Here is a 230,686-nt window from a genome sequence, read left to right as displayed (position 1 = left end):
TTCGTTCGGCGGGGTCTTTCTCGGTGATCTTTGTTCCTGCTTGCCAGGCCGCACTTGGGGGTGCGTGGGCGCATCTTCTTGCTCGTGAGCGGGGCTCCTCTTGTTCGGGGGGTGGTCACTGAGAGTGGCTTTTCTTGACATGCGTGTTAAAACTTCAGGCAATGGAATGTAAGCGCTTCCAATGACGGGAGGCAGCTGGGATGTCGGGGCGGGGGCGGCGGCCGGTCACCATTTACGAGGTGGCCGCGCGGGCTGGGGTGTCCATTGCCACCGTGTCCAGGGCCTTGCGGGACTCCGAGTTGGTCGCGGCGCCCACTCGTCGTCGGGTGCGGAAGGTTGCCGAGGAGCTGCGTTTTCGGCCCAGTCGTGCCGGGCGGGCGCTTGCCGAGGGGACGCATGCCGCCAACGGGATCGTCTTTCCCGATCTTTCCGGGCCCTACTACGCCGAAGTGGTTCTCGGTTACGAAGAGGTTGTCGCCGAGTTGGGGCGCAGTGTCCTGATCCTCGCCACCAACGGCCGCGCCAACGCCGAGGAGGCCGTTCTCGAGTTGGCCGGTCGGGTCGACGGCATGGTGATCATGGGGCGGACCGTGCCCGACCGGGTCGTCGCGCGGATCGCCGACACCGGGTTGCCGCTCGTGCTCCTCGCCCGCACGCCTGTTGGGCTCGTCGACACCGTCACCGCCGACAACGAGCGCAGTGCCCGCGAACTCACCGCCCATCTGCTCGGGCACGGGCACCGGACGTTCGCGTTTCTCGGCGACCCGGGCGAGTCGCCGGATGTTGCCGGGCGTTATGCCGGCTTCCGGGCGGCCCTCGCCGACGGTGGCCTCGGGGTGCCTGAGCCGACGCCCTGCGTGTTCGACGTCGGGGCCGGTTATGTCGCGGCGCGCACGCTCCTGTCCGGGGACCGGCCTGACGCCCTGGTGTGCGCCAACGACGAGGTCGCGCTCGGGGCCCTGCGGGCTGCGGAGGATCTTGGGTTGTCGGTGCCCGGCGACCTGGCGCTCACCGGGTGGGACGACATCATGGCCGCCCACTACGCGCGGCTCACGACCGTCGACCAGTCCATGCGTGTGCTCGGCGCCACCGCCGCCCGCTGGCTGGACGAGCGGATCCAGGGGGCCCCTACGCAGGCACGCCGTTCGGTTCTGCCGACACGGCTGGTGGTGCGGACCAGTTGCGGGGTCCACGAATCGGGAGGTACGACATGACCAGGCGATTACTGGCCGCGCTCGCGGTGGTGGCACTCGCGCTGTCGGCGTGCGGGCGGGACTCGGAGGGCGCAGGCCCGGAGCAGGGCGACGCGGTCGCCTCCGGCAAGGCCTCCGGTGAGATCACGGTCTGGGCCATGGGCACCGAGGGCGAGAAGCTGTCGGTGCTCGCCGACGACTTCATGAAGGAGAACCCGGACGCGAAGGTGTCCGTCACGCCTGTGCCGTGGGACGGCGCGCACAACAAGCTGGCCGCGGCGATCGCCGGGCAGGCCACGCCGGACGTGTCGATGCTCGGGACGACCTGGGTCGGCGAGTTCGCGAAGACCGGTGCCCTCGATGTCACGCCGCCGGACTTCGTGCGCAAGGAGGACTTCTTCCCCGGCGCCTGGGAGACGGGGCTCGTGGACGGCACCTCCTACAGCGTGCCGTGGTACGTGGAGACCCGGCTGCTCTACGTGAACAAGGCCGTCGCGGAGAAGGCCGGGATCTCCTCTTCTCCCAGGACGTGGAACGAGCTTTTCCAGGCCGCGAAGGACATGCAGGCCAAGGGTGGCGCCAAGTGGGGCATCTACCTCCAGCCCGGCCAGACGGGCGCCTGGCAGACCGTGATGCCGCTCGTGTGGCAGAACGGCGGTGACATCCACGACGGCCAGAACTTCACCCTGGACAGTCCCGAGGCCGTGCAGGCCCTGGAGTACTACAAGTCCTTCTACGACAGCGGACTGTCCACTCGGGACCGGCTGCGCGAGGGCGAGACCGAGCCGAAGATCATCTCCGGTGAGATCGGGGCGTTCGTGTCCGGTCCGTGGCACATCGGGCTGCTGAACGAGCTCGGCGGCAAGGGCAAGTTCGACCTGTGGCCGATGCCCAGCGGCTCAGGTGACTTCACGTCGTTCATCGGCGGCAGCAACATGGCCGTGTTCAGGAACTCCAAGAACCGGGACGCCGCCTGGAAGTTCGTCTCGTACCTGATGCAGCCCGACGTGCAGGTGAAGTGGTACGGGACCGTCTCGGACCTGCCGTCGGTGCAGGCGGCGTGGGACGACGAGAGCCTCGCGGGCGACCCGCAGCTGAAGGTGTTCGGCGACCAGCTCGACAAGGCCAAGGCCCCGCCTGCCATCCCCACGTGGGAGCAGATCGCCGCGGCCGTCGACACGGAGCTGGAGAAGCTCGCGAAGGGCACCGAGACGGCCGACGCCGCCGCGAAGGCCATGCAGTCCCAGGCCACCTCGATCGGCACGGGTGGCTGAGGTGGTGCGCCGGCCCGTCGTGGTCGTCGACCGCGTCCCTGTTGCCGGGTCGGGTGGTAGGGCACCCGGCTCGGGGAGGCTGGCGCGGACCCTCACGGGGTGGGGGTTCGCGCTGCCCTTCGCCGTGCTGTTCCTGGCGTTCACGGCCGGACCGGTGGCCGTGTCGCTGTTCATGAGCGTCACCGACCTGCGTGGGACCGACCTCCTCGAGCCCTTCAACGTCAACATCATCGGGCTCGACAACTACCTGCGGCTGTTCGGCGACGACAAGTTCCTCACCGCCGCGGGCAACACCGCCGTGTTCGTCGTGGTCGGCGTGCCGCTCACCATGGTGCTCTCGCTCCTGGTCGCGCTCGGGCTCAACTCCGGGCTCGTGCGGTTCCAGACCTTCTTCCGGGTCGGCTACTACCTGCCCGTCGTCACGAGCATCGTCGCGATCTCCGTCGTGTGGCGGTTCCTGCTGCAACCGGAGACGGGACTCGCCAACGAGGTGCTCGGCCTCGTCGGGGTCGACGGGCCGAACTGGCTCAACAACCCGACTTTCGCGCTGCCGACGTTGATCGTCATGGGTGCGTGGCGCAACCTCGGCTTCGGCATGGTGATCTTCCTCGCCGGGCTGCAGGCCATCCCGAAGGACCTGTACGAGGCGGCCACCATCGACGGCGCGCGGCGGTTCGCGCAGTTCCGGCACCTGACCGTGCCGATGCTGCGGCCGACGATGCTGTTCGTCGCCGTGATCACCACGATCGGCTACGTCCAGTTCTTCGAGGAGCCGTTCGTCATGACGCAGGGCGGCCCGCTCGACTCCACGCTCTCGCTCGCCTACCACACCTACAACCAGTTCGGCTTCGGCAACTACGGCTACGCCTCCGCCATGGGCTACGTGCTGTTCGTGGTCGTCGTGCTGCTGTCCATCGCCTGGTTCCGGCTGCTGAGGAACAACGTTGACTGACCGCCTGCGTTCCCGTGACCGGGCCGCCAGGGCGGTCCTGTACCTCGTGCTGTGCGGTGGGCTCGTGGTCGTCGTCGGGCCGTTCGTGTGGATGCTGCTGTCCTCGTTCAAGCCGGAGGGCGAGATCCGCGCGGACCCGCCGACGTGGTGGCCGCACGACCCGTCCCTCGCCAACTACGGCAACCTGTTCGACCGCCTCGACTTCCCGACCTACTTCACGAACTCGGCGGTCGTCGCGGTGGTGACCACGGTCGGCAACCTGCTGTTCTGCTCGGCGGCCGGGTACGCGCTCGCGAAGCTGCCGTTCGCGGGCAGGCGCGTGCTGTTCGCCATCGTGCTCGGGACGCTGATGGTGCCGAGCGTGGTCACGATCGTGCCGCTGTTCGTGCTGGCGTCGAACCTGGGGCTGGTCAACACGGTGGCCGGGCTCATCCTGCCGTACCTGGCGCAGGCGTTCGGCGTCTTCCTGATGCGCCAGTTCATCCTGTCCATCCCCGACGACCTGCTGGAGGCCGCGCGCATCGACGCCGCGTCGGAGTGGCGGATCTTCTGGCGGATCGTGCTGCCACTGTGCCGGCCCGCGCTCGCGACGCTCGGCATCCTCACGTTCCTGGGTTCCTGGAACAACTTCCTGTGGCCGCTCGTCGCGGCCACCGAGGAGGAGACCTACACGCTGCCGGTCGCGCTCGCGCTGTACGCGATCGGGCAGAACCGCACCGAGTACGACATCCTGCTGGCGGGCTCCGTCGTGATCGTGCTGCCGGTGATCGTTGTTTTCGTCCTGCTACAACGTCATTTCGTCCGCGGTATCGCGACGACCGGACTGAAGTAGGTGCTATGTCCCGATTACGACTGGCCGGGGTCGCGGTGCTCGCGGCCGCCCTGCTCACCCCGACCACCCCGGCCGCCGCGGCGGTCCCGTCGCAGTCGCAGCTGGTCCGCGACACGTGGCGGTCGTTCACGGCGATGACCGTGGCGGCGACCGGGCTGCCCGCCGACAACATCGGCGGTGCGCTCGACCCGGCCACCCGCGCCCACTACACGTCGCCGACGAACATCGGCTCGTACCTGTGGTCGGCGGTCGTGGCCGAGAAGCTCGGCGTGATCCCGCGCCGGGAGCTGGTGACGCGCACCAGGACCACGCTGTCCTCCGTGGAGCGGCTTGCCCGGCACCCGGCGTCCGGCCAGTTCTACAACTGGTACGACCCGACGACGCTGGAGCTGCTGCACACGTGGCCCGAGGACGGGTCGGTCGTGTACCCGTTCGCGTCGAGCGTGGACAACGCGTGGCTGGCGGCCGCGCTGATGGTCGTGCGCAACGCGGTGCCCGAGGTGCGGTCGCTGGCGCAGAAGTTGCTGGCGCCCATGGACTTCTCGTTCTACTACGACGTGGCGGCACGCGGCCCGGACGTGCCTGCCGGGCTGATGCGCGGCGGTTTCTGGGACGTACGGCCGCCCGATCCCCAGTGCTCGCTGCCGGGCAACTACACCGGCGTCGGTCCCGAGGTGTACTACACGTGCCACAGCTACGGTTCGTTCGCCTCCGAGACGCGGATGATCACGTACGTGGCCATCTCGCTCGGCCAGGTGCCGCCCGCGCACTACTTCGCGCCGTGGCGGACGTTCCCGGACACGTGCGACTGGGGCTGGCAGGAGCAGAAGCCGTCAGGCCGGTTCGTGGACTACCTCGGCGTGCCGGTGTTCGAGGGCGCCTACACCTACCGTGGCCTGCGGTTCGTGCCGACCTGGGGCGGTGACATGTTCGAGGAGCTGATGCCGGACATGTTCGTCCCCGAGGTGTCGTGGGGCCGAAACTCGTGGGCACGGCAGCACTCCGTCTACGTGCGTGGCCAGATCGAGCACGGCCTGCACGACGCCGGCTACGGCTACTGGGGCTTCTCTCCGTCGTCCGACCCGGACGGCGGCTACCGCGAGTACGGCGTCGACATCATGGGGCTGGACACGCCCGGCTACACGAGTGACCAGGAGCGGACGTCGGTGGACGTCGGTTTCGAGGGCTGCCGCGACGCGGTGCCGCTGCCCACCTCGTACGGCGACGGCGTGGTGACCCCGCACGCGGTCGTGCTCGCCCTGCCGTACCAACCGAAGGCGGCCGCTGTCGAGCTGGCGAAGCTGCGCCGGGACTTCGACAGCTACGGCCCTGGCGGCTACTACGACGCGATCGCCGTACGGTCGGGCAAGGTGGCCAAGCGCTACCTGGCGCTGGACCAGGGGATGATCATGGGTGCGCTCGGCAACCTGCTCGGCCACGACGTGCTGCGTGACGCCTTCGTCAAGGGCGGCGCGACCAAGCACCTGCGGCCGGTCATGGCGATGGAGGAGTTCAACCTCCCCCGCCGCCAGTGACCTCCTGACGCCGGGGCGGGTGCGGGCACCCCCTCCCCATCCGCCCCGGCCCCTTTCCCTGTGGTTCAACGATGTCGCGGGATCCTGATCGGGGGTTCGATCAGGGCGGCCCGCAGTGGTTCGGCCGGGAGGAGCCACGGGTCGGCCGGGCCGCCGTTCGGGTTGGGGCGCCAGGCCCGGCACACGCGGTCGATCTTGACGGGGTAGACCGTCAACGTGCCGTCGCGGGCTATGCGCAGGCGCAGGAAACCCTTGTGGTCCTCGATGCTCTGACCGGCCATCACCTCGTTGACGTTGATGCCGAGGCCGCTCGCGACGAGCAGGTACAGCGCGACCAGCTCGGCGTCGAGGAAGCCGACCACCACGGGCGTGCCCACTGCGGCGACCAGGAACACGAGCCAGTCGTTCGCGGGGCCGTCCGGGAGGACGTCGTGGTAGAGCCAGCGGATCACCAGCGCCCAGCCGGTGCTCAACGCCAGGTGCGCCAACGCGTGCAGCACGCCGGCCACGACGTTCTTCCGGTCCCGCCTCGGTTGGTCGAGGCTCGCGAACGCGACGCCCGCCGCCAGCAGCACCACCGCGATCACCACTGCCGGGGCCCAGGCCGCCAGCAGACCGAACACGCTGTGCCGGGTTCCCGACTCGGTCAGTCCATACAGGACGGCCATCGTCGCGACGAGCTGTGCCACGCCGGTGAGCCCCCAGAAGCCCGGGTTGCGCCACGGCAGCGCGAAGATGCCCTTCGCCATCCGGTCGGTGTGGGCCGGGTAGCGGGTCCTGAGCCCGAAATGCTTCTGTTCGGCCGGTTCCCGCACCCGCGACTGCGGCGGCGGGAGCGTCAGCGCGGCCGGGAGGTTGTGCGTCGCGGCGAGGTACGCGCCGCCGAGGCCGGAGGTGATCAGCTGGCCGGTGCCGTCCTGCTCGGCGTAGCGCGAGTAGTGGTGCTTGTCGCCGGACAGCATGACGCGGACGTCCGCGCCCTTCGGGCGGATGATCTCGCGCTGGAAGAACTCGAACGTGTCGTAGCCCTTGGCCTCCGCGCCGGAGCCCGCCTCCACCCACGCGGGTGTCGACGTGCACAGGATGACCGCGTCGCCCTCCCGCAGCTCCTTCGAGGCGTCGCGGAAGTACTCGAGCTGTGGTGCGTCGACGTAGTCGTCGAACTGGGTGTCGATGGCGTAGAGCCACCAGCGGTGCGGCAGCTTCACGGCGAAGTAGCTGCGTGTCTGCTCGGTGCGCCAGCCGCCGAAGGGTCGCCGCTGGGCGAAGACGCGGAGGAAGGAGGTGAGTCCGTCGTACCAGTCGTGGTTGCCCGGTAACGCGAACAGGGTCGGCGCGTCCGGCGCGACGGTCGGCAGCGCCGCCCGGTAGACGCCCTTGGAGCGGTCCTCGTAGCCGGTGGTCGACGCGGCGGGGTAGACCTCGTCGCCGCCCATGACCAGGAGCCTGCCCCGTTGGGTGCGGCCGTCGAGATCGAGGGTCGGCGCGGCGAGCACGGACGCGACCGAGAAGGTGGCGTCGAACCCGTCGCCGAGGTCGGCCACGTAGTCGAGCCACAGCTCCTCGTGTTCGCTGTGGTCGTGCACCTCGGCGGGGAGGCCGGCCTGTAGTTCGCGTTTGTCCGCGTACGACCCGAAGATCTCCGCGATGAGCGACTGCACTCCCGTGGCGATCAGCACTTTGGGTGCCAGCCACCGGACCGCCTTCTGCGGTCGGAAGCCCAGCTCCGCCTCGGACATGTCCTTGGGTCGTGGTCGTGGCATCAGTACAGCGTGGTGCAAGATCGACGCCATGTCCACGGAGTGGGGGGCACTCGCCGGAAGTCGTCAGCGGTGACCGTACCCCTGGGGTGGGTGGCCGGGCGGCGGGTACGGCGGTTGTGGCGGGTAGCCGTGGGGCGGGTACTGGGGTGGGTTGGGTGGTCCGTAGGGGCCGGCGGCCGGGATGCCGGGTGGCGGGGTGCCCGGGCCGGGCATCATCGGGGTGCCGGGCGGGAAGGCGCCGGGGGCGGGCATTCCGGGCGCGGCGGGCATTCCGGGTGGCGGGGTTCCCATACCCGGCACGGGCATGCCTGGCTGCGGGGTGCCGTACATCGCCGGAGCGGGCATACCGGGCGCGTAACCGCCCGCGGGCGGCACGCCGCCGGGCGTTCCCGGCGCCTGCATCCCGACGGGCGGCATTCCCGGCGAGGGCATTCCCGTGGACGGCATCCCTGCCGGGGTCGTCCCAGCGGCCGGCATTCCCGGCGAGGGCATTCCTGGTGACATTCCCGGCATTCCCGGCGGCATGCCGCCGGTGGCGACCAGTTGTTTGGCCTGTGCGCCCGGAATGCGCTGTTCGTGCTCGCATGCCGTGCAGAACAGCGTGTGCTTCTTGTTGATCGGGAACAGCGGGATCCAGAACAACGTGAACTTGGTCGTCAGCTTGCGCAGCACCTGCTCCGACGTGTTGCCGCACCGGCCGCAGACCAGGTGCAGCACGGCCAGTACGTGGACGTACGTCTTCCAGCCATAAATGATCATCCGGGTTCGCCTTCGTCGTCGGGAGCCGGCGCGGTGAGGCTACGCGACTGATCCGCAGACCGTTTGCCCTATGCGGATTTCGCGTTCTTCAGGAACGGACTTTCTCCAGCAGGACCAGTGCGACGCCTGCCGAGTCGGTGCCGTCGCCGACGATCGCGAAACCGGCCCTTCGGTACAGGCGCTGACTGGCCTCACTGGACGCGCCGGTCACGAGCCAGAACGTGCGGACCTCCCGGGGCGCGGCGTCCTCCGCCGTGGCGAGCAGCGCCGTGCCGATGCCTTTCCCTTGCAGGTCAGGGGCGACGGCGAACCTGGCGACCTCCATGCGGTCGCCGTCGACCCGGCCTCTGACGCAACCGGCGAGCCGGGTTCCCAGCCAGGCACCGAAAGCGAGCACACCGTTCGTCAGCTCGGCGCGCAGCTCGGTCAGGGTCTCGGTGAGGGGCGGGAGGTTCGGGGCGTCGTAGAACTGCGCTTCGGTGACATAGGCGGCACGCTGGAGCGTGAGCGCCTCGCCCGCGTGCTCCGGCGTGAGTGGTCCGATGTGGACGGTCAAGGGCCGTCGACGCCCGGGGTCCAGCTCTCCGGGACGCCGCTCTCGGTCAGGATCGGCTGCCACAGGGCGAAACCGGGCGGGCCGTCGGCCTCCCACGGCCAGTAGTCCTGCGGAGTGGCGGTGATCAGCTGCACCGCCTCGAAGTCGCCCTCCGGGTGGACGAGGAACGCGCTGCCGAAGAACTCGAAGTAGTGGCCCTTGTTGACCCGCTCGACGGTGACGAGCACGCCTTCCAGCAGGTCGTCCCACACCTGGCCGGGGGAGAACTTCTCGCCCTGGCTCGCCCGCTCGACGTAGGTGTCGATCAGCTGGCTGCCGACGCCCTCCGGTAGGCCGATGGTGACCGCCTCCGGCACGCCGAGACGCTGCCACGCGCCGACGGAGAACGTGTACGGGGCGCCGTCCCGGTCGCCCGCGACCTCGACGATCGCCTTGCCGCGTGCGTCCGCCTGCGCGACGAGATGGTCACGCAGCCGTCGTTCCGCCGCGGTGAGCTCGTCGTCCTCGGTCACGGCCTGCGCCCCTGCTGTGGGTACGGGTACTGGAGTTGCCGCGGCTGCGCCCACTGGGCAGGCTGCCCGGGCCACTGCTGCGCGGGTTGCCACTGGGTCTGCGGGGACGCGGCGTGGGCGATGGCCGTCTTCAGCTTGAGGACGGCGTAGAGCACGTAGCCCGCCGCCACGACCGCGGCGAGGAACGCGGCGAGGAACGCGGCGACGACACCGACGAAGTCGGCGGCGTCCGGGTCGAGGAAGCTGCCGTACAGGCCGGGGTCGGCGGCGATGAAGTACACCAGGTACGCGGCCGGGAACACCACCCAGGTGAGCGGGTGCCACCAGCGGACGTTCGCCTGGCTGCGGCCGACGGCCACGAGGTCGACGAGCACGACCAGCGGCGTGACCAGGTGCTCGAACAGCGACCACGTGTCGTCGAGGCCGCCCTCGATGACCCCCAGGAACGTGACGCAGACCAGCAGCAACAGCACGCTCGTCGCACCGCGCAGCCACGGCGAACGCGGCTCGTGGGTCCTGCCGCCGGTGAACGCGCACGTCGCGACCGCCAACCGCCACAGCGTCACCCCGGCCAGCACACCGGCCGGGACCCGCTGTGGCGGTAAGGCGGAATTATGCATCGACCTCGGCCATCACGTCGTCTGAGATGTCGAAGTTGGCGTACACGTTCTGCACGTCGTCGCTGTCCTCGAGGGCGTCGATCAGGCGGAAGACCTTGCGTGCGCCGTCGGCGTCGAGGGGCACGCTGACCGACGGCAGGAAGCTCGCCTCGGCCGACTCGTAGTCGTAGCCCGCGCCCTGGAGCGCCTGGCGCACGCCGACCAGGTCGGTCGCCTCGGAGACCACCTCGAAGCTCTCGCCGAGGTCGTTGACCTCCTCGGCACCCGCATCGAGGACGGCCATGAGCACGTCGTCCTCGGAGAGGCCGTTCTTGGGCAGGATCACGACGCCCTTGCGGTTGAACAGGTAGGCGACCGAGCCCGGGTCGGCCATGTTGCCGCCGTTGCGGGTCATCGCGGTGCGGACCTCGGAGGCGGCGCGGTTGCGGTTGTCGGTGAGGCACTCGATCAGCACGGCGACGCCGTTGGGGCCGTAGCCCTCGTACATGATCGTCTGCCAGTCGGCGCCGCCGGCCTCCTCGCCGCCGCCGCGCTTGCGGGCGCGCTCGATGTTGTCCTGCGGGACCGAGTTCTTCTTGGCCTTCTGGATGGCGTCGAACAGGGTCGGGTTGCCGTCCGGATCACCGCCGCCGGTCCGCGCCGCGACCTCGATGTTCTTGATCAGCTTCGCGAAGAGCTTGCCCCGCTTGGCATCGAGTGCGGCCTTCTTGTGCTTCGTAGTAGCCCATTTTGAGTGGCCGCTCACGACTTACCCTCCACCATCTCTACGAACAGTCCGTGTACGCGCGTGTCCCCCGTCAGCTCGGGGTGGAACGCCGTGGCCAGTACCGGGCCCTGACGAACCGCGACGATCCTACCGGCGGCGGCCTCACCCCCGGGGACCTGCGGGTCATCGCCGACACGGGCGAGCACCTCGACCTCGGAAGAGGCGGACTCTACCCACGGCGCCCTGATGAAGACGGCGTGGACCCGGTCCGCTATCCCGACGAACTCGAGATCCTCCTCGAAGGAGTCGACCTGCCTGCCGAACGCGTTGCGGCGCACGATCATGTCGAGGCCGCCGAGCTGGTGCTGGTCCTCACGCCCGTCGAGCACCTTGCCGGCCAGGAGGATCATCCCGGCGCACGACCCATACACGGGCATGCCCGCCTCGATGCGCTCCCGCAGCGGGTCCAGCAGCTCGAAGATGTCGAGCAGCCGCGACATCGTGGTCGACTCGCCACCCGGCAGGACCAGACCGTCCACTTCGGACAGCTCGGCCGCGCGGCGGACAGTGGTCGCGCGGGCGCCACTCCGCTCGAGCGCGGCGAGGTGCTCGCGCACGTCCCCCTGGAGCGCGAGCACACCGACCAGTGGACCAGTGGACACCTGTTGACCTCCTGTGATTCACCCAAGCTTACTTACGGCACCCCGAGCGCCCGCAGCCCGGCCGCGACACCCGCCGCCACGACGACGACCACCACGAACGGCGCCTTTCGCCAGGCCAGCACGCCGCCGGTGAGGACTCCCGCGGGCAGGGCGACGCCTGCGAACGAGCCGCCGTCGGTCAGGGCCGCGGTCGCGATGAGGCCGACGAGCAGCACGGTGGCGGCGGTGGAGAGGACCTCGGCCAGGCGGGGCGGCAGTTCGGCGTCACCGCCGTGCGCCTTGGCCAGGCGGGTCCGGAGCAGCGGGCCTGCGAGGCGGAAGGCATACGTGCCGACGGCGAGGATCACGATGGCGGTGAGGTTCACGCCGGCACCTCCGTCTTCTTCGGGGTGGGGATCAGCACGGCCAGGCCGACCAGGGCCAGCAGGACGGGCACGCCCGCGGGCAGGAACGGGGTGGTCGCCAGGGCCACCACGGCACCGAGCAGCGCCGCGTTGCGGGTCCTCGGGACCTTCAGCGACGGCAGCACCAGTGCGAGCAGGGCCGCGGGGAAGGCCGCGTCCAGGCCGAACGCGTCCGTGTCGCCGATGAACTGGCCCGCGGCAGCACCCACGACCGTGCCGATGTTCCACACGGTGAACGCCAGCGTCCCCAGGAACCAGAACACCGCCCTGGCCCGCTTCGGGTCGTTCCTCTGGGACAGGGCGAAGGCGACCGACTCGTCGATGAGCAGGTGCGAGCCGACAGCACGGGCGAGCCGGCCGCGACCCATGATGTCGCCGAGCGCCATGCCGAACGGGAGGTGCCGGGCGTTGAGCAGCAGCGCGCCGGCCACCGCGGCGACGAGACCGCCGCCCGCGGCCACCACGCCGACCACCATGAACTGGGAGCCTCCCGCGAAGACCAGCACGGACAGTGCGCTGGGCATCCACCAGTCGAGCCCGCTGCCCACGGCGATGGCGCCGAACGACAGGCCGACCACCGCGATCGCGCCTGCCATGGCCAGCGCGTCGCGTCGCAGAGAAGGGGTGAGTGTTCGCCAGATCGAACGCATGACTTCTATAGTGAACAGTAGTCACACCGTTCGTCAAGGCGAACGATCGGTCTTACAGAGCGAACACGGGAGGACACATCATGACACAGGCGCCGCTCGACGCCATCGCTTTCGCGCTCCGCCGCGAGCGGGAGCGCGCCGGGCTGTCGCTGTCCGAGCTGGCCAAACGGGCGGGCCTCGCGAAGTCGACGCTGTCCCAGCTCGAGGCGGCCAGCGGCAACCCGAGCGTGGAGACCCTGTGGGCGCTGTCGGTCGCACTGGACGTGCCGTTCGCGAGCCTGGTCGAGCCCGTGCGGCCGAAGGTGCAGATCCTGCGCAAGGGCGAGGGACCCGCGGTGTTCTCCGAACGGGCCAACTACGTCGCGACGGTGCTGTCGGCGTGCCCGCCCAACGCCCGGCGCGACGTCTACCTGATCACCGCCGAGCCGGGGTCCATCCGTGAGTCCGAGCCGCACATGCCCGGCGTGGTCGAGCACGTGGTGCTGTGCGCCGGGCGGGCGCGGCTCGGTCTCACCGAGGATCCGGTGGAGTTGGGCCCGGGCGACTACATCGCCTACCCGGGCGACCTCCCCCACATCTTCGAGGCACTCGAGCCCGGCACCTTCACGGTGATGGTGTCCGAGCACGTGTGAGCGGGCCGCCGGTGTCTGGACTGAGCGAGCAGCGGAGGCGCCAGGAGCGAAGCGACTCGCGCTGAGCAGCGCAGGGAGGGAAGACACCGGGAACAGGCCCGCTCACCGCCGAGCGGAGCGAGGCAATCGAACGCAGCCCTACCAGCCGCGGTCGGCCAGGCGGTGCGGTTCGGGGACGTCCTCGACGTTGATGCCGACCATGGCCTCGCCGAGACCGCGGGACACCTTCGCGATGACGTCCGGGTCGTCGTGGAAGGCCGTGGCCTTCACGATCGCCTCGGCACGCCTGGCCGGGTCGCCGGACTTGAAGATGCCCGAGCCGACGAACACGCCCTCGGCGCCCAGCTGCATCATCATCGCCGCGTCCGCCGGGGTGGCGATGCCGCCCGCGGTGAACAGCACGACCGGCAGCTTGCCGAGCCGCGCGACCTCGCGCACCAGCTCGTAGGGCGCCTGGAGCTCCTTGGCCGCCACGAACAGCTCGTCCTCCGGTAGCGACGTCAGCCTCTTGATCTCGCCGCGGATCCTGCGCATGTGCGTGGTCGCGTTGGACACGTCACCGGTGCCTGCCTCGCCCTTGGAGCGGATCATCGCCGCACCCTCGGTGATCCGGCGCAGCGCCTCGCCGAGGTTCGTCGCCCCGCACACGAACGGCACGGTGAACGACCACTTGTCGATGTGGTTGGCGTAGTCCGCGGGCGTCAGCACCTCGGACTCGTCCACGTAGTCGACGCCGAGCGACTGCAGCACCCGCGCCTCGACGAAGTGCCCGATGCGGGCCTTGGCCATCACCGGGATCGAGACCGCGTTGATGATGCCGTCGACGAGGTCCGGGTCGCTCATCCGCGCGACGCCGCCCTGCGCGCGGATGTCCGCGGGAACCCGTTCCAGTGCCATGACCGCCACGGCACCGGCGTCCTCGGCGATCTTGGCCTGGTCGGCGGTGACCACGTCCATGATCACGCCACCCTTGAGCATCTCCGCCATACCCCGCTTGACCCGCGCGGTTCCGGTTACCGCCTCGGGAACGACAGGGGTCGAGTCGTCAGTCACGGACCGTCCCTCCTCTGTGGATTTCATCCCGAGTGTATTCCTCAGGTGGCTATCACCAGCGTGCCAATTCCGCGGTAATTCACCAGGCCACTTGTCTGCGCGGGCTTGTCTGACCTGGTAAACAGGTGTGAGATCGAGCACATACCTCAACACACCGAACCCTGCTGACAGTGCGGTCAAGCGGAAAGGGTGAGTGGCATGGCCAGCAAACACTCGGAAAACGGTGATGGCGGAGCCGCGGTCGCTGTGGACGACCCGGCCAAGGTGCGCAACATCGTTCTCGTCGGGCCGTCGGGTTCCGGGAAGACGACTCTGACAGAAGCCCTCCTCGCCGCCTCCGGCGTGATCTCGCGGGCGGGCACCGTCACCGACGGCACGACCGTGTGCGACCACGACCCCGCCGCGCAGCGCCAGCAGCGCTCGGTCGGACTGTCCGTCGCCCCGCTCGTGCACGGCGACGTCAAGATCAACCTGATCGATACCCCGGGGTACGCGGACTTCGTCGGCGAGGTCCGTGCCGGCCTGCGTGCCGCGGACGCCGCGCTCTTCGTGGTCTGCGCGGCGGAGGGCGTCGACCCGGCGACCATCGCGCTGTGGGCGGAGTGCGCCGCCGTCGGCATGCCCCGCGCCGTGGTGATCGCCAGGCTGGACCACCAGCGCGCGGACGCGATGGCCGAGATGCGTGCCTGCCAGGAGGCGTTCGGCGCCGGTGTGCTGCCCCTGTACCTGCCCGCCGCCACCGGGAAGATGGGGCTGCTGGGGCTCATCACGCGCCGGTTCTTCGACTACTCGGGCGGCTTCCCGCCCACCATCGGCGAGGCGGACGAGGCCGACCTCGCGCTCATCGACGAGGCACGCAACGAGCTCATCGAGGGGATCATCGCCGAGAGCGAGGACGAGACCCTCATGGAGCGCTACCTCGAGGGCGAGGAGATCGAGACCGAGACGCTGATCAAGGACCTCGAGACCGCCGTCGCACGCGGCACGTTCCACCCCGTCCTCCCCGTCTGCGCGACCAGCGGGGTCGGGCTCGCCGAGCTGCTCGAGGCGCTCACCGGCGCGTTCCCGTCGCCGCTCGAGCACGCGGTGCCGGACGTGACCGACGTGCACGGCGTCGGCGCGAACTCCCTGTGTGCCGACCCCGACGGCCCGCTGGTGGCCGAGGTCGTGCGTACCGCCATCGACTCCTACGTCGGCCGCGTGTCACTCGTCCGGGTGTTTTCCGGGACACTGCGCCCGGAGCGGCCGGTGCACATCTCGGGCCACGGCATGGCCGACCGCGGCCACGAGGACCACGACAACGACGAGCGCGTCGCGCACATCTACTCACCGCTGGGGTCGAACCTGCGCGAGGTCTCCTACTGCGTCGCCGGTGACATCTGCGCGCTGACCAAGCTCGGCACCGCGGAGACCGGCGACACCGTGTCCAGCCCGGAGAAGCCGCTGCTGATGCGGCCGTGGCGGATGCCGGAGCCGCTGCTGCCGGTCGCGGTCGTCGCGAAGACCCGCAGCGACGAGGACGCACTGTCCCGCAACCTGAACCGTCTGGTGGCCGGTGACCCGACGCTGCGGCTGGAGCGCAACGCGGAGACCCACCAGCTCGTGCTGTGGTGCATGGGCGAGGCACACGCGGACGTCGTGCTCGCGCGCCTGCGGGCAGGCGGCGCGGACGTGGACACCGAACCGGTGAAGGTCGCGCTGCGTGAGACGTTCGCGGCGCCGGCCCGTGGCAAGGGCAGACACGTCAAGCAGTCCGGCGGGCATGGGCAGTACGCCGTGTGCGACATCGACGTCGAGCCGCTGCCGGTCGGGTCGGGCCTCGAGTTCGTGGACAAGGTGGTCGGCGGTTCCGTGCCGTCGCAGTACATCTCGTCGGTGGAGAAGGGAGTGCGGGCTCAGATGGAGAAGGGCATCCAGGCCGGCTACCCCATGGTGGACATCCGGGTGACCCTGTTCGACGGCAAGGCACACAGCGTCGACTCCTCCGACGCCGCGTTCCAGACCGCGGGCTCGCTGGCGTTGAAGGACGCCGCGGCCAACGGGCGGGTGTCGCTGCTGGAACCGGTCGACCACGTGGCGGTCCGCCTGCCGGACGAGCACCTCGGCACCGTGCTGGGCGACCTGTCGTCCCGGCGGGGGCGGGTGCTCGGCACGGAGGCCGCCGACCAGCCCGGGTACAGCCTCGTCCGCGCCGAGGTCCCCGCGACGGCGTTGCTCCGCTACGCGATCGACCTGCGGGCCATGACGTCCGGCTCGGCGACGTTCTCCAGGATGTTCTCCCGCTACGACCCGCTGCCCGAGTCGATCGCGGCCCAGGTCACGTAGGACTGAGCACGACGACCAACCGGGTTCCGCCCGGTCGGTGCGCGGTGAGCGTGTACCGGCCGGGCGGCACCTCCAGCTCGACCGTGTTGTCCCAGAGCACCCCGCCGACCGCGTGTGGCCCGCTCATCCGCACCGCGCCGGTGGACACGAGCGGGTGTGGTCCGGAGATCGCCGCCGACGGCGCGCCGCCGCCGACCCGGACCTCGACCTCGCACGGCCCGTCACCCGCCTCGATCAACACGATGGCGCTCTCGGCCGGGTCGGCGAGCGCGGCCGCCCAGGACTCGTGGTCCTCGACGTGCGCGAAGGGCGCGGCGTCCCAGACCGCGACGATCCCGTCGTCCGGGAAGACGAGGTGGCTCACCGGACCGTCCGGACCGTGCCGTCCCACTTCTTGGTCATGACCTCGGGCAGCAGGTGCGACAGCTGGACCGGGTAGACCGTGTCCTCGGTGGCACGCAGCTCCTCGACCGACCACCAGCGGTGGCCGTCGACCGTGCGGGCCTCCAGCTCGGTGAAGCCGGACGTGTCCACGTGGACCGGGTCGGCGAGGTCGGCGACGAAGAACCACTCCTCGCCGTCGTAGGTGCGGCCGTCGAAGCTGAACGCGACGCGCCTGCGCCACACCGGGCCGACCAGGCCGTCGTCGCCCAGCTTCACACCCGTCTCCTCGGCCAGCTCACGCAGCGCGGCCGAGCGCAGGTCCTCCCCCGGCTCGACGCCGCCGCCGACGGTGAACCAGAACTTCGTCTCGGGGCGGACCGGGTCGTGGCCGTTGAACAGCAGCACCCGGCGCTCGGTGTCGAAGAGCAGCACCCGCGCGGACGGGCGGGGCAGCGGCGCGGAGGCAGAGTCGGACAGGGACGGCTCGACGATCTCGAAGTACTCGGGGCTCGGCGCGGTGCCCGCCAGCTTCAGCCACCGGACCAGTCTGCGGCGGCGCTGGGTGAGCGTGTCCCGCACGGCGTCGTTGTGCACGCGGCGAGCGATCACCACGCGGTGCTCGGCGTCGAGGAGTTCCGCGGTCAGCGCCAGGGGCAGCTTGGCCCGGTCGATCCCCGCGAGCTGCAGCGACAGCCGGTTCTCGGCACCCTCGCGCTCCTCGCGGAGCGCGCTCTCGGCGCGTTCGGCCTCGGCACGCAGACGGTCGGCACTCACGTCGTCGAGCCGGATCGCGGCGGCGACGGCGCGGGCCACCACCGCCCGTCTGGCCAGTGCGGCGTCCAGCGCCGCCCACGCCGCGTCGGTGCGCACGTGCAACCGGTCCAGACGGTTGGCGGTGGCAGCCAGCCACACCGAAAGCGCCGCCACGAGGACAACGACAAGCGCGACGAGCAACACCGTCATGACGACGCTGCCCCACTACCCTGAAAAGCTCCGCTGACGACGCAGCCTCGACATCGATGGTTCACTCCGCAAGCTCCGCTCACGACGCAGCCTCGCCGACTTCATGGCATCGGAACGCTCCGCAAGCTCCGCTACACCGACGCCCTCCGCAGGCTCGGCAACGTCCTGAACATCGATGGTTCACTCCGCAAGCTCCGCTCACGACGCAGCCTCACCCCACCTCACCAGACTCGACACCCGCGTCCGACTCGACGATGCGCCGCGGGTCGGCGGCGATCGCCTGCTCGTACACCCGCAGGACCTGACCGGACAGCACCGCCCAGTCGAACGCCGCCACGCGCTGGCCTGCGGCCGCCACGTACGAGGCACGTCGCTGCGGGGAGCCAAGCATGCCGCGCAGTGCCGCGGCGAGCGCACCCGGGTCGCCGACGGGGAACACCACGCCCGCGCGGCCGTCGTCGAGCACCCGTCGGAACGCGTCGAGGTCGCTGCCGACCACCGCGGCGCCCGCGGACATGGCCTCGGTGAGGATCATGCCGAAGCTCTCGCCGCCGGTGTTGGGTGCGCAGTACACGTCGACGCTGCGCAGCGCCCGCGCCTTGACCTCGTCGGAGGCCTGCCCGAGCAGGTCGAGCCTGTCCGCGAGCAGCGGGCCCGCCTGGCGGCGCAGCTCGTCCTGGTCGCCGCCGCCGACCACCAGGAGTCGCAGCCCGGGCAGCTCCGGGGCAAGGATGCGCAGTGCGTCCAGCAGGATCGGCATGCCCTTGCGCGGCTCGGTGAACCGGCCGACGAACCCGACCGTGCCGCCCTCGCGGGGGTAGCCGGGCAGCGGCTCGGCCCGCGCGAAGAAGTCGACGTCCACGCCGTTGGGGATCTCCACGGCGTCGCCGCCGAGGTGCTCGACCTGGACGCGCCGTGCGAGCGCGGAGACCGCGATGCGTGCGGTGATCTTCTCCAGGAACGGACGCAGCACCGGTTGGAACGCGGCCAGCGTGCGGGAGCGGTGTGTCGACGTGTGGAAGGTGGCTACGATCGGGCCGTCGGCGATCATCAGCGCCAGCAGCGACAGGCTCGGGGTCGCGGGCTCGTGCAGGTGCAGGACGTCGAAGTCGTGGTCGCGGATCCAGCGGCGCACCCGCCGGTAGGAGACGGGGCCGAAGGACAGGCGTGCGACGGAGCCGTTGTAGGGGATGCCGATCGAGCGGCCGGTGGGGCGGACGAAGTCGGGCAGCGGGGTGTCCTCGTCGGCGGGGGCCAGCACGTCGACCTCGTGGCCGCGCCGCCGCAGCGCCTTGGCGAGGTCGACCACGTGGGACTGCACTCCCCCGGGAACCTCGAAGGAGTACGGACACACGATCCCGATCTTCACCGCGACCCGGTATCGGATCGGCTCGGCCCCGTGGTCAACGCCTTCCGCCGCTCCTCGTCGAGGTCGGCGAGCCAGAGCTTCTGCATCATGTGCCAGTTGGCGGGGTCGTTCACGATGTCCGTGGCGAACGCGTCGGCCATCCGCTGCGTCGCCGTGGCGACGTCCTCGCGGCCGTGCACCTGGATCGGCGTGTGGATGCGCACGCCCCAGCCGTCGTCGGTGAACGTGTTGTCCACGACGAGCAGCTGGGCGCCGGTGGCCGCCGCGAGCCGGGCCGGGCCGGCGGGCATGCGGGTCTCCTCGCCGAAGAACGTGACCGGGATGCCCCGCTTCGACAGGTCCCTGTCGGCCACGAGGCACACGATCTTGTTGGCACGCAGGCGTTCCATCAGCAGCCGGTACGCGCCGCCCTCGCTGGGCAGGATCTCGAAACCGAGTGACTCACGGTAGTCGGCGAACCGCCGGTAGAGGGACTCGGGCTTCAGCCGTTCGTTGACGGTGGTGAACGGGCCCTGGTAGCCGACGAGCCAGATGCCGGAGACGTCGAAGTTGCCGGTGTGCGGCAGCGCGATGACCAGGCCCTTCCCGCGCTCCAGGGCCGCGTCGATCAGCGGAAGGCCGACGATCGTGTCCTGGACCTGCTGGTAGATCTTCCTGTGGTCCATGGAGGGCAGGCGGAAGGCCTCCTTCCAGAACCTCGCGTACGAGCGGACGCCCGCGCGCACGAGGTCGTCCAGCTCGGCCGGGCCCGCCTTGGGCACCACGCGCGCGTAGTTGCGGCGCATCTGCTGGATGCCGGGGCCGTCGCGCCGGGTGCCGAGGTCGGCCGCCGTGCGGAAGACGCCCTTCGCCACCGGCTCCGGCAGTCCGCGCACGATGCCCCAGCCCGTCGCGTAGGCGAGGTCGGATAACCGCTGGCTGAAAGTCATGCCGTCGCTCATGTGGCCTCCGCTGCCGCCGACTGACGCACCGCGACCAGCCGCTGTCCCACCGTGATGACCGAGCCGACGACGAGCAGCCACAGTGCCACGTCGACCGCGTGCGGCACGTCGAGCCCCTGCAGACCGGTCCCCACCAGGGCGATGATCAGCCGCTCGGCACGCTCGACGAGCCCGACGTTCGCCGAGAGGCCGGAGGCCTCGGCCCGTGCCTTGACGTAGGAGATGACCTGGCCGAGCACCAAGCAGATCAGCGCGGCAACGCCGAGGAGACGGCTGTCGGCGACCACGAGGGCGTACCAGGCGATGGCGGCCATGAGGGCACCGTCGGCGATCCGGTCACACGTCGAGTCGAGCACGGCGCCGAACTTGGTGCCGCCGCCCTTCGCGCGGGCCATCGCGCCGTCGAGCAGGTCGAGCATCACGAAGCCCCAGACGGCGAAGGTGCCTGCCAGGAGGTGGCCCGTGGGGAACAGCCAGAGCGCGAACCCGACCGCGCCGGCTGTGCCGAACAGCGTCATCGCGTTGGGTGTGAGCCCGACCCTGACCAGCGCGGCGCCCATCGGGTCCGTGACACGTGAGACAGATGCTCTGGCGAAGATGTTCAGCATGGGGCGGACAGGCCTCACGACGTGGGGCGGCAGGGTGGCTCACTGGAGCCTACTGTGTCTAATTGGCTCGCTCCGCTCGCGGGTGAGCGGGCCTTCACCCGGCGTCTTCCCTCCTGCGCGCGCAAGCCCCTGGGCTCGTACCTCGCACAGGAACTTCCGTGCTCGTCAGTCCAGACACCGGCGGCCCACTCACAGCGACATTGGCTCGCTCCGCTCGCGGGTGACCGGGCCTTCACCCGGCGTCTTCCCTCCTGCGCGCGCAAGCCCCTGGGCTCGTACCTCGCACAGGAACTTCCGTGCTCGTCAGTCCAGACACCGGCGGCCCACTCACAGCGACATTGGCTCGCTCCGCTCGCGGGTGAGCGGGCCTTCACCCGGCGTCTTCCCTCCTGCGCGCGCAAGCCCCTGGGCTCGTACCTCGCACAGGAACTTCCGTGCTCGTCAGTCCAGACACCGGCGGCCCACTCACGCCTTGCGTGGTTGCACCATCTCTTCGCTTTCGGAGCGGGGCTTTCTTGGGGTTCGCTCTTGGGGTTGCACCCGCGGCCCTCTTTGGCCCCGCCCTTGCGTTGCCATGTCCGGGGCGCGGCGACCCCACTAACGGTGCTGCCTGGGTCCCGCCATCCGCCTTCGTGCGAGGCATTCCAGGGTTCGCTCTTCCGGGCCGCTCTCGTGGCCTGCTCTCCCCCGGCCGTGCCTTGCCAGGCCGGCCCAGCTGCAACCCACTAATGATGTTGCTGGTGGGGCTTACCCGCTTTGGTGCGGGGCCTTCCCCAAGTCCCTCGTGCGACCCTTCGCCCTGCTCTCCCCGGCCCCTGCGTTGCCAGGCCCGTGGCGACCCACCAGCGGTGTTGCCTGGTCGCGGCGCCTGCCTGCCCCGGTGCGGGCCTCCCCAGGGTTCGGTTTTCCGGCCACTCTTCCGCTCTCCCGGCCCTGCGCTGCCGGGCCGCCGCGGCGACCCGGCTGTGGTGTTGCGTGGTCGCGGTGCCTGGTGCTGGCTGGCTGGACCTCTCGTGGTGGAGGTCTCGTGTGGGCGGGGTGGTGGAGTGGCTTGCTGCTGTTGCTCGGTCAGTCGCGGCCTTCTGCTGTCAGGCTGGGGCAGGTGATCGGGGGGAGGTTGCCCAGGCCGCGTTGGATGGCCGCGCTGATTTCGCCCAGTTGTTCCACCTGTTCGGGTGTCAGCTGGTCGAACAGCTTCTCGCGCACCTCTGTCACGTGGCCTGGGGCTGCTGCTTCCAGTGCCGCGTAGCCGGCATCGGTGAGGATTGCGTACGAGCCTCTCTTGTCAGTCGGGCAGCCTCTGCGGCGGACCCAGCCGGTCTCCTCCAGCCTCGCGATCGCGTGGGAGAGGCGGCTTCGGGACGAGTTGCGGATGCCTGCCAGCTCACTCATTCTCAGGGTGCGATCGGGGGCCTCCGACAGTGCGACCAGGATCTCGTAGTAGGCGTGCGGCATCGCGGCGTCCCGCTGCAACTGCCTGGCCAGTGCGTCGGACAGCCCAAGGGACGCCGACAGGAACGAACGCCAGACCTCTTGCTCGCGTTCGGTCAACCACCGGATGTCGGACATGGTCACCAGTGTACTTGTTGAACTCTCAAGTATGTAGGTGTAGGGTCGCCGTTGATCGCTCAACAACTGATCGTTCAATCATCTTGTTCGGAGGATTCTTCACATGAGCAGCACCGCCCTCGAGATCCCGGGTTACGTCGCCGGCACCTGGGACATCGACCCGGCGCACACCGAGGCAGGCTTCTCCGTCCGCCACCTGGTCGTCACGAAGGTTCGCGGGCGGTTCGCCGACGTCAAGGGCACCATCACCACGGCTGAGAACCCGCTCGAGTCGTCCGTCGACATCGAGATCGGGCTCGACTCGATCACGACCAACCAGGAGCAGCGCGACAACCACCTGCGCTCCGCCGACTTCTTCGAGGTCGAGACCTACCCGACCATGACCTACAAGGCATCCGGCGCCCGCCAGGACGGCGACAAGTACGTCCTCGACGGCGAGCTGACGCTCAAGGGTGTCACCAAGGTCGTCCCGCTGACCTTCGAGCTCAACGGTATCGGCGAGAACCCCCTCGCGGGCGGGACCGTGGCAGGCTTCTCCGCCACCGCGTCCATCAACCGCAAGGACTTCAACGTCAACTTCGGTGCCGTCCAGAACGGTGTCGCCATCGTGAGCGACAGGGTCGACATCCACCTCGAGGTCGAGGCCAACCTGCGCAAGCCGGAGGCCTGAGCCCGACTCCGGCATGCCCTGACAGCCCTCTTCCCCGCCCGGGAGAGGGCTGTCAGGGCATCTCGTCCCACGCGTCGGCCAGCAGCGCGCGGGTCTGGCCCAGCAGCTGCGGCAGCACCTTGGTGTGCCCGATCACCGGCATGAAGTTCGAGTCCCCACCCCATCGCGGGACCACGTGCTGGTGCAGGTGCGCCGCTATGCCCGCACCAGCGATCACGCCCTGGTTCATCCCCACGTTGAAACCGTGGGGCGACGACACCGACCGGGTGACGGTCATCGCCTTCTGGGTGAACTCCGCCAGCTCGACGGTCTCCTTCGCCGTCAGCTCCGTGTAGTCGGCCACGTGCCGGTACGGCACCACCATCAGGTGCCCGGGGTTGTACGGGTACAGGTTGAGCACCCCGTAGACGAGCACCCCGCGCGCGACGATCAGGGCGTCGGCGTTGTCCAGGCCGGGAAGCCGACAGAACGGGCACCCGTCGGACTCCTCGCCGACCGGCTTGTTCTCGCCCCGGATGTAGGCCATCCGATGCGGCGTCCACAGGCGCTGCAGCTCGTCGCGCACCCCGACGCCATCCTGCTCGACGAACTCCTCGACGAACTCCGCACCGGCCATGGACTGAATCCTAGTGTCCGGTCACCAACGCGCGGCGGGCCAGCGAGCGAGGATGGCTGGTGGGGCTACTGCCCGGCCTTCACCGACTCGGCCGAGGGCGAGGCGTTCTCACGCCGCTCGACCCACTCGACGACGGTGCGTACCGCCTCGTCGACCGGGACGCCGTTGATCTGGGTGCCGTCGCGGAAGCGGAACGAGACCGCGCCCGCCTCGACGTCCTTGGCGCCGGCCAGGAGCATGAACGGGATCTTCTGGGTGGTGTGGTTGCGGATCTTCTTCTGCATGCGGTCGTCGGAGGAGTCGACCTCCGCGCGGATGCCCCGTGCACGCAGCTCGCCGACCACGGACTCCAGGTGCGCGACGTGCTCGTCCGCGATCGGGATTCCCATCACCTGGACGGGTGACAGCCAGGCCGGGAACGCACCCGCGTAGTGCTCGGTCAGCACCCCGAAGAACCGCTCGATCGACCCGAACAGGGCACGGTGCAGCACCACCGGCATCTGACGGGAGCCGTCGGAGGCGGTGTAGGCCAGCTCGAACCGCTTCGGGTGGTTGAAGTCGACCTGGATGGTGGACATCTGCCACGAACGGCCGATCGCGTCCTTGGCCTGCACCGAGATCTTCGGGCCGTAGTAGGCCGCGCCGCCCGGGTCGGGCACCAGGTCGAGGCCGGAGTCGACGGCGGCCTGCCGCAGGGTCTCGGTGGCCTCCGCCCACTCCTCGTCCGAGCCGATGAACTTGCCGGTGTCGCCCTTGGTGGACAGTTCGAGGTAGAAGTCCGACAGGCCGTAGTCGGCGAGCAGGTTCAGCACGAACGCCAGCAGTGACCGCAGCTCGCCGGGCATCTGCTCCTTGGTGCAGTAGATGTGCGAGTCGTCCATGGTCAGGCCGCGGACGCGGGTGAGCCCGTGCACCACGCCGGACTTCTCGTACCGGTACACGGTGCCGAACTCGAACAGCCGCAGCGGCAGCTCACGGTAGGACCGCCCGCGCGACCTGAAGATCAGGTGGTGCATCGGGCAGTTCATCGCCTTGAGGTAGTACTCCTCGTCCTCCAGCTTGAGCGGGGGGAACATGGTGTCGGCGTAGTAGGGCAGGTGCCCCGAGGTGTAGAACAGCCCGGCCTTGCTGATGTGCGGGGTGTTCACGAACTCGTAGCCGGCCTCCTCGTGCCGCTTGCGCGAGTAGTTCTCCATCTCGCGGCGGACGATGCCGCCCTTGGGGTGGAACAGCGGCAGCCCGGAACCGATCTCCTCCGGGAAGGAGAACAGGTCCAGCTCGGTGCCCAGCCTGCGGTGGTCGCGCCGCTCGGCCTCGGCCAGGCGCTCCAGGTAGGCGTCCTGGGCCTCCTGCGACTCCCACGCGGTGCCGTAGATGCGCTGCAGCTGCGGGTTCCTCTCGCTGCCCCGCCAGTACGCGGCCGCGACGCGGGTCAGCTTGAACGCCGGGATGTGCTTGGTGGTCGGCACGTGCGGACCGCGGCACAGGTCGCCCCACACCTGCTCGCCGCTGCGCGGGTCGAGGTTGTCGTAGATGGTCAGCTCGCCGCCGCCGACCTCCATGACCTCGTCGGTGTCGACGTCGGACTTGATGTCCACCAGCTCGAGCTTGTACGGCTCGGCGGCCAGCTCCTGCCTGGCGGCGTCGACCGACTCGACCACGCGGCGGGAGAACCGCTGCGAAGCCTTGACGATCTGCTTCATCCGCTTCTCGAGGGCGGCGAGGTCCTCGGGGGTGAACGGCTTGTCCACGTCGAAGTCGTAGTAGAAGCCGTCGCGCACGGGCGGCCCGATGCCGAGCTTGGCGTCCGGAAACTGCTGCTGCACGGCCTGGGCCAGCACGTGCGCGGCCGAGTGCCGGATGACCGCGCGGCCGTCCTCGGTGTCGGCGGCGACGGCCTCGACCTCGGCGTCGGCCGACGGGGTCCAGGACAGGTCACGCAGGCGGCCCTCGGCGTCGCGGACCACGACGACGGCGTCGGGGCCCTTGCCCGGCAGACCCGCCTCGCGGACCGCCGCGCCCGCCGTGGTGCCTGCCGGCACCACCACGCGCGGGGTGGGTTCGGCGGCAGACGGACGCGACTCGGACACGGTTACTCCTCAGATTGGCTGGCATGCACGCCTCTTGATTGCATGCATGCCTGATGCTATCGAGCCGCCCCGACAGTTGGCCTGCGGGTTTCTCCTCAGCCGTTCAGCCACGCCCGCATGCGCTGGATCTCGTCGGTCTGCTCGACCACCACGTCGTCGGCGATCTCCTGGACCTTCACGTCCAGGCCCTTCTGGCGGACCTCCTCGGCCATGGTCAGCGCGCCCTGGTGGTGGGCGATCATCAGCTGCAGCCAGAGCGTGTCGAAGGCGGCGCCCCTGGCGTTCCGGAGCTGGTCGAGCTGCTCCTGGGTGGCCATGCCGGGCATCGCGCCGTGGTCGCCCGCGGTGTGGTGGTCGGGCGCGGTCGGGTTGACCGTCGGTACCGCGTGCAGGGACAGCCAGCGGTTCATGGCGCCGATCTCGAGCCCCTGGACGTCGGAGATGCGGCTTGCCAGCTCTTTTACGTCTCTTGACGAAGCCCGCTCCGGCGCGAGGTCCGACATCCAGATCGCCTGTTGGTGATGAACGATCATGTCCTGCATGAAGTGCTTGTCGGCGTCGTTGGGCTCCGGCACGTCGATCCCGGTGGCCTCGCCAGGCGCGATTGTGCTGGCCTCCTCACCAGGTCTGCCAGGAACGATCACCGGCCCGGGGTTGCTCGGCGGGGGCGGCGTGGTGCTGCAGGCGGCCAGGGGACCGAGCGCGAGGACAGCCCCGAGCACGACTACGGAGCGCCGGTATGTCCAGTATGTCTTGCTCACAGGAAAACGGTTTCCCATCTGCCGGCGGATCGCTGGATTAGATCTAGTTTATTCCTGACTTACCTGCTCATAATGTGTCATCCCAACGGCACGAGGAGGGGACACCTGTCGTGAGCTCGACCCTGCACGGCTGGCGACGAAGAGTGACGGTCGCCGCGATCGGCGCTGCCGCACTGGCGCTCGGCACGATCTCGGCCCCACTGGCCGCGGCCCAGGAGATCCCTGGCCCGGACGAGATCGTCACCAGCCCGAACATGAAGCACGAGCTGAACATCCCGCAAACCGCTCCGCTCGCCAACAGCACGTCCACCGGCACGGACCTCGCGTTCCAGGGCAGGTACGCGTTCCAGGGCAACTACGACGGCTTCACCATCTACGACATCAAGAACCCCAAGAAGACCAAGATCCTGACCCAGGTGCTCTGCCCGGGCTCCCAGAACGACGTCTCGGTCACGGGGAACCTGCTCTTCCTGTCGACTGACTCCAGGCGCAGCGACGACTCCTGCACGTCAGTGGCCCAGAACGACGGCTCGCTGCCGTACTGGGAGGGCATCAAGATCTTCGACATCTCCGACAAGCGGGCGCCGAGGTACATCAAGTCCGTGGAGACCGCGTGCGGCTCGCACACGCACACGCTGGTGCCGTCGAAGGACCGCAGGACGGCCTACCTGTACGTGCAGTCGTACGGTCCGTCGACCACGATCGCGAAGTGCCAGCCGCCGCACGACCTGATCTCCATCGTCGAGGTGCCGCTGCGCAACCCGACGGCGGCCAAGGTCGTGTCGACGCCGGTGCTGTTCCCGGACGGCGGCTACGACGGCCCCGACACCGGCAGCGGCACCTCCGGTGGCGTCGACACCTCGGGCTGCCACGACATGACCGTGTACCCGGAGAAGGACCTGGCCGCGGGCGCCTGCATGGGTGACGGTGTCCTGTTCGACATCTCCAACCGCACGGCACCCCGCGTGATCAACCGGGTCGAGGACACCGTGCACTTCGCGTTCTGGCACTCGGCGACATTCAACAACGCGGGCACCAAGGTCATCTTCACCGACGAGCTCGGCGGCGGCGGCCTCGCGACCTGCAACGCCGCGATCGGCCCCGACCGCGGCGCGGACGGCATCTACGACATCGTCGGTCGTGGTGACCAGCGCAAGCTGGTGTTCCGCAGCTACTTCAAGATCGACCGCTACCAGGACGACTCGGAGAACTGCGTCGCCCACAACGGCTCGCTCATCCCGGTGCCCGGCAAGGACATCATGGTCCAGTCCTGGTACATGGGCGGGGTCCAGGTGTGGGACTTCACCAACTCGGCGCACCCGAAGAAGATCGGCTTCTTCGAGCGCGGGCCAGCCGCGGACCCCAACACGGGCGGCGGCACCTGGTCGGCCTACTACTACAACGGGTACATCTTCTCGTCCGATCTCGGCAAGGGCTTCGACGTCCTGAGCATCAACGACCCGAGGACCAACCCGGCGAAGTTCGTCCACATGGACGAGCTGAACGTGCAGACCCAGGGCAACTACTACCGCTGGTAGTGGCTTGTCCCCCAGGTCAGGCCCCGCGGGCACACCAGCCCGCGGGGCCTGGCCCGTTCGGGGTGATGATCGTTTGGACCCCCTCCGCGCGGCCCCGGAACAGGCGTCGGGTAGGCTTTCGCACGTCGTTGAGGGCGATTAGCTCAGCGGGAGAGCGTTCCGCTCACACCGGAAAGGTCACTGGTTCGATCCCAGTATCGCCCACCGACATTCACGCAGGTCAGGCCTCGCTTCGGCGAGGCCTGACCTCGTTTGGTGCCATGGGCGTGCCAGACCGTCGGTGACCGCTGCCCTGGCGGCCGGTCTCGACGCCGGTCGCCACGCTCGACGGCAGGCTTCAGGCGGAGGCCGGCGGCACCTCGACGTGTCTGTAGCGCGAGGTCGTGGGGAGCCTCCTGGACACCACCAGTGCCGACCAGGTGCGAGCGACCGGGGCGGTTCTGGCGCGGCTGCAGGACGCGCCCGCGGTTTGTCCCGGCACCGAGTGGGTGGCAGGGCTGTCCGGTCCATCCGCGCCGCTGGCCGAGCGGATCGCCGGCCGGTGGCCAACCGAACTCACGAGCGCTCGACTACCAGACGCCGGACGACGTGGACTCGATGCCGCGGTGGTGGACGGTGCCCGCCGGCGGCGACCTGTTGACCTCATTTGACTAGTACGTTTTAGTAGCTGGCCGTTGACAGCATTCGCACAGACCGCCTACTTTCGTAGAGGTCTGGACCTATAGTGCCTCACAAGCTGGATCTCAAGCTCGCACGTTCGCGTCCGCGCCGGTAGTAAATCGCTCCAGTTCACTGGCCCCGCAGGCCAGGTGACGTCGGCGTGCGACGCTCACGCGAAAGGTCACGACCCATGTCCCTGCGCAGCAGAACACGATCCCTGGTGACCGTCGTGGCGACCGCGCTGGCCCTCGGCGCGACGGCCACGACCGGCGCCACCGCATCCGCGGTGCCCCCGGCGCCAACCGGAGTGACCAGGGCCGACGTCGTCAACTACTTCACGAGCATCACCGGGCGCAACTGGCTCTCCGGCCAGCAGGACGGTCCCAACAGCAACCCGTCGCAGTGGTACCGCAAGGTGCACGACATCACCGGCCTGTACCCGGGGGTGTGGGGTGGCGACTTCGGCTTCAGCCAGAGCGACATCGACAACAGACAGACCGTGATCAACCAGGCCAAGGCGGCGTGGGCCGCGGGCACGATCCCCGCGATGACCTGGCATGCCTGCGTCACGTTCGTCGCCACCTGTCAGTTCGAGGGTGGCAGCTGGCCGGTCAAGGGCAGTTGGCTGGACGACAGCCAGTGGAACGAGCTGGTCACCGACGGCACCGCGCTCAACAACGCGTGGAAGACCCGCCTCGCCCAGACCGTGCCGTACTTCCAGCAGCTCGAGGACGCCGGCATCCCGGTGCTGTTCCGCCCACAGCACGAGATGAACGAGGGCTGGGCGTGGTGGGGTGGTCGCCCCGGCGCGAACGGCAGCCGCAAGCTGTTCCAGATCACCCACGACTACCTGACCGGCAGAGGCCTGGACAACATCGTGTGGGTGTGGAACGTCAAGGACGTGGCGGGCGGGGCCTCCCGCGCCGCCGACTACTACCCCGGCGACCAGTACGTCGACCTGGTCACGCTGGACGCGTGGGTGCAGTACTTCCCGTCGACGGAGTGGTACAACGCGATCCAGGCCATCGCCCACGGCAAGCCGATCGCACTGGCCGAGGTCGGCCGGGCACCGACGCCCGCGAGCATGGCGGCCCAGCCGAAGTGGACGTACTTCAGCGTCTGGATCGACTGGCTCACCAAGCCGGAATACAACACCAACGACGGCGTCAAGGCCACCTACTACGACGGCCGCGTCCTCAACCAGGGTGAGATCTCGATCCCCACCGGGAACGGCACGCCGCCACGGACCGGGCGGATCACCGGCGTGGGCGGCAAGTGCGTCGACGTGGCGGGTTCGGCCACCGCCAACGGCACCGCCGTCCAGCTCTACGACTGCAACGGCACGGCCGCGCAGACGTGGACCGTGGGCACCGACGGAACCCTGCGCGCGCTGGGCAAGTGTCTCGACGTCACCGGGCAGGGCACCGCCAACGGCACCCTCGTCCAACTGTGGGACTGCAACGGTTCCGGCGCCCAGCAGTGGCAGTTCCAGAATGGACAGTTGCGCAACCCGCAGTCGGGCCGGTATCTCGACGCGCCCGGCGGCAACACGGCCAACGGCACCCGGCTCCAGATCTGGGACGCCAACACGAACGCCTGGCAGAAGTGGACCCTGCCCTAGCTCCCGTCCCACACGCAGACCGACTCAAGGAGGAGTCCAGATGCGCCTGTTCTCTCCCCGTGCCCGCGCGGGCCTCATGACCGTGCTCGTCACAGCGGGCCTCACCGCCGCGGTCGCACCGCGGGCCGACGCGTTCCCGCCGTCGACCAGACAGCAGGTGATCAACTACCTGAGCTCGATCACCGGCCGCAACATCGTTTCCGGCCAGCACAACAAGGAACCCGCGAGCCAGCCCGGCCAGTACACCCAGCAGGTCAAGGACGTCACCGGTCAGTACCCGGGCCTGTGGGGCGGGGACCTGATGTTCCGGCCGGAAGACGTCGCCAACCGGCAGCGCGTGATCGACCAGGCCAAGACCGAGTGGGCCAACGGCTCACTGGTCGCACTGACCTGGCACGTGTGCACCCCGACCGGCGGCAGCACCTGTCAGTTCGACGGCGGCGTCAAGACCTCGATCTCCAGCACCCAGTTCACGCAGATCGTCACGAACGGCACGGCTCTCAACACCGCGTGGAAGCGACGCCTCGACGAGGTCGTCCCCTACCTCCAGCAACTCAAGAGCGCGGGCGTGCCGGTGTTGTTCCGGCCGCTGCACGAGATGAACGAGTCGTGGAACTGGTGGGGCAACCGGCCCGGGTCCGGCGGCGGTGCCCTGCTCTACCGCATCACCCACGACTACCTCGTGGGCAAGGGCCTGGACAACCTGATCTGGGTGTGGAACGTGCAGGACAACCCGGCAGGCAACTGGGCCGCCTACTACCCCGGCGCGCAGTACGTGGACGTGGTGTCGCTCGACGCCTGGTACAAGGGCTATCCGAGCCAGGCCGACTACCAGCAGATCCAGAACATCGCGGCAGGCAAGCCGATCGCCATCGCCGAGCTGGGCAAGGTGCCCAACGCGTCCCTTCTGGACAGTCAGACCCGGTGGACCTACTTCATGGTGTGGTCCGAGCAGTTGCGGGAGAACAACACCAACGCCGAGATCCAGGCGGGCTACTTCCACCCCCGGGTCCTGAACCAGGGCGAGCTGACGATCTCCGGCGGTACCACCACGCCGCCGAGGACCGGCGCCATCACCGGCGTGGGCGGCAAGTGCGTCGACATCGCGGGGTCGAGCACCGCCAACGGCGCCGCGGTGCAGCTCTACGACTGCAACGGCTCGGCCGCGCAGACGTGGACGGCGGACTCCGCAGGCACTCTGCGGGCGCTGGGCAAGTGTCTCGACGTCACGGGGCAGGGCACCGCGAACGGGACGTCGATCCAGCTGTGGGACTGCAACGGTTCCGGCGCGCAGGGGTGGCAGGTCGACGGCGCGCACCTGCGCAACCCGCAGTCCGGGCGCTGTCTCGACGTGCCGAGCGGCAACAGCGCCAACGGCACCCGGCTCCAGATCTGGGACTGCAACACGAACGCCTGGCAGAACTGGGCTCTGAGCGCCTGACCCACCCCCGGTGGCCGGCCCGCCACGACGCGGGCCGGCCACCTTCGTCGACGGGACACCATCATGCGCAGACTCCTGCACACCACGCTTTCCGCTCTCCTGGCCGTGGCGGCCGCGACGGGGATCGCCGCGACGGCACGGGCGGCCGACGCGACGGGCCCGATCACCGGGCTGGCAGGCAAATGTGTCGACGTCGCCGCCTCGGCGACGGCTAACGGCACCCCGGTTCAGCTCTACACGTGCAACGGCACCGCAGCGCAGCAGTGGACGGTCGTCGCCGACCGGACCGTGCGTGCCTTCGGCAAGTGCCTCGACGTGCAGGGCGGCATCAACGCGGACGGCACGAAAGTCCAGCTGTGGGACTGCAACGGGAATCCCCAGCAGCAATGGACCTACGACCCGGCACGCCTCACGCTGGTCAACCCGGCCACCGGGCGCTGCCTCGACGCGAGGGGGCAGTCCGACGCCGACCGCACGCCGCTCCAGGTGTGGACCTGCAACGGGCAGACCAACCAGCGCTGGACCCTGCCCACCGGCCAGGGGTGCCAACGCGCCGTGCCCGTCGGTGAGCACGCCGTCCCCGTGGTCCTGGGTGGCACGCGCTACGACGTGACGGTCTACGTGCCCGCCAGTGCCCCCGCCACCGCGCCGCTTGTCCTCAACCTCCACGGCACGGGCAGCTGGGGCGCCAACCAGTTGTACTACAGCGACATGAAGGTCGCCGCCGATGCCAACGGCTTCCTCGTCGCCGCGCCGAGCGGCGCGATGCCGAACGGCGACGGGTACGCGTGGAACGTGCCCGGCGTCGGCTCCTACCCACCCGGTTCGCGTGATGACGTCGCCTTCCTCGACCAGGTCATCACGACGCTGACCGGTTCGCTGTGCGGTGACCCCAAGCGGGTCTACGCCACGGGGTACTCCGGCGGCGGGCGGATGACCTCCGCGTACGCCTGTGCCCGGCCCGACCGCGTCGCCGCCATCGCGCCCGTCGCCGGTCTGCGCGCGGGTCGGCCCGATCCCGCCGACGCCTCGCGGCCGGACACCGCGTCGTGCCGTCCCTCCGTGTCCGTGCCGGTCGTCGCCTTCCACGGCAGGCAGGACGCGACCAACCCGTACGACGGCGGCGGCAGCGACGTCTGGCGCTACTCCGTGCCTGCCGCGCAGCAGCGGTGGGCCGCCATCAACGGCTGCACCGGGAGCCCGACCTCCACGACGGTCAGCACCCACGTGACGTCCACCGCCTACCGGTGCGGAGCCGACGTGGTCCTCTACACCGTGTCGGACGGGGGCCACACGTGGCCGGGGACCCCGCGCCCCTCCCCCGGCAACGGCAGCACGACCCAGGAGATCAACGCGAACACCCTGATGTGGCAGTTCTTCACCCGCTACACCCGCTGAGGCCTGTCCAACGCCGACTGCGTGTCGTTCACGGTGAACAGAACGGCACGCAGGTCGGCGGCCGTGACCTCGGTGACGCCCCGCACGGTGACCACACAGGACTCGCCGGGCAGCAGGGTGATCAGGCCGCGGTCGGTCGTCGCCGCCGGAGCAAGGCGGTCGGCCTGGAGGAGAAGGTCACGGACGAACGTGCCCGCGGTGATGGTGACGGTGAGGCCGTCCGGCAGCCGTGCGGTGGTGACTTCGAGCTCCGCCGCAGGGTAGTCGAACTCGCTGTCCGGGCAGCCGAGTACGACATCCCGCAGCTCTCCCGTGTCGGCGACCAGCACCTCGATGCGGGGATCGGTGAACTCGCGGACCCCAGTCGGGACGGGCAGCACCTGAACGGCTCTCGGTGCCACCGCGAACGGCACCGCCGCCTCGGCCAGGGTGGTGCCCTCGACCAGCACCCGCCGCACGTGGACCGTGCCCTCCCACGGACGGTCGGACTGGTTGTCGACGGCCAGCACCCGTTTCCCGTCCCGCGTCTGGACGGTGAGGAGCCGGTCGGCGTAGAGGCGGCGGAGCTCGTGGTAGAGCGGCTTGGGTCTGCCCGCGCCGTCGATGGCCGCCCAGGACGTGACCGGCCAGCAGTCGTTGAGCTGCCACAGCACGGTCCCGGCGCACACCGGCCACTGGGAGCGCCAGTGGCCGACACCGGTGGCGATCGCGCGTGCCTGGTTGACCTGGGTGAGGTAGAGCCACTCGTCGAACGTGCGCGGGCTCGCGAAGTGGTGGGACAGGCCGCGATCGAGCTTCCCGTTGCCGTCCTCGGCCTTCTGGTGGTGCAGCACTCCGGCGGAGTCCGGTCGCAGCTCCTCGTTCGGGAGCGCGGCACGCAGAGTCGCGTACGCGGGTGGCGCCTGCCAGCCGAACTCGGCGACGAACCGGGGCACGTCGGCCAGGTAGTCGGTGTAGTCCCGGCGGTTCCACACCTCCCACGAGTGCGTCGGGCCGTGCGCCGGGTCGTTGGGGTGGCGGTCCCACGACCCCGACCACGGGCTGCCCGGGTAGTACGGCCTGGTCGGGTCCAGCTCCGCCACGACACGCGGCAGCAGGCCGAGGTAGTAGCCCTCACCCCAGCTGTCGCCCGCCAGCTCCGTCTCCCAGCCCCAGTCGCGGAATCCCCACAGGTTCTCGTTGTTCCCGTTCCACAGCACGAGGCTCGGGTGCGGCATCAGGCGGACGACGTTCTCCCGCGCCTCGGCCTCCACCTCACCGCGCAGCGGCTGCTCCTCCGGGTAGGCGGCACACGCGAACAGGAAGTCCTGCCAGACGAGCAGCCCCAGCTCGTCGCACGCGGAGTAGAAGGCGTGGTCCTCGTAGATCCCGCCGCCCCAGACACGGACCAGGTTCACCCCGGCGTCGGCGGCCTGGTCGAGGCGGTGCCGGTAGCGCTCGGGGGTGACCCTGGTGAGCAGGGCGTCGTCCGGGATCCAGTTGACGCCCCGCGCGAACACCGGGGTGTCGTTGACCTTCACCGTGAACGCGCTGCCGTGGTCGTCGCGTGCGGTGTCGAGTTCGACGGTGCGGAAACCGATCCGCCGCTCCCAGCGGTCGAGGACCTCGCCGGTCGCCGCGTCGGCGAGCGTGACAGTGCAGGTGTGCAGAGCTTGCTCGCCGTAGCCGCGCGGCCACCACAGGGCGGGGTCGGGGACGTCGAGGTGGACCACGGGTTTGTCGTCCAGTGCGGGGACCGTGACGGTCGCCGTGGTCGCGCCCACGGCGACGGTGACGGTGAGGGTGTGGTGCCGTCCGGAGTCCGTCCGTACCAGCTCCAGATGTGCCGCCACCTTCCCCGTTCCGTTGTGGACGGTGACGAGCGGGCGCACGACGGCCAGCCGCGCGGTGCTCCAGGTCTCGAGGCGCACCGGGCGCCAGATGCCTGCCGTCACCAGGGTCGGCCCCCAGTCCCACCCGAAGCCGCACGCCATCTTGCGGACGTAGTTGAACGGCTCCGGGTAGGCGTTCGGGCGCGATCCCAGCCGGTCACGCAAACCCTCCGCCTCGGTGTAGGCGGAGGTGAACAGCACCGACAGGACCGAACCCGCCGTGACCCGGCCGGTGACGTCGAACCGGTACGAGCGGTGCATGTTCCGGGTCGTACCGAGGAGGTCGCCGTCGAGTGACACGGCGGCGACCGTGTCCAGTCCGTCGAACACCAGTTCGGTGCGCTCGCCGGGCTCGGGGAGGTCGTCCAGGATCGTCCGGTACTCCCAGTCGGCTCGCCCGACCCACGTCAGCGCCAGTTCGTTGAGGTCCTGGTACGGATCGGGGATCAGCCCGGCCGCCATGAGGTCGGTGTGGCACGACCCGGGCACCTGCGCGGGCACCGCCACGTGACGCACGTCGGCGGGAGCCTCACCGCCCGCCAGCCGCAGGGTCCAGCCCGACGTGAGAGGTGTGCTTCTGGTCAAACCACGACTCCTGGTCAAGAGGGGTTACTTGGTCGCGCCTGCCGTGATGCCGCTGTAGATGAACCGCTGCAGTGCCAGGAAGACGATCAGGCTGGGGAGGATCACGAGCGCGGCGCCCGCGGAGATGACCTCCCACTGCGCACCGAACGGGCCCTTGAAGCGGAACAGCGAGGTCGAGATGGTGCCGAGGTCCTGCGCGGGCATGTACAGGAACGGGATGTAGAAGTCGTTGTAGATGGCCACGCCCTTGACGATGACGACCGTGGCGATCGCCGGACGCAGCAACGGAAGGACTATCCGCCAGTAGATGGTGAGCGGGCCGGCGCCGTCGATGCGCGCGGCCTCGTCGAGGGACAGGGGGATGGACCGGATGAACTGCAGGAAGATGTAGATCGAGACGATGTCGGTTCCGGTGTACAGCAGGATGGGTGCCCACCGCGTGTTCATCACGCCGATCGTGTTCACCACCTGGAACGTCGCCACCTGGGTGGTGACGCTCGGCACCAGCGCGGCGAGCAGGAACAGCGCCAGGACCACCCGCCTTCCCCGGAAGTGGTGGCGGTCGACCGCGTAGGCCGTCATCGATCCCACGAACACCGTGCCGAGCAACGAGAAGAACAGGATGAACGCGGTGTTCCACAGCGCCAGCGGCATCCGTCCCTGGGTGAACGCCACCGCGTAGTTGTGCAGGTTGAACCAGTTCCGGGGGATGGAGAGCGCGCTCGCGCCTGCCGCCATCTCGTCGCTCGTGCGCAGGGAGGTGAGGACGATGGCCAGCAGGGGCACGATCACGACCAGGCTGGCCACCACGAGCGACGCGTACTTGGCGAACGTGACCACGCCGCCCCGGGCGAACTCGGTCCGCGCCGTCATGACAGCTCCACCCGTTCGTCCGGGACGATGCGCCGCTGGAGCCAGGTGACCACCAGCACGATGCCCAGCAGGACGACGGTCGCCGCGCAGGCCAGCCCCACCTTGTTGAAGTTGAACGCGAGCTTGATCGTCTGGATGACGAAGGTCTCGCTGTTGTTCGACCCGCCGGTCATGATGAACGGGATCTCGAACACCGACAGCGCTCCGGAGACGGCCAGGATCGCGCTCAGGCTGATGACCGGCCTGATGCCCGGCGCGATGATGTGGCGGAACTGCTGCCACCGGGTCGCGCCGTCCAGCTCCGCCGCCTCGTACAGCTGCGGCGGGATCGACTGGATCGCCCCGATGAACAGCACCATGTTCAGCCCCGTGAACCGCCACACCGACACGCTCGCGAGCGAGGTGTTCACCAGGCCGGGGTCGCCGAGCCACAGCCGGGGGTCGACGTCGACCAGCCGCAGGACCGTGTCGAGCGTGCCGTCGGGTTGGAAGAAGTAGAGGAACACGAACCCGATCGCGACCCCGTTGATCAGGTAGGGGAAGAACAGGACCCCCTTGAAGACGTTGCGGAGTCGGAGCTTCGAGCTGAGCAGCGTCGCGAAGTACAGGGCCGCGACGATCTGGACGGCGGCGCCGACGAGGTAGAAGAGGCTGACGGCGAACACCTGGAACAGCTGCGGCCTGGTGAACAGGTCGACGTAGTTGTCCAGGCCGACGAAGGACGGCGACGGGCTGAGGCCGTCCCAGTCGGTGAGGCTGTAGAAGAACATGTCCGCGACGGGGACGAACGTGAACACCGCCAGGAACGCCAGCGGCACGAGCAGGAAGAGCCACGGTGTCCACCGGTTGCCGAGGCGGGCACCACGTTTCGGTGGCGGCGCCACCGGAAGTCCACGGTGGACACTCGGCACCCGGGTCGCGATGCCCACCCCTCGGTCAGCCACCGACCGCGTCCCTCGCGTCCGACCACCTCTGGTTGAGGTCGTCGAAGACGGACTCTAGGTCACCGTCGGCGGCTCCCCGTGCCACGTCGACGATGCGCTGCCGGTAGTCGGGTGCGTTCAGGCCGACCTCGGACGCCTTGTCGATGTCGAGGACGGCCTTGTTGTCGGCATAGCTGATGTTGACGAACGTCACCCCCGCGTCCTGGAACGGCTGGAGGCTCTCGGGCAGCGGCGCGCCCTTGACCGAGGAGATCGACAGCGAGTCCCGCGCGTCCCCCGAGGAGTTGATGAACCACTCCATCCAGGCCCTGGCCGCCGGCTTGTTCTCGCTGTGCACGTTGACCGCGTACTTGTAGTCGGGACGGACCGCGGTGCAGAACTTCCCGTCCACCTGGGACGGGAACGGCATGAACCCGATGTCGTCGGGGTTCGCACCCGCCTTCTCCGCGGCCTGGCGCAGCTGCGCGACCGCCCACGACCCGAGCCACATCGTCGCGATCTTCCCGGTCGCGATGAGGTTCTTCGAGTTCTCCCAGTTGGTGGTGTTGGGGTCGGCCTCGGAGAGTCCGTTGTGGACGATGTCGTACAGCAGGGTGTCGATGACGTTGAGGTCCTCACCCTTGTCCCACGGCCGGGCGGTGTCGACGAGCGCGTCGTTGGCGGCCGCGTCACAGCTCGGCGAGCCGAGGGCGTTGCCCCAGTTCGTCAACGGCCAGGCGTCCTTGTAGTTGGTGTAGTACGGCGTCGCACCGGTCTTCGACTTGATCGCCGCGAGCGCGGTGAGGAACTCGTCCGGGGTGGTCGGCCAGTCGGATACGCCCGCCTGCTCCCAGATGGCCTTGTTGTAGACGAAACCGTTGGCCACGCCGATGTTGGCGATGCCGTAGACCTGCCCGTCGACGGTGGCGCTGTCGGTGAACTCGTACTTCTCCGCCACGGTGTCCCGCGCGCCGAGGGGCGCGAAGAAGGTCGGGTACTGGCTCGTGGGCACCGAGTTCGGGATGGACAGCACGTCGCCGTAGTCGTCGCTGTTCAGCCGGATCTTGACGTCGCCCTCGTAGTCGGTGAGGCCCTGGAAGTCGACCTTCACCTTCGGGTAGACCTTGTTGAACTCCGCGACATACCGCCCGAAGGTCCCGTCCTGCACCTGGTCGGTGCGGTTGGTGAGAACCGTGATCGCCCCGGTGACCTGGCCGGGGTCGGCCGGCACCTCGACCACGTCCTGGTCACCGGGCCCTGTTCCGCCGCACCCGGTCAGGCCGACCGCGAGAGCCGCGCCCACCATTCCCCAGCGTGTTCTCCGCATAGCGCACTACTCCTCGTCCGCCTGTGCCACGTCGCACCCGACGCGGCCGGGTCGCCTTCACCCGGACCGCCGCGCGACTGATGGTTGTCGAACGTAGACGCCGCCCGCGCCCATGTCCATAGAACGTTTTAGTAGAGGTGTGGGCAGAGAGCTGGCTATACTCCGCTGTAACGGTCCACCACGTCGCCGGACCAGGAGCACGCGTAGGAAGGGGTTGACGTTGACCGACGCGAGCGTGGCCCGCAAGGCACGCAAAGCGACGATCAAGGACGTCGCGGCACTGGCCGGCGTGTCACCGTCGGCCGTCACCATCGCCCTGCACGACCGCCCCGGCGTGTCGAAGGCGACGCGCGAGAAGATCCTCGACGCGGTGCGGGAGCTGGGCTGGCGGCCGAACCTCGCCGCCGCGACCCTGTCCGGCCACGCGGTGCACACCGTCGGCCTGGTGATCGCCCGGCCCGCCCGCCTGCTCGGGCTCGAGCCGTTCTACATGGAGTTCATCTCCGGCCTCGAAAGCGTGCTCTCGAGCCGCAACTGCTCACTCCTGCTCCGCGTGACGGAGACGAGCGACGAGATCGACGTCCACCGGGAGTGGTGGCAGGGCGGCCGGATCAACGGCAGCATCCTGGTCGACCTGAAGATCGACGACCCCAGGATCGGGGCACTGACGGAGATCGGCCTACCGGCGGTCGTCGTGGGCCACCCGTCGCTGGCCGGACCGTTCACCTCGCTGTGGACCGACGACGCGGCGGCGATCGAGGAAGCCGTGCGCTACCTGGCGGCACTCGGACACCGGCACATCGGCAGGGTGACCGGCCCGCCGGACTTCGGCCACTCGGTCATCCGACAGCAGGCGTTCGAGACGATCGCGGCCGAACTGGACGTGGAGACCAGCACGGCGACCGCGGACTTCTCGGCCGACCAGGGCAGCCGCGCCTTCCGAAGCCTGCTGCTCCAGAAGAACCGCGCGACCGCGGTCATCTTCGACAACGACCTCATGGCCGTCGCCGCACTGGGCGTCGCCGACGAGTTCGGCCTGTCCGTGCCGAACGACCTCTCACTCCTGGCCTGGGACGACTCGCAGCTGTGCCAGCTGACCCGGCCCGCGCTGTCGGCCATGAGCCACGACATCCACGCGTTCGGCGTCGAGGTCGCCACCGCCCTGTTCGCCGTGGTGAACGGCGCGGAACAGACCTCACACGCGGTCGAGCCGCCCCGCCTGATCCCACGCGGGTCGACCGCTCCCCCGCGTCCCTGAGGCCGATCCGTCCCACGACGTCTCCACTAGTCTCCACCTGCCGGCGACGGACACGCCCGGCCTCCCGTTCTCGATACACTCCTGGTTCCGAAAGGTCCTTGGGGGGATCGTATGGAGATCCGAGTCCTCGGCTCGGTGGAGATCTGGTTCGACGCGGCGCCGGTACCGCTGGGTGGGGGCAAGCCGCGTGCTCTGCTGGCGGCCCTCGCGTTGGCTCCCGGGCGCGTGGTCTCGGTGTCCCGCCTCGTCGACGTCGTGTGGGGCGACGACTCGCCCGCGACGGCCACCGACCTCGTGCAGTCCTACGTCTCGTCACTGCGGCGGAGGCTGCCCCGCGGCAGTGAGCTGATCGAGACGCGGTCACCCGGCTACGTGTTGCGGGTCGAGCCGGACGACGTCGACCACGTGCGGTTCCAGCGGCTCGTCACCGAGGCCCGGGCAGCGGCGGCACGGGGTGACGCCGAACGTGCCGCGGAGCTGTTCGACGAGGCCCTGTCGTTGTGGCGTGGCCCGGCGTTCGGCGAGCTGGCCCAGTCGACGCTCGCCGCCGAGGCGGCCCGGCTCGAGGAGGCCAGGCTGTCGGTGCTGGAGGAACGGGCCGCGGCCGGTCTCACGCTGGGCACCTACGAGGCGCTGGTCGGCGAGCTCACCGCCGCGGTGCGGCAGCACCCGGCACGCGAGGCGTTGCGCCGCCACCTCATGGTCGCGCTGTACGCGCTCGACCGGCAGGCCGACGCACTCGCCGTGTACCGGGAGGGCAGGCAGTTCCTGATCGACGAGCACGGTGTCGAGCCGGGACCGGTGCTCAGGGCAGCCCACGACGCGATCCTGCGGTCCGACCCGGACGCCATCGGCGTCGCGACCCGGCCGGGGACCAGCCAGAAGGCCCAGGCCTCCCCCACCGGTACGCGTCCGGCGCAGCTCCCCGCGGTTCCGCCGGACTTCACCGGCCGCGGCCGCCAGCTCGCGGAGGTGACCACCGGGCTGTCGGGTGCGGCGTCGGCAGGCGCGGTGCCGGTCTGGGTCATGTCCGGACAGGGCGGGGTCGGCAAGTCGACGCTCGCGCTGCGTGCCGCGCACGAGCTGGTCGACGCCTTCCCCGACGGCCAGCTCTTCGCCCAGCTGCACGGCACGACCAGCACCCCGGCGTCGACCGAGGCGGTCCTCGCGCGGTTCCTCACGGCACTCGGCGACACGGCGATCGGCCTACCGTCCACAGTGGAGGAACAGGCCGAGCGGTACCGGTCGGTGCTCGCCGGCCGCCGGGTGCTGGTGGTCCTCGACGACGCCGCGGCCGAGACGCAGGTGCGCCCGCTCCTCCCCGGGACGCCGGGGTGCGCCGTGCTGGTCACCTCCCGCAACCGCCTGGCCGGGCTCGTCGGCGCCCGGCTCACCGAGCTCGACGTGCTGGAGGCCGCCGAGGCCCGCGAACTGCTGACCCGCATCGCGGGGGACGACCGGGCCGCCGCGGAACCGACCGCGCTGCGCCGCCTCGTGGACCAGTCCGCCCGGCTGCCGCTCGCGGTGCGGATCATCGGGGTCCGGCTGGCCACCCGGCGGCACTGGCGGCTCACGCAGCTGTCCGACCGGCTCGACGACGAGACCCGCAGACTCGACGAGCTGTCCGCGGGCGACCAGCAGGTGCGGGCCTCGTTCGGGATCAGCTACGACGCGCTCGGCGAGGACGCCAGGGCGACGGTGCGCCGCCTGGGTGCTCTCGGCCTGCCGACGTTCCCCGTGTGGGTGGTCGGCGCACTGCTGGACGCGACCGACGACGACGTCGACCGGGTGGTCGAGGAGCTGCTGGACGCACACCTGCTCACCTTCGCAGGTGCGGACGCGTGCGGGCAGGTCCGGTACGAGATGCACGACCTGCTGCGCATCTTCGGCACCGAGCGCGCCGCTGCCGAGGACCCACCGGACGTGGTGGCGGCCGCGGTGACGAGAGTGGTGGCGGGCTGGCTGCACCTGGTCGACGCGATCCTGGCCAGCAGACCGCCGGGTGGCCTGTCGCTGCGTGCCCAGCGGGCGACCGCCGTCGAACGGGAGCCGCTGCCAGGGCGGACACCCGCGGTCCAGGCGGCGCTGGCCGATCCGGGCACCTGGTTCGCCACCGAGCACCATTCCCTGGTGGCCGCCGTCGAACGGGCCGCCGCGCTGGATCTCGGCAGGCTCGCGGGTGACCTGGCCTCGGCGCTGTCGGCGTCGTTCGCGGTCAGCAACCTGTTCGACGCGTGGGCGCGGACGCACAACTCCGCGCTCGCGGCGGCACGCCGTACCGGCGACAGGCAGACGGAAGCCATGCTGCTCACCGAGTTCGGGCAGCTGCGCTACAAGCAGGACCGGCTCGCGGAGGCACGCACCTACCTCATGCAGGCGCTGCAGGTGTTCCGTGAGCTCAAGGACACCAGGGGCGAGGCCCTGACGCTCGCCGCACTCGCCACGACGAACCACGAACAGGGTTACCTGTCCGAGGCGCTGCACTTCTTCGAGCTGGCCGACGCCATGTTCGCCGAGCTCGGCGACGAGTCGTCGCTCGCCTACTCGAACCGGCTCGCCGGCCTGGTACACCTGGAGCTCGGCCACCTGGACGACGCGCACCGGCTGGTCTCCCAGGCGCTGGCGGCGTTCCGGCGGCTCGGCAGCCGCAGGGGCGAGGGGATGACGCTGCGCACGCTCAGCCTGGTGCACCGCGCACGCGCCGAGTACCAGCGGGCCTACGACCTCGGCGAGCAGGCACGCACGGTCTTCCAGGAGACCGGCGACGGTCTGCTCGAGGCCTACAGCGCCCGGTCGATGGCCAAGGCGCTCGTCCGGCTCGGCCGCGGCTCGGAGACGGACGCGTTGCTGGACAAGGCCCTGAGCACGTCACGGTCTCTCGGCGACCGCTGGGGTGAGGCGATGTCGTTGCGCACCATGGGCGAACGCGATCTCGCCCTGGGCAGGCTGGCGGACGCCGAGCGTCACCTGCGCGCCGCGATCCGGCTGTGGCGGGCGATCGACCTGCCGCTGCACCAGGCACGCACCGAACGGGACCTCGCCGACACCCTCGAGGCAGGCGGCGACGTGACGGCCGCGGCGAAGCTCCGCGCCGAGATGGTCGAGGTGTTCGGTCTCTACGGCGTCCGCGAGTTCACCGAGCACTGACGCCCGCACCACCTTTGCAGCGGATCGACAGCGTTCCTGCAGCGCGAGCGGGCAACGTGGCGGCGATGTCCCCGACCCAGCGTGACGAGCCGCTCCGCGATCTCGCGCGGGTCCACGCGCTGCGGACCGCGGACTGGCGCACCGACGGGGTCCGCCTCCGCTCGGGTGTGGTCGACCGGTTGACGGCCGCGCAGACCTTTCTCCCCAGGGCACTGCGGTTCCTGGTCGTGTCGGGGCACCACGGCCCGGCCGGGGCGGGACCGTGTCCGGACGCGGCCGACCACGCGACCGGCGGAGCCGTGGACCTCTCCCTCCACGTCTCCGGCTCACCGGAACCCGCACTGTGGTCCGCGGCGCCGCCCCCGGAGTGGCCCGTGTGCGCCGCCGCCCTGACGGCCGTCGGCATGGTCGGCGGCGACACCTGGTGGCACTGGTCGTTCGGCGACTCCCGCTGGTGCGCGAGCACGGGTGCGCAGGCGCCGGTGTACGACCCCATCCCCTGACAGCGCGCTACCCGCGGATTTGCAGGGAACCTGCAGCCGGTGCGCCGATGCTGGTCTCGTCGCCAACTTCGGCCCCACCCCACAGGAAGCGTGTATGACATGAGATCGAATACCCGGCCAAGAGCCGTGGCCGTCCTCCTTGGCGCCGTGCTGGCCCTGTTGGGTGCCGCGGTCGGACCGCTTCTCACCACTCCCACCGCCGCTTCGGCGTCCACTGTGGGCGGTACGATCGCCCGCTCGGAAATCATGGCCAGAGCACAGAACTGGGTCGACCGGCACCTCACCTACGACATGAACGGCTCGTGGGCGTCCGACCTCGAGGGCAGCCACACCTATCGCCGGGACTGCTCCGGGCTGGTGTCGATGGCCTGGCACCTGGGGGCCAGCCTGACCACCGACGTCTTCCTCTCCCGTGCCCGCAACGGGAACGGGATGGAGGTCATCCCGAAGGACGGGTTGAAGGCGGGCGACGCGATGGTCTACGACAACGACGGCGGCGGCACCGGCGGTCACATCGAGCTGTTCTCGCACTGGGTGAACTCGGCCAACCACAACGACGGCGCGTACGTCTACTCGTTCAACAGCGACGGCCAGACCGTGCAGAACCCCTACGCGAACAACAACGTCGGCAAGCTCGGCAGAAACAGCAACGACGAGATGAACCAGTTCACGTTCATCCGCTACAAGGCCGTCGACGGGGAGAGGGTCTCCGACTTCAGCGGTGACGGCTACTCCGACGTGCTCGGCGTGAACGCGGCCGGGGACCTCATGTACTACCCCAACAACGGCATCGCGATCGCCGACTCGACGGCACGCAGGCTGGCCACCGGCTGGGGGTCCTACTCCCACGTGATGGCGGCGGACTTCAGCGGTGACGGGGCCGCGGACATCCTCGGCGTGAACTCGGCGGGCAACCTCCTGTACTTCCCCAACAACGGGTTCAACATCTCCGGGAGCACTGTGCTCAAGACTGGCTTCGGCGCGTTCACCCACGTGACCGCAGGCGACTTCAGTGGCGATGGCTACGCCGACGTCCTCGGCGTCAACGCGGCCGGGGACCTCATGTACTACCCCAACAACGGCATCGCGATCGCCGACTCGACCGCGCGCCGCCTGGCCACCGGCTGGGGCACGATCAGGCACCTCATGGCCGCGGACTTCAGCGGTGACGGGGCCGCGGACATCCTCGCCGTCAACGCCGCGGGCAACCTCCTGTACTACCCGAACAACGGGTACAACATCTCCGGGTCCGCCCAGCTCAGGACCGGCTTCGGCACGTACCTCCACGTGTTCGCCTCCGACTTCAGCGGCGACGACCACGCCGACATCCTCGGCGTGAACGCGGCCGGTGACCTCATGTACTACCCGAACAACGGCCTGGCCATCGCCGACTCGACCGCGAGGCGACTGGACCAGGACTGGGGAACGTTCCGCCACGCGATGTGAATCCACTGAGTACAAGGAGGAATCATGAGGATCTCGACGGTACTACTGGCCCTCGCGGCCACCGCGATGACAGTCGTCGGCCTGGCCACACCGGCCACAGCCGCGCCACTGCCCCTACCAGGTCACTGCGCGGGCGCCACCGTCCGCAACGCGACCCAGACAGGCAGCACCCAGCGGACGACCAACGCCTGGGGCAACATCGCCCTGGACCTCAACTCGAACACCGGCGCGTCCGACTGCCCCGGTGTCTGGCCCGGCGGCCAGCTGTTCGTGGCGGCGGCGAAGTGCGACGGCGGGAGGTTCTCGTCGTGGCGCCAGTACAGCGGCCCCGGCCGCATGGACATAGCGACCGACGTCCTGCCCGGCACCTGCTTCCGGCTGACGTGGTACGGCACCGGCGGCAATGACGGGAACTACTTCCAGGGCAGGGTGATCTGGCCGCAGTAGCACTCCCACCGGGCGGCCCGGGCGACGCGGCACGTCGTCCGGGCCTGCCGGAACCACGGTTCAGGCGCCGAACCAGGCGGGGCACCAGGTCGTTCGCCCGGTCAGACACCGCCGGAACCGGTTACGGACCACCGGCACCCCAGAAACCTCCGAAAGTAGGGATTGGCCGCCGGAGAAGCGGGCACTCTCTGTCCAGTGCCGGTGACGCGGATGCAGGGCCGCCCCACCGCACTCGGCCCGTCGACACGCGCCCTCGCTGTCGGCGGGCCCTTTTTGTGCCGTCGCCCAAATACGGCTTGTTGAATGGGCGCCAACAGCCGTTCTCGCAAGCTCCCACGCCGACTCGCGTCATTCTGCGTCTGTCGGTGAAGGTGTGAGCACTGGCCGTAGGCCCCCTTGTCGGGCGCTACGTGTGCACCATGCAGGACGCAAATGGCTGCTCAGCGCACCCCTGTGTCTGACCAGTTACTCAGGCGAAGAGGGTATGTACTCGGCTGGTAGAGGCGCCTAGAGTGTCCGCGCGGGCGGGTGAAACTCGTGATTACCACGGTTGTCTTCGACCATTCAGCCGTTTGCCTGCGCGAAATGCAGCACGCGAAAAAGGGAGAGAGTTCGTGGTTAGAAGGAGAACCGGCGGAATGAATATCGAAACCGCACTCAAGGAGGCCATGGCCATCGACGGCGCCGTCGGCGTCGCACTGGTCGACTTCGAGAGCGGCATGTCGCTCGGCACGCTGGGTGGCGGCGACTGGCTCGACCTGGAGGTCGCAGCCGCCGGTAACACCGAGGTGGTGCGGTCCAAGATGCGGGTGATGGCCGCTCTGGCCCTGAACGACTCCATCGAGGACATCCTCATCACGCTCAACCGCCAGTACCACCTGATCCGGCTGATCGACGACGGCGGCGGCAGCGGCCCCTCACTGTTCCTCTACCTGGTGCTCGACCGCAGTCGTGCGAACCTGGCCCTGGCCCGTCACAACCTCCGGCGCATCGAGGGTGACCTGTCGGTATGAGCCAGCCGCAGGACTCCGAGTGGCCGTCACCGTTGCCACGGCGTGGCTCCGCGGAGGACGGGCGGTGGGGAGGACTCCCCACCGCCCGGCGGCGCCCCAGCACTCAGCAGATCGTGGAGGACGCGCTCCACAGCGTGAGCGGCCAGGAGGCCAACGTCTCCGGCATGCTGCTGGCGAGCACGGACGGGCTGGTCCTGGCCGCCGACACGGACGCGGTGCACCTCGACACGGTCGCGGCCATGGCGGCCGCCGCGGCCAGTATCGGCTCCCAGTTCACCGACCAGGCCAACGTCGGTGAGGCGTCGGCCTCGCTGTTCGAGGGTGACTCCGGCCACGTCGCCGTCTTCCCGGTGGCCCCGAGGGTGCTGCTGGTCGTGTTCGGCAGGAAGGACACGACCATGGGGCTGTTCAACATCGCGGCGCGCAACGCGTTGTTCCTCCTGCAGCAGACGATCAACGAGCAGTGGGCGCTCGACACCCGTCAGTGAGGGCTCAGCGCATCAGCCAGGCGCGGCAGGCGAGTTGCAGTGCGAGGCGTTGCTCCGGGTCGTTGAAGTCGACGTGGAGCAGCGTGGTGATCTTGCGCAGGCGGTAGGTGATCGTCTGCGGGTGGACGTTGAGGTCCTTGGCCGCCTTGGCCGGTGAGCTCTGGTGGTCGAGGTAGGACTGCAGGGTGCGGATGGCGTCCTCGGCGGCCTGGTGGCCCAGCTCGGCCAGCGGAGCCAACAGGTCGTCGACCGAGGCGCGGGTGGTGTCGGAGGCGTACCACTCGACCAGCATGGGGTTCAGGCCGAGAGCGTCGATCGCGACGATCTCCCTCGGGGGCATGGACTGGCGCGTCGCGGCGAGTGCGGCCCTGGCGTCCGTCGCCGACGTGCGCAGACCGGCTGCCCTGCGGTGCGCGCCGCCGATCCCGCAGCGGACCACCAGGCCGGGAAACCGTTCCCGCGCGGCGTCGAGTGCGGCGGTCGCGGCCTGGTAGGCGGTACGGGCGGCGGCCTGACCCGGGTTGGTGCTCGTGGTGCGGACCAGCAGCACGTCGCCGCCGATGCGGGTGCCGTGCCAGCCGTCCTCCGCCGTCCCGCCCGCGCGGACGGCGTCCAGCGCCGTGTCGCCGACCGCGTCCAGCTGGGCCGTGGTGGCCTGTTCCCGGCCGGCGGTCTCGGCAAGCGACGAGGACAGCTCGAACCGCAGCACCTGGTGCCAGCCGTCGACCGCGACGCCGAGCGTCCTGGCCCGCGCCACGAGCGGGGCGCGCTCGGACTCCGGGGCGAGCAGCAGCTCACCGAGCAGGCGGCCCCGGTCGTGGATGGGCGCGAGGTCGGTCCGCCGATGTTCCGCGAGCGCCCGGGCGTAGGCGTCCGCCGCCAGCCGCACCACGGCACGGGCCGCGATCACCCAGGCACCCGACGCCCGCGCGGGCACTGTGGCCGTGACGTAGCCGTCGGCCAGGCCGTCCACCTCGACGAGCGCGGCGGGCTCGCCGTGGTCGGGTGCCCGGACGGTGACCTCGGTGGCGAGGGTCTGGGCCGTGGCGGCCAGGATCGCCGAGGGTGAGTCGCTCGACGCGATGCGCTGCCGGGCGTCGTCGACGCGGGCCAGCGCGATGCTCGCGTCGCCGCCGAGCAGTCGCGCCACGGCGATCACGAGCTGGGTCGGCTCGGTGCCGGGCGGGGCGGTGAGCAGCGCGAGCGCGTGGCGGTCGGCGATCCGCCGCGCGGTCGGCTCGACCGCCTCGGCCTCGACGCCGGTCAGCACCACCGCCGCGGCGCCGGTCGCCGCGGTGTCACGCAGGGCCACGTCGAACTGGTGGCCCTGGGCGTCGAGGAACACGGTCGGCAGCACGACCGCCAGCTCACCCGACGTCAGCTCACGCAACGTGCGCTGCTCCGCGACGACACGCACCGAGCGCACGTCCCTGGCCGGGTCCCCCGCGAGCAGTGTGAGCGACGCCAGACCGGGCGCGGACAACAACTCCTGGACGCTGACCGTCCCCGTTTGTGGTTGCGCGATAAACACGGCCCGATTCCTATTGTGCGAAGCTAAGCACGCTGAGTGACCAGCCTACTAGGCTGGCGCGATGGAGTTCGACCAGGCCAACCTCCCCGCGTTCGCCCGGGGGTGCGACGTGCTGGGCGCGGGTGGCGGCGGGCCTGCCGGACACGTGTTGCCGCTGGCCAGGTACGCCGTAGCCCAGCACGGCCCGGTGCGGGTCGTGCGCCCCGACGAGCTGCCCGCCGACGAGCTGGTGATGCCGTGCGCGTACCTCGGCGCCCCGGACGTGCTCGTCGAGCGCATCGGCACCGGCAGGGAGTCCGTCGGCCTGCGCCGCCAGGTCGAGGCACATTTCGGCCGCCCGGTCGCCGCTCTGATGTGCACCGAGGTCGGCGGGTTGAACGGGCCGAGCTCGGTCATGTTCGCGGCCCACGCCGGCCTGCCGCTGCTGGACGCCGACGCCATGGGCCGCGCGTTCCCCGGTGTGGAGCAGGTCGCGATGCAGGCCGCGGGGGTCACCGCGAGCCCGTCGATACTCGCCGACGAGCACGAGCGGGTGGTCACCGTGCAGGCGGAGTCCGGCGAGTGGCTCGAACGGCTGGCACGCAGCGTGTCCTCGGCGTGGGGCGACCGCTCGGTGACCTCCGAGTACGTGATGACCGTCGAGCAGGCCGCGAAGAGCGTGGTCCTCGGGTCCATCTCCAGGGCCGCGAACATCGGCCGGGTCCTCGAGGAGTGCGCCGGGGCGCCGACGACGGCGGCCGTCGGCAGGCTCGCCGAGGAGCTGGGCGGCATCCGGCTCGCGGAGTGCAGGGTGACCAGGGTGCACCGGGTGAAGAACGCGGCCACCGCGACCCTCGCCACGAACTCGCGGCGCACCGTCCTGTTGGAAGGCGTCAACCGCGACGAGGGCCGCTGGCTGCGGCTGGAGGCCGGGCACGAGTACCACGCCGTGCTCGAGGACGGCGAGCTGCGCGCGACGGTCCCGGACATCATCACGGTGTTCGACGTGCACAGCGGGGAGCCGGTCCCGGTGCGGGAGCTGCGGTACGGACTGCGTGTCGTGGTGCTCGCGCTCCCCTGCCCGCCGCTGTGGCTGACGCCGGACGCGCTGCGGCTCGTCGGCCCGCGCGCGTTCGGGCTGGCCATCGACTACGTGCCGCTGGCGGTGGCGCATGCGTGAGACGGGTGGGTTCCGGCTCGGCGTCGCGCTGGACCGCGACCACGTCACCGGCGCGCTGGTCCGCGACGACGGCGACATCGTCGCCGTCACGACGAAGCGGATGACGCGGCCGCTGCCCGACGGGGCACTCGACGAGGTGCTGGCCGCCCTCCTGCCGGACGACAGCACCGTGCGGGATGTCGACCGGGTGGCGTTCGCCATCCGGGAGGTGGACGAGCTCGTCGTGCATCCCCAGCCACAGAAGGACAAGTGGCGTCCGTGGGACCCGAGGCTCGGGCCGGTCGCGGTGGTGCGGCTCGGCGCGGCGACCACCTCGGTGCCCCCGCTCGGGCTGTGGCCCACCGCTCTGCGCGACCAGGTCGTGCTGTCCAGCATCTGCGTCGCGGGCGGCTCGCGGCTGGACGGCACCGACCTCGAGCCACTGGACACCTCGGCCGTCGCCGACTTCGCGCGGGCGGTCGCGGGCCGGGTCGAGGCCGTCGCGGTCACCGGCGTCTTCGCCACCCTCACCCCCGACCACGAGCTGGCCGCCGCGGCGATCCTGGAGAAGGAGCTCGGCGACTCGGTGCCGGTCCTGCTGTCCCACGAGATCGGCGGCACCGGCCTGCTGGAGCGCGAGAACGCCACGGTCCTCCAGGCCGCGATGACCGTGACGGCCGGCCGGTACGCGGCCACGGTGGCGGCGTCGCTGGCCGAACGCGGGCTCGGGCACGCCGAGGTGTTCCTCGCCCGCAACGACGGCACGATCGCGGCGCTCGACTACGCGGCCACCCACCCACTCGCCCTCTACGGCGGCGCGGCGGCGGCGACGGTCTGCGGCGCGGCCCGGCTGGCAGGCGAGCAGGAGGCGCTGGTGGCGCTGACCTGCGCGGACGACGACGCGCCCTCGGTGTGCGCGGTCACCGGCGGCAAGCCGAGGCTGACCCCGGGTCACACGACGATCGGCGGTGTGCCGACCAGTCTGCGGGTGATCGCGAGGGTGCCCGCGGGCTCCGGGCCCAGCACCGACGCCCGCGCGATGGCGGAAGCCGTCGACCGCGCCAAGACCTCGCCGGCGGACCTCCCGCTGCTGCTCGGCGGTCCCGGCTCGGAGGAGCTGGCCAACCTGCTGCCGCCCCGGCTCACCGGCACGCTCGGCGTGCGCTGCCCGCCCTGGGCCGCCGCCGCTGCCGCGGTCGGGGTGGCGACCGCGCCGGTCGGCGGCGAGGCCGAACGGGTCATGCCCGTGCGCGACGGTGACGAGACCGCGATGCGGGAGGCCGTGAGCGAGGCGGCGCGGGCCGCGGCGGTGCGGGCGGGCGCGGACCCGAGGCTGGCACGCGCGACGGTGATCGAGGAGACGCCGCTGAGCTACCTCTCGGAGCCCGCGGTCGCGCTGCGGGCGCACGCGGAGGGACCGCCCCGGCCGGGGGTCGCCCCTCGGCACACGGTTGGGGCCTGGCTGGGTGAACGGAAAGGGATCTGATGCTGGGTGCGGACGACTACGCCCTGGACCGCGTGCCGGACAGCGCGCGCTACCCGTGGTGGACCGTCGCGGTGCAGCGGTTCGGGCAGCTGTCCGACCTCACGGTGTTCCTGCTCGGCGCCACACTCGGCGCCGGGATGTCGTTCTGGGGCGCGTTCTGGTCGTTGACGCTCGGGTCGGTGATCCTCGAGGTGGTGGCTGTCTTCGCGGGCATCGCCGGTGTCCGGGAAGGACTGTCCACTTCGGTCCTCGCGCGGTGGACCGGCTTCGGGCGCCTTGGCTCCGCGCTGATCGGCCTGGTGGTCGCGACGAGCCTGATCGGCTGGTTCGGCATCCAGAACGCGATCTTCGCCGAGGGACTGCACTCGCTGGTCGGCGGGGTTCCCGTGTGGACGTGGTCGATCGTGACCGGGCTCGTGGTGACGGCGCTCGTCGTGTACGGGTTCCGGTGGATGGGCTGGGTCGCCTACGTCACCGTGCCCGCGTTCCTGCTGCTGGCCGGCTGGTCGGTCATCGGCGAGCTGTCCGACCACAGCCTCGGTGATCTCCTTGGCACACAACCGTTCGGCGAGCCGATGTCCATCGCGACCGGCGCGACGATCGTGGCGGGGTCCTACATCGCCGGCGCGGTGCTCACCCCCGACATGACACGTTTCAACCGCACGCCCGGTGACGTCGTGAAGCAGACGGTCGTCTCGATCACCCTCGGCCAGTACGTGCTCGGCCTGGTCGGTGTCGTGCTCGCCTACGCCATCAGGCAGGCCGACGTGGTGTCGATCTTCGCGGCCACCTCGGGGGCGGTGGGTGTCATCATCCTCGTCGCGGCCACGGTGAAGATCAACGACTGGAACCTGTACAGCTCCTCGCTCGGGTTCGTGAACACGCTGTCCACGTTGTTCGGGCTGCGGGTGAACCGGGTCGTGGCCACGGTCGCGATCGGTGTCGTCGGCACCGCGCTGTCCGCGGCGGGCATCCTGGACCGGTTCGCCGACTTCCTCACCGTGCTCGGCGTCGCGATGCCGCCGATCGCCGGGATCATGGTCGCCGAGTACTTCCTCGTGCGCCGCTGGCGGCCCGCGCTCGACGAGGCACGCGCCACCGGCGGGCTCCCCGCGACCGAACCGACGTGGGTGCCGGTCACGCTGGTGATCTGGGTCGGCGCCGCGGTGCTCGGCTGGTGGAGCGAGCAGGAGCAGTTCGGCATCCCCGCCCTCGACTCCCTTGTCATCGGCGGGGTCGCGTACCTGGTCGTGGGCAAGCTCGGCCTGCTCTCGGTCGGTACTCGCGAGGTCTCCGTCGCCGAGGCCGCCCCGTGATGCGCCTCGGCATCGACGTCGGCGGCACCAACACCGACGCCGTGCTGGTCGCGGGCCGCCAGGAGGACGACGTCCGGGTGCTCGCCGCGGTGAAGACGCCGACGACCGAGGACGTCACGGCCGGTGTCGTCACCGCGATCGGCGAGCTGCTGGCCGGTGCGCCGGAGGGGTTCACCCCGGGTGAGATCGCCGCGGTGATGATCGGCACCACGCACTTCACCAACGCCGTCGTGGCGGCCCGCGACCTGACGCCGACCGCGGTCGTGCGCCTCGGACTGCCCGCCACCACGGCGATCCCGCCGCTGTCCGGCTGGCCCGCGCGGCTGCGTGCGGCCGTCGGCGGGCGCACCTACCTGTGCCACGGTGGTTACGAGTACGACGGCACCGAACTGTCCACACTGGACGTCGACGAGTTGCGCCGTGCCGCGGCCGACATCGCGGGCAGGGGGGTGCGGTCGGTCGCGCTCTCGTCGGTGTTCGCGCCCGTGAACGGGACCATGGAACAGGAAGCCGCCGAGATCCTGCGTGCGGAGGTGCCCGGGCTGCGGGTGTCGTGTTCCTACGAGCTGGGCCGGATCGGCCTGTTGGAACGTGAGAACGCGACCGTGCTGAACGCCGCGCTCGCCGAACTCGCCGACCGGCTGGCCGAAGCGCTGACCGCGGCCCTCGCCGAGGCAGGCATCGGTGCGCCGCTCCTGTTGAGCCAGAACGACGGCACCCTGATGGACATCGGCTACAGCCGCCGCCTCCCCGCGGCGACGTTCGCGTCCGGGCCGACGAACTCCATGCGTGGCGCGGGTTTCCTGTCCGGGGTGCGGGACTGCGCGGTCGTCGATGTCGGCGGTACGACGACCGACGTCGGCATGCTCGTCGGCGGCTTTCCCCGTGAGGCACCGGCGATCACCGACATCGCGGGTATCCGCGTCAACTGGCGGATGCCCGACGTGCTCTCGCTCGGCATTGGCGGCGGCAGCCTCGTCCGCGGCTTCTCCGACGCGGACCGGACCACGGTCGGCCCCGACAGCGTCGGCTTCGGGTTGACCAGCAAGGCACTGGTGTTCGGCGGCGACACCCTCACCCTGACCGACGTCGCGGTCGCGGCGGGGCAGGCCCGCATCGGCACCATGACCGCCCTGGTCCGCCGGTTCGACGGCGACCGGGCGCGGGCGGTGCTCGCCGAGGTCAACGAGCGGGTCGCCGACGCGGTGGACCGGATGCGCACCTCCCCCGATCCGCTCCCGGTCGTGCTGGTCGGCGGCGGTGGCGTGGTGCTGCCGGACGCGCTGCCCGGTCTGCCGGACGTGCGGCGCCCCGAGCACTCCGACGTGGCCAACGCGATCGGCGCGGCGATCGCCGAGGTCGGCGGCGAGCTGGACCGGGTCGTGCGGATCGCGGACGGCAGACGTGACCACGTGCTCGCCGAGGCCAGGGCCGAGGCGGTCGAGCGGGCCGAGGCGGCGGGCGCCAGACCCGGTAGCGTCGAGATCGTGGAGGTCACCGAGGTGCCGCTCGCCTACCTGCCCGGCGGCGCCACGCGCGTGCGGGTGAAGGCCGTCGGCGACCTCGACCTGGGGCGTGTCGGGTCCCGCGAGCCGGTGGCGGCACCCGGTGCGTGAGGTCGGCACCGAGGAGATCGCGGACATCGCCCGTGGCGCGGGGATCCTGGGCACCGGCGGCGGAGGCGACCCGTACATCGGCAGGCTGCTCGCCGAGACCGCGATCGAGCGGCACGGTCCCGTCACGCTGGTCACCGTCGACGAGGTCGCGCCGGACGCGGTCGTGGTCCCGGTCGCGATGCTCGGGGCGCCGACGGTCAGCCAGGAGAAGCTCCCCAACGGCACGGAGACCCTCGCGGCGCTGCGTGCGCTGGAGGAGGCGACCGGTGTCGAGGCGACCCACCTCGTGCCCATCGAGATCGGCGGGATGAACTCGCTGATCCCGCTCGCCCTTGCCGCGGAGACCGGACTACCGGTCGTCGACGGCGACGCGATGGGCCGTGCGTTCCCCGAGGCGCAGATGGTGCTGCCGACACTCGCCGGGATCCCCACGAGCCCCATGGCCGTCGCCGACGACAAGGGCAACACCCTGGTGCTGCGGACGGTGTCCAACCTGTGGGCGGAACGCATCGCCCGCGCGGCGTGCGTCGCGACGGGGTGCTCGGTGTACACCGCCGACACGGTCATGACCGGCGGGCAGCTCGCCGACGGTCTCGTCGCGGGCACCATCACGCTGGCGGGCCGGCTCGGTGCCGCGGCGCGGACCGCCCGAGCCGAGCACACGGACCCGGCCACCGCGGTAGCCGAGCTGGTCGGCGGCGTCCGGCTGGCCACCGGCAAGGTCGTCGACGTGCACCGGACGACCACGGGTGGGTTCGCGAGGGGTGGTGCCACCATCGCGGGCACGGACACGGAGCTGCGGCTGTCGTTCCAGAACGAGTACCTCCTCGCCGAGCGCGACGGCGAGGTCGTGGCCACCACCCCGGACCTGATCTGCGTGCTGGAGACCGACACCGGCGAGCCCGTCACGACCGAGTCCATGCGCTACGGCAACCGGGTCACCGTGCTCGGCATCCCGGGTGACCCCCGCTGGAGGACCCCGGCGGGGCTCGAGATCGTCGGGCCCCGCTACTTCGGGTACCAGAGCGACTACCAGCCGCTGCCCGACCGTCAGGTGTAATGACTGTCCGCACACACCGTAGGAGGAGTCTTGGCCAAGTCAGTGCTGGACATGTCGATGTCGGTCGACGGGTACATCGCGGCGCCGAACGACGCCCCGGGCAACCCGGGCGGCGACGACTTCGGCAGGCTGCACGAGTGGGGGGTCGCGCCGGGCGGGACGGGCTTCCGGACCGACGGGCCCGCAGGCGAGATGATCGCGGACCTGAACGCGACCGGCGCGATGGTCGTCGGCCGGCGGACCGCCGAGCAGGTGGACCACTGGGGTGGGGACCACCACGGCCGTGGCGTGCGGATCTTCGTGCCGAGCCACCGGCCGCCGGGTCCGAGCGTGGCGGACTACCCGCTGGTGACCTACGTGTCCGACGGCATCGAAAGCGCCGTGGCACAGGCGAAGGAGGCGGCCGGGGACCGGAACGTGCTGGTGCACGGCGCGTACACGGCCCAGAAGGCGATCGAGGCCGGTGTGCTCGACGAGCTGCAGATCCACCAGGTGCCGGTCCTGTTCGGGGCGGGACGCAGGCTGTTCGACCTGCTGCCGTCGCGGCTCGAGCTGGAGATCGTGCGGGTGGTCGACACCCCGGACGCCACGCACCTCCGCTACCGCATCGTGTACTAGTGCCGTGTCCAGGAGGGGTGGGTCGTTTATCCGTGGATCCAGGTGGTCGCTGGCAAGGCGCCGGGAAGCCGCTCGTACCGGGTTGTACTCGGGCTTTCCGGCAACGCCGCCGGCGGCCGCCTGGGCCGCGGAGAAACGTGCCCTCCTCGCCTGGACGCGGCACTAGGGCGTCGGCGGGCCCTGGCTCTCGTACAGGGCGGTGAGGTCGAGGGTCTCGGACGGGTCCTGGTGGGGGTCCCGGCCGGTGTGGTCGACGAGGCGGTGGAGGGACTCCATCTTCTCGTCGAGCCGGGTCGCCGCCTCGGCGGCCTGGGTCAGCTCGGCCTGGAGGTTCGGCGGGACCTCGCCCCGGTACTTGTAGTAGATCTTGTGCTCGAGGCTCGCCCAGAAGTCCATCGCGATGGTGCGGATCTGGATCTCGACCGGGATGCGGGCCGTGCGGTGGGAGCGGAACACCGGGATCGACACGATGAGGTGAAGGCTCTGGTAGCCGTTCGGCTTGCGGTTGGTGATGTAGTCGCGCTCTTCGAGGACCGTGATGTCCTCCTGGCCCGCCAGCATGTCGCGAATCTTGACGATGTCGGAGATGAAGCTGCAGATCACCCGGACGCCCGCGATGTCGAGCACGTTCTCACGGATGCTGGCGAGGTTCATGGGGTAGTTCTTGCGCTGCACCTTCTCGAGCACACTCTCGGGTGATTTCAACCGTGAGTTGATGTGCTCGATCGGGTTGTACTCGTTCGCGTTGTTGAAGTCCTCACGCAGGATATTGATCTTCGTGGTGATCTCGTCGATCGCGAACTTGTAGTCCAGCATGAAGTCGAGGAACTGTCCACGAAGGACCCTGATGTCCTCGATACTGACCGACGACACGGCACTGGCCGGCCGGTCGCCGTCGTTGGGGTAATGCAGCCACGCTCTCATCACCTCCATAGTGACATCGGGCGAAATAGCCCGTGATCGGACCTCCGGTAACGCGTGCTGATGTGAGGAAGGTCTCCTGCGAAAGGACGCCTTCGTAACGCCGGGCGTTACGAAGGCGTCCTTCAGTGCGGTCGGGGGGGTCAGCAGACGTAGGAGCTGTTCGGGTGCACTCGCTCGCAGTAGCGGACGTGCAGGTGGTTGTCGTGGTTGTCGTACGGGGTGGTCAGGCCCTCGTCGATCAGGACGGGGTCGTTGAAGAAGATCAGCCGGACGTGGCCGGGTGCGGCGTTGCGGATCGCCTGGACCAGGGTGCGGGTCGCGGCGCGGTCGTAGGTCGACGACTCCCACGTGATGCGGCCCGCGGTGCACTGGGCGTTGTCGGTGCGGATGGGCCACACGTCCATGTCCATGCCGATGTCGTGGCTCGCGTGCCCGGGGATGTCACCACCGTGCTCGAAACCCGCGTCGCCCAGCGGGAGCTGGCCCTGGCCGGTGGCCGCGAACGTCCTCGCCGCCTGTTCCAGCTGCCCGACGGCGGCCCCGGTGGCCCAGTTCGCGGCGGTGCCGTTGCCGTCCGGGTCCTGGTCGCAGAAGCCCGCGCTCATGTTCGGGTAGGCGTAGTGCCACGCCAGGTTCTTCCACGTCGTCGGGCCGACCACGCCGTCCACGCCGATCCCGGCGTGTGACTGGAAGTTGCGGACGGCGGTCGTCACCGACGCGTCGAACACGCCGTTCACCGGCAGCGACAGGCGCCGCTTCGCGTTCAGCTCAACCTGCAGCGCCCGCACGGCCGAGCCGCTCGCGCCCTGGCTGATCTGCGGCGCGAGCGCGGCCCACGTCGCGGGGCCCACGATGCCGTCCACCCCCAGGCCCCTGGCGGTCTGGAAGTTCCGCACGGCCGTGGTGGTCGCCGGGCCGAAGATGCCGTCGGCGGTGACGACCTGGCCGTTCTGCGTGAGCAGGTGCTGGATGGCCAGCACGTCCACCCCTCGGTTGCCGGAGCTCTGTGTCGGGAAGAAGGCGTTCGTGTACGCGGTGGCCGGTGTCGCGAGGACGACCAGCAGGGTGGCCACGATGACCAGGCAGCGAGTGATCACGGCCACAGTATGGTGAATCTCGGCCGAATCAACAAGACATTCAGTCAAGAGTTGACGACACCGACCACCGCGCGTGCGTCAACTCAGGCCGTACGCCGTCCTGGTGACGGTGTCCTCCAGGCCGGTGAACCCCTCCAGCGGCCGGAAGACGTCCGTGCCGAGGTCGGTGTCGGTGTCGTCCGCCGTGCCGCCGACGCCGTCCGGGCCGACGCCGAAGAAGTCGGCGATGCCCGCGCCACCCGCGTCCATGAGGTTCAGCTCGGTGTTGGTGTTGTCGGTGTGCCAGCTGCCGACGTAGTGCCCGATCTCGTGGGCGACGACGTTGCCGATGGCCGTGCCGACGAACGCGACCCGGTCGCTCTCGGGCGTCAGGTAGGTGTTGATCGACACCACGGGCCCGGCCGGCTGCGCCAGGAAGTCCTGCAGCACCAACGCGGTCTCCTCGTGCGCGAAGTTGCCGGGGTCGATGGACTCCGCGATGCCGACCGTGGCGAAGCCCGCCTCCTCGGTCGTGCCGCCGATCACCACGCGGCTGACGTTCTCCCGCCCGAAGACGTCCCGGTGGTCGAGCGAGCTGAGGACCACCAGGCGACCGCCGGTGTCCGCTGCCAGGTTTTCCCGCACGGTGCGGACGATCTGACGTGCCACGGCCCGCTCGTCGGCCTGCGACAGGCCCCACTGCCCGAGGAACGAGGAGAACGGGCTCAGCGTGCGCACGCCCGGGTTCGGCTCGATCTCGAACCTGGCCAGGTCGACGGTGGCGCCGTCGAAGTCGAGGAACACCGTCTGCGGGGTCCGCTCCCGCTCCAGCGGCGGCCGGTGCACCTGGAGGTCCACCTCGTAGTCGCCCGCGTCTCCCGCCACCGCGAGGTAGTGCGTGCCGGTGACCGCGGCGACGTGGTCGGCGATCGCGTTGCCGCCCCTGGGAAGCGGCGAGGCCTCCGGGTACAGGGCGGAGAAGTCCTGGGCCGAGCCCTGCCGCCGGACTCCGGCCGGGTCGAGGATCGTCACCTGGCGTGCGGCGCCGGTGGCCATGGCCGCGAACACGTCCCCGGCCCGCAGGTCGAGCCGGTAGACGTCCACGTCCTGCGCGTCCGCCGACGGCGAGAGCCCGCCGAGGATCCGCGCGACGGGCGTCCGATGGGCGCCCGTGCCGAAGCGGGGCAGCGGCTCGGCCTGGGCGGGGGTGTCGTTGGCGCCACGTACGCCTGCCGGCTCGGTCTCGGTCACGACCGGCGCCGAATTGTCCACTGTGGATCTTCGGGTCGACGACTCTTTCACCATGATCTTCCGCCACGCTGCCAGGTCCACTGTGGACGAGTTGGCGGGCCAGGAAAGGTACGGGTTGGGGCCGGCCGGTTCGGCGGCTACCGCCGTACCGGGCGCGCTCACGACGGACAGACCGACCGCCGCTGCGACCAGGAAAGGTGCGACATTCACAATCCACATGAAATATCAGGGAAGCCGAAAAATGTGCGATTAATCTTGAACTCAGGACGATTACGCAAGGGCGAGCGCGGACTCTATCTTCGCGTCCAGGAAGGCGAGAGTGTCGCGGCGTCGGGTCACTGGGTCGTGGTAATCCCGCCGCCCTTCCACGCCGTTGGTGCGCAGGAACAGGCTCTCGGCGATGACGCACTGCCAGCGGGGCTCGAACTCCCGCCGGGCATACCGGCCCGCGCCGGTCTTCGAGGTCATCGTCCCGGTGGCGACCACGTGGTGCAGCCTGCACACCCCCAGCACCGCCCACACCGGGAACCATGTGCTGAGTCCCGCGGCGAGTGATCGCGGCCGCAACCGCTCGTGCCGCCGCCACCACGGCCGCCAGTAGGTGCGCAGGTTGTCGAGGGTGAACGCACGCAGCGCGTCCCGGTCGGCCCACAGGTCGAGGTCGGCGGGCCGAGGCCCCCGCACGGTTGTCCCGTGCCAGGCCAGCTCGCAGAACGTCACCGGGTCGAAACCGAATTGTCCGGTCGCCGCGAAGCGCCCGCCCAGCGCGCCGGGACCGTCGGGGCACGCCTGCGGACCCGCCGCGAGGTCGTCCCACGTCAGCACGGTCCCGTCGAGGAAGGGCCGGGGGAAGGCCGCCATCGTCCTGGCGTGCGCCGCGGCCAACGCAGCCGGCTCCGGGGAGCCCGCCGTCGCCCGCCGGTCGAGCACGGCGACGAAGTCGATGTCGCTTGCCGGGCCGAACCGCCCGGCGCCCGGGGCGTGGAAGTCCCCGAGGGCAACCGATCCGACGAGGTAGAACCCGGTGACCAGGCCGGGAGCCAGCTCGTCGACGGCGGTCAGGAACTCCCCCACGCCTCGGTCGACCTCAACGGGTAGACCGGGCATGGGGGACAACCTACGCCTACGCGGAGCACAGCGCGCCGTCACCCACGAAGTGGCGCTGCCACGGGTAGGAAGGCAGGTCGCTGACGACGCCCCGCTCGGGGAAGAACAGCTCCCAGTCGATGCGCGCACCGGCCGCGATCAGCTGCAGCCGCGCGGCATCCAGTGCCGCCCCGGACGTGGTCTTGCGGGTCATCGTCGGCACGACCTCCACCGGCTCCGGCAGCTTCTCGGTGAGCCGACGCATGTAGGCACCCAGCACCGGACGCGGGCCGATCTCCACCAGCACGTCGCAGCCGTGCTCGCCGACGACCTTGTCCACGGCGTCGGTGAAGCGCACCTCGTGGCGCAGGTTGCGGTACCAGTAGTCGCCGTCCAGCTCGGGGCCCGCGACCCGCTCGCCGGTCAGTGCCGAGATCATCGGGATGCGCGCCGTGCCCCTGGTCATGCCTGCCAGTCCGGTGACGAGCATGTCGCGCACCGGTTCCATCGCGGGGCCGTGGTAGGCGTAGTCCAGCCCGACGTCGCGGTAGAACAGGCCGCGGCGTGCGGCTTCCTCGCCGAGGGCGGCGATCGACGTGGCCGGGCCGCACAGGGTCACGTCCTGCGGGCTGTTGATCGCCGCGACCACGACGTCCGTGCCCACCTCGGCCAGCAGCCGCTCGGTGTCGGTCACCCCCAGTCCCAGCACGGCCATCCGCCCGCTGCCTGCCGTCGCCGCCTGGGCGAACGTGCGCTCGGCCACCACCCAGCACGCCGTGTGCCGGTCGAGCACACCGGCGCAGTACGCCGCCGCGACCTCACCGACGCTGTGGCCGGTCACGGCCTCGGGCACCACGCCCCGCGCGGCCAGCGCCGCCACCATGCCCGCCTGCACCGCGAACAGCAGCGGCTGCGAGATGTCCACGCGGTCCCACTGCGACAGGTCCGGGTCGGTCAGCTCGCCGAGCACGGACCAGCCCAGCATCGGGGTCAGGATCTCGTCCAGCGCGGTGACCTCCGCGCGGAACACGTCGTCGGTCGTGAGCATGTCGCACCCCATGCCAGGCCACTGCGATCCGTTGCCGTCGAACACGAAACAGACCCGGCCGCGGTGGACCGCGGCGGCCGTCACCCCGCCTGCGGCCTGCTCACCGGCGGCGAGCAGGCGTGCCGTCGCGGCGGCCTCCTGCGGACCGTCTGCCAACAACGCGAGCCGCTGCTCGTGGTGACCGCGCCGCAGGCACGAGGTGTACGCCACGTCGTAGAACTGCGACGGGTCGGTCTTCTCCAGGAAGTAGGTCCACCGCAGGACGGCGTCGTCCAACGCGTCCTGCGTGCCCGCACTGAACACCACGGGGAGACGGCCCCCGCCGCCCGGCCGCGTCGGCACCGGCCGCGTGGTCGGGGCGCCGAGCACACCGAGCCCCGGCACGTCGACCATGCCGCCACCGGCGAGTGGGCGGAAGGCCGCGACCGGCGCCAGCCCCAGGTCGAGATCGTGGTCCAGCGTGTCGAGATCCGGCGCCACCGGGACACGTCCCTCGCGCAGCACCAGGATCGCCCGCAGCAGCGCGGCCACGCCCCGGCCGTCGAGGTGCTCCACCTCGACGGGGCGCGCGGTCCGCGTCACCGCGTGCACGCGGTCCCCGTCCGCCAGCGCCCGGTCCAACGGCTTGAGCACGAACACCGCGACGCCGTCGCCGTCCTCGCCGAGGTTCACCCCACCGGCCAGCACCGGTCCGCCACGACCGGAACGCAGCAGCTCAGCGGCCTGCCGCACGGCACCCAACGCCGACTCGGCGTGCACAGCGGCCCGGAGGCCGAACGCGGCGGACAGCCGGTCCGCGGTGTCGGCGAGCCCGCCGATCACCGCGGCGGTGTCGGTGCCCGCCAACGTGGCCGGCGCGATTCCCGCGTCGTCGAAGGCCTCGACGGCGCACTCGAACACCAGGCGCTGCCGGGGATCGAGCAGCGCGGCCTCCTCTGGTGGCAGGCCGAAGAACTCGGCGTCGAAGCCCGCGGTGTCGAGTGACACGGCGCCGACGGCGCTGCGTCCCTCGACCATCGCGGCCCACAGCTCGTCCAGGCAGTCGACGCCGCCCGGCAGCCGACAGCCGACACCGACGACCGCCAAGGCGTCGACGGAGGGGGTTTCCGGCCGGAACCAGGCAGAAGCGGACAGGTCACGGACACGCGGCATCGCCATAATGAACACACCTCACACGGGGGAATTTCGAAACGATCACGGAGGAACTTAGTCGATCGTGCCGGAATCCATGAAATCGCGCGTGGGATGATCACCCAATAGTGGCCGTTCGGGTCCCGCCTGCGACACCAAAGCCTGGCGAAGGCATATATTGCCCGACCGCCATGGAATGGCGCACATCACGTTCTTCGTCGCCGCACAGGGCCCCGAGGTCGCGTCGAACGGACGCGACCTCCCGTGGTATGGCCGGTGTCGCTCCTGGTCACAGCTGTGCTCGACGCCACAGTCGGCACCGGCACCCCCGAGGCGGCACCGACTCGACTCGCGTACCCCCGGCCGTCGTCAAACAACAAGGCGCCTTACCGGAAAATGGACGACCAACAATTCACCACTACTTCCACCGCGCATTCACTGTCACATCCGTGCACATTCGAATCTTTTCCGCGATCTGGGCCGACTATTGACGACGCAACGACCGCCACAATCGAGCCGGACGCCTTCGACGAACTGAACGGTCACAATCCGAATGGAACGGTTCGCACACCAGTACACCGACAGGTGCACGACCGCGAATATTCGACCGGAGTCAGTCGGCGGCCGCCCGGGTCGGCCGAGCCAGTTCGATTCCGATCGTCCCGCCGATTCGCAGCCCCATCGTGCGGGTGGGCTCGACGGTGAACCCGGCCGAGACGATCCGCCGCGACACGGCGTCGCCGACGTTGTCGCGCAGGTGTTCGCTCATCCGGCCGGGTCCGTGCCCGTGGCCGTGCCCGTCGACGACCGCGTCGGCGAGGACGAGCAGCCCGTCCGGCCGCAGCACCCGGCGCACCTCCCCGAGCAACGCGTCCTTCGACGCGGTGTCGAGGTGGTGCAGCATCAGGCTGGAGAACACCCGGTCGAACGAGGCGTCGGGATAGGGCAGTTCCTGGGCGAACCCGTGGTCCAGGCGCATGGTCAGGCCCGCGCGCCTGGCCTTGCGGCGTGCCCTGGCCAACGCCTTCTGGTCGGGGTCGAGCCCGACGAGGTCGACCTCCCGGTGCAGCTTCCCGGTCGTCCGCAGCAGATTTCCGGTGCCACAGCCTACATCCAGCACCCGGTGCCCGTCGCGGAGCGCGGCCAGCGCGACCATCTCCCGGTGGATCGGCTGAAGCCCGAACACGTGGTGCACCACGTCGTAGACCGGCAGCAGGAAGTGCTTCCCCATGCCGGGGACGTACTCCCGCTCACTGGACGAATGAGACGTTCTTTCGATCATGCTGACATTCTGACCGAGCCAGGGCCTGCGGATCTGTGCCGATCTACGGCTCTGATGGGATGATTCGACGATGCGGACAGTGCGAAGGGCACCGAACCGGGACCGGCCGGCGTCCTACTCGATGCAACCGGCTCCTGGCGAGCTGCCCGTCGTGACCTGGCGCATGGAGCACGACTGGACGGAGGGCTCCTTCGAGGAGCACATGCACGAGTTCCCCGGCCTGGCGTACTTCCAGACCACGGGCGGGTTGCTGCGCACCGGCAGGCGGTCGTGGCCGATCGAGACCGGCGACCTGTTCGTGATCGCGCCAGGGGACGTCATGGGCCACGTCCAGGACACCGACCTGGCCGAGACCGAAGGCTGGGGCGTGTTCTTCACCGCCGACGTACTGGGGCCGGACGTCCCCGGCGCCCACCTGGCCTGGCGCACCCACCCGCTGCTGTTCCCGTTCGTCCGAGGCGGCGCGATCACCGCCCTGCGGCTGCGGGTCCCCGAACCGGAACGCCCGGAGTGGGTCGCCCGCATCGAGTCGTTGCACGACGAGCTGACGCTGCGCAGGGACGGCTACCGCGAAGCCGCACTGGCACACCTGATGCTGTTGCTGGTCGGCGTGTCCCGCCTGGCCGCCAACGTGGTCGACGACCTGCGGGAGAACCGCGAACCACTGCTCGCCGAGGTGTTCGAGATCATCGAAGAGCGTTACCCGCGACCGCTGTCGTTGCGTGACGTCGCCGCGGCGGTCAACATCTCCCCCGGCCACCTGACCTCGACCGTGCGCGAACGCACCGGCCGCACCGTGCAGCAGTGGATCGGCGAGCGCCGCATGGTGCAGGCAAGGCGGCTGCTCGCCGCGACCGACCTGCCCGTCAACGAGGTGGGCAGGCGGGTGGGTTTCCCGGACGCGGGCTACTTCGCCCGCACCTTCGGCAGGGCGCACGGAATGGGCCCGGCACAGTGGCGTCGCGCCAACCGGTAAGTGTGACCATCCGGCACCGGCGTCCAAACCGCTTATGCTGCAAGGGAAACACGCCGCCTCTGGGAAGGAAGTCGGGGATGAAGCGGACGTGCCTGTCAGTGCTGTTGGCATGCTTGACGACTGTTCTCGCGATCGCTCCCGGGGCGGACGCCTTACCCGCCGCCGGCAGGTCCGCGATCTTCGGCGGCGGCCCGTTCTACGAGGACGGCCAGGCGGCGATGGACATCGTGCGTGCGTCGGGGTTCACCACGGTCATGCTGTGGAGCATCCACGTGCACACCAACGGCGACCTCTACTACAACGACCACCTCGTCGTCTCCGGCGGCCGGTACGTCGGCGACGCGGGCTGGCCCGCCCGGCTGCGGACCCTCAAGCAGGCACCGACCTCGGTCAACCGCATCGAGGTGTCGGTCGGCGCGTGGGGCACCCCGGACTGGGAGGCCATCGACGACCTCATCACCAGGGACGGCACCGGCTCCGGCACGATCCTGTACCGCAACTTCGCGGCACTGCGCACCGCGACGGGCGCGGACGCGATCAACAGCGACGACGAGTCGCACTACGACGTCGACTCGACCGTCGCGTTCGCCAGGATGGCGAACGCGATGGGGTACGGCCACTTCACGCTCGCCCCGTACACGGCCGTCTCGTACTGGCAGGGCGTCACCAACAACCTCGGCTCGCTCGTGGACCGCGTGTACCTCCAGGCGTACGCGGGCGGCTCCGGCAACAACCCCGCCTCCTGGGCACAGTCGCTCGGCAGGCCGATCGACCCGGGACTGTGGAGCAGGCACGGCTCCGGCTGCGCCGAGGGCAGCTCACCGACCCAGGTGGGCAACCAGATGCGGTCGTGGCACGGCTCCTCCGGCATCCCCGGCGGGTTCATGTGGCTCTACGACGACATCAAGCGGTGCTCGTCGTCCGGCACGGCCGCCGACTACGCCCGCGCGATCAACACGGCGACGAGCAGCTAGCGAAGGGGCGGGGACGGTCCGTCCCCGCCCCTTCCGTTGTCACCAGGTGGAGTTGACGAGTCCGCTGCCGATGGCGACGTCGTCGAAGTCGTCGCCGTCCGGGTCGTCGCTGTAGGCCATCGTGATGCGGCCGAACGGGTCCACCGCGACGGCGGGCTGGGTCTGCCTGCCGGCCGTGACCGTGTTGGCCCGCAACCTGGGCTGGCGGCCGTTGGTGGTGCCGTCCGGGTTGAGGCCCTGGACGAACACGTCCTGGCTCTCGGTCCAGTAGACGGCCACGCCACGCTGGTCGTCCACTCCCACCTGGGGATCGGTGCCGGGCAGGAACGCCTCGGCCGGGGCGGCGCCGGTCGCGGTGAACGAGCGCACGGCGACCTGGACGCTGCCGAGGTGGTCGGTCTCCCAGCCGACGACGAAGTCGCCGTTGAAGTTCGCCGCCACGGTCGCGTTCACCTGCTGCCCGTCGGTGGCCTGGTTGGCGACCCGCTTCGCGAGCTTCACCGCGCCGGTCGTGGTGAAGCTCGCGAGGCCGATGTTGTAGAAGCCGTTGGCGTCGATGTCCTCGTCCCACACCACGATCGCGTTGCCCGCCGCTCCCGTCGCGACGTCGGGGTGCCGGTTGGTGCCGCCCGCCGCGTGCACCCGCACCTCGTAGCTCTTCGCGGTGATCGAGGCGTACCCGGACAGCCGGACCGTCGGCGCGGCACCGGTCTGCTGGTCCTCGAACACGACCGCGAAGCCGGTGGTGTCCGGGTTGACCGCCACCTCCGGGTTGATCTGCTGGCCGTCCGCGGTCGCGTTGGCCGTGGCGGAACCCGTGTCGGCGCCCGCGGCGCTGTAGGTCTGCACGCGGATCTGGTAGTAGCCGTTGCCGTCGGTGTCGTCCGCCCACACGACGACGACGCCACCGTCCGGTCGGACCGCGACGTCCGGCTGGACGTGGGACCAGTTGCCGGTGCCGCCCGGGGAGACCTTCTTCTCCCACAACGAGGTGCCGTCGCGGTAGAGGCGTGCGTACACCTCGGTGTGCACGGCGTCGCCGGGGTTGGTGGTGTCGCGGTCGTCCTCCCACACGACGGCGGTGTAGCCGCCCCTCGAGGTCGCGACCGACGGGTTGTCCTGGTCGCCGGTGCTCGTGGTGTGGGCGGGAGCCCAGGTGACCGTGCCGTCCGCGGCGGCGGCCGGTGCCAGGGTGGCGAGCAGGCCCGCCACCGCCAGTGCGGTGATGATCGTGCGTCTCATGCCGTTCCGCCTCACGGGTTCAGGAGGCCGGGGTTGCCCGCCTGGATGACGTAGCTCTTCTCGGTCCTGACCGGGGAGTCGCGGACGGTCACCTTGTCGACGACCCGGAAGTCGACGTTCATCTGGGTCGGTGTGGTGACCGTGCGGACGTAGCCGCGCAGGTTCTTGTTGAACTTCACGTGCGGGTTCAGGCTGGACGTGCCGTCGCTCGCCGCGTTGCCGTCGCCGCCCGAGGTGATGGACGTGGTCACCAGCTCGGTGCCGATCACGTCGCCCTGCGCGGCGTAGTCGTTCATGATGTTCGCGGCCCAGTGCTGGTGCACGTCGCCGGTCAGCACGACGGTGCTGGTGTTGCCACTCGCCTGCCAGCCGTCCTGTATCCGCCCGCGGTTGGCTGTGTAGCCGTCCCAGGAGTCCATGCTCCTCGCACCCGCCGCCGAGGACAGCTTCTGGGCGAAGAACACCTGCTGGCCGATCAGGTCCCAGGTCGCGAGGTGCTGTCCCATGCCGTCGAGCAGCCACTGCTCCTGTGCGGTGCCGGTGATCGTGCGGGCGGGGTCGTCGGCCTCGGGGCAGACCTGGTTGCCGTCGCCGCACGCCTGGTCCATCCGGTACTGCCGGGTGTCGAGCATGTGGAACGTGGCGAGACTGCCCCAGCGGAGCGGCCGGTACAGCTGGAGGCTGTTGCCGGACGGGGCCTGCGCGGACCGCAGCGGCATGTGCTCGTAGTAGGCCTGGTAGGCAGCCGTGCGCCGGGCCGTGAAATCACCCGCCGGGTCGTTGTTCTCGCGGGTCGTGCCCGCGTAGTTGTTCTCCACCTCGTGGTCGTCCCACACGACCACCCAGGGCGCCACGTGGTGTGCTGCCTGGAGGTCCACGTCGGCGCGGTACTGCGCGTGCCGCACCCGGTAGTCGGCGAGGCCGGTGATCTCCTTGGCGGGCAGGTGGTTGCGCACTCCGGTGGCGCCGCTCTCGTAGATGTAGTCGCCGAGGTGCAGGATCAGGTCCGGGTGGTCCTCGGCCATCCGGCGGTACGCGGTGTAGTAGCCGTTGGCGTAATGGGCACACGACGCGAACAGCATCGTCAGGGCCGGGCTCGTGCCGACCGAGGGTGCCGTGCGGGTGCGCCCGACCGGCGAGATCTGCCCGTCGACGCGGAAGCGGTACCAGTACTCGCGCCCGGCCGCCAGACCGGCGACGGTGACGTGGACGCTGTGCGCCGAGGCACGCACGGCCGTGGCGGTGCCGGACGCGACGACGGAGGCGAAGTACGGGTCGGCGCCGACCTGCCACTCGACGGCCACCGGGGTGTCCGGCATGCCACCGAGGCCGTCGAGCGCGAGCGGGTTCGGCGCGAGACGGGTCCAGAGCACGAAGCCGTCGGCCGACGGCTCTCCCGAGGCCACGCCGAGGGTGAAGGGATAGGCAGCCGCCGCGGCGGAGGCCGACCGGAAGGCGACGAGCCCCGCCCCGGTACCGGCCAGTCCGCCGAGCAGGAACGTTCTTCTTCGCAGGGACATAGTCAGCTGTTGTACGACAACAGCATGCACAACCGCCACACATTTGGTTAATTGCTAACAAATGCCTCGCAACGGCCGCATACCTCCTCGTCCGATGGGCCGAAGACACGCGCCACTCGCCGTAGGCGGTGCTGCCGGCTTCCCCGGCCGGTAGGGGCAGCACCAGCAACGGGCGGGGTGCTGTCCGCAGTGCGTTCTCTCCCTGCCCTGTAAAGAATCCACTCGTCGTCCCACAACCGAGGAGCAGCCTTGGACTCAAATCGTCCTGTCAGTCGTCGTGCCGTGCTCGGCGGCGCCGCCATCGCGGGAGCAGGTGTGCTGTCGAACGGCATCGCGTTCGCGGACAGCACCTCCGCGCCGATCGACGACCGCTCGGTCGACGCCGTCGCGGGCAGGCTCGACGCCGACCTGATCGCGCTGCGCCGGGACATCCACGCCCATCCCGAACTCTCCGGTCAGGAACAGCGAACCGCCGCACTCGTGGCGGCACGCCTTCGCGACGCGGGCCTCGACGTCACCACGGGCGTCGGCGGACACGGGATCGTCGGGCTCCTCCACGGCACCCGCCCCGGCCGGACGGTCGCCTACCGGGCGGACATGGACGCGGTGCCGCCCGGCGACCAGATCGGCGGTGGCCCGGAGGCGGCACACGTGTGCGGGCACGACATCCACACCGCCGTGGGGGTCGGTGTCGCCGAGGTGCTCGCGCGGCTGCGTCACCGGCTCAGCGGCACCGTCGTGTTCGCGTTCCAGCCCGGGGAGGAGACGCTGACCGGCGCCGCCGCGATGCTGTCCGACGGCGTGTTCGCCCGAGCGCGACCGGCCGAGATCCACGCCCTGCACTGCGGCCCCTTCCCGGTCGGCGAGTTCGCCGTCACCGGCGGGTACGGCCTTCCCGGTCTGGACCGGGGCACCATCACGCTCACCGGCCCCGACGCGGCGGTGAACGCGCGGGGGCTCGCCGACGAGATCGCCGCGCTGGGCACCGTCTCGCCGCCGTCGACGCCCGCGGAGCTGGAACAGCTCGTGGCCGACGTCGAGGCACCGCACAGCCCGCTGGCCGAGTTCGTGTACCTGCGGGCGCAGGCGTCGGACAACCAGGTGCTCGTGTCCTACCGCTGCTGGCCGCAGGAGCGGTACGTCGGGCTCCGCGCGGAGATCACCCGGCTCTCCCGGGCCCACGGGGCCGACGTGACGTTCCCTGCCGCGCCGTTCCCGGCCATGGTCTGCCCGGAGCGGGAGGGCGCGGCCGTCAGGCGGTTCCTGCTCCGCCGCGCCAGGGTCACGCCACTGCACGCCGCGATTCCGTTCAGTGGCGAGGACTTCTCGCTGTTCCTCGACCGGATGCCCGGCACGTTCACGTTCCTGGGGGTCCGCTCCCCCGGGGCGGGCATCGAGACCAGCTACCCGCACTTCGGCACCTTCGCGCCCGACGAGCGGTCCATCGGCCACGGCGTGCGCGCGATGGCCGGCTGGCTCGCCGAGCGCACCCGTCGCTGACGGTCGGCCGACCCCCGGCGAGGAGGAGGTCAGGTCCGCCGTCGCCGTCGCGCTGGGTGCCGCGTGACCGGTTCGATCGTCGCGTGTTCGTGGTGGGGCGCCGGTTCCGGTGGTCTGCGTTCCTAACACGGCGAGGTCCTGTGCGACCGGCTGGGGGAAGGGGACGCGATGCAGACGCACGGCCTGATCTGGTTCTGACCGCCGAGGCACGGCAGGCGGGGTGGCCGTTGCCTCGGTCGCCCCGCCGAGCCCGTGAGGACGGACGCGGCTACTTCCAACGGAAGTGCACGAAGACGCGGCCGAAGTTGTCGGAGTCCTTCTCCACCCGGTGGTAGAGCGCCTTGATCTCCTTGCGGTCCAGGAAGCGCAGCACGTGCTTCTTCAACGCGCCTGAGCCCTTGCCTGGAATAATCTCGACCAGCGGCGCCTTCTTCGCGACGGCCTCGTCGATGATCGCGCGCAGGGCGCGGTCGATCTCCGCGCCTCGGTTGTAGACGTCGTGCAGGTCGAGCTTCAGCTTCACACCCGGCATTGTCCTCCCCGACGCCGCGATCGGCCCGTCAGTCGGCGGCGCGGGTCAGGCAGAACGGGTGGCCCGCCGGGTCGGCGAGGACCCGGAAGCGCTCGCCGCCGGAGTCGAGCCGGGACGCGCCCAGTTCCAGTGCCCAGGCCTCGCCCGTGTCCAGGTCCGCGACCGTGAGGTCGAGATGGGCCTGCTGCGGGTGCGCCGGATCCGGCCAGCGGGGCGGGTTGTAGCCGCTGATCTGCTGGAACATCACATTCCTCCCGTCCGCGCCGATGAGCGCGCCCTCCGGGCCGTCGTAGCTGACCGGCATGCCCGTGAGGTCGGCGTAGAAGCGTGCGAGCCCCGAGGCGTCCGGGGCGTCGATCGTCACCGCGAACAGGCCCATCACCGGACCCACACCGTCCTTCTGGCAGAGGTCGAACGGGTGACCGGCCGGGTCGGCCAGCGTCGTCCAGGTCGACCCGTCGGCCAGCCGGGTGGCACCGAGACCGACGGCGCGTTCGGCCTCCGCGCCCGGATCCCCGGTCTGCAGGTCGAGGTGGAACTGCTGTGGGTGCTCCTGGCCCGGCCACCTCGGCGCCACGTGGTCGGGTGCCCGCTGGAACTCGATCTCCTGCCCGTCCGGCGTGCGGAGCCCGAACCGGTCGGCGTCCTGGCGCACGACGTCCCAGCCGGTGAGCGCGGCGTAGAAGGAGCCGACCTCCTCGATGTCCGCGGCATCGAAGATCGCGAGGTCGAGGCGAGCTGTGACGGTCATGACCTCATCGTGCCGCAGCGGAGGGACCCGCGCCTGGGGACGGCCGGAACTCCTTGCCGCGTAGAATGTCCGGCGGAGTCGACGCCGGTGTTCGATAGGGGGAACGTCCCAGACGTGGCCGGGAAGATCAGCGCGGCGGAGCCGGGCCCCGAGCCGACACAGGCGCGCACGCCTGCGGACTTCGTCGCGGACCTCAACCGGCTGCGGGTCTGGGCCGGGCAGCCATCGTTGCGCCAGCTGGAAAAGCTCTCCGGGCAACCACTCGCCGGGCAGGGCACCGAACCGCTGCCGTCCAGCACCACGAGCGAGATCCTCGCGGGCAGACGACTTCCGCGCCTGCCCCGGCTGGAGTTCGTCGAGTCGTTCGTCGCGGCGTGCCTGCGGGCCCGCGAGCTGGACGACGAGGCCGTCGAGCAGACGGTGGACCGGTGGCGGACCGCCTGGCGTGGCGTCGAAACCGGCGACGCCTCCGGCCGGTCGTGGTCGCCGCGCGTTCCCGCGGTCGTGGCCGCGGCGGTGGTGATCTTCGCCGCGGGGGTGCTGGTCGGGGTGACCGGCACCCGCCTGCTCGATCAGGGCGACTCCGCCGCGTCACCCACCACGACAACGGCGGCGCCTGTCGCGAGTCGGCCGTGCCTGCCGCCGGACGAACCACCCGCCCGGGGCACGGTCTCGATGGGTCCTGCCGGCACGCCCTCGGTCGACGACCACGATCCCGCCGACTGGTGGTCCAACGTCTCGACCGTCGCGCTCACGACCAACCCGAAGGGCTTCACCGTCGCGGTGCCCTCGGGCAGCACCATGTCGTGGGAGGTCCTCGCGATCCGCAGCGGCATCACCCTGACCGCAGGCCACCGCTACCGCTTCGACTTCACCGCGAGCGCGAACCGTGCCGTCGCCATCCAGACCCGCATCCAGGACAAGGCCCCGCCGCTGTACCGGCCCGCGCTCGTCGAGAGCGTCCCGGTCGCGACGACCCCATGCCGGCGCGCCTACACCTTCACCGTCAACAGCACCAGCCCGGCCACCGGCGAGGTCACCTTCCAGCTCGGCGGCCAGGGCGCCTACACCCTCACCATCGACGACCCGGTCCTCGTCGACACCAGCGCCTGAGGCCGGATTCCCGCTACCATCTCCCGTGCTCCGGATCTATTTCCAGGAAGCCGACCTGTCCAGGGTTCGGGTGGCCAAGGCCCCCGATCCCCTGTGGGAGACCGTTCTCGGGCTCTATCGGCTCGGTGCCGACGCCGCCGGGCCGCCCGTGTTCGCGCGGTGGCAACGGCAGGCGAAGGCCGCGGTGCACGAACAGAGGTTGCACGGGGCCGTCGGCCTGCTCCGCGACCTGGTGCCCAGGGTCGGCTACTTCCCCGACTTCCTCACCCCGGCCGAGGCGGGCACCGGACTCTCGGAGGGGCTCGCCGCCCTGCGGGACACCCCCGGCCACCGCCTCGCGCACGATCTTCGTTATGCCGCAAGGACTCGACGGCTCTCCACGTGGACGGGGCGCCTCGCGGACGGCGACCGCGACGTGCTCGACGAGCTGGTGGACGCCGTGGCGTCCGTGCACCGCACGGTGGTCCGACCTGTCTGGGACGACATCGAGGCGGCCGTGGGGGTCGAACGGTCGCTGCGGGGCGCCGCGCTGCTCGACGGCGGCGTCGAGGCCATGCTCTCGACACTGCGGCCGGTGCTGCGCTGGGACCCGCCGGTCCTGTCCGCCGACTACCCGACCCCGCTCGACCTGCACCTCGACGGTCGCGGGCTGCTGCTGATCCCGTCGTACTTCTGCTGGGGCAAGCCGGTCACGCTCGCCGACCCGACCCTGCGGCCGGTGCTGGTGTACCCGGTCGAGCACCCGCCGACCTGGCTGGACGGCGTGGCAGGCACCCGGGCGGGCGCGCTGGAAGCGTTGCTGGGCCGCACGAGGGCCGCTGTCATGGCCGCCCTGGTCGTCCCCTCGACGTCGACGGAGCTGAGCGCGCGGCTCGGCATCTCGACCGCGTCGGCCAGCGAGCACGTCGGTGTGCTGCGGGACGCGGGCCTGGTGGTCAGCCACCGGTCCGGGCGCACGGTGCAGCACGCGTTGACCCCGGTCGCGCTGGCAGTTTTAGGTCAGTCATTTCGGACATGACCGAATGGTGTCGCCGGATCACGACCACCCCTCCACGGTAGGGAGGAAATTAACCAACTATCGAGAGGACTGATCGGCATGCCGAGATGGCGTCCCCTGCTCGCCGTGTTGACGGCCGCCGCCGTACCAGCCGCCCTGCTCGCGTTGCCTGCCCAGGAGGCGTCGGCGCGGCCGAACTTCCAGGCGCCGTTCCCCTGCGGCACCGCGATCCGGGCCGAGTCGTTCGCCCACGCGCCCGCACTCGACATCTTCCGCAACCCGACGAGCGCGACCGAGGGCGCCCAGCTGGTGGCGCCTGCGCCCGGGGTCGTGAACCAGTCGTACAGCAACCCGGCAGGCGCCGGGAACATCATCCAGATCAACCACGGCGGCGGGTGGTTCACCACCTACATCCACCTGCAGTCCCGCGCGGTCGGCGTCGGCTACCGGGTCGTGCGCGGCACCCCCATCGGGCGCGTCGGGCACACCGGCGAGACCTCCAACGGCGTGTCGCACGTGCACTTCGAGATGGCCGTCGACCGCAACGGCGACGGCCAGGCGGAGTGGGGCTACGTGAACAACGAGCGCACGCCGCCGGTGTTCAACGGCGTGACCTACGGCACGGGCAACTCGCAGACCTCGCAGATCGTCAGCCGCAACTGCGGCACGGCGGTCGACGAGATCGGCGTGTTCCGCCCGTCGAACGGGAGCTGGTTCAGTCCCGGCCGCACGGTCGCGACCAACTGGGGCGAGCCGGGCGACCTGCCGTTCGCGGCGGACCTCGACCGTGACGGCTACGACGAGATCGGCGTCTTCCGGCCCTCGACGGGCAACTGGCACACGCCGGGCCGCATCGTCTACACGAACTGGGGCGAGCCGGGCGACCTGCCGGTGACGGGCGACTGGGACGGCAACGGCCTGACCGACGTCGGCGTCTTCCGCCCGTCGACCAAGACGTGGTTCGCGAGGGGCCGGACGTTGGCGACCAACTGGGGCGAGCCGGGCGACCTGCCGGTGGCCGGTGACTGGAACGGCGACGGCGCCGACGAGATCGGGGTGTTCCGCCCGTCCACGGGCACCTGGTTCACCCCGGGTCGCACGCTCGCTACCAACTGGGGCGAGCCGGGCGACCTGCCGATCGCGGGTGACTGGAACGCCGACGGTGTCGACGAGATCGGGGTGTTCCGCCCGTCGACCAAGACCTGGCACCGCCCCGGTGCCGTGATGCAGTCGAACTGGGGCGAGCAGGGCGACCTCCCGATCGCGGGCAACCTGTCCTGAGTGACTGTCGTCAGACGGGCACACCGGCCCGGACGTGGCGGATCCCGCGTCCGGGCCGGTGTTCGGCTAGGCCTGTCGCACCTCGGCACGCAGTGGCACGTCGGTGGTGGGCCGGGTGCCGTGGTGGCCGAGTGGCGCGGTGGTGAGCACCCGCGCCAGCGCCAGCAGTGAGTCGAGGGTCCCGACCAGTCGTTCCGGCGGGATGGGCACGTCGTCGTCGGGTGCCGGAGCGGCCGTGATCAGGTCCCGGCCCTCGAGCCACCAGTCGGGCAGCCCGCGCTCCTCGGTCAGCTCCAGCGCACCGGCCGCGGCCGCAGCGTTGGCGAAGTCCTGGGCGGCGGGCTCCGCCTCGAGCCGGGCCACGGCAGCGGCCTCGCGACGCTTCGCCGCGGAGACGAACGACGGCGCCGAGTCGTGGATCAGCCGCAGACGCGGGTACGCGACGGGCAGGTGGACCACCCACACCGTGCGGCGGGCCCGCTCGGCACCGGGCAGGCCGACCCTCCTCCCGTCGGCCGAGAGCTGCATGGAGTCGAAGACGGTCCACGGCAGGCCGTCGGTCTCCCCGGCGACCACGCCGAACGGCTGCAGCACCACGGTCCGGTTCGGATAGATCCCGTTCCACCTGTCACCGAGCAGGTTCAGCTCCCGGTCCCGGTACTCGTGGCCGTGCGCCGACGCGTACTCGCGCCGAGCGGTGAGCCCGGCGACCAGCCGCCTGGTGTGGAACCTCCGGTAGAACACCACCGCGGCCACGAATGCGACCAGGAAGAACAGGAAGCCGAGCCACGCCGAAGTCGCCCTGCCGATCGCGCCCGCGATGGCCGCGACCCCGAGACCCGGGTTGAACGCGGCGTACCGCTGGATCGGGACACCCCTGATGGTGTTGAGGTTGTGCCACCTCCGTCCGGTCGGCGTGACCGTCGAGTTCGCGGCACGGGCGATCGGGTAGTAGGCGAACCCGACCAGGACGAGTCCCACCCCTGCCCCGAGGAGCAGTCCGGTTCTCTCTCCGCCGATGCTCTGACCGAGCGCGCCGCCACCGACGGCACCGACAACCATGAATACGAACAACAGGCCTTTGGCGAGTGTGCCAAGCCCTTCATTTTCGTTAGGCATGGATTTATCGTATTGACGAACCGGAGGGGCTGGTCGCGAAACACGCCAAGCCGTCGCCGAAAACAGCGAGGTCGCGGTGTCCCGGACAGTCCGGGACATGTCCAGGACCGTCCGGAACCGTTCGGGCGCAACGAGAAGTTCCGGTCCGGTACCGGTCGAGTTCCTGTGCCGGAATATCGGCGTCGCGAATTCGACGAATATTTCCCGGCGGCGGCCGAGCTGTTATCCACGAGAAATCGACGCGGCCAGGAAGAACGCTTCCCGACGCTCGCCGTCGAGTCCCAGCGCGTCCGAGAGCAGACGTACCGTCGCCGGTCGCGGCGACACGACGCCGCCCGTCTCGATCTTGCGCAGGCCCCGCACGCCGAGGCAGGCCTTGTCGGCCAGTTCCTGCTGCGACCAGCCCGTGCGGCGCCTGTGCTCCCGCACGAGGTCACCGAAGGCAGGCGCCGTGGCGTGTCCGCACGCCGGACCACCGGTGCCCGGGTCGAACGGCAGGTCGAGCAACGGTCGCAGTGCCGCGGTCACCTGCCGGCCTGCCATCCGGTACGCCTCGCCGACCGTCTCGACGACCAGGCCGGCGAGCCCGACCGGGCCGTGGTCGAACGCACCCGCGTGGAACGTGAGGTCCGCCAGGCGGCCGTCTCCCGTCAGGACGGCCGACACCGTGCCGTCGCGGCTGGCGACGCGCACCCGCAGCCTGCCGAGGGCCGCGCGGGTCTCCCGTGCGCTGCGCCGGAGGTCCTCGTCGCCGCCGTCGTGATCGCCGGCTTCCGCAAGACTGTGACTTTGCTGGCCCATGTCACACCCCATCATCGGCATCCCGCCGTCGACACCACGTCACGGCGTGTTCGAACACTGCCAGCAGGCCGAAGGACGGGGCGCGGATTCCGCACCACGTAAGAGAATGGTCATGTCTCGGCAGGAGACGCCCTGGCGGCTACCCGGTCGGCTTCTGGGCGAACGCCTTGAGAAAGGTGTCGACCGCGGCCCGCGCCACGGTGCGCAGCTCCGTGTTGGGGACGCGGCGGGTGCCGAGACGGGCTCGGGTGTCGATCGAGCCGGACAGCAGGGAGAAGAACTGCTCCGCGGCGACGAGCGGGTCCGGGGCGTGCAGGTGTCCGGCGATGGACAGTCGTGCGAGCCGGTCGGCCAGCGCCTCGGTGACCCGGCCTGCCGCGCGGGTGTGCACGATGTCGAGCAGTTCGGGGAACTGGTTGATCTCCGAGGAGAGCAGCCGCCGCAGTGCCCAGGACCGGTCGTCGCAGTAGCACTGGAGCAACCGGAGACCGACGCCCTCCAGCGTCGCCCGCAGGTCGTCACCCCGGTCGGTGAGCCGGTCCAGCACGGCGAGGTTCCGCGCGAGGGCCTGGTCGGCCGAGGCGGCGATGGCCTCGCGGAGCAGGGTCTCCTTGTCGCCGAAGTGGCTGTACACGGTGGCCTTGGCGACGCCGGCCTCTGCCGCGATCACGTCCACCCCGGCCCTGGCGTACCCCTCCCTGGCGAACACGGCGAACGCGGCACCGAGGATCGCCTGCCGTTTGTCGATTCGACCCCGGGTCGAGACGGTTGCGCCCATGTCGCCAGTCTACGCCAAACCAGACTCGCCGGTCTGTTTGGGCAGTCCTGTTAGTCTCATACCGATGAGTCTTTTTAACCAGACTGATGGGTCTGGTTTGAGCCGGAGGGAAGGCGCGTGAGAAGGACAGAGGACGATCGACTGGACTCCGCACTGCGGCTGCTGGTGGGCGTGATCCTGCTCGGCGGTGGGCTGGGCATCCTCAACAGCACGATGGTGGCCGTGGGGATCGACCGGCTGGCCGGGGAGTTCGGTGCCCCGCTCGGCACCATCGGCTGGGTGTCGACGGGATTCCTGCTCGCGGTCACCGTCACCATCCCGGTCACCGGCTGGGCGGTGGACCGCTTCGGCGGCAGGCGCATGTGGCTCGTGGGACTCGGCCTGTTCCTGCTCGGCTCACTCGGCTGCGGGCTGGCGTGGGACGTCGGCAGCCTGATCGTGTGGCGGGTGCTGCAGGGTGTCGGCGCGGGGGTCCTCGACCCGCTCGTACTGATCCTGCTGGCCCGTGCTGCGGGACCACGCCGGGCAGGCCGGGTGATGGGCCTGATGGCCGCGGTCCTGTCGCTCGGCCCGGTGCTGGGGCCGGTCGTCGGGGGTGTGGTGTTGCAGGGTCTGGGGTGGCGGTGGATGTTCCTGCTCAGCGTGCCGGTCGGCGCGGTCGCGCTCGTGCTGGCGCGCAGGGTGATGTCCGAGGACCCACCTGGCGCCCTCGCGGCAAGGACGCGGCTCGACGTCATCGGCGTCGCCCTGCTCGGTCCGGGTTTCGCGGGGCTGCTGCTGACGCTGTCGCAGGCGGCCGACCGCTCGGCGCTCGTCAGCCCGCTGGTGCTCGTGCCGCTGGTCGCCGGTGTCGCGTTGCTGACCGGCTACGCCGTCCACGCCCTGCGTCGTGGACAGCCGCTCGTCGATCTCAGGCTGTTCGCCCGCGGTGGGTTCGCCGCGAGCGTGACCGTCATGGCGCTCACCGGCGTCGCGATGTACGCGAGCCTGGTCGTGCTCCCGCTGTACCTCCAGCAAGCGCGCGGTCAGGACGCGCTCGCGGCCGGGCTGCTCGTCGCGCCGCTCGGTGTCGGTGCGGCGGTCGCCGCGCCGCTGGCAGGACGCCTGAGCGACCGGGTCGGGTCGCGCAACCTGGCGCTGGCCGGCGCGTTCCTGGCCGCGTTGGCCGCGTTCGCGGTCACCCGGATCGGCATGCGGACCGACGAGGTGTGGGTGGTGGTCACCGAACTGGCCGTCGGTGTCGGGCTCGGCTTCGTCGGGCCGCCCGCGATGGGGTCGCTGTACCGGTTTCTGCCAGGACCGCTGGTGCCGCAGGGCAGTTCCGTGCTCTACATGCTCAACCAGCTGGGCGGGTCGGTCGGCGTCGCCGTCGTCGCGCTCGTTCTCGAGACCTCGGGCAACCCGGTCGCGGGCCTGCACGGCGTGTACTGGTTCGTGACCGGCGCGGTCCTCGTCGTGCTCGCCGCGAGCACACTCCTGCCGGGACGGCCCAGCCTCACCCAGCGGTCACCGGGACACGCAGGGCGGTGAACGTCGGGCGCAGCCGGATCCGGAACCCCATCGACTCGTAGAGCCGGATCGCGTTGGTGTTCGAGGCGGCCGCGTGCATGAACGGCTGTTCGCCCCTGGCACGGATGCCGTCGACGAGCCCTCGGACGAGGGTCGAGGCCGCTCCCCTGCCCCGGAAGGACGGGTCCGTGCACACGGCGCTGATCTCGGTCCACCCGGGAAGGCGCAGCCGCTCACCGGCCATCGCGACGAGTGCGCCCTCGCTGCGGATGCCGAGGTACGTGCCCAGCTCGATGGTCCTGGGGAGGAACGGGCCGGGACGGGTGCTGGCGACCAGCGCCAGCATCTCCGGCACGTCGGCCGGGGTGAGCCGGACGGCTTCCGGCGCAGGCGCCCCGACCACCCCGTCGTCGACCAGCTGGACGCCGGGAAGCGTCTCCACGACGTCCCACTCCGTCGGCACGGCCGCTCCGCCGGCCACGACCGCCACGGCGCCGGGCCCGGCCAGCTCGCGCAGGTCCGCCCACCCCTGCTCGCCGGGCTCGTCGGGGACGGCGAAGAAGGGCGCGACATCGGCCTGGTAACGCACCGCCCGGCCCACGCGCTCCGCGAAACGCGCGTGCGGTCCGGTCAGTGCCGTCCACACCGGGTTGTCCAGCCCGGACGTCAACGTGTGTTCGAGGGTCAAGCGGTGCTCCGTCAGGACTCGCGTCGGGGGGCCGGGGTCTCGCGCTCGTGGGGCTCGAGCTCGCCGGCCGTCACGGCGAACGGCAGGTGGTTGCCAGCGGGCGGCAGCGGGCAGGTCGCGAAGTCGGTGAACGCGCACGGCAGGTTCGTCGCGCGGTTGAAGTCGAGCAGGACCGTGCCGTCGGTCGGGTCGTCCACGGACACCGACCGGTTGGCCGCGTGCGTGGTGACCCCGCTGGTGGCGTCGGTGAACAGGATGGTGAACCCCTTGCCGCCGCGCCCGTTGAACGCGGTGAGCGTGTGCTCCTCACCGGCGTGCTCGAACCGCACGATGCCCGGCGCGGTGTAGACGTGACTCAGGCCCTCGACGACCGCGCCGACGGTGACCGGACGCGGCGCGTCGAACGGCTCGTACCGGCCGCCGACCACCCACGCCGGATCGGGATCGTAGGTCGGCACGCCCGCGAAGGCGGCCAGCGCGGGCGCGTTCGGGTCGTGCACGCGGACCAGGTAGCCGGACCGGCGGGCGACCTCGACCTCCACGTCACCGGTCGCCACCCGCACCCCGGGACCGCTGTTCACCAGCTCGAACCGATGCCCGGCCGCCACCGGGGCGCCGTCCACCGACATCGCGGCGCCGTCCGGGTCGAGGTAGGCGGCGTCCTGGTCCTGCCACCACAGGCCCGGCACCCCGGGGTAGGAGGTCGGGACCTCGGACAGCCAGTCCAGCGACACCAGCGCCAGCCACCCGTGCGGGTGAGCCAGCTCCCGCTCCCTGGCGACCTTCCACTGCTGCCACTGGTGAACGAACCGCACGGAGTGCGTCGTGTTCGTACTCATCGTCCCTCCACTCGGGATTCGCCGGGGGCGTGCCGACTCGCGCGGTCCGGCCGACGTGTCTGCCGGCAGGGCGAAGCAGGTGCCGATGCACGGTGGGGACGCCCCCGCTCACCAGCATGCGATCGGAACCGCGGCCTGTCCACGCCGAGCGCGACGTTCCCACATCACGGACAGCGCCTCGAAACGGCATACCAGACGAAGTGCCCCTCACCGGACGACGAGCTGTGCCCGAGCGTCGCGGGGATCGCGGCGCTCGGGCACGAAGAACGTTCTCCCGTCGGGGTCGGCTCAGAAGTAGGGCGTCCAGCCGTTGCCGACGGCCGTGCTGCCACCGAAGTTGTCGGCGCCCCGGCCGTTCCAGACGTACAGGGTGCCGGTGCCCTCCTTCACGGAGGCGATGTCGTCGTGGCCGTCACCGTTCACGTCACCCAGCGACATCAGTGCGCTGTCGTAGTCGCCCCAGCCGGGGCCGACCGCGACACCGGCCGCGAAGTTGTTGCTGCCGCGCCCGTTCCAGATGGTGAGCGTGCTGCCGCCCTCGACCGCCGCGAGGTCGGAGATGCCGTCACCGTCGAAGTCGCCGGAGACCGGCCTGCTGTACGCGCCCCAGCCGTTGCCGACGGCGACCGCCGCGGCGAACTTGTTGTTGCCCCGGCCGTTCCAGACGTAGAGGGTGCCGGTGCCCTCCTTGACCGAACCGATGTCGGCGTGGCCGTCGCCGTTCACGTCACCCAGCGCGAACAGCGTGCTGTCGTAGTCGCCCCAGCCCGGGCCCACGGCGACGGCGGCACTGAACCTGTTGCCACCACGACCGTTCCAGATGGTGAGCGTACTCCCGCCCTCGACCGCCGCGAGGTCGGAGATGCCGTCGTCGTCGAAGTCGCCCGCGACCGGGCGGCTGAACGCGCTCCAGCCTGGACCGACAGCATCGGCCGCGGCGAAGTTGTTGGCACCCCGACCGTTCCAGACGGTCAGCGTCCCGGTGGCCGACGAGAAGATGTCACCGACGCCGTCCGCGTCGAAGTCCGCGCCGTCCGTGGCCCGCGCCTGCCAGAGTGCGTCGACGATCTTCTGCGCGTCGCCCGCCTCGACCTGGTAGCGGTCGGGGAAGGCGGAGACCTGGACCGCCTGGCACACCTCGCCGATCGGCGCCGTCTTCCAACTGTTGTTGGGGTACTTGCTGATCATCTTGTCGAGGAAGGCGTTGGTGGCCCACGTGGGGTTGAGCCGGTTGGTAGCACTGCCCCACGACGCACGCTGCTGGAACAGGCCCAGGCTGTCGTGGTCGACCTCCTCGCTGACGTTCTGGATGCTCGTCTCCACGATCGTGGTGGCGATCGCGATGTCCGCCGCTCTCGGGTCGAGGCCGCGGTCGCGGACGGCGTCGACGACCATGCGGGCGCACGAGACGCGGTACGCCGTCATGGCTCCCTCCAGCTTGGCCGTCAGGGTGCCGTTCAGCTGCGTGGCCAGGGAGGCGTCCCTGCTGGTGGTGCCGGAGGGGTCACACGCGGCGGTGGTGTAGGCGACCGTGAGGTCCCCGGCCGGTGACGCATCCGGCCTGCTCTCCGCGTGCGCCGTGGTCGACAGCGCGGTGATCGCGAGGACGGTCAGTGCCGCCGCCGTCGCGCGACGGGTGAATGCTCGTGACATTGTTCGAACTCCGTGGTGGTGGAGGGGGGATCCGACCGGGGCGTGGTGGCGCCCCGGGCGAGAGGACTCAGAAGTAGGGGGTCCAGCCTGCGCCGAGGGCGACGGAACCGTTGAACTTGTTGTCACCCCGGCCGTTCCAGACGTAGAGAGTGCCGGTGCCTTCCTTCACGGAGGCGATGTCGTCGTGGCCGTCACCGTTCACGTCACCCAGCGACATCAGCGTGCTGTCGTAGTCGCCCCAGCCGGGGCCGACCGCGACACCGGCCGCGAAGTTGTTGCTGCCGCGCCCGTTCCAGATGGTGAGCGTGCTGCCGCCCTCGACCGCCGCGAGGTCGGAGATGCCGTCACCGTCGAAGTCGCCGGAGACGGGGCGGCTGTACGCGCCCCAGCCGTTGCCGACGGCGACCGCCGCGGCGAACTTGTTGTCACCACGGCCGTTCCAGACGTACAGGGTGCCGGTGCCCTCCTTCACGGAACCGAGGTCGGCGTGGCCGTCGTTGTTGATGTCGCCGAGGGAGAAGAGGCCTTCGTCGTAGTCGCCCCAGCCCGGCCCGACCGCGACCGACGCGCTGAACCTGTTACCACCACGGCCGTTCCAGATGGTGAGGGTGCTGCCGCCCTCGACCGCCGCGAGGTCGGAGATGCCGTCGTCGTCGAAGTCGCCCGCGACCGGGCGGCTGAACGCGCTCCAGCCTGGACCGACGGCGTCGGCCGCCGTGAAGTTGTTGGCACCCCGACCGTTCCAGATGGTCAGCGTCCCGGTGGCCGACGAGAAGATGTCGCCGTCGCCGTCGGTGTCGAAGTCCGCGCCCGCCGAGCCGGAGCCCTTCTCGGCGATCTTGTTGTAGCGGATCGGCCGGTAGATGTTCATCTCCGACCACGAGTCGATGTTGTGGTTGGTCTTCTGGCCGAAGGTGTTCTCGGAGTAGACCCAGGAGCCCTTGGTGTGGTCGCCCGCGTCGACCCACTTCTCGAACAGCTCGATGTGCCCGTCCTTGACCATGGCGTCACCGGGCAGCAGGTCGTGCAGGCTGCCGAGGAAGGTCTTCTGTGAGTAGGCCAGGAAGTCGTCGGTGTTGAGGTCCCACCCGTCGGGCTTCTTCGGCAGATGCCAGGCCATCGCGACCAGACCCGAGCAGTCCGGCCGGTACTTGTGGCTGTCGCCATCCGAGATGGCGTCTGACTGGTCCTGGCTGTACCAGGTGTCTCCCCGGTCATACCAGTACTTCGCGCGGGCGATCACCTCGGCGCGGGTGATCGACCCGCCGACCGAGGACTCCGCACTGGCTTCCGGTTGCGTCGCGACCGTTGCCTGGAGTGTGAGCAGGCCGGCGACAAGCATTACGACGATCGCGAACGCGGAGAGCAGTTGGCGCTCCGGCAGCCGCGGGAGTCGTGGACCGGTTCTCTTCATGACGACCTTCCCTGGACCCGATGTGCTTTGACAGCACGAAGACTCCGGGAGGCGGCTGTAGGAACGGTTCAACGAGGACTACAGCGCGACGGTGTGGTCGGCTACCCTTCACGGTGCCGCTTACCTCACTGTGAGGGGGACAGGTGAAGTTTCGCCTTCTCGGGCCGGTGGAAGTGGACAGCCCTTCCGGGCCCGTCGCCCTCCCCGGGGTCAAGCCGCGTGCGCTGCTCGCCGCGCTGCTGCTCGAGCACGGCCGGACGGTGCACGCCGACCGGCTGATGTCCGTGGTGTGGGGCGAGAACCCGCCCAACACCGCGCGAGCCGTGCTACAGACCTATGTCGCGACGCTGCGCCGGATGCTCGTCGACGCGGGCCTGCCGCCGATCATCACCTCCGACCGGCAGGGCTACCGCGCCGAGATCCCCGAGGACACTCTGGACGTGCGGGTCTTCGAGCGGCACGTGGCGCGGGGACGGCAGTCCGCGCAGGACGGAAACCACGCCGAGGCAAGGGAAATTTTGCGAACAGGGCTCGCGTTGTGGCGCGGGCCCGCACTCGGCGGTATCGGTGAGGCGTTCCTCCGCGCCGAGGCCGCCCGGCTGGACGAGCTGCGGCTGACCGTGACCGAGGAACGCGTCGACGCGGACCTGGCGGCAGGACAGGGACCGCAGCTGCTCGCGGAGCTGACCGAACTGGTCACCCTGCACCCCACGCGGGAACGGCTGCGTGGCGCCCTCATGGTCGCGCTGTACCGGGCGGGCCGCCAGACCGACGCGCTGGAGGTCTACGAACAGGGAAGGCAAGCGCTTGCCGACGAGCTGGGCATCGACCCGGGCCCGGAACTGCGCCAGGTGCACGAGTCGATCCTGCGCTGTGACACGGCACTTCTACCCGCCGTCGCCTCGCGCACGCCGAGACAGCTACCGTCGCCGCCACCCGACTTCACCGGCCGGGAGCCGGAGATCGACGAGCTGCGCACGGCCCTGGTACGACAGACGACGATGCCGGTCGGCGTCGTCTCCGGCGCGGGCGGCGTCGGCAAGTCCACGCTGGCGCACCGGGTGGCGCACGAGATCGCCGGACACTTCCCCGACGGTCAGTACCACCTGGAGCTGCACGGTTCCACGGCGAGCCCGGTGACCGCGGAGGAGGTGCTCGGCCGCGTCCTGCGTGACTTCGACCCGACGACGACCGTGCCCGGCTCCCTCGACGAGCGCGTCGCGAGGTACCGGACGCTGCTCGCGGGCACCCGCACGCTCGTCGTGCTCGACGACGCGGCCAACGAGGCGCAGGTGCGACCGCTGCTGCCGGGAACTCCTGGCTGCGCGGTGCTCATCACCTCACGCAACCGGCTGTCCGCGCTGGCCGCCGCGACGTTCGTCGAGCTGGGGGTGCTGCCCGCCGACGTCGCCGTCGACCTGTTCACCCGCATCGTCGGGGCCGACCGGTCGGCGACCGAGCCTGCGGCGGCCGCCGAGATCACCCGGTTGTGCGGGCGGCTGCCGCTCGCCATCCGCATCGCGGGTGCCCGGCTCGTCTCCCGCAGGCAGTGGTCGCTGTCCCGCCTGGCGAGCAGGCTGGCACGCGAGCAGCACCGGCTCGACGAGCTGGCGGTCGGCGACCAGCAGGTCCGGGCCAGCATCGAGCTCAGCTACGCGTTGCTGCCGGAGCCCGCGCGGACCGCGTTGCGCAGGCTGGGGCTGCTCGGCCTGCCGCACTTCCCGGCGTGGGTCGCCGCCTCGGCGCTGGAGATCGATGTCGACGACGCCGAACGTGTGCTCGAGGACCTGGTCGACGTGTCGCTCCTCGAGATCGACGGCGTGGACTCCCTCGGTCTCATGCGCTACCAGCTGCACGACCTCGTTCGGCTCTTCGCGCTGGAACGTGCCGTCGAGGAAGAGCTGCCCAAGGAACGGGCCGCCACCGTCGAACGCGTGCTCGGCGGGTGGATCTGGCTGGTCGAGCGGATCAACGAGTCCGTGCCGCTGGTCCAACCGTCGATCCAGCCGACCTTCCGGCTCGGCCGTTCCGTCGACCACGAGATCGCGGGACGCGTCGTGGCGTCGCCCTACGAATGGTTCCGCGCCGAGGAGGAGGCGCTGACCACCGCCGTCGAGCTGGCCGCGACCCTGGACCTGGACGCCATCGCGGTCGAACTGGCCACCGCGCTGTCCGGCACCGCGTTCGGCGGTCACCACCGGGTCCTCGACGACCCGTTCGGGTCATGGCAGCGCACCCACGACGCGGCGCTGTCCGCCGCCCGCCGCAACGACAACGCCCTCGGCGAGGCCGCCCTGCTCGCCGGGCTGGGCCAGCTGTACTACGAACGTGACGACTTCCCGAAGTCGCGTGCCTACCTCAGCCAGGCGCAGTCGGTGTTCCGCGGTGCCGGTGACCTCCGGGGCGAGGCCACCACGCTCGCCGCGCTCGGCGCCGCCTGCCGTGAGCAGGGCTATCTGCCGGAGGCACTGCACTTCCTGGACCGGGCCGGCCGGATGTGGGCGGCCCTCGCGGAGTCCGGGGGAATGGGCCACGTCCAGCGCCTGACCGGCACGGTGCGACTGGAGATGGGCGACTACCCGGGCACGTACACCGCGCTCACCGAGGCACGCTCGCTGTTCGTCGCGGCGGGCTCCCGGCGCGGTGAGGGGCTGACGACGCGCAGCCTGTCGCTGTACCACCGGGCCAGGGGCGAGTGGGCGCAGGCCGAGGAACTCGCCCGTGCGGCACTCTCGATCTTCGAGCAGACTGAGGACCGGATCCTGGTCGCCTACTCGGAACGCGCGCTGGCCAAGGCGCTGCTGCGGCTCGGGGACTCGGTGACCGCGCTGCGGCTCGCGGAGCACGCCCTGGAGGTCTGCCGCACGCTCGCCGACGCGTTCGGCCACGCGTGCACCCTGCGCGTCGTCGGCGAGATCCACCTCGCCGACGGACGGCTCTACCAGGCGAAGGACTGCCTGGAGGACTCGCTGCGCCGGTGGACCGACCTGCACACCGAGCTGTTCAGGGCACGGACCATGCACACCCTCGCGTCGGTGCACGACGCGCTCGGGGACGCGCCGACCGCGCGGCGGATGTCGATGTCGGCCATGGAGACGTTCCGCACCTACGGCGCCCGCGAGTACACCGAGCTGTCCAGCGCTTCCTGACCGTCGCTGTAACCACGTCTACAGCGCTCCTGAAGGTCGGTCGTGGAAGGTGGGCGCGGACTGCCCCGAAAATCGAAGGACGAGACCCATGCCGCCGTTCGTGTTGCTGTCCGACCCCCGCGTCGTCGACCTGCCCGTCCAGGAGTGTGGCGAGCCTCTGGTGGACCTGCGGGACACGGGCGTGATCCGGATCGACACCAGGCTCGCCGACGAGCTGGGCGCCTACGCACACGTGCGGCTGTCGGTCGCCGACCGGCTCGTCGCCGCGCAGAGCCAGCTCCCCCGCGGTCTGCGCCTGCTGGTCGTCGAGGGGTTCCGGCCGCAGGACGTGCAGAAGCGGTACTTCGTGAGCAGCATGTCGCGGGTCGCGCTGGCCAACCCGGACTGGTCCGCCGAGCGGGTGCGCACCGAGTCCGCCACCTACGTGTCACCGCCCGAGGTGGCACCGCACGTCGCGGGCGGCGCCGTCGACCTCACGCTGTGCACGGTCGACGGCGACGAGCTGCCCATGGGTACCGAGGTGAACGAGACCCCGCCCGAGTACGACACCGCGTGCTTCACGGCGTCCCCGCTGATCGACGCGGAGGCCCGCGCCAACCGGACCACGCTGATCGAGGCGATGACCGCCAGCGGCTTCGTGAACTACCCGAGCGAGTGGTGGCACTGGTCCTACGGGGACCGGTACTGGGCGTTCAACACCGGGCCGCAGCACGCCCGCTACGGCCCGGCCACACTTGACCTGGCGCACCTCTGACTCCCGCGTGCCCGACGTAAGGAAGGCGTCCATCAGTACGCCCAGCGTTACGAAGGACGCCTTCAGTACGCCCAGCGTTACGAAGGCGTCCTTCAGTACGCCCAGCGTTACGAAGGCGTCCTTCAGTGCGGCGGCGTGTCCCTACGGGGAGGCCGTCCAGAAGTTGAGGTTGAGGTTTCCGTTGGGGAACTCGACGCGCACGGTGTGGTAGGAGCCGGTCGGCAGGGTGAACGAGCCCGCGTCGACCGTCTGGTAGGTCTGCCAGTTGCCGGTGTTGGGCACGGTCACGGTCGGTCCGGCCCTGCCGTCCACGAGGAAGCGCAGCGTGGCGCCCGTGTTCGGCGTGGCCACCCTGGCCCGCAGCCGGACGGTGCCCTGTATCGGCAGCTCCTTCCACTCCAGCCACTCCCCCGCGGCGGTGGCGCCGACGTCCCAGCCGCCGCCGGAGTCCGGGGTGCGCTCGACGTCCAGGCTGCCGTCGCGGTAGGTGCCGAGGGTGTTGGTCGAGGTGGTGTCGAAGACGCTGTCCGCCGACTCGGCCTCGATCCGCAGGGTCGACGGGAACGGCGTGCGCGAGTACCGGCGGGTGATGTTGAGCATCTGGTTGGGATAGTCGGTGAGCCGCTGGTCGTAGCCGCCTTCGGCGGTGCGCATGACCGCCGCGTTCTCCTGCCAGTCGGTGAAGCCCTCGATCAGGGTGACCTTCGCGCCGGAGCCGGCGGTCGCGGCGAGGTTGGCGGCGTAGGTCTGCCCGTGCCTGGGGTCGATCACCATGTTCGTGCTGCCCGACACGAACCGGAAGCCGGGCACCGCGACGCCGTACTTGTTGTTCTTGAAGGTGTTCTGGGTGTAGCCGGGGCCCGGCACGCCGAACCAGTTGTCGACGCCGTCGACGTTGTCGACCGTGGTCGGGTCCTCCTGGGGCCAGTTCTGGTCGACGACGATGTAGGGGTTGAAGCCGAACTCCGACTGGGCGTGTGACCGCACGTACTGGAGCAGCCGGGAGGCGTTCCCGTTGCCCTGGTTGGAGAACGCGAAGTCGCCGATGGACCACTCGTACACCAGTGGCCGACCGTCCAGCTTGAACCGCACGCTGTCGGGGACCTGGCGGTAGAACTCACGCAGGTTGTAGTCCCAGTAGTACTGGTAGCCGCCCTCGCCCGCACCGGTCGCGTCACCGAGGTCGAACTTCGGTTCATAGCCGCCGGTGTGGTGCTTGACCTGGTTCTTCTTGTCGGTCAACGAGGCGGGGGTGTCGTCGAACGCGGCGATCTTCAGCTGCCCGGCGACGCCCCGGCGGTTGATCGCGGCCACGAGCCCGCCGAGGATGCGCGGGTCGCCGCTGCCGGAGGGCGCCGCGCTGCCCGGCACATATCCCCTGGTGTTCACGGCCACGAAGTCGACGCCCGCCGTGACCAGCTGCTCGACGTAGTTGTCCCAGAAGACCGTCAGGTCACCGGTCGGTCTGAACATCGGGACGTTGTAGATCCTGTTGCCCTGGTTATCGTACGGCGCGCCCCGCAGGGTCCCGCTGTCGAAGCCGAACGTGACCCCCACGTACCCGCTGGTCGCCGCGGGCACGGAGGCCGGCGACACGACCATCAGGGGGACCGTCAGCGAAATGGCACCGACCGCGGACACGATCCGGCGCATGGACGACCTCATCGTCATCGATCTGCTCTCCCCGACTCGACCACGTTGACGCTCGGAGCAAGAAGGTTGAACACCGCAGACGTCCGATGACTTCATCGCGCCAGCAGGTACTTATGTTGTAGCAGATTGGCGAACACGAGCAAAGACCCGATGTTTGGTCGGAGTTCAGTGACGGTTGAGCGGCGAGGCCGCCGCATCAAACTCGCTGCGGACCTTCGGCGGCACGGCGGCGGCGAACGGGACCCGGGCGGCGGCGCTCGCCGAGGCCGGCCTGACGTGGGAGCTCCTCGACACGCACTACAAGGTCCACGCGCAGTACGGCTATCTCCAGCCCATGTCGGAGGACGCGAAGTTCCTCGACTTCGCGGGAAGGGTGCTGGCGCCCGGGATCTGCGCGGAACTGCTCGAGTTGACACACCACCTCGAGGACGTAACCGACATCTCGTCAGTGGCCGGACTGCTGGTGGCTCCCGAGGCGGACCACGGCTCCGGACAGCCCTCGGCACCGTGTCCGTCCCGACCAGCGGCTTCTCGGGATGCGACGGCCACAACCCGATGATAGGAATGCTCACATGAAGGCCGAGAAATGGGTGGTTCGCGAGCATGTCCCGGGCATTCCCGACATCGGCAGGATCTACGAAAAGGTCACCGAAGATCTCGACGTCCATCTGGCCGACGACGAGATGCTGCTGAAAACCCTCTACATCTCCGTCGATCCCTATCTGCAGGGCATCTGCATGGACACGCCGATCGGCGACCACATGGGTGCCGACTCGATCATGGAGGTGCTCGAGGCCGGGCCGCGTGCCCCGCACCGGCCCGGTGACCTGGTCCAGGGCTTCGGCGGCTGGCGGACCCATCTCGTCAGCACCGGCGAGCCCGCGCTCTGGCAGACCGGGACGTTCCCGATGATCTTCCCCGCCTACCGCAGGCTGGATCCCCGGCACTACGACGACGCCCTGCCGCTGTCCACCGCGCTGGGTGTCATGGGCGGGCCGGGGATGACCGCGTGGGGCACGCTCGCCAAGTTCATGACCGTCAGGCCCGGCGACACCGTCGTGGTCAGTGGTGCGTCCGGTGCGGTCGGCTCGCTCGTCGGACAGCTCGCCAGACGGGCGGGCGCCAGGGTCGTCGGCACCACCGGCTCACCGGAGAAGAAGGCCCATCTGACCGGTCTCGGTTTCGACTCCGTCATCGACTACCGGCACGGTGACGACGGCGTACTCGAGGCGCTGCGGGCGGCGGCACCCGACGGTGTGGACAAGTACTTCGACACCCTGGGCGGTGCTGTCACCGATGCCGTGTTCAGCATGCTCAACATCGACAGCCAGGTGGCCGTCTGCTGGCAGTGGGCCACCCAGGTCGGCAAGGAGTACGTCGGCCCACGGCTGCTCCCCTACATCATGTTTCCCCGCACCACCATTCGCGGGATCTTCTCCATCGAATGGTTCACCGACGAGAACTGGCGGACGCTTCACGGTGAGGTGGGCGATCTCGTCCGCAACGGCGAGATCGCGCACCACGAGACCATTCGCCACGGCTTCGACGAAATTCCCCGCGCGTACCAGTCGCTTTACCTCGACCGCGACGCCAACCGCGGCAAAGTCCTCGTGAAGCTCTGACGGTTTCGACTCAGACGCGGACAACGCGTAGGCAGAGGCGGCGGAGGACGGCACGCAGTTCGTCGTCGGGCAGGTGGCTCAGGCTGCGGGTGGCCGGGCCGAGGTCGCCGAGCATGGCGTGGGCGGCGCGCTGGTCGGGCGTGGGGGTGTCGCCGAACAGGAGGTGCAGCCCGCGGCCGGACAGCTCGTCGAGTCGCCTGCTGATGCCCTCGTGCCTGCGGATGATGGGGTCCGCGCGGTTCATCGGCGCGATGGTCCGGTGGGCGACGACGACCTGGTCGACGAACCCGTCGACCAGGAACTCCACGCGTTCCTGCCTGCCCTTGATCTTTTCGGCCTCGTCGAGCATGGTGGTGAGCGCGACGACGCTGCCCTCCAGCAACGCCTCCAGGATCTCGACCTTGGTGCGGAAGTAGTAGTAGACGTTGGCCTTCGTCACGCCCATGGTGTCGGCGATGAGTTGCAGTGATGTCGCGTCGAACCCGTGCTCGATGAACAGCCGCCGCGCCGTCTCGAGCACGGTCTTCCTCGTCTTCTCGGCCTGCTCGGCCCGGGTCGGCGACATGGCGCGATGCTAACCGAGGACGACGGGCAGGTCGGCCGGCCCGTTGATCGCCGGTGAGACCGACCGGCGCCGGCCCGGTTGGCGGCGGCCAACGCGACGAGAACGGGTTCCCTCGGCGAACGGTCACGCCGCGACGAGTGTGTCCTCTTGTGGTGTATCGCATGTAGACACTGCGCAGCGGGCCGTCCCACCGAAGTCCGACCCCCAGGGCCGTGCTCGATTCCGGCGTGGCTCTCCCCGGCCCGCGGACGTCGGTCCGGGGACCGAGGGCTTCCGTCCGACGTGAGATCTGTGTTAGAAATTTTCCCAACGTAAGGGAGGCGCGCCATGGGCTCACCATCGGCCGGTATGAGGGTCCTCGCGCTGGGAGCGACGCTGCTCACGGCATCAGCCCTGCTCACCGCCCCCTCGGCGGCGGCCAACGGGGCGGGCGGTCTCCTGACGCTCGGCACTCGGGGCTGGCAGGTGCAGAGTTCCGCCATCGCCACGGCCCCCGGCGAACAGGTGTCCAGCCCGTCCTTCCACACCGACGGCTGGCTGCCCGTGAAGCCGGACGACGCAGGCGCCCCCGGCACGGAGATCACCGCCCTGCTGCAGAACGGCGAGTGCCCCGACGTCTACTACAGCGACAACATGCGCCAGTGCTTCGGCTACGTCACCAAACGCGGCCCGGTGACCGTCCCGCGGTTCGCGGTGCCCTGGTGGTTCCGCACGGACTTCACGCTCGCCGCCCGGCAGCCCGCGAAGCTCGTCGTGCCGGGTGTCGTCGGTGAGGGCGACGTGTGGGTGAACGGCACGCTCGTCGCCGACCACGACCTCGTGAGCGGCGCCTACGCGGGCCACACCTTCGACGTCTCCTCGCTGGTCCGCCCCGGCCGCAACTCGTTGGCGATCAAGATGTATCCCAACAACCCCAAGAAGATGTACACGCTCTCCCACCTCGACTGGAGCCAGATCCCCCCGGACAACAACACCGGCATCCAGTTCCCCGTCCAGCTCCGGCTTTCCGACGCGCTGGCCGGCTCGAACGCACACGTGGTGCAGGACAACGCGACCGACCTCAGCACCTCGAAGCTCACCGTCAAGCTCGACGTCACCAACAACTCGACCGGCGACGAGCGTGGCGAGGTCGGTGCGACGATCACGCCGCCGGGCGGCGGACGGCCGGTCGTCCTGCACCAGACCGTGAGCGTGCCCGCCCTGAGCACGCGGACCGTGTCCTTCGACCCGGTGACGATCTCCCGGCCGAAGCTGTGGTGGCCGTACTCGATGGGCGACCAGCCGCTCTACACACTGCGCACCCTGGTTTCCCAGCACGGCAAGGTGTCCACGACCTCGACGAGCACGTTCGGCATCCGCACCGTGACCAGTCGCCTGGTCGGGGCGTCGCCGCAGGCGCCCGACGGCGCCCGCATCTACGCGGTGAACGGCCACGACTTCGTGTTCCGGGGTGGCGGGTACATGCCGGACCTGTTCCTCCGCTACTCGAAGGCCGAGGTGGCCAGGCAGATCACGCTCATCAAGAGCATGGGTCTCAACGGCATCCGGCTCGAGGGCCACGACATGCCGCAGGACTTCTACGACCAGTTCGACCGCGCGGGACTGATGATCCTCGGCGGCTTCCTGTGCTGTGACGGGTGGGAACCCGCCTCCGAGGCCGGCCTCACCGAGCGCGACTTCCGGATCATGCACGACTCCGCGCGCGGCATCGGCGAACGCGAACGCGACCACCCCAGCGTCGTCACCTACGGCTGGAGCGACAACAAACCGTTGCCGCGTCAGGAGGTCGAGTCGCTGGCGGGGTTCGCGGAGGCCGACTTCCAGGTGCCGATCGTCGCATCTGCCGAGTACAAGAAGACCGCCACGCTCGGGCCGGCCGGCGAGAAGGAAGGGCCCTACGACTGGGTGCCGCCCACCTACTGGTACGACACGACGCACTTCGACCCACGCGACTCGACGCGGACGAACGTCGGCGGGTCGTGGGCGTTCGCGAGCGAGCAGAGCGCGGGCCACACCGTGCCGACCATGGCGTCCCTCGACCGCTTCCTCTCGCCGGAGGAGCAGCAGAAGCTGTGGCAGGACCCGGAGTACAACCAGTACCACGCCAACTACTCGTCGGGTCACGGCGGCTACGCCTTCGGCACGCTCTACACGTTCGACACCGCGCTCGCGAACCGCTACGGGACGTGGTCCGACCTGGCGACCTACGTGCAGCTCGCGCAGGTGGCCAACTACGAGAACGTGCGGTCCCAGTTCGAGGCGTTCATCGACCACTCCACCGATCCGACGAACCCGTCGACGGGTCTGGTGTACTGGCAGCTGAACAAGGGCTGGCCGACCCTGCTGTGGTCACTGTTCAACCAGGACGGTGACCAGCCGGGCGCCTTCTACGGCGCGCAGAAGGCCAACAAGCCGCTGCACGCCCTGCTCAGCTACGACGACGACACCGTGACGGTGGACAACCTCGGCGGTCGTGTCGAAAGTGGACTCTCGGTGCGGGCCAGGGTGCGTGACCTGTCCGGCACCGTGCTGGACGACCAGCAGGTCGACGGCCTTTCCCTTGCCGGGCAACAGGTCCGCAACGACGTCCTCACGCCCGTGCTGCCGACGACCGGCTCGGTGTACTTCGTGGAGCTGGAGCTGCGCAGGCACGGGAAGGTCGTCGACCGCAACGTGTACTGGCGGTCGACCACGCCGGACGTGGTGGACTGGGCTGCCACACAGGGAAACCCGCAGGCGACGATGACGCAGTACGCGGACCTGACCGCACTGCGGACGCTGCCGAGGACGCAGGTCAGTGCGAAGGTCCGGCCGGGGACGACGTCGGTGACCGTCACCAACACCTCCGACACCGTCGCGTTCTTCCTACGCGCGGACATCCAGGGCGTCCCGTGGGCCACGTGGGACGACAACGACCTCGTGCTGTGGCCCGGTCAGTCGCAGGTCATCACCGCCACCCTCCCGCCGGGGCAGCCGCACGGCGGCAAACCGGTGGTCACGCTGTCGGGCTTCAACACGGACACGATGACCCTCAGGTGAGCCGTCGCGCCCGCACCACGGCGTCGACGCCGGTGCCTGGCGCGGCCCTCGGCCGGTCCTCGCCGACGAGGACCTCCCATCCGTCGAGGGCGGCGCGGGCCTCGTCGACGGAGACCTGCACCTGTCCGGCCGCGGCGGTCGCGTCGCCGGTGCTCGGGTCGACCGGGCGGTGGCCGGCGAGGAGCAGGGTGCCGCCCGGTGCGACCCCGGACGCGAGGCGCCGCACGGTCTCTGTCACCCCGGCCGCCATGTGGACGTACAGGCAGGTCACGAGGTCGAAGCGGGCCGGGGGCGGGGTCCAGACCGCGAGATCGCCCTGAACCCAGTCCACACGCCCGGCGACGTCCGTCCCGACGGCCTCGGCGCTCGACCGGGCGTGGTCCAGCGCGGTGGCGGCGAAGTCGACGGCCGTCACCCGCCACCCGTGCGCGGCGAGCCAGAGCGTCTCCGCCCCGTGCCCGCACCCCGCGTCGAGCGCGAGACCGGGGCGCAGGTCCTCGGCCACCTCGAGCAGGTACCCGTTCGGCGGGCGTTTCGTCACCACGTCCGCGTGCTCACGCAGCGCCCGCGCCCAACGCCGTTCCCAGGAGTCCCGGTCGAACATGTCAGTGCCCACCTCCGGCCACAGTGTCCGTCCGCCCTGGATGACCGGCAACTTCCGTTGCCGGATCGGCAACTCGCTGGGGTCAGTCGTCGCCCATGACGTCGAGGAGCAGGTCGCCCGGCACGGTCAGCAGCCTGGTCAGGAGCGGCCTGGTCAGCCCGACCGCGTGTTCGGCGGCCCCGGACGCGGCGAGGCAGAACCAGTCGGCCGTGTAGCCCTGGTCCGCCAGACGCCACAACAGGTCGCGCCTGGGTTCGAGGAGGTCGAGGAGCCAGTCCAGATGGGCCGCGAGCTCGCTCTCCGGCGGCAGGCCCGACGACAGCGACCACAGGGACCTGCGACGGACGGACCCCGTGCGCCCGACCCGGTCACCGACCTCGAACCCGTCCGTCGGCTCGAGGCCGAGCGTCCTGGTCACGAACGCGGCACCACCGTCATGGTCGCTCGACAGCCGAAACGCCGCACCCGTTCGCACCGCGGCATCATCTCCCGGCAGGCGCCGTCCCCGCGAGGGGAATGTTGACATGGAACGGCGTTTCGCGTGAGGTGGCTCGAGTCGATCCCGTTCGCCTGGCGGAGGTGCCGACCCGTGAAGGTCATGACGATCTACGCCCATCCTGCCGACACGATCACCAACTGTGGCGGCACGCTGGCGCGGCACGCCGAGGCGGGTGACGAGGTCGTCGCGCTGATCATCACGCACGGCGGGCGGATCCACGCCAACCGGTACGCCGAGGAGTGGCGCAAGGACGACCCGGACGAGGCGATCACGACCGCGGGCATCGACGACATCGCGGCGCACAAGTGGGACGAGCTGCGCCGCGCCGCCGACATCATCGGCGTCCACAGGGTGATCGGCCTCGACACCGACGACCGGGTGGCGTCCCTGCAGGAGCACGTCGTGGACCTCGTGGCCGAGCAGATCGCGCTCGAACGGCCCGACGTGATCATCTGCGACTACCCGCTGAACCCCGTCGTGGCGAGCAACACCCACACCGTGGCCACCACGACCGTGCTCGCCGCCCTCGGCAGGACCGGCACCTACCTGCGGAACCTGGACGGCCGGGCCGAGTTCCACGTCAAGCAGGTCTTCTTCACCTCCCTGCCCGTCTTCGCAGCGGACGGCCTGAGCCTCTTCGGTGTGCGCAACGACGTGTTCGTCGACATCACCCCGGTGGTCGGCAGGAAGGTCGCCGCGATGGACTGCTTCGACAGCCAGGGCTACTCGGGGCTGTTCGCACGCAAGCTGATCGAGTCCAACAACGGCGAGTTCGGCCGGGCCGCGGGCGTCAACTTCGCCGAGGCCTTCTACCGCATGCGCAACGAGACCCACGACCTGCTCCCGGTGACGGCCGCCGCCGTCGCCGAGGACCCCCTCACCCGCCACCTCCGCTACAGCGAGGTCGACCTGAGAGCCACCCATCCCTGACCGCGAGCCTGCTTCTTCCGACGGGACGGAACGAGGGTGCCGTGCTGAGGATCGTCTTCACCCCGGAGGACCTGGGGCGGACCCGGCTGTGTGTCGGGTCGCAGCCGATGTGGGAGACCGTGCTGAGCCTGTACCGGCTGCGCAGACGTGACGGCGGGGTGTTCTTCGAGAGCTGGTGGCGGTCCGCGGCGACCGGGGTGCCGGACGACACGCGGCTGCTCACCGACCTGGTGCCGCCGAGGGGCTACTACGCCGACTTCCTCACCCCGCCGGGATCGTCCCTCGCCGAGGGGGTGGACACGCTGATGAGCACCTCGACGCCGCGGTTGCGCACGGACCTGGCCACGCTCGCCGCCGAACGGTCGCTGCCCGCGTGGACGAGGCGGCTCGCCGACGGTCGGACCGACGAGCTGCGCAGGCTCGGCGCGGCCGTCGACCGGTACTTCGCGGCCTGTGTGGCGCCGTCCTGGTCGACGGTGTGCCTGGCCGTGGACCGGGAACGCGCGCGGCAGACCGAGCTGCTCGCGACCAGGGGCGTGGTGCCGCTGCTGCGGGAGCTGCACCCGAGCGCGCGGTGGGAGTACCCGGTGCTGGAGCTGGACTACTCCGTGGACCGGGAGCTGCGGCTGGACGGCCGCGGCCTGCTGCTGGTGCCGTCGTTCTTCTGCTGGGACACCCCGACCACGTTCCGTGACGACACGCTCGAGCCGACGCTGGTGTACCCGATCCGGCACGACGTGCGCCGCCAGGTCCCCGGGGCCTCGGACCGGCCGCTGTCCGCGCTGGTCGGCCCGACCAGGACGCGGATGCTCGAGGCGATCCGCGAGAGCCCGTGCAGCACCAAGGACCTGGCGACACGGACCGGGGTCACCCCGCCGACCGCGAGCAGGCAGACCTCCGTGCTGCGGTCGGCCGGTCTGGTCACCAGCCGCCGCACCGGGCAGTCGGTGCTCCACTCGCTCACACCGCAGGGCCTCGCCCTGCTGACCTGAGAGCGGTCAGGCGCGTCGGCGTGTGCTTCGCGTGCCGACGGCGACCAGCCCCAGGCCGACCACCACCAACACGATGCCGATCACCAGCCAGGTCGTCGAGTTCGACATGCCGCTGCCGCCGATCACCCCGGCTCCCTGCAACGCCCAGACACCGCCGAGCAGCACGGCCACCAGGCCGACGATCATCAGTACACGACTCTTCACCGGCCCAGTCTCACCGGTTCCGGTCCAGGTAGCCAGCGCGACGTGCCCGAAGGGGCGAACTGACCGAGCACGTCACAGCCGCACGCGGTCGAGAAGCCGGACCGCCTCCGTGCGGTTGCGGAGGTTGTGGCGCAGGTAGACCCGGTGCAGGTGTTTGGAGACCGTGGCGGGGCGCAGGTCCAGCAGCCGCGCGATCTGGGCGTCCGTGCGTCCCGTCGCGACCAGCTCGACGATCTGGCGTTCCCGGGTGGACAGGGCCGGTGCCACGCGGACGGGCGCCTCGGCCGGGTAGGGGGCGAACCGGACCCCGCGCCGCGTGTCCGGGCGGGCGCGGACCAGGGCGGACCTGAGGTGTTCCGCGCACGCGGCGAGCATGTCCCGCTGCCGGTCGGTGAACGTGCCTCCGGTGCGGGACAGGGTGATCGCGCACATCGTGTCGCCGTGGAACCGCAGCGGGAGGCACAGCTGGTCCGTCGTGGCGGGCATCGCCTCGCGGTGGATGCGGGTGGCGCGCCACCCGCGTGCCGTGAGCACGTCGGACACCCTCGGCGGCACGATCCTGGCCGGACGCCGCCGCGCGATCGCCATCAGCGGCGCACGCAGCGGATGCGTGTGGCTGATCGCCGCGTAGGCGGTCAGCAGCTCGGGGGCCGGTCTCGCGGGCGGCCACGGCACCGCCACCTCGTCCTGTGTGCGCAGGTCGAGTCGGGTCAGCGTCGCCGAGTCACTGCCGACCAGGCGCGCGAGACCGGCCAGCAACGGCGGCACCTGGTCGTGGGACGCCACGCGCAGTGTCGACGTGCTGTAGTCGAGCACGGCGCGCAGATCGTTCGTGCGCAAGGAATGCATGCGGTCTCCTCCGGTGAGAGGAGGCGACGCGGCCTGCTCAGATACGTGATGTTCGCCCGTTGCACAGTTCTGCGAAACATGGCGGCGGGAGACCTCTGCGGACAGTCACGATTGTCCGGCACCGCACCAGAAATCTCGTTCGATGGAGCACACCTGAGATGATGGCATCACGCAGAGGGAGCGCGGTGGCGGCCACGATCGCCGTCGCCCTGCTCGTCGCGGGGCTCGGCCGGCCGGCCGCCGCGACACCACCACCCACGCCGACGGTCACGGCTGACACGGACACGGACGGCGACGCCATCCCCGACCTCGTCGAGACGGGCGGCATCCGCCGGCCGGACGGCAGCGTCTCGATGGACCTCGCGGCGCTCGGCGCGAGCCCGTGCCGCAAGACGGTCGTCATAGAGGTCGACTACATGGCGGACGGCGACCACAGCCACGCCCCCGACCTGTTCGGCGGCCCGCCCGGTGTGCCGGACAAGGTGCTCGGCGTCGTAGACACCCGGTTCGAGGACGACCCCCACAACCAGCTCGCGGTCGGCGACCTGGACGCGGACGGCCGCGCCGAGGTCGTGATCGCCGACGCGAGCGAGGGTGGCCGGATCCACGTCTACGACCCCTTCACGCACCTGGCGTCGCCGGCTCTCGGCGTGACGGACACCCGCTTCGAGAACAACGCCAACAACCAGTTGGCGGTCGGTAACGTGGACGGGCAGGGCGGCGACGAGATCGTCATCGCCGACGCCTCCGAAGGCGGCCGCATCGGCGTCTTCGACGCCACCACACACCTGCCCTCGCCGTCGCTCGGGGTGACCGACACGCGCTTCGAGAACAGCCGCGAGAACCAGCTCGCGGTGGGCGACCTCGACGGCGACGGCAAGGATGAGATCCTCGTCGCCGATGCGTCGGAGGGCGGCCGGATCCACGTGTACGACGCGGTCACCCACCTTCCGTCGCCGACGCTCGGCGTCACCGACACCCGCTTCGAGGACGACCGGCACAACCAGCTGGCCGTCGGGAACGTGGACGGGCAGGGCGGCGACGAGATCGTCATCGCCGACGCCTCCGAAGGCGGCCGCATCGGCGTCTTCGACGCCACCACGCACCTGCCCTCGCCAACGCTCGGCGTCGACGACTCGACGTTCGAGAACGACAGCCACAACCAGGTGGCGGTCGGTGACGTCAACGGCGACGGGCGGGACGAGATCCTGGTCGCCAACGACTCCGGCGGTCGGATCGACGCACTCGACGCCGTCACCCGGGGGCCCGTCAAGGGCCTCGGCGTGTCCGACACCCGCTTCAACAACGACGCACACAACCAGATCGCGGTCGGCGACCTCGACGACACGGTCGACGGCCGCGCCGAGCTCCTCCACGCGGACGCCTCCGAGGGCGGCCAGATCCAGGTGTTCGACGCCGCCGCGCCACTCGGCCCGGTCAACCAGGCGATCGCCATGTTCGACAACGCGCCGGTGGCCGCCGTCGCCGACTGCCCCTACCCCGGCGCCGACTCCCGACCGGGCGTGGACATGATCGTGGACGTCAGCGGCGCGGTGCCGGAGCAGGCCGTACTGGACATGCCCTCGGGCTTCGACGCGATCAAGGCCGTGAACTTCGACCCGGCGCGGGACCCGTACGTGCACTACAACATCTGGGGCCACCAGTACTCGGTCGGCGGCGTGGTGACCGGCAGCTCGGGGCTCTCCCTCTTCTCCGACGGCCAGGACTTCCTGGTGAGCCTCGGCGGGTTCGGTGGCGGCAACGGCACCAGCCGGGAGCAGGCGGGCACGTTCGTGCACGAGCTGGGGCACACGCTCGGCCTCAAGCACGGCGGTGGTGACGACATCAACCACAAGCCCAACTACCTGAGCGCGATGAACTACAACTTCCAGCTGTCCGGCATGGCGGACGTGACCACCGGCGAGTCGCTGGTCGCGTACTCCGACGCCGAGCTGCCCCAGCTCGACCAGAAACTGCTGTCCGAGCCTGCCGGCATCGGCTCGGACCTGCCCGTGTACACCACGTACCGCAACACGGCGGGAGGCGAGCGGATCGCCAGGGCCGACGGGCCGATCGACTGGAACGGCGACAACGACGCGGTCGACGTCGACGTCCTGGCCCAGGCCAACAAGGCGGCGTGCGTCGGCCCCGGCGCGAACGGCACGTCGGACACCGAACCGAAGAACCTCGACAACCGGTACAAGAACTCGATCCGCAGCGGCGACGACTTCGTCTGCGACACCCCCGCGCTGGGCGACGACGAGCAGGAGTACGCCGTCACCACCGACCAGCGGCTGCTGGACGGGTACGACGACTGGACGAACCTGGAGTTCACCGCCGACCCGGTGCCCGCGATGCCGACCGAGATCACGACGGGCGAGGCCGACGAGCTGGCGCAGGCCCACGACCAGGCACTGGCGCCGGACGTGACGGTCGCGCTCGCCCCCGCGCGCCCCGGGTACACGGCCCCGGTGCTCGGTGTCGCGACCGACGCGAGGCACGTCTACGCGACGCACTACTACGAGTCCGTGGCCGAGCCGCACACGTCGGACCAGCCCGGCTCGCTGGTGGTGCTGGACCGGAAGACCATGCGGGTGACAGGCAGGATCCCGGTGGGCTACCGGCCGCACAGCGTGGCGGTCGACGACGTGACCGGGCGGATCTACGTGCTCGGCGCGCAGCGGCCCGGCGAGCCGAACAAGGTCGACCTGACGGTGATCGACCGCCGCACCCAGTCGGTGGTCGCGACGATCGCGCTGCCGACCGGCCAGACGGCGACCGACGTGGTGGTCAACGAGAGGACCGGCCGCGTGTACGTGTCGAACAACGCGTTCGGCCGGATCCACGTGGTGGACGGGCGGACCAACACGGAACTGGCCCCGATCATGACGGGGAAAGGCCCGCTCGGCATGGCCGTCGACCCGGACACGGACACGCTGTACGTGGCGATGAGCTACGTGTCCTCGGACCCGAAGGTGGCAGGCCTGACCGCCATCACCGACGACGGCGTGACGCAGGTGGTCCACCCGATGGTGAGCCTCGGTGCGCCGTCGGTACAGCCGCGCGACGTGACGATCGACCGGCTCAACGACCGGATCTACGTGGCCGCCATCGGCGGCGGTGCCACCCGTCCGGGGGTGAGCGTGCTGAGGCTGTCGACCCGTGAGGTGCTCGGCCACGTGGACACGGCGGGGCCGGCGCGGGCGGTCGCGGTGGATCCGTTCGCCCACCAGGCGTTCGTGGCCGCACAGGGCCGGATCGACGTGGTGGGACAGCATTCGCTGACGAGCATCCGCACGATCCCGACAGCGTCGGCGTTCTCGGTGGCCGTTGCGGACGGCCCTGGACGACACCTGTTCACCGGTGACCTGCTCTCCGGTGCCCTGACGAGGCTCGCCTACAGCAGCGGCACGAGGAAGTAGCGGTGAGGGCCTCCTTCCTGACGCCGGACGTCAGGAAGGAGGCCCTCGTGAGCACTCAGCAGAATGTGACCCACGGGTCGTACGGGACGGGTGAGCCGGTGAACGCGACCAGTTGGCCGCCGCTGTCACGGACGACGCTCATCGCCTGGATGCAGGTGCTGCCCGGGGCGTAGACCTGCATGCCGAACGACGAGCCGACCGCGGGGTCGTACTCGTAGTTCTGGTAGTAGCCCAGCCAGCCGCCGTGGCCGTCCGGCTGGCTGCTGAACCGGCTGATGCCCTTCGTGACCGTGTAGGCCGCGTTCTGGACGAGCATGTTGGCACGTACCCCGTTGGTCCCGCACGACGGCGAGTACCGGACCTCCATCGTCCCGTAGATCGCCTGTGGGCTCGCGATGTTGCGGGTCGCGATGGTGATCGCGTCCGCCGCGCAGCCCGTGGTCGCCGGGTTCGTGTCGGTGTAGGGGTCGTAGGGCGCCGCCGACGCGGGGGTCACCTGGAGTGCGGCCAGCAGGGCCGCGCCGAGCAGTGTGCCGATGACGCGTTTCATGACATCTCCCGTGTGGCGTGCAGGGAATGGCTTTCCATGATTCCTCCGGTTCACCCGGCGGGAATTCCGCCGATGGGTGACATCCAATGGCCGAAGGAATTCCTCCGGAAGGTCACGACGAGATACCCGGACGGTCCCGGACAGCCGGTCACGGCCGGAGATCCGGCATATTCGGGCACAGGAGCCACCGAGGAGGGTCATGGCCGACGGGAAACAGGTCAGGAACTGGACAACACCCGCGGAAATTCGGACGACGCGGCAGTTCGGTGCCGCATTGACCGAACTGCGGGAACGCGCCGGGTTGTCCGTGCGCCAGGTCGCCCAGGACGTCGAGGCGGCACGCACGACCGTCGGCGACTACTTCGCGGGCAAGTCGCTGCCGAGCCCGGCCACCTCCTGGGTTCTGAAGAAGGTGTTGCTTCGCTGCGGTGTCGCCGATCCCGACACGCTCGACGAGTGGGAGCGGGCGTTGATCCGCGTGCGTCGCGCCCCGGGTCCCGCGCCCGCCGACTCACCCCGCCCGTACCGGGGGCTCGCGCCGTTCCAGCCGGACGACGCCGAGTGGTTCCACGGCCGCGACCGTCTCGTGGCCGAGCTGGTGGCACACGTGCGGCAGTGCCGCCAGGTGCCGTTGTTCGTGATCGGGCAGTCCGGGGCGGGCAAGTCCTCGCTGCTGCGGGCCGGGCTGGTGCCGACCCTGCGTGCCGACGAGTGGCAGACCGTCCTGCTCACCCCGGGAGCCGGCGTCCTCGCGCTGCCGGAACGCACCACGGCACGCCTCCTCGTCGTGGTCGACCAGTTCGAGGAGCTGTTCACCGGCGACGAGCGGGACCCGGCGTTCGTCGACGCGTTGTTCGCGCTCGCCGAGGGGCCCGACGTGGCCGTCGTGTTCGGGATGCGGTCGGACTTCTACGACCACGCCGTCGGCCACCCCGAACTCGCCGAGGCACTGCGGCACGAGACCGTGGTCGTCGGCGCCATGTCCGAGGAGGAGCTGCGGTCGGCGATCGTGCGGCCCGCGCGGCAGGCGTGCGTGGACCTCGAGGACGGCCTGGTCGAGCTGCTGCTGCGGGACTTCCGGCCCGCGGACTCGGCGGGCGGCGGCGCGCTTCCGCTGCTGTCCCACGTGCTCCACGCGACCTGGCAGGCAGGCAACCGCCGCAGGCTGACCATCGACGGGTACCTCTCCACGGGCGGGATCGCCTACGCGGTCGGGCAGTCCGCCGACGCCGTGTACCTCGACCTCTCGCCGCGCGGGCAGCGTCTCGCGCGGTCGCTGCTGCTGCGGCTGGTCCACGTCGGCGACGGCGTCGCCGACACCCGCAGGGGCATCGCCAGGACCGACCTGCCAGAGGAGTACCTCGACATCCTCGACCGGTTCGTCGCGCAGCGGCTGGTCACCATCGACGCCGACACGGTCAGCATCAGCCACGAGGCGCTGGTCCACGCCTGGCGACGGCTTCGCGAGTGGCTCGACGCCGACCGCGACGCCCTGCGTGCCCACCGCAAGCTGCAGGGCGCCGCACTCGACTGGCTGGAGTCGCGCCGGGACCCGAGCGCCCTGTACCGGGGCGCGTTGCTCGAGTCGGCCGCCGCCCTGGCGGAGAACACCGAGCTGACCGGTGTGGAACGCGACTTCCTCACCGCGAGCCTCGACGCCCGGGGACGGGAGGAACGGGACAGGCGAAGACAGCTGCGGCGGCTGCGGCGCTGGGTCGCGGCACTGGTCGTGGCCGTCCTCGTGGCCGCTGGGCTGGTCGCGGTCGTCTTCCGGCTTCGCTCGGACGCCGTCGCCGACCGCAACGTCGCCGTGTCACGGCAGACGGCCCTGCGTGCGGACACCCTGCGGTCGTCGGATCCGGCGCTGGCCGGTCAGCTCGCGCTCGCCGCCTACCGCATCGCACCGACGCCGGAGGCCAGGTCGAGCCTGCTGGAGTCGGGCCACACCCCCGTCGTGAGCAGGGCACGGGGCTCCGACGGCACGATCGCCACCGCGCTCACCGCCGACGGCGGCCTCCTCGCGACCGGCGGCGCGGACGGCACCGCACGGCTGTGGCGGGTGCGTGACCGGCGCCGCCTGGCCCCCGTCGGCGACGGGTTCGCCGCGGCTCCCGGCAGTGTCTTCGGCGCCGCCGTCAGCCCTTCCGGCCACGTGCTGGCGTTGACCGGCATGGACCGCGGCCTGACGCTGTGGGACATCACCGACACGCGCCACCCCACGCGCCTGCCCGGCCCCGAGCCCGCGCTCACCGGCACCGGCTACGCGGTCGCGTTCAGCCCCGACGGTCGCCACCTCGCCGTCGTCGGCCAGGACGGGCTGCGGCTGTGGCGGCTCGACCCCACCGGCGCGCCGCGCGTCCTCGTGCTCGCCGCGGACCTGGGCGGGGACGGCAAGGCGGTGGCGTTCAGCGCCGACGGCACGACGCTCGCGGCGGGTGGTCTCGGCAACACGCTGTACGTCTGGCGGCTGGACGGTCCGGCCCCGAACGGCGGCCCGGTGCGGAAACTCCCCGGGACGGTCAACGGCCTCGCCTTCCACCCGGACGGCCACACCGTCGCCATCGCGGGCAGCGACCGCGCGGTGCACCTGTGGGACCTCGCGGCAGGCACCGAGGGCACGCCGCTGACGGGGTTCGCCGGCCCGGTCTACGCCGTCGGCTTCAGCGACGACGGCCGCAGGCTCGCCGCCGGGTCGGCCGACAGCGACACGTTCGTGTGGGACCTGCCCGCCGGGCACGGGCCGCAGGTGCTCCCCCACCCCGGCCCGGTGACCGCGACGGCCTTCCTGCCCGGCACGCACGCGCTGCTCACCGCGAGCGCGGACGGGTTCGCACGCGTGTGGTCCCTGCCCGGCGGGGTGATCGCGGGTCATCCCGGGCCGATCTCGACCGTGGCCTTCGGCCCGCACGACCGGACTGTCGCCGTGTCGGCGTCGTCGGTGGGTGACGGGCCGGGGAGCGTCGAGTGGAGCGAGGTCGCCGCCGGACACCGGCAGCGCGAAGCGCCGGTCGAGGACGCGGAGTTCAGCGGCGCGTCCGCGCTCAGTCCCGACGGCACACTGGTCGCCACCGGCGGCGCCGACGGCACGACCCGGCTGTGGCGTGTCGGCGACCGAAGCACGCCGCCGACCGCGTTGACCGGCGCGGGGGCACTCGTCGAGTCCGTCGCGTTCAACGCGGAGGGCTCGCTGCTCGCGGTCGGCGGCGACGACCACCGTGTCCGCCTGTGGGACACCCGCACCCGGCACCTGCTGGCCACGCTGACCGAGCCGACCAACATCGTGATGACCGTCGCCTTCAGCCGCGACGGGCGGATGCTGGCCGCGGCGAGCGTGGACAACGACGCCTACCTGTGGGACGTCACGCTGCCTGCCGCGCCACGGCACACCGCGCGGCTCTCCGGCCACACGAACTACGCCTACGCGGTGGGCTTCAGCCCGGACAGCCGCGTGCTCGCCGTCGGCAGCGCCGACCGGACCGTGACGCTCTGGGACGTCGAGGACCCGTGGGCGCCGAGGATGATCGGGCGGCCCCTCGTGGGCCCGACCAACTACGTCTACGGCGTCACCTTCACCGGGGACGGGTCGCTGCTCGTGACGGCCAGCACCGACGGGACCGTGTGGCTGTGGGACGTCACGGACGTCGCGCACCCGGCCGTCCACGCGACGCTGCGCATCGAGGGCTCGGTGTACGCGGTCGCCGTCAGCGGGGACGGAAGGACACTGGCCGCGGGTGACGCCGACGGGACCGCACACCTGTGGCCGCTGGCCCCGGAGGAGGTGGCGACCCGCATCTGCGCCGACGCCGGTGAGCCGGTCACCCGGGCCGAGTGGACCCAGTTCATCCCCGACGTGGAGTTCCGCCCGCTGTGCGCGTGACCCGACCGCCGGTGTGGTCGGATCGTCCACTGTCGAGCCCACGGCGTCTACCCTGTGGATCATGGTCTCCTTTGTCAGGAACGTGTCGTTCGACTGCTCGGATCCCTACGCGCTGGCCCGGTTCTGGAGCGGCGTGGTCGGCCATCCCGTCCACCCCGACTGCGCCCCGGGCGATCCCGAGGTCGTCGTCGAACCGCCCGGGGGTCCTCGGCTGTACTTCCAGGCCGTGCCGGAGGACAAGGTCGTCAAGAACCGGGTGCACGTCTGCCTCCAGTCCGCGGATCTCGGCCGTGACGAGGAGGTCGACCGCCTGGTCGCGCTCGGCGCCACGGTGTTCGCGGACCTTCGCGAGGCCGACGGCGGCGGATGGGTCGTCCTGCAGGACCCGGCAGGCAACGAGTTCTGCGTGACCCGCTGACACGTCAGGCGGCCGTTGCCGTGTTCGGCGCGGGAACGTCGTCGCGCCGCTTGGCCAGCCGCAGGAAGTACACGGTCGCCGCGAGGCCGACGATGATCGAGACGACGCTCGCCTCCGGACCGAACTCGCCCCCGGTGAGCCAGGACGGGCCGGGCGTCGATGCGTCGAGCAGGCCTGCCGAGTGGCCGCTGCCGGACACGTTGGCGCCGAAGATGCCCTGCTGCGCGAAGTTCCACGCCCAGTGGATACCGATGGGCACCCACAGGTTGCGGAAGGCCATGAACGCCGCGCCGAGCATGAGACCGGCCTCGACCGCGATGGCCAGTGCGCCCCAGACGGACGCCTGCGGGTTGAACAGGTGCAGGCCGCCGAACAGGACCGCCGAGACCACGAGCGCGATCGTGGTGTTGCCCATCTCCGCGATGATGCGGAACAGCACGCCGCGGAAGATCAGCTCCTCGATGGTCGCGGCGCCGATCATCACGCCGAGCGAGGCCAGCATGGCGCCGACCGACCCCCAGCCGTCGACCTCGTAACCACCGAACACGGCGATGACACCGATCACCACGACGAACATCGCGAGCCCGATGACGGCACCCCTGGCCAGGCCACGCACGGCGTCCGGCCGGTTCAGCTCGGTGGCCCGCCTGCGTTCGACGAACCGGACGACGGCCAGGTAGAGCCACAGGGCGAGTGCCGCGAGCACCGGGCCGAGCACCAGCGAGGCGATCGCCGAGCCCGACACCGCGTTGAGGACGAGGCCGATCAGGAGATCGGCGGCGAAGAACAGGACGAACAGGAGGACGAGCCGCACGATCGCGGGCCAGCGGGGGTTGTTTCCAGGTGTCTCGTTCATGCCGGGAACGCTATGGTCGCGGCGGGTGCCGGATCATCGCGCCGAGGTGGGCAAAGCCGGTAGCTCTCCAGGGGGACAGGGCACGCCCGAGCCCGGCTCCTCGGCCGCCGTCATGAAGTCCTGGTGCGACGGTGCCGCGACGGTCAGGTCGTGCGCGGCCTCCGGCCGCAGGCCGTCGAGGACGAGGTGCAGGTAGCGCCGCCACAGCTCGGGTCGCGCCGTGGCCACCGGGCCCGCGATCCGGGTGGGAGCGTTGAGCAGCAGCACGATGTCGTGGCCCGTCACGTCGGCTCGCAGGGCGCCGGCCTCTCGGGCACGCGCTGCCAGAGCCTCGGCCGCCTGTGCCAGCCGCTCGCTGGCGGCACGGATCGCGGGGTGGGCACGCGAGATCGCGGTGGCCGCTTCGCAGAACGAGCGGTCGCCTGCGTGGAGTTCCGCCCCCTCCGTTATGAACCGCAGCAGGGCGGTACGCGGATCGGCCTGCTCCAGCAGGGTCTCACCGGTTGCGGCCAGGGCGTCGAGCTGTTCGCAGAAGATCGCGGCGACCAGTTCGTCCTTGCTGGGGAAGTGGTTGAAGACCGTTCCCTTGGCCACGCCCGCCCGCGCCGCGATCCGGGCCATGGAGACCTCCAGGCCGTGTTCGGCCATCTCGGCTGAAGCGGCGTCGATGACGAGGCTTCGGTTCCGAGCGGCGTCGGCTCGCGGCATGCGGCCGACACTAACACAAGTTGACCGGCTGGTCATGTTATCGGTACGGTCCCGCTCAACATGACCAGCTGGTCAACTTAGGAGGATGTCGTGAAAGCTGTCGTCGCAACGCGGTACGGGCCGCCGGAGGTCCTGTCCGTCGAGGACGTTCCCGTGCCTCGCCCCGGGCCCGGCCAGATCCAGGTCCGCGTCCGGGCCGCCGCGGTCAACCCGGCCGACCTGCGAACTCTCAGCGGCGTGGTGGGTGAGCTGTCTCCCCTGACCTTCCCCCACGTGCCGGGCAGCGACTTCGCGGGCACGGTCTCGGAGGTCGGTCCGGACGTCACCCGCTTCGTCGTGGGCGACGAGGTGTTCGGCGTCGGGCTGCCGCGCGCGGCAGCGGCGATGGCCACGATGGTGTCCAGCCCGGTTTCACTGACCACGGGTGCCATGGCCGAGTACGCGGTCTTCGAGGCGGACACCCCGGCACTCGCCCCGCGACCGGACGGCGTGGGCGCCGACCACGCGGCCACCCTGCCCATACCCGGGCTGACCGCGCTTGCCGTGCTGCGCGACGGTGGATTCGCGGCCGGGCAACGGGTTCTGGTGACGGGGGCCGCGGGCGGAGTCGGTGGCGCGGTCGTCCCGCTGCTGGCGGAGACCGGGGTCCACGTGATCGCCACCGCGCTGCCCGAGGACGACGACTACGTCCGAGGTCTCGGCGCGACCGAGGTGATCGACTACCGGGCAGCCGACACCGTCACCGAGACACTGCGGCGCCACCCGGGCGGCGTCGACGCCATGGTCAACCTCACCCTGCCGGGTCCCGCCCTGGTCGGTGCGGCGCGCGCCATCAGGTCGGGAGGCCGTCTGCTCAACATCGCCTTCCCCAGCCCGGACGCGGCCGCGTTCGACCGCGCGGATCTCACCGTGCGCACCGTGTACAGCACCGCACAGCCCGGCGACCTGGAGCACCTGGCAGCCCGGGCCGTGGCCGGCACGCTGCCGTCGACCGTCAGCCGGCGGTACACACTGGACGAAGGCGCACAGGCGTACCGCGATCTCGTGCACACCCACGTGCGGGGAAAACCCCTCGTCGTCGTCTCAGGAATGCTTGTCTGAGCGGCGGCGGTTGTCGCGGACGTAGGGGATGCCGGGCTTGCCGTCCCCGAGGCTGCGGCGGTCCAGGTCGAACAGTGTGGTGGCGGTGATCAGGTCGCTGAGCTTGCTGTAGCCGTACGTGCGGGGGTCGAAGTCGGGGCGCTGCTTGGTGATGATGTGCCCGATGGTGGCGAGCGGGGCCCAACCGTCCTCGTCGGACGCGGCCTCGGTCGCGTTGCGCAGGAGGCTCACCAGGGCCGCGTCGCGTTTGAGCTGGGTGGCCGGGGTGACCGGTTTGCGGGTCGGCGGCGCGTCCTCGGGTTCCGGTACGTCCGGGTAGGAGAGGTTGTCCTGGTAGATGAACTTGTCGCACGCGGCGACGAACGGCTTCGGCGTCTTGCGTTCGCCGAACCCGTAGACGGTGAGGCCGGACTCCCGGATCCGCGCGGCCAGCCTCGTGAAGTCGCTGTCGCTGGAGACCAGGCAGAAGCCGTCGAACCGGCCGGAGTAGAGCAGGTCCATGGCGTCGATGACCATGGCGGAGTCGGTGGCGTTCTTGCCGCTCGTGTAGGCGAACTGCTGCATCGGCTGGATGGACTGCGCGAGCAGGTGTTCCTTCCAGCCCTTGAGGCTCGTGCCCGTCCAGTCGCCGTAGGCACGCTTCACGTGCGCGGTGCCGTACTTGGCGACCTCGGCCAGCAGCCCTTCGACCACCACCGGGGAGGCGTTGTCCGCGTCGATGAGCACGGCGAGCTTGGCCGCGTTCTCGTTGGCCACCGGATCGTCTCCCATCATCGGCTGCGAGCAGTGTGACGGTACCGGCCCGCCGTCGGTGGCGCCGATCTCGCCGTCGTGGGGTTCACTTGGTGGTGTGACTTCCGACTGGGCGGCGAGTTGGTTCACGGTCCTGCGGGGTGACGGGTGCGCGGGTACAGCGTGGTGATCTGGAAGGGCCGCCACGTCGCCGAGGTGACACGGCTGACGGCGGAGGAGTCGACCGGCTTCTGACTGGACGTGGTGTCCGCGGCCCGCGCGGTCGAGGCGGTGTTCGAGCCGGTGAAGCTGAACATCTCCATGCTGGGCAACGGCCTGCCCCACCTGCACGCCCACGTGGTCCCGCGCCACGCCGTCGACGATCCCCGGCCCAACAACCCGCTGCCACACGACTACCTCGTGCATGGCAGGCAGGACGAGACCCGGTTCCTGCACGACGCGGCGACCCTCGCGAGTGCCGCTCGCTCTACGTGACGGGGCCTTCGGCGTGGTGGTCGCGGACGGCGTCCAGTACCTCGGGGAGCATGTCGCGGGCCGAGGCGGAGCGCAGGTGGTCCAGGTAGTCGCGGGACTCGACGATCTTGCCGTCCCTGACGCGCATCACGAACACGGCCGGGATGGTGAAGGGCCTGCCGGTCTCCACCACGACGCCCTCGTACCGGAACTCGGCCACGATGACCTCGGGGTCGGTCGTCTCGTGGACGGTGATCCCCGTCGGGCGGCGGCGCAGGGTCGGGCCCTCGTAGGGCCGCGGCCCACCGGCGAAGTGTTCCCGCAGCTCCTCACGCGACAGCATCGGCGGCGCCCCCAGCGGGTGGAACGGGTGGGACACGTCGGTCTGTTCCGCGTACAGATCCACCACGTCGGCCCAGCGCTCCTCACACACGCCGTGCACGAGCTTCAGGAACACCTCACGAGGAGCATCGGTCACCATGGAACCCTACCGCTCCCAGGAGGCCCGATGACGAAACCAGAACCTCGGCACCCCGACACGGGTGGCGACCCGGCCTGCTGGCTCGACCGCGTCTGTCCCGACTGCGGGCTGCTCACCGAGGACGACAACCCACCCGCACGCTGCCCGCGCTGCGGTGCCGAACGAACCTGATCACCCGATCGCGGCCGTCAGCATCTTCAGCACGCTGTCCAGGTGGGCGTGCATGGCAGTCTCCGCACGCTCGGCATCACGGGCGCAGATCGCGTCGATGATCGCCAGGTGCTCCGGCAGCGACACCGACGGGCGGCCCGGCACGAGAGCGAGCCGGAACTGGTGGCGGACCAGCTGCCCGTGCAGCTGCTCGATGACCCGAGTCGCGGTGCCGTGGCGGGCGATGCGCCGGACGGTGCCGTGCAGCCGGGCGTTCAGGTCGGAGTAGCCCAGCATGTCCATCTGCGCCACGGCCGAGGTCATCGCCTCGCCGAGTGCCCTCAGCTCGGTGATCTCCTCGTCGGTGACCCGCTGCGCGGCCCTCGCCGCGACCAGGCCCTCCACCGCCCGGCGCAGCTCGGTGATCTCGACCGCCTCCTCCGCCGAGATCTGCCGGACCCTGGCCCCCCGGTTGGGCTGCAGCTCGACCATGCCCTCGGTCGCGAGCCGGGTCAACGCGTTGCGCAGCACGAACCTCGACGTGCCGTACCGCTCGATCAGCTCCGTCTCGATGAGTCGCTGCAGCGGCGCGTACTCGCCACGCAGGATCGCGGCGCGCAGCTCCTCGAACACCTCGCTCATCCGGTGCGGACCATCATGCGGCTCGGGCTCCTCGTCACTCGCGACAGCGGTCGCGTCATGGTAGGCACGGGCGGTCGCCGTCAGCCGGACGCCACAGCCTTCTTGGCCGACTGGACCAGCTCGTACACGTGCGTCCGCAGCTCGGCGAACCGCTGGGACGAGCGTGTCCGCAGCTGGTCCCGCTCGTCGGGCAGGTCGATCCGCACGTCCTCGAGCACGACCGTGGGCCGGTTGGACAGCACGAGCACGCGCTGACCGAGGTAGACCGACTCGTCGATGTCGTGGGTGACGAACAGGACTGTCACCCCGAGCTGCCGCCACAGCCCGAGGACCAGGTCCTCCAGGTCGGCTCTCGTCTGGGCGTCCACGGCGGCGAACGGCTCGTCCATGAGCAGCACCGTCGGCTCGTAGGCCACCGCGCGGGCGATCGCGACCCGCTGCTGCATGCCGCCGGACAGCTGCCACGGGTGCGCGTCGGCGTTCTCGGCGAGACCGACTGCCGCCAGCGCGGCCTCGACCTTGGCCACGCGGTCGGCGCGGGCCAGTCCCTTCTCCTTCAGCGGCAGCTCGACGTTCCCGCGCACGGTCAGCCACGGGAACAGGCTGCGGCCGTACTCCTGGAACACCACGGCCATGCCGGGCGGCGGCTCGGTGACCGCCGCTCCCTCCAGGGTGATCCGCCCGGCCGAGGAGTCCAGCAGGCCCGCGACGCACCGCAGCAACGTCGTCTTCCCCGCGCCGGACGGGCCGACGATGCAGACGAACTCACCCCGGTCGACGTGGAAGGTCAGGTCGCGGATGGCCTCGACGTCGCGGCCGTGACCGGTGTACGTCTTGGCCAGTCCGGTGACCTCGAGGGCTGTGGTCGGCTCCATGGTCACACCTCCCGTTCTGCCTGGCGAAGACCTCGGTACCACGCCATGGTTCGGTGTTCGACGAGGCGGAAGAGCCCGGACAGCGCGACGCCGACCAGCCCGAGCAGGATGATGCCGGTCCACATCTGCGGGACCGCGAAGCTCCGCTGGAACTGGACGATCGCCGCGCCGAGGCCGCGGTTCGCGCCGAACAGCTCGCTGATGACCATGAGGATCACGCCGATGGACAGCGCCTGCCGCGCGCCCGCGGCGATGCGTGGGCTGGCGCCACGCAGCACCACCTGCCGGAGCGTGGTCAGGCGGCCGAGGCGGTAGGAGCGGGCGGTGTCACGCAGGACCTCGTCCACGGAGCGGACTCCCTCGACCGTGTTGAGCAGGATCGGCCACAGGCAGCCCAGCGCGATCGTGACCACCTTGGCCGTCCAGCCGGTGTAGCCGGCGAACAACGCGATGACGGGGATGAGCACCGGCGGCGGGATGGCGCGGAAGAACTCCAGCGCGGGCTCGCACAGTGCACGCAGGGTGGGTGACGAGCCGATCGCGGTCCCCAGTGCGACGCCTGCGACCAGGGCGATCGCGTACCCGAGCAGGAGGCGTTCCAGGCTGGGCAGGACGTCGTGCAGGATCGGGTCCGCGGTCCAGGTCTCGGGGAACGCCGCCACGATCGTCTTCAGCGGCGGCCAGAAGTAGCTGGTGCTGTCCGCCGACAGCACCCACCAGGCCACCACGAGCACGATCGGCAGGCCCAGCGTGAGCCCGGTTCGCCGCAGCAGCCTCACAGTTCCCCCCTCACCGAGGTGTGCCAGCGCAGGACGCGGCGTTCGACGGCCCGTGCCGAGATGTTGACCAGGACGCCGATGACACCGACGACGATCACGAGCGCGTACGTCTCGGCGACGGCGCCGGAGCTCTGCGCCACGCCGATCGACCGGCCGAGGCCCGGCACGCCGATCACCAGCTCCGCGGTGATCTCCAGGATCAACGCCACCGCCGCGGCGAGCCGGAAACCCGTGACGACGTAGGGCAGGGCGGTCGGCCACACGACCGTGCGCACGACCGCCCACCGCGAGAAGCGGTAGGAGCGGGCCGTGTCGCGCACCACCGGGTCCACGTCGGCGACCCCGTACAGCACCTGGACGAGCACCTGCCAGAACGCCGCGTACACGACCAGCACCAGCGCGGACTCCATCCGGCTGCCGTAGATCAGCACCACCAGTGGGATGAGCGCGACCGAGGGAATCGGGCGGAGGAACTCGATCGTGGAGGAGGTGACCGCGCGGAGCAGCGGCACGCTCCCGATCACCACGCCGAACACGATGCCGCCGAGCATGGCGATGGCCAGGCCGAGCGCCCAGCCCGCGAGGGTCTGTCCCAGTGCCACCCAGAAGTCGCCCTGGCCGAGCTGTCCACCCAGGCCCTCGGCCATCTCCGTGAACGGCGGTAGGAACCGGCGGTCGACGATGTCCAGGCGTGGCAACAGTTCCACGACGGCGACGACCAGCGCGAGCCCCAGCAGGCCGAGCGCGGGCCTGCGCACGGTCGAGATCACGGGAGCAGGGCGTCGAGGTCCAGCGGCTTGGAGATCAGGCCGTCGTCCTCGGCCAGGTCGCCCAGCAACTTGACGGAGTCCTCGTCGACCGCGGTCGGCCACTTCGGCAGCACGAGGTTCTCCTGCACGGCCGGGTCGATCTTCGTGTAGGTGGACAGGATCGCGCGGACCTCGTCCGGGTGCGCGGCCGCGTAGGCGACGGACTTCTGCATGGCCGCGGTGAAACCCTTGACGGCCTTGGCGTTCTGCCCGACGTACTGCTGCGAGGTGAAGTACATGCCGACGGTCAGGTCGGGGTCGGTGCCCGCGTAGTTGGAGACGACCTGCCGGTCGCCCTGCCCCGTGGCGATGGTCAGGAACGGCTCGACGACCTGACCCGCGTCGACGTCGCCACTGGCCACGGCCGCGGCGATGTCCGGGAACGGCAGCTCGACGTAGCTGATGGTGGACGCGTCGCCGCCCGCGTCCTCGACCACCTTGTTGACCGTCGTGGTGTTGATGTTCTTCAGCGTGTTCACGGCGACCCGCTTGCCAGCGAGGTCCTTCGCCGACCTGATCGGGCTGTCCGGCTTCACCACGACCGCGCCGAAGTCCTTGCCGTCCTCACCGGTCGACGCGACACCCGCCGCGACCACCTTCAACGGCAGGCCCTGAGAGTTGGCCAGCAGCAACGAGGTCGTGTTGCTGAAGCCGAACTGGTACTGGCCGCTGACCACGGCGGGCACGATCGCCGCGCCGCCCTGCGCGGTCTCCAGCTCGACCTCGAGACCCTCCTCGGAGAAGAAGCCCTGCTTCACCCCGAGGTAGATCGGTGCCACGTCGACGATCGGGATCACCCCGACGGTGATCTTCGTCCTGCCCTCGGGCGTCGTCGCGCCTTCCGACGAGTCACCACATCCGCTGACGAGCAACGCGACGGCGGTGGCGGTGGCGAGGAGACGACGGCGGCGAACGGGGACCGCGACGGCGGGGTCTCGGGACATGGCTCACTCCTGCGGACGGGAGCACCTGGGGCGCTCGTGAGACCGGCCGGGCGGACGTTACCGATATTGTCAACAATTGTGAAGTCAATCTTGACCGCGAAGTTGTGAACGCGTAGATCTGGTACGCGGATCCGCGACGGGGTCGCGCAGGAGGAGAGCGATGACAGCGCACGGCCGGGAGACCGACGGCATCCGGTGCATGCAGCTGCGCGGCGGCAGCTCGAAGGGCGCGTACTTCCTGCGCGAGGACCTGCCCGCCGACCCGGACGAGCGCGACGACCTGCTGCTGCGCGTCATGGGCTCCCCCGACGAGCGGCAGATCGACGGCATCGGCGGCGGCCACCCGCTCACGAGCAAGGTCGCGGTGGTCGCCGAGTCCGCCGACGACCGCGCCGACGTCGACTACCTGTTCCTCCAGGTCGTGCCCGACCGTGCCGTGGTCACCGACGCCCAGACCTGCGGCAACCTGTTGGCGGGCGTGGGCCCGTTCGCGATCGAGCGCGGCATGGTCGCCGTCACGGGCGACACCACGACGGTGCGCATCCGGCTCGTGAACCCCGCGGTCAGCTTCGTCGAGGCACGGGTGCGGACGACGGGCGGGCGCGTGCGGTACGACGGCGACACCGTCATGGCGGGCACCCCGTTCCCCGCGGCGCCGGTGGACCTCGCGTTCCCCGGCGGCGAGCACCCGGTCTTCCCCACCGGCCGGCTCGTCGACGTGCTGGCCGGTATCGAGGCGACCTGCGTCGACGCGGGCATGCCGGTGGTGCTGGTGCGGGCCGCCGACGTCGGCATCGAGGGCGACGAGGCACCGGGCGACCTCGAGAACAACGGGGCGCTGCGTGCCACCATGGAGTCCGTGCGACTGGCGGCCGGTCAGGCGATGGGGCTCGGCGACGTGCGCGACGAGACGATCCCGAAGCTCAGCATCGTGTCGGCGCCACGGCACGGCGGCACCGTCACCACCCGCACGTTCATCCCGCACCGCGTGCACGCGGCGATCGGCGTCCTCGGCGCCGTGTCCGTCGCCGTCGGCGTGCGGGTGCCGGGTACGGTCGCGCACCCTGCCGCACCCGTCGACCGGCTCGTCCGCGTCGAACACCCGGCGGGCACGTTCGACGTCGCCGTCGACCTCGATCCCGAGGGGCCTGCGACCCGCGTGCGCCGCAGCACCGTCGTGCGCACCGCCCGCAAGTTGTCCGACGGCCTCGTGTGGCCGCGCAGTGGAAAGGCAACCGGATGACCCCGCTCTCGCACGACCCGGACGCACGGCGCGACATCGCCCACGTCGGGCCGGTCGAGCTGTTCACACCCGTGCTGGACGCCTCGCGCGACTTCTTCGTCGACGTCATGGGGCTGCGCGAAGTGCACCGCACCGACGACTCCGTCTACCTGCACACCTGGGACGACTACCAGTCCTGGACGGTACGGCTCATCCGGCGCGACAGGGCGGGCGTCGGCCGCACCTACCTGCGTGCGGCCAGCCCGCAGGCCGTCGACCGGCTCACCGCCGCCGTCGACGCGCAGGTCGTCACCGACGTGCGAGGTCTCGGCGAGGTCCGCCTGTTCACCGATCCCGACGGCCACGAGCTGGGCGTGTACTGGGACGTCGAGTGGTACCGGGCCGACGACACGGACCGCCCCGCGCTGAAGAACCAGGCCGCCCGCTACCCCGGCCGCGGCGCGAACCTGCGCCGCCTCGACCACGTCAACTACCTCACCGCCGACGTCCCCGCGACCGCGGCGTTCCTCGGCGACGTGCTGGGGGCGCGGTGCACCGAGCGGATCGTCAAGGACGACGGCAGCCCGCAGGCGATCTGGTACTCACTCGGCAACAAGACCTACGACCTCGTGTACACGGAGGACTGGACCGGCAGCAGGGGCCGCCTCCACCACCTGGCGTTCGCCACCGACACACGCGAGGAGATCCTGCGTGCCGCCGACGTGTGCCTCGACGCCGGCGTGCACATCGAGACGGGGCCGCACAAACACGCGATCCAGCAGACGTTCTTCCTCTACGTGTGGGAGCCGGGCGGCAACCGGATCGAGATCTGCAACGCGGGAGCCAGGCTGATCCTCGCACCGGACTGGCGGACGATCAGCTGGACCCGCGAGGAACGCGCCAAGGGCCAGGCGTGGGGGCTGAAGACGATCGAGACGTTCCACACCCACGGCACCCCGGTCGTCGACCAGGAACCGACGTGATCATCGACTGCCACGGCCACTACACGACCGCACCCGCCGGCCACGCCGCCTGGCGCGAGGCCCAGCAGGAGGCGTTCCGGGCCGGACAGCGGCCGCCACCGTATCCCGCGCTCTCGGACGACGAGCTGCGTTCGTCCATAGAGGACGGTCAGCTGCGGCTCATGCGTGAACGCGGCATCGACCTCACCCTGTTCTCGCCCCGCGCGTCGGCCATGGGCCACCACTTCGGCGACGAGGCGACCAGTGCCGCGTGGACGCGTGCCTGCAACGACCTGATCGCCCGCGTCGTGTCACTGTTCCCCGACCACTTCGCCGGTGTCTGCCAGCTGCCGCAGTCCCCCGGTGTGCCGGTCGCGGGTGCCGTCGGCGAGCTGCGCCGCTGCGTCGAGGAGCTGGGCTTCGTCGGCTGCAACCTCAACCCCGACCCCAGCGGCGGCCACTGGATGTCCCCGCCGCTGACCGACCGCCACTGGTATCCGCTCTACGAGGCCATGTCCGAGCTGGACGTCCCCGCGATGGTGCACGTCTCGGCGGTCACGAACCCGAACTTCCACGCCACCGGCTCGCACTACCTCAACGCCGACACCACCGCCTTCATGCAGCTGCTGCAGGCCGACCTGTTCACGGACTTCCCCGGACTGCGGCTGGTCATCCCGCACGGCGGCGGCGCGGTCCCCTACCACTGGGGCCGTTTCCGGGGCCTCACCGACATGCTCGGCAGGCCAACGCTGCGGGAGTCGTTGCTGGGCAACGTCTTCTTCGACACCTGCGTCTACCACCAGCCCGGGATCAACCTGCTGTTCGACGTGATCGACGTCGACAACATCCTGTTCGGGTCGGAGATGATCGGCGCCGTCCGCGGTGTGGACCCCGAGACTGGACACCACTTCGACGACACGCGCCGCTACGTCGAGGCCCTGACGCTCGACCCCGCCGACCGGCACAAGGTCTACGAAGCCAACGCCCGCCGCGTCTACCCCCGCCTGGCCTGACCCAACGCCCACCGAGGAGACGAAACAGTGCCGTTCCGACCCCTGCGCACCACCCTCGTGACGACCCTCGTGCTGTTACTCACCGCGGTCAGCACCCCGGCCGGTGCGACACCCGGACGCCACCCCGCCACCGGCGACGGCCTGGCGAACCTCCCCGCCGTCACGCCGGTGATGGCGTGCGCCGACGTAACCGGGCTGGACCTCGGCGACGGCGTGACCATCCAGTCGGCGACCGTCGTGACCACGGACGCGCCCTACTGCGAGGTCCGAGGCACGATCGCCCCGGCGAACACGATCGTGGTGCGGCTGCCGGTGAACGGCTGGACACAGCGTTACGTGCAGACCGGCTGCGGCGGTCTCTGCGGCAACGCCAACATCAACTTCCCGCAGGCGGCGGACTGCGTGCCGGTCGCCGAGGGCACGGTCGCGAGCGCCACCACCGACATGGGCCACCAGGGCGGCTTCGACGGGTCGTGGGCGGCGAACAACCCGCAGGCACAGATCGACTTCTCCTACCGGGCCGTGCACGAGACCGCCAGGGTCGCGAAGGCACTCATCAGGGCCTTCTACCACCGCCCGCCCGCCTACTCCTACTTCGACGGCTGCTCGGACGGCGGCCGCGAGGCCCTCATGGAGGCCCAGCGCTACCCGGGTGACTTCGACGGCATCGCGGCGGGGGCGCCTGCCAACAACATGGCGGTACAGAACACCTTCCACCACGCGTGGAACGTGCTGGCCAACAGGGACGCGGCGGGCGACTACATCCTGCTGGCCGACAAGCTGCCGCTCGTCCACAACGCCGTGCTGGGCGCCTGCGACGCCGTCGACGGCCTGGCCGACGGCCTGATCGACGACCCGCGGCGCTGCCACTTCGACCCGAACACCCTGCGGTGCGCGACCGGACAGGACCCGTCGACGTGCCTGTCCCCCGCCGAGGCGACGGTGGTCCGCAAGCTGCACGACGGCGCGACCGACGCGAGGGGCCGCAGGCTCGAACCGGCCATCGCCCACGAGTGGGGCTCGGAACGCGAGTGGACGCTGTTCGTGCCGACCGCACAGGGTCAGGTCGTCGGCAGTGAGAACTTCGCGTTGTCGTACCTGCGTTACCTCGCCGACCCGAACCACCCCAGGCCCGACTACCAGCTGAGCGACCTGGAGCTGACCGCCGAGTCGTTCTGGCGGACGGTGCTGCCCTCCTCCACGTACATGGCCGCACTGGACCCGGACCTGACCGCGTTCCAGCGGGGCGGCGGCAAGCTGCTGCTGTGGCACGGCTGGAACGACCAGCACATCTCGCCCCAGAACACGCTGCTGTACTACGACGCCATGCGCCGCACGATGGGCGCCCGGACCGTCGACCGCTTCGCGAAGCTCTACCTGTTCCCCGGCATGGCCCACTGCGGCGGTGGCGAGGGTCCCGGTGACTTCGACGTGCTCACCCCGGTGATGGCCTGGGTGGAGACCGGCACCGCGCCCAACAGGATCGTGGCGGGCAACGCCACCCGCACCCGCCCGGCGTACCCGTACCCGACGGTCGCCCGCTACGACGGCACCGGCAGCATCGACGACGCGGCCAACTTCGTCCCGCACACCCCCCACACCGTCGTCCGCGACGACGACAGCTGGGTGGGCCAGGGCCTGTTCTCCCACGGCTACCAGACCTCACCCCGAGCCGTGAACGGCAAGCTGGTCCTGTGACTCCACTGTGGATGGCGGCGTCCGTGCTTGACCTTGACACTGTGACAAGGTCTTCACTGGGTGCAGGAGGTGATCCCCATCAACTCGACACGGATGAACCCGCAGGTCAGGCGGCTGCTCGACGCGTTGGGCGCCGCCGCCACGTCGACGCGGCTGCAGGCGGCCCTGGCGGTGGGCACGCACCCGGACCCGGACGCCGTGGACGTGCTCGTGGCGCGGTGTGCGGTCGAACCGGACTTCTTCGTGCGCGACATGCTCACCTGGGCGTTGACCCGTCTCCCGAAGGCGATCACGGTGCCGAGGCTCCTCGCGGAGCTGGGGTCCGAGCACGCACAGGCCCGCAGCCAGGCGTTGCACACCCTGTCCAAGATCGGGGACGGCGACGCGTGGCCCGCGGTCACGCCGTCGTTGCTGCGTGACCCCGACGACGAGGTCGCGCGAACAGCGTGGCGTGCCGCAGTCGTGCTCGCGCCTGCCGGGGAGAGGAAGGCGCTGGCCGAGGAGCTGACCACGCAGCTCGGCCGAGGTGACCGCCACGTGCGGCTGAGCCTCAGCCAGGCACTCGTCGCGCTCGGTGAGGTGGCCGAGCCGGTCCTGCGGGGCGCGTTGGCGAGCGCCGACCCGGCGGTGCGTGCGCACGCCCGCGCCACCGAACGGCTCCTGCACGACCCCGACGCCGCGTTCGACCCCGCCGTCGACGAGGCGAAACGGGTCTTCACGCTCGGGCCGGACGGACCAGCGTGCTGATCGGCGAGGTCGCCCGCCGCTCGGGGGTGAGTACCCGGATGCTCCGGCACTACGACACCCTCGGGCTGGTGCGGCCGACCGGCCGCACCGTGGGTGGCTACCGCGAGTACGCCGCCGAGGACGTCCGCCGGATCTTCCACGTGGAGTGCCTGCGGTCCCTCGGGCTGTCGCTCCGCCAGGTCGCACGCGCGCTGGAGGACCCGGCCTTCGAGCCGTCCGCGCTGGTCGGCGACCTCATCCGGCGGACGGAGGACCGGCTGGAGCGCGAACAGGAGCTGCTCGACCGGCTCCGCGCGGTGGACGCGTCGGCGCCGGCGGGCTGGGAGGACGTCCTGCGCATCGTCGAGCTGCTTCGTGGGCTCGGCTCGCCGAGCGCCGCACGTCGGCAGCAGGCCGTCCTGTCCCCCGCCGAGGACGTGCCCGTCCCCACCGAGCTGCTGGCCGGCGCCGTCCTCACCGAGGCCGATCCGCACGTCGCGGGTGCCCTGCGGTGGGCACTCGCCCGGGCGGGCGGCGACGGTCTGGCGAGTGTGGCGCCCGGCATGCGTGCCGCCGACGCGGAGGTCCGGCGGCGCGCGGTCCTCGCGATCGCCGCGATGTCCGGTGACGAGTCGACCGCGGTGCTCGCCGAGGCACTCCGGGACCCGGACGCGACCGTGCGCAGGCACGCCGCGCTGGCGCTGGGCACGCGTGGGGTGACCGCGGCCGTGCCCACGCTCGTCGGCATGGTGGTCGACGGCACGAACGACGTCGAGGCGGCCGAGGTCCTCGGCGCGCTGTCACGGGACCCCGCCTGCGCGGACCGGGTCATGGCCGCACTGGTCGACGAGCTTGCCGCCCACCCCGAGGACCCGGCGGTGCGGATACGCCTGGCCCAGGCGCTGGCGGAGATGCCGGCCACCGCCGCGCGGGACGTCCTGCGGCGGCTGTCCCACGACGACGACCGGGCCGTCGCCCTCATCGCCTCGGCCCTCGCGGGCGTGCTCGACGGCTGAACCGTTGCCTGCGGGACGGGCGCACGAGGCGGCCGGTGCCACCATGCACCGCTGTCGGACACCCACGATGGCGCCGGACCCGACCCCGGCTCCTGGTCGGCCTGAACCTCGCGCGGCGTCCATCTCTGGTCCGTTCGTGATCCACGTCGGTTGACCATGATGGCGGTACGTTGTCCCACAGGGGGTCGATGGTCGGGGGCTGGACTACATGGACGTGCACGCCGGGCGTGCCGACGACGCGGAGACGCTGGTCTTCGTCAACTACCGCAGTGGCGACGGAGCGAGTCTCGCGGCTCTCCTGCACGCGGAGCTGTGCGGGCGGTTCGGTTCGGCCGCGGTGTTCCTCGACCACGAGTCCCTGCCGTTGGGGCGGAACTTCGCGCCGGTGCTGGTCAGCAGAGTGCGTGGCTGTGCGGTGTTGCTCGTCGTCGTCGGGGATCGCTGGCTCGACGGTGTCGTCGGGCAGCGGCGGATCGACGATCCCGAGGACTGGGTCCGCAGGGAGATCGTGGAGGCGCTGAACCACGACATGCCCGTGGTTCCCGTGTTGTTCGACGGCGCGAGGCTGTCGGCGGATCGGCTCCCCGCCGAGCTGGCGGCCCTGACCACCCTGCAGTACTTCGAGATTCGTGCCCGTCGGCTGCGGCAGGACGTCGTCGGCCTCGCCGACGAGCTGGCGCGCAGGATCCCACGCCTGCGTGGACGACCGAAGGCAGCGGTGGCGGAACTCGGACCACGTGACGGCCGGGGTCGGTCGGTGCTGTCGGTGGCGACGCTCAGGCCGGACCCGATGGCGGACCTGGCCGACCACGCGCTGGACTGGGTCGACCGCGTCGACGGCGCGTCGGCCTACCTCAGGCGCCGTCCGCTCGCCCCGGCGACCTGGGCGCAGTTGCAGGCCGACATCGAGGCGATACCGGAAAGTCTGCCGCACGATCGTCTCGAGGTGCTGGTGACCGGCAGTCTCCGGCAGGCGACGTCGTTCGCGGTGGGTGGCGCGCTCCGGATGGTCACCGGCATGGATGTCGCGGTCAGCCAGCGCGGCACGCTGTGGTCGTCCAGCCAGGGTTTCGACGCGCCCTCGGCACCCGTCGCGGTCACACACCACGTCGGGTCTGGCGAGGACCTGGCGGTGTCGATCGCGGTGGCGGTGGATCCGACCGACGACGTGCTCGCTTTCGTCAAGGTAGGGGGTTTGCCCGTTGAACGGCTCGTGTCCCTGTCTCCCGGGACAGGCATCCGGGACAACGCCATCGACAGCGCCGCCATGGCCGCCGCCTTCGCGCAGGGTTGTCGTGACGCCGTCAGGAAAGCGGCTCGCCACAGCCCACGCATTCACCTCTTCCTCGCGGGGCCGACGGGGCTGGCCCTGCTGCTGGGGCACCGGTGGAACCGGCTTCGCCCGACGCTCGTGTACGAGGACGTGCAGAGTGCCGTCGTCTACGAGCATGCCTTCACCCTCGACGCCTGAGGAAGACGCGACATGACGAAGACGGTGCGGATGACGTCCGAACCGGACCACGTCCAGAAGTACGTGGCCTACCACCTGGGACAGTCCTACAACCTGGTGCTGGTCGGATCGCGGAAGTACGGAGCCGCCGGTCCGGAGTCCGACTACGACTTCGTCGTGGCCTCGAAGGAGGCGGTCGTCTGGGAGGACCACTACGAACTGCTCCTCACGCATCTCGCCACGCTGCGGAGGAGAATCGTCGATGACGTCAGGAGATTCGCCGGAAGGGACGAGTACGTCACGCACCCCGGGGTGGGCGTCGGCTTCGGGTCGGTCATGGCGACGGTGGCGAACGGTCGAGTGGCGGTCAGGTTCTCGGTTCCGGTACCGCCGGAGTTCCCGTGCGACGTCGACGAGGAGTTCCTCAACCTCCGGGGCGACGACCGGGACCGGGCCAGGTACACGTACCGGCACGTCGACATCACCGCGGCAGTGGTGCCGTTCCCGGAACAACCGACGCTGGCAGCGGTTCGCAGTGCCACGTTCGAGTACGAGCGGGGATCCGAGGCGTACGCCCAGCTTCGCTGGATCCGTCTCGACAGGCCGCGCGGCTTCACGGTCGGGATCGCGAAGAGAGTGGAGGACGTCAAGTTCCACATCCGCGAGGCGACCGACAGCCTGGGCCACAAGGCGATGAGGCAGCTCTGCAAGACGGAGTACCAGGGTGGCAGGAAGACGAGGCACTGGCGAGTCGCCCAGGGCCACGGGCCTGTCGCGGACAACTCGTGGGACTTCGGTACCGACGCGATCGAGAGGAGCAGGGCGGGCGAGGCGATCACGACCTACCGTCCCGTCGTCTCCAGGTACGCGCTCGAAGTGCTCGTGGACAACTTCGCCAGGTACTCGGGAAAACGGTCCGTGGCGGTGTTGCACGAGGAGGGCGAGGCCTGGGGCAACCTCCTGAAGCCGTTGGAAGTCTTCATGAACGAGGCGTACTCCTGGGCGGCGGCCGCGCTCCGGGAAGGAACGCCGATTCGCGACCCCGGCGGAGAGGTCATCGAGTCGTTCTTCGTGGACAACTGTTTCGACTGTCTGACGGTCGGCCTCGACTGTCTCGTCAACGGGATCTGGAGCTACGAGGAGCCCGCTGCCGACCCGGAGCCGTCGAACCCGTGGGTTCGGGCGCCGGACCGCGCTCGTCACCTCCGCCATCCACCCTGGCCGCCGGAGTTCGGGCAACCGGCACCGCACAGGAACCCGCGACACGTGGGTGCGATCGCGGTGGCACTGCTGGCACTCTGCATCGGCCTGGTGGCCACGGTCCTGTCGGTCGCGGGAGGGACCAGGGTGGCCGGCAGTGCCGAGAAGGCCGCGGACCAGTACACGGTGTCGACCGAGGAACTCCCCCCGGCAACGGAGACCACGCCAGAAGCGCGACCGGTCACGCCGGCGGGGATCACCGACCAGGGCACCGCGGTGCTGCGATCGGCCATCGACGGCCTGGTGGCCGACGCGAACCCGGACAGCTCGCCGACGAGGATCCAGGCGAGCGAGCAAAGCCCGTACGACAACGCCCAACGCTGGACGCTCGGCCAGTCCGACCGGGGAACCTGGGTGTTCGTGACGGCAGCGGAGTTCGACGGCGACTACGCGATGACGTCGGGCGCCGACTCGTACGTGTACTTCGACGCGGCGGACAGCGGTGGGTCGCTGATCCAGTGGTCCTTCTTCGACGCGGGCGAGGGCTGGTACTACCTGGCCAACGACGACGGCTGCCTCACGACGGACGGTGTGCTGCGGCCGCTCACGGTCAGGCAGTGCGACGGTTCGACCGGGCAGCAGTGGCGGCTCGACGAGATCTCCCTTCCCGTGGGCGATGCGGTGGTACCCCGGGACCTGTCGGGGAAGGTGGCCGTCCTCGGCTCCGGCATGGCAGAGTTGGTCGTGGACCTCGACCAGCGCTTCCCGTTCGAAGGGCAGAAGGTCAAGACAGCCACGCGCGTCGAGGGAGAGATCGCACAGGAATGGCTGTTCCTCGGCCCTGACGGCGACAACCGGTGGGACTTCGAGACCACGGTCTCCCAGGAGCAGGAGGTCGCACCGACGATGGTCGTGAGACCGAACGCCGACAACGCGACGAACCTGACCGAGGTCGACGGCGTCGACCACCACTGGACCTTCCACGACGCGGGCGACGGCTGGTACTGGATCACCGACGAACAGGGCTGCCTCACCGCCCAGGGCGAGGAAGCGGCCATGACCGTCGCGAAGTGCACCGGCACCGACAACCAGAAATGGCAGCTGTTGTCGCCCTGAACCCGGGACGACGGAGGGGAACAACGGTGATCGACGAGAAGACCGGCTGGTACTTCGTGCACGCCTCGGTCAAGGCCGTGGTGGTCGACGACGGGAGCGTGCTGCTCTGCCGCACCCACCGCGACGACTGGGAGCTACCGGGCGGCTGGCCCGACCGGGCGGATCGCACCCTCGCCGACACGGTCGTGCGTGAGGTGCGCGAGGAGTGCGGCATCGAGGTCACCGCTGGTGACGTAATCCACGCCGACCTGTTCCGGGTCGGTGACAACCCGGTCGTCATCGTCGTGCTGGTCGCCACGCCGACGCGGCCGTACTCGCTCACGCACAGCGTGGAGCACCGTGAAACCCGGTTCTTTCCCACGGCGGAACTGCCGAGCCCGCTTCCTCCCGTCTACCGGGACGCCATCAGGAAGGCGGAGGCCCACGCCTGACGGAATCATTCCTCCCCGACGTGGTTCAGGTGGCGGTCCAGTGCCTCCGCCGACTTGCGGACGTGCCTCCTGGCCAGGCGTTCGGCCAGGTGCTGCTGCCCGCTCTCGATGGCGGCGATGATCTCCGCGTGCTCGACGAGCGACGTCGCGGGGCGGCCGGGCACGCGGGCGGACGTGGAGCGCCCCAGCTGGAGCTGGCCGATCATGTTCTCTGCGACGTGGCGCAGCCGCCCGTTTCCCGCCGCCTCGAGGATCTCCTGGTGGAACGACACGTCCAGCTCACCGTAACCGGGCAGGTCGCCCTCGACCACCGACGCGGTCTGGGCCGCCAGCAGCTGACGCAGCCGCGCGATCAGGACGCCGCGGGCGGGCAGCGCCGCGGCGCGCCTGGCCGCGATGCCGTCCAGGACCTCGCGCAGCTCGTACAGCTCCCGCATGTCGTCCCGGTCGACCTCGGGCACGAAGAAGCCCCGGTGCGGGCGCAGCACCAGGAACCCCTCCCGCTCCAGTGCGGTCAGCGCGACCTTCACCGGGGTGGCCGACAGGCCGAACTCCTCGCACAGCGGTCGGACGCTCACGTGCGCGCCCGGTGCCAACCGCCCACTGAGGATCGCCCTGCGCAGCTCCTCGTAGGCCATGTTGCTGAGGGTGCTCCTCGGTAGCGACATCGCCGTCCTCCGCTGGTCAGCGGCCACGAGTCGTCCGAAAGGACTACCGGAACGCGCGGCCTGGTCGACTCCGGGATGTCAACCCCGTCTCACGATATTAAATCTAAAATCAAGTGTTGCATCCATAGGATCACAGGTGTACGAAAAGTAGAGCGCCCGGAGAACCTCCGAGTCCCTGCCCGCCACGTGATACGGGGCGACAGCACCTGTCGTCCGTGGTACTCGCGCGCCCTCGTCCTGGGGCCCGCCCCTCACAACTGGATACCTCCTCCCCGCAAGGAGTGGAATCAATGCGCGCATCCCTCCGGAGATCGGCCGTGGTCCTCGCCGCGTCCGTCGCTCTGGTCGCGCCAGTGCTGCCGACGGCGTCGGCGGCACCCGCTATCCCCACCCCCGATCAGTACTTCGGCTTCCACATCGGCGCCGACGGACGGCTCGCCACCTGGGACAAGATGGTCCCGTACTTCAAGCAGATCGCCGACAAGAGCCCGAAGGTCAACTACGAGGAGATCGGCAGGACCACGCAGGACAACCCCTACGTGATGCTGACGATCTCGTCCAAGAAGAACCTCGACAACCTGGACCGGCTCGTCGAGATCAACCAGCGTCTGGCCGACCCCCGCGGCCTCAACCCCACCGACGCCGAGGCACTCGCCCGTGAGGGCAAGCCGTTCTACTACGTCCAGGCCGGCATCCACGCCAACGAGGTCGGCAACTCCCAGGCCATGATCGAGATCGCTCACCGGCTGGCCACGGAGAACTCGGCGACCATCAACAACATCCTGGACAACGCGGTCATCCTGATGGTCCCGTCGCAGAACCCGGACGGGCTGCGGCTGATCAACGACTACTTCGTCGCCACCGCGGGCACCAACTACAACCGGACGTACCCGGACCTGTACCAGAAGTACACCGGGCACGACGACAACCGCGACTGGTTCATGTTCACCCAGCAAGAGTCCAAGCTGATGGTGTCCATCCAGAACAAGTACCACCCGCAGGTGTTCCAGGACGCGCACCAGGCGGGCGCGGGCGCGCCACGCATGTTCACCCCGCCGTACCTGTCGCCGTACGACCCCAACATCGACCCCATCAACGTGCAGCAGACCAACACCATCGGTATGGCCATGCAGCGCGGGATGACGGCGGCCGACATGAAGGGCGTCGGCTGGGGCTCGACGTACGACTACTGGACGCCCTCGCGCCAGTACCAGGTCTACCACGGCGCCGCCCGTGTCCTGACCGAGGCCGCGAGCGTGTCCAACCTGGCCTACCCGCAGGTCGGCAGCGGCCCGCTCGGCCAGCAGGAGTCGGACATCAACTTCATCGAGCCGTACGACTCCAACACCTGGACGCTGCGCCAGATCGTGGACTACACGTCGCAGGCCTTCTACTCCGGTGCCGAGGCGCTGGCGAACGACGGCTACAACTTCATGAAGAACTTCTACAAGATCGGGACGAAGGCCACGCAGCGTGAAGGCGTCTTCGCCTACGTGATCCCGCCGAACCAGCGCGACCCGCAGGCGGTCAGGGACACCCTGGACATCCTGCACACCGGCGCGGTCGAGGTCCGGCAGGCCCAGGCCGACTTCACCGCCAACGGCAAGCAGTACCCGAAGGGCAGCTACATCGTCTACATGGCACAGCCGTACTCCGGTTTCGCCAAGACACTGCTGGAGGTGCAGCACTACCCGATGCTGCTCCAGTACCCGGGCGGCCCGCCACAGCGGCCGTACGACGTGACGGCACAGACGTTGCCGATGCTGCTGGGCTTCCAGGCGGACCTGATCCCGAACTCGTTCTCCGTGCAGACCAAGCTGCTCGACAAGATCACCCCGGAGGCGGTCACCATGCCCGCCGCGCCGGGTGAGGGCGGCGCGTACGTGGTCGGCCCGGAGTCCTACGGCGTCTACCAGATCGTGACGCGGCTCGAGGCACAGGGTGTGCCGACCTTCCGCGCGGCGACGCGGTTCACCGACGGCGGTCGCACGTTCCCGGCGGGTACTTTCATCGTGCCGCCGACCGGGCCGGCGCGGACGGTGCTGCAGAACCAGTCCAAGGCCACCGGTATCCCGGTGTACGCGATCTCCGACGTGCCGGCGATCGAGGGTTCACAGCTCAAGGAGGGGATGCGGATCGGCCTCATGAAGCCGCCGAACAACATCCAGTCCGGCTGGCTGATGTGGATGTTCGACCAGTACAAGGTCAAGTACTCGATCGTGAAGTCGACCGACTACAAGAACCTGGCGGGCAAGTTCGACGCCATCGTGATGCCGGACGGTGTCAGCAAGAACTCGATCGTGAACGGCCTCAACCCGGCGAGCTACCCGGCTCAGGACTGGTCGTGGGCGTTCGGTGTCGGCGAGGAGGGCTGGGCCCAGCTGCGTGGCTTCGTCACAGGCGGTGGCACGCTGGTCAGCTACGGCTCGGCGGCGACCACCGCGCAGCAGCTGTTCGAGCTGCCGATGGAGTCGGTGCTGCCGAGCAGCTCCTCGGTGTTCTACGGGCCGGGATCCCTGCTGAGCCAGGAGATCGACGCCAACGACCCGACGGGTTACGGCATGAACCCGAACAACCCGGTGTGGTTCGACGAGGACCGCGCCTTCCGCATCACCGACCAGACGAAGTACCCGTTCCACGTGGTCGGCAAGTACCCGGACAGCGGTAACCAGCTGCAGAGTGGCTGGCTCATCGGTGGCGAGTACCTGAACGGCGCGGTGAACACGGTCGACTGGACGGTCGGCAAGGGCTCTGTGGTCACCTTCGGCAACACCGCCGGGTTCCGCACCTGGAACCGCGGCGAGCAGAAGATGGTCTTCAACGCCCTGTTCGACGGCCCGTCGACGAAGCTGACCCCCGAGCAGTTCGCCAACCTGGGCAACTGAGTGACCGGTGCGGGGGCGCCTCGCCGCCCCCGCACCACCCCTCACGGAGGAAGGACCGTTGGTGCAGCCCTGGAACAGCGCACTGTCCCATCTGGAATGTGGCCGGTGCGGCACGCGGTACGACGCCGACAAGCCACAGAACCTGTGCGAGTGCGGCACTCCCCTGCTCGTCCGCTACGACCTCGACCAGGTCGGCCGTACGGTGTCCACGAAGGACATCGCGGGCAGGCCCAACGACCTGTGGCGATATCACGAGCTGTTGCCCGTGCGGGAACAACGCAACGTGGTGAGCCTCGGCGAGGGCATGACCCCGATCCTCCCGATCAGGGACTACGGCACGCGCATCGGCGTGCCGAACCTCCTCGTCAAGGACGAGGGGCTCCTGCCGACCGGCAGCTTCAAGGCACGTGGCGCCGCCGTCGGCATCTCCAGGGCACTCGAGCTGGGCATCGAGCGGATCACCATGCCCACCAACGGGAACGCGGGCGCGGCATGGGCGACCTACGCCGCCCGGGCCGGCATGAAGTCGCTGATCGTCATGCCGCAGGAGGCGCCGACGATCACCCGTATGGAGTGCGCGATGGCAGGCGCCCGTCTGTATATTGTGGACGGACTGATCGGTGACGCAGGCAAGATCGCCGGGCAGGCCGTGGCAGACGGCTGGTTCAACACCTCCACCCTCAAGGAGCCCTACCGCATCGAGGGCAAGAAGACCATGGGGTTGGAGATCGTCGAGCAGCTCGGCTGGCGGATGCCCGACGTGATCGTGTATCCGACCGGCGGCGGTGTCGGCCTGATCGGCATCCGCAAGGCACTCGACGAGCTGCTCACGCTCGGCTGGCTCACCGGCAGGCTGCCGAAGCTGGTCGCCGTGCAGGCCTCCGGCGTCGCACCGATCGTGCGCGCGTTCGAGGAGGGCGCGGAGACCGCGGAGCCGTGGGAGGACGCGAGCACCGTGGCCTTCGGCATCAACGTCGCCAGCGCGCTCGGCGACTTCCTCATCCTCTCGGCGATCCGGGACACCGGCGGCACCGCGGTAGCCGTTGACGACGCCGACATACTCGCCCACCAGGCGGCATGCGCTGCCGCCGAGGGCATGTTGATGTGCCCGGAGGGCGCGGCGACGCTCGCGGCGGTGGCGCAACTGAAGGACAAAGGCTGGCTCGACGGGTCGGAGGAGGTCGTGGTGCTCAACACCGGTAGCGACCTCAAGTATCCGCACACCGCGGCCTACGACGAGCCGCCGCTGCTCGCCAAGGACGCAGTGCTGCCATCATGAGAGAACCTGGGTCAACCGCCGGATCGGAATCAGGCCGAGTGCATCGCAGCCGCACCTCAGGGGAACGTGACGCAAGCCGGCCACGAGTACGTGGCCAAACAGGACCCTCCTTCCCGGACGTGCCCAACACCTCAAATTCCGGGGAGGCAGAACAGTCGGCGCCCATGGTCGAGATGCGCGACGTCCACAAGTCGTTCGGTGACGTTCACGTGCTCAACGGCGTCGACCTCACCGTCGACCGCGGTGAGGTGCTGGTGATCATCGGGCCGTCCGGTGGCGGCAAGAGCACCCTGCTGCGGTGTGTGAACCTGCTCGAGCCGGTGACCTCGGGCCAGGTGTTGCTCGAGGGGGACGAGATCAGCAGGCCGGGTGTCGACCTCGACCAGGTGCGTAGGCGCATCGGCATGGTGTTCCAGCAGTTCAACCTGTTCCCGCACCTGTCCGCCGTGGACAACCTCACCCTGGCGCCCCGCAAGCTGTTGGGGACGCCGCGTGCCGAGGCGGAGGAGCGGGCGCACACGTTGCTTGCCAGGGTCGGGCTGGCGGGCAAGGAGAAGAACTACCCGAGGCAGCTGTCCGGCGGGCAGCAGCAGCGGGTGGCGATCGCGCGGGCGCTGATGATGGACCCGCACGTGATGTTGTTCGACGAGGTGACCTCCGCGCTGGACCCCGAGCTGGTCAGCGAGGTGCTGGACGTCATGCGGGACCTCGCCCGCTCCGGCATGACGATGCTGTGTGTCACCCACGAGATGGGCTTCGCCCGTGAGCTCGGCGACCGTCTGGTGTTCGTGGACGGTGGCGTGATCGCGGAGCAGGGGCCGCCGGCAGAGTTGCTCGACGACCCGAACAACGACCGCACTCGCCAGTTCCTCCGCAAAGTGTTGCGGTAGCCCCGAAGGAGCTTTGACCAATGAGAGCACGACTCGGTCTGTTGATCGTCGCGTTGGGACTCGCCGTCGCCGGCTGCGGCAGCGACGACGGCGACGGTGGCGGCGGCAGCGGTGGGGGTGTCGCGGCGGCCGCCACGGACGGCAAGCCGGTGGATGTCGGCGCGCCGCTGCCCGCGACCATGAAGCAGAAGGGCACGCTCGCGATCGGCGTGAAGTGCGACTACCCGCCGTTCGGCTACATCGACGAGGCTGGCGACAACGCGGGCTTCGAGATCGACATCGCCCACCAGCTCGCCGCCTACGCCTTCGGCGACCCGGACAAGGTCGAGTTCACCTGCGTCACCGGCTCGAACCGGGTGCCGTTCCTCACCACCAACAAGATCGACCTGATCATGGCGACGATGAACTACACGCCGGAGCGCGCGCAGACCATCGACTTCACCGAGCCGTACTTCGCCGCGGGCGTGAAGATGCTGGTGCCAGCCGACTCGGATGTCAAGGACTGGGACGACCTCGACGGCAAGCAGGTCATCACCATCAAGGGCGCCACGGCGAGCCTGTGGCTCACCCAGTGCGTGCCCGGCGCGCAGCAGACGCAGTTCGAGCAGACCAGCGAGGCGGTCACCGCGCTGTCGCAGAACCGGGCGGTCGCGTTCGCGCAGGACGACACGCTGCTCGTCGACCTGGCCACGAAGAACAAGAACACCAAGGTCGTCGGCGAGGAGAAGGCCGCGAGCCCGTGGGGCATGGGCGTGCGCAAGGGCGACACCGAGACGAAGGCCTGGGTCGACGGAGCCATCAAGAAGCTCCAGGACGACGACTGGTTCTGGAAGTCGTTCCAGAAGACCGTGACCGACAAGGAGGTGCAGCAGCAGTTCTCGAAGGTGCTGCCGCGCCCCGACAACGACCTCGAGTACCCGACCGGCTCGACGATGGCGTGCTGACGGTCCACACAGGACGTCGGCCCGGGCTCCGGCAGGGAGGCTCCGGGTCGCCGATCGGAGGCGGGCGGCACGCGTCGTCAGGACGCGACGCGTGTCGTTCGCCCCACCCATCGAGGTGAGAGCGTGTGAACTACGACTTCCAGTTCGGCTTCGTCTTCGACCACCTGCCCGAGCTCGGCGAGGGACTGCTGCGAACGCTCGCGATCAGCGCGATCGGCATGGCGGGCTCGCTGGTCGTCGGCCTCGTGCTCGGCGCGGCCGCCGCGCTGCGGATACCGGTGCTGCGGCAGCTGATCAGCGTGTACGTGGAGGTCTTCCGCAACACCCCGCTGCTCGTGCAGATCTTCTTCCTGTACTTCGCGCTGCCCGACGCGGGCCTGCAGCTGTCCGGGTTCACGGTCGGCTGGCTGTCGCTCCTGCTGTGGGGCGGGGCCTACACGGTCGAGAACTTCCGCGCCGGGTTCGAGGCCGTCGAGCACGGGTACGTGGAGGCGTGCCGTGCGCTCGGGTTCTCACGGCTGTCCGCGTTCCGGCAGACGAACCTGCCGCTGGGCTGGCGGATCGCGTTGCCTTCCGTCACGAACATCCTCGTGTCGGTGTTCAAGAACTCGTCGTTCATGATCGCGATCAGCTACCCGGAGCTGACCGACACCGCGATCGGGATCGTGGCGGTGAGCTTCCGGGTGTTCGAGCTGTTCATCGCGATCGGCGTCGTCTACCTGGGGCTGGTGTGGCTGATGTCGCTCGGCACCCAGGTCGTCGAGCGGCGCTTCGCGATCCCGGGAGGGCACTGACATGCCGAGGTGGGTCGAGCCGGTCGCGTCCTACGTGGCGCAGGGGTTGTGGACGACGCTGTTGCTCGCACTGGTCAGCGTCGTCGCGAGCGTGCTCGTCGGCACGGTGCTCGGCACGCTGATGACGCTGCCGTCCGTGGTGGTGCGCGGCGGCATCCGCGTGTACGTCGAGGTGTGGCGAGGGCTGCCGATCATCATCACGCTGTTCTTCATCTTCTTCGTGCTGCCCGTACTGGGCCTGGACGTGAACACGTTCGTCGCGGCGGCGATCGGGCTGACGCTGTGGGGCAGCGCGAACGTCGCCGAGGTCGTCCGGGGCGCGGTCCAGTCCGTCCCACGTGGACAGTCGGAGGCCGCGGCGGCGCTCGGCTTCCCGTGGCCGCGCCGGATGCGGCACGTGATCCTCCCCCAGGCCACCCGACGGGCGCTGCCCCCGCTCGTCGGGCTGGTCGTCAACCTGGTGCAGCAGACGTCCCTGGCCGCGGTGATCGGGCTGCTCGACATCCTCGAGGCGTCGCAGCGGTCGATCGAACGGCTGACGCTGTCGGGCGGCGAGACCCACGCGGTGCCCATCCTCGGTGCCGTGCTCGTGGTGTTCTTCGTGCTGTGCCTTCCCCTCACCATGTTGTCCCGCCGGCTCGAACGGGTACTGCGATGAGAAAAGTCCTTGCTGTCGTGCTGTTCCTGGCACTGACCGGCTGCTCGGCGAACTCCGGGCAGGACCCGGCCGACCTGGCCCCGCCCGACACGATCTCGCGCTTTCCGAGCACCGACGCGGTGCCGCCGTCGGCGGTGGCGAGGGAGAACGGCCAGACGGTCGCCGCCGCGCTGCCGACCGACGCCGAGGTCACGGGCCTCACCCGCCCGGCCACACCCCCGCCGACCACGCTCGAGCTGTGCCCGACCGCGCCCCGCGAGGTGCCCTCGTCACTGGTGCACGCGGCCGGATACTGGTCTAACGGCGGCCGGTCGCTGGCGGTGGTCACCGTGCTGGACCAGAAGACCCCCGCCGACCAGCTCCTGGCGACGCTGACCCCGCAGGACTGCCCCGACAAGGACGACGAGGGCAGCTCCTACCTCTACGACCGCCAGCCCTACGAGACCCCGGACGGCTGGACCGGCACGCTGAACACCAGTCTCCGCACGGAGGCGACCGGCACCCGGTCCTACGAGGCGATCTACCTGCTGTCGAAGAACCAGGCACTGGTCAACGTCGTGGCAGGCGGGCCGGTCGGCCCGACGGTCAACTTCGACCCTGCCGTCGACGAGACGGCGGCGCACTACCTGCAGCTGGTGCTGGACCGCTTCGCCGCGTGAGGGCACCTCCCCGCCCGCTACCCTCGGGTGGGGAGGTGCCGGATGAAAGCGCTCGACCGTGCCGGGCCGGAGCCGCTGTGGCGGCAGCTCCAGCACGACCTGCTCAGCCGGGTCGAGTCCGGCGAGTTCAGCGACTCCTTCCCCGGTGAGCTGACGCTGGTGGAGGAGTACAACGTCAGCAGGCACACGGTCCGCCAGGCACTGCAACGGCTGCGCAGCGACGGCCTGGTCCTCGCGACGCGCGGCCGTCAGCCCCGGGTGGCGCCGCTGCCGGAGATCGCCCAGCCCGTCGGGGCGCTGTACAGCCTCTTCGCGTCGGTGGAGGAGGCCGGGCTCGACCAGCGCAGTGTCGTGCAGTCCTTCGACGTCCGCGCGGACGCGCTGGTCGCCGAGCGGCTCGACCTCGAGGCGTCGACGCCGCTGGTCTACCTCGCACGGCTGCGCATGGCAGGCGACGCGCCGCTGGCGCTCGACCGGGTGTGGCTGCCCGCGTCGGTGGCCAGGCCGTTGCTGGAGGCGGACTTCGCACACACCAGCCTGTACGGCGAGCTGACGAAGCGGACCGGGACCAGGATCGAGCACGGCCGCGAGGAGATCAGGGCCGTGATCCCGACACCGGGGGAACGCGCCCAGCTCAGGTGCCCGCACGACGTCGCCGCGTTCTCGGTCAACCGGCTCGGGTTCGTCGGGCAGCGGAAGGTGGAGTGGCGGCACACGCTGGTGCGGGCGGACCGGTTCGCGCTGACGGCGACCTACTCGGCGAACGCGGGCTACCGGCTGCGCTCCACCTAGAGCGTGCCGGTGACGGCCTGCAGGCCGAGGCTCGAAGCGGCGACGGCGAGCCAGAGCAGGCCGCCGAGCAGCAGGGGGCGCACGCCCGCGGCACGCATGTCGGACAGCCGAAGTGAGAGTCCGATCCCGGCCAGTGCCGTGGTGATCAGGAAGGTGCCCACCGCAGCGATCGCCGCGTGCCACGCCACCGGGACCACGCCGACCGTGGCGAGCGTGGCCGTGGCGAGGAAGCCGAGCAGGAACACCGGCACGATCCTGCGCCAGGGCAGGCTGACCTCGCCGCCGGTGGCGGACCGCCGGGCGGTGAGGACGGCGAGCACGACGACGATCGGGATGAGCATCAGCGTGCGGGTGAGCTTGACGACGACACCGAACGTGCCCGCGTCGCCGCCGTAGGCGAAGGAGGCGGCGACGACCGACGACGTGTCGTTGACGGCCGTGCCCGCCCAGAGTCCGAACGCGTGCGGGTTCATGCCGAGCAGGTGGCCGATGGGCGGGAAGAGCAGCACCGCCACGATGTTGAAGGTGAAGATCGTCCCGAGGGCGTAGGCGACGTCGGCCTGTCGTGGTTTGATCACCGCGCTGGTGGCGGCGATCGCCGAGGCGCCGCAGATGCCCGTGCCGACGGCGATCAGCGTCTGCGTGTCACCCCGGACGCCCAGCAGGCGGCCGAGCAGGAACGCCCCGCCGAGTGCGACGGTCAGTGTGCCGAGCATGACCGGCAGCGACCCGACCCCGACCGCCACGACCTGCCGCAACGACAGCCCGGCCCCGAGCACGACGATGGACAGCTGCAGGACGGTCCGTCCCGCGACGGCGTAGCCGGCCGCGAGGCGTTGTCCTCGGCAGGCGGGTATCGCCGCACCGGCCAGCGCACCGAGCACCACGCCGAACACGGGGGCGCCCACCAGGGGAAAGAGGGTCCCGACGACGGTGGCGGCGATCGCGACCAGCACCGCGACCGCCAGCCCCGGGGCGACCCGCACTGCCCAGTGCCGCGGTCCGGCCTCGAATCGGGCCTCTGCCACCACCATGAGCTACCTGCCAGCTGTCCGTACATTCAGGCTCCAGTATGTACGTACATTAGCTCGCACGGGAGAAGAAGTCGATGCCGTAACACCTGAACCCGAACAGCGACTCCCCTAGTGCAGGGGCGTGGCGCCCATCCCGCCGGGTGACCCCCAGGCTCGGTTGTGTGACACGGCACGCGCCCCTGCACTGTGCTCGGGCCGCCGGGGCTCGGCGTGCGCCCGGCTGCTGGTCACCCGCGCGGGTCGACCTCCTCGATCACCTCGTACAGGCCCGGGTGTGCCTTGACGCCCGCGATGCGTTGCCCGGCCGGGGTGAAGTTCCTGAACACGGCGCGGTAGGCCTCGACGTCCTGCCACAGTGCGATGTTGACGTACTGGAAGGTGGTGTCGTTCAGACCCGTGTTGCGGTGCAGGCGGGTCTGGACGAAGCCCGGTGCGGTGGCGAAGTGGTCGACGGTCTCGCGCCACGCCTGGAGAAAAGCCTCCTCCTCGTCCTGCGGCACGATGAAGCTGTTGATGAGCGTGACGGTCATGGTTGTCTCCTCTGGTCGGTCACGGTGACGACGATCCGGCCACGAACGTGGCCGGACGCGCTCACGACCTGGGCCGCTCCGGCCTGAGCGAGTGGGAAGGTCCTGGTGACGGGCAGCGTGAGCCGCCCGGCCGCCACCAGGCGTGCGCCCTCGCGTAGGGCATGGGTCTTGTCCAGGCCGACACCGGTGGACACTCGTGCGCCGTGGCGGGTGGCGGTGAAGTCGGCGATGGACACGACCCTGGTGGGATCGCCGGTCAGTGCCACCAGCTCGGCGATGACCCCCGACCCGGCGATGTCCACAGCGGCATCCACCCCGGAGGTCAGGAGCGCGTGGATCCTGTCCACCAGGCCGGGACCGTAGACGACGGGAACGGCACCCAGCGAGGCGACATAGTCCTGGTTGGACGGACCCGCCACGCCGACGACGGTGGCGCCCCGGTCGACGGCGAACTGGACGGCGGCCGACCCCACGCCACCGCTGGCCCCGTTGACCACGACGGTGTGCCCGCCACGCACACCAACGTCGTCGAGCACCCGCAACGCGGTCTCGAACGGGGTGGCGAAGCCGGCCGCCTCCTCGAAGCACACTCCTGGCGGCAGCGGTGCCCACGAGGTGAGCACGGCGTGTTCGGCGTAGGTCTCCCGACCGGAGCCGAACACCGCGTCCCCGACCCGGACGTCGGTCACCCCGACGCCGACCTCGTCGACGATCCCGGCGGCGTCCCCGCCGACACCCGCGGGCAGCCGGAGCGGTCGGACCTCCCGCAGCAGGCCCTGGCGCGTCTTCCATTCGAGGCCGTTCACGCCCGCCGCGCGCACCTCGACGCGTACCTGGCCCGCCGGCGCGTGCGGCGCCTCGACCTCCGCCAGCTCCAGGACCTCCGGCCCGCCGTAACGGGTGAATCGCACAGCCTTCACGAGTCCAGGATCGGTCTCAGGCGGCGGATCGCGAACTGTCACACGTCGTTTTGCGGGAATCCGGCATCATGTCGAGCATGGAGCGGGAATCAGTCACGCTGGACGACGTCGACCGCAAGCTGCTGCACGCTCTGCACCTCGACGGCCGAGCGTCGTTCGCGCGGGTCGGCGAGGTGATCGGTGTGTCCGACCGGACGGTCGCACGCCGTTACGCGCGGCTTCGCGACCGCGGGGTGATGAACCTGGTGGGGGTCGTCGACGCCAGTCGTGTCGACGGGGCCGAGTGGGTCGTGCGCCTCCAGTGCAGGCCGGGCTCCGCCCTGCGGATCGCCGAGGCCCTCGCCCAGCGCGACGACACCCGGTGGGTCGCCCTGCTCTCCGGCGGCACCGAGATCTGCGCCAGCCTGCGAGCGTGGTCGGCGCGTGAGCGTGACGAGCTGATCCTGCAACGACTGCACCGGACCGCGCCGGTGGTGTCCGTCACCGCGCACAGTGTGCTGAACGTCTTCAGCACCGCCCGGCACGGGTTCGAGGGGCCCGGAGCGCTCACCCCCGACCAGGTCGCCGCCCTGCGACCCACGTACGACACCGGCACCGACACCCTGGTCGACGCCGACCGGCCCCTGCTGGAGGCACTCGCGGTCGACGGTCGGGCGGCGTACCCAGCGCTCGCGGCCGCGACCGGCTGGTCGGAGTCGACGGTCGCCCGCCGCGTCCAGGCACTGCGCGCGGCCGACCTGCTTCGTTTCGACCTCGACGTCGACGCGGCAGCGCTCGGCTACCACGCCCAGGCGCACCTCTGGGTCGGGGTGCCGCCCGCGCATCTCGCGCAGACCGGTGCCGCCATCGCCACCCACCCCGAGGTCGCCTTCTGCGCCGCCACCACCGGACCGACGAACCTGCTCGTCTCCGCCGTCTGCCGCGACGACCGGGACCTCTACCGCTACCTCACCGAACGCCTCGCCACCCTGCCGTCGATCGGCGAGGTCCAGACCGCGCCCGTGATCCGGGTCGTCAAGCGTGCCGGCCACCGGGCCTGATCCCGCACCGCCGACCGCACCCGGAAGGGTGGTCACCGGCACTTCGGGATGTCGCCGTCGTGCACGAACGGGACCTCTCGTGTGGACCGGCGACGGCGAGCATCGCGCTCTTCACCGACAGCGAGCCCGCGCCCCTGCCGGTGTCCTGGCGGGTTGAACGGGGTGAAGCCCTGGTCCCGGAAGGTCCGCAGAGCCTCGAGAACGGGCGCCCGGCTGTGATCGGGTGTGCCCACGGCGCCTCGGCCGAGGCCGTGGTGGACCGGGTTTACGAGGTCGCCTTGGCCAGCTCCTTCGCGGCCTCGCGGATGTCCTTCGCGGTGTCGATGGCCCGCCAGTACCCCTCGATCGGGAAGCCCGCGAGCCGTCGCTGCTTGGCCAGCAGCGGGAAGGTGGAACGCTCGTGGTCGCCCACGTCGGGCAGCAGGTCCAGGATCTCACCCGCGAAGACGTAGATGCCGCCGTTGATCGGGTAGGGGGACGGCGGTGACTCCACGAAGTCGGTCACCCGGCCGAAGTCGTCGAGCTCGACGACGCCCCACGGGATGCGCGGCCTGGCCAGCCCGATCGTGGCGACGGCCTCCCGCTCGGCGTGGTAGGCGGCCATCGCGGTCAGGTCGAAGCGGGTCCAGATGTCGCCGTTGAGCGCGTACCAGGGAGCGCTGGGGTCGGGCAGGTGCCTGCCCGCGTACTTCAGGCCCCCACCCCGGCCGAGCGGCTCGTCCTCCACCACGGTGTCGACCCGCAGCGGCTGGGTGTTCGAGGTGAGGTGCTCGATGAGCACGTCGTGCAGGTGACCCGCGGAAACCGTCACGTCGGTGACACCGGCGTCGGCCAGCCACTGGAGCTGGTGGTCGATGATGCAGCGGCCCGCGATCTCGATCATCGGCTTCGGGCGCGTGTCGGTGAACGGCTTGAGTCGAGACCCCTGGCCGCCGGCCAGAATCACCGCCTGCCTCACCACTGCCACCTCAGTGCGACTCGTCATGCCGCAGACCCTAGCTTGCGGCCGGATGCGTCCCGTGCCGCCGGGCGCGGACCTTGATGGACTGGTGCATACAGTCTACGGTATGCTGCACCAGCACAAGGCGTCACCCGTTGTAACGACATTCGGGCAATCTGGGGCGGCCGTTATGCATGTGCGACACGACATCGACGTCGTCGCAGCCACGCCGGGACTGCGGGCACCGCTGGTCACCGGGCTGGTCCTGTTCCTCCTGCTGGCCGCTGGCGCCGGCCTCTACCTGACCCGGCCGAGGGACGACTCGGCGGTCCCCCGGGCGGTGCTCGACGCCAGGCGGGACACCACCGAGGCCGCCGCGCGTGCCGTCGGACGCGCGCTGGGCGGCGGGTTGAGCGGGCTGGCCCAGCTGGCCACTGTCGTCGACGAGTCGATGCGCCAGAGCGGCAGCCCGCTGCTCGTCCCGTTCCAACACCGCAGGTGGCTGTCGCTGTACCTGGTCGACCGGGCCGACCGGGCGGTGGTGGCGGCCGTCGGCGAGCCCCCGCAGCCCGCCGCGCTCGGCGCGCCGGTGCCGTCCGACGCGGGCATGCGCCTGGCCAGGGTGGGTGCCGTGGCACGGATCGTGCAGTACGCGCCCGCCGGCACGCGGTACCTGCTCGTCGGCCAGCTCGACCCGGCCCGGCTCGGCGAGCTGCTCGCACCCGCAGGCACGTGGCTGCTCGACCGGGCCGGGTCGGTGGTCGCAGGCCCGGGTCACGGCACTCCCCCGGCGGTCGGCGGCGGGAGCCCCGCGGGCAGCGCGACACGGCGCGGCGGGACCGAGGTCGTCGCGTGGGCGTCGGTCACGGGTGCCCTCGGCTGGACTGTCGTGTCGAGACGCGCCACGGCAGAGCGGCCACCCGGCGGCGACCACCGGGGGCGGGCGGTCGCGTTCGCCTCGGGGCTCGCGGCACTGACCGTGGTCGTCCTCGGCGCCTTCCACCTCCTGGTGTTGCGCCCGATCCGCGGGCTCGGCGAGCGCACCACGCGACGATGACCGTCCGCATCGGCTACCGGCGTGAGACGGACACCGGCGACCGCCCGCGGGTGCTCCGCCACCACTTCTCGGTGGCCGTGGTGACGTGGGCGGTGGGCGCGGGCCTGTTCCTCTGCCTCGCGGCCACCGCCGCGGCCGCCGCACTGTCCACACCGGACGACGGGGTCCCGCGCGGGGTCACGGCGGACCAGCAGGCACGCACGGAACTCGCCGCGAACCAGGTGCGGCGCGCCATCGACGGCGGGACCGCCGACCTGGCCGCCGTCGCCGCGGGCATCGAGGCGCTCCCGGCGGCCGGCACACCGGCCCGGCTGCTGTCGCGGCTGGTGTCCACCCGGAGCCGCTACCGTGGCGCGGCCTACCTCTCGCCGACCGGCGAGGTTCGCGCGCGGGCAGGCGCCCCCGTCGACACGGCCGTCGACATCACCCCGGCACCCGCCGTGCTGGTGCGTGCCCCGCACGTGTCCGTCTCGGTCCCCGTCGGCGGCACGCGGGCAGGCGTGCTGGTCGCCGAGCTGGCCCAGGACACGTTGACCGCACCACTGTCCGGCGGCACCCACCTGTTCGACGCGGGCGGACGGGACCTCGACACCGGTTCGATGACCGCCACCGCGGTCCCACTCCCGGCCGCCCGCCCAGGCAGCGCACTGCGTGACGTCGGGGGGCGGCCAGCGGTCGTCACCTGGGCGCCGGTCGAGGGGCAGCCCGGTCTCACCGTGGTCACCGACCGGCCGGAACCGCCCCACGGCGAGGAGAGGCACGAGCTGCTGCTGTTCGGCGTGCTCGTCGCCACGCTCGCCGTCGTGGTCTTCGGCTGGCTCCACGTGCTGGTCATCGCCCCGCTGGCCGCCCTCGCGAAGGCCGAGGCCCGGCTCGCCAGGGGAGAGACCGGCGAGCCGGTGATCGTCCGCCGGTTCGACCACCTCGGCCTCATCGCACGGGACCTGGAACGGCTCCGGCGCGACCTGCCGAGGAGGGACCGGTGACCTTCCTCTACGCCGTCCTCGGGCTCGCCCTCGGTGTGCTGCTGGTCGCGGGGATCGTCGAGCAACGCCGTCACCAGCGCAACCTCGACGGCATTCCCAACCGGATCCTGGTCAACGGCATCCGGGGCAAGAGCTCGGTCACGCGGCTGTGCGCCGGTGCACTGCGTGGGGGCGGGCTGACCGTCATCGCCAAGACCACCGGGTCGGCGGCCAGGTTCATCCACCCTGACGCGACCGAGGAGCCGGTGTACCGGAAGTTCGGCATCGCCAACGTGGTCGAGCAGGTCGAGATCGTCCGCCGGGCGGTCGCCGTCCGGCCGGACGTGCTCGTCATGGAGTGCATGGCCATCGCGCCCGCGCTGCAGGAGGTCAACCAGACCAAGCTCGTCCAGTCCACGCTCGGTGTGCTGACCAACGTGCGCGAGGACCACCTCCGGGAGATGGGGCCGACCCTCACGGACGTGGCCAGGTCGCTCGCGCGGTCCATGCCGGTCGGCGGGACGTGCGTCACCGCGGAACGCGACCTGTTGCCGGTCCTCGTGGCGGAGGCGCGGCGGCGGTCCTGCGAGCTGGTCGTGGTCGACGCGGACGACGTCACCGACGAGGAGATGGCCGGGTTCCACCACCACAGCGTCCGGGAGAACGTCGCCGTGTCCCTGGAGGTCGCGCGCAGGCTCGGCATTCCCCGGGGGCCCGCGCTCCGGGGCATGTGGCAGGCGCCGCCGGACCCCGGCGTGCTCACCGTCGTCCCGTACCGGTTCGGGAGCGCGTCGCTGCGTTTCGCGAACCTGTTCGCCGCCAACGACCCCCGCTCGACCGTGATGAACGTGCGGGACCTCATGGCGCGCAGGCAGATCGGGCCGCCCGTCGCCGTGCTCGTCAACTGCAGACCGGACCGCATCGAACGCAACGGCCAGATGGGCGAGATCGTGCCGGACCTCAACGCGGACAAGCTGTTCACGATCGGCCACCCCACGAGGTCGGCGCTGGCCAAGGTCCCGTCCGGTTGGCGTGGCCAGGTGTTCGACCTCGGTGGCGCGAACCGGCCGGTCGAGCAGATCCTCTCGACCATCGTCGACGAGATCGACGAGCACGCGTCACTGGTGGCCATCGGCAACATCCACGGCCAGGGCGAGAAACTGTTGCGGCACCTGGAAAGGAGCGACGAGCCGTGCTGAGTGCCGAGGTCGCCGTGCTCGGCATCGCGATCGGGGTGGTGTTCTCGCTCGTCTGCTACCTGGTGTCGAACCTCTCGCCAGGCGGGATGGTCACCCCGGGATGGCTCGGCCTGGCCCTCGTCACCGACCCGCGCAAGCTGTGGATCATCGCGGGCGTCACCGTCGCGACCTACCTCGGCGCGCGGCTGCTGCAGCGGCTGGTGATCCTCTACGGCAAGCGGCTCTTCGCCGCCGTGCTGCTGCTCGGCGTCTTCCTGCAGTTGACCGTGTTCCTGTTCCTGTCACACCGGCAGCCGATGCCGTTTCCCGTGCGGACACTGGGTTTCGTCGTGCCGGGGCTGATCGCCTACCAGTGCGTCCGCCAGCCGGTCGCGAGCACCCTCCTCGCCACCGCCGCCGTCACGATGCTGTCCTACGTGGTCCTGCTCACCGGCGTGTTGCTGAACCTGCTGCCACCGGCGTGAACCCCTGGTTCACCTGATCAGCTCGACGGCAGGTACCACACCTGGATTTCCGGGTTGTCCGGCCCGACCCGCTCGTTCAGGTCGGCCTCGTCGGGCCACCCGAAGGTGATGCCTGTCGCGTTCACGCCCCGCACCATGGTGCCGCCGACGGCCACCGCCGCGTGGAAGTACTCGGTGTGACCCTCTCGGATCCGCTTGAACCCGACCGCGCTCGCCCTCGGGATCGGCTCCCCACGCCACCGCGTGCCGCTGTCGAAGTCGAAGTACGACAACCAGTTCTGGCCGTTCCTGGCACGCAGCGTCGATACTTCGAGCCGTCCGTCGAGCGCCAGGATGAACGCCACGACGTCGTAACAGACGCCCATGGCGTAGTCCTCGACCTGCTCGGCGCCGGTCAGGAGATAGTCGAGCATCCGCTTCTGGTCCTCGGGTGCCGCCTCCAGCGCGGCCTCGCCGAAGACCGTGATCTTCGACAGGGTTCCGGTGATCGGGACCGTTCTGAACGTGTAGCTGCCCCGCGTGTACGTCCGCTTCGTGAGATCGGACAGCCCCGGCGTGGACGGGGGTTGCCACGTCGAGCGACCGGCTTTGCCGCGCCCCGGTGTCTTCTCGGTCACCGCTGGTCCTTTCGGTGCGCGGTCAGGCCGTCGGCGCGAACACGAGCTGCGAGAGCGACCGCGACGGGCGCACCCCGATCTGGGACAGCAGCTCGTTGTGGAAACGCCGGTACTCGCGCAGTGCCTCGACGTGGTTGCCCTCGGCGAGGTGCACGTCGATCACGGCCCGGCGGGCGCTCTCCCGCAGCGGGTCGGCCCGTACCGCGTGCAGGGCGATGTCCAGGGCTATCCCGTAGTCGCCGCGTGCCCGCAGGAACGCCGCGATCGCCTCCATCATGTGCAGCTGCAGCTGCTTGAAGCGGTCGCGTTCGAACCGCACCCAGTCGTCCTCCCAGCCGGGCAGCAGTTCGCCTGCCCCCAGTTCGAGGGTCGCGGTGCTCGGTTCCGCACCGCCGCTGAGCTGTGCCCTGGCCTCGGCAGCGAACCGCCGCACGTCGGAGTCGACGAAGTCCGCCACCACCAACAGACCCTGGCGGCTCGTGACCAGTCCCGGCACCAGGTTGTTCACCCGCCAGATCGTCGTGCGAAGCCGCGCCTGTGCCCGGTGTTCCGGGCCGTCACCCCACAGCGCGGACGCGATGCGGGTCCGCAGGGAGGGGCCGCCGACGGCGAGGAACGCGACGAGTCGTTGCGCGCCGACCGCGAGCTTGACGACCGCGCCGTCGACCTGCAGCTGGAAGCCGCCGAACAGGGTCAACATCCCGTGGCCGGCCGGTTTCTGCGGGGCGGCGGACGTTCTGGGTGGCAATGGTCCCCCCGTCTTCTGTTGGTCCAGCGACCTGCTGGGAGGCCGACAGTACGGCGTGGCCCACCCGGGTGGTCATCGGGGAGACGGCGCCGTGAGATGCGGTGGTGATCCGGTGGAGACGCGGGCTCGCTACCGTGCCGATCGGCCAACGGGTTCAGCACCCGTGTCGTCGGCTTGCGGGCCCGAAACCGAAAAGAGCGTCATGGCCGTCGTGAACACCTCGTACCCCGGCGTGTACGTCGCGGAGGTGCCCTCCGGCACCCGGTCGATCACCGGCGTCGCGACCTCGGTGACCGCGTTCGTCGGTCCCACGACGCGGGGCCCGGTCGACCGGGCCGTCACAGTCGACAGCTACGCGGGCTACGAGCGCACGTTCGGCGGCCTCGGCACGCCGGTCGGTTTCGCCGTGCGTGACTACTTCGCCAACGGCGGCGGGCAGGCCGTCGTCGTGCGGGTGGTCTCCGCCAGCGCGGAAACGGCCGGGTTCCGGCAGGCAGGTGTGGAGGAGGGCGCGGCCCGCCTCGACCTGCGGGCGGCCAATCCGGGGCCGTGGGCCAACACGCTGCGGATCGACGTCGACCACGATGTCGCCGACACCTCGTCCACGACACGGTTCAACCTCTCCGTGACCGACCCCGCGACGTCGCGGCAGGAGGTGTTCCGCAACCTCACCACGACGCCGGGGCCGCGGTTCGTGGTCGACGTCCTCGCCGCGGAGTCCACGTTCCTGCGGGTCGTGCCGCCGACAGGCACCGCCGCGATCGGCAGGCCGCTAGTCACGGGCGAGGACACGGGCTACGTGGTCGACGAGGCGACCGCGGACGCAGCGCTGGACGGCGACGACTACAACGGCGAAGGGTTCGCCGACGCGCAGCGCGGCATCTGGGCACTCGAGCACGCCGACCCGTTCACCCTGCTGTGCGTGCCGCCGACCGACCCGGCGGAGGGCGTCGACCCGACGGTGCTGGGTGTCGCCTCGCAGCTGTGCGTGACCAAGCGTGCCGTGCTGATCGTCGACCTCCCCCGTGGTGTGCTGCCCGCCGATGTGCCTGCCGCGGTGGCGGCGACCGAGCTGAACGGGGAGGCGGCCCGCAACGCCGCGGTCTTCTACCCCGGGCTGGTGCAGCGTGATCCCACCGCCGACGGTCGGACCGCCGAGTTCGCCTCCTGCGGCGCCGTGGCCGGTGTGATCGCGCGTACCGACGCGACCCGTGGCGTGTGGAAGGCACCGGCCGGTGTCGACGCGTCGATCGCCGGCGGGGCCGACCTCGCCGTCTCGCTGACCGACGCGGAGAACGGGCGCCTCAACGCCATCGGCGTGAACTGCTTGCGCACCTTCCCCGGCATCGGGCCGGTGGTGTGGGGCGCGCGGACCATGCGCGGCTCCGACCAGCTCGGCGACGAGTACAAGTACCTCCCGGTGCGCAGGCTCGCGCTCCACATCGAGTCGTCGCTGTGGCGTGGCACCAAGTGGGCGGTGTTCGAGCCGAACGACGAGCCGCTCTGGTCACAGCTGCGGTTGGCGGTCGGGTCGTTCATGCAGGGCCTGTTCCGGCAGGGCGCGTTCCAGGGCACGACACCTGCCGAGGCGTACTTCGTCAGGTGCGACAAGGACACGACGACACCGGAGGACGTCCTCGCGGGCCGGGTCAACGTGTTGGTCGGGTTCGCCCCCGTGCGGCCCGCGGAGTTCGTGGTCCTGCAGATCCAGCAGACGACCGCGGCACAGGCCTGATCCAGGGAGGACACGCACCATGGCCGAGTACACCGTCAACGCCCACCGGCGCGACCCGTACAAGAACTTCAAGTTCCGGGTTCGCTGGGACGGCAGGTATGTCGCCGGGATCAGCAAGGTCGGGGCGCTGAGCAGGACGACCGAGGTCGTGTCGCACCGGGACGGCGGCGACCCGAGCAGCAGCCGGAAGTCCCCCGGCCGCACCGAGTACAACGCGATCACGCTGGAACGCGGTGTGACGCACGACCTCGCGTTCGAGCAGTGGGCCAACCAGGCACACCAGTACGGCAACGGTCTGGGGTCGCAGCTCTCGCTCGCCGACTTCCGCAAGGACCTGGTGCTGGAGGTCTACAACGAGGCGGGGCAGCTGGCCATCGCCTACAAGGTCTACCGCTGCTGGGTGTCGGAGTACCAGGCACTTCCCGAGCTGGACGCCAACGCGAACGCCGTCGCGATCCAGCACATCAAGCTGGAGAACGAGGGCTGGGAACGCGACCTGGCGGTAGTCGAGCCCACCGAACCCAGCTACCCGGGCTGACCTTGCTGGCCACGGACCTGCTCGCGGCGTGGGAGGAAGGCGGCGGGCAGGACGCGCTCGACCGGGCGGTGACCATGCTCGCCGCACTCGGTGGCGTCCCGGCCGACGAGGCGGCGAGGATCGACGTCGCCCGCCGCGACGCCGTCCTCACCTCGGCGTTGCGGGCCCTGTCGGGGAGGTCCCTTCTGGTGGGGGAACTGACCTGCGACGGGTGTGGTGACCCACTCGACATCCCGGTCGACCTGGCCGCGTTGCCCGACCCGCCGCCTGCGGTGGACGGCGTGCCCTTCGCGTTGCCCACCAGCGAGGACCTGCGTCTGGTTCGCGGGATGTCGCCGGAGGAGGCGCGTTCGTTCCTGTTGGCGCGATATGCTCGCGTTCCCGGCGCGGGGGACGAGCGGTGGGCCGAGGCGATGGAGGTCGCGGCGCCCGCGAGTGCCGTCACGATCGCGGCGACGTGCCCGGAGTGCGGGACCGTGACCAGGGCGGATCTGGACGTCTCGGTGTTGCTGTGGGCCGAGTTCGAGCGGCATGCGGTCGAGCTGCTGGCGCAGGTCCACCTGCTGGCGTCCGCCTACGGGTGGACCGAGGACGAGGTGCTGGCGCTGGGGCCACGGAGGCGGGCCACGTATCTGCGGATGGCTGCCGGATGACGGACTTCCTGGACCACCTCGTCATGCGGACGTTGGGTCTTTCGCAGCCGCTGCGCCACCACGCGCCCGCGGGTGGCGAGGTGGAATGGCCGGGTGGCGGCATTCCTCGGCCGCAGGGGACGGGCGGCGCTCCGACCGTGGACCCCTCCGCATCACCACGACCCGAGCCTGCCACCGACCCGCTCGCCGTTGGCGGCCCTCGCACGGAGCCTGCCCTCCACCCCGATCCCGTTCCCCACAGGAGATCCGCGACCCACGACAGTTCGGCGACCCATGCCGGGTCAGCGGACCACCCCGACCCGGCAACCCACGCCAGCTCCACACCCGACACCAGGCCTGCAACCCATGACGGCGCAACGACCCGTGCCAGGCCTGCCGCCCACGGCAGCCCCGCAACCCACCCTGGCCCCGCCACCGACACCGGGTTCGCCGACCAGCCCCGGTCCGCAACGCGCGCAGTGCCCGCAACCCGTTCCGGGGCCGCCAACCACGCCGGATCCGCACACCACGCGAGGCCCGCAACCCACGCCGGATCCGCAAACCACGTGAAGGCCGCCAACCAGGCCGGATCCGCAAACCAGGCCAACCATGCCGGGTCCGCAACGCGCGTGGAGCCCGCAACCCACAACGGATCCGCAACCCACGACGGGGCCGGTCACACCGGGTCCGCCATCCACGCCCAGCCCGAGCGGGTCGCCTCGCTGTCCGGCTCCCCGAGGTCCTCCTCACCGGAACCCCCGGCTCCCACCGCCGTCGAGGCGGGGCGAGTCGGTTCGGCCCGTGACGGCGTCCTCGGCGGGTCGGGTCCAGGCAGGGAGGCGGTGCCGAACGTCACCGTCACCATCGGGACCGTCGTGGTCCGGCCCGCCGCGACGGCGGCGTCACCCGCGCCCCCTCGGACGAGGCGCGCACCCACCCGGTCGATGTCACTCGGCGACTACCTGTCCACACGCGAGGGAAGATGAACGGCCATCTGGCGGTGGCGATGGTCACCGAAACGCTCAGGCGCGTCCTCGGCGACGCACTGTCCACCGCGGGTCCCGGCGGCGTCGGCAGTGCCCAGGTCACGACGATGCGGCCGTCCTCACTGACCACTGTGGACGCCCAGGCCAGCGGCGTGAACGTCTTCCTCTACCGCGCCGCGCCCCGGGGCGCGCCGGGGCTGGACATGCTGCCCACCAGGCGGTCCGGCGCGCGCATGGTGGCCCCGGCGACCCAGTGTCTCGAACTGGACTACCTGCTCACCTTCTACGGTGACGAGTCCACGCTGGAACCGCAGCGGCTCCTCGGTACGACGGTCGCGACGCTGGCCCGTCACCCGGTGCTGGACCGCGAGCTGGTCGCGGACGTGGCGGCGCGCGCGGTCCTGGTCAACCCCGACGCGTGGGAACAGCACCACGACCCGGCCGCCGCACCGGACGCCGTCCGGCTGTCCATGCTCCCGCTGGACCAGGAGGCGGCCACGAAGCTCTGGTCGGCACTGTTCCACTCCGCCTACCGGCTGTCGGTCGCCTACCAGGCGACCACGGTGTTCGTCACCGACGAGGACCCCGCCCACACCCCGGCGAAGAAACCGAAGAAGGTCCACATCACGGCCGACCCGTCGACCGAGGGCGGGAGGTGACCCGGTCCGCCGAGTGGTCGGCGGCGAACCACCAGCACCTCGCCGCGGCCCTCGACACGCTCACCCGGCGCCTCGACCCCGACCGCGCGGAACCGTTGCCCGGCAAGGCGTGGACGCTCCCCGAGCCACCCGCGCTCGACGCACTGCGTGACGGCTTCGGCCTGACCGACTTCGAGCGCGACGTGCTCCTGCTGTGCGCGGGGGTGGAGCTGGACACCGACTTCGCGCGGGCCTGCGCGAAGGCACACGGTGAACCCGGCCGCACGTGGGCGAGCTTCGGCCTCGCACTGTCCACTCTGGACAACCCGCACTGGGGTGCCGTCTCCCCCTCGGCTCCCCTGCGCGCGTGCCGCCTGGTGACCCTGTCCCACCCGGAGTCGCCGACCGCCGGCGCGCTACGGATCGAGGAACGGGTCCTGCACGCCCTGGTCGGCCTCGACTACCTGGACCCCGCGATCGCGCCCCTCGCGTCGTCTCCTCCCTCCGCGACCACCGACCACCCCGCCGTGGACGCGCTCGCGCGGCAGTGGGCCGACCCGTCGACACCCCACGTCGCGGTGCTCGGCCGCCACCGGGCCGAGCTGGTGGCCGTCGCGGCGACGGCGAGTGCCCGGTCGGGGCTGCGACCGGTGGTCCTCGACGGTTCGGACCTGCCGGAGGGCGTGCGTCAGCGCGACGAGCTGGCCGCGTTGTGCGAACGCGAGAGCACGCTGACACCGACGGCGTGGATCATCGACCTCGTCGAGGCGGGCGACGCCGCGCACCTCGCGGCCGTCCGGCTCGCAGGCAGGCTGACCGCCCCCGTCGCGGTCGTCACGCAGAGGCCGCCGCCCGGGCCGGCACTGCCCGGGATCAGCGTCCCGGCGGCCACCGTGGACGAACGGGTCCTGCTGTGGCGTGCGGTGGCGGACCAGGTCCCCGAGGCCGAGGTGACCAGGCTGGCGGCGCAGTTCGACCTCGACGCGGACACCGTGCGGGCCGTGGTGTCGGAGACGAGGGCGGCGGGACCGGTCACGGTGGACGGCCTGTGGCGTGGGTGCCAGAACCACGCGCGACCCGGCATCGACGCGGTCGCCCAGCGCGTGGCCGGCGACGCCCGCTTGGCCGACATCGTGCTGCCCGCACACCAGCTCACGCGGCTGCGTCAGCTGGTCGCGCACGTCCGCCACCGGCACCTCGTCCTGGACAGGTGGGGGTTCGCCGCCAGGGGCGGTCGAGGGCTCGGCACGGCGGCGCTCTTCGCCGGTCCCAGTGGCACCGGCAAGACGCTCGCGGCCGAGGTGGTCGCCGGTGAGCTGCGCCTGGACCTCTACCGCGTGGACCTGAGCCGGGTGGTCAGCAAGTACGTCGGGGAGACGGAGAAGAACCTCAGCCGGGTGTTCGACGCGGCGGACGCAGGCGGCGCGGTCCTGCTCTTCGACGAGGCGGACGCGTTGTTCGGCAAGCGCGGCGAGGTCACCGACAGCCGCGACCGGTACGCCAACCTCGAGGTCGGCTACCTGCTGCAGCGCGTGGAGACCTACCGCGGCCTGGCGATCCTCACCACGAACCTGAAGGACAGCCTGGACCCGGCCTTCCAGCGGCGGCTCCGGTTCGTGGTGGACTTCCCCTTCCCCGACGCGCGGTCGCGGGCGGCCATCTGGCGCACGGCGTTCCCGGCCGCGACGCCCACCCGCGACCTCGACCACGACATGCTGGCGCAGCTGACGATCACGGGTGCGTCCATCCGCGACACGGCCCTGTTCGCCGCCTACCTCGCCGCCGAGGCGGGCGAGGCCGTGACCATGACGCACGTCCTGGAGGCCGCCAGGGCCGAGTACGCGAAGCTCGAACGCCAGATGACCGGCGCGGAGGTCAGCGGATGGACGACCTGACCGTCCACATCGACACCCTCGTCGTCGAGCTGCCCGCCGCCGAGATAACCGCACTGCTCGGCGGTTCGACGGCAGGCCTGCGGGCCGCCGTCGCGGCCGCCGTCCTCGCCGACGAGGACGTGCGGCGGCGGGTGGCGGGACAGCGCTAGGGCGTGGGGTCACCGAGGCGGATGACCCAGAGGCTCGGGCCGTAGATCGTGACCGACTTCTGGCCGCCCCTTGCCCGGTAGTTCAGGTTGAACGTCGCTCCTCCCGGGCCGACCGTGCACAGCGCCATCGCGACGATCTGGCTGGTGTGGCGCAGCGAGTCCGTGCTGGGTTGCGAGTGCCCCATGCCCCATGCCACGTCGGACGCCCCGCTGACCCCGTCGGTGCCCTGCCACTGCGAGCCCTTGAAGATGCCGACCTCCAGCGGGTGCGTGCCGTCCTCGGCCTTGCCCGACCCGTGGCCGATCAGCAGGAACATCGTCGTGCGGGACACCACGACCTCCTTGGTGACCAGCGTCGTCCAGGTGGCCCTGTCCGTCGAGTGCTCCCATTTGTTGCCCGTGGGCTTGACGAGCTCCGCCCCGAGCGTGGGGCTGCGCAGCGCCGCCGCCGTCAGCACGTTCGCCCCCAGCGGGCCGGTGACGGTGCCGCCGTCGGCGAGACCGAGCTTGGTGGCGCGCAGCTGGTCGACCTCTGCGCGCAGCTGCGTGTTGCTCGTCTGCAGCTCCCGGACCGCCGTGAGGAGCTCGTTCCAGTCCAGCGCGCGGATCAGCTCACCATCGCGCCTGTCTTCCAACGACATCTAGGGTCTCTCCTCAATCATTGCCGAAGGTGTTGGCGCCGAACCTCGCGGTGCCGAACGCGCCGGACTGCGGCTCCATGTCGAGCCAGAACCAGGTGCTGAAGTCGGCGCCGCGCACGTCGTCGACGGTGGGCAGGAGCTGCTCGACCGTGCCGTCGGCGCGCGCACCGTGGATCGCGAGGCCGTTGAGCATCCGGTAGGGGTGGTCGCTGTCCACGACGGACCTCCCGTCGATCCGCAGCGTGCACAGCAGCTGCTCGACGCCGCGTTCGTGGAGGTCGCTGACCAGGTTCGCCATGTTGTCGTGGACCACGTCGGTGGGACGCCACAACAGCTGGGTTCGTTCGACTGTCACGATCCCGTCCAGCACGAGCGGCCGGGTGCCGAGCACCAGCCTGATGTCCCCGCCGTGGATGACGTCGGACTCGAAGTGCGGCAGGTCGAGCGTCACGGTCAGCGGTGATCGGCCGGGACCGCCGAGCGGGACCGGGGTGCCGTCGAACTCGACGGTCAGGCCGGCCATCAGCTCCACCTGCGTGATCCGCCGGTCGTTCTCCAACCTGCTCCGGCTCCGCGCCAGCCCGACCCGTTCCACGTGCAGGCCCGGGGCGACGTGGCTCGCGGGATCGGCCCTGGCCTGGGCGAGCGGCGCGAAGGTGGCACGGCAGTCGGCCATCCGCGTCCACAGCCGGTCGCGCAGGTCCAGCAGCGCGATCGCGGCGTAGTCGTGGACGATGCCGTCCGGCGGCAGGTACGACGGCCCGCGGTCGTCCGTCGGCCACTCCACGCCGCCACCCGCGCCACCGCCGGTCAGCACGGTGCGGGCCGGGACGAGCCAGTGGTCCCCGCACTTGGCGAACCCGCTCGTCGAGAACTGCACCGAGAGCCCGTCCTCGATGTCGACCCACCCGTCCTCGACGGGCAACGCGCCCTCGCTGTCCCAGCGGCGCAGGACCACGGGCTTCACCAGGTCGAGCGGCTCCGGCGTCGGTCCGGCCCACTCGCCGACCGTGAGGTCCACGTCCGAGGAGACCGACACCCGGCCGAGGAACCCCGGTTCGCCACGCCGCGTCCTCGCCTGGTCGACCAGCTCGACCCAGCAGCCCGGTGGGAACCCCGACACCGCGTCCCTCGGCGGCGCGTCGATCCGGACCTGGAGGTGGTCGCCCTCGGTGTCCGAGGCCAGCTCGGCGACCAGTGCGGTGACCGACCCGTTGTCCCGTGACCACACGAACGTCGGCCGGTCACCCCCGTCGTGGATCTCCACCCGGTAGAGCTGGTTGCGCAGCCCCCGGTAGCCGGCCGACGGCGGCACCAGCGCGGCGGGCAGGTCCGGGTCGGCGACGGCCCTGGCCCGCAGGCGGCGCGGGTCTCCGGTGTGCGCGGGGGTCCACGGTGGCGCGACGTCCTCCGCCACGGCGTGGTGGTCGGCGAGCTTGTCGACCCGCACCTGCCACACCGTGCGTGCGCGGGTGGCCGTGTCGGCCCCGCCGAGGGCGACCTCCAGCAGGCGCGGGTCCTCCAGGGCGGTGACGTGCTCCGACCACACGTCGAGGTAGACCACGTACCGGCCGTCCTCCAGTGGTTCCGGCACGCCGGGCAGGTCGGGCTGCGCCGAGATCAGCAACGGCAGGTCGTTCTCGCACAGGATGCCGTCCACGTAGTAGCGGCCGTTCGAGACGGTCAGCCGGTCCCAGGTGCACTCGCGCGGCTCCTCGCCGTCGCGGTCGGTGACCTGGAACCCGGCCGCGCCGACCGGGGCGCCGTGGGCGCCGATCGCGTCACGCGCGGTCGTCTCGTCGTGGTAGCGCTGGATCTCGTGCTGCTCGTTCCAGTCGGCGTCGAGCGCCACCCTGCCCTGCTGCAGCAACACCCCGCGGTACCGGTCGGTCCTGCGGAACGTCCGGCGGGTGAAATCGCCCTTCATGCAATGCCTTTCGCCATGTCTGTGCCACACCGGATCAGGTGGCGAAGCACGTTCCCGCGACCGTTCCCGGCCGCAGGTGCCCGTCGAGCTGGAACGCCAGCTCGGCCAGCCGCCCGCCGTGGCCGAGGTGGTTGTGGACGCCCAGCTCGCCGTTGTCGCCCGCACCCGTCGTGACCTCCGGCGGGCACCCTGGCGCCAGGCGGCAGAACGCCGGATGCGCCGGGTCGACCGAGTCGAACACCGGCTCCCCGGTGTCCGACCGGAGGTGGCTGTGCCGGACCCGCGGGACTTCCCCTGCGGTCAGGGTGCCGGTCAGGATCGAGTCCAGGGCGGAGAACCTTCGCGCGGCCACGTCACCGAGCACCGTGCACGCGACCAGCTCGAGGTCGTCGGCCGCCACGGCCCGCCCGTACACGGCGCTGTCGCGTGCCACGACCCGCTGACCGGGCAGTCCGACGCTCTCGACGACCGACCTCAGCAGCCAGGAGGTGCACCGCGCGGTCGTGTCCCCGCCAAGGCCGCCCAGCACCGTGCAGTTGGACACCACCAGCGTGTCGAGGCCGTCTCCGGTCAGGACGTCGCCCTCGACCGAGAGCCCGTCGAGGACCAGACCGGTCGGCACCGGCGCGCGGACCGCCTGGGCCAGGACGTGGAGGCCGCCCACCAGATGGGGACGGACCCCGACGGGGACCACCACGCCGGTCGAGGTCACCGCCCCGGCGACGACGAGCAGCCGCTCACCCGGTCGCAGCCGCAGTTCGACGTCCCCCCGGTAGGTGGCGCTGTCGGCGACGACGATCACCCCGAGGCGGCCCGGGGCCGCGGGCAACGCGTGCCACGCGGCCGCGGCGGCCGCGAGGCTCGGGTACGGACCGGTGCCGTACCGCACCACCGCCTGCCAGTCCGCCGTGGACGGCCCCGGGACGGCCGCGGCGGCGAGGGCGGCGGCGAGGGTCCGGGCGCGGTCGTAGGAGTGCGCGCCGACGTCACCGGCGGCACCCGCGTGGTAGGAGACCTCGACGGACCGAGGCACGCCGCCGCGCGCGACCGTGAGGCGGCCCAGCTCCGGGTCCACGGCCACCCGGCCGAGCCAGGGCCGGTCCCACGTGCTCAGGTCGGCCACGTACACCGTCGCCGGGCTGCCGTCGACCACCACCGACGGCATCGTCGGCGTGTCACCGGCCGCGAGTGCCGCGTCGAGGTCCAGGCGGGTGAGCGGGCGCGCCGCCGGGGTGAACAGCGGCATGTCGCGGCCCGCGGGGTCGAACGTCCACCGGCCCTGGGCGGCGTCCACCGCGCGGGCGTGCACGCCCCGGTACGGGTAGCTGTCCAGCCGCCACAGGTGCACCGCGATGTTCGGCACGTTGTGACGGCCCACGCCGCCGGTCATGGCCCGGACGTCGGCACTGCGCGCCACCTCGTCGTGCGTGGTGCCCAGGCGGGTCAGTGCGGCCGTGTTCCGCAGGTCCGCCGTCGCGAGGTTGCCGGGCCGGACGTTGTCGACGTGCTGGGTGACGCGCAGGCGTGCGAAGTACTCGACCACGTCGGCGGGCCACCCGGTGACGTCGGTGGCCATCGCGCGGAGGCCGTCCGCCGTGCCCTTGATCCTGCCGGTGCGCACGCTGTTCGCGACCTGCGCCCTCGACGGCGTGCCCGTGGCGGTCCGGCCGCCGGTCAGGTCCAGCAGCAGCGGGAGCACCTCGGCCCGGCACGTCTCCACGAACCAGTCGCCGTAGAGGCGGTCGACGTCCTCGCGGACCCGCCGGTACTCGTCCGCCATGGGCGCGAGCAGCGAGCGCAGCGGGTGGCCCAGCTCCGCGTCACGGGTCCGGACGTACTGCGGGAGCAGGTCGTACATCGGGTTGTCGGTCGTCATCGGGTCGCCTCCCGCACCACTGCCTCGTGGACCACGAGCAGCTGTGCCGGGACCACGCGGTACGGATCGAGCACGGCGGGCTCCGCGTCGAGCACCTGCGCGAGCGACGCCGGGTCACCGCGCCGGTGCAGTGCCGTGGGACGGACCGCGACGACACCCGGCACCTGCTGTGCGACGGCGACGATCCGCGAGAGCGCCACCGGTTCCGCGATCCCACGGCTCCCGGCGCCGAACGCGGCCAGTACCGCGGCGGACACCTCGGCCGTGGCACGGGTGTCGCCGGGTGTCGCGGGCACGACATCCAGTGCCACGTCGAACTCCACCTCCCGGCACCCCTGGACGTCCAGGTCGCCCTCCGGCGCACGGACCTCCCGGAGCGCGTCCCGCAGGTCGTCCACGACGGCTCCGCCCTCTGGCACGACGTCGAGGTGCACCACCGGGCGGGTGCCTCGGGAGAACACGGTCAGCGCGGCCGTGTGCACCCCGGGGAACGCGAGCGCGAAGGCCAGGTGGTCCGCGGGCGACACGACCCGGTCCAGCAGGCCCGCGGCGGCGGGGATCCGCGCGAGGTCCACGGGCCGTCGGTCGGCGCCCCCGGTGGCGGGCAGCGGGTTGTCCACCCCGGTGACGCCGAGCGGGCTGATCGGCAGCAGCCGCAGCGTGCCCGCCCCGACGTTCGAGGCACGGCCCGCCGCCGTCCGGTAGACCGCCACGACGTTCCCGGTCCCCGTCGTCAGCCGGGCGCCGTGGACGCCGTCGCCGAAACACACCACGGCGGTCCCGTCGTCCTCTTCCCGCACGCCGAACACCCGGTCGGCGGGGCCCGCGGACAGCATCTCCGGCACCTGCGCCCAGGACACGTCGTCCACCCGCACGTCGAGGGTCGAGCGGCGGCCGGTGGCGGCCGGCACGTGCCCGATCGCCGCCTGCCGAACCGGGAACCGTTGGTGAGCGGCGGATCCGTCGCCGTCGCCGAGCACCTCGGCCACGGTCTCGCCCGCGGTCGCCGCGACCACGTTGCCGAGCACGACCCCGCTCGCCAGGACGATCCCGACGGGCAGCGGCGCGGTCAGCACCAGCGCCGACCCCGTCGGGGTGGCGACCGTGGTGGCGACGGTCGCGGCCTGGGCGAGGAGCGTGCCGTCGGTGTCGCTGCCGACGACGATCACGGGCGCCCCCGGCGCGAACTCGACCGGCTCCGCGAGGTCCAGCGCCGGTCCGGTGACCTCGTCGGTGTCGGGTTCGTCCGCGAGCGTGAGCGGTTCGCTCCCGGCGAGGACCGTCGTCGACCGGCGGTCGAACCCCGCGGGCAGGGAGCCGCCCTCGATCGCCACCAGGGTGGTCGGTCCGGCGACGGCGAAGTTCGCGGCGGCGCTCGTGCGCACGTCCAGCACCTTCCGCAGGACGTCCGTCTTGTCCGGCACGCGGAGCAGCAGCCACGAGCCGACGCCGACCGACGGGTGGTCGCCCGCCAGCTCCAGGGTCGTCTGGCCGACGATCGGACGGTCGGGCGCCACGACGTCGAGTCCCGGCCAGTCCCCGGCGTCGGCGCCGTAACCCGCTCTGACGTCGGCGGGCATCGCCCGCCAGTCGGGGGCGTTGTGCCCGAAGAAGGCCGTGCGGACGCGGAAGACGTGCGCCTCGACGCCCGCCCCGGCAGGAATGTCGACGGCGTCGGCCCATTCGACGGTGGTCACACCCGGTTCCGGCTGTCCTGTGTGGACAGCGGTGAGGACACGCGGGTGGGCCGTCCCGCCGACGCGGACGAGGACCTGGTCGCCGACGCGCGGCGTGGTCTCCAACACCCGCAGCACCTTCGTCGGCCCGCTCGGCCGCTGGGCCCGCCGTTGCCGCAGCGGCACCGAGTTCCGCTCCGGCAGGACACGCAGCCCGGTCTCCGTCTCGAAGACCTGCGTGGTCTCGCCCTGTCCGGGGATGCTGTGCACGGCGGTACCTGCCGCGACGACCACCTCGGGCACCTGCTCCGCCGTGAACGACAGCAGCACGGACGCGCCGACCGGTGGTGTCGGCCCGGCCCCGACCGCACGGCCCAGCTCCAGCGCCGACCGGTCCTCGACCGCGGTCGCGACGTAGCCCTCCTCCGCGATCCGGTCGCGGTAGAAGTCGAGCATGTCGACGACGGAGGCCCAGGCGCCGACGAGAGCGACCGCCGGGTCGTCCGGGTTGTCCACCGCCAGCTCCGGCAGGCCCGTCCGCAGCGCGTCGAGGCACCGGCGGACGACCTCGTCCCTCGTGCCCGCCCGCACGGTCCGCGTCACCGGGCCTCCCCCAGCACGAAGTCGATCGCGCCCAGCTCCGGCCGGTCCGGGTCGCTCACGCAGGAGACGACCTCGTGCTCGCCGATGACGATGGTGCCCACGGCCAGCTCACCCTCGGCCCGCGTGCCCCACCGGTGGAACCTGTTGCCGACGACCGGGTCGTCGCTGGTGTCGACCCACCACACGCCGGGCACGGCCGTCGCCGCGGCGACCACCCGGCTCAGGTGGACGGGGTCGGCGAAGGAGAACGCGTCCGGGTGGAAGAACCCGGGACGGCCGTCGCGCCTGGTACCGGCGGTGAACGCGTCGCGAAGGCCCGCCAGCACCTCGGCGGGTGCGGCGCCGGGCCGGATCCGCACGGTCAGCCGGATGTCGAGCGGCACGGCGACGGCGGCGACCACCCGCACGTCCTCGCCCGCCATGGTGTGCCTGCCGATGAACTCGGCGATCTGCGCCGTGTCGGGCACGACGCCCTCGGGCGGGTCGACCACCGTCGTCACCGTGTGCCAGGAGCCCGTCCACCGGCGGACCGACCACGCACGCGCCACCGAGGGGTGGCGCATCGCGATCTCCGAGTGGTCGGCCTCGGTCACGGCCCTCGCCAGGACGCGCGAGCCGTGCGGCGCGAGCAGCCTGGCCTGTTCGATCGGCTGGGCCGCCACCCCGCCGACGGCCGGGACGCAGTTGCGCACCCGCACCCCCGCTACCGGCGCCACCAGCTCGGTGAGCGCCCCGGCGCCCACGTTGCCCGCCGGGCCGCCGCCGATGCGGTAGGACGCCCGAAGCACCGTGCCGGGCACGGGTGCGCGCCCGTCGTGGCCGTCGCCGAAGCGGAGCCGCGCGGTGCCGTCCTCTGCCCTCTCGACGACGTAGTCGGCGGCGGACCGGCCGCTGGCGACGAGGTCGGCACGCACCTGCCACGTGCTCACCTCGTCGTCCAGCTCGACCATGGCGGGGACGGCGAGCGCCGGGTCGACGACGAGCGCGTCCGACGCGGGCCTGTCCACGGCGTCGGCGTGGTCGTAGGGCACGGCGTGGGCGAGTCCCGGCCGGGCCAGCCGGGGGCGGTAGCGCCCCGTGGCGGGCACCGTCGGCGGGACGACGGGTTCCCCGGCCACCAGCCTGCCGTGCTCGGCGAGCACCACGTTGCCGCGTACGACCGTCGTGGCCGCGACCCCACCCGAGGCGGTGGGGACCCGCCACAGCCTCATCGGCGTGCGTGGGGCGTCCTGCGCGTGCCAGGTGACCACGACCGAGTCGGGATCGTCGAGCGCGAACGGGTCCTCGGTCAGCCGGACGACACAGGTGCGTGCGGCACCCGCGTCCTCGAACACGAGCACGTCGCCCGCCCGCAGCGCGAGGTCGTCCCGCGCGCCGACGAGCCGGGCGGTGGTGGCCCCCGCCGCCAGCTCGGCCCGCTCGGCGCCGCCGGTGTACACCTCGACGGCGTTGCGGGAGCGGCGGACCGTCACCGGGTGCAGCGTGTGGAAGACGCTCTCGCCGCCGGGCGTCGACACCTCGAGGCCGGTGCCGAGCGTCGTCACGCCGTCGCCGGTCACCGCGAGCCAGGTCCGCGCCGCGGCGCCCTCGTGCAGTGCGTAGTCGAGCATCCTGGCGTGGCGGCGGACCGACTCCCGGAACCTGGCCGTCCCCAGGTAGGCCTCGGTCGCCGCCGAGTCCTGCGCATAGGACAGGTGGTCGCCGAGGTAGGCGAACAGCTCCGTGAGCGCGACCCCCAGGTCCGCGGGGTTGCCGTCCTGCCAGCCGGGCAGGTCGGCGGCCAGCTGGTCGAGCAGCATCCGCCGCAGGCCCGCGTAGTCGCGGTTGCGGTAGTCGACGGGGGCACCGGTCATCGCACGACGTCCCTGGTGAGCACGACGGTCCTGGTCTCGGCGCCGGACCGGGGGCGGTACCTGACGCTGATGTCCAGCGTCGAGTCCACGACCCGCGCGTCGACCATCTCGACCTCGACCTGGTCGGCGAGCCACTGCTGCAGCGCGCCCCGCAGCAGCACCCGCAACGCGTCGGCCATCTCGCCGCCCGCGGGTTCGAACACGAGCTGGCGGACGCCGCTGCCGAAGGTGGGACGGTTGACCCGCTCGCCCGGCGCCGTGAACAGGACCTGTTCGACCAGGCCGCGGACGTAGTCGTCCTCGGTGGCGCCGGCGGTGTGGCCTCGGCCGTCCACGCGGAAGGGGAACCCGATGTGCACGCTCAGATCCCCCTGACGCGCTGCTGGGTCACGGTCACGACCAGCGGGGTGCCGGTCGGCGTGCACACGGACCTGCTGTCGGCCAGCAGGACCGGCACGCCGCTCGCCCGCACCCGGACGGCGCCGACCCACTGCGCGCTCACGCACGGGCCGTTGCCCTGCGGCGGCGTGAACGAGCAGCCCGCGACCGTGTGCACGGTCGTGGCGGGCAGCAGCGGCGCGCCACTGAGCCGCACCCTCGGCTGGACCGTGGTGGGCTGCGCCTGGCCGCCGTGGGAACAGGTCACCACGGCACCCGCCTGGACGAGGAACCCCGGCATCACGTCACCTCCAGCGCGCCATTGTTGAGCGACACCGACGTCGGCGTGAGCGCGACGCTCGACGTGCCCGCGGTCAGCGAGATCCCCTGTGCGGACAGTGCGATGCGCAACCTCGTCGACACGACGGGCGGGGAGACCTCGATCGTCAGGCCGCCGGAGCCCGGCAGGTCGTCGGCCACGATCTGCACCCCGTCGGTGCGGAACACCTTGGTCGTCGGCAGCCCGGCGCTCTTCGGCAGCTGGCCGGTGGACCAGAAACAGCCGCTCCAGATCGGCACGTCCGGGTTGCCCGCCTCGAACTCCACCCAGATCGCGGCTCCGACGGGCGGCACGGCGACGAGCCCCACCCCGGGCCCGGCGTAGGGCACGCACGGGAGCGCCCAGCTCATCCGCCCGTCCCGCAGCACCGCGGGACAGCTGACCTGAACCCGCCCCAACCGCAACGGATCCACGTTTCCCGTGACCGTGCCCCGGTACTTGCCGAAGAAGGTCCTCATGCCGCTCCCTCACCCGCCGCGCGGCGGGTGAACGCTCCGCTCACGGCCGCACCACCAACGTCGTCGAACCGATGCCCTCGCGCGTCAGCGTGAAGTCCTGTGTGTACGAGCCACGCGCGATCGAGTGCGTGACGCCGCTGACCCGGTACAGGCCGTCGTGCTGCCAGCCCGCGCCGCGCACGCCGACGGTCTGCCTCGGCCGGAGTACGCCCGAGTACCGCGTGGCGTCGACCTTGCCGGTCGCGGTCACGGCGTCCGCCGACGCCTCCGCCCTGGCGTTCGCCGCGGCCAGCGCCTCGGCGAGGCTCGCGCCACTGTCCCGGTAGGACACCGTGCGGGCGCCGGGGCCGTTGGTCAGGCGGACCTGCCGGACCGACATCGGCGGCCGGACACCGCCGAGCCCGACGACCGGCATGGCCCTGTTGGTCCGCCGGTCCTGCACGAAGCCGCGGACCGACGCGGGTGACAGCCCGTCCACCTGGAACGACAGGCTCTCGACGTTGCCGAAGGGTGTGGCGCCGTAGGACACCGCGGGCGCGACCACCCCGCTCGGCACCGCCGGGCCCCAGTAGGCCGTGCTGCTCAGCGGAGCCGGGCCCGCGGCGAGGTGGAACACGTAGCCGTGCCGGGCCGCCATCGTCTCCAGGTGGTCGAGGTCCGTGCCGGTCTGCACGGCGACCCGCTCGACCGGCGTCGGCACGTCGGCCGACGGCGGCGGCACGACCACGGGGACGATGCCGTACCTGGCGTAGCGCGCGAGCAGGCGGGCGGCGATCACCGCGTCGCTCTGCGCCGGGTACTCGGCGTTGCGTTCCTCGACGTCCATCAGCACCCCGAGGTCCTCGCCGGTCACCACGAGCCGGGGTGGGTTCACGGTCAGCTCGCGGCGGGTCACCACGCCGTCGAACAGCACGTGCGGCGTCCCGGACACGACGACGGCCAGCACCACCCGGTGGAACCGCTCGAACAGACCCCGCGAGAGCACGGGGTAGTCCGCGACGGACGCGATCCCGGACCGCCCGGTCGCGACGACGAGCTGGAAGCCGGAGCGGCCCGACTCGACCAGGCGGACCTCGGCCGACTCGACCCTCGCGACGAGGTCGGCAGGTACGGGCAGCGGCACACCCGCTCCCGACAGGATGGTCAGCGTCGTCCTGATGCGGCGCACGTTCAGGCCAGGGGGAAGGGAATGCGCACGGCGGTGCCGATCCGGCCGTCCTGGGTGAGCTCGTCCGGGTGCAGCACGGGGTTCGCGTCGCACAGCCGCCAGAACAGCTCCGGGTCGCCGAGGTGGTCGGCACTGATCAGGTCGGTCCGGTCGCCACGCGTCAGCACGTGCTCGGCCACGATGTGCGACTCGTCGGGCCCGGGGAGGAACCTGCGCCGCAGGTACCGCAGCGTGCGGCCGTCCTCGGTCGCCACCGACGCGACCTCGCTCTCGTGGTAGCGGCTCGCCGGGCTCGTCACGACGGCACCGCGCGCATCGCCGCGGCGATCACCGGTGCCGCGACACCCGCGACGGCGGACCGCGTCGCCAGTGCCTCCTTGGCCACCTGGTGGGCGAGGAAGATGTGGTGGCCGGCGTCGGTGACCGGCAGGTCGCTGTAGGACAGCACCCGAAGGCTCAGCTGTACCTGGGCACGCACGGGGTTCAGCGCGGCGTCGAAGGCCTGCTCGGTGACCGTGAACGCGGTGAGGCGCACCGGCAGCACGCGGGTGACCCCCCACACCAGGAGCGTCAGGGGCGGGTCCACCGGCAGCAGCTCGATGGTCCCCGCGGCGGCGAGCGCCTCGTTGGCCAGCACGGCCGAGGTCCTGGGGTAGAGCAGCATCTCCAGCGCGGCCAGCGGCCCGTGCACGTCGCCGGCCGACAGCGGCCCGGTCCGGTCCGCGGCGTCGATCTCGGCGGTCAGGCTGATCACCTCGACCGGTGCGCCCACGATCGGCGAGTTGGCGTCGTCCTCGCCGCCGGGCATGGTCCTCGGCGACAGCGAGCGGGACAGCTCGTCGGGGTTGTACTGGAACACGACCAACCCGGCGAGCGGGTTGCGCGGGTCGAAACCGACCAGCGCGCCACGCAGCGGCCTCTGTGAACTCGACAGCTCCGCCATCAGCCCCGCCAGGGCCCGTTCCCGTATCGCACGCGGTGATGGTCGGGCCGACGCGTCACCCCGCTGTCACAGGAGCGGCCGCGCCGGCCGCACCGATGGCGCCCACGCACGCATAAGACCGCGTACCGGGGCGTGACGCGCCGGTGACGTCCTCGGTCAGGTAGGCAGGAGACCGGTCAGCCCGTGCCCTCGCGGCGCGTGCCGTCCGCGCGGAGGAGGTCCTCGCGGGCCCTCGCCACGCGGGAGCGGACGGTGCCGAGCGGCACCTGGCAGATCTCCGCGACCTCGGCGTAGGTGAGCCCCAGCACCTGGGTCAGCACCACCGCCTCCCTGCGTTCCGGCTCGAGGCGTTCGAGCAGGAGGTTCACCTCGACGAGGTCCTCGAAGCCCGCCACCACGCCGTGTGCGGCGGCGCGCTGCCGGTCGGCGATTACGGTCAGGTCGGCGGAGCCGCTGATGCGGGGCCGGGACGTCACGTTGCGGATGTGGTCGACGACGGCACGCCTGGCGATCGACAGCAGCCAGGTGCGCGCCGAGGAGCGGGCCGCGAACCGGGACAGGCCGGGCAGCGCCCGCAGGTAGGTCTCCTGTGTCAGGTCGTCGGCCAGGTCCACGCCTGCCAGGTGGGCGACCAGCCGCCAGACGTCACGCTGGGTCGCGCGGACGAACCGTTCCAGCGCGGACCGGTCACCTCGTCCCGCGGCCAGGGCAAGCTCGGTGAGCGCGTCACCGTCACGGGGAGCAGGGGTCACAGCGCCGCAGCGTAACCGGGTTCCGACCCGCCGGGAACTAATCGGGGCGCGCTTGCGACTGTACAGACCATGGAATGCTCTCTTTGCCGCGAAGCACTCTCGGCCAGGATCGACGGTGAGGTCGAACCCGTGCCGGAGGCGCAGGTCGACGAGCATGTCCGGACGTGTGCCGGCTGCCAGGGCTGGCTCGACGAGGCGACCGCGCTGACGAGGTCGCTGCGGATCAGGTCCGCGACGCCGGTGCCCGACCTGACCGGGGCGATCATCGCCGACGCTCCCGTGTTCGTGGACACCCGGGGCTGGTGGCCCCGGTACGCGCTCGGCGTCGTCGCCGTCGCGCAGCTCTCCCTGGCGTTCGCGCAGCTCTTCGGCGTGGGACAGCGGCAGACACACGCCGACCACGACGCCGTGCCCATCGCGAGCCACCTGTTCAACGAGGGCACCGCCTGGAACCTGGCGCTGGGCGTCGGGCTGTTCTGGGCCGCGTTCCGCCCGAGGACCGCGGCCGGGCTGATCCCGGTCCTCACCGGGTTCCTGGCACTGCTGCTGGCCTACTCGACGCACGACCTGATCGCAGGCACCGCGCCGGTCGCCAGGGTGCTCGGCCACGGGCTCCTGGTCGCGGGCCTGGTCCTGCTGTTCCTGGTGAACAGGAAGCCGGGGGGCGCGAGTCCCGGCCACGCCGTCGACACCGGAACCGGTGGTGCGGCGGGCACGAGCACCGCTCCCGGCGACCCCGCGCCGGCAGCAGGCGACCCCGCCCGTCCCCCGCTGCGTCCCGCGGGCCGCCACCGGGCCGCCTGACCCGGGCCACCCTGGGCGCGGAGGTGACCCGACCGGGGTCCCGTCACCTCGTGGACCTCGACGAACGACACGACCCCATTCCGGTGGCCGTCCCCGTTCCGTCGGTGACGCGCCGTCGCCGCCGCCGTTCGTGCGCGCACCCCCTGAGAGCGCGCACGCGGCGGCAGGCGACGAACACCTTCCCCGGACAACGCATGTGCCGCTGCCCCTCTCCCCTCGAGCCGCTGGGGCAACGACGCCGACGACTGTGCCCCGCTCCGTCCTCGCCTCGTCCTCACGGCGTCATCTGCCTGGTCGGGAGGGGTGTCGACGTGCCACCCGGGTAGCATTCGACCCCGGTCGCGTCGCCCCTCGGAAAGGTCGGTAATGGATTTCCGCGTGCTCGGAACGCTGGAGGTCTGGACCGCCGAGGGCAGGATCACCCTCCCGAGCAGCCGCCACCAGCGCGTGCTGGCCGCGTTGCTCCTGGCGCCGAACTCGGTGGTGCCGATCCCCCGGCTGGTCGCGGCGGTGTGGGACGACGGGCCGCCGGTCACGGCGACCAAACAGGTCCAGAACTGTGTCTCGATGCTGCGCGACCGGCTGGGTGGCGGGAGTGACCTCATCGCCACCGACGGGCCCGGCTACCGGATCGCGGTCGGCGACGACGAGCTGGACGCCACGCGGTTCCAGCTCGGCGTCGCCACGGCGCGGGAGCTGGCCGACGCGGGCGACCTGCGTGCCGCCGTCGACGAGGCACGCCGTGCGCTGCTGCTCTGGCGCGGCCCGGCACTCGACGGGCTGGACGCCGCCGCCCTGGCCGGCCCGGTCACCCGGCTCGACGAGCAGCGGTTCACCGCGATCGGGGCGTGCGTCGAGTGGCAGCTGGCGCTGGGCGAGCACCACGCGGTCGTCGAGGAGCTGGGCGAGCTGGTCACGCAGCACCCCTTCCGCGAGCGGATACACGGCCAGCTGATGACCGCGCTCGACCGCGACGGCAGACCGGCCGACGCACTCGCGGTGTTCCAGGCGCTGCGCCGGGGGCTGGTCGACGAGCTGGGCGTCGAGCCGGGTCCCGAGCTGCGCGACCTGCAGATGCGCATCCTCGCCCGCGAGCAGGGGGCCACCCCCACCACGCCGGACGCACCCGCACGGCAGGCCGAGAGCCGGCTGGACCACGCGCTGCGGCAGCTGGCCGCCGGCGTCGCGCGGCAGTGGACCGCCGAGGTCGGGATCCGCTCGCTCAACCGCCCCGCACCCGTGCCGCTGACCTGGTCGGCGACGGGACGCCCGGTCACCGCCCGTGCCGCCGCGGGCGCGACCGAACGGCTCGTCCTGTCCGGCGGCCTCGGCGACGTCGTGACCAAGTTCCGGCAGACCGCGTCGCGCCAGCTCGTCGTCCTCGGCGAGCCGGGTGCGGGGAAGTCCGTCCTGGCCATGCTGCTCACCCTCGGGCTGCTCGCCGACCGGCGGGACGGGGAACCGGTCCCGGTCCTGCTGCCGATGGCGTCCTGGAACCCCCACCACGAGCACCTCGAGCACTGGCTCGCCACCAGGCTCCACGAGGAGTACCCCGGCCTCGCCCAGCCGGTCGACGGCGCCGACACGGCCACCCAGCTGGTGCTCGACCGGCGGATCATCCCGATCCTCGACGGTCTCGACGAGACCCCGCCCGCCCTGCACGCCGCGGCGATCGACGCGCTCGACCACGCGACGGCCGACGGCTACCCCTTCGTGGTGACCTGCCGTGGCGACGAGTACGAGGACGCCGTCACCAGGACCGGTTTCGTGCTGGCCCGCGCCGCGGTCGTGGAGATCGAGCCGGTCGAGCCCGGTGCCGCCGTCGAGTTCCTCACCGCCCGCACGCGGGTCGGTGACCTCCGGTGGACGCCGCTGGTGGAGCGGCTGCGCACGCAGCGGGACAGCGCGCTAGCCCAGGCACTGCGCACCCCGCTGATGGTCGACCTGACCAGGACCGCCTACGCGAGGCCGGACACCGACCCCGGCGAGCTGTGCGACACCGACCGCTTCGCCGCCCCCGAGGCCATCGAGGCGCACCTCCTGGACGCCTACGTCCCGGCCAGCTACGCCCGCCGCCCCAGCCCGCCGGCGCCGCAGGCCCCGCCCGCGCCGCCGCGGACCTACGAGGCCGCGCAGGCACGGCGCTGGCTCGTCTTCCTCGCCAGGTGCCTGCACGACCGGCAGTCCCGCGAGCTGGCCTGGTGGACCGTCGGGAGGTTCGTGCCCCGCCACGTGGCCGGGCTCTACCTCGGTGTGCCGCCCGCGCTGCTGTTCGCGCTCGCGGGCTGGCTCGCCGCGGGTCCGCTCGTCGGGCTCGTCTACGGCCTGTCGTTCGGGCTCGCGGGCTTCGTCGCGCACAGCACCGGCCGGGGGCCGGGACCGCTGCGTGTCGAGCTCCGCTTCCGCAACACCGCGAGACGGTTCGTCCTGCGGTTCCTCGTCGGCGCGGCCATCGGGACCGCGCTCGGGCTGGGCTGGTCGCTGTCCCCGACGATCGTCGTGCTGCTCGCCGCCGACTTCGGGTTCGCGATCGGGCTGCACGTCTGGCTGGACACGCCCGTCGACGCCGACCGCGTGACCAGCCCGGCCACCACGCTGCGCGAGGACCGCACCGCGGCGCTCGCGTACACGCTGTCCTTCGTGGTGTGCCTCGGCCCGTTCTACGGCATCGCCTTCGCACTGACCAACCAGACCCGGTTCGTCACGGTCCTGTCCGGCCACTTCGACCTCGTGCTCGCACTCGCCGCGGGCCTCGCGTCCTACCTGCTCGGCCGCTTCATGTTCGGCCCCACCGGGGGCGTCGCGTACGGCCTGGCCGGTGCCGTCGTCGGCGGCCAGGTGTTCCCCCGCGCCACGACCGACTGGCAGGCCATCGGCGTCGGGACCACGTTCGGGCTCGCTGTGGGACTGACCGTCTGCCTGTCGCGGGCCTGGGGGACCTTCGCCGTGACCCGCCTCTGGCTCGCCATGCGCGGCGGGCTCCCCGTGCGGCTGATGGGCTTCCTCAACGACGCCCACCGGCGCGGTGTCCTGCGCCAGGTGGGTGCGGTGTACCAGTTCCGCCACGCCCGCCTGCAGGACCGCCTCGCCGACGACCGGCCCCCGCTCCAGTGACCCGGCCGAGTTGAGAAAACCCGCGAGGCGGTGTCGGATCGGGTCAGCGGTGTTCGTAGCGGGGGTGAGAGCCGCCCACGCGGGGCGCGTCCACGACACAGGAGATGATCGACCGATGCAGTACCTGGTTTCCGTGCTCCACGACAGTGGCGACCTCGCCACCTCGGACGAGCAGGCCGCCATCGAGGTGTTCAACGAGCGGCTCCAGGCCGAGGGCCACTGGGTCTTCGCCGGCGGGCTCGGGACACCGGACACGGCCACCGTCATCGACAACCGGGGTGGGGCGGCGGTGGTCACCGACGGGCCCTTCGTGGAGACCAAGGAGTTCCTCATCGGCTTCTGGGTCATGGAGGCACCGGACCTCGACGTGGCGCTGAAGCTCGCCTCGGCAGGGTCGAGGGCCTGCAACCGGCGGGTCGAGGTGCGGCCGTTCCTGTGAGTGACGCGATGGAGGCGGTCACCAGGGCCCACCACGAGGAGTGGGGCCGGGTGGTCGCCTCCCTGACCCGACGGTTCGGCGACCTCGACATCGCCGAGGAAGCCGCGGCCGAGGCGTTCGCGACCGCGGTGGCGCGCTGGCCCGCCGACGGCGTGCCCCCCAACCCGGGCGCCTGGCTGACCACCACCGCGAACCGCAAGGCCATCGACAGGATCCGCCGCGAGAGCAGACGCGACGACAAGCACGAGGAGGCCCGGACGTTGTACGACGACACCCCGCCGGAGCCCCCCGCCGCCATCGAGGACGACCGGCTCCGGCTGATCTTCACCTGCTGTCACCCCGCACTCGGGACGGAGGCCAGGGTGGCGCTGACGCTGCGCATGGTCGGCGGCCTGACCGTGCCGGAGATCGCCAGCGCGTTCCTGGTGCGCGAGACCGCCATGGGCCAGCGGATCACCCGCGCGAAGACCAAGATCAGGACGGCCCGCATCCCCTACCGGGTGCCCGACGCGGAGGAGCTGCCCGCCCGCGTGTCCGGTGTGCTCGCCGTGCTGTTCCTGGTGTTCAACGAGGGCTACCTGGCGACCGGCCCCGACACCGACCCGGTGCGTCCCGGTCTCACCGCCGAGGCGATCCGGCTCACCCGCCTGGTCCGCGCCCTGCTGCCGGAGGACGGCGAGGTGGCCGGGCTGCTGGCGCTGATGCTGCTCATCGAGGCACGCAACGGCGCCCGGGTCTCCGCCACCGGCGAGCTGGTCCCCCTTGACCAGCAGGACCGAGGGGCCTGGGACGCGGGCCTGGTCGCCGAGGGCCACCGACTGGTCCGCGAGCGCCTGGCCGCCGGGGTGGCCCCGGGTCCGTACCAGATCCTGGCGGCGATCAACGCCGTGCACACGTCGGCCCGCGACGTCCGCGACACCGACTGGTCGCAGGTGGTGGCCCTCTACGACCAGCTCGTGCGCATCGACCCGTCACCGGTCGTCGCGCTCAACCGTGCCGTCGCGGTGGCCGAGCTGGACGGTCCCGAGGTGGCGCTGGCGGCTGTCGACCGGCTCGAGGAGCAGCTGGACGGCTACCACGCCTTCCACGCGACCCGCGCCGAGCTGCTGCGCAGGCTCGGCCTCGGCCAGCGGTCCCGCGCGGCGTACGACAGGGCCATCGAGCTGGCGGGCAACACCGCCGAGAGCGCACACCTGGCGCGCCGCCGGGACCAGCTGGGCAGCGCTACTCCTGGTCGTCGGTGATCGCGTGCACCGCGGCTTCCTCCGCGGACGCCGCCGCCCCGTCGATGCCCACGTCGCGGGCGTAGAGGTACTCGTCGGTGTCGGCACCGAAGCCCTCGTCGGCCGCGACGAGCCTGCCTGCCCGCGTCTCGCCGACCTCGTCGTCGTAGGGTTCGCCGTCGGTGTCGGACGCGTCGCCCACGCCGTCGCCATCGGCGTCCTCCGGGTTCGGCACCTCCCTGGCCAGCCGTCCCTCGAGCGACTCGTGGCCGTCGTAGAAGTCCGACGGCTTCTCCGGCGGCGAGTAGCCCTCGTCGAGGACGTCCTCGACACCCCGGTCCACGAGCGTGTCCTCCGGCTCCAACAGGTCGGACTCGCTGTCGACGTCGTCTCTCATGGAAACCTCCTAGGGACCGAGACACTACCGCCCGGCCGGGTGGGCGGCCGGGTCCGTCAGGTGGCGCGGTTGCGGCGGTTGTCGGCGGCGTCGCGGCGCAACTTGTCGGTCTGCTCGCTGATGGCACCGAGCCGGTCGGTCAGCCCGGCGTGCTCGCCCGTCAGGTGGGAACGGACGTCGGCGAGCGGCGACAGCAGGCTGGTGACGTCGTCGTCGCCGAGCGCGGCGCCGAGCCGGTCGACACTCCTGCGGCCGGCCGCGTCGAGGCCGTCCACCGCGCTGACCTGACCGGCCAGCTGACGCAGGATCGCGGAGTTGCGCCGTGCCCAGTCCGCGACGGCGCGGTCGCCCGCGCGTCGGCCGCGTTCGGCGTCGACCCGGGCCTCCCCGGTCGACTCGCCGGTCGCGGACGGCCGCAGCCGCAGGAACCGCCGTTCCGCGGCCTGCCTGCTCGCCACGCCCAGCACCGGGGCGAGCGACGCCCAGCTGACGCCACCGTCCCTGGCTGCCGCGACCAGCGCGGGCTCCCACGCCCCCAGCTGTTCCCGCACCGACCGCAGGCCGGTCAGCGCGGCCAGCACCCGCTCGGACGGCACGTCGCCGTCCCTGGCGGCCAGGACCACCTCGTGCACACGCCGAACGACCTCGGCAGGATCCTCGTCCGTCATTCGTCATCCTCCCGACGACTCCGCACTTGTCATCCTTCCGATGACATGTTAGAACAGTAATGCGTGTTGACACCACTGCCATCACAGAAGGAGGACACCATGTTGATGCGCACCGACCCGTTCCGTGAGCTGGACCGGTTCGCCCAGCAGGTGCTCGGCGCCGCAACCCCCGGGACCTGGTCGAAGCCGGCCGCGATGCCCATGGACGCCTACCGCGCCGGTGACGAGTTCGTCGTCTCGTTCGACCTGCCCGGCGTCTCCCCCGACGCCATCGAGCTGGACGTCGAGCGCAACGTGTTGACGGTCAAGGCCGAACGCCGCCCGCTGCCCAGCGGTGACGAGATCCAGATGCAGGTCTCCGAGCGCCCCCTCGGCGTCTTCTCCCGGCAGCTGTTCCTCGGCGACACCCTCGACAGCGAGCACATCACCGCCGACTACGAGGCAGGCGTGCTGACCCTGCGCATCCCGATCGCCCAGAAGGCCAAGCCCCGGCGCATCGAGATCACCGGCACGCAGTCGGACCGGAGGGAGATCCAGGCCTGAGGGCCATGTGGGACCGGCGGCCCCCGCCGCCGGTCCCGCACACGGCCGCGCCAGAAGGGCACCAGCACCGTGACCGCATCGCTGTACACACCGACCGGCCACCCCCACCCGGCCATGGCCGCACTGAGCGAGTACCTCACCGACGTGACGACGGCGCTCGGCATCGGCCTGGAGTCCTGCACCGTCGACCACGACAGCCCGGTGTCTGCCTACGTCGCACTCGACGAGCACCTGCCCGGCTACCCCGACCGGGACGTCGCCCTGCTCTGGGACGAGGTCCACGGCTGGTCCGCCGCGGTCGAGACCCACTCCGCGGAGGACCTCATCGTCATCCGCTACCTGGGTGGCACCACGATCGCACCCCCACCCGCGCGGGTCGCCCGTTTCGTCGCCGCCCTGCGCGACGACGACCACCGCGTCGGGACGCTCGACCCGCCGACCGTGCGCACCGCGGGCAGCCTCGCCGACCTCGACACCGTCCTGCGTGCCGCGGTGCCGTAGGGCCGCACCCGGAGACCGGGAGACACGGTCCGCCGCGTCGTTCCCGCGCCACGGGAACGTCGCCTGCCGAGCCGCACCTCTGTGGTGTCGTCGCGCCGACGTCCGGTTCCGGATGGCGCCCGAACCGCGCTGCTCGCCCTGCGCGTCCCGCCCGCACTGTGATACTCGTCCGCGGGGGTGTGGGGACGGGCCGGCCCGGGTAGTCGGTACCGGCACGAGCTCCTTGTGCTTTCGACCAGCCCCAGGAGACATGTGATGGACGATGGGCGCACACCGGCCGCCGAACCACACGCGCCCGTGGCCAGCCTCGACCTGCGCGGGAAGGGCCCACGCGCGCTCGGTGAGGTACGGCGCTGGATCGGGCGGGTACTCGCGAGACTGAGCCGGGCCCACGTCATGGACGTCATCCAGGTCGCGGACGAGCTGACCTCGAACGCGTACGAGCACGCGGGCGGCCCCGGCGTCATCCACGTCACCATCCGGCTGGCCCCGTGCTCGGTCATCGTCGAGGTGGAGGACGACGATCCCGCGATGCCGACCATGGGGCGCTCGCGGTTCGGGTCCCGTGCCTGCCGAGGCAGGGGCATCCAGCTGGTCGACAGGCTCTCCTGTTCGTGGGGAGTCCGCGGACCCGCATCCGGGCACGGCACGAAGACCGTCTGGGCCGAGATCCCGTGCACCGAGCACCCGTGCACCGGGGCCGCCCCCGTCTGACACAGCTTTGTGGACAGTCGACAGTGGACGGTCCGCGCGTTCGACATGTGACCGACGTCACTGCGAGTTACGCTGGGTCGGCCGTGACGATGTCGCCCTCCTCGTGTCCTGACACCGTCGGCGGCGAGCGCGGCTGTGTCTACGAGAGGCGGACGAGTGACACCGGACGAGGTGTGGCTGGACGACGTCACCCTCGTCGTCCGCGCCCGCGACGGGGACGTGCGTGCCTACGAGCAGCTGGTGCGGCGCTACCAGGGACCGCTGTACCGGCTCGCCGTGCGCATGCTGGCCAGCCGGGGCGACGCGGAGGACGCGGTACAGGAGGTGTTCCTGACCGCGTGGCGCAAGCTGGCGACCCTCCACGAGGAGGCCGCGTTCGTCGGCTGGCTCTACCGCATGGTCACGAACAGGTGCCTCAACGTCATCCGCGCCCGGCACGCGACCGTGGACGTGGACCTGGCACAGCGGGAGTCCGGTGGCCCGGGCGGGCGGCCGGAACGCAGCGTCGAGGTGAGCGAGCAGCTGGCGGCGGTGACGGTGGCGCTGCAGCGGTTGACGGGCGAGCAGCGCGCGTGTTGGTTGCTGCGGGAGGTACACGGCCGCTCGTACGAGGAGATCGCCCGAGCCGTGGGAGTCACGCCGACGGCGGTACGGGGACGGATCGCACGGGCAAGGGCACAGCTGACGGAGATGATGGCGCCATGGCGGTGAACCCCGGGACCGAGGGTTACCTCCTCCCCTGCGGGCGGGACGTGGAGACGGTGTGGGAACGGCTGGCGGACGTGGAGGCCGGCCTGGTCGACGAGCACGACCTGACGTGCCCCGACTGCCGCGACGCGCGGGCGAGCCTGGTCGCCCTGCGGGAGATCACCGGTGAGCTCGTCGCCGACACCGCCGAGCCGACGCCGAACCTGACCGGTCGCATCATGGCCGCGGTCCGCGCCGAGATCCGTCGCAGGCAGGACATGGTCCCGTTACCGACGGCCGAACCGGGCCCCCTACGGATCAGCGAGCACGCGGTCGCGGCGGTGCTGCGGTTCGCGGCGGACAGCGTCGCGGGTGTTCGTGCGCGACACTGCCGGGTACACGACCGCCGGGTGCCGGATCCCGACGGCGAGCTGATGCTCGTGGTCGAGCTCAGTGTCGCGGTGGGTTACGAGAGCTTCTCCTGGGGCGCGTTGGACCTCGTCCGGGAGCGGGTCGCGGCGGCCGCCGCGACCAGGATCGGTCCGAGGGTGCACCGGCTGGACCTGATCGTCGAGGACGTCTACGGGATATGACCACAGTGGACACGACAGACGACGGCGTCGACCCCCTGGCGGGCGGCGCCCCGCTGTTCGAGTGCGCGGTCGACGCGTCCGTGGTCGCCGCCGTCGCGGTCCGGGCCGCCACCGGGGTGCCCGGCGTGGTGCGGGTCGAGCCGGGGCTCGTCGGGCTGATGGGGTCGGGCCTGCGTGCCGCGCGTCAGCGGATCAGGGGCCTGGTGCCCGCGCCGACGGAAGGCGCGCGGGTCGAGTTCGAGCATGCGGACACCGTGCGGGTGGAGGTGGACGTGGTGATCTCCGGGCAGGACCAGGCCGCCGCGGTGGGCCGTGCGGTGCAGCGTGCCGTGGCGGGCGCGGTCACCGAGGCCACCGGCCTCGCCGTCACCGGGGTGGGTGTGTCCATCATGGACATCGTGTGGGACTCGGCGCCCCGGTGAACGCCTCGGCAGAGCTGGTGCGCGGCGTGTTGGCCGCGCTGGACCGGATTCCCGGGCTGCGTCCGGCCACCCTCCCGAGACCGGCACGCACGCCGGCGGCGTGGAACTGGGACTCCCTGGCCGTCGACGTCGCCGAGGAACCGGGCGGTGACCGGGTCGTGGTGGTGCGGGTGGTGGCGACCGCGCTACCACTGCCGCCGATCGTGCGACAGGCGGAGGAGGAGCTGCTGGCCGTGCTGGCCGCGAGCGCGCTGCCCGTCACCAGGCTGCGCCTGGAGATCACCGGTGTCGACGGCACGGCGCTCGACGAACTTCCCGGAAAGTTCGCGATCGAGCCGTGACGTTGTCGGCGCGCGGGTGTCTGTCCACTGTGCGAAGTCAGCGCAACGGTGCCTGGCTTCGCGGACATCCGTCCCGAACACCAGGAGCACGACATGACCTCGACCCAGAGCCCGCCGACCGGTTCGAAGGCGGCAGCCGACACCTCCCCGGCAACGGCCGCGCAGCACGTCTCCACGCTGGCGAGCACGCAGGGCACCACGACCGTCGCCGACTCGGTGGTGCAGAAGATCGCCGGGCTGGCCACCCGTGAGATCAACGGCGTGTACGACCTCGGTGGCGGCGCGTCCCGCGCGTTCAGCGCCATCCGCGAACGGATCCCCGGCGCGACGGCGAGCGCGTCGCAGGGTGTGGCCGTCGAGGTCGGCGAGACCCAGGCCGCCGTCGACCTGGAGATCCTCGTCGAGTACGGCGTGTCCATCGCCGACCTGGCCAGGGCCGTGCGCCGCAACGTGATCACCGCGATCGAGCGGATGACCGGCCTCCAGGTCGTCGAGGTCAACATCCACGTCAACGACGTGCACATCCCCGGCGCCGAGGACACCGCGCCGGAACAGACCCGCGTGCTGTGACCACCGTGCACGTCTCCCAACCGTAGCCAGGAGAACCAGATCTGATGAACTCCACGACCCTCGGTCTGTTGACCGGTCTGGCGCTGGGTTTCGCCGGCGCGTTCGGCGGCTTCGGCGCCTTCCTCATCGTGCTCGTCCTCGGCGCGCTCGGCCTGCTCGTCGGCCGGGTGCTCGACGGCAAGCTGGACCTGTCCCAGCTGACCGGCGCGGGCCGGGACCGAGGCTGAGCCGTGACCGCCGCGACAGCTCCCGTGCGGGAGCACACCGACGACCCGGACGTCGACCTCCCCGGCCGGACCACGCTGGCCGACCGGGCGGTCGAGCACACCGCCGTGCAGGCCATCACCGAGGTCGCCGACGTCGGCGGCGCGGCCGGCAGGCTGCTCGGGGCCGCCGAGGACCGCTCCGCGCAGGTCAGCGTCACGGTCGACGGCACGACCGCGGCCCTGGACGTCCGCCTCTCGATCGCCTACCCGGCGTCGGTGGCACGCAGGACGCAGGAGGTCCGTGACCACCTGGTCGAGCGTGTCCACGAGCTCACCGGCCTCGTGGTCACGCGGGTGGACATCACCGTCACCGCCCTCTACCTCGCCCAGCCCGCGCAGGGGCGGGTCCGATGAGGCGCCTGCCCCGCCGCACCACGCCTGCCGCGGTCACCGCCGTGGTACTGCTCGCGGTGTGCGTGCTGACCGCGATCAGCGCGATCCAGCTGATCGCCGGTCAGCGGCCGCTGGTCAGCTACGCGGCGATCGCGGAGCTGGCGCACACGACCCGGTGGGACAGCCCGGCGGTCGTGGTCGCCGCCTGCGTCGTCGCGCTGGTCGGACTGGTACTGCTGGTCGCGGCGGTACTTCCCGGCCGCCCCACCGTCATCCCCTTGCGGAACGGGGAAACCGGCAGCGACACGGTCCTGGACAGCGGTGCGTCGCGGCGCAGTCTGCGCAGCACACTGCACGCGGCGGCGAACGGCGTCGACGGTGTCACCGCGACGACGCTGACGCTGCGCGGAAAGAAGGTCACGGCCGCCGTGCGCACCAACCGGACCACGGTCGCGGGCCTGGACGAGGCAGTCCGGGCCGCCATCGGCCGCCGCCTCGACCAGATCGCCCCGGCCACCCGTCCGGCGGTGCGGGTGCGGGTCATCGCGACCAGGAGGACCCCATGAGTGGCCTGAACCGCCCGGCAGGGCTCAACCGCGTCGTGCTCGCGGTCGTCGGCGCCGCGCTCGTCGCCGGTGGCGGGTTGGCGGCGACCGCCAGCCTCGGCAGGCTGTCCGTCGACCCGGCCACGCCCCTCGCGCCCGGTGTCGACCTCCCGCCGACCTGGGTGCTGTACGTGATCGCCGCCGGTGCCGTCGTCCTGGGTCTGCTGTGTCTGCGCTGGCTGGCCGCGCAGCCGGCGAGAAAACCCCGGACCCGGACGTGGCGGCTCGCGGACGATCCCGAACACGGCCGCACCGAACTGGCCGCCCGCATCGCCACCGCGCCGTTCACCGCCGACGTCGGCACCTATCCCGGCGTCCACAAGGCACACGCCGACCTCACCGGCCCTCGGCACACCCCGACCCTCGCCGTGATCATCACCACCGAGCAGGGCGCCGACCTCACCGACATCCGCGACCGCCTCGACACCCACGGCCTCCCACGGCTACGCAATGCGCTCGACCTCACCTCCCTGCGGGTCACCCTGGAGTTCCGCTTCACCACCAAGGCAGGCGCCCGCACCGCGTGACGTTGTCCAGGTGTAACCGATGAGGTGACATTCCTTGAACGGTGGTCGACCGACGACTAGGCAGGAAGTCAGGTTCGTCGATCACCGGAGGTGACACATGATCGGTGTCGACGCGGAACGCTATGGCGACCACGTGTTCTCACACGGGAGCGCGGGCGAGGCCGACCGTCTGCTCGGCCTCGCCAAGGCGTTGGACGAGGGCACGTTCCGGCGCCTGGCCACCCTTCGGCCACGTGCCGAGTGGCGTTGTCTCGACATCGGCGCGGGGCTCGGCACAGTGAGCGAGTGGCTCGCCGGACGGTGTCCACGCGGCCGCACGGTCGCGATGGACATCGACCTGCGCCTGCTGTCCGGGAACGGCTACGACGTCGTCGACAGGGACGTGACGCTCGACGAGTTCCCGCCGGGCAGTTTCGACCTCATCCACGCCCGCTGGGTGTTCTCGCACCTGCCCACGCGCGACACCGACCTGGCCAGGGTGGCCCGCTGGCTCGCTCCCGGCGGCTGGCTGGTCGTCGAGGACTTCGACCAGTTCCCCATCGAGTCGTCGCGGCATCCGTTGTACCGCAAGGTAAGCCTCGCCATGTGTGCCGCGGTGGCCAGACGCTTCGGCACCGAGGGCCACTGGGCAAGCGGTTTCCCCGCGCCGCTGCGCACCCTGGGCCTCACCGACATCGGCACCGAGACGTTCGTGCCCTCGGCGGGCCCCACCCCGATGGGCCGGTTCTGGCGGCTCAGCGCAGAGCAGCTCGCGCCGGACCTGCGGGACCACTTCGGCGTCACCGCAACCGAACTGGCCGAGTTCGTCGACCTGGTCGAGAGCCCGACGTTCGACGAACCGTGCCTCGCCACCGTCGCCGCATGGGGCAGCCTGACCACCGGCCCACACGACAACGGAAGGTGAGCCCCGGAGTTGCCTGTTCGGTCTGTCAGACGGTGACAGCGGCTGACAGCACGGTGAAAGGGGTGCCCGCTACGTTTCCGTCTCGGTAGCCACAGAGGGGACGTCGTTGTCCTCGTCGTCGTCCGCAGGGGATGACGACGACGAGGACAACGCGGGAGGGAGGGGTCACCCGGGCCGGACCGCATGTTCGTTCGTGGGGGCCGAGATCTCGGTCAGCGCGACGTGCAGAGCCTTCGCCTTGGGGCCGTCGCCCTCGCCGAGCCGGGTCAGGATGCGCAGTGCTTCCTCCCAGAACGACCGGGCGCTCACGAGGTCGCCCTTGCCGCGGTGTGCGTGGCCGAGTCCGGTGTGGATGTGGGCCTCGTGCTTGAGACCCCTGGCGCGGGGCTCGCCTGCCAACGCCCTGGTGAAGTACTCGATGGCCTGGTCGAAGTCCCCTCGGTCGAGGTGCACGTCACCGATCTGCCCTACGACGATCAGGTCGTTCTTGTGGTTGAGGGCCAGTGCCTCGTGCGCGGTGCTGAGCGCCTCGTCGTGCCGCCCGGCCTCGCGGAGGGCGTCGGTGAGGTTGCCGAGGATCGACGCCTCGCCGTAGCAGTCGACCAGCTCACGGCTCGTCGTCAACGCCTCGGTCAGGGCGGCGACCGCCTCGTCGTGGCGACCCTCTTCCTTGAGCAGGTTGCCCATGTTGTTCAGGGTCCCGACCAGGACGCGGTGCGCACCGCTCGCCCTGCTGATCTCGATGCCGCGCCGGAAGCACGCCAGTGCCTCGTCCGGCCGGTGGGCCGCGCGGTAGGCGGTGGCCAGCATGTTGAGCGCGGCGCCGTGCGCGGCCGGTTCGCCGAGGTGCTCGCCTGCGGCCACCGCGATCTCGTAGACGACCACCGCGTCGTCCTTGGCGCCGTGGGCCTCCAGCGACCGCCACAGCGGCCAGGCGATGCCGAACGCGATGTCCCACCACTCCTTCGCCGCGGCGAACTGGAGGGCCGCGACGAGAGCCGGGCGCTCCTGCTCGAACCAGCGCAGCGCGGCGGTCGAGTCGGTGAACTCCAGCGGGGTCACGCCCGGTTCCGGCTCGGGCACCGGCACCGGACTCCTCCGGTCCGGGGCACAGCTGGCCTCGGCGTTCACGCTGCTCAGCAGGCTCCAGCTGAGCAACCGGCGCAGCGCGGGCAGCGACGACCCGTCGTCCAGCTCGATCGCGTAGTCCCGCAGCAGGTCGTGCAGCTCGAACCGGCCGGGCCTGCGTTCCTCGAGCAGGTTCGCCGCGACCAGCGTGGCCAGCAGCGACCTGGTCTGTCGCGCCGGTCGGCCGGCCAGAGCCGTCGCCGCCGCGACGGCGATGTCGGTCCCCGGGGCGACCCCCAGCAGCCGGAAGAGGTCCGCGGCCTCCGGCGCGAGGTCGCGGTAGGAGGCGTCGAAGATCGACCGCAGGTCGTCGTCGCCGAGGTCGAAGCCGCCCAGCGAGTGTTCGGCCAGCTCGTCGGTGAACTCCCGCAACGATGCCGTCGGGTACCGGGCGATGCGTTCGGCGATGATCCGGATGGCCAGCGGCAGACCACCGCAGCGCCGGATCACGTCGGCCGCGGCATCCGGCTCGGCCGCCACCCGGTCCGCGCCCACGATGCCGTTCAGCAACGCGAGGCCGCCGTCGGGACCGAGCCCGTCGAGCCGCAGCGGTCGCGCGCCGTCCACGGTCAGGTTGCGCAGGCGGTTGCGCCCGGTGACCAGCACGACGGCGGAGGTGCCCGGCAACAGCGGGCGCACCTGCTCGGCGTCGTGGGCGTTGTCGAGCACCATCAGGATCCGGCGTCCGGAGACCTCGGTGCGGAACAGGGAGGTGCGGGCGTCGATGTCCGACGGCAGGCGCTCCGGGGGCATCCCGAGCGAGAGCAGGAGCGTGCCGAGCGCGGACCGCGGCTCGACCGTCCTGTGTGGACCGTGGCCGCGCAGGTTGAGGTACAGCTGCCCGTCGGGGAAGCGGTCGCGCACCCGGTGCGCCCAGTGGATCGCCAGCGCGGTCTTGCCGATCCCGGCCATACCGTCGATCGCGACGACCGTCACGGCGTCGGTCGACTCGGCCAGCAGCCGGTCCAGCTCCGCCAGCTCCTCGACGCGCCCCTGGAAACGCGTGACGTCCGGCGGCAGCTGGGCAGGCGCGCGGAACGGCCGCTCGTGTCCGCCCGCGCGCACCTCCTCGTACGCCTTCGTCAGCAACGGCCCCGGTTCGACCCCCAGCTGGTCGACCAGCAGCTCGACGACGTGGTCGTAGGCCTTCGCGGCGTCGACCTGACGGCCCGCGCGGTGCAGCGTCAGCAGCAGGGTCGACCAGGTCTGCTCGTTGAACGGGTCGATGCGGGTCAGCTCACGAAGGCCGCTGATCGCCTCGTCGGTCCGGCCCGCCGCCAGAGCGGCGTCCACCCACCGGTGGAGGAGGTCGACACGCCACACGAGCAGCGGCGCGACCTCCTCGGCGTGCAGTACCTCGGAGCCGACGTCGACCAGGGGGTTGTCCCGCCACAACGCCACGGCCGCGCCGAACTCACGGGCCGCCGCCACCTGGTCCCCCGCGTCGGCGGCCGCCTGCCCCGCGTCGGCGAGCTGCCGGGCACGCAGCAGGTCCAGCCCGTCGGGGTCGACGTCGATGCGGTAGCCGGCGGTGGTGGTGTGCAGGCACGCCGGGTCGCCGAGCACCCGGCGCAGACGCGCGACGCGGGTGTGCAGCGCGGCCCGTCCACCGGCCGGGTTCGGCGGCGTTCCGTCCCAGACCCAGTCGACCAGCGTGTGCGCGGGCACCTCGCGGTTGGCACGCAACAACAGCCCGGCGAGCAACGCACGCTGCTGGCGGCTCCGCACCGCGACCTCGACACCGTCCGACAACACCGTCAGCGGTCCCAGAACCTCGAACCGGAGCCCCATACCGGAATCATAGAGGGGGTCAGACCACGTGGCCGGTGCGAGGCGAGCCGGATCACGGTCACCCTGGATGATCATGCCGCGACCCACTGTTGACACGTCGATCCCCCGCCGCCTACGGTGACACCCGGAAAGCGCTTTCCTAACAGCGACCTCATCCTGCCGACCGGTCACCACCGCCCCGGGAGCCGGTGCGGGCGTCGGAAAGATCTGAGGGATCACATGAGACCGGTCCTGCTCGCGGCACTCGCCGCGCTCCTGCTGATCACCGCCCCGGCGACCGCGTCGTCCGTCCCGCCGGGGCGGCAGGTGCTCGCGCCCGGCGACGGCTGGGCGGCGGAGAGTGCGGGCACCACCGGTGGGTCGGCGGCGCCACGGGAGAACGTGCACGTGGTGGACACGCGTGCCGAACTGGCCGCCGCACTCGCCGCGCCGTCCCCGAAGATCGTGTACGTGCGGGGCCGGATAGCCGGGAACACCGACGACGCGGGAAATCCGCTCGACTGCGCGGACTACGCCACCGACGGCTACAGCCTCGACGCGTACCTGGCGGCGTACGACCCGGCGGTGTGGGGCAGGCAGACCCGGCCGTCCGGGCCGCTGGAGAACGCGAGGGTGGCGTCGGCCGCCAACCAGGCCGCGCGGATCCGGCTGAAGGTCGGCTCGGACACCACGGTGGTCGGCCTGGGCCGGGCCGTCCTCTCCGGACTGAACCTCCAGATCGACAAGGCCGACAACGTGATCATCCGCAACCTGACGTTCGTCGACGCGGCCGACTGCTTCCCGCTGTGGGACCCGACCGACGGCGACGCGGGCAACTGGAACTCGGCCTACGACAACGTGTCCGTCACCGGGTCGACGCACGTGTGGGTCGACCACGACACGTTCACCGACGGGAACAACCAGGACAGCACGCAGCCGCGCTACTTCGACCGGCCCTACCAGGTGCACGACGGCGCGCTGGACATCACGAACGCCTCGAACTTCGCGACGGTGTCCTGGAACCGCTTCGCAGACCACGACAAGACGATGCTGATCGGCTCGACCAACAACCCGGCGAACGACCGGGACAAGCTCAAGGTGACCGTGCACCACAACCACTTCCGCGGCACACTGCAACGCATGCCGAGGGTCCGGTTCGGACAGGTGCACGTGTACGACAACTTCTACGAGCTCCGGGAGCCGGTCAGCTACGCGCTGGGGGTCGGCGTCGAGTCGGCGATCGTCGCGGAGAGCAACGTGTTCGCACTCGACAGCGGGGTCACCCCGGACGAGCTGCTCTACGACTGGGGCGGCACCGTGATCACCACCCGGGACAACCTGCTGCTGACCGGAAGGCGCACCACCCCGGTCGACCTCGTCGCGACCTACAACGCCACCCACGACCCGGACCTCGGCACCGACGCCGGCTGGACCCCGACCCTCCACACGCGACTCACCCCGGCACGACAGGTTCCCGCGCTGGTCTCCCGCCACGCGGGTGCGGACCACCGCTGACCGGCCGTCACAGCCCGGCCAGGAACTCCTCGGCGCGGCGGGCGAAGAGGTGCGTCTCGTGGTCGGTCGACCAGGCTCGAGCCTCCTCGGCCGCGGCCCGTACGACGTCGACGGGCTCGCCACGGGCATGCAGCACCCGCGCACGCAGCAGCCGGACGAGTCCCTCGGCGTAGCGCTGCCCGTTGGCCTCGAGCGCCCGGGTCGCCCGCTCGACGGCAGCACCCGCCTCGTCGACCATCCCGGCGGCCAGCCACATCTCGGCGACCAGCCCGTGGTGGTAGGCGACACCCCACCGCGGCGGGTCGACCAGTGTCGCCGCCACGAGCTGCTCGGCCTCCGCCGCCATCGCGGCCGGGTCCTCGTCGGTGAGGGCACGGGCCCAGTACCAGTTCAGCCGGACGTAGTGCTCCTGCTGCACGGCGGTGCGGCCGGTGCCCACGGCGATCCACCGGTCGATCGTGCGTATCACCCAGTCCGCGTCGCCCGCCATGGACGCGATGATGGTGACGTAGTACGCCCAGGTCGACACCGCGAACGGGTCCTTGGGGCCGTTCCACTCGTCGATCATGGTCCCCGCGGTCCTCGGGTCACCGTGCAGTGCGGTCACGACGGCCCGCCAGCCGGGCCACTCCCCCGAGACGTCACGCCGGATCGGGGTCTCGCTGTGCGAGGAGACGACACCGTCCAGAACGGCGGGGTTGTTGTCCTCGAAGCACCGGTACGCCTCGCCGATGTTCCCGGCGTCCCACTGGTGCAGGCCCCACGCCTGCCTGCCGTACACCCGGACGACGGGGTCGGCGGACGCCTCGCCCTGCTCGTGCAGCCTGCGGACCAGGCGTTCACGGTCCCACTCCAGGAAGGTGTAGGCCCCGAACAGGCGAGCGAAGAGGAGCCCCGCGGCGTCGACCTCCCTGCCGAGCCCGCGGGCGAGGAGTTCCGCCCGCTCCAGCAGGTCGAACGTCGTGCCGCCGTACCCGGCCTGCCTGCGCGGGGCGATGGCGAGCAGCGACAGGGCGGACAGCTCCAGCTCCGGGAGACCGGCCGTCCGCGCGATCTGGGCGGCCGACTGCAGGTGCCGGTCGGCCGTCGCGAACGCGAGCTTGGCCGTCGCGCGGCGGCCCGCGCGTTTCAGTGCCTCCGCGGTGCGGACCGGGTCGGCGAGCGGGCCGGCGGCCGACAGGTGGTAGGCGAGGCGTTCCGTGACGGACTCGTCGTCCGCGTGCCGTTCCTCGAGTGCGTCCGCGATGCGCAGGTGCAGTCGGATCGCCTGCTGCTGCGCCGTCGTCTCGGTGATCGACTCGCGGACCAGGTCGTGTGCGAAGCGCAGTGAGAACGGGTCCGCCGCCGGTTCGAGCAGACCGAGCGCACGCAGGGGTTCGAGGCGGTCGAGGCAAGCGGTGAGGTCGATGCCCGCGGCGCAGGCGAGCAGGCCGAGCTCGATGTCGCGGCCGATGAGCGCGGCGATCCGGAGCACGTCGCGGGCACTGTCGTCGAGGCCCGCCATCCGGTCGCGGACGACGTCGCGCACCGTGGCGGGCACCCCGGCGAGCGCGCCGTCCGCACCGAGCAGACGCGACAGTTCGCGGACGAAGAACGGGTTGCCCGCGGTGCGCGCGTGGATGGTGCCCGCGACCTCCGCACCGGGCTCGTGGCCGGTCTCGCGGCGGATCAGCTCGGTCACCTCGGTCAGGTCGAGCGGGCCGAGCCGGATCCGGCGATGGACCGGCTGCCTCCCGGCGGTCGCCAGGACCCGCGAGAGGTCGGAACCGGGGGTGGGTGCGCGGTCGCGAAGCGCGCCGATGACCGTGGTGCCGGCGGGCAGCCGGGTCGCCAGATGGCCGAACAGCTGGAGCGAGGCGGCATCGGCCCACTGGAGGTCGTCGACGACCAGGACCACGGGCCGCCTGGTCGCGGCCTGCCCGATGACGGTGACGACCTCCTCGAACAGGCGGAACTGGGCACGGCCGCCGGACGCCGCCGGTGCGGCCTGGTCGGCACGCGTCTCCAGGAGGCTGCCCAGCTCGCCGCCCAGCCACTTCTCCCGCACCGGGGCGGGCAGGCTGTCGAGGACGGTGGTGAGTGCCTGCTCCCACGGCCACATCGACGGCGCGCCGTCGCCTTCCAGGCAGGAGGCCCAGACGACGAGCGCGCCGCGTTGGTTCGCGTCCTCGGCGGCCTCCTCCAGCAGGCGGGTCTTGCCGACCCCCGGTTCGCCCTCGACGACACCGAGCCCCGTGCGACCGGTGAACGCCGCCTCCACGGCGTGCCGCAGCACGGCGAGCTCCTCGGTCCTGCCGACGAGACCGGCCGCCCGCCGCGCCGGCGCGGTACCCGGCTCGGCCGAGGGGCTCTGCGTCAGCACGCGCAGGTAGGCCTCCTGCAGCGCCGGACCGGGATCGATACCGAGCTCGTCGGCCAGCCGGTCCCTGAGCACGCGGAACGCCGACAGTGCCTCGGCCTGTCGTCCCGCGGCGCCGAGGGTGGCGATGAGACCGGCCTGCACGGGTTCGTGGAACGGCGCCATGGTCGCGGCTAGCCGCAGCGCCGGGAGCACCCGCTCCGGTCGGCGTAGTGACACCGCCAGGTCGGCCGCGGCCTCGCAGGCGGCGTGGAACTCGTCGTCGAGGGCGGCGAAGACCGCCATCGCGGTCGTTCCGCGGGTGAGGCCGTCCCCCGCCGGGCCCTGCCAGAGCGACAGCGCTTCGACGTAGTGGTCGAGCGCCGCCTCACGGCGATGCCCCGCCAGTGCCGCCTTCGCGGCCTCGACGAGCTCGCGGAAGGCGACCAGGTCCAGGGTGTCGGCGCCCGCGCTGAACACGTACGCGGTGCCGCGGCGGTGCAGGTACGACCCCGTCTCCCGTGCGGGGACAGCGGGTTCGAGCAGGCGCCGCAGTGCGCCGACGTACTTGTGGATGACGTTGAGCGCGCTGGTGGGGACGTCGTCGCCCCAGATCAGGCCGATCAGCTCGCTCGTCGTGACCGGCCTGCCGACGCGGGCCAGGAGCAGCGCCAGCAGGTAGGCCTGCTGGCGGGGGCCGACGTCCAGCTCGACGTCGCCGCGCCACACCCGCAGCGGACCGAGGATCAGCAGGCGCGGGGCACCGGCAGGAGGGTGGTTCACGCCGGCTCGACCGGTGTCCGCGCACCGGGCACGGGCTCCCGGGTACGGCCGCGCGTCATCAGCCAGCCGAACCCGGCCGCCGTGAAGAACATGACGATGCCGTACGCCGTGCCGGGCACGGCCATCTCGGCACTGTCCAACAGCGCGGGGCTCAGCGCGACCGTGATGGCGAACGCGGTGTTGTGGATGCCGATCTCGAACCCGGCCGCGACGGCGGCGCCCCGGTCGATGCCCGCGAGGCGCGGCACACCGTAGCCGACCAGCAGGCTCACCACGTTGAAGGCGAGCACGGCCAGACCGACCGCGACGAAGTAGTCGGCGAGGTCCTCCCACGCCCCGTACAGCACCGCGGAGATGACCACGGCCAGGACCACGAGCGACAGTGCGCGGACCGGCCGGTCGAGCCAGCGCGCCGCCTCGGGTGCCCTCGCACGCACGAGCATCCCGACCACGACCGGGACGAGCACGATCGCGAAGACTTTCAGCACCTCGCCGAGCTGCAGGCCGATGTCGGCCTCGTCGGCCAGGAAGTGCCCGGCCGAGAGGTTGACCACGATCGGCATGGTGACCACGACCAGCACCGAGTTGATCGCGGTGAGCGTGACGTTCAGCGCGACGTGTCCGCCGAACAGGTGGCTGTACAGGTTTGCCGTGGGACCACCCGGCGACGCCGCGAGCAGCATCATCCCGACCGCGAGCTCCGGTGGCAGCCGGAAGGCGAGCGCCAAGCCGAAGCAGACGACCGGCAGCAGCACGACCTGGCACAACAGCGCGACCAGGACCGCCCTCGGCTGCCTGCCGACGCGCAGGAAGTCGTCCACGGTCAGGCCGAGGCCGAGACCGAGCATGACGACGCCCAGGGCGAAAGGCAGGCTGGCCAGCAGCCACGGGGAGTCCATGGCGAATTTTCTCCGGCGCGATGCGGCCGGTCAACCGTTCCGCGGGGTCCGCGGCCACTCGCGGAGGTGCGATTTCTCTCCCACGAAGCCGGCGGTCAGTCGCCGTTCACAACTCCCGGATCGCCGTTCACTTCTCGTCAACTGCTCGTTCGTACGTTGGTGTCGCTGGGGAACGACCACGAGCCGAAGGACGACGACGATGACGACGACCCGCCGAACACTGCTGGCCGGATCGGCCGCGGTCGCCAGTGGTGCACTGCTCGGGGCACCGGACGCCCAGGCAGAGGACAGGACCGAGGGCAGACCGAAGCCGACCGTCGTGCTCGTACACGGGGCGTTCGCCGACGCCTCCGGCTGGTACGACGTCGCCGCGCGCCTCATCCGCGACGGCTATCCGGTCATCGCCCCCGCCAACCCGCTGCGTGGCGTGGCGGCGGACTCCGCCTACCTCGCGAGTGTCCTCGCCACCGTCGCAGGCCCCGTGGTGCTCGTCGCGCACTCGTACGGCGGGATCGTGACCACCAACGCCGCGGTCGGCAACACCGCGGTGAAGGCGCTGGTGTACGTGGCCGCGTTCGCCCCGGACGAGGGTGAGACGTTGCAGGACCTGCAGACGAGGTATCCCGGGAGCGGGCTGGACGAGTCGGCGCTGGACTTCCGCCCCCACAGCGCGAATGGTGTGGACGGGTACGTCAAGAAGGCGGCCTTCCACGACGTGTTCGCCGGCGACCTGCGGCAGGCGACCACCGACGTGATGTGGGCGACGCAGCGGCCCGCCGACCTGCGCGCACTGCAGGAGCCGTCGGGTGCACCGGCGTGGCGGACGATCCCGTCCTGGTACCTCGTCGCCCGCGACGACAAGGTGATCCCCCCGGCAGCGCAGCGGTTCATGGCGGGACGCGCAGGCGCGCGGGTCCACGAGGTCCACGCCTCGCACGTCGCGATGATCTCGCAGCCTGCCGCGACCGCCGACCTCGTCGCACACGCGGCGCACTGACACCGAGCAACGAGGAGCGTTGGATGCCAACCCGAGTCGAACGGCAGACCGTCGACCTGTCCGCCTACCCCGACCTCATCGTCCTGTACCTGGGCATGCGGGTGAACCACCTGTACGGGATCAGGACCTTCTTCAGCTTCGGCAGGAAGATCAACCAGTCCGTCGCGGACGCACCGGACGGCCTGCTGCTGCACGAGCCCGTGTACTACTCGATCTTCCCGATGAACATGGGGATGCGCCAGTACTGGCGGGACCTGCCCACGTTGCTCGCCTGGGCCAGGTCGGAGCCGCACCGGCAGTGGTGGCTGGCCTTCCTGAAGGACTCCGGCGGCACCGGCTTCTGGCACGAGACGTACTCGGTCAGGGGCGGCATGGAGGCCGTCTACGACGACGTGCCCAAGCCGATCGGGTTCGGCCGGTTCGCGGGCGTCCAGCGTGCGCGGGGACCCATGTTCGGCTCGGCGTCCCGCCTGGGGCGCACCTACGACCGCGACGCGGTCCTGACCGAGACGGACCTCTACGAGTCCTGAAGGGACAGAGGGTCGATGACCATCACGGAAACGTTTGCCACAGGCGGGATCCACACGCCGGACCGGGTCGCGAGGCAGATCGTCCTCCCGGAGGGACACCGTGACGAGGCCGAGCTGTTCGAGGCGTACCGGTGGCTGCGCGAGCACAACCCGCTCGCCTGGGTCGAGGTCGATGGCTACGACCCGGTGTGGCTGGTGGCCAAGCACGCCGACATCGCGGAGATCGGGCGCCAGCCTGCCGTGTTCACCAACGGGGGCGGCACGGAACCGGGCTCGCACAACCCGGTCATGCACAACCAGGCAGGCGACGCCTTCACCAGGTCGCTGACCGGCGGGAGCCTGCGGGTCCTGGAGACGCTGGTCTACCTGGACCCACCCGAACACACCGCGGTCCGCGCCATCGCCGCCGAGTGGTTCCGGCCGGCCAACCTCGCGAAGTGGGAGGACGTCGTCCGCGAGTTCGCGAGGACGGCGATCGCGACGAGCCTGCGGCCGGGCCACAACCACCTCGACTTCGTCCAGCACTTCGCGATCCACTACCCGCTGCACGTGATCATGAGCCTGTTCGGGGTGCCCGAGTCCGACGAACCGCGGATGATGACCCTGACCCAGGACCTGTTCGGCACCAACGATCCCGACGCACAACGCGCGGACGTGCAGCCGCTGGGCCCGACGGCCGCCGCCGAGCAGTGGTCCGCGACCATCAGGGACTTCTACGCCTACTTCGACGACCTGGTCGAGTCCCGCCGCGCCCGTCCCCGCGACGACCTGGCCACGATCATCGCCAACGCCCGCAGGCCTGATGGTGCCTTCTACCCCAAGGAGGTCGCGTACGGCTGGTTCATCGCCATCGCCACCGGCGGGCACGACACGACCTCCAGCACACTGGCAGGCGGCATCGAGGCACTGGCCCACCACCCCGACCAGCTGCGGGAAGTGCAGGAGGACCCCACGAAGATCCCGCTACTGGTCAACGAGTCCCTGCGGTGGAGCTCGCCGATCAAACACTTCATGCGCCGCGCGGCGAGCGACTACGTGCTGCGCGACCGGCAGATCCGCAGGGGCGACCGGATGATGCTGCTGTACCAGTCGGCCAACCGCGACCCCGAGGTGTTCGACGACCCCGACACGTTCAGGTTCGACCGCAGTCCCAACAAACACATCGCCCTGGGCCACGGCCCACACGTGTGCATCGGCCAGCACCTCGCGAGGCAGGAACTACGCATCATGTTCGAGGAACTCCTGCCACGCATCGAGTCTCTGACGACGACCGGTCCCCGCAAGGTGGTACAGACGAACTTCGTGGGCGGCCTGAGAAACCTGCCCGTCACCCTGGTACTGCGCTGACCTCACCGCGTTGACGCGCGACGAGGTCGATCAGCTCCCGGTGCGTGGCGGGGTCGGAGGCGACGACGAGTCCCTGGATGCCGGTGTGCACGGCCTGCCCTGCCAGGTTGGTCATCACGCAACCGGCCGCCTGGCACAGTGCGATGCCGCTGGTGAAGTGCACGCTGTCGAGCAGGTGCCCGTCGGTGACGTAGGCGGCCCACCGTCCGGCGGCGACCCAGGCGAGCGCCAGAGTCGTGGACACGACACGGGGACGGAAACGCCCGGCGAAGGCATCGTCCGACAGCATCCGCGCGGCGCGGAAGGACGCGGCGTTGGGAAAGGGCGGGTCGAGGTTGAGATCCACGAGGCGATCGCCCGCCGAGGGCACCAGAGGCTCGTCACGACCGCCCCGGCGGACGAACGCGCCGTCGCCCCCGGTCCAGAACACCTCACCGGACAGGGGATCCGCCGACACCGCCGCGGTAACACCACGCCCGGCCCGCAAGGCGATGTTGACCGCGACCAGCGGGGTGTGCGCGGCGAAGTTCACCGTCCCGCACAACGGGTCCACCAGCCAGGTCCGTGCCCCGTCCCCATCGCCCGCGCCGTACTCCTCACCGAGAACGACGTCGCGCGGGTACGCCTCCAGCAGAACGTTCCGGATCACATGCTCCGCGGCGAGATCCACCGCGGTCGCGAAGTCCTCCTCGCCCTTGTCGAACCGCTCGACCGCGCGGCCGTAAGAACGCCGGATCACCTCGCCCGCGGCAGCCGCGGCACGGATCGCCACCTCAGCGTCAACGCAAGTTCCCATGGGACGACAGTCCCACGGCCCGCCCGTTTCGGCACCGCTCGTGGACCAGGGCGCGGGGGTGGCGAGCACGCAGCGGATGTCGCCGGCGTGCTGGACGATCCTGGCGCGCAGGCCAGGACCACTGGCGCCGCTGTGGTGGACGAGGTCACGGGTTGGGCGTTCCACACCAGGCACAGATGATCGCCACTGACGCCGTTGTCTCGTGTTGTCTGTCCGTTTCTCCTCCCGGCACCTGACAACGTTTCAGCAGGTAGACCTGGTGATGTCGCCGGTACACGGTGGACGAATCCCGTAAACGCAGGAGGAACTGTCATGCGCTCATTCCGCACGAAACTCGCCGCCGCCGTCTTCATGGGTCTCGCCGCGACGGCGTTGGCCACGTCGACAGCTACCGCGGAGACGGCGGATCCGCCGACCGCCCGTATCACCGAGATCGGCGGCCTGGGGAACCTGAACGGCTTCTGCAGGGCGGCGGGGTGGGACTATTCGAAACCGCTCGACCCCAACGACGCCTTCAGCTGGGTCTGCGTCAGGGAGGCGACCGGCGAGGTCGCCTACATCGACCTGGACAACGCGTGCGTCTGGCACCACCCGGCCTACCCGGACGCGTGGGCGGGCACGACCAACCCCGGTGACGCGTTCAGCCTTCGGTGCTACATCGGCTGAGCCGTGACTGACGGGGTGGCCAGGCACCCCTGGCCACCCCGTCAGTCGGTGACCTGCGCGAGGTACACGGTGCCCCCGTTGAACACCGTGACGGCGACGGGCGTTCCCCAAGCGAGATCCCGCGTGTTGCGCCGGGCGGTGAGCGACCCGTCCGCACCGACCGTGACCAGGTCGGCGTAGCGGTCGCCGTCGAGGTCGGCGAACCGCAGGTCGGACAGGTCACCTCCGGTCGTCTCGCCGACGCTGACGGGGTCGGCCCACGGCCAGCCGGGTAGGGCGCCGGTGTTGCGGGAGAGCAGTAGCTCGCCGGTGTCGGTCACGGTGACCAGATCCGCCCGCCCGTCGCCGGTCAGGTCGGCGAGCCGCACGCGCGTGATGTTCACCCGGCCTGTTCCGAGGCTGATCGGATCCGCCCAAGGCCAGCCGGTGAACTCGCCGTTGTTGGTCCAGACGAACAGGGTGTCGTCCTCGGACGTGTCCACCCCGACCAGGTCGGCGAGACCGTCACCGGTCACGTCCGCGAGGTGGATCGCGGCCGGGTCGCCGTACCACTCGCGGCCGATTTCCCCGAAGGACCCCCACCCCCGGTGGGGGAACGTCCCCTCGTTCTCCCAGGCGGTGATCGTCCCGTCGTAGTTGATCGTGACCAGCTCGTCGCGACCGTCGCCGGTCAGGTCGGCGAACCGGATCCGGTCCGGGGTCGGCATCGGGCCGTCGGGGTTGGCGGCGAGCGGCGCACCTGGCTTCAGCGCCGGAAAACCGGTGACGAACGGCCGGACCAGGACGTTGCCTGCGATGGTGACCACATCGGCCCGCGCCGGTCCACTCGGCACGGACGCCCGCGGCTGCGGGTCGGGCCGGGCCGCCAGCAGACCCGCCGTCGACACGACCAGCGCCACGGCGGCCACGGCCACCGGCCAGCGGACCAACGTCCTGCGACGGAGACCGGGCCGGTCGCGTGGCCGACCGACTGCCTGCAGGAACTCCCGTTCCAACGCGGTCAGGGACGCGGCGTTCGCCTCCGCCCAGCGCCGCGCGGTCGCGAGCCGGGTGCCCAGGTAGAGGGCGGCCGGTTCCCGGTCGAGCGCCACCCACGCCTTGGCCGCCTCGGTGAGCTGCCGGTGGATCGCGAGACCGGCGCCGTCCTCGGCCACCCACCCGGCCAGCCGCGGCCACGACTCGACGAGGGCGTGGTGCGCGAGTCGGACACCGTCCTCGTCGAGCACCACGACCCGGGTCTCGACGAGCGTCCGCAGCGTGAGCCCGGTGACCGGGTCGTCGTCGAACTCGTCGTGCCGGGCCAGGCGGGCACCGACCCCGACGCCCTCGTGCACGGCGACCAGGCGCAGCAGCACCTCCCTGGCCCGGTCACGGCAGTCGTGCGGCATGCCTGCCCATGCCTCCTCGGCGACGGCGGCCGCGACCCCGGGCAGGCCCCCACTCATCTGGTGCGCGGCCAGGGTGAGCACGTTCCCCTTCCGCCGACGCCACGCGTCGCGCAGGGCGATCCCGAGCAGGGGCAACGCGCCGGGCGCGCCAACGGCCTCGCCGACGAGGTGCGACACGAGCGCGCTCTCCAGCGTGTAACCGGACCGAACCGCAGGCCGCGTGATGGCCTCGTGCAGGTCCTCGACGCCGATCGGCGGGAGGACGACCAGCCCTACTCGCAGCGCCTCCGCCAGCTCGGGGTGCTCGGTACATCTGGCACGCACGTCGGACCGGATCCCAAGCACGACACGGAGCCGACTTCCCGGTCGGCGGACCGCGGCCAGCAGGCTGTCGATGTAGCGGGTCCGGTCGGGCTCCTCCCTGAGGAACACCTCCTCGAACTGGTCGACCACCAGAAGGACGTCGCCCTCGACGGCGAGATCCGGGGCATCCCGCGGTGTCGTCGTCAGCACGGTGCCGGTCGGCACCAGCGCGGGCAGAGCGGCGTTGAGCAGCGAGGACTTCCCGTAGCCGGACGGCCCGACCAGGGCGGCGAACCGGTGACGCCCCACCACCTCGGCCAGTTCGGTGGCGACCTGGGCCCGTCCCCCGAACCGCTCGGCGTCCGCCGGGGTGAACGCGGCCGCGCCCGGATAGGGCGACCGCTCCGCCCCGACAGGCTCGTTCTCGGCGGCCACGGACCTCGGGATGAGTTCGGCCGCCACGGCATGCCACCGGTCCGCCCAGTACGCCTCGTTGCCGCCGCAGCCCCGCACGTAGGCGAGCGTCACCGCGAGGCTCGGCAGCCGACTGCCATCCGCGGCCTTGGCCAGTGTCGCGGAGGAGTAGTGCGCATGCCTGGCCAGCGTCCGATACGGCGGGTTGCCCGCGCGGGCGCGAAGCTGTCGCAGCTCGAAGGCGAACCGCGCCACGACACCGGAGTCCGGATCCAGCGGACGCTCCGGCCGTGGCATCGCCGCGGACCCCCTCCCCCTCCGGACTCGAACGGGGATCATTCTCGGGCATCGCCTACAGCGGAGGAACTCCCCGATAGATTGAAACGGCGTCCACAAGGGGCGATCGCCGGTCACTCATCGTCAGTCACGACGCGAAGTAGTCCCGCGGCCGGGCGTGCCGGAACTGGTAGACCCCGCCCGTCTGGCGGAGCACCCCGCGCTGGTGCGCGGCGGCAAGGAAGACCATCACCGACCACGGAAGCCGACCGCTCAACGAGAGCCATGACCGCGCGATCAACCACGGGCCCCACCCGGACGCGAAGAGCATCCACAGGAGCGCCCCGAGAGCGGCCATCGTCAGGAAGCTGAGCAACCAGCGCCCACCGCCGAACACCACGTCGAACGGCACACCGAACGCGGGCTCGAACGCGAAGGCCATCATCACCCAGAACACCACGCTCCCACCGACTCCCACGAACAACGCCTGCCGCAACGCGGTGTGCCGGTCGGTACGCAGGACCTCGACCGGCCTGGTGATCTCGGTGGGATCGAGCGGCACACCGAGCACGCGGATCACCGTGACGACGAACCACGGACCGACACGGGTGAACAGGCCGGCAGCGAAGCCCACCGGCCGAACAGGTACACCGCGAAGACGCAGACGCCCACCCCGCGCACGGTCCACACGCCGAACCACGCCGTCGTGCGCCAGCTCCGCACGACACCCACGAACTCCCCGGCGATGATGGCCTGCCGGCCGTGGACACGGAGCTGCATGCGTGCCGGGGAAGGCAGGATGCCGCGACCGTGGCCGACGACGACGCCACCGACGACTCCGCAGACCACACTCGCGATCAGTATCGAGATCAGCCACGCCCGCCTGCCGCCGTCGTCCGGCCACTGCCCCACCCACCCGACGACACCGCCGGCCAGCAGGACGGCTGTCGTGAGCACCAGGCCGGCGACCGAGCCCACCACGGCCCTCGGCACCGCCTGGACAAGCTGCCACCAGGCGAGGTCGTGGGTACCGAGCCGGCACAGGTGTCGGGCCAGGAACCGAAGCCGCGCCTCGACGCCGCCCACGCCGTCGGCACGGTCGGCGTAGGCGGCCGGCACGAACCCCGACAGCAACCGGTGTTCGATCGCCGCCCTGGACTCGTCACCTCGCAACAGTTCCGCGGGATACGCGTCGGTGTCACTGAAGATCGTCCTGGCCAGAGCGACCATCAGCGGGGTGGAGAGCACGTCCGACAACGGCCCACCCGCGCCGACCCGCGCCAGCACCGGAAGCCACTTCGTACTGGCACCACGGCCTGTTCGGGTCGTCAGCGGCAGGTAGCGGTCGAGGTCCTCGACCGTAAGCTCGTCCAGTGCGACGACGGCGGCCGCGGTCAGGACGTCCCAGGACTCCACGGCGTCGCGGAACTCACGCGGCCGGCTGGTCAGCAGGAACCCGTCGGACGGCCGAAGCCCCGCGTTGAACCTGTTGACCACCTTGCCCCGTAGGCCCTCGGTGACCTCGTCGGGTCGAGCCGGCCATGGCCAGCCGCTCGTGCCGGATGGAGACACACGCAGTCTCGAGGGTGACCGGCAGGCTGATCCCCGCGATCACCATGCTGGCGATCTTGTCGCCCTGATCCAACCCACCCTCAACGGGGGATTTCACGAACGTCACCGACACGCCGTCCGGGACCGAGGCCTGCGTTTCCACTCTCGACGAGATCGTCGACCGTTTGTGAGGTGATCACCCACGCACGCGGGAGCCGGGTTTGGCGCCGTAGCGGAGTCCGTCGACGAGCAGGGCGACCATGCGTTCGTTGACGGTCGTGTCGCCGGCGGCGCACAGGCGGGACACCGCGCTCAGGAGTTCCCCCGGGGCGACGTCGCCGCGGATCTCGCCCGTGGCGGCCGCGGCGGTGAGCAGCGAGCCGAGGGCGGGTTCGAAGTTCTGCCGGAAGTAGGCGGGCAGCGGCTCGAACGCGGGGTTGCCGGAGTGCAGTGCCGTGGCGAGTCCGCGTTTGACCCCGACGAAGGCGGTGAAGCGGCGCAGCCAGCGGACGAGGGCGTCGACGGGCTCGTGCGTGGCCGCCAGGGTGGCCGCCGCGGCGGCGCAGGAGTCGACCTCGTTCCGGTACACGGCGCTGACCAGGTCGGCGCGGTCCGGGAAGTGCCGGTAGAAGGTGGCGAGCCCGACTCCGGCCCTGGTGGTTATCTCACGGACCGGTGCGTCGACGCCCGAGGCGCCGAAGACCTCCCTGGCGGCGTCGACCAGTGCGTCGATGTTGCGCTGCGCGTCCGCGCGCACGCGTCGTGGCGGGTCGGGTGTGGCCGCGCTCACTCGTGCCCTCCGGTTGCTAAGTGAGAAAGTGTTCCGTATCGTCGTTAACTGATAAGCCGTTCCGCTACGGCATACTACGTCAAGGGGGAGCACTGCCATGCGCTACCGCACGCTGGGCCGCACCGGCATCCAGGTCAGCCCCTACTGCCTGGGCGCCATGATGTTCGGCGCCATCGGCAACCCGGACCACGACGACTCGGTCCGAATCATCCACAGGGCACTGGACGCGGGCATCAACTTCGTCGACACCGCCGATGTGTACTCCCGCGGCGAGTCGGAGGAGATCGTCGGCAAGGCACTCAGGGGGCGCCGCGACAGCGTCGTGCTCGCCACGAAGGTGAACGGCGCCATGGGCGAGGACCCCAACCAGCGCGGCACCTCACGGCGCTGGATCATGACCGAGGTCGAGAACTCGTTGCGGCGCCTGGGAACCGACCACATCGACCTCTACCAGGTCCACCGGCTCGACCCCACGGTCGACATCGAGGAGACGCTCTCCGCGCTCACCGACCTCGTGCGCAGCGGCAAGGTCCGCGTGCTCGGCTCCTCCACGTTCCCCGCCTCCGCCATCGTCGAGGCGCAGTGGGCCGCCGAGCGCCGCGGCCTCGAGCGGTACCGCACCGAGCAGCCGCCCTACTCGATCCTCGACCGGGGCATCGAGCGCGAGATCCTGCCCGTGACCCAGCGCTACGGCATGGGAACGCTGGTGTGGAGCCCTCTCGCGCAGGGCATGCTCACCGGCCGCTTCCGCAAGGGCCAACGGGCCGACACCCACCGCGCCGCGCTCCCCTTCGAGCACTACCGCGACGAACGCCGCCTGGACGCCGTCGAGCGGCTCATCCCCCTCGCCGACAAGGCAGGCATGAAGTTGACCCACCTGGCGATGGCCTTCGCGGTCGCCCACCCCGGTGTCACCTCGGCCATCATCGGCCCACGGACCATGGAGCAGCTGGACGACCTGCTCGCAGGCGCCGACATCACCCTCGACGACGCGATCCTCGACGAGATCGACGCGATCGTCCCGCCCGGCACGGACGTCGGCAGGCTCGACATGGCCTACGACCCGCCCGAGATCCAGCGGGTCGACCTGCGCCGCCGCACCTTCGACGACCGCGCCGCCGCCTGAGGAAGCGGGCAGGCCCGTGCCGTGCCGGCAGTGGACGCCAGGAGCGGTGCGGGTCGGCGGCAGGCGGTCCGAGGAACGCCGATGGCGCCGGGAAGTCCCGGCGCCGGCTGGCGTTCGTTCAGTTGGTGCCCCGCAGCTCGGTGTTCTGCCGCTGCGCCTCGAAGAGCTGGTCCTCCAGGGTCACGATCCGGCATGCCGCGTCCAGCCCGGTGCCCTTGTCGACCAGTTCACGCACCCGCGCGGCGATCCGCAGCTGTGCACGCGAGTACCGGCGGTGTCCGCCGGCCGAGCGCTGCGGTTCGATCAGCTTCGCCTCGTCGAGGCTGCGCAGGAAACCCGGCGTGGTGCCGAGCATCTCCGCGGCCCGGCCCATCGTGTAGGCCGGGTAGTGCTCGTCGTCAAACTTGTCGGCCCCACCCGCGACCGACGGTTCACGTTGCTCAGGGATCATTCCACCTCCGCATCACAAGGGACCCGATGCCGTTTGGCATCGGGTCCCAGGGGTTTGGGTTCATCACTGTCAACCGACCACACGGTCGGCGTCTTAGCTCCGCGTCCGCCCGAAAGGCAGGACATGCGGGGATCGCTGATGCGTAACCGAAGACCACCTTCCAATCCGATGGAACCGCGGTACCCGCCCGACGCGACACAGCCGGTCCGGGCGATCCAATGACGTACCCCTTCCCTTCTCTCCTGTTTCTTCCTTACACCTTGCACCGCGACGAACATTCGCCGGAACCCCTTACCAAGACCGGTCCCAGCACACCTGACGCCGCTGGCCACCCACCGGAACCCGTCCTGAAGATCAGCTCCGGCGAAGTCGACCGTCTTCCACTTCCTGAACCACGGGCGCGACAGCTCCGCCCGGCCTTGCCTCACTCCGCAGGTAGTTACGTCATCTCCTGCGCCTGCTTGACGTTGTCTCTCTCCGAACAAGGAGAAGACTACACACGCCGGCACTCGAATGTCTACCCCAGCCACCACAGATTTTCTCTCCTCTCTGCGTGCCTCCGGGCCGAGCACCGCTCGCGCGATCGACCGCAGCTCGGTGCGTTGTATGGCGGACAGCCCGTCCACGGCGCGGTTCAGCTCGGCCTGCCGTGCCGCCAGCGCGGCGGTCGCCACCCGTTCACCCTTCGCGGCACACGCCAGGGCTTTCGGTCGATACCAGGGGGCGTTCCTACTCGTCACCGTCGCGGTGGCGATCACGTCCGCGGCAGAAAGCCCCGCCCGACACGGCCCGGCGATCCGGTTTCAGGGGAGGAGTTCCCGCCGACTGGTCCATCTGGCCAACAGGACGGTCGCGTCGTCCTGCAGCTTGCCGTCCTGATGGTCCAGCACCGCGTGCACGAGTCGGCGCGCTGTCTCGGGCGGCGGGTGCCCGGCCGCTGCCTCGCGGCGCAGGAAGTCGACCAGACGGGCGTCGCCGAAGAACTCGCCGGCCTCGTCGCGTGCCTCGGTGATGCCGTCGGTGTGCATGACGAGCCAGTCGTCCGGCTGCAGCATCTCCTCGGCGACGGTCAGCTCTCGGGGCCCGAGCCCGAGCGGGACGCGGTGTCCGCCCGTCAACGACCTGACGATCTTCCCGCCACGCATGACCAACGGGTGCGGATGACCCGCGTTGAGGTAGCGCAGCCGACCGGAGCCGAGGTCGACCTCCGCGAGAACGGCCGTGACGAACGTTCCCGGGCTGAACTGCCTGCTGATCATCTCGTCGATCAGCACCGCCTGCTCGCGCAGGCCGAGACCGGCGTGCCGGGCACTGCGATGGGCGGCCAGCGCGGTGGCGGCGACCAGGCCGCTGCGCAGGTCGTGCCCCACCGCGTCCATGAGCAGCAGGGTGGCGGTGGTCTCGGACAGGGAGTAGTCGAAGGCGTCCCCGCCGACGTCGTAGCAGGGTTCGAGCACACCGGTCACCACGAAGCCGTCCACGCCCGCGGTCAGCGGGGGCAGGAGCGACCAGATCAGCTCACCGGCTGCCGTGCGGGGCCGACGCAGGCGCACCAGGTCCAGTGCGTCGCCGTACTGGCTCGTGAGGACCACCAGGTGGCCCAGCAGCATGGAGATCCTGCGGCACTGGACGAGGAGGTCGGGATCGTGGAGGTCGGCGACGTCGGGGACCTCGACCTCCAGCACACCGAGCCGCTCGACCCCGTCGAGCAGCGGCACCCACAGCCGGGGCCGGTCGGCGGCGGCTGAGGGCAGGGTGCGCACCTGTCGGAACGCGCGTCCGGCCAGGGTGGTGTCCACGCCGAGAGGTGCGGCGTCGTCGGCGGGGGTGAGGGAATGCAGGTGGCGCTGGTCGAAGTCGACGAGGTGGATCGTGATCCGCGCGCCGATGGCCCGTCCCGCGGCCAGGGTGATGGCGGGCAACCGTTCGGGCGGAGCGAGTTCGGCCTGTTCCAGCAGCGTGAGGAGTGGGTCACGCGTAGGGTCCGAACTCATGACGAACGACCTCGTCTTCGGTCAGCGGTGAGCCACCACAGGACACGGTAGCCGGAGCGGACCGCGCCCGCGTGTCGGCGAGGGGCGTGGTTTCGATCCGGGCCGGAAGGGGCAGCCGTCCGCATGCGAGTGATCATCCAGCCCTCGTACGGCAACCGTGAGACGCGGAGGCACTGGGCCGACACCCTCGACCGCCTGGTGCCCTACCGCGAGCCCCGGTACGACGAGCCGCTGACCGCTGCGGAGCGGACCGCGCTGGCGGACGAGCACCCGGACGGGCTGGCCAGGTTCTGGGGTGCGACGGCCCAGCACGACAGGAAGATGGACACCCTCGCCCGCGGTGACGTCGTACTGCTGACCGGCCAGAAACACGTCCGGGCTGTCGGCGCGGTCGGCTGCCGCCTCCGCAACGACGAGTTCGCCCGCCGTCTGTGGACTCCCGACCCGGCACGATGTCTGTGGCGCAACGTCTACAGCTTTCGGGTGTACGTGCCGACGTGGCTCCGGTACGAGGAGATCTGGGCACTGCCCGGCTTCAACGTCAACGACAACTTCATGGGCCTGAGGTTCCTCACCCCCGAGAAGAGCGCGACCGTCCTCACAGGACTCGATCTCCAGGGTCTGCTGACCAGGCCCGCGGTGGGCGATTGTCAGGACCCCGGCCGGGTCGCCTCGATGGACTGGTGCAGCGCGACGACGAAGGCCGTGGTGGCGGGCGGGTCCGGTGGGTCGCCGTAGGTGGCCAGGTAGACGTACCGCCGAAAGTCGCGGACGGCGCTGGCCTCGATCCCTGGTGCGTGGTGGGTGCGCAGGGCGAGGCCCGGCATGGTGGTCACGCCCATGCCCGCGGCGACCAGTGCCTGCTGGACGATGATGTCGTCGCTGGTGTAGGCGATGGGCGGGACGAAACCCGCCCGGTCGCAGGCCTCGAGGAACTCGCGGCGGCAGTTCTCGCAGCCCGCGATCCACGCGGAGTCGCGGTTGCCCTCGAGTGTCTGGTCGGGTTCGAGGCTGAGCAGGTACATCGGGTCGTCGAACAGGTGCGTGGCGCGGATGTCGTCCGGGACCGTGTCGTCGTAGCCGAACACCACCGCGACGTCGACCTGTCCGGCCCGTAGCAGGTCGAGTGCCACGCGCGGGTGGGCCTCGACCAGGTGCAGTTCGATGCCGGGGTACTCGCGGCGCAGGGCGCCCGCGGCGTGCGGCACCAGCGCGGCGAGCGCCGACTGGAACCCGGCGACCCGCACCCGGCCGGTGCGCAGGCCCACCATCGCGGACAGCTCCTCGGCGGCGGTGTCGACACGGCCGACGATCTCGGTGGCGCGGCGGGCCAGGTGCTCGCCCTCCGGGGTGAGCCGGATGCCACGGCCGACCCGCTGGACGAGCCGCGCCCCGGTCTCGGCCTCCAACCTGGCCAGATGGTGGCTCACGGCGGGCTGGGAGTAGTTCAGGAGCTTGGCGGCCCTGGTGACCGAGCCCTGCGAGGCGATGGCCGCGAGCACCCGTAACCGCAGGATATCCAGCATACATCAAGGATACGCATGAGTTTGCCAGAGAACTGTCATTGGACGAATGAGTCGCCACGCGGGAGCCTGAACGGGACCGGTACTACGACTGAGGAGCACCAAACCATGGACCAGAACGCCGTCGACGAGGTGCTGAACCGCCCGCTCAGCCGGGAACTGCTGGCCCGCGACCTGGCCCGGCTGGCCTTCATCGCACCGGACGGCACCCCTCGCTCGATCCCGATCGGGATCTTCTGGAACGGCACGGAGATCGTCATGTGCACCGCGACGAACGCGCGCAAACTGCCCGCGCTGCGCCGCAACCCCGCGGTCGCGCTGACGATCGACACCGAGTCGCACCCGCCGAAGGTCCTGCTCCTGCGCGGGCGGGCCGAGCTGGACCTCGTCGACGGCATCCCGGACGAGTACCTCCGGTGGAACGGCACCTACGAGATGACGCCCGAGCAGCGGGCCGAGTGGGAGGAAGGCGTGCAGTCGCTCTACGACGGGATGGTCCGTGTCGTGGTGAAGCCCACCTGGGCCAAACTGATCGACTTCGAGACCACGCTGCCCACGGCCATCGAGGAGCTGATGCGGCGGCAGCGGGACCGCCAGCGCGCATGACCAGGCCAACCGAACAGGAGACCACCATGAACGACACCGACCGGCGCGGCGCGATCCAGCGGATGGACAACATCGCCGTCGTCGTCGACGACCTCGCCGCGGCGAAGGCGTTCTTCGCCGAGCTCGGGATGGAGCTGGAAGGCGAGGCGACGGTCGAGGGCAGCGCGGTCGACCGCCTCGTCGGCCTCGAGGGTGTCGTCTCGGACATCGCGATGATGCGCACCCCCGACGGCCACGGCCGGCTCGAGCTGACCAGGTACCGCGCGCCCGCGACCCCGGACGGCGGCCGACCCGCCCCGCCGAACGCCCTGGGCGCGCACCGCGTCATGTTCGCCGTCAGCGACATCGACGACATCCTCGACCGACTGCGCCCGCACGGCGCGGAACTCCTCGGCGAGGTGGTGCAGTACGAGAACAGCTACCGGCTCGCCTACCTCCGCGGTCCCGCGGGCATCATCGTCGCACTGGCCGAGCAGACCGCGTGACCGGCGGCCGGGGCCCAACCGGCTGTGCGACCGCCGTCAGTCCACGGTCACGGCACGTTCGAGTGCGGCGTGGCCTGCCGACTTCCCCGTGCTCTCGCGACGGTGGCCTCGTCGGCGTCGCCGTAACGGGTGAGGAACCGGCCGCTCGTGCCCGCGGGGTTCACGCCCGCTCGAAGACGAGGTCGAAGTCCTTTCGCCAGGTCGACCCGTGGTCGTCGGACGCCTCCCAGCGGCCCGTGATCCGGTCGGGACCGACGTCGGCGACGAACCGCTGGAACATGTCGGGGTCCTCGCGACTGAGACTCCACCGTGAGCCGTCGAACGTCATGGCGAAGACCCGACAGACACCTCGTTCGTCGTGGTAGAGGGCCGTGTAGGCGTCACTCGGATCGTGGCGACCGAGAACGAGGACCATCTCGTTCGTGGCCTCTCCGACATCGCCCGCCATCGTCCAGCGGAAGACCACGAACGCGTCCCCCAGCCACTCGACCGCCGCCGAACCCGGCACCTCCCGGTCGGCCGGCTCCAGGAACCACGCGTTCCGCATGGTCGCCCGCCACGAGCCGACCAGGACGTCCAACCGCTCCATGGCCTCGTTGCGCATCGCTGTCTCCCGTCTACCGTGCGGCCACCTCGAACACCACCACGTCCACGTCCCGCTCGGTGATGTCACCCAGGACGAGTTCGGTGAGATCCACCCGCGACATTCTCCACCGCCGGTCGGCACGAGGTCGGGGGCAGCACGCACGACCACACGGTTAGCCTGCTGACGTGCGTTTCGGGGTGCTTGGCCCGCTGGCCGTGTGGAGTGACCGGGGAGAACCGGTCACCGTGCCTGGGCGGAAGGTGCGTGCGCTGCTCGCCGACCTGCTCATCCACGCGGGGCAGGCCGTGTCCGTGGATCGCCTGGTCGACGACGTCTGGGGCGAGGCCGCGCCGGCCGACCCGGCCGCCGCCCTGCACGTCCGGGTCTCCCAGCTGCGCCGGGCACTCGCGGGCGCCGAGGCCGACGCGCGCGACCTGGTGGTCTCCCAGCCACACGGCTACGCCCTGCGTTCCGACGACGTCGACGCGCTCCGGTTCGACCGGCTGGTCGCGCAGTCCGAGACGGGCGACCCCCGCGCGCGGGCACGCCTGCTGGCCGAAGCACTCGAGCTGTGGCGCGGCCCCGCACTGGCCGACTTCGCCGACGACGACTTCGCGCAGGCCGCCGTCGCCCGCTGGGACGAGCTGCGGCTGACCGCGTTCGAGGCGTACGCCGAGGCCCGGCTCGCGCTCGGCGAGCACCACGACCTGGTCAGCGACCTGGGCGACCAGGTCGGCCGCCATCCCTTCCGGGAGCGGCTGCGGGCGTCCCACCTACGTGCCCTCCACCGTTCCGGTCGCACCACCGAGGCACTCGACAGCTACCAGGACCTCCGACACCGCCTCGCCGACGAGCTGGGCCTCGACCCCGGCCCGGAGCTGACCGCCCTCCACCAGGCGCTGCTCGCGAGGGACCCCGCCGAGGACCCGCCGCGGCCCGCGCCGCCACGTCGGGCGACCAACCTGCCCGCGCCGATGAGCGACCTGATCGGGCGTGACCACGCGGTGGCCCGGGTCCGGGCGCTGCTCGGCACCGGCAGGCTGGTCACGCTCACCGGCCCCGGCGGTGTCGGCAAGACGAGCGTGGCGCTGGCCGTCGGGCGCGCGCTGGCCGACGCGTTCCCGGACGGTGTGTGGCTGGTCGACCTGACCACCTGGGACGGTGCGGACGGACTGGCCGAGCTCGTCCTCGCCGTACTGTCCATGCCCGACTCGAACGAGGATCCGACCGACCGGCTCCGAACCGTCCTGCACGCCAGGAACACCCTGCTGCTCCTGGACAACTGCGAGCACGTCGTCGAGCAGGTGGCCGGGCTGCTCGGCGTGCTGCTGCCCGCCGCGCCGGGGCTGCGTGTCCTCGCCACCAGTCGCGAGCCGTTGCGGTTGCGGGGTGAGACGCGCTGGGACCTGGCCCCGCTGGACGTGCCGGACACAGACGACCCGGACCGGTTGGCCCAATCCCCCGCGGTGCGACTGTTCCTCGCGCGTGCCGGGTTGACGCCGGAGCCCGCGACCACGACGAGTGTGGCCGAGGTGTGCAGGCGGCTCGACGGGATCCCGCTCGCCCTGGAGCTGGCCGCCACCCGGGTGCCCGCGCTGGGCGTCACCGAGCTGGCCGCCCGGCTGCGGGTGCCGCACGACCGGTTCGGGCTGCTGGGCACCGGCCCGCGTGACGCGCCGGAACGCCAGCGCACCCTGGCCGCGGTGATCGACTGGAGCTGGCAGCTCCTCACCGACCCCGAACGCGCGGTCCTGCGCAGGCTCGCCGTCCACTCGGGAGGGTGCACGCTCGCGGCCGCGGAGGCGGTCTGCGCGACCGAGAACGTCCTCGACGTGCTCGTCGGGCTGGTCGACCGCTCGCTGGTCGTCCAGGCCGACGGGCGGTTCCGGCTGCTCGAGTCCGTCGCCGCCTACTGCCTCGCCCGGCTGCGCGAGGCAGGCGAGGAGGACGCGCTGCGCCGCGGGCACGCCCACTTCTACCTCGCCCTCGCCGAGGACGGCGAGGCGCGGCTGCGTGGGTCCGGTCAGCGGGAGTGGCTGGGCAGGCTCGACGCCGAGACCCCGAACCTGCGTGCCGCGCTCGACACCTTCCGCAGGGAGGGCGCGGCGGAACCCGCGTTGCGGCTGGTCACGGCCCTGACCTGGTACTGGCACCTGCGCAGCAGGCTCGCCGAGGCCCGCCGCGCGCTCGCCACCGCGCTCGCGGTCCCCGGTGACGTGCCCGCCGACCTGCGCGCCAACGCCGAGGCCTGGGCCGAGGGTCTCGCGGTCCGCGCCGGGCAGGCCGGACCCGAGCGGGCGACCGAGGCGCGGCAGGCACTCGACGGCTCGGTCGCACATGCCAGGACCGAGTGGTTCCTCGGCTCCGTGATCATCGACTTCGGGGACGTCGCGACCACCGGCGAGCTGCTCGACGACGCCCTGCGCACGTTCAGGGGCGCGGGCGACCGCTGGGGTGAGGCCGCGGTGCTGAGCACGCGGGCCATGCTCGCCCACATGCGCCACGACCTGGCCGCGCTCGAGGACGACGCCCGCCGCAGTGCCGAGCTGTTCACCGAGCTGGGCGACGACTGGGGCGTCCTGCAGGCCACCGACTGGCTGATCGGCCTCGGCGACCTCACCGGCGACCACGACGCGGCGATCCGGCTGTGCCGGGACGGGCTGCGGATCGCCGAGGAGCTGGGGCTGTGGGCGGACGTCGCCGGGCGGCACGGGTGGCTCGCGTGGCTGTTCATGCAGGTCGCGGACTACTCGCGCGCACGGGAGCACGGTGAGCTGGCGTGCCGGATGGCCACCGAGCAGGGGCACCGGACCGGCGAGGTGTTCGCCATGCTCAGCCTCGCGTTCGCCGCCCGCCGGGACGGCAGCCTCGACGTGGCGGAGGAGCACCTGCGCAGGCTGCTGGCCGTCGCGAGGGAGCAGCAGTCGGACGAGGGCACGCCGCCGTACCTGCCGATGGTCCTGGTCGAGCTGGGGCTGGTGGCAGGCAGCCGGGGTGACCTCGACGCGGCGCTCACCTGGCACGGCGAGGGCTTCGACGCGTTCGCCTCGCAGGGCTCCGGACACGGCGTGGCCACCGCACTGGTGGGAATGGCGGCGGTGTTGACGCGGCAGGGCTCGCCAGGTCCTGCCGCGCAGGTGCTCGGGGCCGCCGAGACGGCTCGCGGCGACCACCCGCTGTCCACGTCGGACCGCGCCGAGCTGGCCGGCATCCTGGCCGAGGTCGAGGCGGACGAACCGGACTTCGCCGAGCTGTACGGCCGCGGCCGGGTCATGGACGCCGAACAGGCCCGGTCCCTCGTGGAGAAGGACCGGGCCTGACGGTCACTTGGGCACGTAGATGTGGATCACGATGCCCGACTCGAACCGCTCGACATCGGCGAGCTTCAGGTGGGTGGTGTCGAACCCGGCGCCCTCGAACAGGTGCTTGCCCGCCCCGACGACCACCGGGAAGTACCAGAAGTGGAACTCGTCGACGAGCCCGTGCTCGACCAGCGTGCGGTCCAGCTCGCCGGTGCCGTACTTGACGATGTTGGCGCCCGGCTGCTCCTTGAGCTTCGCGACCTCCTCGGCCACGTCACCCTCGATGAGGGTCGCGTTCCAGGTGGTCTCGGTGAGCGTCCGCGAGGCGACGTACTTGGGCATGGTGTTCATCGTGTCGGCGAACTCACCGTCCCGGGTGGACCAGGCCTCGGCGAAGCCCTCGTAGGTCGCGCGGCCGAGCAGCATCGCGTCGGCGCCCTCGACGAGGCGGCCCGCGTACCCGAAGTGGTCGGCGTCCCAGTACGGGCTGCACCAGTTCTGGGGCTCGGCCCGGGAGGCGGTGGACGGCCGGGTGTCGTCGACGATGCCGTCCAGCGAGACGAACGTGGACTCGATGATCTTGCGCATGTGGGGCTCCCTGTGTGCTGTGTTCCTCGTTGACCAGAACTCTGCCGGGAGCCCCTTACGGTTTCCTTCAGGTCGCCTGACGACCACGTCGCAACCGCCAGCGCCGTGTCAGGGGTGGTGTCAGTCCGGTGGCGGCCCCCTGTCAGAACGACAGGCGATCGTGGTTCCTGTCACCAGGTCCCCCACAGGACACCACAACCCCCAGGAGACCACCATGTACACCTTCAACACCCCCACCCCCATCACCACCACTCTCGACCTCCCCGCCGGCAGCATCCGGTTCGTCGCCACCGACCGCACCGACACCACCGTCGAGATCCAGCCCGCCAACACCACCAAGAACAGCGACATCAAAGCAGCAAAACGCACCACCGTGGACTACACCGACAACATCCTGCGGATCCACACCCCCGCAGCAGCCAACCAACTCCTCGGCCCCACCGGCGCCCTCACCATCACCGTCGCACTACCCACCGGCTCCCACATCCAGGCCAGAACCGACAGCGCCGAACTCGACACCACCGGCCGCCTCGGCAACCTCACCTTCAACGGCGCCTACCACCACATCAACATCGACGAAACCGCCAGCCTCCACCTCACCGCAATCGACGGCGACATCCACATCCACCGCGTCAACGGACCCGCCGACATCACCACCACCCGAGGCGACATCACACTCACCGAAGCCGTCCACGGCACGGTCGTACTCCGCACCGAAGCCGGCAACATCTCCGTGGGCGTGGCCGAAGGCGCCTCGGCCACCCTCGACGCCGGCACCACCCACGGCCGCATCAACAACACCCTCACCAACACCACCACACCCCAACTCACCATCCACGCCACCACCGCCTACGGCGACATCCTCGCCCACAGCCTCTGACACCAGACACCACGGTCGGGTAGCCCGGGTACACCACCCGGGCTACCGTCCACAGTCGAGCGATCTCCATGTCAGCTCGACTTCGTACCGTCGGCGGACCACAGAAATTCCGTCGGGTCAATGCGGCCACACTCGGCCAGAATCATCTTTCGGGATTCCCGTGACTCGATCAGGTGATCTCTGCCCCGCATGTCGAGTTTTCCTTGACCGGCATCGGCGGGAACTGCTGATATTTGCGGCGGAACTGGCGCTACGGAAGAAAGAAGGACCTCATGGATATCTCGAACGAACTGTTGGCAGGTCTGCTCGGCAGCCTCGTTGGCTGACTGCCCTCGCTCCTGACTCGCGAGTGCGGACAATCCTGAGGCGCCGCAAGTGGACGCCCGACGTCTTGACCCGGTGACATCCAGTGCACGACAACTGGATGTCACCGGGTTTCTTCATTTCCTCCACCACACAACGCCGCGCCTCTGGCGACGTTGTCTTGCGGCGCACCTACAGAGAGGTGAAGAGCAGGAGGTTGGGGGTGGCCGTCCCGTGCTGGAGGCGGTCCAGCGCGTGGCGGCGGTGGCGGCCGACCTCGGCACCACGCTGCCGAGGCTGGCGCTGGCGTGGGTGCTGAACAACCCGGCGGTCTCCAGCGCGATCATCGGCCTCTCGCGCCCTGAGCAGCTGGCGGACAACCTGCCGGTGCCCGAAGTCGACCTCACCCCCGACGTCCCCGGCCGCCATCGACACGGCCCTCACCGACCCGGAGCACGGCGACCTGGTGGAACGCTCACCGGCGAAGACGGCCAAGCCCTTCGACGTCATGGCGGCCTGGCGCCGATGACCGCGGCGGGAGACGCCGTGCCCCCGGGCTTCACGACGAGGACGTACCCGTCGCGGCGAGACCGCCTGCCTCGATGGCGCCGACCGCGCGGTGGAGCGTCGTGACGAGGCTCGGCAGCATGTCCCGGTCGTAACGGACAGACGGCATCGAGATCGAGAGCCCGGCGACCGCGGTGCCGTCCTCGTCCCTGACCGGGACGCCGATCGCGACCACGCCCCGCTCCGAGAGCCCGTCGTTGACGGCGAAGCCCGCTCGGCGGACCCTGGCGAGCTGTGTGCGCAGCTTCGCCATGTCGGGGCGCTCCTCGAGGCGCTCCGCGTAGTGCTCCTCGGCGTAGAGCTCGTCCACCTCGGACGGCGGGAGCTCCGCCAGCAGCACCAGCCCGGCCGTGGTGCGGTGGGCGGGGAACACCATCCCCTCGCGGGAACCCACGCGCAGCGCCTGCCCGCACTCCACGCTCGCGATGAAGCGGGTCCGGTCACCCGTGCGGATGGTCAGGTTCGCCGACTCCCCCACGACGTCGACGAGGCGCTGCAGGTGCGGCAACGCCCTGCCTCGGAGTCGGGACACAAAGGACTGCGAGTACGTTGCGAGTTCGAGGACCGGCCCGGGGTGGTACACACGCTGGTCGTCCTGGACCGCGAAGTCGCGGTAGACGAGCGTCTGCAGCAGCCGGTGCGCCGTCGAGCGCGCGACGCCGAGCCGGTCGGCGACCTGGCTCACCGTCAGGCCGCCCTCCAGCTGCAGCATCACCGCGGCACGCAGCGCGTGGTCGACACTGCCCACGACGTACATCGGCGGGGTCTTCAGGTCCGCTTCGGCCATCTCCATCCGTTCTGTAATGCAGAATCTCGTGTTCCGCTGATGAGGTGTACCCCACTGTAGGGGACATGACCACGACAGACAGCCCGGCGCGCCTCCAGCCGGCGCCATCGTGCCGGTCGGACGCGGCGGTGAGCGGCGCCGCCGGGAACCACGATCCGCATCCGCCCTCGTTTTTGAACGTGTTCAACCGAAGCGTTTGCCTTGCGAAGGGGTCAGTGGCGTTGGTTTGACCAGCCCGATGATCTACCGTCGTTCGCCGTGCTGTCCTAGCCTCGTTGGTATGACGCAGCGCGGCGAGTACCCCGGCGTGCCCCGACGGACGTTGTTCGTGGCAGGTGGTGCGTTGGCCACCAGCGGCGCGCTGGCCGCGACAGGCGCACCGGAGGCGATGGCCACACCGCAACCGGCCTCGCACCCACCACGCCGCGTCGAATACACCATGCCGACGCTGCGGTTCGACCACGCCGACCGGCAAAGCTCGCTCGGCGCGATGTACGAGGCAGCGCTGACGGGCCTGATCGGCATCAACACCGTCTACGCCGACCCGGGGACCTACGACCACGCGCACCGGATCAGCTACCCGCCCGGGGCGTTCGTGCGGGCAGGCGGCGGCTACCCGTCGCCGCAACGGTGGACCCGCGACGCGGCGGTCAACGCCTGGAACGCCACCAGTCTGCTCGGGCCGATCGTCGGCGCCAACACCCTGTGGGCCGTGGTGGACCAGCAGCCTGACGGCGGCCTGATCGTGCAGCAGGACAACCAGTGGTGGGACCAGGTCGTCTGGGTCGTCGCGGCCTGGCACCACTACCAGGTCACCGGCGACCGCGCCTTCCTCACCGACGCCTACAACGCGTCGACCGCAACCCTGGCCGCCCGCACGACGCAGAACTACGACGCGGACTTCGGCCTGTTCCGGGGGCCGTCGTTCATGAACGACGGCATCGCGGGCTATCCCAGCCCGCCGTGGGCCGACGGCGTCGGCTCGTCGTTCGTGCTCGACTACCCGCACACCGACGAGTTGATGTGTCTGTCGACGAACTGCCTCTACTACGGCGCCTACGTGTCACTCGCGGGCATGGCAGACGAGCTGCGCAGGCCCGGCGAGGCGAGCAACCACCGTCGCGCCGCGACGGCCCTGCGGCAGGCGATCAACGACCACCTGTGGCGCGAGGACGCGGGCACCTACGGCTATCTGATCCACGGCGCCGACGGGCTCGCCGGACAGCTCGACCCGTCCCAGGAAGGCGCGGGGTTGGCGTTCGCGGTGTTGTTCGGCGTGGCCGACACCCGGCGGACACAGCGGCTGCTCGACGGCACGCACTGGCAGCCGAAGGGCATCGTCAACGTGTGGCCCCACTTCCCGCGCTTCAGCGACGACCGGCCGGGCAGGCACAACGTGATCGTCTGGCCGATGGTCCACTCCATGTTCGGCCACGCGGCGGCGGCAGGCGGCCGACCCGACCTGTTCGGCCGCGCGGTCACCGGGCTGGCAGACCTCGTCGCCGCGAGCAAGGGCAACTTCTACGAGATCTACAACTCGGTCACGGGAGCCGTGGACGGCGGCTGGCAGACCGGCAACACCTCGCGGTGGACGTCGCAACCCGACCAGGCCTGGTCGGCGTCGGGCTACCTCCGGTTGATCTTCTCCGGACTGTTCGGCCTGACGTTCACGCCCGATCGGCTGACCCTGGCACCGACGCTGCCCGCCGACTGGGGTCCGGTCGCCCTCCACGGCCTGCCGTACCGGGACATGACACTGGACATCGAACTGTCCGGCGCGGGCAGCAAGGTGCGCTCGTGCACGATCGACGGACGCCCTGGCAGGCCGGTGATCGGGGCCGGCGGCACAGGCCGGCACACGATCCGCGTCACGCTCGGACACTGACCCGCCCGACCCTCAGTGGTCGGAGTCCGCGGTCGGCAGTGGTGGCTCCCCGCTTCCCCGTCCCACGTCCGCGAGGTTGACGTACCAACGGTCGTCGACCCGGTTCAGGAACAGGTGTTCCGCGTACGGCGAGTCGTCGACCCTACCGGTCAGCCGCGCGGAGGCCCGGTGTGGCGCGGGCCCTCGCTCGATGTCCCGGCCGGCCTGTGTCTGAGACGTCAGTCCTCGGACGTGGGCGGGACCTTCAGCCTGCTGTGGGTGAAGGCGGCGAGGATGCGTTGGTGGGTCTGACGGGGCAGATGCCTGCCACCTGGCTCGCCGAACGGGGTTCCGGGCCGTACGGGCGCGTCGCGGAGGAGGTCGGTCAGTCCGGGCCGGGTGAGGATGAGCAGTCCGTGGGTGCCACGCGTGCAGGTGACCGCCAGCCGGCCGAACGAGGAGTTGAACTCGTCCAGCCGCCCGGCGCCCGACAGCGGGTGGATCGCCACGGTGATGCCGTTGGTCTGCCCCTGCCAGGAGTCCACTGTGGACGCCACGATGTCCGTCGCGGTGAGGGAGTGCCTGGCGCGTAGGCGGTCCACGATGTCGGTCGCGTCGTCCACCGCCTGGTTGCGGGTGGCTAGCACGGTGATCAGCGGGTCGCCGCCGTCGCCCGGGCGTGCCGTGAGCTGCCGTCCGGTCGGGGCGCCCGTTGCGTCGTACTCGGCGCTGGTCAGCGCGAACCCGGCGCCGAGCAGCGCGTCGAGGAGCTTCTCGACCTGGCCGAGCAGGGGCTGGTCCACGTCGGCGGCCTCGGGCTCGGGCAGCCCGTCGACCTCGAGCAGTGTGGGCACGCCGGTGCCGACGGTGTGCCAGACGTCGGCCGCGTAGCCGGTCAGCCGGTCGGCGGTCAGTGCCCGGTCACCCGGGGCGGCGACGCAGTCGAGTTCACGCCACTCGGGGTAGAAAGCCCGCCAGAGAGCCAGATGACCCGCGGCGGGCCGCCACACCGCGGGCAGCTCGATCGTCACGGTGCGGTCGTCGGCGTCGAAGTCGGTCGGCCAGGCGCGGTAGGGGTTGAACCCGGGGTCGCCCCGCCACGGGTTCGCGCCGATCTCCAGCGGCGGGAGCTGTCCGACGTCACCGACGCCGACCGTGACCGGGGCGGCGTTCGCGACCTTGTCGAACAGGTGGTGCGGCAGCTGCCACGCCTCGTCCACGAACAGCACGTCGAACACCGGACCAGGCTCTTCCGGAGTGTCGTCGCCCGCGAAGTGGGCGGCCAGCCTCGCCAGCTCGCCGCGGGCACCCAGCTTGTGCGAGGTCGCGACGACGACCCTGCTCTCGACGGGGATGCCCGCCGTGCTGGTGACCACGGTGGCGTGCGTGTGGGTGTCCGCGGGCACGTCGTCGTAGCGGTTCCTGCTCGCGAACAGGCACACGCTGTCGCGGCCCAGCTCGTTCCCCAGCGCGGTCGCGAGCGGGTAGACCTGCTTGTTGGTGAAGGCGATGACCGCCACGCGTGCGCACCCGGGGTGTGCGACGGCGTCGGTCACGAGCTTCTTCAACACATGCGACTTCCCGGCACCGGCGGCCGCCTTCAGCAGGATGCGCTCCACCGGCGCCGTGCCCGCCAGCGCATCGCGCAGCACGCCGACCGCCTCGTCGGCGACGGCCGCGTTACCCGCCGCCGCCTCCGCGTGATGGACCGCCCCGCTACCGGCGCCGCTGTCCGTCCCGGTGGGCGGGGTGAACGTGAGGGTCACGGGGTCACTCCAGGTCGTCCAGGGTCAACTCGTCCGGCACGTCGTCGAGTCCCACGGCCGCGGGGTCCGCGACCGGCGCACCCACCGGCGTCACCTCGAACGCGTCCTCGTCCACGACCGGCGGCCACACCTGCGGGTTCAGCTCGCCGCGGTCGCGGCGCTCCGCGAGCCGGTCGGACCAGTCCGCCTCGGCGTCCTCGTGCGACCGGCAGCAGTAGCGGTGCTCGTCGGGGTCCTCGGCATGGGAGTACGGCTCGCACGCCGGCTTCGGTGCGGACGTGTCGTCCGCGGCGGGCCTGCCCACGCTGAGGGCCTTGTTGCCCTTGAGATCGCAGTACCAGCCGAAGTCCGCGACGACCAGCCGGTCGCCGGGCGCCAGATCCGGCACGTTCTCCGGCGTCCACCCGAAACGACGCGGCACGGTCTCCTCCCCCGCACCGGACAGCGGGCCGATCGCCAGGCCGGAGAACTTCACGCTGCCCTTCAGCAGGGTCATCGCCGTGCCAGGCCGCTCGACACACGGGTTCCCGTTGACGTGCAGCAGCACGATCCGCGTGCCCGCGCCGATCCGCCGCGACCCGACCTCGACGACGAGCGGTGTCGTGGTGACCACGGTCGCCCGCACGACCTCCCGGACCCCGGCGTCGGCGGCCATGTCCGCCGCGGCCTGCGGGTTGCCCAACGCGGCGAGCTGGCGGCGGCACCGGCCGTCGCTCTCGATCACCGGCACGAGCGAGTTGCGCCAGTGCCGGTAGGTGCGCCCGAACCGGACCAGGTCGGACGCGTGCAGGTCCAGCCTGCGCCGCCACACCGCCTGGGCGTCGGCCTCGATCGCCTGGTGCACGTCGCGCAGGCTCGAGTCCCGGACGGTGCGCAGCGCCGCGAGCGCCCGGTCGAACACGTCGCGCTTGTACGCGAGCTCCTCGGTGACCAGCGCGGCATACCGCGCCGGGTCGGGGTCCTGGCCCCGGCCGCCCACCAGCGCGCGGTGCACGGCGTCCGAGCGCCTGCCCGTCATCCTCGCGCCCGGGGTGTGCTGGGCGCGCTCGACGTCGTCCTCCAGCTCGCGGGGCTTGAGCGGGCCGCTGGTGAGCGTCTCCGCCCACGCCGCCAGGTAGTCGAGGCGAAGCGACGAGAAGGCGGGCCCGCCTGCCACGACGTGCTGGGCGAGCACCGCCCGCAGGTCGAGGACCGGGGCCCGGAGCGTGAGCGCGCGGGCACGGTCCTCCTCCAGCAGGAACGACACCGCGGTCCGCTCGGTCGGCTGCAGCGCCGCAGGGACGCGCGCGGGCTCGCCGTCGAACGTCAGCGGCTCGCGGGCCATCTCCCGGTCCCGTTCCCAGCGCAGCCTGCTGAGCTCGACCCCGGCGAGGTTGTCGGCGATGGAGACGAGCACGTCGGCGGTCACGGGGTCGGGAACCACGACGTGCACCGCGTACGCACCGCGGGCGGTGGCCTCGGCCATGGCGGCGGTGATCTCGTGGCCGAGCAGGCGCATCACCCGCCGCCTGGTCTCGGGCGACAGCGGGTCGTCGAAGACGGTGACGGCCCAGTCGCCGGGGCCGTCACCGGTGTGGCGCCGCAGCGCGATCCCGTGCACACCCAGCGCCGCGGCGTCCGCCTTGGCGAGCACCACGTCGACGGTGCCGGGGCGGCCCGCGCCGTCGACCCGCAGCTGCCCGGTCCGCCGGGCCACCCCGTCGACCGTCGCACGCACCTGCGCGACCACCGACGCCGGTGCGCGCGGCGCCGCCTCGCCGCCGGTCACCAGCCCGGCGACCTGGGCACGCAGCTCGGCCGGGACACCGACCTCCACCAGCAGGTCCGCCGGGTCCGGCGAGGTACGCAGCTCGTGGCGGCAGTAGGAGAACAGCGGACAGGTGGTGCAGGTGGCCGGGTCGAACGTGGCCCGCAGGTGCGCGACGAACCGCGCGACATCGGCACCCGCCACGTACCCGGTCCCGGCCGCCTCGCGCCGCCGTTGCGCCACCCGCATCCGGACCTCCGCCCGGTGGTCGTGCAACGCCTCGACGAGCGCCTCGGGCTGGAGGAAGGAGTTCCTGGGCACCGCGAGCACGCCGTGCGAGTGGACGGCCATGCCCTTGGGCAGCCGCGACCACTCGGCCGCCGACTCCGCACCCAGCGCCACCTGCAGGAAGCCCTTCAGCAGCCGGGTGTCGTCGATCCGCGAACGCACCCGTTCGTAGTCCTTGGCATCCCCGACGATCAGCCACGACGCCTGCCCCGGCCGCGCCGCGACCACCGCGAAGTCCGGCTTGACCTCGGTCGCGGCGCTGTGCTCGAACCCGGCGAACGGCACCGCGAGCCCGTGGACCAGGGTGGCGGCGCCCTCCTCGACCGCGCGGACGTGGGCGGCGGCCAGCAGGTCGGCGGTCTCGTCGACGTGCACCCTGGCGTTGACGGTCACCACCCGCGTCGGCCGTTCCAGCGCGACCCGCCCCACGGTCGTGGTCGCGACCTCACCGGCGAACCGCACGTCACGCACGAGGTGCTCGAACGTCATCGCCCGCGTCCACCGCGCCGCCGGGATGTAGCCGGAGTCGTCGGCGAACCCGAGATCGGCCGCCAGCTGCCGCCGCGTCCTGCCCACCACCAGCGGATCCGTGCCCCGGAACCGAGCGCAGGCCGCGTGCGTCGACGCCGCGACCGCCCCGGAACCACCACCAAGAGACGTGCTCGACATACCCCGGTACCCCACCCCTCCCGACAGAGCAGCCAGCTCCAGCGGAGATCGATTGCTGGGTGGGTCAGCCTACTGACCGCGGCCGACCACGACAGAGGCCATCGGCCCGAGTCCACCCGGCACGCGAGGTCGCCCGGGCAGGACGAGCAGCGGTCCTTCCCCGGGTCTGCCCGTTTCGCCCTGTCCGACACCCCGCGCGACCCGCTTGGGTGAAGGTCACGAGGCTCGTTCTGCCCGGAGGAGCGACATGCACGAACACGAGGAGCAGCGCGAGGACCGCTCACCCGTCCACCGGACGAAGCGGACGGACTCGCCGACTCCCGACCTTCCGACGGACCTGCGGCCTGCGTCGGTCGTCGGCCTGCAGCAGGTGATCGGCAACGTCGCGGTCAGCAGGCTGCTCGACGCGGAGCGGGACCGTGCCGGGCAGGACCAGGACGCGGGCGCCGCGGTGCACGACGTGCTGCGGACCCCGGGACGGCCGCTGCCTGAGCCGGTGCGTGCCGACATGGAGGCCAGGCTCGGCGCGGACTTCTCGGACGTGCGCGTGCACACGGACCACACGGCACACGAGTCGGCCGAGTCCGTCGACTCGCAGGCGTACACGTCCGGCTCGCACATCGTGTTCCGGCAGGGGCGGTACGACACCGCGTCCGAGACCGGCAGGCGGACACTCGCGCACGAGCTCACCCACGTCGTCCAGCAGCGCTCGGGTCCGGTCGAGGGCACGGACGCCGGTGACGGCCTCGCGGTCAGCGACCCGTCCGACCGGTTCGAGCGCGAGGCAATACGGGTCGCGGCCCAGGCGGTAGGCGGCGGGTCCCCGGCGATCACGGAGGCCGCGGGCTCGTCGAGCCACGGCACACCCGTCGCGCGCCTGATGACCGCCGAGCAGTTCAAGAAGCGCACCAAGGGCGGCACGTTCCGCGGCCGCGGCGACAAGATCGAGCTGGTCGAGGCCGCACTGGTGGCCTACCACGCCATAGCACAGGACAACTACGTGGCCAGGCGAGCGCAGCTGGAGGTGCTCAGAGACGCCGCCGACACCTACCTGACGACCTCGACGAAGAGGAAGCACCAGGCGACGGTCGATGTCCTCGTCGAGGAGAGCCACACCGAGTCGTACGACCTGAGGCTCCTCGCCGTCGTCCAGGAGACCCTCGAGCGGGCCACGGGCCACCTGGCGGTCTACCAGGTGCTGAACACGGCCGACCAGGAAGCCGACCCGACCGCGAAACTGCGCCACCTGCAGCGGGCCCAGGACCTCGTCGTCACGGAGCTCGACCGGACCAACGCGGCCGACGACAGCGACCTGGCCACCGTCAGCACGAAGTTGGGCGAGTGGATGAACCTCGTCGCCGCCGACATGGACCAGAACGCGCTGCGCCCCTTCATCGGCGACGACCTGCGGGAGCTCACCCGGATGAGCACCGACCAGACCGTCCCACAGGTGACCCGCGAGATACTGACCGAGTTGCTCGTCCACCAGAGCATCACCCAGTTCGAGAACGGCAGGCCCGGCACCACGCTCTCCCCCGCGGGCGCCGCCATGAAGTACACCCTGAAGAATCCGGTGAACCAGCCGATGGGCGGTACCGACCGGCTGGGTTCGCTCGCGCACGAGCTCACCCACGTGGACGCGGGCGAGGCGTACGACAACACCCCGGTCCTGCTGCTGTTCAAGCGAGGGCTCGAGGACGACGAGATCAAGCAGTTGGCGGCGCGGCGCGCGGCGGACATCGACAACCTGCGCACGCTGCTGAACGCACAACAGGGTCTCACCGCGGGCCAACAGAGTCTGTTCGAGGGAAAGCTGGACTACGCACTCCGGGACCGGCTGAAGGACTACGCGGCCTTCTACAAGTCGTCCAACAAGATCGACGCGCCAACCTACGACGAGTTGATCCGCCTCGCCGACCTGACCAAACCGAACAGCGGCGTGCTCGTGGAGTACGACACCGTCCTCAACCAGCTCCTGGTGTACCTGCACCGCTGGGGAGTGGACCAACAGGCGCCGCTCTACGTCGAAACCCTGCGCCTGGCCGAACAACAACGCCAGGAACGACGAAGCTGAACACGGCTGTCCCGGGTCTACGCGCCGTGGACAGCGCCGCACCGCCGAGGGACAGCTCATGATCGACCGGCGATCAGGCGCACTGATCGTCACCGGCCTCCCGGTGAACGCGACGCGCGATCAGGTTGCTGTCGCACAAGCAGAACCTCAGCCGAGCGAATTTCCACGGCGCCGACCTCGGTGCCGCACACCTCCATGGCGCGAACCTCGAAACGGGTGATGTCCGTTGACGTCGACAAGAACACCACGGGCCACCGGTGGTAGCCGTTCGACAGTTGTCGTCGCCTGGCGAGACGGAGACGGGCGACCCCTTCTCGCGCTACCACGCCTCGACAAGGCTTGGGCCACAAGGAGATTGGTCCCACATCTACCAAGGGGAGAATCCGATGAGAACAGGAATGTGGTCCACCCGTCGTGCCGCCGCCCTCGTCGTTGGCGCGGTCGTGGCCTCGGTGACGTTGGCGTCGACCGCGGCGGCCGACGTCGGCATCATGGCCACGGTCCAGGTGCCCGGCTCCCCGAGCTACGCCTCGTCGAACGGCACCTGGGTCGAGGTCTGCGACATGGAGCAGGACGGCAACAGGGTGTACGGGGTCTTCGACACCGACACCGGGACCCAACGCATCTTCGACAGCAGCGGCGGTGGCTGCGGCAACGCCACCTTCGGCAGGGTCCTGAGGTTCAAGGTCTGCGAGGACCAGCCCGTCAGCGCGGACCCGTGCTCCAGCATCGTCCAGCCCTGACGACGAGGAGAACACCGACCGGGGCGGTTGGTGCGCACGGCGCACCGGCCGCCCCGCGCGCACCACCGCCCCGAAACTATCGACCGACGCATGATCGGCAGCGGTGGGACCGTGGGATTTCACACTTTCGTGGGCGCCATTCGGTACCCGGGGCGGACAATGCCCACATGGGGGCAATCTGGGTGAGAGGGGCGGGTGTGGCCCCGGGAACTGCGCACTCACCGGTCCCCTCCACAGAGCTGACGGTGAGCCGTGGTATATCGCAGGGTCCCGCGCGCACCGGATCTGGACCGCGACTGCGGTTCATGCCAAGGTGTACCACGGAAGGACAGGCGGGCGAAGGGGGAGTCGACCGCATCGATCCGACCAGACCACACGGATGCCATCGACACGGTACAGCGTCGTAAAGGGTTGGATGGCCGTTATTTCTTCCGGCCTGCGAGGGGACACGTCGTGAGCGACCCGATGGCGGACACGCTTCGGATGCTGGACAACTGGGAGCACGACGCCGTGGAGAAGGCGGCGAAGTTCCAGGACATGGCCGACCGCGTGGCCGAGGTGGCGATCACGGAGTCGGTGGCCGACGGCGCGGTGAGCGCGACGGTGGGCAACAACGGGCTGCCCACGGACATCGCGATGACCGACCGGGTGCGCGAGATGTCCCCCGACGAGATCGCGGCGAACGTCATGGCCGCCATCCGCAAGGCGCAGTCGAGATATCCGCAGCGGCTTGCCGAGATCATGGCGGAGACCGTCGGCGACGACCCGGCCGGTGCGCACATCGTCGCCGAGGCCGAGCGCAACTTCCCCCCACCACCGGAGGACGACGAGGAACCCTCGGCGCGTCTCGGCGAGGTCGAGACCGACGACGAGGCCCCCCAGCCCACGCCACCACCACCGCGCCGGACACGACCGTCCACACCGGACGACGAGGATGACGATTTCGGCGACGAGGCGTTGCTCGACCGATAGAACCGGGCTGGGGAAGCATGGACGGCTACGAAGTACTTCCGGACGAGTTGGCCACGCACGCGGGCAGGGTCGACGGGCTGACGGACCGGCTGCGCACCGCCGTCGACGCGGCCAGGGCGGTGACCATGGACAACAGCGCCTACGGCGTGGTCTGCCAGCCGTTCGCCCTGCTGCTGCAACCCTTCGAGGAACTCGGTGTGCGCGCGCTCGGCGACGCCGCGGACGCGTTGTCCGACACCGCGGGGAAGGTCCGCGACACCGCGACGTCCTACGACCAGACCGACAGCGCCGAGGCCCGCACCTACACGGGCATCGAAGGGGCGCTCTGATGGACGGCAACCCGCTCGTCGCACCCGTGCAGGACACCACGACGGCGGTCACCGGGATCGGCATCGCCGAGTCCGCGCAGGGCCTCGCGCACGGTGTGAGCAACGGCGACTGGGTCGAGGCCGGCCTCTCGGCGGTCGGAGTGGGCCTGGAAGTCCTGTCCATGGCCATCGATCCGATCGGGACACTCGCGTCCTACGGGGTGTCCTGGCTGATCGAGCACGTACAGCCGTTGAAGGAGGCGCTCGACTGGTTCGCCGGTGACCCGCCGGTCATCCAGTCCTTCTCCGAGACCTGGGGCAACGTCGCCACGGAGGTCGCGGCCGTCGCCACCGACTTCCTCAACGAGACCAACGCGGGCACCGCGGGCTGGACCGGCGCCTCCGGCGACGCCTACCGCACCCACAGCGCCGAGGCCGCCGACGCCATCCAGGGTGCGGCGGCTCTCGCCGACGGTATCTCCATCGGCGTCATGATCATGGGTGAGGTCGTCGCGTTCGTTCGCGAGTTCATCCGCGACCTCGTCGGCGAGCTGGTCGGGCGGCTCATCTCCTGGGCTCTCGAACTGGCGGCCACTCTCGGACTGGCCACTCCCGTCGTCGTCGCGCAGGCGACCGCCGCCATCGCCAAGACGGTCTCCCGGGTCGCCGACGTCATCCGCAAGCTCGTCAGGACCATCGGCAACGTCGCACCACGCATCAGGAAGATCATCGACAAGCTCGACGAGATCATCGCCAAGCTCGCCAAGCTGAAGCGCACCCCGTCCGGCTCGACCCCGCCACCGACCCGGAGCGGTCCGCCGCCGGGGCACCACGCCGACGGCTCAGGCGGCGGAGGAAGTACCTCCGCGGCCGGCGCGAACGGTTCGCCGCCGCCCAGGAACGATCCGCCGCCCCCGCCTCCCAAGGGCGACAACGGCTCGACGTCCACGTCCGGGGCCGACCCGTCCGGCCCGCCCCCGTCCGGGAGCAGCCCTTCCCCGCCACCCAAGGGCGATCCCCCGAGGAACGACCGGAGCATCCGGGGAGACGCGACTCCGCAGGGCGCGCACGACAACCCGGTCGAGAACCGGCCCTCCTGCGGCGACCCGATCGACCTCACCACCGGCTGGATGATCCTGTCGCAGACCGACGTCGAGCTGGACTCCACGCTCCCGCTGGTCCTGTCCCGCACCCACCTGTCCAACTACCGCCTCGGACGTTCGTTCGGCCGCTCCTGGTCGTCCACGGTGGACCAACGACTGGAGGTCGACGACACCGGCGTCGCGTTCGCCGCCGAGGACGGCACCCTCCTGCTCTACCCGCACCCGGCCGAGGGCCAGGAGGTCCTGCCGGACAACGGCCCGCGCCGCCCGTTGGTCAGGACCGCGTCCGGCGGCTACGCCATCCTGCTGCCCGAGCAGGACCGCATCCTGCACTTCGCCGCGACCACCGGCCGGGAACGCCTCATCAGCGCCGTCTCCGACGCCAACGGCCGGCGCATCGAGTTCGGCCGCGACGAGCACGGCACGGTCGTCGAGGTCGTGCACTCCGGCGGCTACCGCGTCCGGGTGGACAGCCGCGACGGTCTGGTAACCGCGTTCTGGTTGGCCCGTCAGGACAACGACGTCCTGCTGGCCGAGCTCAGGTACGACGCCGCGCGCAGGCTCACCGAGGTCGTCAACTCCACCGGCACGGCGCTGAGGTTCGAGTACGACGACCAGGAGCGGATCGTCCGCTGCGAGGATCGCAACGGCATGTGGTACCGCTACTTCTACGACTCGGCGAACCGGTGCGTGCGCGCCGAGGGCGCGGGCGGCTACCTGAACTACGCGATGGCGTACGAGCCGGGCATCACCCGTGCCACGAACTCGTTGGGCCACACCACCGTCTACCACCTGGACGAGCGCTACCGGGTCGTGCGCGAGACGGATCCGCTCGGCAACGCGACGACCTTCGGGTGGAACGAGCACCACCAGCGCGTGTCCCACACGGACCCGTTGGGGCGCACGACTTCCTACACCTACGACGAGCGCGGCAACCTGGTCGCGGTGACCTACCCGGACGGGACCCGGTCGTTGGGCGAGTACGACGCCTTCGGTCGTCTGGTGTCGGTGGTCGACCCGGACGGCGCGGTGTGGCGGCGCGAGTACAGCCCAGCAGGCGCCTTGACCGCGGTGGTCGACCCGCTGGGCGGGCGGACCACGTACGGCTACGACGACCTGGGCAACCTGCGCACGGTCACCGACGCGGCAGGCGGCACCACCACCTACGAGGTGAACCTGCTGGGCCTGGTCGTCTCGGCGACCGGCCCGGACGGCGCGACCACCCGCTACGCCTACGACGAGCTGGGCCGCAAGGCGCAGGTCGTGGACCGGCTCGGCGGGCAGACCCTGTTCACGTGGACCCCGGAGGGCAGGCCTGCGAGCCGGGTCGACCCGGACGGCACGCGTGTCGTGCTGCGCCACGACGGCGAGGGCAACCTGCGTGAGTCACGCGACGCCGCCGGTGCGGTCACCCGTGTCGACATCGGCACGTTCGACCTCCCGGTCGCCGAGGTGCGGCCGGACGGCACGCGCCTCGAGTTCGCCTACGACACCGAACTGCGGCCGACGACGGTCACCAACGAGCAGGGCCGGGTGTGGCGCTACACCTACGACCCGGTCGGGAACCTGTTGTCCGAACAGGACTTCGACGGCCGGCTCGTGCGCTACGCCTACGACGCCGCCGGGCAGCTCGTCGCGCGCACGAACGCGGCAGGCCAGGTCGTCCGCTACACACGGGACGCACGCGGGCGCGTGGTGGCGCGCAACCACGCCGACGGTTCGGCACGCCTGGTCTACGACGGCGTCGGCCGGGTCGTGCGAGCCACCACAGTGGACGCGGACCTCGTGATCACCTACGACGCCGCCGGGCGCGTGCTGTCCGAGGCGGTGGACGGGCGCGTCCTGTCCTCCCGCTACGACGCCCTTGGCCGCCGGGTCGGCAGGCGCACGCCGTCCGGCGCGCTCAGCGCGTGGGAGCACGACCAGGCGGGCCGCCCGACCGCCCTGCACACCGCGGGCCGCACGATCCGGTTCGGCTACGACGCGTCCGGGCGCGAGGTCGAGCGGCGGGTCGGCGACGTGCTGGTGGCCCAGCAGTGGGACCCGGCCGACCGGCTGACCTCGCAGACCGTGCTCGCCGGAGCGAACCCCACGACGCTGCAACGGCGTTCCTACCACTACCGGGTAGACGGCCGGCTGGCGTCGGTCGACGACCAGCTCACCGGCGGGCGGACGTTCGACCTCGACGCGGCGGGCAGGGTCACCGTGGTGCGCGGTGCGCACGGCACCGAGCACTACGGCTACGACCCCGCGGGCAACCTAGTGCACGCGCAGTCGCACCGGGGCCAGAACGGCCACGGGCCACGTGAGTACCGGGGCACGTTGGTGCTGCGGGCGGGCAACGTCCGGTACGGCTACGACGCCGAGGGCCGCATGGTGCTGCGCGAGGTGACCCGTCCCGGGCAGGTCGACACCTGGCGGTTCGGCTGGGATGCCGAGGATCGTCTGGTGTGGACCGACACGCCCGCCGGCCGGTGGCGCTACGGCTACGACGCGCTGGGCCGTCGGGTGTGGAAGCGCCGGGTCGCCCCGGACGGCTCGGTGCTCGAGCGCACCGACTTCACCTGGGACGGCACGACGGTGGCCGAGCAGGTGCGTGACGGTGCGGCGGCGCTGGTGTGGCACTGGGCCCCCGGCCACCGCGCGATCAGCCAGACCACGCGGGCGGCGGCCGGTGCGCGGTGGACGGACCAGCGGTTCCAGGCGATCGTGACGGACCTGGTCGGCACGCCGACCGAGCTGGTCGACCCGGCAGGCAGGCTCGACTGGCACCAGGACACCACGCTGTGGGGTGGCGCGCCCAACCCGGCCGGGACACCGCTGCGGTTCCCCGGCCAGTACCACGACGACGAGACCGGCCTGTACTACAACGTGCACCGCTACTACGACCCGCTCGTGGGCCGGTACGCGACGCACGACCCGCTCGGGCTGACCCCGTCGGCGAACCCGCGCGCCTACGCGGGAAACCCGACCGCCGCGGCCGACCCGCTCGGGCTGATGCCCGCGGCGTGCCAGACGCTGAACAACCAGGGGCACTACCCCGGCGAGAAGACCAACGCGTTCACCGGTTACAACCAGTACCAGAGCGGCTGGACCTCACCCCCGGGCCGGTTCGACACGGTCCCGCCGCAGACGATCATGAACAACTCGACCACGCCGTTCCAGCCGCACACCTTCGACGGCGGCGTGCCGGGCCAGTACAACGCCTCGCACGCCGAGCTGCAGGCGTGGAACGGCCAGCACGGCCACAACCCGGTCGTGGTGACCCGGCCGATGTGCAACTCCTGCCAGACGCAGTTCCAGGGCTACGCCAACGCCCAGGGCACCAACGTCCACGTCGGGTCACCGGACGGCATCCACACCTTCACCCCGGGTGGCACGCCGCAGACCAGCCTCGGGCACAACCCGGTACAGGGCGTGGACTCGCAGGGCAACCAGTGGACGATGACCCACGACCAGCAGAACGGCTCGACGACCCTGGTCACCCAACGGCCCAACGGTCAGTGGACCGAGTCGATGGTGCGCCCGGACTACTCGGGCACGCAGTACTACCACGACCCCAACGGCAACAGCTCCTACGCCGAGTACTACCCGAACCGGAACACCGAGATCCTGACCGAGGACGCCAACCTGAACACCGTGGGCGAGACACACGTCGGCCCGTCCAACGGCACGTACGACACGGTCGGCGGCAACCGCTTCAACGTCCCGCCAGGCGAACGCATGTAGCCGCAGAACCCCGGACGCGAGGCGAGGAGCCTCAGGTGGTCGAACGAGCCAGGTCCTCGAGCACGGCGGCCGCGGCGCGGCGGCCGGAGACGAGAGCGCCCTGGATCGAGCTGGTGTCGCGGTGGTCGCCGCAGACGTAACGGCCGGCCGCCACCCGCACCGGCCGACGCAGCGGGTGGTCCGGTCCCATCGCCGGCAGCGCTTCGGGGATCGCGTAGGACGCCAGCAGGTCCCAGTCCCGGGTGCTCGTGTCGTAGAGCCGGGCGAGTCCCTCCCGCACCGCCGTCTCCAGTCCGTCCTCGTCGAGCCGTTCGGGCACCGAGGCCGCGACCAGCGCCTGCCCCGGCGGGGCGTAGCCCGGCGCGACGTTGCTGACCACCGCGGTGTTGACCAACAACCCACTCGTGCCGTCGACCAGCAGCGTGCCGCCGGTTTCCGGGGCAGGCGCGGGCAGCCGGTAGTAGTACGTGGTGACCCCGTGCCAGCTCGGCGCGGGCACACCCGGCAACAGGCGGGCCGCGGTCGTGCCGTCCGTGGCCACCACGACCGCACGGGCCCTGACCACCTCACCCGATCCCAGGCGGACACCGTCGTCGGTCACGGAACTCACCGACGTGCCGAGGCGGACGGTCCCCGGGTCGAGCCGGGCCGCCAGCAGGTGTGGCAACGCACCCATGCCGGACGCGGGCAGAGCGGCACCGCCGCGCAGGAACGAGCGCCACACGAGGTGGAACACACGGGAGGAGGTCGCCAGGTCGCGGTCGAGGAAGACCCCGGCCAGGAACGGCCGGAACACGTCCTCGACCGTCCTGTCCGACACGCCGGCATCCGAAAGCCCGGCCGAGGTGGTCCGCCTCGGCAGCGCACGCAGGACGTCGGCCGGGGCGGCCACGTCACGTGCCGAGAACATCCCGACGGCGACCGCGTCCCGAGGGCGGCCGAGCGCGAAGCGCAGCACGTCCGCGGACCCGGACGGTCGCTGCCACGGTGGCGTCAGCACCAGCCGTCCGCCGGTCCCCTCTGCGGCCACCCCGCGCGTGAAGGGCTGCAGCCGCAGCGTCCTCAGCCCGGGCAGCGCCCGAACCGCGGGGTACGAGGGCAGCAGGACCTGGAAGCCGCGATCGAGCCGAAACCCGTCGACGACATCGGTGCGCACCCGGCCACCCACCACGTCCGCCGCCTCGCACACCGTCACGTCCAACCCGGCCTCGCGCAGCTGACACGCCGCGTTGAGCCCCGCCAGCCCGGCGCCGACCACGACCACGTCCACCCGGCCCCTCCCTCCACAGGCATCCCGGGTGGTCATACCCCCGCGGGCGAGCCCGAACCATCCAGGAGGAACCTGCACACCAACGTGTTCGCGCACGTGGCTCGAGTTCAGCCGGCCGACACCCGGACTAGCAGAGCCGGCCTCCGCAGACCGCGTTGATGTGCGCGGTCGCGGACAGGGTCACCGACACGCCGGCCTGGGTGAGCACCACCTGCACGGTGACGGTCTGGTCGGACCGGCTGCTCATGTCGATGGAGCAGTCGAACCCGCCGCAGCCGACCGAGCTGTAGGGGCTCGGCACGACCCAACTGATGCTGTCGTAGCTACCGGACGTGTTGAACACGTGGAACCCGGCGCTGTAGGTCCCGTTGATCAGCGTCCGGTTGCTGCACGTCTGGGTGAACGGCGGGTTCCCGGTGACCGGCACGACTCGGCAGAGCAGCGACTCACCACCCAGTGCCGACGCCGATCCGGACGGCACCAGGCTCAGACCGACGGCGGCGACAACGGCGGCGAACAACGACAGGATCCTGCGCACTTGAGACCCCTTTCCGTTTTCCCCCAACGGACAGGGTAGGTACACCCAAGTTGCCGCCGCTAGGACTGAACGGACGCCGACGACTGGTCGCCACCGCTGGCGCACCCGGTAACCGATCGTCAGATCGCCATGGTCGGCATCGAGGGGACGTGGTCGGGTTGGTGGTCGTAGGCGTGCCATGCGGTGGCCATGCGGCGGACGGTCTCGGTCAGCTGGTCCGGTGGGGCGACGAAGTGGAGGCGTATGTGGTCCGTGCTCCCGCCCTCCGCGTCGAGACCGGTGCCCGGGAGCACGGCGACACCGTGCCGCAGTGCCGTCTGGGCGAACGACGTGCCGTCGCCGTGCGGCAGGCGGACCCACAGCGTCTGGCCGCCGGGCACGGTGGGTACCTGCCAGTCCGGGAGGTGTCTGGCGAGCTCGGCACGCAGGTGCTCGTACTGCGCCCTGCGGTCCACGGCACTCCGCCGCTGCGGCACGGCCAGGTGCGACACCAGGTCCGCGGCGGCGAGCTGCGCCGGGATGTTGCCGCCCAGGTCGCTCACGGCCCGCAACCGTGCCAGTCGTGCGACCACCCGCGCCGGCGCGCGGACCCAGCCGATGCGCAGGCCGCCCCAGATGACCTTGCTCAGCGAGCCGACCGTGATCACGTGGTCGTCGTAGGCGACGAGCGGCGGCGGTGTCGGCTCACCCGGGAAGCCGAGATCGGCGAGCACCTCGTCGTCGATCAGCGTGATGTCGTTCTCGCGCGCGGTCTCCGCCAGCCGCCGCCGCTGCAGCGCGGGGAGCACGGCGCCGGTCGGGTTGTGGAAGGTGGCGACGACGTAGGCGAGGACGGGACGGTGTTCCGCGACGGCGTTCGTGAACCCGGCGAGCCCGACCGGCAGCCCGCGTGGCACCGCTCCCTCCTCCCGGAACGCCTCCAACGCACCGGGAAAGGTCGGCGCCTCGACCAGGACGCGGTCGCCCGGCGACAGCAACGCACGTGACAGCAGGGAAAGCGCCTGCTGGCCGCCCGAGGTGACCAGCACCTCGTCCGGCGTCGTCGGCACGCCACGCCGCTCGTACCGCTCGGCGATCGCACGGCGCAGCACGATGTGCCCCATCGGGTAGTAGCCGATGTCGCCCACGGTGTCCGCCAGCAGCGGCAGGATGTTGGTGTACGCCTCGACCAGCTCAGGCGGTGGCCGGTCGGGCGCGGCGCACCCCTGCATGATCACCCCGTCCTGCTGTTCGAGCAGGTGCAGGAACATGGGCGTCTCAGTGGTGGTGCGGGACTGTGCCGAGGCGGCACCGGCGACCCTGGTGCCGCTGCCCTGCCTGCGCACGATCCGGCCCTCCACGGCCAGCTGATCGTACGCGGCGACGACCGTGGTGCGGCCGACCGCGAGCGCCGAGGCCAGCACACGGTCCGGTGGCAGCCGCGAGCCCGGCGGCAGCTCGCCGTCGTCGATCAGCGTGCGCATCCGTGTCGCGAGCAGCACGTACAGCGGGCCCCGGCCCGACGACCAGCGACCGAGACGCTCCACCAACCCAATTGGCTCCATCAGCAAACCAATTTAGCCGAATTGGCCCTGCCGCACCAGCGGGCCCGCTTCGACGATGGACACCGTGACCACCTTCCAGTCCAGCGGCATGACCGCCCTGATCGATCGCCCGGTGCGCTACGACCTGGCCGAGAGCACCAGCCCGCCGCTGCGCCTCGGCGACCTCGCCGACCCGGCCGAACTGACGGAGCTGACACTCGGCTACGGCACGACACACGGCGACGCCGAGCTGCGCGAGCTGATCGCCGCGAGCTCCGGTGTGGCCGCAGCACAGGTACTGGTGACGGTCGGCGCGATCGAGGCGATGTTCCTGCTCGCCCAGGCGATCTGCGGCCCCGGTGACCGGGTTCTCCTCGCCACACCGTGCTTCCCGCCGACCAGGACCGTCCCGGAAGGACTCGGCGCACAGGTGGACGTGGTGCCGCTGTCGTTCGACGACGGCTACCGGCTGCCGCTGTCCCGGATCGCCGACGCGCTCACGCCGCGTACCCGGTTGGTGTCGCTCGCCTCACCGCAGAACCCGGCAGGCGTCCGGTTCACCGACGACGAGCTGCGTGCGGTGCTCGCCGAGGTGGCCGACCGCGCGCCGACGGCGGTCGTGCTGGTCGACGAGACCTACCGCGAGTCCACCTATGGCGACGACCCGGTGCCCCGGTCGGTCGCGGGGCTGTCGTCGCGACTCGTCACGACCTCGTCGCTGTCGAAGGCGCACGGCGCGCCAGGGCTGCGGATCGGCTGGCTGACCACGACCGACGCCGGGCTGTACGAACGGCTTCGGCAGGCCAAGTTCCACACCACCATCGCCTGCCCCACCGCGGAGGAGTTCCTTGCCGCACAGGTACTCCGGCGGCGCACCGACATCCTCGCCACGCGGGCGAGGCGGTTGGCCGAGGCGTTGACCGAGCTCCTGGACTGGACCCGGACGGTGCCCGTGGAGATCGTCCGGCCGGACGGGGGCGCCCTGTGCTGCCTGCGCCTGCCCGCCGACCGCGGCACGGACGCCTTCTACGCCCGCCTCGCCCGCAACGGCACGCGCGTCGCACCCGGTTCGTGGTTCGGTGAGCAGGACCGGGTGTTCCGGCTCGGCTTCGGTCACCTGCCGGTCGAGGACTTCACGACCGCGCTCGACCGACTCGGCGACGCCATCACCGGAGGCAACTGATGGACCAGAAGCTCACCGAGGACCTCCACACCTTCGACGACCTGCTGGCGGCTGCCGTGGCGACCGCGAGACGGGTGCTCGCCGGCCTGGCCACCCGCCCCGTAGCCGCACAGGCACCCGAGGTGGTTGCTGCGCCGGTGCCCGAGTCCGGTAGCGGCGCGGCAGGCGCGCTCAGCCGGTTCGAGCGGCACTGGGCACCGTGGTTCTCCGGCAGTGCCGGGCCGAGGTACTTCGGGTTCGTCACCGGCGGCGCCACACCGGCCTCGGTCGCCGGGGACTGGCTGACCAGCGTGTACGACCAGAACGCGGTCAGCGGCGGCGACTCGGCGGCGGTGGACCTGGAACGTGCGCCCACCCTCGCCGAGGCCCCGACCCAGGAGCGCGTCGACGCGCTGGTCCGAGCCGTCGCCGACAGCGGCGAGGCCGTCATCACCCCGACCGTGTACGACGGCACGCCCGGGTTCCGCGTGGCCTTCAGCAACTGGCGCACCACGGAGTCCGACGTGGACCGACTCTGCGCGGTCCTCGCCGAGCACGCACCTCCCAGGTGACCGCTCAAGACGTTCCAGACTCCACTCCCTTGTGCCGTCATCCGATCACCACACCGATCCGGGAGCGTAGCAACATCAACTGACAGCTCGCGTCCGTCGAACGACCCACAACGACCCACGGGTCGCGACCCTCCACGACGCCCGAGCACGACCCCCGCTGATGTCGATCCCGTCGACATCAGCCATGTCGAACGAAAAGGGGTCCAGTCGGAGCCGAGGCAGCTACCAGTCCGAACTGGACTCACCGGCATTACCTATTACGAATCAACCCCTGAAATTGTCACGTTGGTGCCAGTCGCCATTCTGCCGACCACAGCGCGTGGCCGGTTCATGCCATCGCCCCACCGCCGCCAGAGGGACCGCTTCCCAACCACAGCGCGGAGTTGGCCAGCCACTTCCGTTTGAACGGAGCCCGTCACGGCCTGCGGACGCGCTCTTGCATCTCACTCTCGCCACCCGCGGAAGACCGGATCGCGCTTGCTTGACAGCCGCCGCACCCTGTGCGAACTTTCCCTTCTGCGCGACTATTCATGACAATCGTCACGGCTCGTTTCACCGCGAAGTGCGGGCCATCAGGAATGGCGGTAGTTTCCTTGCATCACGCGACGGTCCAGATAAGTGTGCTGAAAACAGGTATACCGTCTCCGCGGACGAGCGGAACAGATCCGGTGCACGTCAGGACGCTTGCCGAGTCCGACATTCCGCTGCCGCCGATTGTCGTGCACCGGCCGACGATGTGTGTCATCGACGGGCGGCACCGCCTGCGCGCGGCGCACCTGCGCGGGGAGGAGCGCGTTTCCGTCACGTTCTTCGACGGCGACGAACGAGATGCGTTCGTCCTTTCCGTACTCGCCAACACGCACCGGGGACTGCCTCTGTCCGACGCGGACCGGCGGGCCGCGGTGCGGCGGATCGTGCTGACGCACGCGCACTGGTCCGACGGCGCGATCGCGGCCGTGACGGGGCTGTCGAGCAAGACGATCGCCGGGATCCGGGCGTGTGCAACCACGGAGCTTCCCGAGTTGCACAGCAGGATCGGCAGGGACGGTCGGACACGCCCGCTGAGCACGGCCGCGGGCCGGGAGGCCGCACGTCTCTACCTGGAGGACAACCCGGACGCGTCACTGCGGGAGGTCGCCCGTGTCGCGGGCATCGCGCCTGGCACGGTGCGTGACGTCCGTGCCAGGCTGCGCCGGGGCGACGACCCGATCCCGCCGAAGGTCCGCGCGGGCGAGCAGCGTGGCACCAGAAGCCCCGCCGTCGCGGCGGAGATGGCCGATGTCGAGGTGACCTCGTCGCTGCGGGTGCTCCGCAGTGATCCCGTACTGCGTTTCAGCGAGCACGGGCGCTGGCTTCTCCGTGCTCTCGGCGAGGGAATGTCCAACGCCGACTGGGAAGAGGCCGCTGCCGCCGTCCCCGGGCACCTCGCCGGCCTGGTCGTCGGGCTCGCCAGGGAGAACTCCCGCCGGTGGGCGGAGTTCGCCGAGGCGCTCGACGCGGGACAACCGGCCGTGCTGTTGCGGCACGCCGGCTGCTGAGGAAGAGAGGGAAACGGTGGCAGTCGTCGTGTGCAAGTGGAGCGCCGAAATGCTCAGCTCGGTGCTCGCCGTCACCTCGGACACCTACGTGATCCTCGACGCCTTCGACGTGCGGTACATGAACCCCGACCCGGACATGCTCGGGCGGGCGAAGCACGTCTACCGGGTGAGTGAGTTCGACTCGATCGAGGAGATCGCCGCCATCGCCGTCGACCTGGCGGTTCGTGGCGTGCCGGTCGAGCGGATCATCAGCTTCACCGAGTTCAGCCAGTTCGGCGCCGGGTACCTCGGGCTGCTCCTCGGGCTGGACGCCGATCCCCTGGCACACGTCGCCTTCCGCGACAAGCGCCTGATGAAGGACCGGCTGGGGGACGCCGGGATCCGCACGACGTCCTGGCGGTCACTGTCCGACCGGGACGACGAGGCACAGCTTCGCGGAGTCCGCGAGGGCCTCCGGTTCCCGATCGTGGTCAAGCCTGCCGCCGGGTTCGGGACGATGAGCACCACGC

Annotated in this window: 211 protein-coding genes and 1 tRNA gene (1 of these 212 only partly in view); 114 read left to right on the top strand and 98 right to left on the bottom strand. The window is 71.0% G+C overall.

What is annotated here, in order from left to right:
- Positions 1–239 precede the first annotated feature (239 nt).
- Genes CLV71_RS23200 through CLV71_RS23180 form a run of 5 tightly spaced genes read left to right on the top strand, consistent with a single transcriptional unit; the run spans position 240 to position 5,786 of the window.
- Entirely contained in the window at positions 240–1,214 is a 975-nt protein-coding gene (locus CLV71_RS23200; protein WP_208297699.1) for a LacI family DNA-binding transcriptional regulator, read from the top strand.
- Positions 1,211–2,467 carry a sugar ABC transporter substrate-binding protein gene (locus CLV71_RS23195; RefSeq protein ID WP_133904937.1) on the top strand — a complete coding sequence of 419 codons (1,257 nt, stop codon included), beginning with the start codon at positions 1,211–1,213 and terminating at the stop codon, positions 2,465–2,467. Before CLV71_RS23200 ends, CLV71_RS23195 begins: the two co-directional genes overlap by 4 nt.
- Before the next feature lies 1 nt (position 2,468).
- The gene (locus CLV71_RS23190; RefSeq protein ID WP_243866647.1) at positions 2,469–3,419 is read left to right on the top strand and encodes a carbohydrate ABC transporter permease; all 951 of its coding nucleotides are present in this window, start codon (positions 2,469–2,471) and stop codon (positions 3,417–3,419) included.
- On the top strand, positions 3,412–4,251 hold the full coding sequence (locus CLV71_RS23185) for a carbohydrate ABC transporter permease (RefSeq protein WP_208297698.1): 840 nt from the start codon (positions 3,412–3,414) through the stop codon (positions 4,249–4,251). The genes CLV71_RS23190 and CLV71_RS23185 overlap by 8 nt, the downstream gene beginning before the upstream one ends.
- Before the next feature lie 5 nt (positions 4,252–4,256).
- On the top strand, positions 4,257–5,786 hold the full coding sequence (locus CLV71_RS23180; RefSeq protein WP_133904936.1) for a glucoamylase family protein: 1,530 nt from the start codon (positions 4,257–4,259) through the stop codon (positions 5,784–5,786).
- Positions 5,787–5,851: 65 nt separating this feature from the next.
- Here CLV71_RS23180 and CLV71_RS23175 read toward each other — a convergent pair whose 3' ends face one another.
- The 9 genes from CLV71_RS23175 to CLV71_RS23135 all read right to left on the bottom strand — a co-directional run bounded on the left by CLV71_RS23175 (position 5,852) and on the right by CLV71_RS23135 (position 12,418).
- On the bottom strand, positions 5,852–7,549 hold the full coding sequence (locus CLV71_RS23175) for a metallophosphoesterase (RefSeq protein ID WP_208297697.1): 1,698 nt from the start codon (positions 7,547–7,549) through the stop codon (positions 5,852–5,854).
- Positions 7,550–7,612: 63 nt separating this feature from the next.
- Positions 7,613–8,308, bottom strand: coding sequence for a zinc-ribbon domain-containing protein (locus tag CLV71_RS50160; RefSeq protein WP_133904935.1), 696 nt, complete (start codon positions 8,306–8,308; stop codon positions 7,613–7,615).
- Between the two features lie 88 nt (positions 8,309–8,396).
- On the bottom strand, positions 8,397–8,864 hold the full coding sequence (locus CLV71_RS23165) for a GNAT family N-acetyltransferase (protein WP_208297696.1): 468 nt from the start codon (positions 8,862–8,864) through the stop codon (positions 8,397–8,399).
- Positions 8,861–9,376: a DUF4262 domain-containing protein gene (locus CLV71_RS23160; RefSeq protein ID WP_133904934.1), complete on the bottom strand. Its 516-nt coding sequence runs from the start codon at positions 9,374–9,376 to the stop codon at positions 8,861–8,863. The genes CLV71_RS23165 and CLV71_RS23160 overlap by 4 nt, the downstream gene beginning before the upstream one ends.
- Positions 9,373–9,996, bottom strand: a complete 624-nt coding sequence (locus tag CLV71_RS23155) for a hypothetical protein (RefSeq protein WP_133904933.1) — start codon at positions 9,994–9,996, stop codon at positions 9,373–9,375. Before CLV71_RS23155 ends, CLV71_RS23160 begins: the two co-directional genes overlap by 4 nt.
- A complete protein-coding gene (locus CLV71_RS23150; RefSeq protein WP_133904932.1) occupies positions 9,989–10,741 on the bottom strand; it encodes a YebC/PmpR family DNA-binding transcriptional regulator in 753 nt (250 codons plus the stop codon). The genes CLV71_RS23155 and CLV71_RS23150 overlap by 8 nt, the downstream gene beginning before the upstream one ends.
- Positions 10,738–11,364, bottom strand: a complete 627-nt coding sequence (gene pdxT / locus CLV71_RS23145) for a pyridoxal 5'-phosphate synthase glutaminase subunit PdxT (protein ID WP_133904931.1) — start codon at positions 11,362–11,364, stop codon at positions 10,738–10,740. Before pdxT ends, CLV71_RS23150 begins: the two co-directional genes overlap by 4 nt.
- Positions 11,365–11,396: 32 nt before the next feature.
- Positions 11,397–11,729, bottom strand: a complete 333-nt coding sequence (locus tag CLV71_RS23140; RefSeq protein ID WP_133904930.1) for an AzlD domain-containing protein — start codon at positions 11,727–11,729, stop codon at positions 11,397–11,399.
- Positions 11,726–12,418, bottom strand: coding sequence for an AzlC family ABC transporter permease (locus CLV71_RS23135; protein ID WP_133904929.1), 693 nt, complete (start codon positions 12,416–12,418; stop codon positions 11,726–11,728). The genes CLV71_RS23140 and CLV71_RS23135 overlap by 4 nt, the downstream gene beginning before the upstream one ends.
- An 80-nt stretch (positions 12,419–12,498) precedes the next feature.
- On the opposite strand from CLV71_RS23135, the gene CLV71_RS23130 reads away from it, so the two are divergent.
- Complete coding sequence (locus CLV71_RS23130; RefSeq protein ID WP_133904928.1) at positions 12,499–13,050, top strand: helix-turn-helix domain-containing protein; 552 nt, start codon at positions 12,499–12,501, stop codon at positions 13,048–13,050.
- Between the two features lie 138 nt (positions 13,051–13,188).
- On the opposite strand, the gene pdxS is transcribed toward CLV71_RS23130, so the two are convergent.
- Positions 13,189–14,130 carry a pyridoxal 5'-phosphate synthase lyase subunit PdxS gene (gene pdxS / locus CLV71_RS23125; RefSeq protein ID WP_133904927.1) on the bottom strand — a complete coding sequence of 314 codons (942 nt, stop codon included), beginning with the start codon at positions 14,128–14,130 and terminating at the stop codon, positions 13,189–13,191.
- A gap of 171 nt (positions 14,131–14,301) precedes the next feature.
- Between pdxS and CLV71_RS23120 the strand changes: the two genes are divergently transcribed.
- Positions 14,302–16,428 carry an elongation factor G-like protein EF-G2 gene (locus CLV71_RS23120; RefSeq protein ID WP_133904926.1) on the top strand — a complete coding sequence of 709 codons (2,127 nt, stop codon included), beginning with the start codon at positions 14,302–14,304 and terminating at the stop codon, positions 16,426–16,428.
- On the opposite strand, the gene CLV71_RS23115 is transcribed toward CLV71_RS23120, so the two are convergent.
- The 6 genes from CLV71_RS23115 to CLV71_RS23090 form a co-directional block, all read right to left on the bottom strand.
- Complete coding sequence (locus tag CLV71_RS23115) at positions 16,421–16,792, bottom strand: hypothetical protein (protein WP_133904925.1); 372 nt, start codon at positions 16,790–16,792, stop codon at positions 16,421–16,423. The genes CLV71_RS23120 and CLV71_RS23115 overlap by 8 nt on opposite strands.
- Positions 16,789–17,775, bottom strand: coding sequence for an NUDIX hydrolase (locus tag CLV71_RS23110; protein WP_133904924.1), 987 nt, complete (start codon positions 17,773–17,775; stop codon positions 16,789–16,791). Before CLV71_RS23110 ends, CLV71_RS23115 begins: the two co-directional genes overlap by 4 nt.
- A 211-nt stretch (positions 17,776–17,986) precedes the next feature.
- Complete coding sequence (locus CLV71_RS23105) at positions 17,987–19,144, bottom strand: glycosyltransferase family 4 protein (protein WP_133904923.1); 1,158 nt, start codon at positions 19,142–19,144, stop codon at positions 17,987–17,989.
- Positions 19,141–20,085, bottom strand: coding sequence for a phosphatidylinositol mannoside acyltransferase (locus CLV71_RS23100; protein ID WP_424923899.1), 945 nt, complete (start codon positions 20,083–20,085; stop codon positions 19,141–19,143). Before CLV71_RS23100 ends, CLV71_RS23105 begins: the two co-directional genes overlap by 4 nt.
- Positions 20,082–20,693, bottom strand: a complete 612-nt coding sequence (pgsA, locus tag CLV71_RS23095) for a phosphatidylinositol phosphate synthase (RefSeq protein WP_133904922.1) — start codon at positions 20,691–20,693, stop codon at positions 20,082–20,084. Before pgsA ends, CLV71_RS23100 begins: the two co-directional genes overlap by 4 nt.
- A gap of 1,068 nt (positions 20,694–21,761) precedes the next feature.
- The gene (locus CLV71_RS23090; protein WP_133904921.1) at positions 21,762–22,262 is read right to left on the bottom strand and encodes a MarR family winged helix-turn-helix transcriptional regulator; all 501 of its coding nucleotides are present in this window, start codon (positions 22,260–22,262) and stop codon (positions 21,762–21,764) included.
- A 103-nt stretch (positions 22,263–22,365) separates the two neighbouring features.
- Here CLV71_RS23090 and CLV71_RS23085 point away from each other — a divergent pair, with 103 nt between their 5' ends.
- Complete coding sequence (locus CLV71_RS23085; protein WP_133904920.1) at positions 22,366–22,932, top strand: YceI family protein; 567 nt, start codon at positions 22,366–22,368, stop codon at positions 22,930–22,932.
- Positions 22,933–22,984: 52 nt separating this feature from the next.
- On the opposite strand, the gene CLV71_RS23080 is transcribed toward CLV71_RS23085, so the two are convergent.
- The 3 genes from CLV71_RS23080 to CLV71_RS23070 all read right to left on the bottom strand — a co-directional run bounded on the left by CLV71_RS23080 (position 22,985) and on the right by CLV71_RS23070 (position 26,399).
- Positions 22,985–23,548 (bottom strand): HIT family protein, encoded by a 564-nt coding sequence (locus CLV71_RS23080; protein ID WP_133904919.1) that lies wholly within the window; start codon positions 23,546–23,548, stop codon positions 22,985–22,987.
- A gap of 65 nt (positions 23,549–23,613) precedes the next feature.
- Positions 23,614–25,638, bottom strand: a complete 2,025-nt coding sequence (gene thrS / locus CLV71_RS23075; protein WP_133904918.1) for a threonine--tRNA ligase — start codon at positions 25,636–25,638, stop codon at positions 23,614–23,616.
- A 95-nt stretch (positions 25,639–25,733) separates the two neighbouring features.
- The gene (locus CLV71_RS23070) at positions 25,734–26,399 is read right to left on the bottom strand and encodes a DUF305 domain-containing protein (protein ID WP_243866646.1); all 666 of its coding nucleotides are present in this window, start codon (positions 26,397–26,399) and stop codon (positions 25,734–25,736) included.
- A gap of 110 nt (positions 26,400–26,509) precedes the next feature.
- Between CLV71_RS23070 and CLV71_RS23065 the strand changes: the two genes are divergently transcribed.
- The 5 genes from CLV71_RS23065 to CLV71_RS23045 all read left to right on the top strand — a co-directional run bounded on the left by CLV71_RS23065 (position 26,510) and on the right by CLV71_RS23045 (position 33,057).
- On the top strand, positions 26,510–27,937 hold the full coding sequence (locus tag CLV71_RS23065; RefSeq protein ID WP_243866645.1) for an LVIVD repeat-containing protein: 1,428 nt from the start codon (positions 26,510–26,512) through the stop codon (positions 27,935–27,937).
- Positions 27,938–28,069: 132 nt separating this feature from the next.
- A tRNA-Val gene (locus CLV71_RS23060) sits at positions 28,070–28,141 on the top strand.
- A gap of 646 nt (positions 28,142–28,787) precedes the next feature.
- Positions 28,788–30,218, top strand: coding sequence for a glycosyl hydrolase (locus tag CLV71_RS49405; protein WP_133904916.1), 1,431 nt, complete (start codon positions 28,788–28,790; stop codon positions 30,216–30,218).
- 40 nt (positions 30,219–30,258) lie between these two features.
- Positions 30,259–31,659, top strand: coding sequence for a glycosyl hydrolase (locus CLV71_RS49400; RefSeq protein ID WP_133904915.1), 1,401 nt, complete (start codon positions 30,259–30,261; stop codon positions 31,657–31,659).
- A gap of 63 nt (positions 31,660–31,722) precedes the next feature.
- The gene (locus tag CLV71_RS23045; protein WP_133904914.1) at positions 31,723–33,057 is read left to right on the top strand and encodes an extracellular catalytic domain type 1 short-chain-length polyhydroxyalkanoate depolymerase; all 1,335 of its coding nucleotides are present in this window, start codon (positions 31,723–31,725) and stop codon (positions 33,055–33,057) included.
- Here CLV71_RS23045 and CLV71_RS23040 read toward each other — a convergent pair.
- The 4 genes from CLV71_RS23040 to CLV71_RS23025 are packed head-to-tail and all read right to left on the bottom strand — an operon-like array spanning position 33,045 to position 38,636.
- Positions 33,045–35,513: a glycoside hydrolase family 2 protein gene (locus CLV71_RS23040; protein WP_208297695.1), complete on the bottom strand. Its 2,469-nt coding sequence runs from the start codon at positions 35,511–35,513 to the stop codon at positions 33,045–33,047. The two genes, CLV71_RS23045 and CLV71_RS23040, sit on opposite strands and share 13 nt — an antisense overlap.
- 24 nt (positions 35,514–35,537) lie before the next feature.
- Positions 35,538–36,386, bottom strand: a complete 849-nt coding sequence (locus CLV71_RS23035; RefSeq protein ID WP_133904913.1) for a carbohydrate ABC transporter permease — start codon at positions 36,384–36,386, stop codon at positions 35,538–35,540.
- Positions 36,383–37,330, bottom strand: coding sequence for a carbohydrate ABC transporter permease (locus CLV71_RS23030; RefSeq protein WP_133904912.1), 948 nt, complete (start codon positions 37,328–37,330; stop codon positions 36,383–36,385). Before CLV71_RS23030 ends, CLV71_RS23035 begins: the two co-directional genes overlap by 4 nt.
- Complete coding sequence (locus CLV71_RS23025; protein WP_133904911.1) at positions 37,323–38,636, bottom strand: ABC transporter substrate-binding protein; 1,314 nt, start codon at positions 38,634–38,636, stop codon at positions 37,323–37,325. The genes CLV71_RS23030 and CLV71_RS23025 overlap by 8 nt, the downstream gene beginning before the upstream one ends.
- A gap of 220 nt (positions 38,637–38,856) precedes the next feature.
- On the opposite strand from CLV71_RS23025, the gene CLV71_RS23020 reads away from it, so the two are divergent.
- The 7 genes from CLV71_RS23020 (at position 38,857) to CLV71_RS22990 (ending at position 46,938) form a co-directional block, all read left to right on the top strand.
- On the top strand, positions 38,857–39,894 hold the full coding sequence (locus tag CLV71_RS23020; RefSeq protein WP_208297694.1) for a LacI family DNA-binding transcriptional regulator: 1,038 nt from the start codon (positions 38,857–38,859) through the stop codon (positions 39,892–39,894).
- Positions 39,895–40,005: 111 nt separating this feature from the next.
- Complete coding sequence (locus CLV71_RS23015; protein ID WP_133904909.1) at positions 40,006–43,041, top strand: AfsR/SARP family transcriptional regulator; 3,036 nt, start codon at positions 40,006–40,008, stop codon at positions 43,039–43,041.
- Between the two features lie 65 nt (positions 43,042–43,106).
- Complete coding sequence (locus CLV71_RS23010; RefSeq protein WP_133904908.1) at positions 43,107–43,544, top strand: M15 family metallopeptidase domain-containing protein; 438 nt, start codon at positions 43,107–43,109, stop codon at positions 43,542–43,544.
- Between the two features lie 99 nt (positions 43,545–43,643).
- A complete protein-coding gene (locus CLV71_RS23005) occupies positions 43,644–44,990 on the top strand; it encodes an FG-GAP repeat domain-containing protein (RefSeq protein WP_133904907.1) in 1,347 nt (448 codons plus the stop codon).
- Positions 44,991–45,014: 24 nt separating this feature from the next.
- Positions 45,015–45,437: a hypothetical protein gene (locus tag CLV71_RS23000; RefSeq protein ID WP_133904906.1), complete on the top strand. Its 423-nt coding sequence runs from the start codon at positions 45,015–45,017 to the stop codon at positions 45,435–45,437.
- Between the two features lie 638 nt (positions 45,438–46,075).
- The gene (locus CLV71_RS22995; RefSeq protein ID WP_133904905.1) at positions 46,076–46,450 is read left to right on the top strand and encodes a hypothetical protein; all 375 of its coding nucleotides are present in this window, start codon (positions 46,076–46,078) and stop codon (positions 46,448–46,450) included.
- Positions 46,447–46,938, top strand: a complete 492-nt coding sequence (locus CLV71_RS22990; protein WP_133904904.1) for a roadblock/LC7 domain-containing protein — start codon at positions 46,447–46,449, stop codon at positions 46,936–46,938. Before CLV71_RS22995 ends, CLV71_RS22990 begins: the two co-directional genes overlap by 4 nt.
- A 4-nt stretch (positions 46,939–46,942) precedes the next feature.
- Here the strand turns inward: CLV71_RS22990 and CLV71_RS22985 are convergent, their stop codons facing one another.
- Positions 46,943–48,424 (bottom strand): helix-turn-helix domain-containing protein, encoded by a 1,482-nt coding sequence (locus CLV71_RS22985; RefSeq protein WP_166664218.1) that lies wholly within the window; start codon positions 48,422–48,424, stop codon positions 46,943–46,945.
- A 106-nt stretch (positions 48,425–48,530) separates the two neighbouring features.
- Between CLV71_RS22985 and CLV71_RS22980 the strand changes: the two genes are divergently transcribed.
- Genes CLV71_RS22980 through CLV71_RS22955 form a run of 6 tightly spaced genes read left to right on the top strand, consistent with a single transcriptional unit; the run spans position 48,531 to position 55,703 of the window.
- The gene (locus tag CLV71_RS22980; protein ID WP_133904902.1) at positions 48,531–49,628 is read left to right on the top strand and encodes a DUF917 domain-containing protein; all 1,098 of its coding nucleotides are present in this window, start codon (positions 48,531–48,533) and stop codon (positions 49,626–49,628) included.
- Positions 49,621–51,093 (top strand): hydantoinase/oxoprolinase N-terminal domain-containing protein, encoded by a 1,473-nt coding sequence (locus CLV71_RS22975; RefSeq protein ID WP_133904901.1) that lies wholly within the window; start codon positions 49,621–49,623, stop codon positions 51,091–51,093. The genes CLV71_RS22980 and CLV71_RS22975 overlap by 8 nt, the downstream gene beginning before the upstream one ends.
- Complete coding sequence (locus tag CLV71_RS22970; protein WP_133904900.1) at positions 51,093–52,409, top strand: purine-cytosine permease family protein; 1,317 nt, start codon at positions 51,093–51,095, stop codon at positions 52,407–52,409. The genes CLV71_RS22975 and CLV71_RS22970 overlap by 1 nt, the downstream gene beginning before the upstream one ends.
- Entirely contained in the window at positions 52,409–54,025 is a 1,617-nt protein-coding gene (locus CLV71_RS22965; protein ID WP_133904899.1) for a hydantoinase/oxoprolinase N-terminal domain-containing protein, read from the top strand. Before CLV71_RS22970 ends, CLV71_RS22965 begins: the two co-directional genes overlap by 1 nt.
- Entirely contained in the window at positions 54,018–55,085 is a 1,068-nt protein-coding gene (locus CLV71_RS22960) for a DUF917 domain-containing protein (RefSeq protein WP_133904898.1), read from the top strand. The genes CLV71_RS22965 and CLV71_RS22960 overlap by 8 nt, the downstream gene beginning before the upstream one ends.
- 30 nt (positions 55,086–55,115) lie before the next feature.
- Positions 55,116–55,703 (top strand): dihydrofolate reductase family protein, encoded by a 588-nt coding sequence (locus tag CLV71_RS22955; RefSeq protein ID WP_133904897.1) that lies wholly within the window; start codon positions 55,116–55,118, stop codon positions 55,701–55,703.
- 162 nt (positions 55,704–55,865) lie between these two features.
- On the opposite strand, the gene CLV71_RS22950 is transcribed toward CLV71_RS22955, so the two are convergent.
- The 6 genes from CLV71_RS22950 to CLV71_RS22925 all read right to left on the bottom strand — a co-directional run bounded on the left by CLV71_RS22950 (position 55,866) and on the right by CLV71_RS22925 (position 63,501).
- On the bottom strand, positions 55,866–56,627 hold the full coding sequence (locus CLV71_RS22950; RefSeq protein WP_133904896.1) for a GTP pyrophosphokinase: 762 nt from the start codon (positions 56,625–56,627) through the stop codon (positions 55,866–55,868).
- Positions 56,628–56,767: 140 nt separating this feature from the next.
- Positions 56,768–57,724, bottom strand: a complete 957-nt coding sequence (locus CLV71_RS22945) for a penicillin-insensitive murein endopeptidase (protein WP_243866644.1) — start codon at positions 57,722–57,724, stop codon at positions 56,768–56,770.
- 78 nt (positions 57,725–57,802) lie between these two features.
- Positions 57,803–59,164, bottom strand: a complete 1,362-nt coding sequence (locus tag CLV71_RS22940; protein ID WP_133904894.1) for a hypothetical protein — start codon at positions 59,162–59,164, stop codon at positions 57,803–57,805.
- A gap of 60 nt (positions 59,165–59,224) precedes the next feature.
- Positions 59,225–60,061: a nucleotidyltransferase family protein gene (locus CLV71_RS22935; protein ID WP_133904893.1), complete on the bottom strand. Its 837-nt coding sequence runs from the start codon at positions 60,059–60,061 to the stop codon at positions 59,225–59,227.
- 16 nt (positions 60,062–60,077) lie between these two features.
- On the bottom strand, positions 60,078–62,246 hold the full coding sequence (locus CLV71_RS22930) for an acyltransferase domain-containing protein (RefSeq protein WP_133904892.1): 2,169 nt from the start codon (positions 62,244–62,246) through the stop codon (positions 60,078–60,080).
- Positions 62,247–62,832: 586 nt separating this feature from the next.
- Complete coding sequence (locus CLV71_RS22925; protein ID WP_133904891.1) at positions 62,833–63,501, bottom strand: class I SAM-dependent methyltransferase; 669 nt, start codon at positions 63,499–63,501, stop codon at positions 62,833–62,835.
- Between the two features lie 70 nt (positions 63,502–63,571).
- Here CLV71_RS22925 and CLV71_RS49395 point away from each other — a divergent pair, with 70 nt between their 5' ends.
- Positions 63,572–64,477, top strand: coding sequence for a helix-turn-helix transcriptional regulator (locus CLV71_RS49395; protein WP_243866643.1), 906 nt, complete (start codon positions 63,572–63,574; stop codon positions 64,475–64,477).
- 113 nt (positions 64,478–64,590) lie between these two features.
- Positions 64,591–65,451 carry a lysyl endopeptidase gene (locus CLV71_RS22915; RefSeq protein WP_243866642.1) on the top strand — a complete coding sequence of 287 codons (861 nt, stop codon included), beginning with the start codon at positions 64,591–64,593 and terminating at the stop codon, positions 65,449–65,451.
- Positions 65,452–65,490: 39 nt separating this feature from the next.
- On the opposite strand, the gene CLV71_RS22910 is transcribed toward CLV71_RS22915, so the two are convergent.
- Both CLV71_RS22910 and CLV71_RS22905 read right to left on the bottom strand, forming a co-directional pair.
- Positions 65,491–66,693, bottom strand: coding sequence for a hypothetical protein (locus CLV71_RS22910; protein ID WP_133904889.1), 1,203 nt, complete (start codon positions 66,691–66,693; stop codon positions 65,491–65,493).
- 11 nt (positions 66,694–66,704) lie between these two features.
- Entirely contained in the window at positions 66,705–68,213 is a 1,509-nt protein-coding gene (locus CLV71_RS22905) for an alkaline phosphatase D family protein (protein ID WP_133904888.1), read from the bottom strand.
- 249 nt (positions 68,214–68,462) lie between these two features.
- On the opposite strand from CLV71_RS22905, the gene CLV71_RS22900 reads away from it, so the two are divergent.
- Entirely contained in the window at positions 68,463–69,713 is a 1,251-nt protein-coding gene (locus tag CLV71_RS22900; protein ID WP_208297692.1) for a M20 metallopeptidase family protein, read from the top strand.
- Between the two features lie 268 nt (positions 69,714–69,981).
- Here the strand turns inward: CLV71_RS22900 and CLV71_RS22895 are convergent, their stop codons facing one another.
- A complete protein-coding gene (locus CLV71_RS22895) occupies positions 69,982–70,245 on the bottom strand; it encodes a Smr/MutS family protein (protein WP_243866641.1) in 264 nt (87 codons plus the stop codon).
- Between the two features lie 28 nt (positions 70,246–70,273).
- Entirely contained in the window at positions 70,274–70,996 is a 723-nt protein-coding gene (locus CLV71_RS22890; RefSeq protein WP_133904886.1) for a VOC family protein, read from the bottom strand.
- Between the two features lie 114 nt (positions 70,997–71,110).
- Between CLV71_RS22890 and CLV71_RS22885 the strand changes: the two genes are divergently transcribed.
- The 3 genes from CLV71_RS22885 to CLV71_RS22875 all read left to right on the top strand — a co-directional run bounded on the left by CLV71_RS22885 (position 71,111) and on the right by CLV71_RS22875 (position 74,387).
- Positions 71,111–72,109 carry a carbohydrate binding domain-containing protein gene (locus tag CLV71_RS22885; protein WP_133904885.1) on the top strand — a complete coding sequence of 333 codons (999 nt, stop codon included), beginning with the start codon at positions 71,111–71,113 and terminating at the stop codon, positions 72,107–72,109.
- Positions 72,110–72,134: 25 nt separating this feature from the next.
- Complete coding sequence (locus CLV71_RS22880) at positions 72,135–73,127, top strand: winged helix-turn-helix domain-containing protein (protein ID WP_133904884.1); 993 nt, start codon at positions 72,135–72,137, stop codon at positions 73,125–73,127.
- Positions 73,128–73,205: 78 nt separating this feature from the next.
- Entirely contained in the window at positions 73,206–74,387 is a 1,182-nt protein-coding gene (locus tag CLV71_RS22875) for a M23 family metallopeptidase (RefSeq protein WP_133904883.1), read from the top strand.
- 66 nt (positions 74,388–74,453) lie between these two features.
- On the opposite strand, the gene CLV71_RS22870 is transcribed toward CLV71_RS22875, so the two are convergent.
- From CLV71_RS22870 to CLV71_RS22860, 3 genes are all read right to left on the bottom strand, one after another.
- On the bottom strand, positions 74,454–75,506 hold the full coding sequence (locus tag CLV71_RS22870) for a hypothetical protein (RefSeq protein ID WP_133904882.1): 1,053 nt from the start codon (positions 75,504–75,506) through the stop codon (positions 74,454–74,456).
- A 222-nt stretch (positions 75,507–75,728) separates the two neighbouring features.
- Entirely contained in the window at positions 75,729–76,307 is a 579-nt protein-coding gene (locus CLV71_RS22865) for a YbaB/EbfC family nucleoid-associated protein (protein ID WP_166664217.1), read from the bottom strand.
- 139 nt (positions 76,308–76,446) lie between these two features.
- A complete protein-coding gene (locus CLV71_RS22860) occupies positions 76,447–77,085 on the bottom strand; it encodes a TetR/AcrR family transcriptional regulator (RefSeq protein ID WP_133904880.1) in 639 nt (212 codons plus the stop codon).
- 117 nt (positions 77,086–77,202) lie between these two features.
- Here CLV71_RS22860 and CLV71_RS22855 point away from each other — a divergent pair, with 117 nt between their 5' ends.
- Positions 77,203–78,615, top strand: coding sequence for a DHA2 family efflux MFS transporter permease subunit (locus tag CLV71_RS22855; RefSeq protein WP_133904879.1), 1,413 nt, complete (start codon positions 77,203–77,205; stop codon positions 78,613–78,615).
- On the opposite strand, the gene CLV71_RS22850 is transcribed toward CLV71_RS22855, so the two are convergent.
- The 4 genes from CLV71_RS22850 to CLV71_RS22835 all read right to left on the bottom strand — a co-directional run bounded on the left by CLV71_RS22850 (position 78,581) and on the right by CLV71_RS22835 (position 83,188).
- Positions 78,581–79,264: a GNAT family N-acetyltransferase gene (locus CLV71_RS22850; protein ID WP_133905041.1), complete on the bottom strand. Its 684-nt coding sequence runs from the start codon at positions 79,262–79,264 to the stop codon at positions 78,581–78,583. The two genes, CLV71_RS22855 and CLV71_RS22850, sit on opposite strands and share 35 nt — an antisense overlap.
- 29 nt (positions 79,265–79,293) lie before the next feature.
- Positions 79,294–80,121, bottom strand: a complete 828-nt coding sequence (locus CLV71_RS22845; protein WP_133904878.1) for a DUF1684 domain-containing protein — start codon at positions 80,119–80,121, stop codon at positions 79,294–79,296.
- A 288-nt stretch (positions 80,122–80,409) separates the two neighbouring features.
- The gene (locus CLV71_RS47865) at positions 80,410–81,774 is read right to left on the bottom strand and encodes an FG-GAP repeat domain-containing protein (protein WP_166664216.1); all 1,365 of its coding nucleotides are present in this window, start codon (positions 81,772–81,774) and stop codon (positions 80,410–80,412) included.
- Between the two features lie 67 nt (positions 81,775–81,841).
- Positions 81,842–83,188 (bottom strand): FG-GAP repeat domain-containing protein, encoded by a 1,347-nt coding sequence (locus CLV71_RS22835; protein ID WP_133904877.1) that lies wholly within the window; start codon positions 83,186–83,188, stop codon positions 81,842–81,844.
- Between the two features lie 143 nt (positions 83,189–83,331).
- Between CLV71_RS22835 and CLV71_RS22830 the strand changes: the two genes are divergently transcribed.
- Both CLV71_RS22830 and CLV71_RS22825 read left to right on the top strand, forming a co-directional pair.
- Entirely contained in the window at positions 83,332–86,337 is a 3,006-nt protein-coding gene (locus CLV71_RS22830) for an AfsR/SARP family transcriptional regulator (protein WP_133904876.1), read from the top strand.
- An 88-nt stretch (positions 86,338–86,425) separates the two neighbouring features.
- Positions 86,426–87,091: a M15 family metallopeptidase gene (locus CLV71_RS22825; RefSeq protein WP_133904875.1), complete on the top strand. Its 666-nt coding sequence runs from the start codon at positions 86,426–86,428 to the stop codon at positions 87,089–87,091.
- A 141-nt stretch (positions 87,092–87,232) separates the two neighbouring features.
- Here the strand turns inward: CLV71_RS22825 and CLV71_RS22820 are convergent, their stop codons facing one another.
- The gene (locus tag CLV71_RS22820) at positions 87,233–88,762 is read right to left on the bottom strand and encodes a DUF5010 domain-containing protein (protein WP_166664215.1); all 1,530 of its coding nucleotides are present in this window, start codon (positions 88,760–88,762) and stop codon (positions 87,233–87,235) included.
- 157 nt (positions 88,763–88,919) lie between these two features.
- On the opposite strand from CLV71_RS22820, the gene CLV71_RS22815 reads away from it, so the two are divergent.
- Together CLV71_RS22815 and CLV71_RS22810 are read left to right on the top strand one after the other, a co-directional pair.
- Positions 88,920–89,303: a hypothetical protein gene (locus tag CLV71_RS22815; protein ID WP_133904873.1), complete on the top strand. Its 384-nt coding sequence runs from the start codon at positions 88,920–88,922 to the stop codon at positions 89,301–89,303.
- A gap of 13 nt (positions 89,304–89,316) precedes the next feature.
- The gene (locus tag CLV71_RS22810; RefSeq protein ID WP_133904872.1) at positions 89,317–90,366 is read left to right on the top strand and encodes an MDR family NADP-dependent oxidoreductase; all 1,050 of its coding nucleotides are present in this window, start codon (positions 89,317–89,319) and stop codon (positions 90,364–90,366) included.
- A gap of 10 nt (positions 90,367–90,376) precedes the next feature.
- On the opposite strand, the gene CLV71_RS22805 is transcribed toward CLV71_RS22810, so the two are convergent.
- Positions 90,377–90,931 carry a TetR/AcrR family transcriptional regulator gene (locus CLV71_RS22805; RefSeq protein WP_133904871.1) on the bottom strand — a complete coding sequence of 185 codons (555 nt, stop codon included), beginning with the start codon at positions 90,929–90,931 and terminating at the stop codon, positions 90,377–90,379.
- A gap of 348 nt (positions 90,932–91,279) precedes the next feature.
- Here CLV71_RS22805 and CLV71_RS22800 point away from each other — a divergent pair, with 348 nt between their 5' ends.
- The gene (locus tag CLV71_RS22800; protein ID WP_243866640.1) at positions 91,280–93,970 is read left to right on the top strand and encodes a glycosyl hydrolase 2 galactose-binding domain-containing protein; all 2,691 of its coding nucleotides are present in this window, start codon (positions 91,280–91,282) and stop codon (positions 93,968–93,970) included.
- On the opposite strand, the gene CLV71_RS22795 is transcribed toward CLV71_RS22800, so the two are convergent.
- Positions 93,963–94,586 carry a class I SAM-dependent methyltransferase gene (locus CLV71_RS22795; RefSeq protein WP_133904869.1) on the bottom strand — a complete coding sequence of 208 codons (624 nt, stop codon included), beginning with the start codon at positions 94,584–94,586 and terminating at the stop codon, positions 93,963–93,965. The two genes, CLV71_RS22800 and CLV71_RS22795, sit on opposite strands and share 8 nt — an antisense overlap.
- 70 nt (positions 94,587–94,656) lie before the next feature.
- Positions 94,657–95,049 (bottom strand): DUF4279 domain-containing protein, encoded by a 393-nt coding sequence (locus CLV71_RS22790; RefSeq protein WP_166664214.1) that lies wholly within the window; start codon positions 95,047–95,049, stop codon positions 94,657–94,659.
- A 123-nt stretch (positions 95,050–95,172) separates the two neighbouring features.
- Between CLV71_RS22790 and CLV71_RS22785 the strand changes: the two genes are divergently transcribed.
- Entirely contained in the window at positions 95,173–96,003 is an 831-nt protein-coding gene (locus tag CLV71_RS22785) for a PIG-L deacetylase family protein (RefSeq protein WP_243866667.1), read from the top strand.
- A 41-nt stretch (positions 96,004–96,044) separates the two neighbouring features.
- The gene (locus tag CLV71_RS22780) at positions 96,045–96,995 is read left to right on the top strand and encodes an ArsR/SmtB family transcription factor (RefSeq protein ID WP_133904866.1); all 951 of its coding nucleotides are present in this window, start codon (positions 96,045–96,047) and stop codon (positions 96,993–96,995) included.
- Positions 96,996–97,001: 6 nt separating this feature from the next.
- On the opposite strand, the gene CLV71_RS22775 is transcribed toward CLV71_RS22780, so the two are convergent.
- Positions 97,002–97,199, bottom strand: a complete 198-nt coding sequence (locus tag CLV71_RS22775; RefSeq protein WP_208297691.1) for a hypothetical protein — start codon at positions 97,197–97,199, stop codon at positions 97,002–97,004.
- A gap of 72 nt (positions 97,200–97,271) precedes the next feature.
- The gene (locus CLV71_RS22770; protein ID WP_133904865.1) at positions 97,272–98,048 is read right to left on the bottom strand and encodes a helix-turn-helix transcriptional regulator; all 777 of its coding nucleotides are present in this window, start codon (positions 98,046–98,048) and stop codon (positions 97,272–97,274) included.
- 185 nt (positions 98,049–98,233) lie between these two features.
- On the opposite strand from CLV71_RS22770, the gene CLV71_RS22765 reads away from it, so the two are divergent.
- Positions 98,234–101,470 carry an FG-GAP repeat protein gene (locus CLV71_RS22765; RefSeq protein WP_166664213.1) on the top strand — a complete coding sequence of 1,079 codons (3,237 nt, stop codon included), beginning with the start codon at positions 98,234–98,236 and terminating at the stop codon, positions 101,468–101,470.
- A 55-nt stretch (positions 101,471–101,525) separates the two neighbouring features.
- On the opposite strand, the gene CLV71_RS22760 is transcribed toward CLV71_RS22765, so the two are convergent.
- Complete coding sequence (locus CLV71_RS22760) at positions 101,526–102,020, bottom strand: DUF2690 domain-containing protein (protein ID WP_133904863.1); 495 nt, start codon at positions 102,018–102,020, stop codon at positions 101,526–101,528.
- 199 nt (positions 102,021–102,219) lie between these two features.
- Between CLV71_RS22760 and CLV71_RS22755 the strand changes: the two genes are divergently transcribed.
- Entirely contained in the window at positions 102,220–105,897 is a 3,678-nt protein-coding gene (locus tag CLV71_RS22755) for an nSTAND1 domain-containing NTPase (RefSeq protein WP_133904862.1), read from the top strand.
- 61 nt (positions 105,898–105,958) lie between these two features.
- Positions 105,959–106,315: a VOC family protein gene (locus CLV71_RS22750; protein WP_133904861.1), complete on the top strand. Its 357-nt coding sequence runs from the start codon at positions 105,959–105,961 to the stop codon at positions 106,313–106,315.
- A gap of 4 nt (positions 106,316–106,319) precedes the next feature.
- On the opposite strand, the gene CLV71_RS22745 is transcribed toward CLV71_RS22750, so the two are convergent.
- Both CLV71_RS22745 and CLV71_RS22740 read right to left on the bottom strand, forming a co-directional pair.
- Positions 106,320–107,171: a CPBP family intramembrane glutamic endopeptidase gene (locus tag CLV71_RS22745; protein WP_133904860.1), complete on the bottom strand. Its 852-nt coding sequence runs from the start codon at positions 107,169–107,171 to the stop codon at positions 106,320–106,322.
- A gap of 33 nt (positions 107,172–107,204) precedes the next feature.
- Positions 107,205–107,879, bottom strand: coding sequence for a TetR/AcrR family transcriptional regulator (locus CLV71_RS22740; protein WP_133904859.1), 675 nt, complete (start codon positions 107,877–107,879; stop codon positions 107,205–107,207).
- Positions 107,880–107,969: 90 nt separating this feature from the next.
- On the opposite strand from CLV71_RS22740, the gene CLV71_RS22735 reads away from it, so the two are divergent.
- The gene (locus CLV71_RS22735; protein WP_133904858.1) at positions 107,970–108,980 is read left to right on the top strand and encodes an NADP-dependent oxidoreductase; all 1,011 of its coding nucleotides are present in this window, start codon (positions 107,970–107,972) and stop codon (positions 108,978–108,980) included.
- Here the strand turns inward: CLV71_RS22735 and CLV71_RS22730 are convergent.
- Positions 108,963–109,754: an NYN domain-containing protein gene (locus tag CLV71_RS22730; protein ID WP_243866639.1), complete on the bottom strand. Its 792-nt coding sequence runs from the start codon at positions 109,752–109,754 to the stop codon at positions 108,963–108,965. The genes CLV71_RS22735 and CLV71_RS22730 overlap by 18 nt on opposite strands.
- Positions 109,755–109,976: 222 nt before the next feature.
- On the opposite strand from CLV71_RS22730, the gene CLV71_RS22725 reads away from it, so the two are divergent.
- Positions 109,977–110,207 carry an HIT family protein gene (locus CLV71_RS22725; protein ID WP_133904857.1) on the top strand — a complete coding sequence of 77 codons (231 nt, stop codon included), beginning with the start codon at positions 109,977–109,979 and terminating at the stop codon, positions 110,205–110,207.
- Here CLV71_RS22725 and CLV71_RS22720 read toward each other — a convergent pair.
- On the bottom strand, positions 110,200–110,664 hold the full coding sequence (locus CLV71_RS22720) for a nuclear transport factor 2 family protein (RefSeq protein WP_208297690.1): 465 nt from the start codon (positions 110,662–110,664) through the stop codon (positions 110,200–110,202). The two genes, CLV71_RS22725 and CLV71_RS22720, sit on opposite strands and share 8 nt — an antisense overlap.
- Before the next feature lie 30 nt (positions 110,665–110,694).
- Between CLV71_RS22720 and CLV71_RS47860 the strand changes: the two genes are divergently transcribed.
- Positions 110,695–110,838, top strand: coding sequence for a rubredoxin-like domain-containing protein (locus CLV71_RS47860; protein WP_166664212.1), 144 nt, complete (start codon positions 110,695–110,697; stop codon positions 110,836–110,838).
- Here the strand turns inward: CLV71_RS47860 and CLV71_RS22715 are convergent, their stop codons facing one another.
- The 5 genes from CLV71_RS22715 to CLV71_RS22695 all read right to left on the bottom strand — a co-directional run bounded on the left by CLV71_RS22715 (position 110,839) and on the right by CLV71_RS22695 (position 114,866).
- Positions 110,839–111,459 (bottom strand): GntR family transcriptional regulator, encoded by a 621-nt coding sequence (locus CLV71_RS22715; protein ID WP_133904855.1) that lies wholly within the window; start codon positions 111,457–111,459, stop codon positions 110,839–110,841.
- A gap of 80 nt (positions 111,460–111,539) precedes the next feature.
- Complete coding sequence (locus tag CLV71_RS22710; protein WP_133904854.1) at positions 111,540–112,334, bottom strand: ABC transporter ATP-binding protein; 795 nt, start codon at positions 112,332–112,334, stop codon at positions 111,540–111,542.
- Between the two features lie 2 nt (positions 112,335–112,336).
- Positions 112,337–113,113, bottom strand: a complete 777-nt coding sequence (locus CLV71_RS22705; RefSeq protein WP_133904853.1) for an ABC transporter permease — start codon at positions 113,111–113,113, stop codon at positions 112,337–112,339.
- The gene (locus CLV71_RS22700; protein ID WP_243866638.1) at positions 113,110–113,883 is read right to left on the bottom strand and encodes an ABC transporter permease; all 774 of its coding nucleotides are present in this window, start codon (positions 113,881–113,883) and stop codon (positions 113,110–113,112) included. The genes CLV71_RS22705 and CLV71_RS22700 overlap by 4 nt, the downstream gene beginning before the upstream one ends.
- The gene (locus tag CLV71_RS22695; protein ID WP_133904852.1) at positions 113,880–114,866 is read right to left on the bottom strand and encodes an ABC transporter substrate-binding protein; all 987 of its coding nucleotides are present in this window, start codon (positions 114,864–114,866) and stop codon (positions 113,880–113,882) included. Before CLV71_RS22695 ends, CLV71_RS22700 begins: the two co-directional genes overlap by 4 nt.
- Before the next feature lie 160 nt (positions 114,867–115,026).
- Between CLV71_RS22695 and CLV71_RS22690 the strand changes: the two genes are divergently transcribed.
- The 9 genes from CLV71_RS22690 to CLV71_RS22650 all read left to right on the top strand — a co-directional run bounded on the left by CLV71_RS22690 (position 115,027) and on the right by CLV71_RS22650 (position 125,700).
- Positions 115,027–116,109, top strand: coding sequence for a 4-oxalomesaconate tautomerase (locus tag CLV71_RS22690; RefSeq protein ID WP_133904851.1), 1,083 nt, complete (start codon positions 115,027–115,029; stop codon positions 116,107–116,109).
- Positions 116,106–117,071, top strand: coding sequence for a VOC family protein (locus CLV71_RS22685; RefSeq protein WP_133904850.1), 966 nt, complete (start codon positions 116,106–116,108; stop codon positions 117,069–117,071). The genes CLV71_RS22690 and CLV71_RS22685 overlap by 4 nt, the downstream gene beginning before the upstream one ends.
- On the top strand, positions 117,068–118,063 hold the full coding sequence (locus CLV71_RS22680) for an amidohydrolase family protein (protein WP_133904849.1): 996 nt from the start codon (positions 117,068–117,070) through the stop codon (positions 118,061–118,063). Before CLV71_RS22685 ends, CLV71_RS22680 begins: the two co-directional genes overlap by 4 nt.
- Positions 118,064–118,090: 27 nt before the next feature.
- Complete coding sequence (locus CLV71_RS22675; RefSeq protein WP_133904848.1) at positions 118,091–119,761, top strand: tannase/feruloyl esterase family alpha/beta hydrolase; 1,671 nt, start codon at positions 118,091–118,093, stop codon at positions 119,759–119,761.
- Positions 119,762–119,854: 93 nt separating this feature from the next.
- Entirely contained in the window at positions 119,855–120,508 is a 654-nt protein-coding gene (locus CLV71_RS22670; protein WP_208297709.1) for a HEAT repeat domain-containing protein, read from the top strand.
- Positions 120,502–121,503 (top strand): HEAT repeat domain-containing protein, encoded by a 1,002-nt coding sequence (locus tag CLV71_RS22665; RefSeq protein WP_133904846.1) that lies wholly within the window; start codon positions 120,502–120,504, stop codon positions 121,501–121,503. The genes CLV71_RS22670 and CLV71_RS22665 overlap by 7 nt, the downstream gene beginning before the upstream one ends.
- A 208-nt stretch (positions 121,504–121,711) precedes the next feature.
- The gene (locus CLV71_RS22660) at positions 121,712–122,974 is read left to right on the top strand and encodes an SAVED domain-containing protein (RefSeq protein WP_208297689.1); all 1,263 of its coding nucleotides are present in this window, start codon (positions 121,712–121,714) and stop codon (positions 122,972–122,974) included.
- Between the two features lie 12 nt (positions 122,975–122,986).
- A complete protein-coding gene (locus CLV71_RS22655; RefSeq protein WP_133904845.1) occupies positions 122,987–125,269 on the top strand; it encodes an RICIN domain-containing protein in 2,283 nt (760 codons plus the stop codon).
- A 26-nt stretch (positions 125,270–125,295) separates the two neighbouring features.
- A complete protein-coding gene (locus CLV71_RS22650; RefSeq protein WP_166664211.1) occupies positions 125,296–125,700 on the top strand; it encodes an NUDIX domain-containing protein in 405 nt (134 codons plus the stop codon).
- A gap of 5 nt (positions 125,701–125,705) precedes the next feature.
- Here the strand turns inward: CLV71_RS22650 and CLV71_RS22645 are convergent, their stop codons facing one another.
- The gene (locus CLV71_RS22645) at positions 125,706–126,368 is read right to left on the bottom strand and encodes a GntR family transcriptional regulator (RefSeq protein WP_133904843.1); all 663 of its coding nucleotides are present in this window, start codon (positions 126,366–126,368) and stop codon (positions 125,706–125,708) included.
- A gap of 290 nt (positions 126,369–126,658) precedes the next feature.
- On the opposite strand from CLV71_RS22645, the gene CLV71_RS22640 reads away from it, so the two are divergent.
- The 8 genes from CLV71_RS22640 (at position 126,659) to CLV71_RS22605 (ending at position 135,269) form a co-directional block, all read left to right on the top strand.
- A complete protein-coding gene (locus CLV71_RS22640) occupies positions 126,659–129,253 on the top strand; it encodes a M14 family metallopeptidase (protein ID WP_133904842.1) in 2,595 nt (864 codons plus the stop codon).
- A gap of 61 nt (positions 129,254–129,314) precedes the next feature.
- Complete coding sequence (locus CLV71_RS22635) at positions 129,315–130,532, top strand: threonine synthase (protein WP_208297688.1); 1,218 nt, start codon at positions 129,315–129,317, stop codon at positions 130,530–130,532.
- Between the two features lie 164 nt (positions 130,533–130,696).
- Positions 130,697–131,422: an amino acid ABC transporter ATP-binding protein gene (locus tag CLV71_RS22630; protein WP_133904840.1), complete on the top strand. Its 726-nt coding sequence runs from the start codon at positions 130,697–130,699 to the stop codon at positions 131,420–131,422.
- Positions 131,423–131,442: 20 nt separating this feature from the next.
- Complete coding sequence (locus tag CLV71_RS22625) at positions 131,443–132,366, top strand: transporter substrate-binding domain-containing protein (protein ID WP_133904839.1); 924 nt, start codon at positions 131,443–131,445, stop codon at positions 132,364–132,366.
- A 125-nt stretch (positions 132,367–132,491) separates the two neighbouring features.
- A complete protein-coding gene (locus tag CLV71_RS22620; protein ID WP_133904838.1) occupies positions 132,492–133,160 on the top strand; it encodes an amino acid ABC transporter permease in 669 nt (222 codons plus the stop codon).
- A 1-nt stretch (position 133,161) separates the two neighbouring features.
- Complete coding sequence (locus CLV71_RS22615; protein ID WP_133904837.1) at positions 133,162–133,818, top strand: amino acid ABC transporter permease; 657 nt, start codon at positions 133,162–133,164, stop codon at positions 133,816–133,818.
- Positions 133,815–134,477 (top strand): hypothetical protein, encoded by a 663-nt coding sequence (locus CLV71_RS22610; RefSeq protein ID WP_133904836.1) that lies wholly within the window; start codon positions 133,815–133,817, stop codon positions 134,475–134,477. The genes CLV71_RS22615 and CLV71_RS22610 overlap by 4 nt, the downstream gene beginning before the upstream one ends.
- A 42-nt stretch (positions 134,478–134,519) precedes the next feature.
- Positions 134,520–135,269: a GntR family transcriptional regulator gene (locus CLV71_RS22605; protein ID WP_133904835.1), complete on the top strand. Its 750-nt coding sequence runs from the start codon at positions 134,520–134,522 to the stop codon at positions 135,267–135,269.
- Here the strand turns inward: CLV71_RS22605 and CLV71_RS22600 are convergent.
- From CLV71_RS22600 to CLV71_RS22590, 3 genes are all read right to left on the bottom strand, one after another.
- Positions 135,266–136,297 carry a YeiH family protein gene (locus CLV71_RS22600; protein WP_243866637.1) on the bottom strand — a complete coding sequence of 344 codons (1,032 nt, stop codon included), beginning with the start codon at positions 136,295–136,297 and terminating at the stop codon, positions 135,266–135,268. The genes CLV71_RS22605 and CLV71_RS22600 overlap by 4 nt on opposite strands.
- Positions 136,298–136,530: 233 nt before the next feature.
- Complete coding sequence (locus CLV71_RS22595) at positions 136,531–136,833, bottom strand: antibiotic biosynthesis monooxygenase family protein (protein WP_133904833.1); 303 nt, start codon at positions 136,831–136,833, stop codon at positions 136,531–136,533.
- Complete coding sequence (locus CLV71_RS22590) at positions 136,830–137,753, bottom strand: NADP-dependent oxidoreductase (protein ID WP_208297687.1); 924 nt, start codon at positions 137,751–137,753, stop codon at positions 136,830–136,832. The genes CLV71_RS22595 and CLV71_RS22590 overlap by 4 nt, the downstream gene beginning before the upstream one ends.
- A gap of 77 nt (positions 137,754–137,830) precedes the next feature.
- On the opposite strand from CLV71_RS22590, the gene CLV71_RS22585 reads away from it, so the two are divergent.
- Positions 137,831–138,793 (top strand): Lrp/AsnC family transcriptional regulator, encoded by a 963-nt coding sequence (locus tag CLV71_RS22585; RefSeq protein ID WP_133904832.1) that lies wholly within the window; start codon positions 137,831–137,833, stop codon positions 138,791–138,793.
- Between the two features lie 265 nt (positions 138,794–139,058).
- On the opposite strand, the gene CLV71_RS22575 is transcribed toward CLV71_RS22585, so the two are convergent.
- Positions 139,059–139,778: a nucleotidyltransferase family protein gene (locus CLV71_RS22575; RefSeq protein WP_133904831.1), complete on the bottom strand. Its 720-nt coding sequence runs from the start codon at positions 139,776–139,778 to the stop codon at positions 139,059–139,061.
- 145 nt (positions 139,779–139,923) lie between these two features.
- On the opposite strand from CLV71_RS22575, the gene CLV71_RS22570 reads away from it, so the two are divergent.
- Genes CLV71_RS22570 through CLV71_RS22555 form a run of 4 tightly spaced genes read left to right on the top strand, consistent with a single transcriptional unit; the run spans position 139,924 to position 143,418 of the window.
- Positions 139,924–140,790 carry a hypothetical protein gene (locus CLV71_RS22570; protein WP_133904830.1) on the top strand — a complete coding sequence of 289 codons (867 nt, stop codon included), beginning with the start codon at positions 139,924–139,926 and terminating at the stop codon, positions 140,788–140,790.
- Positions 140,787–141,776 (top strand): hypothetical protein, encoded by a 990-nt coding sequence (locus CLV71_RS22565; RefSeq protein WP_133904829.1) that lies wholly within the window; start codon positions 140,787–140,789, stop codon positions 141,774–141,776. Before CLV71_RS22570 ends, CLV71_RS22565 begins: the two co-directional genes overlap by 4 nt.
- Positions 141,773–142,954: a poly-gamma-glutamate synthase PgsB gene (gene pgsB, locus CLV71_RS22560; RefSeq protein ID WP_133904828.1), complete on the top strand. Its 1,182-nt coding sequence runs from the start codon at positions 141,773–141,775 to the stop codon at positions 142,952–142,954. The genes CLV71_RS22565 and pgsB overlap by 4 nt, the downstream gene beginning before the upstream one ends.
- A complete protein-coding gene (locus CLV71_RS22555) occupies positions 142,948–143,418 on the top strand; it encodes a poly-gamma-glutamate biosynthesis protein PgsC/CapC (protein ID WP_133904827.1) in 471 nt (156 codons plus the stop codon). The genes pgsB and CLV71_RS22555 overlap by 7 nt, the downstream gene beginning before the upstream one ends.
- Before the next feature lie 17 nt (positions 143,419–143,435).
- Here the strand turns inward: CLV71_RS22555 and CLV71_RS22550 are convergent, their stop codons facing one another.
- Both CLV71_RS22550 and CLV71_RS22545 read right to left on the bottom strand, forming a co-directional pair.
- Positions 143,436–144,035, bottom strand: coding sequence for a hypothetical protein (locus CLV71_RS22550; protein WP_133904826.1), 600 nt, complete (start codon positions 144,033–144,035; stop codon positions 143,436–143,438).
- Between the two features lie 22 nt (positions 144,036–144,057).
- Positions 144,058–144,783: an AfsR/SARP family transcriptional regulator gene (locus CLV71_RS22545; RefSeq protein WP_133904825.1), complete on the bottom strand. Its 726-nt coding sequence runs from the start codon at positions 144,781–144,783 to the stop codon at positions 144,058–144,060.
- A 202-nt stretch (positions 144,784–144,985) separates the two neighbouring features.
- Here CLV71_RS22545 and CLV71_RS22540 point away from each other — a divergent pair, with 202 nt between their 5' ends.
- The 3 genes from CLV71_RS22540 to CLV71_RS22530 are packed head-to-tail and all read left to right on the top strand — an operon-like array spanning position 144,986 to position 147,709.
- The gene (locus CLV71_RS22540; protein WP_133904824.1) at positions 144,986–146,518 is read left to right on the top strand and encodes a phage tail sheath family protein; all 1,533 of its coding nucleotides are present in this window, start codon (positions 144,986–144,988) and stop codon (positions 146,516–146,518) included.
- A 19-nt stretch (positions 146,519–146,537) separates the two neighbouring features.
- Positions 146,538–147,056, top strand: coding sequence for a phage tail protein (locus CLV71_RS22535; RefSeq protein WP_133904823.1), 519 nt, complete (start codon positions 146,538–146,540; stop codon positions 147,054–147,056).
- A gap of 2 nt (positions 147,057–147,058) precedes the next feature.
- Complete coding sequence (locus tag CLV71_RS22530; protein WP_133904822.1) at positions 147,059–147,709, top strand: hypothetical protein; 651 nt, start codon at positions 147,059–147,061, stop codon at positions 147,707–147,709.
- A gap of 655 nt (positions 147,710–148,364) precedes the next feature.
- Here CLV71_RS22530 and CLV71_RS22525 read toward each other — a convergent pair.
- Positions 148,365–148,625 carry a hypothetical protein gene (locus CLV71_RS22525; protein ID WP_133904821.1) on the bottom strand — a complete coding sequence of 87 codons (261 nt, stop codon included), beginning with the start codon at positions 148,623–148,625 and terminating at the stop codon, positions 148,365–148,367.
- Positions 148,626–148,670: 45 nt separating this feature from the next.
- Between CLV71_RS22525 and CLV71_RS22520 the strand changes: the two genes are divergently transcribed.
- Genes CLV71_RS22520 through CLV71_RS47855 form a run of 3 tightly spaced genes read left to right on the top strand, consistent with a single transcriptional unit; the run spans position 148,671 to position 151,356 of the window.
- Entirely contained in the window at positions 148,671–149,333 is a 663-nt protein-coding gene (locus CLV71_RS22520; RefSeq protein ID WP_133904820.1) for a Pvc16 family protein, read from the top strand.
- Positions 149,330–151,207 (top strand): ATP-binding protein, encoded by a 1,878-nt coding sequence (locus CLV71_RS22515; protein ID WP_166664210.1) that lies wholly within the window; start codon positions 149,330–149,332, stop codon positions 151,205–151,207. Before CLV71_RS22520 ends, CLV71_RS22515 begins: the two co-directional genes overlap by 4 nt.
- Positions 151,195–151,356 carry a hypothetical protein gene (locus CLV71_RS47855; RefSeq protein ID WP_166664209.1) on the top strand — a complete coding sequence of 54 codons (162 nt, stop codon included), beginning with the start codon at positions 151,195–151,197 and terminating at the stop codon, positions 151,354–151,356. The genes CLV71_RS22515 and CLV71_RS47855 overlap by 13 nt, the downstream gene beginning before the upstream one ends.
- On the opposite strand, the gene CLV71_RS22510 is transcribed toward CLV71_RS47855, so the two are convergent.
- The 12 genes from CLV71_RS22510 to CLV71_RS22455 form a co-directional block, all read right to left on the bottom strand.
- A complete protein-coding gene (locus CLV71_RS22510; protein WP_133904818.1) occupies positions 151,353–151,997 on the bottom strand; it encodes a hypothetical protein in 645 nt (214 codons plus the stop codon). The genes CLV71_RS47855 and CLV71_RS22510 overlap by 4 nt on opposite strands.
- Before the next feature lie 13 nt (positions 151,998–152,010).
- Positions 152,011–153,924 carry a DUF6519 domain-containing protein gene (locus tag CLV71_RS22505; RefSeq protein WP_133904817.1) on the bottom strand — a complete coding sequence of 638 codons (1,914 nt, stop codon included), beginning with the start codon at positions 153,922–153,924 and terminating at the stop codon, positions 152,011–152,013.
- A gap of 34 nt (positions 153,925–153,958) precedes the next feature.
- Positions 153,959–155,800, bottom strand: a complete 1,842-nt coding sequence (locus CLV71_RS22500; RefSeq protein WP_133904816.1) for a hypothetical protein — start codon at positions 155,798–155,800, stop codon at positions 153,959–153,961.
- Positions 155,797–158,079: a baseplate J/gp47 family protein gene (locus CLV71_RS22495; RefSeq protein WP_133904815.1), complete on the bottom strand. Its 2,283-nt coding sequence runs from the start codon at positions 158,077–158,079 to the stop codon at positions 155,797–155,799. The genes CLV71_RS22500 and CLV71_RS22495 overlap by 4 nt, the downstream gene beginning before the upstream one ends.
- Positions 158,076–159,932: a baseplate J/gp47 family protein gene (locus CLV71_RS22490; RefSeq protein WP_133904814.1), complete on the bottom strand. Its 1,857-nt coding sequence runs from the start codon at positions 159,930–159,932 to the stop codon at positions 158,076–158,078. The genes CLV71_RS22495 and CLV71_RS22490 overlap by 4 nt, the downstream gene beginning before the upstream one ends.
- Positions 159,929–160,291, bottom strand: a complete 363-nt coding sequence (locus CLV71_RS22485; protein ID WP_133904813.1) for a GPW/gp25 family protein — start codon at positions 160,289–160,291, stop codon at positions 159,929–159,931. Before CLV71_RS22485 ends, CLV71_RS22490 begins: the two co-directional genes overlap by 4 nt.
- A gap of 2 nt (positions 160,292–160,293) precedes the next feature.
- Positions 160,294–160,611 (bottom strand): hypothetical protein, encoded by a 318-nt coding sequence (locus CLV71_RS22480; RefSeq protein WP_133904812.1) that lies wholly within the window; start codon positions 160,609–160,611, stop codon positions 160,294–160,296.
- Positions 160,611–161,108: a phage baseplate assembly protein V gene (locus CLV71_RS22475; protein ID WP_133904811.1), complete on the bottom strand. Its 498-nt coding sequence runs from the start codon at positions 161,106–161,108 to the stop codon at positions 160,611–160,613. The genes CLV71_RS22480 and CLV71_RS22475 overlap by 1 nt, the downstream gene beginning before the upstream one ends.
- Before the next feature lie 40 nt (positions 161,109–161,148).
- Entirely contained in the window at positions 161,149–162,276 is a 1,128-nt protein-coding gene (locus CLV71_RS22470; RefSeq protein WP_133904810.1) for a hypothetical protein, read from the bottom strand.
- A 2-nt stretch (positions 162,277–162,278) separates the two neighbouring features.
- Positions 162,279–162,575: a LysM domain-containing protein gene (locus CLV71_RS22465; protein ID WP_133904809.1), complete on the bottom strand. Its 297-nt coding sequence runs from the start codon at positions 162,573–162,575 to the stop codon at positions 162,279–162,281.
- Complete coding sequence (locus CLV71_RS22460; RefSeq protein ID WP_133904808.1) at positions 162,572–163,219, bottom strand: hypothetical protein; 648 nt, start codon at positions 163,217–163,219, stop codon at positions 162,572–162,574. Before CLV71_RS22460 ends, CLV71_RS22465 begins: the two co-directional genes overlap by 4 nt.
- 176 nt (positions 163,220–163,395) lie before the next feature.
- Positions 163,396–163,971 (bottom strand): sigma-70 family RNA polymerase sigma factor, encoded by a 576-nt coding sequence (locus tag CLV71_RS22455; protein ID WP_243866636.1) that lies wholly within the window; start codon positions 163,969–163,971, stop codon positions 163,396–163,398.
- Positions 163,972–164,040: 69 nt separating this feature from the next.
- Between CLV71_RS22455 and CLV71_RS22450 the strand changes: the two genes are divergently transcribed.
- From CLV71_RS22450 to CLV71_RS22435, 4 genes are all read left to right on the top strand, one after another.
- On the top strand, positions 164,041–164,775 hold the full coding sequence (locus CLV71_RS22450; RefSeq protein ID WP_133904806.1) for a zf-HC2 domain-containing protein: 735 nt from the start codon (positions 164,041–164,043) through the stop codon (positions 164,773–164,775).
- Between the two features lie 366 nt (positions 164,776–165,141).
- Positions 165,142–167,889, top strand: coding sequence for an AfsR/SARP family transcriptional regulator (locus CLV71_RS22445; RefSeq protein ID WP_133904805.1), 2,748 nt, complete (start codon positions 165,142–165,144; stop codon positions 167,887–167,889).
- Positions 167,890–168,004: 115 nt separating this feature from the next.
- Positions 168,005–168,328, top strand: a complete 324-nt coding sequence (locus CLV71_RS22440) for a YciI family protein (RefSeq protein ID WP_133904804.1) — start codon at positions 168,005–168,007, stop codon at positions 168,326–168,328.
- A complete protein-coding gene (locus CLV71_RS22435) occupies positions 168,325–169,572 on the top strand; it encodes an RNA polymerase sigma factor (protein WP_133904803.1) in 1,248 nt (415 codons plus the stop codon). The genes CLV71_RS22440 and CLV71_RS22435 overlap by 4 nt, the downstream gene beginning before the upstream one ends.
- Here the strand turns inward: CLV71_RS22435 and CLV71_RS22430 are convergent.
- Together CLV71_RS22430 and CLV71_RS22425 are read right to left on the bottom strand one after the other, a co-directional pair.
- Positions 169,553–169,948: a DUF5709 domain-containing protein gene (locus CLV71_RS22430; RefSeq protein WP_133904802.1), complete on the bottom strand. Its 396-nt coding sequence runs from the start codon at positions 169,946–169,948 to the stop codon at positions 169,553–169,555. The genes CLV71_RS22435 and CLV71_RS22430 overlap by 20 nt on opposite strands.
- Positions 169,949–170,004: 56 nt before the next feature.
- Positions 170,005–170,616, bottom strand: coding sequence for an HSP18 transcriptional regulator (locus CLV71_RS22425; protein WP_133904801.1), 612 nt, complete (start codon positions 170,614–170,616; stop codon positions 170,005–170,007).
- 99 nt (positions 170,617–170,715) lie between these two features.
- On the opposite strand from CLV71_RS22425, the gene CLV71_RS22420 reads away from it, so the two are divergent.
- The 13 genes from CLV71_RS22420 to CLV71_RS22360 all read left to right on the top strand — a co-directional run bounded on the left by CLV71_RS22420 (position 170,716) and on the right by CLV71_RS22360 (position 177,622).
- Positions 170,716–171,159 carry an Hsp20/alpha crystallin family protein gene (locus tag CLV71_RS22420; protein WP_133904800.1) on the top strand — a complete coding sequence of 148 codons (444 nt, stop codon included), beginning with the start codon at positions 170,716–170,718 and terminating at the stop codon, positions 171,157–171,159.
- Positions 171,160–171,228: 69 nt separating this feature from the next.
- Positions 171,229–171,660, top strand: coding sequence for a DUF6292 family protein (locus tag CLV71_RS22415; protein ID WP_133904799.1), 432 nt, complete (start codon positions 171,229–171,231; stop codon positions 171,658–171,660).
- A gap of 255 nt (positions 171,661–171,915) precedes the next feature.
- Entirely contained in the window at positions 171,916–172,374 is a 459-nt protein-coding gene (locus CLV71_RS22410) for an ATP-binding protein (RefSeq protein WP_133904798.1), read from the top strand.
- A 156-nt stretch (positions 172,375–172,530) separates the two neighbouring features.
- A complete protein-coding gene (locus tag CLV71_RS22405; RefSeq protein WP_133904797.1) occupies positions 172,531–173,085 on the top strand; it encodes an RNA polymerase sigma factor in 555 nt (184 codons plus the stop codon).
- Positions 173,076–173,654, top strand: coding sequence for an Asp23/Gls24 family envelope stress response protein (locus CLV71_RS22400; RefSeq protein ID WP_133904796.1), 579 nt, complete (start codon positions 173,076–173,078; stop codon positions 173,652–173,654). The genes CLV71_RS22405 and CLV71_RS22400 overlap by 10 nt, the downstream gene beginning before the upstream one ends.
- Positions 173,651–174,076, top strand: a complete 426-nt coding sequence (locus CLV71_RS22395; RefSeq protein WP_133904795.1) for an Asp23/Gls24 family envelope stress response protein — start codon at positions 173,651–173,653, stop codon at positions 174,074–174,076. The genes CLV71_RS22400 and CLV71_RS22395 overlap by 4 nt, the downstream gene beginning before the upstream one ends.
- Positions 174,055–174,417, top strand: a complete 363-nt coding sequence (locus CLV71_RS22390) for a hypothetical protein (protein ID WP_243866634.1) — start codon at positions 174,055–174,057, stop codon at positions 174,415–174,417. Before CLV71_RS22395 ends, CLV71_RS22390 begins: the two co-directional genes overlap by 22 nt.
- A 93-nt stretch (positions 174,418–174,510) precedes the next feature.
- A complete protein-coding gene (locus CLV71_RS22385) occupies positions 174,511–174,987 on the top strand; it encodes an Asp23/Gls24 family envelope stress response protein (protein WP_133904794.1) in 477 nt (158 codons plus the stop codon).
- A gap of 44 nt (positions 174,988–175,031) precedes the next feature.
- Positions 175,032–175,214, top strand: coding sequence for a hypothetical protein (locus CLV71_RS22380; protein ID WP_133904793.1), 183 nt, complete (start codon positions 175,032–175,034; stop codon positions 175,212–175,214).
- 3 nt (positions 175,215–175,217) lie between these two features.
- Entirely contained in the window at positions 175,218–175,607 is a 390-nt protein-coding gene (locus CLV71_RS22375; protein WP_243866633.1) for an Asp23/Gls24 family envelope stress response protein, read from the top strand.
- Complete coding sequence (locus CLV71_RS22370) at positions 175,604–176,152, top strand: DUF6286 domain-containing protein (protein WP_133904792.1); 549 nt, start codon at positions 175,604–175,606, stop codon at positions 176,150–176,152. The genes CLV71_RS22375 and CLV71_RS22370 overlap by 4 nt, the downstream gene beginning before the upstream one ends.
- On the top strand, positions 176,149–176,718 hold the full coding sequence (locus tag CLV71_RS22365; RefSeq protein WP_133904791.1) for an Asp23/Gls24 family envelope stress response protein: 570 nt from the start codon (positions 176,149–176,151) through the stop codon (positions 176,716–176,718). Before CLV71_RS22370 ends, CLV71_RS22365 begins: the two co-directional genes overlap by 4 nt.
- Positions 176,719–176,815: 97 nt before the next feature.
- A complete protein-coding gene (locus CLV71_RS22360; protein ID WP_133904790.1) occupies positions 176,816–177,622 on the top strand; it encodes a class I SAM-dependent methyltransferase in 807 nt (268 codons plus the stop codon).
- Positions 177,623–177,787: 165 nt separating this feature from the next.
- On the opposite strand, the gene CLV71_RS22355 is transcribed toward CLV71_RS22360, so the two are convergent.
- Positions 177,788–180,541 carry an AfsR/SARP family transcriptional regulator gene (locus tag CLV71_RS22355; RefSeq protein ID WP_166664208.1) on the bottom strand — a complete coding sequence of 918 codons (2,754 nt, stop codon included), beginning with the start codon at positions 180,539–180,541 and terminating at the stop codon, positions 177,788–177,790.
- A gap of 219 nt (positions 180,542–180,760) precedes the next feature.
- Here CLV71_RS22355 and CLV71_RS22350 point away from each other — a divergent pair, with 219 nt between their 5' ends.
- Positions 180,761–182,035 (top strand): pectate lyase family protein, encoded by a 1,275-nt coding sequence (locus tag CLV71_RS22350; RefSeq protein WP_133904788.1) that lies wholly within the window; start codon positions 180,761–180,763, stop codon positions 182,033–182,035.
- A gap of 7 nt (positions 182,036–182,042) precedes the next feature.
- Here CLV71_RS22350 and CLV71_RS22345 read toward each other — a convergent pair whose 3' ends face one another.
- Both CLV71_RS22345 and CLV71_RS22340 read right to left on the bottom strand, forming a co-directional pair.
- Complete coding sequence (locus CLV71_RS22345) at positions 182,043–185,156, bottom strand: ATP-binding protein (RefSeq protein WP_208297686.1); 3,114 nt, start codon at positions 185,154–185,156, stop codon at positions 182,043–182,045.
- Positions 185,153–186,055, bottom strand: coding sequence for a bile acid:sodium symporter family protein (locus CLV71_RS22340; RefSeq protein WP_133904787.1), 903 nt, complete (start codon positions 186,053–186,055; stop codon positions 185,153–185,155). The genes CLV71_RS22345 and CLV71_RS22340 overlap by 4 nt, the downstream gene beginning before the upstream one ends.
- Positions 186,056–186,254: 199 nt before the next feature.
- Here CLV71_RS22340 and CLV71_RS22335 point away from each other — a divergent pair, with 199 nt between their 5' ends.
- The 3 genes from CLV71_RS22335 to CLV71_RS22325 are packed head-to-tail and all read left to right on the top strand — an operon-like array spanning position 186,255 to position 188,929.
- The gene (locus CLV71_RS22335; RefSeq protein ID WP_133904786.1) at positions 186,255–187,052 is read left to right on the top strand and encodes an alpha/beta fold hydrolase; all 798 of its coding nucleotides are present in this window, start codon (positions 186,255–186,257) and stop codon (positions 187,050–187,052) included.
- Between the two features lie 23 nt (positions 187,053–187,075).
- Complete coding sequence (locus CLV71_RS22330; RefSeq protein ID WP_133904785.1) at positions 187,076–187,582, top strand: monooxygenase family protein; 507 nt, start codon at positions 187,076–187,078, stop codon at positions 187,580–187,582.
- Between the two features lie 15 nt (positions 187,583–187,597).
- A complete protein-coding gene (locus CLV71_RS22325) occupies positions 187,598–188,929 on the top strand; it encodes a cytochrome P450 (RefSeq protein WP_133904784.1) in 1,332 nt (443 codons plus the stop codon).
- Here CLV71_RS22325 and CLV71_RS22320 read toward each other — a convergent pair.
- On the bottom strand, positions 188,910–189,725 hold the full coding sequence (locus tag CLV71_RS22320; RefSeq protein ID WP_133904783.1) for an inositol monophosphatase family protein: 816 nt from the start codon (positions 189,723–189,725) through the stop codon (positions 188,910–188,912). The two genes, CLV71_RS22325 and CLV71_RS22320, sit on opposite strands and share 20 nt — an antisense overlap.
- Positions 189,726–190,037: 312 nt before the next feature.
- Between CLV71_RS22320 and CLV71_RS22315 the strand changes: the two genes are divergently transcribed.
- A complete protein-coding gene (locus tag CLV71_RS22315) occupies positions 190,038–190,391 on the top strand; it encodes a hypothetical protein (RefSeq protein ID WP_133904782.1) in 354 nt (117 codons plus the stop codon).
- Between the two features lie 41 nt (positions 190,392–190,432).
- On the opposite strand, the gene CLV71_RS22310 is transcribed toward CLV71_RS22315, so the two are convergent.
- The 4 genes from CLV71_RS22310 to CLV71_RS22300 all read right to left on the bottom strand — a co-directional run bounded on the left by CLV71_RS22310 (position 190,433) and on the right by CLV71_RS22300 (position 195,113).
- On the bottom strand, positions 190,433–192,793 hold the full coding sequence (locus CLV71_RS22310) for an FG-GAP repeat domain-containing protein (protein ID WP_133904781.1): 2,361 nt from the start codon (positions 192,791–192,793) through the stop codon (positions 190,433–190,435).
- Between the two features lie 127 nt (positions 192,794–192,920).
- The gene (locus tag CLV71_RS22305) at positions 192,921–193,406 is read right to left on the bottom strand and encodes a hypothetical protein (RefSeq protein WP_243866632.1); all 486 of its coding nucleotides are present in this window, start codon (positions 193,404–193,406) and stop codon (positions 192,921–192,923) included.
- A complete protein-coding gene (locus CLV71_RS49390; RefSeq protein WP_243866631.1) occupies positions 193,349–194,344 on the bottom strand; it encodes a hypothetical protein in 996 nt (331 codons plus the stop codon). Before CLV71_RS49390 ends, CLV71_RS22305 begins: the two co-directional genes overlap by 58 nt.
- Before the next feature lie 175 nt (positions 194,345–194,519).
- Positions 194,520–195,113 (bottom strand): TetR/AcrR family transcriptional regulator, encoded by a 594-nt coding sequence (locus CLV71_RS22300; RefSeq protein WP_243866630.1) that lies wholly within the window; start codon positions 195,111–195,113, stop codon positions 194,520–194,522.
- Between the two features lie 97 nt (positions 195,114–195,210).
- Between CLV71_RS22300 and CLV71_RS22295 the strand changes: the two genes are divergently transcribed.
- The gene (locus CLV71_RS22295) at positions 195,211–196,239 is read left to right on the top strand and encodes an aldo/keto reductase (protein WP_133904779.1); all 1,029 of its coding nucleotides are present in this window, start codon (positions 195,211–195,213) and stop codon (positions 196,237–196,239) included.
- A gap of 118 nt (positions 196,240–196,357) precedes the next feature.
- On the opposite strand, the gene CLV71_RS22290 is transcribed toward CLV71_RS22295, so the two are convergent.
- Both CLV71_RS22290 and CLV71_RS22285 read right to left on the bottom strand, forming a co-directional pair.
- Positions 196,358–196,690 (bottom strand): helix-turn-helix domain-containing protein, encoded by a 333-nt coding sequence (locus CLV71_RS22290; RefSeq protein ID WP_133904778.1) that lies wholly within the window; start codon positions 196,688–196,690, stop codon positions 196,358–196,360.
- 803 nt (positions 196,691–197,493) lie between these two features.
- Positions 197,494–198,684 (bottom strand): PP2C family protein-serine/threonine phosphatase, encoded by a 1,191-nt coding sequence (locus tag CLV71_RS22285; protein WP_133904777.1) that lies wholly within the window; start codon positions 198,682–198,684, stop codon positions 197,494–197,496.
- A 123-nt stretch (positions 198,685–198,807) separates the two neighbouring features.
- Between CLV71_RS22285 and CLV71_RS22280 the strand changes: the two genes are divergently transcribed.
- Positions 198,808–199,422 (top strand): hypothetical protein, encoded by a 615-nt coding sequence (locus CLV71_RS22280; protein WP_208297685.1) that lies wholly within the window; start codon positions 198,808–198,810, stop codon positions 199,420–199,422.
- On the opposite strand, the gene CLV71_RS22275 is transcribed toward CLV71_RS22280, so the two are convergent.
- Positions 199,335–200,210, bottom strand: coding sequence for a LysR family transcriptional regulator (locus CLV71_RS22275; protein ID WP_133904776.1), 876 nt, complete (start codon positions 200,208–200,210; stop codon positions 199,335–199,337). The genes CLV71_RS22280 and CLV71_RS22275 overlap by 88 nt on opposite strands.
- A gap of 105 nt (positions 200,211–200,315) precedes the next feature.
- On the opposite strand from CLV71_RS22275, the gene CLV71_RS22270 reads away from it, so the two are divergent.
- Positions 200,316–200,813, top strand: a complete 498-nt coding sequence (locus CLV71_RS22270) for a pyridoxamine 5'-phosphate oxidase family protein (protein WP_133904775.1) — start codon at positions 200,316–200,318, stop codon at positions 200,811–200,813.
- Positions 200,814–200,839: 26 nt separating this feature from the next.
- Complete coding sequence (locus CLV71_RS22265; RefSeq protein ID WP_133904774.1) at positions 200,840–201,298, top strand: VOC family protein; 459 nt, start codon at positions 200,840–200,842, stop codon at positions 201,296–201,298.
- 160 nt (positions 201,299–201,458) lie between these two features.
- Here the strand turns inward: CLV71_RS22265 and CLV71_RS22260 are convergent, their stop codons facing one another.
- Positions 201,459–201,902 carry a hypothetical protein gene (locus tag CLV71_RS22260; RefSeq protein ID WP_133904773.1) on the bottom strand — a complete coding sequence of 148 codons (444 nt, stop codon included), beginning with the start codon at positions 201,900–201,902 and terminating at the stop codon, positions 201,459–201,461.
- A 167-nt stretch (positions 201,903–202,069) separates the two neighbouring features.
- Here CLV71_RS22260 and CLV71_RS22255 point away from each other — a divergent pair, with 167 nt between their 5' ends.
- Positions 202,070–205,204 carry an AfsR/SARP family transcriptional regulator gene (locus tag CLV71_RS22255; RefSeq protein ID WP_133904772.1) on the top strand — a complete coding sequence of 1,045 codons (3,135 nt, stop codon included), beginning with the start codon at positions 202,070–202,072 and terminating at the stop codon, positions 205,202–205,204.
- Between the two features lie 3 nt (positions 205,205–205,207).
- On the opposite strand, the gene CLV71_RS22250 is transcribed toward CLV71_RS22255, so the two are convergent.
- Entirely contained in the window at positions 205,208–205,774 is a 567-nt protein-coding gene (locus CLV71_RS22250; RefSeq protein WP_133904771.1) for a dihydrofolate reductase family protein, read from the bottom strand.
- A gap of 214 nt (positions 205,775–205,988) precedes the next feature.
- Between CLV71_RS22250 and CLV71_RS22245 the strand changes: the two genes are divergently transcribed.
- A complete protein-coding gene (locus CLV71_RS22245) occupies positions 205,989–206,654 on the top strand; it encodes a DUF4097 family beta strand repeat-containing protein (RefSeq protein WP_133904770.1) in 666 nt (221 codons plus the stop codon).
- 375 nt (positions 206,655–207,029) lie between these two features.
- A complete protein-coding gene (locus CLV71_RS22240) occupies positions 207,030–207,590 on the top strand; it encodes an aldo/keto reductase (protein ID WP_133904769.1) in 561 nt (186 codons plus the stop codon).
- Here the strand turns inward: CLV71_RS22240 and CLV71_RS22235 are convergent.
- Entirely contained in the window at positions 207,517–208,311 is a 795-nt protein-coding gene (locus CLV71_RS22235) for an IclR family transcriptional regulator (RefSeq protein WP_133904768.1), read from the bottom strand. The two genes, CLV71_RS22240 and CLV71_RS22235, sit on opposite strands and share 74 nt — an antisense overlap.
- 280 nt (positions 208,312–208,591) lie before the next feature.
- Here CLV71_RS22235 and CLV71_RS22230 point away from each other — a divergent pair, with 280 nt between their 5' ends.
- A complete protein-coding gene (locus CLV71_RS22230; RefSeq protein ID WP_133904767.1) occupies positions 208,592–210,196 on the top strand; it encodes an MGH1-like glycoside hydrolase domain-containing protein in 1,605 nt (534 codons plus the stop codon).
- A 218-nt stretch (positions 210,197–210,414) separates the two neighbouring features.
- On the opposite strand, the gene CLV71_RS22225 is transcribed toward CLV71_RS22230, so the two are convergent.
- Both CLV71_RS22225 and CLV71_RS22220 read right to left on the bottom strand, forming a co-directional pair.
- Positions 210,415–211,941 (bottom strand): AAA family ATPase, encoded by a 1,527-nt coding sequence (locus CLV71_RS22225; RefSeq protein WP_133904766.1) that lies wholly within the window; start codon positions 211,939–211,941, stop codon positions 210,415–210,417.
- Between the two features lie 4 nt (positions 211,942–211,945).
- Entirely contained in the window at positions 211,946–214,645 is a 2,700-nt protein-coding gene (locus CLV71_RS22220; protein ID WP_133904765.1) for a hypothetical protein, read from the bottom strand.
- A 247-nt stretch (positions 214,646–214,892) separates the two neighbouring features.
- Here CLV71_RS22220 and CLV71_RS22215 point away from each other — a divergent pair, with 247 nt between their 5' ends.
- The 6 genes from CLV71_RS22215 to CLV71_RS22190 all read left to right on the top strand — a co-directional run bounded on the left by CLV71_RS22215 (position 214,893) and on the right by CLV71_RS22190 (position 223,574).
- Positions 214,893–216,719 (top strand): eCIS core domain-containing protein, encoded by a 1,827-nt coding sequence (locus tag CLV71_RS22215; protein ID WP_133904764.1) that lies wholly within the window; start codon positions 214,893–214,895, stop codon positions 216,717–216,719.
- A gap of 125 nt (positions 216,720–216,844) precedes the next feature.
- The gene (locus CLV71_RS50685) at positions 216,845–216,949 is read left to right on the top strand and encodes a pentapeptide repeat-containing protein (RefSeq protein ID WP_166664207.1); all 105 of its coding nucleotides are present in this window, start codon (positions 216,845–216,847) and stop codon (positions 216,947–216,949) included.
- 156 nt (positions 216,950–217,105) lie between these two features.
- A complete protein-coding gene (locus tag CLV71_RS22205; RefSeq protein ID WP_133904763.1) occupies positions 217,106–217,462 on the top strand; it encodes a hypothetical protein in 357 nt (118 codons plus the stop codon).
- Positions 217,463–217,915: 453 nt separating this feature from the next.
- Positions 217,916–218,434 (top strand): YbaB/EbfC family nucleoid-associated protein, encoded by a 519-nt coding sequence (locus tag CLV71_RS22200; protein ID WP_133904762.1) that lies wholly within the window; start codon positions 217,916–217,918, stop codon positions 218,432–218,434.
- A gap of 17 nt (positions 218,435–218,451) precedes the next feature.
- The gene (locus CLV71_RS22195; RefSeq protein ID WP_133904761.1) at positions 218,452–218,763 is read left to right on the top strand and encodes a type VII secretion target; all 312 of its coding nucleotides are present in this window, start codon (positions 218,452–218,454) and stop codon (positions 218,761–218,763) included.
- Positions 218,763–223,574, top strand: a complete 4,812-nt coding sequence (locus CLV71_RS22190) for a DUF6531 domain-containing protein (protein WP_133904760.1) — start codon at positions 218,763–218,765, stop codon at positions 223,572–223,574. Before CLV71_RS22195 ends, CLV71_RS22190 begins: the two co-directional genes overlap by 1 nt.
- Positions 223,575–223,605: 31 nt before the next feature.
- Here the strand turns inward: CLV71_RS22190 and CLV71_RS22185 are convergent, their stop codons facing one another.
- The 3 genes from CLV71_RS22185 to CLV71_RS22175 form a co-directional block, all read right to left on the bottom strand.
- Positions 223,606–224,844, bottom strand: coding sequence for an NAD(P)/FAD-dependent oxidoreductase (locus tag CLV71_RS22185; RefSeq protein WP_341771653.1), 1,239 nt, complete (start codon positions 224,842–224,844; stop codon positions 223,606–223,608).
- Between the two features lie 127 nt (positions 224,845–224,971).
- Positions 224,972–225,382 carry a hypothetical protein gene (locus tag CLV71_RS22180; protein ID WP_133904758.1) on the bottom strand — a complete coding sequence of 137 codons (411 nt, stop codon included), beginning with the start codon at positions 225,380–225,382 and terminating at the stop codon, positions 224,972–224,974.
- Positions 225,383–225,501: 119 nt separating this feature from the next.
- Positions 225,502–226,908 (bottom strand): aminotransferase-like domain-containing protein, encoded by a 1,407-nt coding sequence (locus tag CLV71_RS22175; RefSeq protein WP_243866629.1) that lies wholly within the window; start codon positions 226,906–226,908, stop codon positions 225,502–225,504.
- An 82-nt stretch (positions 226,909–226,990) separates the two neighbouring features.
- Here CLV71_RS22175 and CLV71_RS22170 point away from each other — a divergent pair, with 82 nt between their 5' ends.
- The 4 genes from CLV71_RS22170 to CLV71_RS22155 form a co-directional block, all read left to right on the top strand.
- Positions 226,991–228,088 carry a pyridoxal phosphate-dependent aminotransferase gene (locus CLV71_RS22170; protein WP_243866628.1) on the top strand — a complete coding sequence of 366 codons (1,098 nt, stop codon included), beginning with the start codon at positions 226,991–226,993 and terminating at the stop codon, positions 228,086–228,088.
- Complete coding sequence (locus tag CLV71_RS48545; RefSeq protein ID WP_208297684.1) at positions 228,088–228,639, top strand: hypothetical protein; 552 nt, start codon at positions 228,088–228,090, stop codon at positions 228,637–228,639. The genes CLV71_RS22170 and CLV71_RS48545 overlap by 1 nt, the downstream gene beginning before the upstream one ends.
- Positions 228,640–229,307: 668 nt before the next feature.
- Positions 229,308–230,177, top strand: coding sequence for a ParB/RepB/Spo0J family partition protein (locus tag CLV71_RS22160; protein ID WP_243866627.1), 870 nt, complete (start codon positions 229,308–229,310; stop codon positions 230,175–230,177).
- A gap of 49 nt (positions 230,178–230,226) precedes the next feature.
- Positions 230,227–230,686: the start of a methyltransferase domain-containing protein gene (locus tag CLV71_RS22155; RefSeq protein ID WP_133904755.1), read on the top strand. The gene runs 1,604 nt beyond the window's last position; only the first 460 of its 2,064 coding nucleotides appear in the window; it begins with the start codon at positions 230,227–230,229; the stop codon falls past the right edge of the window.

It is taken from the genome of Actinophytocola oryzae, from assembly GCF_004364325.1.
GTDB lineage: Bacteria > Actinomycetota > Actinomycetes > Mycobacteriales > Pseudonocardiaceae > Actinophytocola > Actinophytocola oryzae.
This window is presented reverse-complemented; position numbering and strand designations above follow the sequence as displayed.

Coding starts and splice junctions, on each gene's coding strand:
- CLV71_RS23195 (WP_133904937.1), top strand. CDS start 1,211: ATGACCAGGCGATTACTGGCCGCGCTCGCGGTGGTGGCACTCGCGCTG.
- CLV71_RS23180 (WP_133904936.1), top strand. CDS start 4,257: ATGTCCCGATTACGACTGGCCGGGGTCGCGGTGCTCGCGGCCGCCCTG.
- CLV71_RS23175 (WP_208297697.1), bottom strand. CDS start 7,549: ATGCCACGACCACGACCCAAGGACATGTCCGAGGCGGAGCTGGGCTTC.
- CLV71_RS50160 (WP_133904935.1), bottom strand. CDS start 8,308: ATGATCATTTATGGCTGGAAGACGTACGTCCACGTACTGGCCGTGCTG.
- CLV71_RS23155 (WP_133904933.1), bottom strand. CDS start 9,996: ATGCATAATTCCGCCTTACCGCCACAGCGGGTCCCGGCCGGTGTGCTG.
- CLV71_RS23135 (WP_133904929.1), bottom strand. CDS start 12,418: ATGCGTTCGATCTGGCGAACACTCACCCCTTCTCTGCGACGCGACGCG.
- CLV71_RS23130 (WP_133904928.1), top strand. CDS start 12,499: ATGACACAGGCGCCGCTCGACGCCATCGCTTTCGCGCTCCGCCGCGAG.
- pdxS (WP_133904927.1), bottom strand. CDS start 14,130: ATGAAATCCACAGAGGAGGGACGGTCCGTGACTGACGACTCGACCCCT.
- CLV71_RS23120 (WP_133904926.1), top strand. CDS start 14,302: ATGGCCAGCAAACACTCGGAAAACGGTGATGGCGGAGCCGCGGTCGCT.
- CLV71_RS23110 (WP_133904924.1), bottom strand. CDS start 17,775: ATGACGGTGTTGCTCGTCGCGCTTGTCGTTGTCCTCGTGGCGGCGCTT.
- CLV71_RS23100 (WP_424923899.1), bottom strand. CDS start 20,085: ATGAGCGACGGCATGACTTTCAGCCAGCGGTTATCCGACCTCGCCTAC.
- pgsA (WP_133904922.1), bottom strand. CDS start 20,693: ATGCTGAACATCTTCGCCAGAGCATCTGTCTCACGTGTCACGGACCCG.
- CLV71_RS23090 (WP_133904921.1), bottom strand. CDS start 22,262: ATGTCCGACATCCGGTGGTTGACCGAACGCGAGCAAGAGGTCTGGCGT.
- CLV71_RS23085 (WP_133904920.1), top strand. CDS start 22,366: ATGAGCAGCACCGCCCTCGAGATCCCGGGTTACGTCGCCGGCACCTGG.
- CLV71_RS23080 (WP_133904919.1), bottom strand. CDS start 23,548: ATGGCCGGTGCGGAGTTCGTCGAGGAGTTCGTCGAGCAGGATGGCGTC.
- CLV71_RS49405 (WP_133904916.1), top strand. CDS start 28,788: ATGTCCCTGCGCAGCAGAACACGATCCCTGGTGACCGTCGTGGCGACC.
- CLV71_RS49400 (WP_133904915.1), top strand. CDS start 30,259: ATGCGCCTGTTCTCTCCCCGTGCCCGCGCGGGCCTCATGACCGTGCTC.
- CLV71_RS23045 (WP_133904914.1), top strand. CDS start 31,723: ATGCGCAGACTCCTGCACACCACGCTTTCCGCTCTCCTGGCCGTGGCG.
- CLV71_RS23035 (WP_133904913.1), bottom strand. CDS start 36,386: ATGACGGCGCGGACCGAGTTCGCCCGGGGCGGCGTGGTCACGTTCGCC.
- CLV71_RS23025 (WP_133904911.1), bottom strand. CDS start 38,636: ATGCGGAGAACACGCTGGGGAATGGTGGGCGCGGCTCTCGCGGTCGGC.
- CLV71_RS23015 (WP_133904909.1), top strand. CDS start 40,006: ATGGAGATCCGAGTCCTCGGCTCGGTGGAGATCTGGTTCGACGCGGCG.
- CLV71_RS23010 (WP_133904908.1), top strand. CDS start 43,107: ATGTCCCCGACCCAGCGTGACGAGCCGCTCCGCGATCTCGCGCGGGTC.
- CLV71_RS23005 (WP_133904907.1), top strand. CDS start 43,644: ATGAGATCGAATACCCGGCCAAGAGCCGTGGCCGTCCTCCTTGGCGCC.
- CLV71_RS23000 (WP_133904906.1), top strand. CDS start 45,015: ATGAGGATCTCGACGGTACTACTGGCCCTCGCGGCCACCGCGATGACA.
- CLV71_RS22995 (WP_133904905.1), top strand. CDS start 46,076: ATGAATATCGAAACCGCACTCAAGGAGGCCATGGCCATCGACGGCGCC.
- CLV71_RS22990 (WP_133904904.1), top strand. CDS start 46,447: ATGAGCCAGCCGCAGGACTCCGAGTGGCCGTCACCGTTGCCACGGCGT.
- CLV71_RS22980 (WP_133904902.1), top strand. CDS start 48,531: ATGGAGTTCGACCAGGCCAACCTCCCCGCGTTCGCCCGGGGGTGCGAC.
- CLV71_RS22975 (WP_133904901.1), top strand. CDS start 49,621: ATGCGTGAGACGGGTGGGTTCCGGCTCGGCGTCGCGCTGGACCGCGAC.
- CLV71_RS22970 (WP_133904900.1), top strand. CDS start 51,093: ATGCTGGGTGCGGACGACTACGCCCTGGACCGCGTGCCGGACAGCGCG.
- CLV71_RS22965 (WP_133904899.1), top strand. CDS start 52,409: ATGCGCCTCGGCATCGACGTCGGCGGCACCAACACCGACGCCGTGCTG.
- CLV71_RS22950 (WP_133904896.1), bottom strand. CDS start 56,627: ATGAGAGCGTGGCTGCATTACCCCAACGACGGCGACCGGCCGGCCAGT.
- CLV71_RS22935 (WP_133904893.1), bottom strand. CDS start 60,061: ATGCCCGGTCTACCCGTTGAGGTCGACCGAGGCGTGGGGGAGTTCCTG.
- CLV71_RS22930 (WP_133904892.1), bottom strand. CDS start 62,246: ATGGCGATGCCGCGTGTCCGTGACCTGTCCGCTTCTGCCTGGTTCCGG.
- CLV71_RS22925 (WP_133904891.1), bottom strand. CDS start 63,501: ATGATCGAAAGAACGTCTCATTCGTCCAGTGAGCGGGAGTACGTCCCC.
- CLV71_RS49395 (WP_243866643.1), top strand. CDS start 63,572: ATGCGGACAGTGCGAAGGGCACCGAACCGGGACCGGCCGGCGTCCTAC.
- CLV71_RS22910 (WP_133904889.1), bottom strand. CDS start 66,693: ATGAGACGCACGATCATCACCGCACTGGCGGTGGCGGGCCTGCTCGCC.
- CLV71_RS22905 (WP_133904888.1), bottom strand. CDS start 68,213: ATGTCCCTGCGAAGAAGAACGTTCCTGCTCGGCGGACTGGCCGGTACC.
- CLV71_RS22895 (WP_243866641.1), bottom strand. CDS start 70,245: ATGCCGGGTGTGAAGCTGAAGCTCGACCTGCACGACGTCTACAACCGA.
- CLV71_RS22890 (WP_133904886.1), bottom strand. CDS start 70,996: ATGACCGTCACAGCTCGCCTCGACCTCGCGATCTTCGATGCCGCGGAC.
- CLV71_RS22875 (WP_133904883.1), top strand. CDS start 73,206: ATGCCGAGATGGCGTCCCCTGCTCGCCGTGTTGACGGCCGCCGCCGTA.
- CLV71_RS22870 (WP_133904882.1), bottom strand. CDS start 75,506: ATGCCTAACGAAAATGAAGGGCTTGGCACACTCGCCAAAGGCCTGTTG.
- CLV71_RS22865 (WP_166664217.1), bottom strand. CDS start 76,307: ATGGGCCAGCAAAGTCACAGTCTTGCGGAAGCCGGCGATCACGACGGC.
- CLV71_RS22860 (WP_133904880.1), bottom strand. CDS start 77,085: ATGGGCGCAACCGTCTCGACCCGGGGTCGAATCGACAAACGGCAGGCG.
- CLV71_RS22845 (WP_133904878.1), bottom strand. CDS start 80,121: ATGAGTACGAACACGACGCACTCCGTGCGGTTCGTTCACCAGTGGCAG.
- CLV71_RS47865 (WP_166664216.1), bottom strand. CDS start 81,774: ATGTCACGAGCATTCACCCGTCGCGCGACGGCGGCGGCACTGACCGTC.
- CLV71_RS22835 (WP_133904877.1), bottom strand. CDS start 83,188: ATGAAGAGAACCGGTCCACGACTCCCGCGGCTGCCGGAGCGCCAACTG.
- CLV71_RS22825 (WP_133904875.1), top strand. CDS start 86,426: ATGCCGCCGTTCGTGTTGCTGTCCGACCCCCGCGTCGTCGACCTGCCC.
- CLV71_RS22820 (WP_166664215.1), bottom strand. CDS start 88,762: ATGACGATGAGGTCGTCCATGCGCCGGATCGTGTCCGCGGTCGGTGCC.
- CLV71_RS22810 (WP_133904872.1), top strand. CDS start 89,317: ATGAAGGCCGAGAAATGGGTGGTTCGCGAGCATGTCCCGGGCATTCCC.
- CLV71_RS22805 (WP_133904871.1), bottom strand. CDS start 90,931: ATGTCGCCGACCCGGGCCGAGCAGGCCGAGAAGACGAGGAAGACCGTG.
- CLV71_RS22800 (WP_243866640.1), top strand. CDS start 91,280: ATGAGGGTCCTCGCGCTGGGAGCGACGCTGCTCACGGCATCAGCCCTG.
- CLV71_RS22785 (WP_243866667.1), top strand. CDS start 95,173: ATGACGATCTACGCCCATCCTGCCGACACGATCACCAACTGTGGCGGC.
- CLV71_RS22770 (WP_133904865.1), bottom strand. CDS start 98,048: ATGCATTCCTTGCGCACGAACGATCTGCGCGCCGTGCTCGACTACAGC.
- CLV71_RS22760 (WP_133904863.1), bottom strand. CDS start 102,020: ATGAAACGCGTCATCGGCACACTGCTCGGCGCGGCCCTGCTGGCCGCA.
- CLV71_RS22755 (WP_133904862.1), top strand. CDS start 102,220: ATGGCCGACGGGAAACAGGTCAGGAACTGGACAACACCCGCGGAAATT.
- CLV71_RS22750 (WP_133904861.1), top strand. CDS start 105,959: ATGGTCTCCTTTGTCAGGAACGTGTCGTTCGACTGCTCGGATCCCTAC.
- CLV71_RS22745 (WP_133904860.1), bottom strand. CDS start 107,171: ATGAACGAGACACCTGGAAACAACCCCCGCTGGCCCGCGATCGTGCGG.
- CLV71_RS22740 (WP_133904859.1), bottom strand. CDS start 107,879: ATGCCGCGAGCCGACGCCGCTCGGAACCGAAGCCTCGTCATCGACGCC.
- CLV71_RS22730 (WP_243866639.1), bottom strand. CDS start 109,754: ATGATGGGAGACGATCCGGTGGCCAACGAGAACGCGGCCAAGCTCGCC.
- CLV71_RS47860 (WP_166664212.1), top strand. CDS start 110,695: ATGACGAAACCAGAACCTCGGCACCCCGACACGGGTGGCGACCCGGCC.
- CLV71_RS22715 (WP_133904855.1), bottom strand. CDS start 111,459: ATGAGCGAGGTGTTCGAGGAGCTGCGCGCCGCGATCCTGCGTGGCGAG.
- CLV71_RS22710 (WP_133904854.1), bottom strand. CDS start 112,334: ATGGAGCCGACCACAGCCCTCGAGGTCACCGGACTGGCCAAGACGTAC.
- CLV71_RS22695 (WP_133904852.1), bottom strand. CDS start 114,866: ATGTCCCGAGACCCCGCCGTCGCGGTCCCCGTTCGCCGCCGTCGTCTC.
- CLV71_RS22690 (WP_133904851.1), top strand. CDS start 115,027: ATGACAGCGCACGGCCGGGAGACCGACGGCATCCGGTGCATGCAGCTG.
- CLV71_RS22685 (WP_133904850.1), top strand. CDS start 116,106: ATGACCCCGCTCTCGCACGACCCGGACGCACGGCGCGACATCGCCCAC.
- CLV71_RS22670 (WP_208297709.1), top strand. CDS start 119,855: ATGAACCCGCAGGTCAGGCGGCTGCTCGACGCGTTGGGCGCCGCCGCC.
- CLV71_RS22660 (WP_208297689.1), top strand. CDS start 121,712: ATGGACGTGCACGCCGGGCGTGCCGACGACGCGGAGACGCTGGTCTTC.
- CLV71_RS22655 (WP_133904845.1), top strand. CDS start 122,987: ATGACGAAGACGGTGCGGATGACGTCCGAACCGGACCACGTCCAGAAG.
- CLV71_RS22645 (WP_133904843.1), bottom strand. CDS start 126,368: ATGTCGCTACCGAGGAGCACCCTCAGCAACATGGCCTACGAGGAGCTG.
- CLV71_RS22640 (WP_133904842.1), top strand. CDS start 126,659: ATGCGCGCATCCCTCCGGAGATCGGCCGTGGTCCTCGCCGCGTCCGTC.
- CLV71_RS22630 (WP_133904840.1), top strand. CDS start 130,697: ATGGTCGAGATGCGCGACGTCCACAAGTCGTTCGGTGACGTTCACGTG.
- CLV71_RS22625 (WP_133904839.1), top strand. CDS start 131,443: ATGAGAGCACGACTCGGTCTGTTGATCGTCGCGTTGGGACTCGCCGTC.
- CLV71_RS22615 (WP_133904837.1), top strand. CDS start 133,162: ATGCCGAGGTGGGTCGAGCCGGTCGCGTCCTACGTGGCGCAGGGGTTG.
- CLV71_RS22610 (WP_133904836.1), top strand. CDS start 133,815: ATGAGAAAAGTCCTTGCTGTCGTGCTGTTCCTGGCACTGACCGGCTGC.
- CLV71_RS22605 (WP_133904835.1), top strand. CDS start 134,520: ATGAAAGCGCTCGACCGTGCCGGGCCGGAGCCGCTGTGGCGGCAGCTC.
- CLV71_RS22595 (WP_133904833.1), bottom strand. CDS start 136,833: ATGACCGTCACGCTCATCAACAGCTTCATCGTGCCGCAGGACGAGGAG.
- CLV71_RS22585 (WP_133904832.1), top strand. CDS start 137,831: ATGGAGCGGGAATCAGTCACGCTGGACGACGTCGACCGCAAGCTGCTG.
- CLV71_RS22575 (WP_133904831.1), bottom strand. CDS start 139,778: ATGACGAGTCGCACTGAGGTGGCAGTGGTGAGGCAGGCGGTGATTCTG.
- CLV71_RS22570 (WP_133904830.1), top strand. CDS start 139,924: ATGCATGTGCGACACGACATCGACGTCGTCGCAGCCACGCCGGGACTG.
- CLV71_RS22565 (WP_133904829.1), top strand. CDS start 140,787: ATGACCGTCCGCATCGGCTACCGGCGTGAGACGGACACCGGCGACCGC.
- CLV71_RS22540 (WP_133904824.1), top strand. CDS start 144,986: ATGGCCGTCGTGAACACCTCGTACCCCGGCGTGTACGTCGCGGAGGTG.
- CLV71_RS22535 (WP_133904823.1), top strand. CDS start 146,538: ATGGCCGAGTACACCGTCAACGCCCACCGGCGCGACCCGTACAAGAAC.
- CLV71_RS22520 (WP_133904820.1), top strand. CDS start 148,671: ATGAACGGCCATCTGGCGGTGGCGATGGTCACCGAAACGCTCAGGCGC.
- CLV71_RS47855 (WP_166664209.1), top strand. CDS start 151,195: ATGGACGACCTGACCGTCCACATCGACACCCTCGTCGTCGAGCTGCCC.
- CLV71_RS22510 (WP_133904818.1), bottom strand. CDS start 151,997: ATGTCGTTGGAAGACAGGCGCGATGGTGAGCTGATCCGCGCGCTGGAC.
- CLV71_RS22505 (WP_133904817.1), bottom strand. CDS start 153,924: ATGAAGGGCGATTTCACCCGCCGGACGTTCCGCAGGACCGACCGGTAC.
- CLV71_RS22500 (WP_133904816.1), bottom strand. CDS start 155,800: ATGACGACCGACAACCCGATGTACGACCTGCTCCCGCAGTACGTCCGG.
- CLV71_RS22490 (WP_133904814.1), bottom strand. CDS start 159,932: ATGACCGGTGCCCCCGTCGACTACCGCAACCGCGACTACGCGGGCCTG.
- CLV71_RS22480 (WP_133904812.1), bottom strand. CDS start 160,611: ATGCCGGGGTTCCTCGTCCAGGCGGGTGCCGTGGTGACCTGTTCCCAC.
- CLV71_RS22475 (WP_133904811.1), bottom strand. CDS start 161,108: ATGAGGACCTTCTTCGGCAAGTACCGGGGCACGGTCACGGGAAACGTG.
- CLV71_RS22460 (WP_133904808.1), bottom strand. CDS start 163,219: ATGGCGGAGCTGTCGAGTTCACAGAGGCCGCTGCGTGGCGCGCTGGTC.
- CLV71_RS22450 (WP_133904806.1), top strand. CDS start 164,041: ATGGAATGCTCTCTTTGCCGCGAAGCACTCTCGGCCAGGATCGACGGT.
- CLV71_RS22445 (WP_133904805.1), top strand. CDS start 165,142: ATGGATTTCCGCGTGCTCGGAACGCTGGAGGTCTGGACCGCCGAGGGC.
- CLV71_RS22440 (WP_133904804.1), top strand. CDS start 168,005: ATGCAGTACCTGGTTTCCGTGCTCCACGACAGTGGCGACCTCGCCACC.
- CLV71_RS22430 (WP_133904802.1), bottom strand. CDS start 169,948: ATGAGAGACGACGTCGACAGCGAGTCCGACCTGTTGGAGCCGGAGGAC.
- CLV71_RS22425 (WP_133904801.1), bottom strand. CDS start 170,616: ATGACGGACGAGGATCCTGCCGAGGTCGTTCGGCGTGTGCACGAGGTG.
- CLV71_RS22420 (WP_133904800.1), top strand. CDS start 170,716: ATGTTGATGCGCACCGACCCGTTCCGTGAGCTGGACCGGTTCGCCCAG.
- CLV71_RS22410 (WP_133904798.1), top strand. CDS start 171,916: ATGGACGATGGGCGCACACCGGCCGCCGAACCACACGCGCCCGTGGCC.
- CLV71_RS22400 (WP_133904796.1), top strand. CDS start 173,076: ATGGCGGTGAACCCCGGGACCGAGGGTTACCTCCTCCCCTGCGGGCGG.
- CLV71_RS22395 (WP_133904795.1), top strand. CDS start 173,651: ATGACCACAGTGGACACGACAGACGACGGCGTCGACCCCCTGGCGGGC.
- CLV71_RS22385 (WP_133904794.1), top strand. CDS start 174,511: ATGACCTCGACCCAGAGCCCGCCGACCGGTTCGAAGGCGGCAGCCGAC.
- CLV71_RS22380 (WP_133904793.1), top strand. CDS start 175,032: ATGAACTCCACGACCCTCGGTCTGTTGACCGGTCTGGCGCTGGGTTTC.
- CLV71_RS22370 (WP_133904792.1), top strand. CDS start 175,604: ATGAGGCGCCTGCCCCGCCGCACCACGCCTGCCGCGGTCACCGCCGTG.
- CLV71_RS22365 (WP_133904791.1), top strand. CDS start 176,149: ATGAGTGGCCTGAACCGCCCGGCAGGGCTCAACCGCGTCGTGCTCGCG.
- CLV71_RS22360 (WP_133904790.1), top strand. CDS start 176,816: ATGATCGGTGTCGACGCGGAACGCTATGGCGACCACGTGTTCTCACAC.
- CLV71_RS22355 (WP_166664208.1), bottom strand. CDS start 180,541: ATGGGGCTCCGGTTCGAGGTTCTGGGACCGCTGACGGTGTTGTCGGAC.
- CLV71_RS22350 (WP_133904788.1), top strand. CDS start 180,761: ATGAGACCGGTCCTGCTCGCGGCACTCGCCGCGCTCCTGCTGATCACC.
- CLV71_RS22340 (WP_133904787.1), bottom strand. CDS start 186,055: ATGGACTCCCCGTGGCTGCTGGCCAGCCTGCCTTTCGCCCTGGGCGTC.
- CLV71_RS22335 (WP_133904786.1), top strand. CDS start 186,255: ATGACGACGACCCGCCGAACACTGCTGGCCGGATCGGCCGCGGTCGCC.
- CLV71_RS22330 (WP_133904785.1), top strand. CDS start 187,076: ATGCCAACCCGAGTCGAACGGCAGACCGTCGACCTGTCCGCCTACCCC.
- CLV71_RS22325 (WP_133904784.1), top strand. CDS start 187,598: ATGACCATCACGGAAACGTTTGCCACAGGCGGGATCCACACGCCGGAC.
- CLV71_RS22320 (WP_133904783.1), bottom strand. CDS start 189,725: ATGGGAACTTGCGTTGACGCTGAGGTGGCGATCCGTGCCGCGGCTGCC.
- CLV71_RS22315 (WP_133904782.1), top strand. CDS start 190,038: ATGCGCTCATTCCGCACGAAACTCGCCGCCGCCGTCTTCATGGGTCTC.
- CLV71_RS22310 (WP_133904781.1), bottom strand. CDS start 192,793: ATGCCACGGCCGGAGCGTCCGCTGGATCCGGACTCCGGTGTCGTGGCG.
- CLV71_RS22295 (WP_133904779.1), top strand. CDS start 195,211: ATGCGCTACCGCACGCTGGGCCGCACCGGCATCCAGGTCAGCCCCTAC.
- CLV71_RS22290 (WP_133904778.1), bottom strand. CDS start 196,690: ATGATCCCTGAGCAACGTGAACCGTCGGTCGCGGGTGGGGCCGACAAG.
- CLV71_RS22285 (WP_133904777.1), bottom strand. CDS start 198,684: ATGAGTTCGGACCCTACGCGTGACCCACTCCTCACGCTGCTGGAACAG.
- CLV71_RS22280 (WP_208297685.1), top strand. CDS start 198,808: ATGCGAGTGATCATCCAGCCCTCGTACGGCAACCGTGAGACGCGGAGG.
- CLV71_RS22275 (WP_133904776.1), bottom strand. CDS start 200,210: ATGCTGGATATCCTGCGGTTACGGGTGCTCGCGGCCATCGCCTCGCAG.
- CLV71_RS22270 (WP_133904775.1), top strand. CDS start 200,316: ATGGACCAGAACGCCGTCGACGAGGTGCTGAACCGCCCGCTCAGCCGG.
- CLV71_RS22265 (WP_133904774.1), top strand. CDS start 200,840: ATGAACGACACCGACCGGCGCGGCGCGATCCAGCGGATGGACAACATC.
- CLV71_RS22260 (WP_133904773.1), bottom strand. CDS start 201,902: ATGCGCAACGAGGCCATGGAGCGGTTGGACGTCCTGGTCGGCTCGTGG.
- CLV71_RS22250 (WP_133904771.1), bottom strand. CDS start 205,774: ATGCGCAAGATCATCGAGTCCACGTTCGTCTCGCTGGACGGCATCGTC.
- CLV71_RS22245 (WP_133904770.1), top strand. CDS start 205,989: ATGTACACCTTCAACACCCCCACCCCCATCACCACCACTCTCGACCTC.
- CLV71_RS22235 (WP_133904768.1), bottom strand. CDS start 208,311: ATGGCCGAAGCGGACCTGAAGACCCCGCCGATGTACGTCGTGGGCAGT.
- CLV71_RS22230 (WP_133904767.1), top strand. CDS start 208,592: ATGACGCAGCGCGGCGAGTACCCCGGCGTGCCCCGACGGACGTTGTTC.
- CLV71_RS22220 (WP_133904765.1), bottom strand. CDS start 214,645: ATGTCGAGCACGTCTCTTGGTGGTGGTTCCGGGGCGGTCGCGGCGTCG.
- CLV71_RS22215 (WP_133904764.1), top strand. CDS start 214,893: ATGCACGAACACGAGGAGCAGCGCGAGGACCGCTCACCCGTCCACCGG.
- CLV71_RS22205 (WP_133904763.1), top strand. CDS start 217,106: ATGAGAACAGGAATGTGGTCCACCCGTCGTGCCGCCGCCCTCGTCGTT.
- CLV71_RS22195 (WP_133904761.1), top strand. CDS start 218,452: ATGGACGGCTACGAAGTACTTCCGGACGAGTTGGCCACGCACGCGGGC.
- CLV71_RS22190 (WP_133904760.1), top strand. CDS start 218,763: ATGGACGGCAACCCGCTCGTCGCACCCGTGCAGGACACCACGACGGCG.
- CLV71_RS48545 (WP_208297684.1), top strand. CDS start 228,088: ATGGACCAGAAGCTCACCGAGGACCTCCACACCTTCGACGACCTGCTG.